We start from the raw sequence: 230686 nt of genomic DNA, 5'->3' as shown, positions 1-230686 counted from the left end.
CGGCGAAACCCCGGCGCCCATCCGCGAACTGCTCGAAGCCTTATACGCCGACCCTTCGAAGAAATTCCGCGACGGGGAACTGACCGCCCTCGGCCTGGAACCCAGCACCGTCCGCCGCTGGTTCCTGAAAAACCACGGCATCACGTTCCACGCCTATCAGCGGATGTTCCGCCTCAACTCCGCTTTCCGCCACCTGCGCGAAGGCGCGTCGGTAACCGGCACCGCCTTCGAAGCGGGGTACGATTCGCTGAGCGGCTTCGCCGATTCGTTCAAATCCGTTTTCGGCGTGGCGCCCTCCAACAGCCGGAGCCGCAACGTGGTGAACGTTTCCCGCCTGGAAACCCCGCTGGGCACCATGTTCGCCTGCGCCGCCGCCTCGGGCATCTGCCTCCTCGAATTCTCCGACCGCAAAATGCTCGAAACGGAACTGAAAGACATCGCAAGGCTGCACAACGCCGAGATCATCCCCGGCCACAACCCCCATTTCGATACGCTGCGCACGCAGCTCGACGAATATTTCGAAGGGAAGAGAAAATCCTTCAGCGTACCGCTCTACATGCCCGGAACGCCCTTCCAGCAACAGGTCTGGCAATTGCTGCTGGACGTGCCTTTCGGGACCACCAGCACCTATAAACGACAGGCACAAACGCTGGGATCGCCTTCGGCCATCCGCGCCGTAGCCCGCGCCAACGGTATGAACCGCATTTCCATCCTCGTGCCCTGCCACCGCATCATCAGCGAAGACGGACAGCTCACCGGGTACGGCGGCGGCGTCCACCGCAAACAATGGCTCCTCGATCATGAAAAGAAAAATGCATAGCCGGACATCCGCTGTGCCAAAATCGGACACATAGATATATTTATAATCTGTATTATTCTCATTTAAACAGGTACTGTCTTTTGGCATCGCCTTGGTACAGCGAAACCCCATGATCCGGAATTATCTCAAAATCGCCTGGAGGAATCTCCTCAAAAACAAGACATTCTCGCTGATCAACATCGCGGGACTATCGATCGGGATGGCCGTTGCCCTCCTGATCGGGCTTTGGCTCCACGACGAGCTGACGTTCGACAAGAGTTTCCCGAACCACGACCGCATCGTGCAGGTGATGCAGCACCAGACGTTCAACGGCGAGACCGGCACGCAATCGGCCAATCCTTACCAGATGGCCGAAGCGATCAAGGAAAAATATGCCGCAGACTTCAAATACGTGGTGCAGTCGGCCTGGACGGACGGGTATATCCTGAAGTACCAAGATAAAGCCCTTTCCCGATCGGGCAATTTCTTCGAGCCAGACATTACTGAAATGCTGTCTTTGGAAATGTTGGCCGGCACCCGCAACGGGCTGCAGGACGTGAATTCCATCATGCTTTCCGAATCGTCTGCCAAGGCGATTTTCGGGACCGGCGAACCGCTCGGCCAGACGCTCATGCTCGGTAACCGGCTACCCGTAAAGGTAACGGGCGTTTATAAAGACCTTCCCCAGAATTCCGAATTTGCCAATCTGCAGTTCATTTGTCCCTGGGCTCTGTACCTCGTAGATAATACCTGGATCAAGGAACTGGAAAACCCCTGGCGTTCCAACTTCACGCAAACCTATGCCCAGCTTGCCGATCATGCCGACCTGGCAACAGTTTCGGAGAAAATCAGGAATGTGAAGATGGACAAGGTGCGCGCTGCGGAAAAAGCATACAACCCGGTGGTATTCCTCTGGCCCATGAGCAAATGGCACCTGTACAGTGACTGGAAACATGGGAAAAACGTAGGAGGCCGGATCAATTCCGTTTGGCTGTTTGGCATCATCGGCGTATTCGTGCTGCTGCTGGCCTGCATCAATTTCATGAACCTCAGCACCGCCCGCAGCGAGAAACGCGCGCGGGAAGTGGGGATCAGGAAGGCGGTAGGCTCGCATCGCCAACAATTGATATTCCAGTTTTTCAGCGAATCGATACTGCTGGCGCTGATCGGGTTCGTATTGTCGATAACGTTAGTGGCCGCTTCGTTGCCCTTATTTAACGACGTGGCGGGTAAAACGATGAAATTACCGCTGCAGGAGCCTGTTTTCTGGTGCGCGGGATTGGTGTTCGTACTGATGACCGGCGTGCTGGCAGGCAGTTATCCCGCTTTCTACCTTTCGTCGTTCCAGCCGGTAAAAGTTTTGAAAGGCACTTTCAAGGCGGGACGGTACGCAGCCACGCCCCGCAAAGCCCTGGTGGTGCTTCAGTTCACCGTTTCCGTGGTGCTGATCATCGGTACGCTCATCGTTTTCAAGCAGGTCCGCCACGCGCAAAACAGGCCGGTGGGCTATGACCGCAACGGGCTGATATATGCGTTCATGAATACGAAAGAGCTGGCGGACGGATATGACATTATCCGCAGCGAGGCCCTGGCTTCCGGAGCGGTGACGGAAGTTGCGAACGCGACGGCGCCGCCCAATACGGTGAACGCCTTCAACAACGGTTTTACATGGGAAGGAATGGATGCGGACGCGCAGGGGAATTTCGCACAGATCCAGGTTTCGCACGATTACGGCAAAGCCGTTCAGTGGGAAATCGTGCAGGGACGCGATTTTTCCAAACAGTTCGCCTCCGATTCCAATGCGATGATCCTCAATGAAACGGCCGTAAAATTCATGCAGTTGAAAAACCCCGTCGGCTCCATCGTCAAAAAAGACGGCCGCGCGTACACGGTGGTTGGTGTAGTGAAGGACATGATCATGCAATCGCCCTACACGCCCGTATTCCGTACGGTCTGGAACATTAATTCCGGCCGCGGGAACCTGTTCCTCATGCGCCTAAATCCTGACAAGCCGGTAGACGCTTCGCTGAAACAGTTGGAGGCGATATTTACGAAACATAATTCCGGCATACCATTCATGTATGATTTCGTGGATGTGCAATACATGCAGAAATTCCTGTCGGAACAGCGGATCGGGAAGCTGTCGGCCTATTTCGCCATGCTGGCGGTTTTCATCAGCTGCCTGGGGCTCTTTGGCATGGCGAGCTTCATGGCGGAGCAGCGCACCAAGGAAATCGGGGTCAGGAAAGTGATGGGCGCATCCGTATTCAGCCTGTGGCGGCTCATGTCCACCGATTTCGCCATCCTGGTATTGATCGCCCTGGCGATAGCGGTGCCTCTGGGCTGGTGGGGCATGCAATACTGGCTGAACAATTTCGAATACCGGACCATCGTTTCGTGGGACATCATCGCCCTCACCTGCCTCGGCGCCATGTCCATCGCCATTCTCACCATCAGCACGCAAAGTATCCGCGCGGCTTTGACGGACCCCGTCAAGAGCCTCCGGTCCGAATAATCTTTTCTTCTATCGCTTGCAACGCGGCTCCGGGAACGGGGCCGTTTTGCTTTTGTATCACTTCCGCATAAAAATCCCCGACAGCAGCCGCACCACGAGCAACGACGACAGGCTGAACCCCAGCGTCAGCCACCAGTCTATCGCCGGCATCATCTGCAGGCGCAGCGCTTCCGCCACCGGCGGAATGAACAGGCATCCGAACGTGATCCCCGCGCTGAGGAAAATCGAGCCGATCAGGTATTTATTCCGCATCACGGGCCCGCCGAGGAATTGCTCGCGCGGTTCCTTCATGCTGAGCGCGTGGAAGAGTTGGGAAAGGATAAGGGTATAAAAAAGTACGTTGTTGGCCGCATGCCGGTCCGTTTCCCCTTCCCGGAAATACTCCGCCGTGAAAGCCGCTCCCAATGCGCTTCCGCCGATGACGGCAGCGTACACCCAGATCCACGTCCATCCGTTTCGGCTGAGGATGGGCTTGCGCGGATCGCGGGGATTTTTCTGCATGACGGTTTCGTCTCCCTCCGTAAAACCCAGCGCCATGGCGGGAAATACGTCGGTAATGAGGTTAATGAACAGGATTTGAATGGCCGCCAGCTGAAAGGGAATGTTGAAAGTGGCCACCAGCCCTATCACCAGCAGTTCGCTCAAGTTGCAGGACAACAGGAAAATGATGAACCGGCGGATGTTCGTGAAAATGACCCTCCCCTGCCGCACGGCCATCACGATCGATTGGAAGGCATCGTCTTTCAGCACCATATCCGCCACATCCTGCGACACCTGCGTGCCGCGGATCCCCATCGCGATGCCGATATCCGCCTTTTTGAGCGCCGGCGCGTCGTTGACACCGTCGCCCGTCATCGCAACGATCTGGTGTTGCTCCTGCAAGCCTTTTACGAGGTCGAGTTTCTGTTTGGGGCTCACCCTGGCAAAGACGGCGGCGCCTTCCCAGGCCCCGCCATCCTTTTCCAGCTCCCGGCCCGTTACCACTGGCTTCTGCCCTTCTTCCACGATATCCAGCTGTTTGGCGATGGTGGCGGCCGTGGCGGGATGGTCGCCCGTGAGCATGAGCACCCGGATGCCCGCGCCATGGCATTCGCGGATGACGTTTTTTACGCCGGCGCGCGGCGGGTCCATGAACCCCGTAATGCCGAGGAACACCAGCTCCTGCAGCATTTCACCCGGCCGGGCGGTATCTTCCCGGCTGGCGTAGCCGAGGGTCTTGAGGCCCGATGCAGCGAGCTTTTCCGTGGCTTCCATCCATTCTTTTTTGTGGGCGTCGGTGAGCGGTTCGGGCTGGCCGTTTTTGAGGATGGCGGTGCAATACCCCAACAGGTCTTCCGTGGCGCCTTTGGCTGAAACGCGGAACCGGCCGTTGTTTTGATGCAGCGTGGCCATGACGCGGGTATCGGAGTTGAAGGGGGCTTCGTCCAACTTTTGGAAAGCCTGGCGGAGCGGCCCGTCCTCCGCACCGGTTTCCCCGGCAAATTGCAGGAGGCTCACTTCAATGGGGTCTCCGATGTGCTGATCACCGTTCAGGGTGGCGTTGTTACACAGCACCGCCGTTTCCCGCAGCAGGCGGAAGGCCTCCCCGGCGGGGGGTTCCTCGCCCTGTTTCCAGGCGGCGCCGGGCAGCCAGGCTTCCGTCACCTGCATCCTGTTTTCCGTCAGCGTCCCGGTTTTATCGGTACAGATCACCGTCGTGGCCCCGAGGGTTTCCACGGCGGAGAGTTTTTTCACGATCACGTTCTGCCGCGCCATGCTGATCATCCCCCGCGCCAGGCTCAGCGTCGCTACCACGGGCAAACCTTCCGGGATGGCCGCCACCGCCAGCGCGATGGATGTTTTCAGCATTTCCAGGATGGGCACCTGGTTCAGTACGCCCGCCCCGAAGATCAGCACCACGATCACCACCGTGATGCCAATGAGCCGTTTGCTGAAGCCTTCCAGTTTCTTTTCCAGCGGCGTGGCCGATTTCTGCGCCCCCGCCACCATATGCGCGATCTGCCCCAGTTCGGTTTTCATGCCGGTGGCCGTACACAACACCCGGGCGTTTCCGTTGCGGATGAAGGTCCCTTTGTAGACCATGTTCGTCCGCTCGGCCAGGGGCGTATCTTCCGGGAGCTCCGCCGGCGATTTTTCGACCGGGAGGGATTCCCCGGTGAGGGCGGACTCATCGGCCTGGAGGCTCGTGGACGAAAGTATCCTGCCATCGGCCTGCACCATATCGCCGGCATCGAGCAACAGTATGTCGCCCGGGACGATTTCGGTGGAGGGGATTTCGATGGTCTGCCCGCCCCGGAGCACCCGGGCGGTCTGTGTGGTCATCTGCCGGAGTGCGTCCATGGCCTTTTCCGCCTGGAATTCCATGATGAAGCCGATCAATGCATTAAGGAGGATCACCACGGCGATGGCGATGGCGTCCAGCCATTCCCGGAAGAACAAAGACATACCCATCGCGATGAGCAACAGGTAGATCACGGGGCTCATGAACTGGTGCAAAAGGATCAGCCAGGGCGACTCCCGCCGGGCGGCGGCCAGTTCGTTGGGCCCATGTTCGGCCAACAGCGCGGCCGATCGGTCGGGGGAAAGACCGGCGGAAGGGTCGGCCCCGAACTGCTGTATTAAATCTTCGATACGGCTATGAAATTCCATGCGGCAAGTGTTGGTGTGTCAAGACTTTACAAATGAGCAACAAATTTGTTACCGATTCGGTGACGCAAACACGTTTTTATATGGAAAATTCGTTGTAAATTAAATCTACATTCAGACTACCTATAACTGTTACATACATGCCAGCGCGTATTATTGCTTTCGTGTGCCTTTTGATGCAGGCTAATGGCCTGCTTGCGCAAAATCTTCAGTTCGACGGGCTTTATTCCGCCCCTACGGGCCGTATGCCCGAGGTTTCCACTGCTGTTCATACGTATCTGCGTTTTTACCCGGACGGGGTATTTTTTCTGCAATCCGTACCGTCAGACAATGCCCAGAGCGTGGCGGAATGGTTCGGCCGCAACAAGAAATACGCCCAGAAAGGCACCTACACCATGCAGGGCGGCGAACTGGTGATGCACCTGGGCAACGGCGGCAGCATGGGCTCCACCTCGGAAGACGGGCAGCCGGCTTTCCTTCGCGGACAGGTGAAAGACGGGCGGCTGGAGTTGACCGACATCAGCGATTGTTCCGAATACAGTTATGCGTTCCAGTCCGTGCAAGACACCACGGTCGTGAAATACAACCGTTATCAGCCTGAACTTCGCCTCCCCGGCGCCTGGAAGCTCCAGGAATGCCTGAAAGACAAAAAACAGCAGATCGTCCTCACCAATGCCGATTCCACCGTGATCGCCATCTGCGTGATGCCCGGCGAAGCGCTGGACGTGTTCGTGCGCGAGCGTACCGACTTCGAAAACGCCCTTGCCTATTATAACTGGGACGCCCGCACCCTTCGCGAGGAATCCCGGATGACCGTCCGCAAGCTCAGCGAAAACCGCGAAAAGGCCTATATCTGCTGGCAGGCCAAAAACGGTCAGAATAACATGTATTTCCTGTTCGGCACCCGCGGCAACCTCCTCTACAATTGCATGATCAAGGCGCCGGACATGCCGGAGCAGGAAAAAATCGACCTGCTGGAAAGAGTGTATGAAATGAATCACTTGTAAACCGTGTACAGCGGCTTCCAGTCGCTCTTCGGCTCAAAGTGCCGCCAGATCAGCGCGGATACGTTCCTGATCAATACCACCGCTTCATTATCGTCTACCCAACGCTGGTCTTTATTGTTCTTCGTAGCGATATGGAACACGTAATCGCCGTGCGGCGCGTTCACCAGCACCACTTCCGACCTCGACGCATCTACCGATCCCGTTTTATGGGCAGCCTGTACGAACGGCGGGATTTGAGACAGGGAAGATTCGTCGTAATAACCGCGGCACATGAGCCGGTACATGCGGTCGCACGCGGCGGGGCTCAATATTTCCCCTTTCCGGATCATTGTGACGAGGCGCGCCATTTCGCGGGGCGTGGTCTGCCCCCAACCATAAATTTTCCAGATGTCGGCACGGCCTGGCGTGCGCGAGTTCACGCGGGTATCTTTGAAACCGTATTGTTCGAGGATTTCGTTGACGCGTTGCCCCCCGCCGGCCAGCGCCTGGTTCCAGAGCGAGGTGGTGTTGTCGCTGTAAGACATCATGAGCGCGGCCAGCACGCTGATTTCCGTTTCGGCGCTGTCCTTGAAGAACTGCATGATCCCCGAGCCGCCGTACTTCGCGGAATCGCGGTAGATCATGGGCTGGTGGTATTTCAGTTCCCCCTTCTCGATCTTGTCGAACAGCCCCACCAGCAGCGGTACTTTCACGATGCTGGCGGTCGGAAATACCGTATCGGCGTTGATGGCCGCGAAACGGCCCGTTTTCAGGTGCTGCACGTAGATACCCACGTCGCCGTTGAAACTGCGCGTCAGTCCGAGCAATTTGGCGGTGAGCTTACGGTCTTCCTTCTGGGAAAAGGCCGCGAGCGGAAGGGCCACGAAAAGGCAGAGGGTCCGGAGGCAAAAGCGATGGTTCGGCATGATGGGGAATCCCGGGTTTGGCAAGGATCACCCAAAATAAAAAAAATCGCCGGTTTTACCTATGGCTACACGCCGATGTGCAGGAAGAGGTTGACGCCCTCGGGCTCGCGCTCCACATATACCCGCTCCGCATCCGCGCCGGCGCGCAAAGCCAGTTCGCGCAGGTGGCCAGCGGAACGGTGATGGAGGTACCATTCGCTGATGATCTCCATATAACCGCGCGTAGGATTATGATCGCCGAAATTGCCGACGATAACTTCGCCGCCGGGCTTCGTCCAGCCCATCATCTTCTGCAACAGCTTCACGAAAACGCCGTCTTCGAAATAGTCGAACAGCCCTGCGCTCCAGGCCACATCGAACCGCTGGTGCGTATCGAAGCGGAACACGTTGCGGTGGATGAATTCGATGTGATCTTTGAATGAAGCATTGAGGTTGGATGCGTACGCGATGGCTTTATCGTCTGCTTCCACGCAAACGGTCTGCATCCTGGCGGGATCGATACGGGCGTACGCTTCCGCGAGATCGCGTCCCGGGCCGCTGGCGATGTTGAGCAGGCGGAAGGAATCGCGGGCGCGGAGGGTTTTGCGGACCATGCGGATGAAATAGTCTTTCCGGTTGCGGACCGCGCGGGTGGCGGGTTGGCGATGCCAGAAGATATCCCACTTGCACAGGCGGCCGTCGTCCGTCACTTCCTGCCGGTAAATTTTATCGATGATGAGAAAATCGCCGGCGTACCCGAATGGTTTGGCGCGGGCATGGCCGAGGATGGTATGGCCGATGGCTTCGTTGCTGCCGAACCCTTCGTACAGGGATTCCTGGTCGGCTTTCGAGAGCTCCCCCGCACGGAAGGCCGCAGCGATGTATTCGAAGATCTCGTTCAGCTCGGCGTATTCGTGGGGCTCGGGGCCGCCGTTGCCGATGATGCGGTGTAAAAACCGGAATGATGCGGATGTTGCTAACATATGGGGTAACATTTTTTTGTAAAAGTGCGGGAACGGGCGGGGTGATGGAAAGCGCAATTAATGGAGAGTGCTTTTGGGTTAACCGGGAGGCGCCAATCATTAATCGGCACTTCCGGACCGGGAGCTACATCCCTAATTTCACGGAACAAAACCCCATTGTCATGCAACACATCGGTATCATCGGCGCGGGCCTCAGTGGCCTCGTTACCGCAAAAGCTTTCCTGGGCGCGGGTTACCGCGTCACCCTGTTCGAAAAAGCCGCCGCCATCGGCGGTGTTTGGGAAAAGAGCCGCTCCTATCACGGCGTTGCCACCCAAACCACCCGCGACGAATACGCATTTTCCGACTTCCCCATGCCGAAAGATTATCCGCTCTGGCCTTCCGGCGAACAGGTGCAACGCTACCTGCAATCATACGCCGAGCACTTCGGCATATTGCCCAACATCCGGTTCAACACGGCCGTTTCCTGGCTGCGGCACGAAGACGGCGCCTGGCTGGCAGATTATACCCATATGCCTTCCGGACGAACGGACACGCAGGTATTCGATTTCATGGCCGTTTGCACCGGCACGTTCAGCACACCCAGTATTCCCGACTTCCCCGGCGCGGCCTCCTTCACCGGCCAGCTCCTCCATTCCAGCCAGATCACCGACGCAGCCGTATTGAAAGGGAAGCGCGTGGCCGTGGTGGGCTTCGCCAAATCCGCCACAGACGTGGCCACGCTGTCGGCCGGCATTGCCAGGGAAACACATTTGCTGTTCCGCAAGGCGCAATGGAAAGTGCCGCGTTACTTCGGGAACCTCATCAACATGCGCTACCTCCTTTTCTCCCGCTTCTCCGAAGCCTTCTTCAACGCACCTTATAAAACCCCTTTCCAGAAATTCCTCCATTCCGCCGGCAAACCCATGGTATGGATGCAATGGCGCGGGCTCGAACTATTATTAAAAACCCAGTTCAAACTGAAAGCCTGCAACATGCTGCCCTCCCACCGCATCGAAGATCAGATCAGCTGCAGCCTGGGCGTAGCACCGGAAGGGTTTTACCAGAAAGTGAAAGACGGCTCCATCCGCGCGCAGCAAACGGAAATCGACAGGATCGAAGGCGATGTGATACATCTCAAAAACGGCAGTTCGTTACAGGCAGACATACTCGTTTGCGGTACGGGGTTCCGTCAAACCCTGAACTTCATCGATGCGCGCCACCGGCAACATATCATCGGCGAGCAGGGGCATTTCCGGCTGTTCCGGAACATTCTTCATCCCGATGTGCCGAACCTGGGTTTCGTGGGATATAACTCCAGTTTGTTCACGACCCTCACTTCCGAAATCGCCGCCAACTGGCTGGTACGTTATGCACAAGGAAGTTTGCGTCTTCCACCGCCCGACCAGGTCCGTGCGGACATGACGTTCATGGGCAACTGGCGCCAATCCGGGAGGCCGATCGCCGGGGAGTTCAGCGGCACCTGCGTAGCGCCGTTTAATTTCATGCATCTGGACCAGCTGATGCGCGACATGGGCCTGCGCACCACCGCCACCCGCTGGTTGCCGTACGAATTTTTTAAGCCCATCAACCCGAAAGATTATCGTATTTTACTGGGAGATTCCCCAAAGGATGTACCCCAGTCTCGGGCGGCCGTCCGCACCGCAGACGCTATCGCGTAAAACATGAAAGCAACCGATCAGATCGCAGCGTTGAAAAACCGGATCAGGGAACTGGAGGCCGCCGCTTCCGACCCGCATCCACAGCCAGCTTCAGATGCCCCGTCCGTTAAAGTACCGGCGGCGTTCGATCCCTACTTCCGCGCAGCGGAACAAACGGTGAAAACCTATTTTTCCGACATCCGGATGCGCCCCTCGGAAGGCACCATCGAAATATCGGGCGAGCGGTACGTGCTGGTAAGGGCATCGGCTTTTTCGAAAGATTTTCTCGACAGCATCCGCCACCTCTACGCAGACCGCGGGCAGAGCGAGGCGTTCGGGATCGGGCGCGATTTTTTGTTCGATATTTCACACGCCATCGGCATCAACGACGCCAAGGCTTTCCATGCAAAAATGAATGTCACCGACCCGCTGTCGCGCCTGTCGGCCGGGCCGGTGCATTTCGCTTATACGGGCTGGGCTTTCGTGGACATCCTGCCGGATAGTACGCCCACGCCCGACGACCGCTATTTTCTCCACTACCACCACCCGTTTTCATTCGAAGCGGATGCCTGGGTGCGCGCCGGCGTCAAATCCGACGCGCCGGTCTGCATCATGAGCGCCGGGTATTCCACCGGCTGGTGCCAGGAAAGCTTCGGGCTGCCGCTTACCGCGGTGGAAGTGAGCTGCCGCGCGAAAGGCGACGCGCAATGCACGTTCGTCATGTCGCCTCCGCACAAAATCAACGAACATCTGCAGCGGCTGGCGCAGGAAAAAGGGATGCCGGCAACGTCGGTGATCACGCCCGACATTCCGACTTTCTTCCTCCGAAAAACCATCGAAGAACAACTGGAAAAGGCGCGGGTGATGGCGGAAGAATCGTCGCGCACCAAATCCGAATTCGTGGCCAACATGAGCCATGAACTGCGGACGCCGCTCACCGCGATCCTCGGTTTCACGGAGCTGTTGAAAAAAACGCGCCTGTCTGCCCGGCAAAACGAATACCTCGAAGCCATTTCCACTTCCGGCAGCAACCTGCTCGCTACCATCAACGATATCATGGACCTCAGCAAGCTGGACGCAGGGAAGATTTCCGTGGCCGCCGCGCCGCTGAACATCCCCCAGATGCTGCACGCCATCGGGCTCATGCTCGACCCGAAGGTCCGCAGTAAAGACCTGCAATACACCCTCACCATCGACGAAGCCCTGGCGCAGCCGCTCCTGGGCGACAGCATGCGCGTGTCGCAGATTTTATTGAACATCATTTCCAATGCCGTCAAATTCACGGAAAAAGGCGGTGTAACGATCAGTTGCACGGCCGAAGCGGATACTTCGCATTCCCTGCGCGCCGTTTTCCGCATCCGCGACACCGGCATCGGGATTTCCGCGGCCAAACAGGCGTCGGTGTTCGAGCGGTTTACGCAGGCGGACACGGCCATTTCCCGGAAATACGGAGGCTCCGGACTGGGGCTCGCCATCGCGCGGGAGCTGGCGCAGATCATGGGCGGTTCCATTACCCTGGAAAGCAAACCGGGCAAGGGTTCGGAGTTCATCGTGAAATTACCTTTCGTGAAAGCCGCCGCGCATGAGGCCCCCAGCCAGCCCGAAGCCACCGCCGCCCCAGGGGGCGCGGGTTGCAGGGTACTGGTCGTCGAAGACAACGTCCTGAACCAGAAAATGACGCGCCTCATGCTCGAAAACAACGGCTACACGGCGTTTGGCGTCAACAGCGGCACCAAGGCGCTGGCCTGGCTGCGGAAAAACACGGCAGACCTCATCCTTATGGACATTCAAATCCCCGGAATGGACGGATACGCCGCCACCCGGAAGATCCGCGGGGAACTGGGTTTGCAGACGCCCATCGTCGCCATCACCGCCCATGCGTTCAGCGGCGAAAAGGAAAAATGCATCGCCGCCGGCATGAACGGCTATCTATCCAAACCTTTCCGCGAAAGCGAGCTGCTGGCCGTCATCGCCGGGAACCGCCCCGCCGCCGTGGCCGATCTCCGTTTCCTCCGCGAGCAGACCCGCCACAACGCCGCGTTCATGCAGGAGATGATCCGCACGTTCGTACAGCAGGCCCCCAAAGACCTGAAAGCCCTCGAAAAAGCCGCCGCATCGGGCAACGGGGAACAGTTATACAAGATCGCGCACACCATGAGCACGTCGGCCGGGTTCTTCGGCCTGTCGGAGCACATCGGCGCCGAGCTGCGGACGCTGCAACAAACGCGCAAAGCCGAGCCCGCGCAACTGCAAAAGGTCAGGCGCGTGATCGAACAGGCGATCGCCGAACTGGCGGAACTTACACCGTCCGCCTTGTCATCAGCATCATAAAATCTTCTTTCTTCTTAGGGGAAATGGCTACCATGGCGCCGTCGCTCATGATGGCATAGCCGCCGTCCGTCTTCACCCAGCGTTTCACATCCTTGAGGTTGATGATGTTGGAGTTGTGGATGCGGAAGAAACCGTATTCCTGGAGCGTATTTTCGTACTCCTTCAGGTTCCGGCTTACCATGATCTGCCGCCCGTCTTTCAGGAAAAAAATCGTGTACGGGCCTTTGGCTTCGAGGCGGATGATGGTGGAAAGCGGCACGAAATCGACGCCTTCGGAAGTAGACAGGCTGATGCAGAAATCGTCGCCGGAGGAGCGGGTGATATTTTTAAGCAGGAGGTCGAGCCGGTTATCGTCGGACGTGGATCCCATTTGCCTGACCGCTTTGTCCACGGCCTGTTGCAGCTCGTCGAACGCGATGGGTTTGAGCAGGTAATCTACGGCGGAAAACTTGATGGCTTTGATGGCGTAATGATCGAACGCGGTGGTGAAAATGACATGAAATTGGCGGCCGGCCGTGCGTTGGAGCACATCGAACCCGGTGCCTGTCTGCATTTCGATATCGAGGAAAACCAGTTGCGGGGACAATGTTTCTATTTGCGCAATGGCTTCGTCTACGTTAGACGCCGTGCCGGCGAGCTCCAGCTGGGGGCAATGCTCGCGGACCATGTTGGATAGAAATTCGCGGCTCAGGATTTCATCTTCCACAATGAGCGCTTTGATTTTCATAAACGGGTTTTGAGGTGGTAACAAGATACGGTGTTTTTTTCATCGGATGGTGACGATGGCCGTGTTTTCGCGTCCTCCTTCCACGCTTGCTTTCCTTGATTCCAGGCGGACGTTCCGGGTGTGAAGGGCGTTGTAACGGCGGATGCGCTCGTCCAGCATGGCGGAATGATCTTCGGTTTCGCGGCCGAAAGCGCCGGGTTTGCCGTTGTCCGAAATTTCCATGCGGATGCTGTCGCCCTCGGGTTTCACATCGATCCGGATCCAGCCTTTTTCCGCCCTGTCGAGATGTAAAACCCCGCGGTAGAGCGCTTCTTCCACGAGGTGGTGCGTCAGGAACGGAGGAATGTCTTCCAGGCCGGTATCCCCGGCCAGGTTGATCTCGAAATCGAACCGGTCGGGGAAACGGTATTGCTCTAACAGTAGATAGTCACGCACCAGTTCTGCTTCGTCGTTCAGTTGAATGGCCGTTTCGTCGCCGTATTGGATCATTTTCCGCAGAAATGCCGAAAACCGTCCGATGTACTGCAGCGACGTTTTCTTATCATCCAGGCTGATGAAATACTGAATGGAATTCAAGGAGTTGAAGAGAAAATGGGGGTTGAGCCTCGACTGCAACAATTTCAATCCCAGCAAACCCTCCATTCTCTCCAGTTCAGCCCCTTGCTTACGGAGCAAATCCGATTGAGCCCTCACACGTCCACGCAGTCTAACCGTACATCCATACGATCTTACCCCCCACATGATCAGTAACCCTGCTGCGACTGCGCCGAATATCCAACCTGTAACCATAGATTACTCCTCTGCTTTGACAACAAAGTTGACGAATTAAACGGCTGTAGAGAATCGGGAATTAACGGATGAGGGGTTTGGGTTAACGGATGAGGGGAAAATAGCGACCGCCGGGTGAAAGTGGCGTTTCCCATCAGGAAAAAGTTACCACCCATTCGTGGGATAGGCTATTTGCGGGATATTCGTATATTTCGGGAGCATTTTATCCTATCCTATGAAAAAGATCCTGCTCCTGGGGATCGGTGCGCTGTGCTATATCCACGCCTCCGCCCAGGAAAACCTCGCCATCATCGCCGATTCCATCCGCCGGGAAGGCTTGCAGCTGTATCAGCACATCCAGGCCCGGAAAACCGGTGTAGCATTATTCGAAGCCGACACTACCGGCCGACTTTCTTTGCAGGCCGCGGGTTATTTCAGTTACCGTTCCGGTTCGGACTACGTATTGATCATGCCGCATCGCGGATCGGTCAAAAACCCTGTTGTCACCAGTTATCGTTTCGACGCCCATCTTACCCCGCAAACCGCAAAAATGGAAGTGGGCAGGAACATGACGGCAGCGGAAACGGACATCTGGGAATTGTGGAACCTGGCCACCGACCTCGTCAAAAAAGACGCAAGGTTCAAAAAAGTGAGAGATACCCAGTTCATGATCGTTCCCGTTGTGGAGGGAGACGTCCGGAAAGTGTACGTTTTGTCCACCCCTTCGCGCAGCAATACCTTCGTGCTCGGCAACGATTATCTCCTTCAATTCAACGGCGCCCGCGAAGAAGTTTCCATGACGGAATTCCACACCAATCTCCTCATGACGCCCACTGGCCGCAAATCTTCGGGACATATCCACGGCAGGGCCAATTCTCCCTACATTACCGCAACCGACGTCTGCGCGTTCATGCTGCATCCCAGGGCGTTCGACCAGGCATCCATGCGGGTGGTGTCTCCCACGCATATTTCGGAATGGAACATGGCAGACAATACGCTGTACATCGAACCGCGGATGCAATAGCGGCCGCTGTCCCAAACCACCTCCAAATTGACCCGAATCCCCCTCTCCTGCCGTTCTGCAATTACTTAGGTTTGTATCCTCCTAAATAAAACAAGTTATGAGCAAGGTATTCATCAGCATGGGCGTTTCGGCAGACGGGTTCATCGCCGGGCCCGACGGCGGCCCCGCCAATCCCATGGGTGGCGCGGCGCCCTTTATTCACGACTGGGTATTCGACATGCATGCGTTCCGCAGCCGGTTGGGGATGGAAGGCGGGCAAACCGAAGGGGAAGACAACGCCATCGTGGAAAATATCTTCACCCGCTGCGGCGCTTACGTGCTCGGCAAACGGATGTTCGACGAAGGGGAAGCGAGCTGGCCGGCCGATGCGCCTTTCCGTGCACCCGTGTACGTGCTCACGCATGAAAAGCGCGGGCCCTGGGAGCGGCCCGGCGGAACGGTGTTCCACTTTACCGGGGAAAGTCTCCGGGACGTACTGGCCAAAGCCAGGAAAGACGCAGGCGGGAAAGATGTACGGATTTCCGGCGGGGCCAATGTTGTACGCCAGTACCTGAATGCAGGGCTGGTAGACGAACTGATCATCCATCAATCTCCTTCCGTGATCGGCTCCGGCGTGCGGCTGCTCGACGGGCTGGACCGCGACGCGTTTTCTTTGGAAATAGAACGTGTGGTGCCTTCTCAACGCGTGACGCATCTATTCTATAAAGTCCATAACAAGTAGGCACATTACCTATCCAGCAATAAAAATCCCGGCGCAGCAGCAGCACGCCGGGATTTCGTTTTTTATCCGTGGACGGTTTTATTTGTTGGGGATGGAGGCCAGGTGGGCGTTCAATGTAGTGCGCTCCAGGCCTTGTCCGTCGGTGATCAGCCACACCAGCATCTGGATAGTGGAGACCGCATCGAAGTAGCCGTCGAAATTCGGGTATTCCTTGAGGGCGGTTTTCTTGTTTTTCAGGAGGTCGAGCAGTTCGCGGAGGAGGGGGCTGTTGGTCACGGGCCCGATCTTATAGGTGATTTCTCCGGAACTGGGGTGCCTTCCCGAGTTCACGCAGTAGAGTTTGATGCCTACGCGCGTGGTGGATTTCGCTTTCAGGGCAATGGTCGTATTCTGGATGAGGATCCCGTTCTGGTAGTCGCCGTTCTGGGAGATGACGATGAGCCCTGCCGGGATCGTGTACGTAACGGCGGTTGCGTTAGTGTTGACGAAAGCCACGCAGACTTCCACGAGGCCGCCGCTTCCTGCTTCATAAGCGGTGTCGCACACTTCGCCCTTGATCGGGGCCCCGGAAATGGACACGCCTGCCGGGAAGGTGAGCGCGGTGCCCTGGGGCTCGCCGCCGGCTTCTCCCATTCCGGGGATTTTGCCGGGCTGTTCCTGGGGCGCGTCGTCTTTCTTGTCGGACTTGCTGCAGGAAATAATCGTGAATGCCGCGAAGATGGCGGCGGTTAACAACACAAAGGTTTTCCCTTGTCGCATAATGAGATGGTTTTTTTGATGATACAATAAATCAGACATGGTCTGTCATGGTTCCGGTTGCTGCTAAACGGGCCTGGGCGGGAAAAACGGGGAAGATACGCTCCCCGGTAAAGGGTGCGGGAGATATGCTGCCAGTAATTCCGGGGCCACGGCGGACCCGAGTTGCAAAAATAATACCTGATTTACAGGGATTTATACTTTTTCCGGAAAATGCGTGGAAATACGTGGCGGAGACATGGGCAGGATGAACAAATCCCGCCCCGGGTTGTAATGTAATAAACCAAATATCCCCCATGTCAGCATCAATGCCGCGCGAATCCTCCGAAAATATCGTTCCACGCGGGGCCATCGCGTTTTCCGCCCTGTTGATCTTCATCGGGCCCGTTATGTGGTCCGGCATCTGTTTCGTGATGCTGGCCTGTTCTTACAACTTCACCTTCATGCTCGCTTACCTGCTGCTCTGCATGGTGATCGTGCTAAAAAGCATCGGGAAAAAGCTGCATGAAGGGAACGGACCTGTATCATGAAACGCAATACCCGCCTTGCCATATCGCTCCTGCTGATTGCGGGAGGTTCCCTCATCTGGTACCTGTACGGATACCGGCAGCGGCTGCTGTATGACGTGGCGGCGCTGTTGATGATAACCGGAGGATGGCTCCTGCTGGGGTTCCTGTGCTTTGGGTCGCTGTGGCAGCGCGGCGACGCGCGGTATCAGCCTGACCGGCGGAACTGGCTCCGGGGGCGGAAACTGTTGCTGGTGGGCGGTATTGCGGTGCTGATCGGCGGAAACGCTATTTGGGCCGACAAGGCGTCTGACCGGCTGACGGCGTCCTGGCTGCGGGGGCCGTTGCAGCGGGCGACGGCTACGGTGCTGGAAGTGCGGTTATTACATGGGTCGGAGCAATATTTTTATGAAACGCGGGTCCGTTACCAGGCCGGCGCCCGCGAGATGCGGGAAATGTTTACCAGCTCCCGGCATTACAATCCCGGGGATAGCCTGTCGGTTTATTATGCGGCCGGTCACCCGGAGGTGTTCCGGGTGGAGGGGCAGAGATGACGGCTGAAGGGCCTGAGGCTACGGTTTATGGGAAAATTTGCGGTGGCCGGGCGGAAAGGGCGCAAGTTTGTGCCAAATGAGAAAGACATGCTGATATTGATGATAGTCCTGGGCGTGAGGGGTTGGAGGAAAAAGAACGCCCATCGCTTCAAACATCGTTGACCCCAGCTGAAAAAAATCTTCGCCCGAAAAAATTTCTGATTTGATATTCTGCTACATTCATCGCGATCTGTTCTTTGAAATGATTGTGATGAGTACTACGTAGGAAAGCAGTATGAACTGCAGCGATGCATTGAAAACCAAAACGCCTCTCCAACTTAGTCCAGTTGGTCTACCTAAAAGGAAAAACAGGTGAATCATTGTGACGATAACAACCAATGCAGCAAACCATACAAAACTTGCCAACATTTTTCCCAGGAAAGATCCCCGTCTTTTTGTTATCGCCCTTGCTATAGTCATTATTCCTACAACCAGGAAAATGCCTATAGAAGAAATTATTAACGTAAAATCATTAATTATGGATGACGTAATTGATTTGGCAATCGTCCTTCCGATTGTCTTGTTAGGAGTAAGCTTGTTTTTTGTGGATGTCGATGATCCACCGGCACCGTTTAAGTGGTTCATCAGGAAAAAGTAACTATCCACCAGCACCGGTTCCTCCTGCAGCAGCTCTTCCCGAAGGGCTGCTGCTTTTGCTTTTCCAATACTGTCAGTTTCCGGATCAGTGATCATAGCCGTCAATTCATGCAAGCCGTTCATTTTGTGCTGTAACCGATAGTAATACGTAAATTTCAACGTATCATTTACAAACAATACTATTCCAATCATGAACATCATCGTAAAAATCCGCTGCTCTATTGGTTTTTCGGAATCCAGGTAATACTTCGCGAACGTATCTATCGTATCCATTTCGAGTAGCTATTTGCAGGTTATCAAACAAAATATCACTGCAATGATATTTGTGAATCCATTTGAAAAAATTTTCGGCTGCAATTATTTTTTTCGAACCGATCCAAAATAACCGTAGCCAACATCCCCTCTCCCAGACATCCCGAAATTTCCGTAACTTCATATCCACCCCAAAACCCTCATCCAATGGCTACCCCAACCCACGCAACGGGGCCTGCATCCTCTAAGGCGGCAAAACCCTTCTTCGGAAAAAAGAAAGACAAATAGCCCGGCGAAACATTCTGCCCCCCGGCAGCGTTATTTCTTCACTATGCTATCTTCGATCCTCGACAACGACTTCTACAAGTTCACCATGCAGCAGGGCGTTATCCGGCTGTTCCCGTACGCCCGCGCGCGTTACCGCTTCATCAACCGCGGCCGGCATGCCTTTCCGCCCGGCTTCGCCGATGCGCTCCGGAAAGCGGTAGACGAAATGGCCGGCCTGCAGCTCACCCGAAAGGAAAAACATTTCCTCCAGCTCACCTGCCCTTACCTCGACCCCGTGTACCTCGATTTCCTGGAAGGCTATCGGTACAACCCGGAAGAAGTACATATTTCGCAGGATGGCGACCAGCTGGAAGTGGGCGTGGAAGGGCTCTGGTACCGAACCATTTTGTGGGAAGTGCCCGTGATGTCGCTCATTTGCGAGCTGTTTTACACGCTTGGCCACGCAGAAAGGATCTCCAACGACGCCATTGTCGAAAATACCCGGCAAAAAATCGAACGGTACCGGAATCTGGGCGTTACGGTCGCGGATTTCGGGACGCGGCGTAGATATTCGTACAAAGTGCACAAGCTGGTGGTGGAAGCGTTGAAGGAATTCGGGACCGGTTCCTTCATCGGCACCAGCAACGTTCACCTCGCGATGATGTTCCAGACAAAACCCATCGGCACGCACGCGCATGAATGGTTCATGTTCCACGCCGCCCGGTTCGGCTTCAAAATGTCGAACGCGACGGGTTTGCAGAATTGGGTGGACGTTTACCGCGGCGACCTCGGCATCGCGCTGTCAGACACTTATACCACCGACGTTTTCCTCAGCCAGTTCGATAAAATGTACTCCAAACTGTTTGACGGCGTACGGCACGATAGCGGCGACCCGCTCGAATTTGCGGACAAAGTGATCCGGCATTACCGGAAAATGGGCATCGACCCCCTCAGCAAAACCATCATTTTTTCCGATGGCCTCAACGTGGATAAAGTGGCGCGGATCGCGGAGCATTGCAGGGGCAGGATCGGGATGTCGTTCGGGATCGGGACCAGTCTCACCAACGACGCCGGCCCCGCAGCCATGAACATCGTCATCAAAATGACGGCTACCAGTCCGCATAACGGCGAATGGACGGAAGTCGTGAAACTTTCCGACGAGCCGGGCAAATATACCGGCAGCGCGGAAATGATCCGCCAGGCGAAACTGGTGCTGGGCATCGATGACGCACAAAATGCGTAAATTGGGGGATGATGATGGACACACGTGCTTTTCTGGACGCCCATTTTCCGCAGTTCGAGCCGGAATTGAAAGCGGAACTGGCGGAAATCGCAGAGATCAGGAACATCCCCGCAGGAGAAACCCTCATGCGCACGGGCCAAAATATCCGCTCCACTGTATTGGTAGCCGAAGGCCGGCTGAAACTCTACCGCGAAGGGCACGACGAAGGCGAGATCTTCATGTATTACCTCGAGCCCGGAAACGCCTGCGCCCTTTCCATGGTATGCGGCCAGCAGCAGGAAACCAGCGGCGTCATGCTCAAAGCCATCGAAGACAGTACCGTGATCCTCGTCCCGGTGAAATTCATGGAAAATTTCATGCAGCGGTACAAGGGCTGGTATAATTTCGTGGTGGAAACTTACCGCGAACGGTTCGAAGAGCTCCTCACCCTCATCGATCACATCGCCTTCCGCGCCATGGACGAGCGCCTGGTGTATTACCTCGGCAACCAGCGCGAGAAACTCGGCACTTCCAAACTCCACATCACCCATAGCGAGATCGCTACAGACCTCCACTCTTCCCGCGAAGTGATCAGCCGGCTGCTGAAAAAACTCGAGCAGCAGGGCAAAGTCAAATTACACCGCCAATACATCGAGATGTTGTAACGGTGACCTGGGTCACCATCGGTGCCGCCTCCGTTCCGGACATTTGCAGGATCAAAACAGCACCTGCATGGAATGGACGGGCTACATAGCGGCAATACTCATCGGCATCTCCCTGGGGCTCACGGGCAGCGGGGGCTCCATCCTGACCATGCCCGTACTCGTGTACCTTTTCAGGCTGGAGCCGGCCCTGGCTACCACCTATTCCCTTTTTATCGTGGGCAGCACCAGTCTTGCCGGTGCGGCGGGCAGCTACCGTCGGCGGGAGATTTCCGTGGCCACCGGTTTGCTCTTCGGCATATCCAGCGTGGCGGCCGTATTGCTGACCCGGCACTTTTTGCTCCCCGCCATTCCCGCAACGCTTTTCACATCCGGTAGTTTTACCCTTTCCCGCGACATGGCCATGATGCTGCTGCTTTCCGCGCTCATGCTGGCCGCTGCGTGGTCCATGATCCGTGGCAAGGCGCAGGGAACGGACACGCCGCTCCCCGGAAAATGGTTGCTTCTACTTTACGGTGCCGGTACCGGCCTGGTAACGGGGCTCCTGGGCGCGGGAGGCGGCTTCCTGCTCATCCCGGCGCTGGTGAACCTGCTGAAGATGCCCATGCGCACCGCTGCCGGCACCAGTCTTTTCATCATCGCGCTGAATTCACTGGCGGGGTTCGCGGGGGACGTGGGGCATTTCGAGCTGCAATGGCCGCTGCTGCTCACGCTTTCCGCCCTGGCGCTCGTTGGCATGGCCCTGGGCACAAGGATATCGCAACGCATATCAACGACGGGCCTTCGAAAAGGGTTCGGCTGGTTCGTGCTGGCGATGGCCGTATTCATCATTTTTAAAGAACTCAACACATGATAGCATTTCTCCAACAACCATGGCCATGGTATGTGGCCGGGCCGCTGATCGGCCTCCTCGTGCCGGCGTTACTGCTGACGGGCAACAAAACCTTCGGCATCAGTTCCAACTTCCGGCACATCTGCGCCGCATGCGCGCCGGCCAACATTTCCTTCTTCCGGTACAATTGGAAAAAAGAATCCTGGAACCTCATTTTCGCACTGGGCATCCTCGCCGGCGGCTACGTTGCGGCGCAGTGGCTCGGCAACGGACAGCCTGCCAGCATCCATCCGGCGCTGGCCGCGGAATTGAGCCAATACGGCGTGCATCCCGAAGCGGCGATCGTTCCCGCTTCGCTGTTCGGCATCGACCAGATCTTCACCTTGAGAGGATTGATTTTAATGGTAGGAGGCGGACTGCTCGTGGGTTTCGGCACCCGTTACGCCGGCGGCTGCACGAGCGGGCATTCGATCATGGGCCTGTCCAGCCTGCAATGGCCGTCGCTGGTGGCTACCATCGCGTTCATGGCCGGGGGCTTCCTCATGGCGAATCTCATCCTTCCCTATTTACTCGCATTATAAACTTCTGATAGCATGAAATATTTGAAATACCTCTTATTCGGCATCCTCTTCGGCATCGTGCTCGTAAAAGCGGAAATGATCAGCTGGTTCCGCATCCAGGAAATGTTCCGGATGCAATCGTTCCACATGTACGGCATCATCGGGAGCGCCGTGGCCACGGGTATGTTGTCTGTCTGGCTCATCCGCCGGTTCAACATCAAAACCATCCACGGCGAAACGGTCGTGATCCCGGATAAGCAATTCAACAAAGGACAGATTTACGGCGGCCTGCTGTTCGGCCTCGGCTGGGCAATGACGGGCGCCTGCCCAGGCCCCCTGTTCGCACAGGCCGGCACCGGCGCGGCGGCAGTGGGCGTCACCATCCTGGCGGCCATCGCCGGGACCTGGCTCTATGGCCGCTTCCGGGAGAAACTGCCACATTGACTGCGGTATGAAATCAGTCGGGACGATGACGGCCGTCAATGCACAGGCTACGGATTTGGAAGACCTTTGCATGGTGACCGCAGTCACCGTACCAGCCAGGAACTATTCCGAAATTTGTAAAAACGAAAGCAATGAAAATCAGACAATTCGAAGATAAAGCACTCGCACATTTCTCTTACGCCATCACGGGCCCCGAAGGTACCGTGCTGGTAGATCCGGGGCGCGACCCGCTTCCTTACCTGGAATACGCTGCGGCCGAAGGTTCCAACATCACCGGCATCATCGAAACGCATCCACATGCCGATTTCGTGAGCTGCCACCTGGAACTGCACAAGGCCATGGGCGCCACGGTCTATTGTTCCCGCATCCTCGAAGCCACTTATCCGCATACCACATTCGATAACGGCGATACCATTTCCCTCGGCGGAGGCGCCGTGCTGAAGGCCCTCAACACACCTGGCCACTCGCCAGACAGCATCAGCATCGTGCTCGAAGAAAACGGCCAACCCACCGCCGTGTTCACGGGAGACACCCTGTTCATCGGCGATTGCGGCCGGCCAGACCTCCGCGAGAAAACCGGTAAGGTTTCCGCCAAACGCGAAGCCCTCGCCAAAGACATGTACCACAGTCTACGCAAACAACTGATGACCCTGCCCGACGAGGTGGTAATTTACCCCGCGCACGGCTCGGGATCCCTCTGCGGAAAAAACCTGTCGTCAGCCACCAGCGCCACTATCGGCGAACAAAAACAAACGAACTGGTCGCTGCAGGAGATGTCGGAAGCCGAATTCACGGAAGCCCTGCTTTCCGAGCAGCCCTTCATCCCGAAGTACTTCCCATACGACGTTTCCATCAACCGCAAAGGCGCGGAAGACCTGGAAACCGCCATCAAAAAAGTACCCGGCTGCGCGCAATCCAACGCCGTTGTGATCGACACGCGACCGGAAAATATATTCAAGCAGGGCCACATTCCCGGGGCTATCAACCTGCAGGACGGCGGCAAGTTCGAAACCTGGCTGGGCAGCATTGTGACGCCCGATGAGCCGTATGTGCTCCTCGCCGGCGACGCCGCCAGCCTCGACGCCCTCATCCGCAGGACCGCCAAAATCGGATACGAATCCTTCATCGCCGGTACCGGCATCGCACAGGGAGGCACCGCCGTAACGCCCGCGCTGGATGTGGAATCGTTCCGCGCGCATCCGGAAAACTATACGATCGTGGATGTCCGCAATGCTTCAGAAACCGCCGCAGGCCTACTTTTCCCCGGCGCCATCACCATTCCGCTGCATCAGCTCCGTGAAAGAACGGCAGAGATACCCGCAGGCAAACCCATCGTGGTACATTGCGCCGGCGGATACCGCAGCGCGGCCGGCAGCAGCATCGTAGCCGCGGCCCTTCCCGAAGCCATGGTATTCGATCTCGGGGAAACCGTAAAAACATTTCAGGGCTAAACGCCCGTACGCATCAGGTTAAGTCGGGCTGGCTCATTTGGGCCGGCCCTTTTTTATCGCTCCATGAAATCTTTCACGAACCGGTAACCGTTTTCGAAGAAGAGATTTTCCGCGAATTGCGCCACATCGAGATCGTCGCACCATGCAGATGCGTCTTCCAATTGCGACAGGTACACTTTGAACTCGTTGCGGATGGTACGTTTGAGGCGTTCCATATCGCGCACGCCGGGCATGGTGATGAATGGATTGATGAGACCGTCGAAATCGCTGCCGATGGTGATGTGACGGATGGACGTATCCAGCGGAATGCCCGCCCGCAGGCAGGTTTGGAGGAAATGTTTCAGGTGGAGGAAAATGTGGTCGTAGTACCAGCGTTCCAGCATCCCCTGTTCTTCCCAATTCTTCTTCAAACGCGCCACGGTCAGGCAATGATCGGCATCCACCTTGCTGCGGTATTTGCCGAGATCGATCTGCAATTCGTCCCACTCCGCCAGGGAAATAAAATCCGTATCCACCACAAAATCGCCGTCCAGCCGGCCGTCTACGTCCGCATCGAAGGGATCGACGTAGCCGAGGATGCGCCGGTCCATCGATAGCCCGATCATGCCGCCGTGGCTGACGATCCAGGCGATCTCTTCGTCGAAAAGGTTGATGGTGGACATGTTGAAAGTGGGCGTACAAATGGGCGAAGGCATACTTTCCGCCGACAGCGTTTTCGCCATTTCCACGCGCACCACGGGCCCTTCCGCCCTTATCAGCGCGGCGTATTCCGGCCAGACTTCGAACGGGATGCCCGTAAAGCCCGCATGCGAGCAAAGCAGCGGCACAGGGGAATGGAGCGGCGTATCGCCCTCCCCGTCTACCGCCCGCATGAGATCGCGGCGCGATTTGTAGCTCATATGTTTGAGATCGGGATGGATGCCACGGTCGAACAGCGCCTGCGCCACCGCGTACCCGTCTGGTTCCATGCCGTTGCCCGTCGGGAAAAACGGTTTGGGATCGGTGAGCTGGATGCCGAACGCATGGTTGCAGAGGCTGGATTGCTGCATGTGCGTGAGGTTGACGGCCAGGATGGGCAGGCCCCGCGCCAGGAGCTGGTCGAGGTTACCGACGATCTCGCTGACCGGGAAAAATTGCCCGTTGCCCGTCCGGTTCACGCTGTCTACGAACGAATGGCATCCTTCCACCACGAAGAAAATATTGATCCGGTCGGTGCGGAGGCCGTTGGCAAAGGTGTCGCGCGTCACCACGTTGAAAATATCGCTGTTATCGAGATAGGCGTTGAGGGTGCGGTTGATGAGGAAATCGGTGTAGGCTTTGTATTCGTTGCGGACGATCTTTTTGAGCAGCGGCTCCGACAATTTGTGCTGCGAACCCGCGCGGAGGTGTTGCCGGAGGGGAATGACCTCCGCGGCCAGGTAGCTTTCCATACTGTACAGCACGATCCCCAGGAGCACGCCTTCGGCGTAATTACCCAGTTGCGAGGGATGGATCTGCGACTGGATGATGTTGGGAATGTCCGTACACTGCGATTGCAGGACTTTCACCTCGTTCCGCCCGAGCATATCGGTGACGGTCCCGGATTCGCTGAACAGCTGTTTGAGGATGGGATGGGTGTGAAAATCAAAGTATTGCATGATAGTGGGGTTTGACGGGGTTATAGGAACAACGATACGCGGCTGGCGGTGCGTGAAATGGGGCTATGCTTCAGTAAACGTAAGTTAAGGAATTTTTACATTCAGGCGGGCTCGCGGCCGAAAGCGGCGCGCAGGCTGTTTTTGGCGTCTTCCAGCACCCGGCGCTGCTTTGCTTCGAGTTTTCTGCCGGCGCGGTTGATGAAAAAGGTGAGCATGGACATGGCGGAGCGGAAAGGGCTTGATTTGCGGCGGTTGCTTTTTTCCGCCGAGCGCTTCAGCGAAGCGGCGATTTTATCGGGATCGGAGGATTCGAATATCCCGGGTTCCAGATCAAGCGCATCGCTTCGCCGCATGACGCCGGCAGACCACTTTTTCTTTTGCTTTGCCATACCCGGAAAGCCTCAAAAAACCGGCCACTAAAAAAACAGCCGGCGCCAATATGACGCCGGCGTGATAATTAAGGGTTAGTAAAGCTATACGAATGCGCTGAATCCGGTGATGGCCCGGCCTACGATGAGGGAATTGATTTCCTTGGTGCCTTCGTAGGAATAGATCGCTTCCGCGTCGGCCACGAAGCGCGCCACGTTATGTTCGAGCAATATGCCGTTGCCGCCCATGACTTCCCGTGCGCGGCTCACGATGTCGCGCGTGCGGAGGGAACAGAATACTTTTGCGAGCGAGGCGTGCTCGTCTTTGAGCAAGCCCTGGTCCTGCAACTCCGACAATCTGAATACGAGCGACTGCATGGCGGTGAGGTTGCTAAGCATTTCCACGAGGTGGTTCTGGATGAGCTGGAACGAAGCGATGGGCCGGCCGAACTGTTTCCTTTTCCGGGTGTAGGCGAGGGCGTTCTCGTAGGCGCCGCGGGCGCAGCCCACGGCCATCCAGGCCACGCCGGCGCGGGTCATCTGGAGCACGCGGGCGGTATCTTTGAAGGAATTGGCGTTTTGGAGGCGGTCTTTTTCTTCCACCACGCAGTTATCGAGAGTGATGAGCCCGTTCTGCACGATGCGGAGGGCCATTTTGCCTTTGATCTTATCGACATTGAAGCCTGGCGTGCCCTTGCGCACGAGGAACCCTTTCACTTCGCCGTCTCCCAGGTCTTTGGCCCAGATCACGGTAACGTCGGCGAAGGGGGCGTTGCCGATCCATTTCTTCTGGCCGTTGAGTACCCATCCGTCGGCCGTGCGCTGCGCGGTAACGGTGAGGCCTCCCGCCGCGCCGGAGCCCACTTCGGGCTCCGTGAGGCCGAACGCGCCGATGGTCTTGAACTGCTGCATGCCGGGGAGCCATTCCTGCTTCTGTTCTTCCGAACCGCACAGGTAAATGGAGCCCATGGCAAGGCCGCTCTGCACACCGAAGAAAGTGGCGATGCTCGCATCTACCCTTCCCATTTCCATGGCGATGATGCCTTCCATGAGGAACGATTTGCCGGGGCAACCGTATCCCTGGTAGGTGAGGCCGCAAACGTTCAGCTCCGCGAACTTGGGGATCACTTCATGCGGGAACTCGTCGTGCAGCCAGTAATTATTGACGATCGGCGCAATTTCGCGCTCCATGAATTCGCGGACTTTGAGCTGAAGGGCTCGGTCTTCTTCGCTCAGGCGCAGGTGCAATTCGTAAAAATCTGCATTGATTTCCGGCAGCACTTTTTCCTTCTTCCCGCCTTCCATCATCTTCATTAAACCTTTCAACTGCTTGTCGTCCAGTTTGGAAAACCCTTCCATTACCTTCTGCAGATCCACTTTCTTCGAGAGTTTGTTCAATTGGTCGAAGTCGATGGATTTGAACAGGCGGTAGGCCTGCCGGATCTTTTCCAGTGTTCCTGCCATGATATTTTTTATTTACAATTTACGCAATTAAGATGGGTATCGCGGGGCCGGTTGTGTCACAACGTTTCCTCCGAACCGGATTCACCGTCTTCCCACTCGCCTCCGATCTGCGGATCATCATCATAAAATCCTTTCCAGTTCCTGATTTCAGGAAAACGCGCCCGATATGCCGCCTGATCGGTTTGGTCGAAATGTGCCGCCCATTCCATAATGAAACTCTCGCCCCATCCCATTCTCCAGAACATATCCGCCATTTCCGTGCCGGGAAAAGCGATCCATGGCGGCAATATAAAATCCGGGTCATCTGAGTACGCGCGCAATTCATCCCGCACTTTCATCAACAATGTCCCTAACCGGTTCCTGCCGCTGCCGTCTCCTCCATCCGCCCAATAGCTATCGTTCTCCGTATGCTCGATCAGCAAGGCGTCTCCGGTTCCCATGAGCAGTTTCCACAATTCAGGATGCTGCATGAATTTATGCCGGAGTGCTTTTTCCATGTATTCTTCTTTCACATTTTCCCAATCGGGCCGAAGGTTATGCGTTGGTTTCCGGCCTTCTTCGGCTACGTCGCCAGGCGCTTCGATCATGCGCAGCATTTCTTTCACTTCCGGATCATGAAATTTGGCCGCCTGAAAATAATGCTCGGTGGTTCGCCAGATGAAGGCACCGATCAACACGGGAAAGGGAGCGAAATTGGAGAATTCGCCCCATGGCTCGTTTACCCGGTAAAATTTTATCTCGGTCATTTAGGTATGGGATTGATGCGGGTTTATATTTCCTGGCGCAGGATCATTTCCTCTGAAAACGCCTCTCCCCCGTTGATCTCCGTCCGGATCACCAACGTACCTTCCAGCATTTTCGAAATGGGGCAGGCTTTCGCGATCTGGAGGAGCCTTCCCTTTTGTTCTTCGTCGGCGTCGGGATGGAAATACACGTCGCGGTCGATGACGGAGATGAGCTGGCCGTCGCTCACGCGTTGCGCCATGTTGCAGTTGACGGTGATGGTAGGGATGTCCCAACCCTTGCGGTCGATATACATCCGCAAAGTAGCCAGGGTACAGGATGCGAGGGAAGACAGGAAAAGCGTGAAAGGGTCCGGGCCGGTGTCTTGCCCGCCCGTTTTTTCAGGTTCATCTGCGATGAAGGTCCCGTTCCGCCATTCGATCACGCAGCGGTATTTCACTTCCCCGATGGTGCCGCGCACCGGTTTTTCCATTTTGTACTGCATGCTGCAATGTACGGTTTATACAGCAGTTACAAGCGCCGCCAGGCTTCCGCAATTTGTGGCGGCAGAACGGTCCCCGGGGAGCAGGCCAGCTCCACCGGGCCTTCATCCACCATGGAGATTTTAATGAACGGGGGAAGACCTTGCTCGGTAAATGCGTCGTTATTGATGGTTTGCGGCAAGGATTCCGGTTCTTCCGTAAAAAAATATACCATGATGTTCACGAACGAAAGAGAAGCCCGTACCAGGGCATCATAGAACTCAGTTCCGTCCGGAATGGGAAAAAAACCGACGGAGATATATTCATACCCGGTCTTCAATTCATACAACTGCTCCTGGAACATGCATAATGGGAAAATATCATCTGACGTACCTCCTTCCGATGCAGTGAAATGCAGTACCTTGCCCGCAATCGTCCTGCATTGCCGGTAAATGTCCGCCAACCGGGCCCTGTCTTCCACCACCCGGTAGTCAAACCATCCGAGCGTCCTGTAAAACGTCGGTGCTGCTTGCCAATGCTTCATATCTCAATCCGGGAATTGCGTTTTATCGATTTTGGGCAGGATGCGGAGGGCGTTTTTGTAGTATACCTTTTTGAGGATATTATCCGGCAGGTTGAGGCCGTACATGCGCCAGAACGCGTGGTATTTCTTGTGATAGGGGAAATATTCGTCCCCGGTTTCCAGCACGCGGAAATAGGTGGCATATTCTTCCGGCACCCAGGAATCTTTCCCGAAGAGGATCCTGTCCTGGTACTTCTCGAAAAACGCGCGCGCCATTTTGGGCTGACGGCCCAGTTCGGCGATCACGGCCCCGAATTCCACCACGATGTTGGGCATATCGTCCATCAGCTGGGAAAGTTTGGCCAGATCGTTGGCGTACCAGCCGAAGTGCGCGTCGATGAACGTGGTTTTCGGATGCTTTTTGAACATCCGGTGCTGCTCGGCAATGAGCGTTTCCCAGGGCGCGGGATCGTTGGGACCGCGTTTGCGGCCGGGATGGGTCACGATTTCCAGCCAGCGCTCGTTGTGCTCGTCTACCGGGTCCCAGAAGGGTTTGGGATCGGCGGTGTGGATCAGTACGGGAATTTTCAGCTCGCCGCATTTGGCCCAAATCGCGTCCAGCCGGGGATCGTCGACCTTCACGCGGTTGCCTTTATTATCTTTCACGCTGAGGCCGAGGTTCTTGAAAACCTTCAGCCCACCCGCGCCTTCGCGCACATCCTGTTCCAGTTGCGCCACGGCTTTGGCCGTCCATCCCTCCTCCCCGATCCCATTGAAATTAATGTTGTGGAACACGAGGAAACGCTTCGGCGCGCTGGCTTTGATGTTATCCGTCATGGCTTTCAGCCCGCTGCCGCTGCCGCCGCTGAGGTTGACCATCACGCGCATATTGAGCTTGTCCATGGCGCTGGTCAGGTTCCCGAGCGATGCGGAGCCCATGTTCCATTGATGGTTATGCACATCGACGAAGGGGAATTTGGCGCGCGACAGCGGATGTTCGGGTACTTTCAGCGTGGACACGGGATCGTACTTTTCGAAATCCATTTTCTGCTGCGCGATGGCGGCGGCGGAGCACAGGAGGCAACCGGCGAGGGCATAAGTTCTGAGCATAAGCGTTAAGGGTAAGATAGCTCACTAAATCTACACATTACAGGCGATTCTGCAAGCCGGAAATGACGAGCGGCGATCAAGGCGCTTCCGGCACGGGGTCCGCCTCGGCCGGCTGCGCGGGATCGTAAATGGCGACGCCCACCCGGGAATCGGCGCATCCGTAATACAGGTACCACTTCCCACCGAAAAAAGCCATCCCCTCGATGAACACCGTTCCATCGCGATACTGGCCGCTTTTTTCGAAAGGCGCCATGGGGCGGAGGAACGGCACGTCCAGCCGGGCGATGGGCCTGGTCGGGTCTGCCGCGTCGAAAAGCACCTGGCCGGCGCAATAGGCATTGGCGTTGAACCGGGGATCGCGGTTGGGGCCGGATTTGTTCTTCCCGTTATACAGCAGCAGGATGCCCGACGGGGTTTTGATGGCCGGCGGACCACATTCCGTGAGATCGCTGTCGAAGTAACCGTTACGTGGACGGATAAACGCCTTCAGCTCTCCCGCCGCGTCCACCACGGGCTCCCAGTCGGTCAGGTTGTCCGACCAGGCGCCGTACACGCCGTTTTCGCCCCAATACATAAAATATCTTCCGTCGATCTTCGAGATCACCTGTTTACCATCCGCGATTTCCGTTACCAACGAAGCGGATTTGCTCCACCGTTCCACGAATTTACCGTTGAAAGCCTTCGCGAAAGCGGGCCCGTGCATTTGCCAGTGCACCAGGTCCCGGGAAGTGGCCACGCCCAGCCGCGCGACCTTGCGGTTCCATTGGGTGTAGAGCATCACGTACAGTCCGTCGGGCGTTACGGCCACGCGGGGATCTTCGCATCCGCCGGGGTATTCGTTCACCAGCTGGCTGTCCGGCCCGGGAAAAAGCACGGGTGTGCGCATCCTGTCAAAAGTAATCCCGTCGCTGCTTTCGGCATGCCCAAGGCGGGAGGTGCGGAACCCGATGCCCACGCCCGATTTGTCTTCGGCACGGTACAGCAGTACGATACGCCCGTCTTTCACCGCCGCGGCGGGGTTGAACGTGTCGTTGGATTCCCAGGCCACGGAATCGCTGCGCATGGGGCACCAGAATTTTACCAGACTGTCGGGGGAAATGACGGGATTGACGCCTTCGGGCCTGACGAACCCTCCCATGGCCCACCCGGGAAGGCGATGCTGCGCGATGGCGGATTGCAGGCTGAGCAACAGCCATAGTACCGCCAGGAAACGTGGAATTTTCATATCCGGAATATACGAAAAAACCCGGCGAATGTATTATTCTCCGGGCTCCAGGGCGCGCCGCATGAAACTGCGCACTTCGTCGTTCAGATCATCGGCCGAAAGCATGCGGAAGTGATGGTTCACCTGCTGCTGCCCCGGCACGGGCGCGATCTTCTGAAAGCACAGGTTATCCGGGAACGCCCTGGGGAAAGGGAACACCGCATGTACAAAGTTCTTTCCGACCTGCGTCACGTAAGCGGCATGGCCGCCGCGGCCGTTGATGGCGATCATGGATTTGAGGGGCTCCTCACCTGTGGCGCCTTCCTGTTTAAACGCCTCCAGGAAAGCGGCGTAGAGTGCGAGGGCTTCGCTGGATTTGCCTTTCAGTAACGGATGTGTATCGCTCATGGGCTTGCATTTCCTGCAAGTTACGAAACGGCATCAACCCGCACGGCGGCTTTCCTCCTCGCTGCCCGATTTCCGTTCGCGCGCGCCTTCCACTTTCGAATTGCCGAAACGGTAGGTGAACGAAACGTTCAGCGTCCGGTTTTGCCAGCGGTTGTTCACGTCGAGGTACACGTTGTTGAAATCCGCCGTTCCCCGGAACCGGGCGGAAGCGAAAATATCGTTCACGCTCACTTTCAGCGTGCCTTTCTTGTTCATCACCGTTTTCTGCACCCCGGCGTTGGCGGCCCACATCGCTTTCGAGTGCCAGATGCCGTATACATTGGGCGCTTCGTACCAGCCGCTCAGCTCGATCTTGATCTCTTTCGGCAGGGAAAAGGTGTGGGTGGAGTTGAAGTGCCAGGAAAGGCTTTTGGTGGAAAAATCCCCGAGAGAATCGCGGATGTAATACTGATTATGGAAAATAGCGGCATTGGTATTCGTGTTCCACCATTTGGTGAAATCCACCGGCAGCGTCACTTCCGCCGAAATATTCTTCCGTGTTCCCAGGTTGCGGGAAGTGCTCGTCGTCACCCGCGATTTTTCGTTCAGTATCAGGTATTCATCGATCACGTCGTTGGTTTGCGTGTAGCCTGCGGAGAAAATGTATTTGTTCTTGAAGGTGTACGACAGCTCGGTGTTATGCGTGTATTCCGGCGTGAGGTAAGAATTCCCGCGGAAAAAGGTGTATTTGTCGAGGAAGAACATGAACGGGTTCAATTGTCCGTATCCCGGCCGGTTGATGCGCTTGTTGTACGTGGCGCCCACCTTGTGATCGTCGGAGATTTTATAGTCGACGGTGAAATTGGGGAAGAAATCGGTATAATATCTTTTGATGCGGTTCTTCAGCGAAATCGAATTTGCATCGGAGGAAGTATGTTCCACGCGGAGCCCTGCCGTTATATCGAGCTTCTTCCAGTTCTTTTTCAGGGTGGCATAACCGGCAATTACATCTTCGCGGTAAATGAACTGATCGTATTGGGAATAGATGGGTTTGTACCCGCTGCCTACCAGCGAATCGTACGCCATATTGTTGTCCGTTTCCACGAAACTCCCTTTGGCGCCCGCTTCCACCTTGGTCGATTTGTTCAGCGCCTGCACCCAGTCTGCCTTGATGCTGCGGATTGTAATGTGGGTGAAAGGCAAGGTCCGAAGGGCGCTTTGGTTGAGGACTTTATGATCGGATTCGCGGCGCATGCTGTCTGACAAATACGTGTGCATACGGTTGTAGAATTTCGCGTAATCCGCGTCCATGGAAAATTCCGACCCCAGTGTATCGATCTTCAGCTTATAATTCAGGTTGGTGGAAATGCCGCGGAAACGGTTATTGCCCGTTACGTCGGAATACAATACCGAATCAATGTTCATGCCCGGCCGCATGATCTCCGTGGCGCTGGGCGCCGAGCGCCAGAAAGCATTGGTATACCCGTTGGCCATCACGCCGATGGTTTGTTTATCGTTCAGGAACCAGTCGAACCCGATCTTCCCGGAACGGTTGAGAAAATCGTTTTTCTGAAATACGCTCTGATGATAATGCAACGGCTCGTCGCCCCCGGTTTTACGGTTCAGTTCGCGGGTATTGAACCCCTGGCGGTCGCCGAGGTTGAAATTCCCGAAGGCGTTGAATTTCTTCGTTCTCCAGTTGAGCGTTAAGCCGGTGCTATAATACATATATCTGCCGTTGCCGCCCGAAAGGCTCACCGAACCGTTGAAGCCCGTCAGCTGGCCTTTTTTCGTCTTGATATTGATGATGCCCGAAGAGCCGGCGGCGTCGTATTTCGCACTGGGACTGGTAATTATTTCGATGGCAGACACGCCTTCCGCGTTCATGCTTTTCAGGAGTTCGGCGAGCGCGTCGTTGGACAGGTAAGTGAGTTTCCCGTCGATCATCACCGTAACGCCCTGTTTGCCTTTGAGGACGAGGTTATCGTCTTTATCCACGGTAACGCCCGGTGCGCGGCGAAGGAGGTCGAGCACGGAGTTGCCGGCCGCGGCCACGCTGCCTTCCACGTTGAGCACGGTTTTTCCTTCGGCGCGTTCGATAAAGGGTTTCTGTGCCGTTACTTCCACGCCTTTCAGGCTTTTAGGAGCAGCCTGCAGGACGAGGGTTTTCAGGTCAATGTTTTTTTCCTGCAGCTGGAAAGCGGCTGTGCGGGCGGTGGTGAACCCCATCTGGGAGGCTTCGATGAAATATTTCCCGGGGTTGAGGGACTCGAACTGGATCTTACCTTCGGTATCGCTCATCTGTCCTTTCACGAGCGATGAATCCGCGGCCTTTTTCACGACAACGCTGGCGAAAGGAAGCGGGTTCCCTCCGGCATCGGTGACCTTGAGGTAGATATTGCGTTGCGCAAATGAGACGGATGTGCACACGACGAGGATCAACACGGTTAGAATGGAGCGGAGTTGCATAACAAGGTTAAATAATAGTTGCTGTAAGGATGACGATGTTAAAGTTCGGACGGATTCACGGTTTTCAGGGGCCGTTCATCCCAAATCCGCGCTACTGGATTATTTGACGGAATAATCCTGCGGCAGCGGGGTTCTTAATAAAGACGTGCAGCAATACCAATAGTTGCAGGCAAATGACGGGTGGTTGGGATGACCGATGAGTGGCAGGAAACGGCACGGCACCGGCAAACGATTGCGGGCAACGTGCAGCAGGTACGTACCGGCACGTATGCAACATGAATTAACTGATTGATTTATAAATCGATGTAACCTGAAGGAATTCCCGAAACACCCGGCTGCACAGCAAACAGGCTGCCGGAAAGGGGGTATTGTGCCAGGTCGGTTTCCTTCGCTGCGGTGGTGATGAGCAGCGTTTCGAGACGGGGGCCGCCGAAACAGCAGGCCGTTGCGTTGGGAACGGGGATTTCGATGAAGTTGATCTGTTCGCCGGTGGCGGGATCGTACCGCCCTACGCCGGAACCGCCCCACAGCGCGATCCACAGCATGCCTTCCGCGTCGCAGGTCATACCGTCCGGCAAACCGGATCCGGGCGGGATGGTGATGACGATGCGCTCGTTAGCGATCGTGCCGTTTTCTGCATAGTCGAACGCCAAGATGGTACGGGCAAGACTGTCGGTGTAATACATCGTTTTGCCGCCTGGGTTCCAGGTGATGCCATTGGAGCAGGCTACTGCGGGATAACGCACTGCAGCGCTCCGGTCTTTCCCGATCACATACAGATCGCCGCCGCCCGTGCGGTGACCGAATGTGGTTGTGCCGATCCAGAGTCGGCCCTGCGCATCGGCGGCGCCGTCGTTGCACCGGAGATCGTTCCAGCGCAGGCCCATATCCGTGAGCAGCGTGGTATTGCCATGCAGCAGGCTGAGGCGGGAAATGCCGCCGTGATGGGCGATGATGAGGTGGTCGCGGTCTTCGGGCAGGGCGAGGGAAACGTGGCGGCCGGGCGTCCATTCGCGGATTTCGCCTGCCGGCGCTTCCCGCACAAAAACCTTTCCGGCGGCGATGTCCACCCATATCCAGCGCTGATGCGCGCCGTCCCAGCGCGGGCTTTCTCCCAACATGTTCCCGGCTTCCAGCCATAGCGGCGCCACTATCCTTTCGTGCATTTTCATCGTGCGGAAAATTATTAAATAAAATCCTTGTCTGCACACAATTTCAGCAAAATAATCCTATCTTTCGGGTACGTACCCGTAAATCCGGGTTTTCCATTCCATGTCGGTGATAACGATTATGCATACACGATGAAAAAATGGCTTCCTTACCTGCTGCCGGTTTTACTGCCGGCGGGGGTGATTTTGTCCTGCAGCGGGCCGGGCAAACGATTCAACCAGCCCGTAACATCCGCACTGGCGCTCGATTCCACTACCCTCGGCATTTCGACCGTAGCGGAAGGGCTGAACGTTCCCTGGGAAATCTGCTGGGGCCCCGACGGGCATATCTGGTTCACCGAACAAAGCGGAACGGTCAGCAAAATCGATCCGGTAACGGGCGAAAAGCAGCTGCTGCTCACCATTCCAGAAGTGTACCGCCACCGCTCGCTGGGCCTGCTGGGCATGGCCGTTCATCCCACCGAGCCTTACGTTTACCTCGACTACACCCACCGCAATCCCGATTCCTCGATCGTATCGCGCCTCGTACGCTACACCCGCGGCAACGATACGCTCACCGATCCGAAAATACTCCTGGAATTTCCGGGCAACACGGGCCACAACGGCTCCCGCGTCATCATCGGGCCCGACGGGAAAGTGTATTTCTCGACGGGAGACGCCGCGCACGACGAGTTCGCCGGAGACACGGCAAAGCTCAACGGCAAAGTGCTCCGCCTCAATGCCGACGGCTCCGTTCCGGCCGATAACCCCTACCCGGGGAATTACATGTGGTCGCGCGGGCACCGCAACATCCAGGGCATCGCGTTTACCGACAACGGACAACTGTTCGCATCCGAGCATGGAGATGCTACCGACGATGAGCTGAACCACATTCGAAAAGCGGCCTATTACGCCTGGCCGCACATCGAAGGGTTTGCCGACCGGGCAGATGAAAAAGCGTATGCCGATACGTTCCCTTTCACCCCGCCCGTCATGGCCTGGACGCCCACCATCGCGCCGGCCGGCATCGATTACTATAACCATCCCGCGATCCGCGACTGGCAGAACACCATTTTGCTCGGAACGCTCAAAGGCGCCAGCCTTCACGTGATCCGGCTCAACGGCGCGCGCGATTCCGTACTGGGCGAAAAAGTATATTTCACGCAGCAGTTCGGCCGTATCCGCGACATCTGCGTATCGCCCGAAGGCGATATCTACCTCGCCACCAGCAACCGCGACTGGAACCCCGGCAAAGGGTTCCCCATCCCGGCCGACGATCGCATCATCCGCCTCTCTCCCATCCGGGACGCGAAAGGCCTCACGATGTTGCCCGGCCCCGCCGCTGCGCCTGCAACGCCTGTAGGGAAAGGCCCTTCCATCTACAAAAGTTACTGTGAAGCCTGCCATAAGGCAGACGGCAAGGGCGTTCCCGGTTCGTTCCCAGCGCTCGACCAAAGCAAGGTCGTAACCGGCAAACCGGAAGCCCTGCTGCATATCCTGCTTAACGGCAGCAAATCTTCCGCCACGGAGCAAATGCCCGCGTTCGAGTTTTTGTCTGACGACGATATCGCAGCCGTGGCCACGCATATCCGCAGTTCGTGGGGCAACAGGGCAGGCGCCGTTGCGCCCGAAGCGGTGAAATCATTACGGAAACCGGCAAAGTGAAGAAGAAAACCAACCGGCATTATGAAGCCCTCCTGCGCGGAGGGCTTTTTTATTCGGTGAAGGCGAGCAATCGTTGGCGGGTGATGACCAACACGCCCCTTTTCCGCGGATCCTCATGATCGAGTTGCGCCATCGTAGCGGTAGACTGTTCCGCCAGCCATCCGATGAATTCTTCGCGGGTACGGAACCGGCGCGGGCGTTGCATCACGCCTTTATACAGCTCGCCGTAGAGGAAATCCCCGAAATCGTCTTTCTCCATGCCCATCCCGCAATAACCCGGCCGGCGGTAGCCGATGGAGCATCCTTCTTCCAGGCGCGCGGCCACGTTCCCGGCGAGCGATTCGCCGAATGGCAGGGTATCCTGCGCCAGAGCTTCGATGGTAGGTTGCGGTTGCATGGCATTCCCCGTTTGGATACATGAAAATAACGGGAATGGCGGACATAAAAAACGGGGACGGGAATAAATCCCCACCCCCGCGGTCGTCTATGAGTACAAAAAATTTTTACGCGAAACGGATGTAAAAAAATAAAACCGCCGCCGTGATGATGGCCCACCAGAATGCGGGGTTGCGGATGCCGCGGTTCATGGCGCGCTGTTCTGCGGGCAGTTGCAGGCTTTCCCTGTTCCAGATGAGACCTGCCAGTTCTCCGGCTGGTTTGGGTTTGGTGACAAGGCTTACCACCACGCAAACGATCATGCAGGTCCAGAACACGATGCCGGTGCGGTTGAAAAACGGCATGCCCGGCATGGCGCGGTCCAGGATGATCGATAGCGGGATGGTAAGGGCCCCCGCGGCGAGGGCGCCCGCGTTCGTGGTACGTTTCCACAGGATACCGAGGAGGAACATGGTGGCGATGCCCGGCGTAAACCAGCCATAGGCGTTCATCAGGTAGAGGAATACCGGTTTTTCGCTGTGCCGGATGAAAAGCGCTGAGCAGGCGACGCCCACTACTATCACCACCGCACCGGACAGCTTCCCGAAACGGACAGCCTCCGCGTCGGTCGCGTTTTTCCGGAAGTACGGCAGGTAAATATCATTGGTGAGGATGGAGGTGCAGGAATTGATGGCCCCGCTCAGGTGCGACATCACCGCCGCAATGAGCCCCGCCATCACGAGCCCGACGAGGCCTGACGGCAGCAAATTCGCTACCAGCACGGAAAACAGCTGATCGGGCTTTTCGAGGTCGGGAAAGAGTTTGGGCGCTACGAGCGCCGGAACGGTGATGATGAGCGGCACGAGGAATTTCAGGTAATCGCCGAACACCACGCCCATCCGCGCATGCCACTCGTTTTTCGCCGCCAGCACGCGTTGCACGAGGAACTGGTTGGTAGCGCAATAGAAAACGCTGATGCAGACGAGCCCGCCGAGGTACATCGTCCACGGGAAATCGGGATCGGTATGCGGCAGGATGAGGTCCCAGTTTTTGGTGGTTTCCAGCACCGCGGCAATGCCGCCGGCTTTGGAAACGGTGGCGAAAGTAAGGATGATACCGCCCAGTACCAGCACGCCGAGCTGCAGCATTTCCGTCCAGATAACGGCGCGGAGGCCGCCCAGTACGGTATATACACCTGTCAGCAGCGCCAGCACGATCACGCAGGGCATAATATCGAACCCGAAAAGCGTATTCAGCGAAACGGCCCCGAGATACAGCACCGCGGCGATTTCCACGAAAATGTACGTCAGCAGGATGAGGCCCGCGTATGTAGTACGCGCCGCACCGCTGAACCTTCTTTCCAGGAACTCGGGCACGGTATAAAAACCATTCCGGATATAAAACGGCAGGAATATCCATAGCAGCGCGTTGAAACCGAGCAAGATGGCGCCCCATTCCATGGCGATAGCCACGAAGCCGCGGTTGTATGCGGCGCCCATGGCGCCTACGAGATGATGGCTGCTGATGTTGGCGGCAATGATGCTGCCGCCGATCATCCACCACGACATTTTATCGCCCGCCAGGAAGTAATCGCGGCGCGTCTTTTGGTTTTGGCGGGAGGCGTAGATGCCCAGGGCTATCACCCCCAAAATGTACACACCGAAAATAACGGCGTCGAGAGCTGTCAATTGGAGATTCATGCGTGGCTGTTCAGTTGATGGGAAATATCGATCGCGGTGCGTGTGAGCAGTTCGAGGCCGCCTTCGGCGAAGGGCGTTTGCCAGACGGCGTATGCATCCCGTTCATAATGGCCGGCCGGCGGCAGATAGCCCGCATAACCGTTTACGATGTTGATAACGGCTACCGGTGCGGGTGCCAGCTCGCGGCGCAGATTTATTTGAAAGTCGGAATAGGCTTCGTTGGGTTGGCCGGCGAAGAAAGCGCCGCCCAGTTTCCAGATCCACAACGGCATACCGGCATGGAAACCATCGCCGAGGGATTTACGGATGCCCCGTTGCCGCCACAGGCGCTCCTTGCGCACGTGGTCTTCGCAGGCCGCCCATTGCGCCTCGATCGCTGCGAGGGTGGGCAGATCTTTCAGGGGCATGGAGATCACCTGCATGCTGGTTTTGAGATCGGTGGAAGGCGAAAATTCCCCTTCGCGCCAGATCCCCAGCGGCGCACCCGATTCCACGGCGCCCTGGTACACGAGCTCCCTGCCGGCGGGCAACATCCCGTTGAGCGAAGAAAGTACGGCGTGCCCCAGCTGGCGGCCGTACCGGTCTGCCAACGCCGTGTCGCCACTGTATTGCTCCCCGGGCGAAAGCTCCCCGGAAGCGCCCTGCAGGAAAAGACAAGGCGCCCCGGTGGCCGATTCCACCGTTTCCCGCATGGCGCCTACGTAATCGGGCGAAATGAGTTCGTTGTCCCAGGCCAGTGTGGTGGGATGGCAGGCGTAGTTGACGATCGTTCCGAGCGTTTGCCCGTTCACGGAAGTGATGCGCCCGGTGAGGAGGGTATCGTCTGCCGGAGTTGCCGGGTCCATGCCTACCACATACCGCTTACCGCCCGGCTCGGGCAGGTCGCGGTTTACGGCCAGCGCACAATGCCCATACGCCCAATCGAGCGTAGCGGGCACTGCGGCAGCCATTGCTTCCCTCGCAGCTGCGATGGCCATTTCGCGGACATGACGGAGATAGGGAACGATGAATTCCCCGCCGGGTTTCACGGCGTCTTCGCTGAAAGTGCCCGGCCCGGCGTGGGTGTGCGACAGGCAAAACATGAGCCGCGAAGCGTCCAGTCCAAGTGCGGAGAGGATGCATTCGCGAAGTTCCCTTTCGTCCTGCGCGCTTTTCCACCAGCCCAGATCCGCGCCGATGAGCACCAGCGGCTCCGAAGCCGCGTCGGTTTTGAATACCGTGCATACGAGCATGAGCGGCCGGTGGATGCCGGCGGCCACGTCGTGCCGCGCCGCGCCCCAGTTCCGGGCGAAGATGCCGACGGGCGGCGTTATATCTTTTTGTGCCACTCCGATAATGCCGGCGAATGCGGCAGGCCGGAGCGGCGCCATGGCAGAACGGTGCATGGTAAAGGATTTCGATTAGCGTAATAAGTTGAGGCCGCCGTCCATCAGCAGCGTGGAGCCGGTGATGTGGTGGTTTTGCGGATCGCAGAGCTTGACGATCTCCCGGGCGATTTCCGCGGGCGTGATCAGTTTGCGGACGGGCGTTTTCCGGGCGGCGGCCTCCCGCTGCTCGGGGGCTTTTTCCCATACCTGGCGGCTCACGCCGGCGTCTACATACCCCGGCGCGATTTCATTGACCATAATACCGTGGGGCGCCAGTTCCAGCGCCATGCTTTTGCACAGCATGCGCATGCCCGCCTTCGATACAGCGTACGCCGGGATCCCGGGATGTACCGCTTCCGCCGCCCAGCTGCCTACATACACGATGCTGCCGGTCTGTTCCAGCTCCAGCATGCGCCGGGCCGCGGCGCGCGTAAGGTAGAATGCGCCGTTCAGGTTGATATCGATCTCGCGCTGCCACTGGTCGGCCGTTACGTCGAACAGCCCAGCGATGGTTACGGTAGCCGCATTGGCCACCACCATGCGCACCGGCCCGAGGGCCGCTTCTGCAGCGGATATCCAGAGGTCCACCGCTTTGGGATCGGAAACGTCTACCCGTGTATAATGGGCAGCCACGCCCCTGCTTTCGATCTCCAGAAGCAGCGGCGCGGCCCTGTCCTCCGGCAATACGTCGCCGATGGCGATGTTGGCGCCGAGCGCGGCGAAAGCCTTTGCCACGGCGCTCCCGATATCTCCCAAACCTCCGCTTACCGCGAGTGTTGTACCGTTGAACATATGATTGATTTGATTTGTCTTTATCTTGTTACCAGTCGCCCACGGCGCCGTCGCGGTAGAAGCTCCGTTGCAGCACTTCCTGTTCGAAAGGATGCTTCTTCACCACGGCTTCATTGATCTCGATGCCGAGCCCTGGGCGGTTATTGGGTTTCACGATGCGGCCTTTCTTTTCCACCACGAACCCTTCGCTGACCACTTCTTCCCGCCAGGGCACATCGCTGTGCACGCTTTCGCAGATGGCGTAAGACGGGGCGGCAAAGCCCAGTTCGATGGAAGCCGCCGTACTCACGGGCCCCTGCGGGTTGTGCGGTGCAAGCGCCACGCGGTAAGCGTCTGCCAGCGCGGCGATGCGGCGCACTTCGCTTAGGCCGCCGCAGTGGGTGATGTCTGGCTGCAACACGCTCACGGCGCGCTTTTCCAGCATATCCTTGAAAGCGGCCACGCCCACCAGGCGTTCACCGCTGGCGATGGGCGTGCTCACTGCAGCCTGGATGGCGGCGATGCCGTCCATGGCTTCGGGCCAGCAAGGCTCTTCGAAGAAGTAAAGTCCGTAGGGCTCCAGGGCTTTGGCGAATTGCATGCCCATGAGGGGACTGGGCCGCGCGTGGCAATCCACCATGATGTCGATGTCTTCACCAACCGCGTCGCGCATGGCCTTTACGCAGGCTTCGGCGTAGCGGATGGGGCGCAAGCCTTCGAGGGGCATGGTTTCGGGAACCGCCATGGACTTGAAGGCCGTGAAGCCCTCTTCCACCGCCTGCTGCGCCAGTTCGCCGAAGCGGTTGGCGTCGTCGGCGCGGGTTTCGTAGAAATCTTCCATCTTGCCGCCGCCGAGGTGGCAGTACAGCCGGATGTAATCGCGGACACGGCCGCCCCAAAGCTCGTGGCAGGGCACGTTGTGGATTTTGCCGAGAATGTCCCACAGGGCGAGGTCGATGCCGGAAATGGCCGTGCCGCGCACGATGCCGTTGCCGTGCCAGAAATGCTGGCGGTACATCATCTGCCAGAGGTATTCGATGCGCCGGGGGTCTTCCCCGATGAGCAGTTGCGAAATATCTTCGATGGCGCCTACTACGGAACGGGTATGCCATTCCAGCGTAGCTTCGCCCCAGCCGTACAATCCGGGCTGGTCGGTGATCACTTTCACGAAGATCCAGTTGCGCATCCGCGCATGGCAGACCTGCGTTTCAATTGCCGTTATTTTCATAAAGCCGCAACGATTTTTTGTGTTTTTTCCAATGTTTCCGCGATGTCCGCTTCGGTGTGCGCGTAAGAAATACTGCCTTGTTTGATGGGTGTGGGGAAATTGAAAATCCCTTCACCGATGAGCTTTTCCCGATACAATTTATCGAACGCGAAATCGTGGCTGGTAGCGATATCGTGAAAATCCACGGGCACATGGTCCATGAAATACACGCAATACGCCGAGCCCTGGCGCGCCACGTAAAACGGACGGCCCCTTTTCTGGAAAATATCGTTCAATCCCTTTTCCAGCATAGCGCCGAGCTTTTCCACTTGCCCATACACATCGGCTTTCGGATCGGCCAGTTTTTCAACGGTGGCGATGGCGGCGGCGGTTGTGAGCGGATGTGCATTGTAAGTGCCGGCGATGAGCACCCTTTTCTTCTTTTCGGGATGGATGAAGTAATCCATGTACTGTTTTTTCCCTGCGATCACGCCCATGGGATACCCGTTGGCCACGGCCTTGCCGAAAGAGCTGAGGTCGGGCGTAACGCCGCAAATGGATTGGTAACCGCCGATCGCATGCCGGAAACCGGTTTTCACTTCGTCGAAGATAAGGAGGAAACCTTCTTTGTCCGCGAGGTCGCGGATGGCCTGGAGGTATCCGTCTTTCGGCTTGAGGATGCCCACGTTCTGGAGGATGGGCTCCATGATGACGCAGGCTACCGGATAGCGTTTGAGCACGTATTGAATGGAATCGATGTCGTTGTAGTTCACCACATGCACGAGGGCCTGGTGGCTGGCGGGGATCCCGGCCGACAGCGGATCGATCGGGTATTCTCCGGGGCTCACGCGGCCGCCGATGTCCGACAGCGCACTGATGACGTTACATGCCACGTCGTTATGCCAGCCGTTGTACCCTCCCTGCATCACGATCACATGGTCTTTACCGGTAACGGCGCGGGCGATGCGGATGGCGTGATAGGTGGCTTCGGAGCCGGTGGTGGTGATCTGGACACTGTCTGCCGAGGGCACATGCCTAACGAACAGCTCGGCGAAAATACCTTCCAGGTTGGTGGGCCCGGCGCTCATAAGGAGCGAATCGGCGTTCAAAGTGGCGGCTACGGCGTTGTTCACATCGGCATCGTTATGACCGAGGAACGCGGCCGCAAAACCCGCCTGGTAATCAATGTACTCGTTGCCTTCAAGGTCCCAGACGCGGCTGCCTTTACCTTTCACGAAGCAAATGTTAGGTTCGGATTTGCGGTTCAGCGATACCACGCCGCCGGGGATCCATTTTTCATTCTCCTGTAATAATGCGGATGATTTGGGCCATGCATTCATAAACTGTACGGTTATATTCTAAAAAAGACTTTTTCCATCGTTGCACCGCGGGCTTTCTTCCGCCCCGGCGATCGTTGTTCACAGCACACGCGGTCCGCGCATCCCGTAAACTCAAAAAAGACGCACGTAAGGTGCGCCCGTTCGGGAATGACCGGCCGGGAGGCATTCCTCCCGGCCTTTGGTCATTTCCACTTTCTCCATGGCTGCCAGGACAGCCCTGCTATCGTATCTTGCATCATCCCCTGCGCAGGCACAGGAGCAAACGTTCACTTCCGCAAACCAACCATGCGCCATTTCCATGCAACCCTCCGCGAAAGTGGACCTGTCTTTCATCTATACTACTTTTTATATCCTTCGTTCTGGTCCATCACACCGGGATTGTATTGGTCTACCTGCCGCTGCGGGATGGGGAACACCGTCATGTATGCCTTCGGGCTGAGCGTCACCGTTTCGGCCGCGTTGTTGGCGGGCACATACAGGCGCTCTTCCTGGGTCATAACGGTCAGGTATTTGCCGGTGCGCACGAGATCGTACCAGCGGTCTCCCTCGAAAGCCAGTTCCAGCTGGCGTTCCAGCAGCAATTTGTCGAGGAAGTCGTTGGCGTTCGCTATATCCCCGGCGGTATAATTATGGCCCGTTCCGGCGAACGCTCTTTCCCGAACGCGGTTCAAAGCTGTCAGCGCACCGGCTTTATCACCGGTATTATACAGCGCTTCCGATTGCAGGAGCAACACTTCCGCGAAGCGGATCACCGGCAGATCGAGGCCGGAAGTATTGTACAGGTGCTTGTTGGCGTATTTGCTGACATAGGGATAGAACGTCGGCGGATCGTTGGGTGCCGTAGGCGTCACCAGCCAGTCGGTAATCGTTTTGGCCTTACGGGTATCGCCCGCTACGAAGCGCTTGTTAAGGCTCCAGGAAGGCAGCGCCGTTTCCACACCGCGCTCCACGATGCCGTACACGCCGCCGTTGGGGATGAACGCGGTAGACAGGGTTTGCCCGTTCACGCTTTCCACATACTTCATCGTGAATACGACTTCACTGTTGTCTTCCGTTGCGGGATCCCACAGGGTGGCGAAGTTCGGCACGAGGTTGTACCCGAAATCGTTCACCGCTTTATTCAGCACTTCTTTCGCGTTGTTATAGTCTTTCCGGTAGATGTACACTTTGCCGAGCAGGGCCGTGGCCGCACCTTTCGACGTTCTGCCCTTTTCCATGTTCGCTGCCGGCGGCAATTTTTCGACCGCATCTTTCAGGTCGGCGATGATGAGGTTGTACACTTCATCCACCGAAGCGCGGCGCTGCGCGCGGGCTTCCTCAATGGAAATCTGCGTGGTCACCAGCGGCACGCCGCCGAAGGTGCGCACCATGTCGAAATACAGCAGCGCACGGAGGAATTTAGCCTCGCCGATGAACTGGTTCTTCGCGCTGCCGGCGTAATCGGTCGGCTTGTCGATGTTCAGTAACACCTGGTTGGCGCGGTAAATGCCCGCGTAGTTGGATTCCCAGAAGTTGCCGAGCACATTGTTCTCGGTATTCATCGTCAGCCCGTCGAGGTCTACCGCTCCGGCGATGGGCGTGTTGGTAGACATGTAGAGGTTGTCTGACGGGGCGTCCATGATAATGTAATCGGTCATCCGGCGCGCCTGGAGGTTGCTGTAGATGCCGATCACGGCTTTATTCATTTCGGAGGATGACCTGAAATAGTTGGTAGTCGTCAGTATGGACTCCGGTTTCATGTTCAGCAGCGCATCATGACAACCGGCTGCGCCGATGAGAATTGCGAGTGCCTGCAGGGAGAAAAATATTCTTTTCATACTGAATGCGATTAGAAGTTAAAGTTGAATCCGATGGCGTACACACGGCTGATAGGCTCGGAACCGGCGTTGTAACCGGGGCGGCTGTTCACGCCGCTGATCTCGCCGAGGGTGCTGCCTTCAGGATTATATCCGTGGAACCCTTTTTTCGTGAAGATGAAAGGATTGCCGGCGGAGAGATAAGCGCGGAACGAGTTGATGCCGAGGCGTTTGAACGCCGCATCCGGCAGGGTGTAACCCAGGTTGATGTTACGTACGGCCAGGAAGCTCGCGTCTTCGATATAAATGTCGGAACCAGACTGGCGGGTAAGCGTGCTGAGCGCAGACCCTGGCATTCTGCCGTCTCCGGTTTCGGAGGTAGACCACCACTGGTTGGTCACGATGGAGCGGCGCATCGCACCGAGCAGGGCGCCCTGGTAGAACTGGTTTTCGTACGTGAACATTTTGGCGCCGAGGGAAGCCTGCATGGCGATGCTCAGGTCGAAGTTCCTATACGTGAAATTGTTCACCATACCGAGGATGGCTTTCGGCTGGAAGTTGCCGAGCAGCTGCTTGTCGGCCGGTGTGATGAAGCCATCGCCGTTGGTGTCTTCGAAGATGGGATTGCCGGGTTTGGTGCCCGCCAGCGAAGGAAATTTGCCGAGCGAAGCGGCGTCGTTGAACACGCCGATCGTGCGGTAGCCGTAGTAGGAGAACATCGGCTCCCCTACCCGCAGGATCCACGACATCTGCGTGGTGCCGTCGGTAGAGATGCGCTCATTCACGCCACCCAGATCTTCTACCCGGTTTTTGTTCATCGCCAGGTTAAAGTTGGTTTGCCACGTGAAATTCGGTTTGAGTATGTTCTTGGTCGTCAGTTCGATCTCGAAACCCTTGTTGCTCACGTCCCCGATATTGCTCAGGCCGCTCACGAAGCCGGTGGTGGAGGGAACGGTTACCTGGTACAGCAGGTCGTAGGTACGTTTGCTGTAGTAATCGGCTACGATCTGGATACGGTTTTTCAACAGGCCCAATTCGATGCCCACGTCCCAGCCTTTGGTTTTTTCCCAGCCGAGGTCGTTGTTTTCGAAGTTGTTTTGCGCCTGCCCCTTGATCGGGGTGTTGTTGGGCGAATAGATGGCATCCTTGATCTGGCCGAGGTACTGGAAGTCGCCGATGTTGAAGTTACCGGTGATGCCCCAGCTGCCGCGCACTTTCAGGTCGCTGACAACGTTGATGTCTTTCATGAAATCTTCCTGCTTGATGCGCCAGGCCACGGAAGCCGAGGGGAAGTAGCCCCATTTGTTGTTGGCGCCGAAGCGGGAGCTGCCGTCTGTACGGATGGATGCAGACAGGAGGTATTTCTCCTTATACCCGTAATGCACGCGGCTGAAGTAGGAAACGAGGCCCCAGGCGGAGTTCGCGGTGTACGATTTGGTTTGGTCGATCACGGCGTTGTTGAGCGTGTGGATCGTTTCGTTCACGAAAGAATTCGGTACGGCATACATATACGATCCTTTGGAACGGTTCTTCTGGTACGACGCGCCGGCGATGGCCGACAGGTCGTGCCCGCCGCGGAACGAAGTGTTGTAGCTCAATACGTTTTCGTTCAGCATGTTGATGTTGGACGTGCTGATGTCGTTCCCGCTGTTCTGGAAGTTGGACAGCGCATAGCTGGTCTGGAAGAAATCGGAATTGTTGTAAGCGATGGTGGAACCGACGGATGAGCGGAGGGAAAGCCCTTTGGCCAGGTCCACTTTCAGGTAGGCTTCGCCCACATTGGAGAAGGTGGCGCCGTAGCTGTAGGTGCCGTTGAGGATCGCGGACGGGCTGGTTTGACTGGAAACCGGGCCGCCCCAGTAATCTTTAGGGCGGGGATAGGTGCCGTCGGGCCGCTGAACTTCCACGAAGCTGGGAATCTTGGCGAAATCGCTCATGACGCGGTCTGTCATGCGGCGCTTGCTGTACGAAGGGTTCAGCATGAAGCCGATGGAAACGGCTTTGCTGGCTTTCACGTCTACATTGGCGCGCACGCCGTAGCTTTTGAACCAGGTATTTTTCATCGTTCCGATCTCGTCTTTATACGTACCGGAAACGTAATACGTCATTTTTTCGGTGCCGCCGCTTGCGGAGATGTTATAGCTCTGCATGGGTGCGGTCTGCATCACTTCGTCCTGCCAGATCACGTTGGCGCCGTTGTTCAGGACGGGGCTCACCTGGTAGGTGGCGGGGCGGCGGGCGTCTCCCCAGACGGGGATGGAGATATCGGCGTTGGGATTGGCCCAGCGCCATTCGCGGTTCTGGAATTTCACGGCGTAGTCGTAGTACTCCTGGCCGGTCATCCAGTCGTCGTGCAGGCGGGCTTTGGCAATACCGGCGAAACCGTTGAAGTTGAAGCGGGTTTTACCGGCGGAACCTTTTTTCATGGTAACGATGATCACACCGCCGGCGGCGCGGGAGCCGTAGATGGCGGCGGAGGATGCGTCTTTCAGTACTTCGATCGACTGTACATCGTTCATGTTGATCATGCCGAGGTTGCCGCCGGGTACACCGTCGATCACCACGAGCGGTTCGTTGCCGGCGTCGATGGAGCTGGCGCCGCGGATGCGGATTGTGGGCGCCTGGCCGGGCTGGGCGCGGTTTTGGGAGATGTTCACACCGGCAAGGCGGCCAACGAGGGCGGCTTCGGGGCGGCCTGCGGGCACCTGGTCGAGGATGGTGTTCTCGACTTTGGTGACGGCTGCGGTCACGGAGCTTTTCTTCATGGTGCCGTAACCGATCACGACGGTTTCGTTGAGCATTGTTTTGCTCTGGGCAAGCGTGATGCGGATGTTGGTCCGTCCGCCTACGGGCACTTCGATCTTGTCGTACCCGATGTAGGACACTACGAGAACGGCGTTGTTGGCGGCGCGGATGGAGAATTCGCCGGTGGGTGTGGTAGCGGCGCCGTTGCTGGTGCCTTTTACGACGATGGTAACGCCGGGAAGCGGCGTTTGACCGATGCTGTCTACCACGATCCCTTTGATTTCGTGGGCATCCTGGGCAAAGGCGGGCCGGGTGGAACAGATGCCGGCGAGCGCGATGAGTAACCCAAAGAGGTAAAGGTGTCTTCCTTTCATGATGCTTTGGTTAATAAAATGATGCGATTAAAAAATGTTGCGTCGCGCCCCTGCGCGAAGTCTTAGCTGGTTTCGGACTGCCGGGGAAGAAAAAGGGCAAAGCCTTCCCTGTCCGCCCGCGGCAGCGTTTCTCATGTGGTATTTTAAAAATTCGAATGTTGGCTAATGGTAATCCCCTGATCGATCCGCCAAGGCCGGGTACGTACACGCAGTTACTGCAAATAATGCCGGCGCATTGCGCTTTTTTGCTCCGGGTACGTACACGTAATATAAACGTGGTTATCCTGGCGAATGTCTTATCCGAATAAACCCGGTACGTACTTGCTGATTCATAACATGATTTTTCCGGCAATTATTCCCTTGAAACAAGTTCCGGGTACGTACACGTATTTTAAACGATGTCTACAAATATAAATTTCTTTCGTAAACAAAAAAATAAAAAAAGAAGAAAATTTCGGGCTATATCGATCCTGTAAGCAAATTATATTCATAAAATGTAAACGATTTTTCGTGTCCGGTTCAAACCGCCTGTCCAGCGCGCGCGAAAGCCACTTCACTTGCGAATTTAAAAAGGTGAAACTGACAACGCACATCCGCCGGAAACGCTTTGATAGAAAGTGAAATTTACAAAGAATAGAAAAAGGCTACTCCCAAAAGGAACTAGCCTGTATGTTTGAGGTTTCTGTAGGATTTATTGGTGATGTGGAGAACCCTAAATATAAAGCCAAATACAACCTAAACCATCTCAATGAACTTGCTAAAATATTTCAATGCTCACCAAAGGATTTTTTACCTGACAGCCCCATTGTATTATATATTAATCATATATAAATTATATATGGAAATGTTGTATATTTATTAAATGGGAACTAATAACATACTCGCAAAGATTCGTATTCAGCATACAAAAGGCGCTGTGATAGCTTCTTTTACCGATTTTGAGATTTTTAAAGAAATTTCTCTTAAAGAAAACAAAGAGTTTAATAATTGGGAAATTGGTGTAAATGATAAAATCGGAATAGAAGGAAAAGAGTATACGGTTAAATCGATTTTTACAATAATCCATAATGAAACAGTCAAAAATTCTGGCCAATATGGAATGAGTGCAGTTGTGGTTGGTGAAAGGAATGAATACAATTTTGAGATTGTATATTACGTTGAATGATTCAACCTATTTCTTTTTACAAGAATGTAAATGAAAATAAGGATGGAATTAAGCGGGACTAATTAGAAAAGCATTATTTATTATAAATACTAAATGGACTGACGCATTCAGTCCATTTTCTATTTAATGATCGGTTAAACAAGTATATAGTTACTATGTATAATATGGTGTTTCCGTCAAATCAGCCCCAAAGCCGTCTCCTCCCCTCTTTCGAGGTGCTTCACCAGCGTGGATTGCGCCAGCTTGAGGTCTTGCTTCCGGAGCGCATTCACGATCTGGCGGTGCTCCCGGTCCGTCTGCGCATAATCGTCCATCAGCATTTTCCCCAGTTTCATATGGAAAAGCGGGATATTACTGAATTGATACAGCTCCATCAGCTTGGCATTACAAGCCCCGGAAATGAGGGTTTCGTGGAACTTCATGTCGGCATCGCAGGCGCCGCCGAGATATCCCTTTTCCACCATGGCGGTAAAATCCTCGCAGATTTTATCGAGCGTATCCAGCAAAGCCGCGTTGGGCTTTTGCGCCAGGAGGCGGAGCGCCCCCAGTTCCAGGAGCTCCCGCAGCTCGCGGATCTCCCTGATATCTTTCGGGGTCATCGACTTTACGAAATATCCACCCTTTTCACCGAAAACAACGAGGTTTTCTCCCAACAGGCGCGTCAGCGCCTCCCGCACCGCCATCCGGCTCACCGCCGTTTTGCGCGCCCACTCGTCCTCCTTCAGGCGCATGCCCGGAACGAGCTGGTTGGATAGGATCTGACGACGGAGGTCAACATACACTTTATTCGCTAAGGAATCTGTTTTCATGGGTGATTTTGTATACGAATTTCAGCCGTAAAAGTAAACAAGAAAAACCATACCGGCAAGGTCGGCCCGGGCTACTCCGGCTGCAAGTCCTGCAATTGGTACCTGATGGCATACTTCCGGGGCTGGATAGGCCGGCCCATGGCTTCGGCCCAAACGTTGGCAAACGCAGCTCCATAGTAAAAGATAAGCGAAACGTAGAAAACAAACAATAACAATAATACGGTGGAGGCAGACGCCCCGTAAATGCTGTTGATATTGCTGTACGTCAACAGCCAGCGCAGCACGAGCTTCCCGATATTGAAGAGGATCGCCGTCACGAAAGCGCCCGTCAGCAGTACTTTCCCGTTCACCCTGCCATCCGGCAGCAGGTAGAAAACGAGCGCGAACCAAAGCGTGGCGGAGAGGACAGACAGCAGGTACTGCAACGCGCTGTTGTAATACATGCCCACATCCGGCCAGTAGCGCAGGAGATATTCGCCGATAAAGGCCGAGGCCGAATCGCCCACGATCCCCAGTACGAACAGCACCCCGGTGCATAGAATGAGCGCCACGCCTTTCAGCCGCGACACCATGATCTGCCGGAAATTGCCCCGGACCACCGGCCGGATGCTCCACAACTGGTTCACGGAGCTCGTCATCACCTTGAGCAGCGTCGTAGCCACGAATAAGAGGAAAACGAACCCAATCCCCGCGATCAGCCAGTTCTGCGCAATCCCCCGGAACGCCTGGAGGGTCTCCACTACTTCGTGCGTCGCTTCCGGGCCGATCACTTCGCGCAGCTCACCGAACAGCTGCCGGGAGATCAGCCGCGGTTCGAACAGCAGGCGCAGCGCCTGGATAATGATGATGAGGATGGCAGGAAGCGCGAACGTCGTAAAAAACGCCGTGGCACCCGCCATCCGCAGAGGATCGTTCGCCTGCAAGACATTGAACGCTTCCCTGAACGCATACACGAACGATTTCCATCGCCCAACCCTTCTTGTTTCGCTGTTGACCATAAAGTGCGGCGGCACCGCCATGGCGGCCCGGCGCGAAATTATACATTTTCCTTCAGCCAGCCGTGGATGTATGCCGCATTTTCCTGCCACCCGCTTTGGCCCAGCACGGAGTGCGTTTTGCCGGGAAACAGCTTGTATTCCAGGACACCTTCGCTTTTACCGTACTTTTTGAAATTGGTATGGTTCAGCGAAGCCGGCATGATCTGGTCTTTTTCGCCCGCCACGAAAAGCAGCGGCACGTGGGGTTTGCTGAAATCGATCTTCCCTTCTTTACCCAAAGCATCGCGCGATACGTGCTTGGATTCGGGGATCACGAGTTGGTCGTACGTCGCCTGCTGCTCCTTGAGCGGCAACCCGTTCGTAAAAGAAAACTGCCACTGGGGGAACGACATGAGGAAGGTTTTGGAAACCGGTGTGAAGAAGCCCAGCGGCCCCCAGGTAGACCGGAAAAAGGCAGGGGACAACGTCAAAACACCCGCCGGCGGCACGGAATGGATCGCCACGCCCGCCGCTGCGATATCGCGCTGGAGCATGAGCTGAACGAGGAGCCCGCCGAACGAATGGCCGATCAGGATAGGCTTTTCCGGCAACCGGGAAATGATGTCGCTGAAATAGTTTTTTAAATCGGCCAGCCGGATGGAACCGATGGCGGGGTCGGGCTGACGGGCACGCAGCGTAGCAGGCTGCTCCGATTTATGGGGCCACGGCGGCACGATGCACTGGTAACCGGCTTTCTCGAAATAAGCTTTCCATTTGTCCCAGCAGGAATGATGGACGAAGCAACCGGTCAGAAAAACGATAGTTTTCATATAGCGTGTTTTGGGAGACGTGCCAAATGCGGTGCCATATCGCCTGCCCCTTGTCCAGCAAGCGTTTGGGCACGAATCGCTGCGCCCGCGGATCGAAATATCGTGGTGGCGTTCCGGTTTCAACGAAATATAGTCACCTTTTCCGGGGCCTGTGCGGACGGCTTTCGCCGGACCGGCCCGCTTTCCGATCTTCCGCAATAAAACAACAGTATGGCCCGCACATTGTTCGACTTTCGCCTTCGCGCCTTCATTTCACACATGGCCGCGGCGCTTTTGCCCGCGGTTAACGGGGGCTCCCGTCAATGGAAAGCGGCTTCATCCATCCACCCTAAAACGCCACGAAATTTCGTGGTTTCGCGTGCCTACCTACGAAATAAAGTTGTACTTTGACCAACGTAGCAGACAGGCCTTCAATGCTACATCATCACCCATCAATCCGGCATCCCGCCGCCATAGCTTCCCCGCCCCGGGAGCACCGCGGCCCCGCCAGGTTTGCTGTAGCTTTGGCCTGTTTTATGAATAGCCCCTATTAAAATGTCATCATGCTGCGCACCTGGATCGCCCTTTGCCTGAGTTCAGTCCTCCCCGCAACTGCCTTTCCGCAGTCAGGATCAAACATGCATGGCGCCATCCCGTCGACCCAACGCTTTCCACCCTGTCAAACCGGAGGTTGCCGGCCATGAAACCACTTCAATTGCATACGATGCTTCCTATAACCGGCGCGCTGGTTTTCAGCCTGCTTTTCGCGACGCTGCATCCGGCTGCGCAAAACGCTTCATACCATCGCGCGTCCATCGCCCGGCCGGCGAACGATACGCCGCGCGCGGCTGCCTTCATCGATGCCGGTAAATACTTCGTGGAAAAACCGGGTGGAATAAAATCCAGTCCCGGCAATGCAGCCTACTTCCCGGTTTCCCGATTACATTTGCAACCGCACAAAACCATATCCACCCTTTCCGAACTTAACTATCAGCCAGGAGACCTCCAGCCATGAGCCCATTCCGTACATATATCCACTTCATACAAACAGGACTGCTGATCGCCGGCCTGCTGATCATCACATCCCGGGCTCCGGCGCAAAACATCCCTGCCTTGCGGGCATCCATCGCCCAGGCGGAGAACGATTCAATGAAAGCCTTCTTCCTCAACGAAACCGGGAAAGCATACCTGTTCAAGCCCGGCGAACTGAAAAACGACCTCGACAGCGCAGGCTACTTCTTTGACCAGGCGCGCATCCTGGCACAGCGCATCGGCCATCACGAACAGTTTCTTACCAGCCTGTTCAACATGACCACCCTCTGGATAGAAATGGGAACGCCCTGGCGCGCACGGGAGGTTGTTGCAACATTGAGCGACGATCAGCAGGCCAGCGTTTATGCCAGGCTCAGTTATCATTATACTTTCAAACCGGGTGAATACGCCTACGACCTGGATACTGCGGTGATGTACGGCAAAAAAGCGATCGCCATTTCCCGGAAAACCGGCAATACGACCGTGTTGGAAAACGCCGCACAGACGATGTCTACGACCTACATCGAGGCAGACCGGCTGACCAATGCGCTTGCGATGCTGCCAGACGTTCCCGACCAGGCGCATTACATCATCTACCACCGCGTGGGTTACCAGTACCTGATGCGGCGCGACAAATCGCCCGGCGACGTAGACAGCTCGGAAGCCCACATCCGCAATTCCATCCGCCTTGGTATCCAGTTCAACAAGCGCGACCTGGAGCACCGGAACTACTACACCCTCGCCCTGATCGAGCTCCATCGCAACCGGCATGCGCGCGCAAAAATCTTCATGCCGCACCTGCAAGGTGCGCTGAAGGCAAATATCTGCATGACGCTCGCCCGTTGGCACTTCATACATACCAACGAGCCGGACAGCGCCCGTGTGTATGCAAAAATGGCCATCGCCAACTGGGACCCCGAGCGTCAGCAGCAGCAGGTAAAGTCTGCCAGGGATTTTTTATCGGCAGTAGACGTCATGGAGGCCTCGCGGCGGGTGGTCGTGGAAACCGTGCCCGGCGCGCAACGGTTCCGCAAGTTTATTGACATGGGAAGGCAATACCAGTCCGGATTCCCGGCGTTCGACGTTACCCAGCTGAGCATTTCCGTCAATTATATACATAGCGCCATAAAAATCGCCGATTCGCTGAACATCGACACCATGCGCATCCTGGCCTGGAAGGAAATGGCCAGGACGCAATGCCTCCTGGGCGATGTTCCGGAAGGCCGCAAATACATCCTGCTCGCGCTTTCCAAATATGATCGCCCGCACGATACGCGCAACAAGGCCCTGATCTGGATGCATTTCGGCAACATCATCCGCCGCCAGCGCCCGCAATACTGTGATATCGCCGAAGCATACCTCAATTCCAGCCAGCTGTTCGCACAGGCGGGCGACATGGAAAATGAATTGAAAACCGGCATGGAATCGGCCAGCTTCCTTCAGGAAGACGGCCGGCCCGAAGAAGCCAGCAAGCTCCTGCTCGGCCTCGCCAATAAATACGCCAACACCGATCGCGCCCCCACTTACAAAATCAACCGCCACCTCGCGCTCCTCGCCCAGATGCGCGGCGACCTCGGAGCGGCGCTTCGCTATGCCATGACGGGTTTACGGCAGGCAGAACAACAGAACGATAAACTTGTAACTACCATACTGCTCGTCCGGCTGGGCGAGATCTACCGCGATCTCGTCCAATACGAAAACAGCATCGACGCATATCGGAAAGCGGTCGCCAACGCACATGGAACCGGCCCGGATTACGACTATTACGCCGCCCTCGCCCTCACGGAACTACTGATCGAGCACCGCAGCGCCGCCGAAGCCCTGGCATTTGTAAAGCAGGTATATAAAGATGATCCGCCCGTGAGCTATTATCCCGAACGCCTCATGGAAGCCGCGCTGGCACAGTGTTACAACGCGATGGGACAGACGGCGGAAGCGGAAAAATATTACCTGTCGTCTATCCGTAACATCGACCATATCCGAGTAGGCGATAAACTCTACACCCGGCTGCAGCTCAACGTCGGCAAGTTTTATCTCGGGCAGAAGAAATATACCATCGCCTCGGAGCACCTGCGCAAAGCCCTCAGCTACCGGCCAGACATCGCCAGCGTATCCCTCACCAACAATGCGTATTACATGCTCTTCCAGTGCGATTCCGCCATGGGCATGTACCGCCAGGCCATCGATCAATACCAACGCTATAAATACTATAACGATTCGCTGTTCAACGTCGCCAAAAGCCGGCAGATATCCGAATTGCAAATCCAGTACGAAACGGAAAAGAAAGACCAGTCGCTCCTGCTGCAGGAACAGGAAATCCGCCTCCGCGAACAGGATATCATGCTGCTCACACGGAAAGAGCTACTGCAAAAATCACAGCTTAACCAGGCCATCCTCCAACGGGAACAAAGCCTGATGGACGCGCAGCGCAAAGACCAGGACATTCAGCTGAAGCAAAACGACATCACCCTGCTCACCCAGCGCACCGAAATCCAGCAAAGCAAACTGGAACAGGAAAGGCTCATGCGCAACGTTTCTTTCGGCGGCGCGGTACTGCTGCTCGCCATCATCGGACTGCTCATCAACGGTTATCGCCTCAAGCAGAAAAACAACCAGTCGCTGCAGGAAAAGCAGGTGGAAATCGGTCTGAAAAACGCTTCGCTGGAAAAGCTGCTGCACGAAAAGGAATGGCTACTCAAGGAAATACACCACCGTGTGAAGAACAACCTGCAGATCGTCATGAGCCTGCTCAACAGCCAAAGCGCCTTCCTGCAGAACGATGCCGCGCTCGTAGCCATCCGCGACAGCCAGCACCGCGTGCAGGCGATTTCGCTCATCCACAAAAAGCTGTACCAGTCAGACAATGTGGGCGTCATCAACATGCCGCATTACATCCACGAGCTGGTGGATTACCTCATGGATTGCTTCGACGCCGGCCGGAACGTTCGCTTTCGCATCAACGTAGCGCCCATCCAGTTGGATGTTTCGCAGGCCGTTCCCATCGGGCTCATCCTCAACGAAGCCATCACCAATTCCATCAAATACGCTTTCCCCGGCAACCGCGAAGGCAATATCCACATTACGTTCGAACGGTCGGCAGGAGGGCATTTCATCTTGACGGTCGCCGACGACGGGATGGGATTGCCGCCGGATTTCGAACCGGGGCAAAGCCGGTCTTTGGGAATGAGCCTTATGGAAGGGCTCAGCAACGACCTCGGCGGCCATTTCAACATCCGGAACGTCGCAGGCGGCGGAGCGGAAATTTCGGTATGGTTCGAAGATGAAAACTTCATCCGCCCGGAATTGCTCGACCGCCCCGCCGGTCCCGTTAATCATCAATAAATCACGTTACTACCGGTTTAACAGGAAAACATTGCCATATGAATGAAAAAGTGCTGATCGTGGAAGATCAATTTATCGAAGCCAACGACCTCCGGCTCATGCTGGAAAAAGCAGGATACAGGGTCTGCGGGATCGCGCGGTCGGTACCGCAGGCGCAGGAGCTCATCCGGCAGGACAAGCCCGACCTCGTGCTGCTGGACATATTCCTCAAAGGCAGGCAAACCGGCATCGACCTGGCGCACGAGCTGCGCGAGCAACATATCGCCTTCATTTACCTGAGCGCCAATTCCAGCCAGGACGTGCTCACCGCCGCCAAAGCCACGCAGCCATATGGCTTCCTCGTGAAGCCCTTCCGCGAGCGCGATGTGCTGGCTACGCTGGAAATAGCCCGGTTCCGGCACGAAAACAGCCTGGAATCGCACTTGCGGCGGGAAACGGCGTTGCGGAAGGCACTGGCGCAATTGCAGTCCTTTGGCGGCACGCCGGAACAGCGGCTGTTGCAGGCGGGCATCGCGCTGCAGCCTTACGTGCCCTTCGAATATCTGTCCGTCAGTTTCCGGAAGAACGGCGAGGTGCGCCATTTGCGCGACTATCGCCGGATCGGGTTCAACGAATACCAGGAGCTGGGCGCCGCGGAGCTGGGGAACATCACCGGGCTGCCGGCCGATGTGCTGGCCAAAATGTTGAGCGCCCAGCCCTGGGAAACCCCTGCATTGTTCAACGGCGCCGATTTCACGCAGGAGCAGCGGAATGTTCCCCTCATGCAACAACTCGCGAAATCCTTCCACCTCCAATCTTCCTTCGTATATCCGTTCACTTTACACAACGGCCATACCTGCATCCTCCATTTCTACAGCAAACTGCCCGACGCGTTCCAGCATCCGCATACCGAGATCTGCCAGCGCCAGCGCGACCTGCTGGCCGAACTGGCGGAAAGCAGCGCAGGCGCCGCCCCCGAGCGCGAAGGCACGCCCGCGGCGAGGAAAGCGCCGCCGGCAAAGGTTTTCAACGGCATCGTCGGCAACAGCCACCTGCTGCTCAAAGTGTTCGACCACCTTTCCCAGGCCGCACCGATAGACACTTCCATCCTCATCCTCGGAGAAAGCGGCACCGGAAAGGAAAGGATCGCCGATTGCATCCATCAGTTGTCGCCCAGGCGCAACAAGCCATTCGTGAAAGTGAACTGCGCCGCGCTGCCCGCCACCCTCATCGAATCGGAATTGTTCGGCCATGAAAAAGGCGCCTTCACCGGCGCGATGGAACGCAGGACCGGCAAGTTCGAACAGGCGCACGAAGGCACCGTGTTCCTCGACGAGATCGGCGAAATGCCCGTGGAACTGCAGGCAAAACTGCTGCGCGTGCTGCAGGAACGGGAAATAGAGCGCCTCGGGAGCCGCGCCCCCATCAAGATCAACGTGCGCTTCATCGCCGCCACCAACCGGAACCTGGAAAAAGAAGTAGCCGAAGGAAGATTCCGCCTCGACCTCTATTACCGCCTCAACGTTTTCCCGCTCACCTTGCCCAGCCTGCGCGACCGGGCCGAAGACATTCCCCTGCTCGTACAGCATTTCATCGACCTGTTCAACAGCAAAACCGGCAAACGCATCCAGGGCGTCACCGATAAAGTGATGGCACAACTGCAGCAATACCACTGGCCGGGCAATATCCGCGAACTGGAGCACATGATCGAGCGCGGCATGCTGCTCAACCGCGGGCCGCTCATCGAGGAAATCATGCTGCCAGAAGGCCCCAGGCCGGCCGAGCCCGTTCAAAACACGACGAGCATACTGCCCGACAGCCGGGTGAAAACGATCCATGAGAACGAGCGCGACCACATCCTCAGCGTCCTCAAAAAATGCAATGGCCGCGTATGGGGTGCAGGTGGGGCGGCGGAACTACTGCAAATCCCTCCCACCACGCTTCATTCGAAAATGAAAAAACTCGGCATCCGGAAAGAACATCTCAGCTAATCCGTGGAAAGTACAATTTTGACCGGCATTAGCACAATGGACCGTATTCCTGAAACCCTATTTTTGCAACATGGTTTCAAATGACAATATCCAGGAATACGAAGTCGCCATTGCAGGCGGATCGTCTGCGGGCCTCAGCGCCGCGCTGACATTGGGGCGGACGTTGCGCAAGACCGTCGTGATAGACGGCGGATCTCCGCGCAACCGCTTTGCGGCCCACGCCCATAATTTCTTCACGCGCGACAATACCCCGCCTTCCGAGCTGCTCCGCATCGCCCGGGAACAGTTACAGCCGTATGAAACGGTAGACCTGGTGGAAGGGTACATTACGACGGCGTCAAAAACGGACGGCGGATTCCTACTGGAAACGCGCGCCGGCGACAGGTATTTCGCAAAAAAAATCGTGCTGGCCACCGGTTTGAAAGACGACCTGGACGATATTCCCGGACTGGAGGAACTCTGGGGCAACCGCGTCATCCATTGCCCGTATTGCCATGGCTGGGAAGTGCGCCGGCTGCCGGTTTGCGTGATCGCCAACGGCGAAGCGGCCGAACATTACGCCGTGACGTTATCCAACTGGCACAGCGACATCACCTTCCTCACCCAGGGCGAAAGCCGGATCAGCGCGGAAATGACGGAAAAATTCGTGGAGAAGGGATATAAGCTGAACACCACCCCCATCAAGGGTTTGGAGAAAAGCGGAGAAGGCGTGAAGATCACGCTGCAAAACGGGGATGTGCTGGAAACCGGCGCAGTGTATTACCGGCCGCAGAAACTCTTGTACCATAATTCCCTGGCGGAACAACTGGGCTGCGAAATGAGCCCCGACGGCGTGGTGACCGTCAGCCCGATGTTCGAGACCACCGTACCGGGCGTTTTTGCCGCCGGCGACCTCACGCACGCAGGGCTTCACCAATTGTATATGTCGGCCATGGGCGGACATCTGGCGGGTACCAACGCCAACCGCCAGTTGACGCAGGAGGCTTGGTGATCAGGGTTTGGCGGCGAGTTTGTGTATATCCCTCACTTCGATGACCTTGGATGAATAGCCGTTGCGGGCAACTTCGATCATGGCCTTTCCCAGCTCCTGCAACGTGCTGGCGAAGCCCGGGAAAAGGGAACGGAAAAAAGGGAACATCCAGCCGAGGTATTTGTAGATCGTGACGAGGTTTTTTTGTCCTTTCGTTGCTTTCAGTAATCCTGGCCGAAACGCGAAAACCGCGCGGAAAGGGAGTTTCATGAGGTCGTTCTCCGTTTTGCCCTTTACCCGCGCCCACATGACGCGGCCATGTTCGGAACCGTCCGTCCCGGAGCCGGACACATAGCAAAACGCGATATCGGGGTTAACGGCGGCCATCGCTTCGGCCACGTGCATCGTGAGCACATATGTCTGCCGGTAATATTCCGGTTCGCTTTTCCCGACGGATGAAACGCCGAGGCAGAAGAAACAGGCGTTGTAGCCGGCAAACTGATCGGCGATGGATTTGACGTTGAAAAAATTCTCATGGAGGATCTCCTTCAGTTTGGGATGGCTGTACCCCGACGGTCTGCGATTGATAATCAATACCTTCTCGACATTCGGGTTTTGCAGGCATTCCAGAAGAACGCCCTCTCCGACCATTCCGGTGGCGCCTGTGAGTATGACGCTAAGGTTTTCTGGCATGAGGGGTTGGATTTTTTCCGAAAGTAATACAAATCCCTCAAAACGGCGCCCGTCAGGATTGCGCCGTTTTCCGCGAAGCGATGACCGTCCGCCCAACGGCCAGTATCAACAGCGATAGCAAAGCAGCCACCGCCATGCAGGCGGCCATGGGGAATGCGGTATTTTCCTTGAAAAGGCTCACGAACACCGAAGCCAGTGCGCCTGCGCCCATTTGCAGCGCGCCCATGAGCGCGGAAGCCGTTCCTGCGTTGCGCGCGAACGGCGCCAGCGAAAGTGCGGCGGTGTTGGGGTTCACGAAACCCAGGCAGCAAAGCAGTACGGCCAACGTGCCGATCGTACCCCACAAACCCAGCCATCCCGCACCCGATCCCCACACAAACACCAGCGCAGCCACGCTCATTACAGACAGCGCCACGGGTAAGATCTGTTCGCTGCTGTAGCGTTTCAACACCAGGGTATTAACCTGGCTGGAACCGATGAAACCCACGCTCAGCGCAGCAAACACCCATCCATATGCTTTATCCGACAATTGGAAAACCTGCATGAAAACTTTCGGCGAACCGGAAACGTAGGTGAACAACGCGGAAAACGACACGGCACCGGTGAGCGCATAAGTATAGAATTGCGGTTCTTTCCACACCGACCAGAAATTGCGGATAATGGGCGCCGGCTTGAGCGACAGCGAAGTATCCGGCCGGAAGCTGTCTGGCAGCCAAAAAATGCACGCCAGCAGCATGAGCGCCCCCATCACGGCGAGTATCGTAAACACCGAATGCCAGCCGATGGCGCTGGTCACATATCCGCCGACGGTAGGCGCCACCATGGGAGACGCGCCCACCACCAGCATCAGCAGCGCAAACACTTTCGCGTTTTCATGAACGGGGAACAGATCCCGCACCATGGCCATAGCCGCCACCGTAGCCGCACAGGAACCCACCGCCTGGAAGAACCGCAGCCACACGAGGCCGTCCAGCGAAGTGGCGAATGCGCAGCCTACCGATGCAGCGATATAGAGCAGCAGCCCTATGTACAGGGGGTTCTTCCGCCCGAAGCGGTCCAGCAGCGGGCCATACAGCAATTGTCCGGCGCAGATGCCGATGAAATAACTGGATAATGTCAGTCCCACCCTTTCCACATCCACCCCCAGATCTTCCGCGATGGCGGGGAAGCCGGGCAGGTACATGTCGATCGTAAAAGGGCCCAGCGCGGTAAGGCTGCCCAAAATGAGAATCAGCGATAAATAAGTCGAACGTTTCAAACCGGGATTCGAATAGACGGTTGTGCTGCGTGGCCGGTAGCCAAACGGCGCAACAGATGATTAGACAATAAATTTCAATGCAGATTGTGAAGGAGAATGCCCGGCAAAGATAGGGAATTTTCAACTCCGCAAAATCCCCATTTCAAGCCCCCTCAGTTCCGCAAGCCCTTTCAACCGCCCGATGCCGCTGTACCCGGGATAGGTTTGCTTCGCCAGATCGTCCAGCATCTGGTGGCCGTGATCGGGCCGCATGGGCAGCGAAACATTGCGCCGCCGCATCGATTGCGTGAGGGCGTGCACCACGGCATACATGTCTACATCCCCATCGAGATGATCGGCTTCGTAAAAATCGCCCCCCGCCAGGCGGCGGATGTTGCGCAGGTGGATGAAATGGATACGGTCCCCCAGCCGCTCTACGATCCCCGCCAGATCGTTCTCCGGCCGCACGCCCAGCGAGCCGGTACAGAAACAGATGCCGTTGGCCCTTTCGGGCGATGCATGCAAAATAGCCGCCAGATCCGCTTCCGTGCTCACGATGCGCGGCAGGCCCAGCAAGGGATACGGCGGATCGTCCGGATGAATGGCCAGGCGGATGCCGTTTGCTTCCGCCACCGGCGCCACCTGACGGAGGAAGTAAAACAAGTGCTCCCGCAGCTTCGCCGCATCAATGTGATCATATTCGGCCAGCGCGCGGAGAACACCTTCGCGGGTAAAACGGTCGTCGCTGCCGGGCAGGCCCAGGAGCGCGTTGTGAAAGAGGGTCTCGCGTTGCTGCGGCTTGAGGGATTGTAATTTTTTTTCGGCGGACAGGATTTCTTCGGCCGAATAATCCGCTTTCGCACCGGGGCGGTTCAGCAGGAAAAGATCGAACGCGATGAACGCGGCGCGGTCGTAATACAGGGCACGCGCGCCGTTGGGAAGTTCGTAGCTCACGTTGGTGCGCATCCAGTCCATCACCGGCATGAAATTGTACGTAACCGTCGACACGCCGCACCGGGCGAGGTTTTCCAGGCTTTCTTTATACCGTTGGATGTGGCCCTGAAAATCGCCGCTGGATTTTTTGATGTCTTCATGCACGGGGAGGCTTTCCACGACCGACCAGCGCATGCCTTCGGCTTCGATGAGCGATTTTCTTTTTTCGATTTCTTCAATTGTCCAGGTTTCGCCAACGGGGATGTGGTGAAGGGCAGTTACAACGCCGGTGCAGCCGGCCTGTCGGATATCGCGCAGGGAAACGGGGTCTTTGGGCCCGAACCAGCGCATGGTTTGTTCCATCGGCATGAAAGTGGAATTTTAAGCGGCGATCAAAATGGGGAATTCTGCCTGAAAATCCAAACCGGGAAGGCGTTTCCCGCTTCGAAAACGTTTGAAGCCGATGGAAGGGCCATGAATCCGTCGGCCAGCGCCAGCGCGGAAAGGTCGCCCGAGCCCTGGTGCGGAATGGGCAGCGCCTGCAAAACCGCGTCTCCGGAAACGTATAATTTGACGGGGATGAAGTATTCCAACGGCCGGGCGAACGTCAGTGTTTCGGAGAGTTTCGCCAGCACGGGCCTGCGGTCGGGCAAGCCCAGGCAAACTTCCAGCCACGGCCGGATGTAGCGGGCATAGTTGGTCATGACCGACTGCGGGTTCCCCGGCAGGGCAAACACGACCGGGCCGCCGGGCATCCTGCCGAAGAGGATTTTCTTCCCCGGCTTCTGCGCTACGCCATCCACGATCTTCTCCATGCCGGCTTCGGCGAGCACTTCGGGAAGATGGTTGAAGCGCCCGTCGCCCACGGCGCCGGTACAGATCAATACATCGCATCTATGGAGCAATGGGAGCAATTCTTCGGCCATGCGCGGCTTTTCGTCTGCCAGGTGAACGATATCGGCAGGGATCCCCATTTCCCGCAAACCCGCCGCCAGGCTGTAAACATTCGACATGCGGACCTGGTGCGGTTCCGGAGTTTCGCGCACTTCCACCAGTTCGTTCCCCGTGGCCACGAGCAGCACTTTAGGCAGGGCGCTGACTTTCACTTCGGCTTTCCCCGTTCCCGCCAGCACGCCGATTTCCGCCGGGCCAATGCGTACGCCCGGCTCCAGGAGCGGTTTTCCGGCATGTGCATCCGCTCCTTTGCGGTGGATGTGATGGCCGGGCTGAACGTTCCCCAGCACGGTGAACCTGCGGAACCCCTCATGCTCGGCAACTTCCAGCTGATCGAACGGAACGATGGTGTCTGTGAGGTCGGGCAGTACCGATCCGCGCATCACCTCCATCCCGTCTGCCAGGTTGGCCAATTGCAGGCGCGGCATGCCTGCGGCCTGGATGCCCCCGGAACCGAAAACGCGTTGTCCGCGCGCATAACTTTCAAATGCAATGGCGAGGCCGTTGACCGTGACGCGGTCGTATGGCGGGAGAGGCCTGTCTGCATGCACCGTTTCGCGCAGCACGCGGCCTTCCGCCGCTTCGAGCAAAACGGTGGTGACGCCGAAACCAGCGGCTGTGCGCAGCATGGCGTTGTAAGCTTCCGATACGGTCATCATAATCGTGGGTTTTGCTTCCTCAATTTATTCAATTCAGGGGAAGGCATCAAATCGGCACGGCCAACAAATGCGTAAAGGGCTTTGTTTATACAGCATGCAAACCATTCTCCTCGTCGAAAAAAAAGACCGCAAGCGCAGTAGCCTGGCGCCGTTGCTGGAAACGGCGGGATACGCCGTGGAAGCAGCGGCCGACGGGCAGGACGGCATACTCAGGATGCGCAGATCTCCGCCCGATCTCGTGATCTGCGATATGGACATCAAGGGGGTCGACGGCCTGGGGATGCTCCACGTCATGCAACAGGAAGGCCCCTTGCAACTGGTGCCCGCCATCCTCCTCATGAACGACTGGGACCCGCGCCGGTACCGCGAAGCGATGCAACTGGGAGCGGACGATGTGATGGTCCGCCCGTTTTCCGGCGCCGGGCTGCTCCAAACCGTGGCCGTCCGCCTCGAGAAACGGCATCTTCTCCTCCAAAACGCCGCCGCCATCGATCCGTCCGACGAAAACGATTTCCGTAACGTGGTCCGCGCCTTCATTACCGACCGCAATACCGTCCGCCTCGCACCCCATGAAGTGATCTACCGCGAAGGCGAAACGCCGCGGTACATGTTTTACATCATTTCCGGGAAAGTGAAAACCGTGAAAACGCATGAAGACGGGAAAGATCTGCTGATCAGCCTGTACAATACCGGCGATTTCTTCGGGTACATCGCGCTGCTGGAGGAAGAACGCTACAAAGCCACGGCCCTGGCGATGGACGAAACCGAGCTGGCCCTCATCCCGCGGAAGGATGCGGAGGAAATGCTGGGGCGCGTACCATTGATCTTCCAGAAATTCGTGAAAATGCTGGCCAGGAACCTCACGGAAAAGGAAAACCGGCTGGTCGGGATCGCGTATGACACCCTGCGCAAAAAAGTGGCCAGCGCGTTGGTGCATCTGCGGAACAAATATCACCAGGGCACTGGCCAGTATAAGGTCAACATCGCCAGGGATGAGCTGGCATCGCTCGCCGGTACGGCAACGGAATCGCTGATCCGTACCCTCGGCGAATTCAAGCAGGAGAAACTGATCGCCATCAAAGGGCCTTTCATCACACTGCTCGAACCCGGGAGATTGGAAGACATTGCCTTCCATTAGCGGGCATTTTTGGGAGTTTTTGCGAATGAATGACAAAGAGCGCCCGGAACAACCGTATTTTTGATTTTACCTTTTATGAATCACCATTACTTTCCTTAACCTGGTGCCCGGGCGTTCTCCATTTTTTGGGGAACATAACCACCTCCCATGCAGCGGCGGTTATGCTTTTCGTATGAAGCGGGTAGTATGTTGCTGTCAATTCTATCACGCAAATGTAGGATCGGCCAAATATTTGTGGAATGATGCGGGTCAGCCGTAAACTGATATGGGTCAGGACGGAACGGTTTTTGGACACGTCCCCCTGAATCCACGATCCGAACATTGTACCGGCGCGGCTTGTTATAGTAGCTTTAGCGCCAGCAAAACCCTTTCCGGATGAAGAAATATGATGCCATCATTATCGGGGCCGGCCAGGCGGGAACGCCCCTGGCGCGGAAGCTGGCCAAAGCCGGCTGGCGCACTGCCCTGGTGGAGCGGCGCAAGATCGGGGGCACCTGTGTGAACGACGGCTGCACACCCACCAAAACCATGATCGGGGCGGCCAGGGAAGCGTATATGGCCGGGCGCGCCCAACGCTTCGGCATCCCTTCCGGGCTTTCGCAGATCGATCTCCGCAAAGTAAAGGCGCGAAAGGACGAGATCGTAGACCAGGCGGTGGATGGGCTCACCAAATCCGTCGGATCTACCAAAAATCTCGATTACATCGGAGGACAAGCCGTTTTTTCCGGTATGAAAACCATCGAAGTGAACGGGGAAACCCTCCAGGCCGATAATATTTTCATCAATACCGGCGCCCGCCCCGGCATTCCGGACATCGAAGGCCTCGACACCGTGCCTTATCTCACTTCCACCACCATCCTCGACCTCACGGAAACGCCCAAACATCTTTGCATCCTCGGCGCAGGGTATGTGGCCATGGAAATGGGACAAATGTTCCGGCGCTTCGGCGCCCAGGTGACCCTGCTGGAAAAGAACACCCGCATCCTCGGGAAAGAAGACGAAGACGTAGCAGCCGAAATCCATAAAATCTTCGAAGAAGACGGCATCACTATCTGCTGCGGCGCCGAACTGCAGAAAGTTTCAACCTCCAACGACCAGATATTGCTGGAACTGAACGGACGACAATTGACCTGCAGCCATTTGCTCATCGCCGCCGGGCGGACGCCCAACACCGGCGACCTGGGGCTGGACAAAACCGGCCTCCGCACCACCGGCAACGGCATCATCCCCGTCAACGAAAAACTGGAGACCGGCGTGCCCGGCATTTACGCCATGGGCGATGTGAAAGGCGGACCGGCGTTCACGCACATCTCTTACAACGATTACATCATCATTTCCAAAAACATACTCGAACAGCAACAACGAACGATCCGGGACCGGCCCGTACCTTACTGCATGTTCACCGATCCCGAGCTCGGCCGCATCGGGCTTACCGAGCACGAAGCACGGGAACAGGGGAAGAACGTGCTCGTCGCAAAAATCCCCATGACGAAAGTGGCGCGCGGCGTGGAATCGGGAGATACGCGGGGCTTGATGAAAGCCGTGGTGGACAAGGATTCCGGCCTGATACTCGGCGCCGCCATCCTCAGCGTGGCGGGCGGCGAGATCATGTCTGTAGTGCAGATGGCCATGATGGGCGGGCTCCGCTACGACCAGCTGCGGGACGGCGTTTTCGCCCATCCGACGTTCTCGGAATCGCTCAATAACCTGTTCATGTCTATCGAGCCATGATTGAAGCCAGCCAACTTAACAAATCCTTCGACGGCCGCGTGGCGGTGGAGGGCGTTTCCTTCCGCGTGCCGGAAGGCGGGCGCCTCATGCTGCTGGGCACCAGCGGCAGCGGCAAAACCACTACCCTCCGGATGCTCAACCGCCTCATCAACCCCGACGGCGGGACGGTACTTTTCCGCGGGCAGGACACGCGCACCTTCCGCCCGGAGATCCTCCGCAGGCAAATGGGATACGTGATGCAGCAATACGGGCTGTTCCCCCATTACACCGTCGCCGAAAACATCGCCATCGTGCCGCGTTTGTTGCATTGGGACAAGCCCCGCATCCGCCGCCGCACCGAAGACCTGCTCCAGCAGCTCGGCCTTTCCTGGGACGCGCACGCCCACCAATATCCCAACCAGCTCAGCGGCGGGCAACAGCAGCGTGTGGGCCTGGCGCGCGCGCTGGCGGCCGATCCGCCGGTTTTGCTCATGGACGAGCCCTTCGGCGCCCTCGATCCCGTCACCCGCACCCGCATCCGACAGGAGTTCCTGGAGCTGGACGAATTCAAAAGCAAAACGGTGGTGATGGTAACCCACGACATCCGCGATGCGCTCGAGCTGGGCGATCATATCGGCATCATGGACAAAGGCCGGATCATCCAGATGGGCACGCCCGACGAATTGCAGCAAAACCCCGCGAACGATTTCGTGGCGGCATTCCTTCACGGCCAAACCGATGCGTCATGAAAGCATTCCTCCAATTCCTCGAAAGCCAGTCGGGCAAGCTGCTGGAACAAACACTGACGCACATTCACCTCACGCTGTTATCGGTAGCGCTGGCCATATTGGCCGGCGTGCCTTTGGGCATCCTCATCGCGCGGAGGCAAAAGCTGGCGGGCGTTACGCTCGGTTTTGCGGGCGTGATGCAGACCATTCCGAGCATTGCGCTGCTGGGTTTTCTCATTCCCTTGCTGGGCATTGGCCCCAAACCGGCGATCTTCGCATTGTTCCTCTACGCCTTGCTTCCCATCATCCGCAATACTTACACCGGTATCCGCGGCGTAGACGCTACCGTGCGCGAAGCCGCCGTGGCCATGGGGATGACGCGCAGCCAGGTGTTGTTCAAAGCGGAACTGCCGCTCGCCATGCCCGTGATCCTCGCGGGCATCCGCACCGCCGCCGTCATCAATGTGGGCGTGGCTACGCTGGCAGCGTACATCGCGGCCGGCGGACTGGGCGAATTCATCTTCGGCGGCATCGCACTGAACAATACGAACATGATCCTGGCAGGCGCCATCCCGGCGGCTTTGCTGGCGATCCTTTTCGATTTCCTGCTGTCGTGCGCACAGAAATTAAGCATGCGGCACTTCCGATGGGCGGGCGCGGCGGCATTGATCGTGTTTGCGGTTTCCGCCATGACGCCTGCCGCCAAAGGCAAACTGCTCGCGGGTTTCACGCCGGAGTTCATGGGGCGGGAAGATGGATGGCTGGGCTTGAAACGGGTGTATGGACTGAAAATCCCGACAGTGGTCATCAACGATGCCGTCATGTACCAGGCCCTGCACGAAGAAAAACTGGATGTGGTGAGCGGATACAGTACCGACGGGCGCATCCGGGCGTTCCATCTCGTCACCCTCGACGACGACAAGCTCATCTTCCCACCCTACCACGCCGCGCCGGTGGTGCGGAAAGATGCCCTGGAGCGGTTTCCCGAGCTGGGGCCTGCGCTCGGTCTCCTTGCCGGGCGGATCAACGATTCGGTGATGACCTACCTGAATTACCGCGTCGATTTTTTGAAGGAAAGCCCGGCCGCGGTGGCGCGCGGTTTCCTGGAAAAGGAAGGTCTTTTCAAACCCTCGCGGAACGGAAAAAAGGGCGTGGTGCGGATGGGGTCGAAGATATTTACGGAGCAATACATCCTTTGTGAAATGTATAAAATCCTGGTGGAAGGGAACACGGAATTGTCAATTTCTTCGAAAACCGGACTGGGTGGCACGAAAATTTGTTTTGATGCATTGACGAACGACCAGATCGACTTCTATCCTGAATATACCGGCACGGGCCTGCTCGTCATTTTGCAGGAACCCCTGACCGATAATCTCCGGCATAAAGACAGCGCGTATAATTTCGTGCGCCGGCAGTTCGATCACAAATATGGGCTGCAATGGCTGCAGCCCATCGGTTTCAACAACGCATACGCACTTATGATGCGGGAAGAAGCGGCCCGGAAGATGGGCATTCGCAGCATTTCCGATCTCACGCGTTTCCTGGATACGCAAAAAAACTGACATGATAGATGTAACTATTCCCACGGCGCTCCTGCGGCAATACGCGCAGGTCCGCAAATGGACGGAAACCATTTGCCGTCCGCTACAAAAAGAGGATTATGTGGTACAACCTGTAGAAGACGTGAGCCCTCCCAAGTGGCATCTCGGGCATACCACCTGGTTCTTCGAGACGCTGGTGCTGAAAAAATTCCTGCCGGGCTACATCGAGTTCGATCCCATGTTCAACTTCGTTTTCAACAGCTATTACGAAAGCCTCGGCGCCCGCGTGATCCGGACAGACCGCGGCAACCTCAGCCGCCCGACCGTCGACGAGATCTACAAATACCGCAAATACGTGGATTCCGCCATGGAACAGCTGCTCGCCCAGCCGCTCCCGGAAGAGGCAGAAACCCTCATCACCCTGGGCTGCAACCACGAACAGCAGCACCAGGAGCTGTTGTGGTACGATATCAAGTACATCCTCGGCAACAACCCGCTTTTTCCGCCGTACAACGAATCGCCTTCGCCCGAAACGCCCTCTTCCGCGCCCATGCATTTCATCGATATGGAAGCCGGTGTGTATGAGATCGGGTTTGCCGGGGAAGGGTTTTGCTACGACAACGAGCTGGGCCGCCATAAAGTGTACCTGGAGCCTTACGCCATTGCCGACCGGCCCGTCACCAACGGCGAATTCCTCGCTTTCATAGACGCCGGCGGGTATAAGGAATTCTCGTACTGGCACGCCGAAGGCTGGGACTGGGTGAAGCGAAACAACATCCAATCGCCCATGTACTGGCATTTCGATGATGGCCGATGGATGAACTACACCCTGCAGGGCCTGGTACCCGTGGAACCCGCTGAAACACTGTCCCACATCAGCTTTTACGAAGCCGCGGCCTTCGCCGCCTGGAAAGGTTTGCGCCTGCCCACGGAATTCGAGTGGGAAGCGGCGTCCGGGAACTTCGACTGGGGGCAGCGTTGGGAATGGACGGAAAGCGCGTATCTCCCCTATCCCGGTTTTGAGCGTGTAGCCGGAGCCGTGGGCGAATACAACGGCAAGTTCATGGTGAACCAGAAAGTGCTGCGCGGCGCGTCCGAATTCACGCCGGCAGGCCATAGCAGGGCCACATACCGCAATTTCTTCCATCCGCACCTTCGCTGGCAGCTCACAGGCATCCGGCTGGCTAAAACCTTAAAACCGTCTTTATGAGAACAGTAACCGCAACACCGGCGCCACCGCTTTCCCGGGCGCGCCAGGCTTTCCTCCGCGACGTGCTGGAAGGGCTGCAGGCGCATCCCAAAAGGCTGCAGTCGAAATACTTTTACGATGCCGCCGGCGACGCACTGTTTCAGCAGATCATGCATTGCCCCGAATATTACCTCACGCGCTGCGAGATGGAAATCCTCGAAAAGCAGTCGCCCGCCATCGTCAGCGCCATCCGCGCCGTGGCGCCGCAGGCCGACCTGGTGGAGCTGGGAGCGGGAGATGCTTCCAAGTCCGTGCATCTTTTGCGGGAATGGATGCGCGCGGGGATGGGGGTGCGGTATTTTCCCATCGACATCTCTTCCAACATCATCCGTCATTTGCAGGAAACGCTGCCGGAAAGGATCCCCGGGCTCGACGTGCAGGGCCTCAACGGCGAGTATATGGACATGCTGGCCAAATCCGGCCAGGCTGCCGGCCCCGCGCGGGTAGTGATGTTCATGGGCAGCAGCATCGGGAATTTTACGCCGGAGGAAGCCGTGGGGTTCCTTGGCGAGGTGCGCCGGCAGCTGCGCCCGGGAGATATGCTGCTGATCGGTTTCGATCTCCAGAAAAACCCGCGCCAGGTGCTGGATGCGTACAACGACCGCCAGGGCCTTACCCGCGACTTCAACCTGAACCTCCTCACCCGTATCAACCGCGAGCTGGACGCTGATTTCGAGCGGGACCAATTCCTGCATTATCCGACGTACGACCCCTCGTCCGGCGCCTGCAAAAGTTTCCTCATCAGCCTCCGCGACCAGGCCGTTCACATCGGCGGTGCGGTCATCCGTTTCAGGAAAGATGAGCCCGTGTTCATGGAGATCTCGCAGAAATACACACCGGAAGGCATCCGCGAGCTCGCCGCGCGAACGGGCTTCTCTCCCATCCGCAATTTCACGGACGAAAAAGGCTGGTTCGTAGATGCGCTTTGGCTCGCCAAATAATGGAAAAGACGGTTCAATCCATTGAAAGTCAATCCAAAAGAACAACCATAACATACGTGGATAACCGTTGGTCGCAACAATTCCGCGCAAGGCTTGTTAGCATTGTAGTTAAAAGCACCAAAACCATGAAAACTTACAACTATCTTACCCTGTTTGTGATATTTCTGCTGGCGGCCTGCGGAACTACCACGCAAGTGACGAATTTCTGGCGGGCGTCTAACCCCTCCCCCGAAAAATCGTACAACACTATTTTCATAGCCGCCATGGTACACAACCAGAACGCGAAGCAATCCATTGAGAACAACCTGGCCGCTGCGGCGCAGGACAGGGGCTACAAGGCGATCAAGAGCGGCGACATCTTTCCGCCCAACTTCACCCGCGAGAACGTTCCGTCAAAAGAAGCCATTCTCAATAAAGTTCGCGAATTGGGCGCAGACGCCATCTTCACCATCGCCGTGGTAGATAAAACCAGCGAAACCCGCTATGTGCCCGGCTCCGGCCCCTACGCACCCTATCCCGCCTGGGGCTGGTACGGCAGCTTCTGGGGATATTACAATTACTATTACCCGATGATGTACAACCCGGGGTATTACACGACCGATAAGACTTACTTCCTCGAAAGCAACCTCTACGATGCGCAAAACGAATCATTGCTTTTTTCCGTGCAGTCGGAAACGATGAACCCCAACGGGATCGACGACTTTTCGCGCAGCTACACCAAGGCGCTTGTTTCCGCGCTGGAAAGACAGGGTTTGCTGAAAAAATAATAGTTCGCAGGTTGATATAAAAAGGCAAAGCTGACCGGGAAACCGGTCAGCTTGTCGTTAAAATACAAATGAACAATTGATATAAATTCTTTACTGTTTGTCCCACCAGATACGGCCGCGTGAATCCAGGCGGTCGTTGCCATATGCGGCATCTTTCGACTTCATATCATTGATGGCGGCTTCCAGGCTGCCGGCCATCTGCACGGTGGTTACCGGCAAGATGTACCTGCGCGGGATCGTCAGGTTCGTGGAACCGTTGAACAGGTTTTCGAGGTACGCGATACCCGAACCATCACCGATCTTGTTGGCAGCGCCGGCGCGGTAATCGTCGAACTGCGGATAACCCGTGCGTTTCCACATGGCCCAGGATTCTTCGGGCTGCGTGAGGTAATTCACCCAGGCTTGCGAGTAAATGCTGGCGAGGCCGGCGTAGGGATACCGGATGAGGAAATCGCCGAGCACCGCGTCGGCAGCGCCGGGCAGGTTCTGGCTGATACCTTTCTGTTTGTAGAAATCGAAGGAAGCCGTCACCCCGTCGTTATACCATTGCGCGGCGGATTTGCCCAGCCCATTGCCGCCTTTCGCCGCAATTTCCGCCATCATGAAGCAGGCTTCGGCGTAGTTGAGCAGGTTGGTGCGCATGGGGATGGTGCCGCCGTCTACCACCGTTTCATCGAGATGCAGCGAGGGATTTCCCACTTTGAAGCCGCCGTTCTTCACGAACAGCCGGGTGTTGATGAGGGAAATGTAGCTCAGCGTTCTCGTGGCGGTACCGGTGCCGGAAGTAACGGTGAACTGTTTGGTTTTCGTTTGTCCTTCCCAGCCGTACGGCGCCGAGGCGGAAGCCGAGAAAACGTGTTTGCCTACATACCGGCTGTAGTTCACGGCCGCGGAATCGAGCGTGGCTTTGGCGGCAGCGGTGCCGTTGGCTTTCACGTCGTTGTAACCGGCATAGTTGGTACCCCAGTCGTTCTGGCGAACGAGCAGCGGCAGGCGCGGATCGTTGGTGGAGCGAAGGAATTCCACGAAGGCGAACGAGGCTACGTATCCGTTCTGGATGCCGTCGATATCGTCGATGTTGTTATTCCAGTCGCGGGTGTTGGTATATCCGAATGATTCGTCCTGTTTGGAGATGATCTTTCCGCCGAAGTTGGTGGCGATATCCGTCAACACCGCCGCCAGGTGCGCTGCATCGCGCTTTTCGTAACGTTGTGCGATCTTGATGCGCAAGGTATTGGCGAAACGGATCCACTTGTCTTTATCGCCGTTGTAGAAGAAATCCTGTTTCACGAACGGGATCTGTTCTGCGTCTACGGTAGCAGACAGTGCTACTACGGCTGCTTTCAGGGTGTTATCGAAACTTTTGTACAGGTCCCATCCGAAGTCGAATTTCGGCGTGGGGAATTCCGTTACCTTGAAGGCCTGGCTGTAAGGCAATCCGCCGTAAATGTCAGACACTTTCCAGGCGTCGTAGGTATTCATGATCTCGCAAACGTAGCGCAGGTTGGCGTACCCTTTCTTCACGGCGCCGTCTTCCATCTTGTCGATCTTGGCGATGATGCGGTTATAATCGCGGCCGGTGGAAGTGAAGTAGTCGGAATAGAAGCTGCCGGAGGGGCTGGGGAAGGTAGTTTTCCCCGGATCGCAGAAAGCGCCTTCCATCGCGTCTTTATCGACAACGTCGGGCGTGATGTATTGCATATACCGGAGCGATGATCCGTATTTGGAGATGAGCATGCTGCGGCCGGCCATGGAATAGTCCATGGTGGCGGCGGTAAAGAGGAACTCGGGCTTGGTGTCGTTAAGTGCCTGCGGGTTCGTGTTGGCTTCCTGGAAATCCTTTTTGCAGCTCTGCGTCATGATGCCGGTCAGCACGAGGCCCATTGCCAGTTTATTGAAATGCTTCATGTGGATTGTCGTTTTTGATGTGCAGGTTAGAAACTGATGTTAAGGGTAACGGCGTAATTGCGGGAGAACGGTACAGCCCCGGTGATCATGGGATTGAAGGGGTTGTTGCTCTGCAGCGATTCGGGGTTCTGTCCACCGTTCAGGCCGTTGTACAGGTACCCGATATTGCGCGCCGTGAACCGGAGGCCTGCGCCTTTCATGCGGATTTTGCTCACGATGGCTTTCGGCACCTGGTAGCCCAGCGAAACCTCGCGGAGCATCACCCACGATACGTCGGTAACGGAGCCGTTGTCGAGATAAGTCCCCCAGCCATAGGAGTTCAGGTAATAGCTGGCGGCTTTCCAGGGCTCCACGAGGCCGGCTTCATATGCCTGTCTGAACGTCATGCCACCGATATCCTTGCCATTGATGGGAGATTTCTCGCCCGCTCTGAACACGGCATCGGGAACGGCGCCATCGTAAATCGTTTTGCCGTTGTAGGAATCCGTACGGGCCACGCCGCCGTTTTCCTGGTCGCGGTACTGGAGGCTGTTGAGGAGGTTACCCCGCTGCATGCCGTAGTTGTAGGCTTCGGAGTAAGCCTTGCCGCCTACGCGCGCATCCACCTGCATGTACAGCTGGAAATCCTTATAACGCAGGTTAGTGTTCACACCTGCCAGCCAATCGGGCTCTACGCGGCCGATGGTTTGACGCTCACCGGGCTTGAACTGTTTCGGCACCCAGGAATACTGCATGAATTTATGTTTCCTTTCGGGGTCTGTGCTTTCTGCATAACCGCCCACGCTGATCAGCGGGAACCCGGTGGCCGGGTCGCGCTCGCGCCAGGAAGAGTTGGCCGTCAGCACACCAAAGTCGCCGCCTTCATAAGCCCAAACGCCGGCGCCATCATAATCGCCCATGAGCTCGCGCGCTTGCAGCGACGGGTGCAGGGAAATGATCTTGCCGCGGTTGCGGGTGAAGTTGGCCGACACGTCCCAGCGGAAGTTCTTGCTGCGCACGGGCGTCACGTTCACCAGCACTTCGATCCCCTGGTTCTGGATATTGCCGGCATTGATACGGCGGAGGCTATACCCGGTCTCTATCGGGTTGGGGATGGTGATGATCTGGTTGAAAGTGTTGGTGCGGTACCAGGCAAAGTCCAGGCTCACACGGTCGTTCAGGAACGAGAGGTTGGTACCCAGTTCCAGGGAGCGCTGGATCTCGGGCTTCAGGTCCATGATGGGCAGCACGTTCGCGTTCTGCATGGTGGCCGTTACTACAGACTGGCCGGCGCCGTTGAGGGTAGTGCCCTGCAGGTAGCTGCCGAAGCTCGTCTGGTAAGGGTCCGTACCTTTACCCACCCAGGCCAGCGAAGCACGCAGCTTGCCGAAGCTCAGCCAGGCCGGCATGGCGCTTTTCCACATGTCGCTGAAAGCCCAGGACACGTTCACGGAAGGATAGAAAACGGAGAAATTGTTCTCGCCCGGCACGCCTTCGGGATACATGAGGGAAGACAGCCAGTCGTTACGACCTGTCAGTTCCAGGTTCAGATAATCTTTCCAGCCGAAGTTCAGGATCGCGCCCACGGCTGCGGCACGCGAATCGGGCGAACGGTAGCTGTAGCGGCGCTGGTTCGTGATATCGTTCACGGAGTTGGTGAGCGTGAACACGTTGGGAACGATGAGGCCGCCGTTGGTATTGGCGCCATATTCTTCGCGCACGCCGTTTCCGTAATACTCGTTGTACAGGCGAACATCGATGTCGAGATCGCCGTTCAGGGCTTTGCGGGCGCCATGGGCCATGAACAGGTAGTTGTAGGAAGAGCGGTAATCGCCGCCAACGGAATAATAACCACCGGAATGGAATTTCCCGCTGCCTTTTTCCTTCTGTTCGGAGAAGATTTTATAGCTGTTGATGTTGGCTTTCGCAGATACATCGATCCATTCGTTCAGCTGCGCTTTCAGTTGGAGGTACGCCAGCAGTGATTTCTCGCGGCGGTTGTTATCGCGGTTGTCGAACCGGTTGAAGGCTGCATTCACGACGTTGTCGTACTGCGAATAACCGTAAGAGCGCATGGAGTTATCGGGCAGGCGGTAATTCGCTTTCCAGTCGGCCAGATCGGTATTGCGCGGTACGGAATAATAAGTGAGGAAGCCGAGGTTTTCGCCGCCGGTCCAGTAGTAACGGCCTTGTCCGTATGGATTGCGGGCATCCGTCAAAGCATAGGTGGCGCCGGCTTCCAGGGAAAATACGTTGTTGATCTTACCCGTGGTGCGGAAGTCGAAGTTGTTCCTTTTCACCTGGTTGTTGGGGAGCGTTCCGTCGTTCCGGAGGTTGGAATAGGAAAGGCGGTACGTCACGTTTTCGCTGCCGCCGGAAATGGCGACGTTGTTATTGATATAGTTCCCGTTCTGGAAGAAGGTTTTCCAGTTATTGGACTGCGGGGAAAAAGGGACCATTTTGGCGGGATCGTAAACGGAGGGGTGCATGCTGCCGTCCATTTTCGGGCCGAAGCTGTAGGAGGTGGCCACCTGCGTGCCATCGGGCTTCCAGTTGCCTTCGCGGAAAAAAGCGGAGCCGGAGCCGTAGACGTCTTGCAGGGGGAGGCCGTTGCGGTAGATCACCTGCGACTGGTAGGTACTGTTGAAGGAAACGCCGATCCCCTGCCCGGAGGCGCCTTTCTTGGACGTGATGACGATCGCGCCGTTGGCCCCGCGGGTGCCGTAAAGGCTCGTGGCCGCCGCGCCCTTGAGCACGGTGATGCTTTCATAATCGTCCGGGTTGAGGTTCTTGAGCTGGGAGCCCTGGTCTACCCCGTCTGCATCGTAGGTATTGGTTTCGATCACCATACCATCCACCACGAAGATCGGCTGGTTGTTTTTGTCCAGCGATTTGGCCCCGCGGATGATGATGGAGGGGGAAGATTGTACCCCGGCCGCGCCCATCACGTTGATGTTGAGGCCGGCCACCTTGCCCTGGAGCGCGGTGATGGGAGAAATCGTGTTGGCGCGCTGCACTTCTTCACCTTTTACGGTGGTGAGCGCATATCCGAGCTTGCGGTCTTTTTTCGTGATGCCGAGCGCCGTTACCACCACGTTTTCGAGCGTCTGCGAGTTTTCGCGGAGCACGATGTTGACCTGGAGGCCGGCACCTACGGTCACTTCCTGGTTGGTGAAACCGATGAAGCTGAACTGGAGCACGTCTCCGGCCTTCGCTTCCACGGTGAACTCGCCGCGGGCGTTGGTAGACGTTCCGCGCGTGGTGCCTTTCACGCGAACGGTAACGCCCTGGAGCCGCTGGCCGGTGGAGTCAGACACCACACCGCGCACTTCCGCGAACCGCGCTTCCGCCACGTCCGCCGTTGCTTTTTCCTTCACCACCACCGTATTGCCTACGATGGTGTAACCCAGCGGCTGCCGGGCGAAGCAGAGGTCCAGCACCGTTTCCAGGCGTTCGTTGGTGACGTCCAGGGAAACGCTTCCGGCTTTCCGGAGCAACGACTCGTCATAAAAAAATGCATACCCGGTTTGCTTCTTGATGGCACGGAAAATCTTTTCCAGTGATACATTCCGCTGCGAAATCGTCACGTTCTGGGAAAAGGTTTTGGCGCTGATCTGCAAACAGAAAGCCAGGAGAAAGGCGGCTGTCAGCTTCATACACAAATAGATTTTGGGACTCGGCCCAGGTCGGAAATACCGGGCGCCACGTAGAATTTTTTGCATACTTTCGTACAGGTTTGGGTGATAAAATGCTGTTATCGCTAAATTCTTCCTTTATAGGGACGATACCCGGACTTCCGCCGCCCTGACTCTCACCTCAGGGCGGTTTCAATTAAGGCATTACTATTATTTTCTTGTCTTCTATCCTGAAATGCACATTGGATGCCTCCAAAATGCGCAGTACTTCCGATGCCTTCGAGTTCCGGGAAATATCGCCCCCGAAACGCCTGTCCGGGATCCGCCCTTCATACTCGATCTCCACGTCGTACCAACGTGCCAACTGGCGCATCACGGCGTAAAGGCTGGTCTGGTCGAAAGAAAAATATCCGTTTTTCCACGCCATCACGGCGTCTGTGTTCACTTCATGCTGTACCTTGATCTCCCCTTCCCCGTTCACGATCGATTGCTCGCCGGGCCGGAGCCTCCGTTGCTGCCCGCCGGCCGAAATCTCCACGCTCCCTTCCAGCAGCGTCGTTTCCATGGCCGCCTCGTCTTCATACGCCTGCACGTTGAAATGCGTGCCCAGCACCCGTACTTCCATCCCGCGGCTCATCACCACAAAAGGCATCCCTTCCTGCTTCGCCACTTCGAAATACGCTTCCCCGCTGATCTCCACCCGCCTTTCCGCTCCGGCGAACGCCGCCGGGAACCGGATCGAGGAAGCCGCGTTCAGCCACACGGCCGTACCGTCTGCCAGCAGCAGCCGGAACTGTTTGCCACGGGGTGTTTGCACGGTATTGAACACCACATCCTTCCCGTTCTTTTCCTTCCCGTCGTACCGCAACCCGCCACTGCCTTGGATCACGGCCATTCCGCCCTGCACCGCCAGCGTACCCGTGCCGGCACTGTCCAGCACAATTCGGTCGCCGTTGCCCAGCGTCAATATCGCGCCGTTGGTGCCGGGCAGGATGTCGCGCCCGGATTGGGTGGCTATATGTTGAGCGTAGCTTTGATCGGCAGACCGCCGGCTGATAAAGATCCACGCCGCCACGCCCAAAACGAGCAGCACCGCGGCCGCAGCGGCCAGGCGTTTCCAGGAATGCCGGCGGATGGGGGTTTGCCGGCGGATGGCAGGACTGATCGCTTCGGCCTCCTCCATCAACTGGCGGTATTTATCGTTCCAGTCGAGGTGCGAACCGGCGCCGCTTTGCTTCGCATCGTCCCAGTTCCGGCGCATAACGGCCGACAGCCCGGGCAAATCATCGCCATGCTCCGCCATGCGCAGCATTTCGTCCAGTTCCTCCCGCGAGATCGTTCCGCTGAGGTACCGGCTACAGAGCAATTCCCATTTGTGTTCCTGATCGTTCATGCAAATGTTGGATAGGCAGCGTTTGCGGCTGTCAATGAAGTAAGACGGATAAAAAAGCGGGAGTAACTAGTGGATGCGGAAATATTTTTTTATACCCTGCCCAGGAAGAGGATCAGCAGGGCCAGGTCCATTTCTCTGGACAGGTAGCTGCGGATGAACCGCTGCGCCGCTACGATGTGATTATTGACGGTAGAACGGGATATCTGTAATTGGGTGGCGATCTGGTCGTGGCTCATGTCGGATTCGCGGCTGAGTTGATATACTTTTCGCGCTTGCGGCGGAAGCAATTCCACCGCCCTGCGCAGTTTCCCCTCGAATTCGCGTTGCTGCAACTGCATGTCCGGCCGCTCCCCGGCTGCCGCCTGGATGTCTTCCCAGAGAAGCTCGCGGAGCGCGCTGTCTTTGGCCGCTGCTCGCAGAAAGTCGATGGATTTGTTGTGCGCCACCCTGAAAAGGAACGCGTCGAAATTGCGGACCTGCGCCAGCAGTTCGCGCCCCAGCCATATTTTCATGAAAACGTCGAGCACCAGCTCTTCTGCCACCTGCTCCGACCGGATGAATTTCGAAACGAATGCGAAAAGCCGTCCGCGGTATTCGTCAAATAATTCCCTGAATGCAGGCTCGTCGCCTCCTGCAATCTTCCGCAGAATCAATTGTTCATCATATATTTTGTTGGCCGGCAAGGATAATCCGTTAGGTTCTGGTTGACTGTTGATATACTACCCTGTACCATCAAACGTAAAAATAAAAGCGAATACTACCAAATTAAAGTCAGACATAATTTTCATACTCCCGCACCGGTACACTGGCGGTAAGCATTTCGTATTCCGCTTCGTTGAACCGCGGCGCTTCCGCCGCCGCGTCCTCCAATTGTTCGATCGTTCTCAAACCCGCCACCGCGCTCGTTACCGCAGGATGCATGAGCACGAATTTCACGGCGGATTGCGCAGTTGTACGGTGTTTGCCTGACACTTCCAAAATTGCGGCCTGCGCGTTTTCCACTTCCTTTTTCGAAAGATGGAGATAGTCGACCGCGGGCTTCCCCGCCAGCAAACCCTTTGCCAGACTGCCGCGGGCCAGCACACCGATGTGATGGTGCTCGAGAACGGGCAAACAGGAAACTTCCGGCCGGCGGTCGAGCAGGCTGTATTGCATCATCACGCTCACGATGTTGCTGCGCTTCGCATATTCGCGGATCACATTGGGGCGGATCGAAGAAATGCCGTAGTGGCGGATTTTCCCCTGTTGTTTCAGTAGCTCGAACGCTTCGATGGTTTCGTCGATCGGGTCATCCATCGTTCCGCCGTGCAACTGGTACAGGTCGATGTAATCGGTTTGCAGGCGCTGCAGGCTTTTGTCCGCACACGCCAGGATGTACTCCTTCCGCGGGTTCCAGTCCCACCCCGACCCGTCGGCCCGCCACTGGTTGCCGGCTTTGGTGGCGATGATGACGTCTTTCCGTTTTTCTTTCAGCGCCTTGCCGACGGTGCTTTCGTTGAAGCCCTTGTCGTACAGGTCTGCCGTATCGAAAAAGTTGATGCCCAGTTCCACCGCACGATGGAGGATGCGCGCGTTGGCGGCATCGTCCATCCCGAGCGACATACATCCGAAAGACACTTCACTGATGCGCAGCCCGCTGCTGCCGAGGTCCGAGTAGTTCATACTTCTAATATACGATAATCTCGTCCGTGAACAGGAAACCCTTCTGCACCGGCGCTATCACGCGGATGTAGCGGCCCTGCCTGCCGCGGAGGTCGAATTTGAAATCCTTGAAGATGAGTTTTTCATGCGTGGGCGGAACGTCGTTGGGGACGGTGCTCGTTGCCGCCATCACCAACCCGCGTACGTCATCGGCCACCTGTACCTGCACGTGCGGCGGCATGTAGACGCCGGGGCCGGTGAGCTGCATAAATCCGATGGAAAGGCTTTCCAGCGGCTGCGATTCGCCGAGGTCGATGGTTACGTCCAGCCCTTTGCCCAGGAAGCCCTGCCATTGGCCGTCTCCATAGGTGAGCGATCCGCGGTAGCCGTTGACGAGGGTTTGCGCTTGCTGCGCGGGGTAACTGCCGCTCCAGGGTGCGTTGTAGATCACGGATTTGCCGATCGCCTTGTGATAATTGACGGGCACGTTCACGGGGCGGCCCATGAGCATGGTGTCGCGGAAGATGGCGGCAGTAAGGGTTGCGGTGCCGGGTACTTCCACCGGTCTCACGTACAAGGTCGAATTCGCTGTGGGGCGCGAGCCGTCGAGCGTATAGCGGATAACGGGCTGGAATTGTTCGGTCTGGAAGGAAACGATCGTTTGTTTGCGGACGGTGTCGATCATGGTTTTTGGTTCCAGTTGCCACGACGGGCGGTAGTAATTCACCTGTTTCCTTTGGAGGAGGCGGTAATGCGCCTGCAGGCGGGTCTTGAAATCTTCCCATCCGCGTTTTTCCCTTTGCGACCATAACACTTCCGACAGCGCGATCATCCGCGGGAACACCATGTATTCCACCTGGTACGTCGTCGGCATATATTCGGACCACACGTTGGCTTGTGCGCCGAGGACGTGATGGGCTTTTTCTGCGGGAAGCTCGGCGGGGATGGGCTCGTAGGCATATACTTTCGAAAGCGGAAGGTAGCCGCCGATGGTGAGTGGCTCGGTAGACGGATCTGACTGGTAGCTGTCGAAATAGCAATAACCGCCGGGCGTCATCACCACGTCGTGCCCTTCGGAAGCGGCGGTGATACCGCCTTTTTCGCCGCGCCAGCTCATGACGGTGGCTTCCGGTGCGAGGCCGCCTTCGAGGATTTCGTCCCAGCCCATCAGTTTGCGGTTGTGGGCGATGAGGAATTTCTCCATGCGTTTTACCGCGTAGCTCTGGAGGGCTTCTTCATTGGTGAGGCCATGTTCCTTCATGCGGCGCTGGCATTTGGGGCATTTCTTCCAGGCAGATTTATCGGCTTCGTCGCCGCCGATGTGGATGTATTGCGAAGGGAAGATGTCCATCACTTCGCGCAGCACGTCTTCGAGGAAAGTAAACGTGCTATCGTTGCCCAGGCAGAACTCGGATTGTTTGTAGGGCTCGCCCGCGCAGGAAAGATGCGGGTAAACGGCCAATACTTCTTCCGAATGCCCCGGCATTTCGATTTCCGGGATCACGGTGATGCCCCGGCGCGCGGCGTATGCCACTACGGCACGGGCTTCGGCCTGCGTGTAATAGCCGCCATAGGCGTTGGGATTGCCTTCTTCCACATAATGCCGCGGGCTTTTCCACCATTCCATATAATTGGCGTGCGTGCGCCATGCGGCTTTCTGCGTGAGCGCGGGATATTTTTTGATCTCGAGGCGCCAGCCGGCACCGTCGGTAATATGCCAATGGAAAACGTTCATCTTGTACATCGCCATGAGGTCGATGTATTTGTACATGAAAGTGAGGGGGAAGAAGTGGCGGGATACGTCGAGATGCAGCCCCCTGTACCCGAAGCGCGGCCGGTCTGAAATAGTAACCGCCGGGAGGATATTCGGGTCGGGTTGCGTGGCCATGATCTGCAGGAGGGTATACATTCCGTGCAGGGCGCCGGCGCGGCCGGATGCGTAAATCCGAATTTCCTTCGGACCGATGAGCAGCCTGTACGCCGCGCTATCCGCCACCTGCCGTGTGATTTCGCGGAGGATGCGGATGTTGCCCATGCCGGCTTTCCGGAAAGGCATGCCCGTTTGTTGGGACAGCAGGGCCGCCACTTCGCCGAAAGGCGCATCCGCCGTGATGGCGGTTTGAGGGGTGATGGAGAATTGTCCGGCCTGTTCCTGGACCTGTACCGGCGCGGGAATAACATTCACCCGCCCCGTTTGCGCCTGCGCCTGCATGCCTGCGGCCAGCAGCGCGATCAATCCGAGTCGCTTCATTTGTTCACTGTGTTAATTAACCGGGGTGAAATTACTATTTCCGTGTAAAAATGCCGGGATTGTTTCAGCATGTACCATCCGGTGAAGCGGGCAGCGCGTATTTTCACGGGATGAAACGAACGCTCCTGTTACTATCGCTCGCCGCTGTGTTTTCCGGTGCGCGTGCGCAAAAAGCGCCCGCCGATCTTATCATCCGCTCCGTGTCCGTCATCGACGTGGAGCATGGCCGTACCGCTCCCGGGCAGGCCGTGGTGGTGAAAAACGGGCGCATCGTGGCCGTCACCGCCGACGGAAAACTGCGCCATACCGCGCCCGTGGTGGTAGACGGTTCCGGCAAATTCCTCATGCCCGGGCTGTGGGACAACCATATGCATTTCGGCGGAGGAGATACCCTGGCCCACGAAAACCGCAACCTGCTCCCGCTCATGCTCGCCTATGGCGTAACCGGCGTGCGCGATTGTGCCGCCGATATCAGTCATTTCGTGTTGCCCTGGCGCGACTCCGTCGCCAAAGGGCTCCTGGAAGGCCCGCACATCTTTACTTCCGGGCCCAAGCTCGAAGGCTACAAATCCGTCTGGAAAGGCGATATCGAGATCGGAACGAAGGAAGAGCTCGCCAAAGCCCTCGATTCCCTGCAGGGCCTGCATGTCGATTTCGTGAAGATCACCGACAACACCCTCCAGCCCGGGCTGTACCTCGAAAGCATCCGCCAGGCCCGGAAGCGCGGCTTCGCTATTTCCGGCCACGTGCCCTACGCCATTCCCATGAAAGCGATCGTGGACGCGGGCCTCAGCTCCGTCGAGCACATCCCCTACCTGCTGAAAGCCGGCTCGTCGGAAGAGGAAAGCATCAGCGCACAGGTAGCCGCCGGCACGCTGAAAGGCAGGGCGCTGACAGACAGGATCAATGCCACCTACGATAAAACCGCCGCGCTGAAAATGTTCCGCTACATGGCGGCCAAAGGCACCGCGGTAACGCCCACACTGAGCCTCGGACATATTCTTTCCTATTGGGACGAGCACGACCGGAGCCACGACGATTACCTGCGATACATCGGGCGCGGCCTGCAAAGCACCTACACCGGGCGCATCAACGGCATCCTGAAGCACGATGCCGCCGCTATCGCGTTCCGCAAGGCGAATTACGAAAAATCCGCCGCCGTGCTGGCCGACCTGGTGGAAGCCGGCGTCACGATCCTGGCGGGCACCGATGCAGGATACCTCAATTCCTACTGCTATCCCGGCCTGGCGCTGCACGAAGAGCTGGCGCTGATGGTGAAATACGGGATGACGGCACAGCAGGCGCTGAAAGCTTCCGTGATCAACGGGCCGAAGTTCCTGGGGCAGAAAGGCTACGGCGCCGTGGCGCCCGGCATGCATGCGGATTTGCTGCTGCTCGACGCCAATCCGCTGGAAGACATCCACAACACGCAAAAAATCCGCGGCCTCGTTTCCGGGGGGAAATGGAGAGACCGCGCCTATCTCGATAACCTGTTGGCCGAAACAGCCAGGCGTACAGCCGCAGGTATATAAACCAGCCAAATCCTTAGAACAAACCAGGGCCGTTTCCTTTACCGGAAGCGGCTTTTTTTCGCCCGTCATTTTTACCGCTCATCACGGAGATTTTTCAATTGTTAGTTTTTTAATATATTTAATGGATTAATACTAGCGGATAGATACCGATAGTCTGGAAGTAACCATTAGTACGACACCGATTACATCAGAAAAAAGGGTAAAATGACGGAAGAAAAGCACAAACCGCTGGAAATTATTGAGAACCTGAAGTTGCCTCCGCCGGAGCAGGAAACCCCGAAAACAGGGAGGGATTGTCCGGCCTGCGGGGCACGGTCCAGCAAACAGGCGGGTTTGACCCATTGCGTGTATTGCGGACATGAGTTTTCGTCCGGGCAGCCGTCCGGGGAACGGACCTGACAAGAAATGCGATCATCCGAAGCCGGCCGAAGTGCCGGCTTTTTCTTTGAAAAGTACAATGCGACTGATGGGTTAGAACCCAGCATTGGAGGGGATTACGCGCCATGGCTGTTGTATAAATTATGGGGGTGGCGGGACCGGTTGTGACGGAAAAATTGTACTTTCGGCATTCACCGCCAATGCCATTTATGAAAAAACTATCCATTCTTCTCACGAAGCATTACAGACCTATCAGCATCGCGGCGCTCCTGGACGTCTTCCAGACGGTTAACCACTATTACCAGGAAAACACAGGTATGCCTTACTTCGACATCCGGTTGGTCCGCCATCCTGAAGACGGGACGGTCGCGTTTCCGGACGAGCAGTATCAGCCGCTGCACCACGAGGAGGTGACGGCGTCTGACCTGGTGCTGATCCCGGCATTCCGCCCGGGGAACATGTCGGATTATTTGCGGGAGAACGCGGCGTTCATTCCGTGGGTCCGCCAGCAGGCGGCGAAAGGGGCGGAAGTGGCGAGCTTCTGCACGGGCGCGTTTTTGCTGGCCGCAACCGGACTGCTCGACCAGCGCAGGGCCACTACGCACGTTACGGCCGTTGAGGCGCTCTCGCGCATTTTCCCTGAGGTGATCGTAGACGCCGATGTGGTGGTTACGGACGACCGCGGGGTGTACACGAGCGGAGGGGCCACGTCCACTTTCCACCTGTTGCTGCACATCCTCGAAAAGTATTGCGACCGTACTACGGCCATTTACACGGCGAAGGTGTTTGCCATCGACATGGACCGTGCGGGGCAGTCGTATTTCGCGAACTGGTCGCCCTCCCGCGCGCATAACGACGAGCTGGTGACGGCCGCGCAGCAGCGGATGGAAGAGCGTTTCCAGGACCGGGTAACGGTGGAGGAAGTGATACACGACCTGCCGGTGAGCCGCCGCAATTTCATCCGCCGGTTCAAAACCGCTACGGGCATAACGCCTATCGAGTATTTGCAGCGCATCCGGATCGAAGCGGCTAAAAAGCTGCTTGAAGGGAAACAGGAAAACATTACCGGCGTCATGATCCAGGCCGGGTATGAAGACGCGAAGGCGTTCCGCCAGCTGTTCCGCAAGATCGTTGGCCTCTCTCCCAAAGAATACCGCGAAAAGTACGCGGGTTAACCCTTTCCACTGACTCTAAAAATCCGTCTTGCCAGCGTGCCGGATCCCCTTTGGGACCGGGGTGGAGAAGGTATGTGCGCACGCATCTGGTGATACCTTTATTTATCGAAAAATCAGGCTGATTGATTCCGCCGGTAGCTTCGTGCGGAAATTTATTGCCTTTGCTTATCCAGCCGGTAACGCTTGCATCAAAAAATAGCCTATGCTTATTCAGCCGATAAAGATAGCCCCCACTTATCCCGCCGGTGACCTCGGGCATCAAAAAGTTAACCTATCCCTCCGGTACCTTCGTCCATCAGAAAGATGTCCTTACCGGTCCATTAACAACAATAAGACGATCGTACCTCTTCCCCACTGCCGTTGAACAAATCAATTTAATTCCTGTTAATCAAACAGTAAACCCTTTCCGATACATCAGCACTGCACCCTATTATATGCATGCGCCGCCGGCAGCGCCCGGCGAAGCCATGCCCGGTATCACCATATTATCCTTAATCCAATAAAATAGTGTTAACATGGCATTACATGAAAAAAACGCGGTTCGGGGATTCTTCAAGGAAGCGGTGTACGCATCTTCCGATCTGACCATCTCGGCGCCCAAATACAAATTCCCCGGCGCGGAAATGGACCCCAGGCATGCTTACGCGATCGTGTCGGATGAAATGCTGCTCGACGGCAACTCGCGGCAGAACCTCGCTACTTTCTGCCAGACGTGGGTGGAACCGGAAGTTCACCAGATCATGGACCTCACGATCGATAAAAACATGATCGACAAAGACGAATATCCCCAAACGGCCGAAATCGAAAACCGCTGCGTGCACATGCTCGCCGATCTCTGGAACTCGCCAGACGCGTCCAACACCATCGGCTGCTCCACCACCGGATCGTCTGAAGCCGCCATGCTCGGAGGCCTCGCGCTCAAATGGCAATGGCGCAACCGCCGCCAAAAAGAAGGGAAAGACACCAGCAAACCCAATATCATCACCGGTGCCGTCCAAATCTGCTGGCATAAGTTTGCCCGCTATTTCGACGTGGAAATCCGCGAACTGCCGCTCTCCCCCGATAAACTCACCCTCAACCCCGACGATGTTGCCGCCGCCTGCGACGAAAACACCATCGGCGTTGTGCCTACCTTCGGCGTAACGTTCACCTGCATGTACGAAGACGTAAAAGCCATCAGCGACCGCCTCGATAAACTCCAGCAGGAAAAAGGGCTCGATATCCCCATGCACGTAGATGCCGCCAGCGGCGGGTTCATCGCGCCGTTCGTAAACCCCGAGATCGTGTGGGACTTCCGCATCCCCCGCGTGAAATCCATCAACGGCTCCGGCCACAAATACGGTCTTTCCCCTTTGGGCGTAGGCTGGGTGATCTGGCGCGATCGGACCGACCTGCCCGAAGACCTCATCTTCTACGTAGACTACCTCGGCGGCAACATGCCCACCTTCGCGCTGAACTTCTCCCGTCCCGGCGGACAAATCATTACCCAATACTATAATTTCATCCGGCTGGGCCGCAGCGGTTACAAAAAAGTGCAGGAAGCCGCACTCGGCCATGCACAATACATCGCCGATGAAATTGAAAAACTGGGCATGTTCACGCTTTTCTATAACGGCAGGGGCGGCTTGCCCGGCGCCAGCTGGAAGATGAAAGACGGGATCAAGCCCGGATTCACGCTGTACGACCTGGCAGACAGGCTGCGCATGCGCGGATGGCAGGTACCCGCCTACCCGCTTCCCGCCCATATGCAAGACGTGGTGATACAGCGGATACTCGTGCGCCACGGCTTCAGCCGCGATATGGCCACCCTGTTCATCAACGACGTGAAGCGCGAGATCGAGTATTTCAAAAACCACCCCGTAAGTTCATCCGCCACACAGAAAGAATCCGGCGGTTACCACCACTAGGGCGCAAACATCCTATTCCTCATCAACAACAACGATATGGCATCTGCAAATAAATCGATCTCCACCGTTCAGCTGGCTTTAATGACGGCAGCGGCGGTGATCTCCCTCCGGGGATTGCCCATGATGGCGAAGGAAGAGCTGACGATGTTTTTCTACATCGGGTTCGCCACTTTCCTCTTCCTCATGCCCGCCGCGCTGGTGGGCGCCGAACTGGGCAGCGCCTTCGCCGCGAAAGGGGGCGGTGTATATACCTGGGTGAAAGAAGCGTACAACCAGAAACTGGGCTTCCTCGCCATTTTCCTGCAATGGATACAGAATGTAGTTTGGTATCCTACCGTTCTCGCATTCGCCGCGGCAAGCATCGCCTACATGATCGGCCGGCCGGAACTGGCGCTGAACGGCACTTTCGTGGGGGTTTTCTCCATCGGTATCTACTGGTTCGCGACGTGGATCACGTTTAAGGGGACAGATATCGTGTCGAAGATCTCCAGCCAGGGGTTCCTCATCGGCACCGTGCTGCCCGGCGTGGCGGTCATACTGCTCGCGGCGGTCTGGCTGGCGGGCGGGCACCCGCTGGAGTTCCTCAACATCCCGGCGGAGCAGCATTCCCTCGTCCATGAAACCCAGGGCCGCATCCATCCGCGCCTCATCCCGGGGATTCACGGGATGGGCGATATCGCCTTCCTGGCGGGCATCCTGTTGCTGTTTGCCGGCGTGGAAGTGCATGCCGTGCATGCACAGGAGCTCTCCAATCCGCAGAAACAATTTCCCGCCGCCATCTTCCTCGCCGCGCTGATCTCTTTCGGGCTCTTCACACTGGGCTCCCTCGGCATGGCGGCCATGCTCCCGTACGACCAGATCGACCTGCAGGGCGGATTGCTCGTGGCGTTCGACCAGCAGTTCGCACGGCTGGGGGTTCCGTGGCTTACCAACATCATGGGCGCCCTTGCGGCTTTCGGCGTGCTTGCAGGCGTGATGTCGTGGATATCCGGGCCCAGCCGCGGTTTGCTGTGGACCGCCAAAGACGGGCAACTGCCGCCGTTCCTCGCACATACGAATAAAAACGGCGTGCAAAGCCATATCCTCATCGTGCAGGGATGCATCGTGTCGGTACTGTCGAGCCTCTATTTCGTGATGGACGATGTGAACGTGGCTTTCTTCCTGCTCAGCGCCCTCACCATCGGGCTGTACCTCATCATGTACATGCTCATGTACGCATCGGCCATCAAGCTGCGGTACACGCAGCCCGAACTGGTGCGCGCCTACAAGGTGCCGGGAGGCAATACCGGGATGTGGCTGATCGCCGGGATTGGGTTCATTGCCGTGGCGTTCTCCTTCGTGGTGGCGTTTTTCCCGCCCACGCAGCTGCCGGTGGGCAGTCCAGCCTTCTACGTTGGCGTAGTGGCGGTCGGCACCATCGTTTTCGTAGCGGCGCCGTTCCTCATCAGCGCATCCGTCAAAAAGAAACCCGCAACCGCAAAAACCTGATCCACCAATACGTACATCATGAACATGCGACCAATATTCCGGCTGGCCGCGCGATGTGCGCTCCTGGCCGCCGGCACGCTGGCTGTAACCCACGCCCGCGGCCAGGACCCTGACTCCCGGGCGCGCCTCGACTCGCTCGAAGCCCGCATGCGCAGGCTCGAGCTCCGCATTAACCGCATCGACCCCGATCCCCGCTCCCAAACCAGGAGCGCCATCGAATCGGGCAGGTTCGGCGGTTTCGTGCTGGCCGACAACAAAGGCGTATCGCTGGAAATCGGCGGCTTCGTGCAGTTCGACGCCATTCACGACTTCCACCGCACGTCCAACCACGACGCGTTCCAGCCCAGTTCCATCCTCATTCCCAACGATCACAAAACGAGCACTTCCTACTCCATCCGTCAAACCCGATTCAACTTCATCGGCACCATCCCCATCGGGAAAAATCCGCTGAAAACCATCCTCGAATTCGATCTCTTCAACCCCGACGGTTCCTCCGTTCCCCGCCTCCGTCACGCCTGGGGCGAATACGGCCGATTCGGAGCAGGACAGTACTGGTCGAACTTCATGGACATCGACGTGTTCCCCAATACGCTCGATTATTACGGTCCCAATTCGATGGTTTTTACCCGGCAGGTGCAGGTGCGGTACACGCAACCGGTTGGCGAGCATACGAAAATCGCCGTCTCGCTGGAAAAACCCAGCGGCAACATCACCTTACCCGCAGACAGCGGCTACGCCAGCCTGCAGCAGTTGCCGGACGCGGTGCTGAGCATCCGGCACGATTGGGGAACGGGCAACCACATCAAACTGGCCGGCGCCTTTCACCCGCTCACGTACGAAACGCCCGCGCTCGACCGCAAAAGCGCGCCGGGCTGGGGCGTGAACCTTACCGGGGCGTTCCAGTTGCCGAACAAGGATAATTTCGTGTACCAGGCCGCGTATGGAGAAGGGATCGCGAATTACCTCAACGATATCGGCGGCAACGGCTACGATGCCATCTACCATTCTCCCGAGAAAAAACTCAATACCGTACCGGCGCTCGGTTTGATGGGGTTCTACGACCATTGGTGGTCAGACAAATGGAGCACCACCGCGGGATGGGCGTACCTGACGCTGAAACCCAAAGCCTATCAGCCTCCGGCGGATTTCAACTGGTCGCACTACGGCGTGGGCAACCTGTTGTGGTACCCCAACGGCTTCATGAAAGTAGGCATCGAATATCTATACGGTTACCGGAACAACATCGATGGTATGAACGCAGACAACCACCGCCTTCAACTCTCCGCGATGTTCAAATTCTAAACCTCAAAAACGCGTAACAATGAAACGTTTGATAATGGGTCTGATGGCCGTTCTCCTCCTTCCGCTGGCCGCGCTGGCGCAAGACCTGGACGCGCTGCTGAAGGAAACGCATGCGAAATTCGCCAACCTTCCCGGCGGCGCCAACGCGAACTACATTCCCTTCCTCGCCAACGTTCCTTCCCACCTCTTCGGCATCGCCATTGTAACGGCGGATGGAAAAGTGTATGAAGTGGGCGATTCGAAATACGAGTTCGGCATCGAATCCATTTCGAAAGCGTTCGTGCTGTGCAAGGCGATGATGGACGTGGGGCCAGACAGCATCATGCACGGCATCGGCGTCAACGCCACCGGCATGCCTTTCAATTCGGTGATCGCCATCGAGCTGGAAGGATATTCTCCGCAGAACCCGCTGGTGAACGCCGGTGCCATGGCGGCCAACAGCATGGTGAAGGGGCCTGACAAAGATGCGCAATGGAAGATCGTGCTGGATTACCTGGGAGAAATGGCCGGACGGCCACTGCAACTCATCGATGAATTGTATAAATCCGAAGCCGCCACCAACCAGCACAACCGCGCCATCGCCATGCTGCTGGCGGCTTACGGGCATATGTGGGCCGACCCGATCGACGCGTGCGACAGCTACACCAAACAATGTTCCGTGGGCGTTTCCGCCAAAGACCTTGCCGTCATGGCCGGCATGCTGGCCAACGGCGGTGTGAACCCTCTCACGCGTAAACGTTTGCTGAAAGCGGAATATGTACCGAAAGTACTGGCGGCGATGTCGATGGAAGGATTATATACAACATCCGGGGAATGGCTGTACCAGGTGGGGCTTCCCGGCAAAAGCGGTGTAGGCGGCGGCGTGATCGCCGTGGCGCCGGGCAAAATGGCCATCGCGGCGTTCGCGCCCCCGCTGGACCCCGTCGGCAACAGCGTGAAGGCCATGGCGGCGATCCAATACATCTCCGAAAAACTCGATCTCAACCTGTACAAGTCAACTGCCAGAAAGGAGCAGTAACAAGGATATAGATGTGGGATTTGATGGAAAGACCCGCCAGGCGATCACTGTAGCCGGCGGGTCGATTATTTTACGGAAGTAATTTATTGACGGAAGCGGTCGCTTACCACGAGGTCTTTCCCCGCGCCTTCGTATTTGTAGAAACCCTTGCCGCTCTTCACGCCCAGGTGCCCTGCGGTCACCATGTTCACCAGCAGCGGGCAGGGCGCGTATTTCGGTTGTCCAAATCCGTCGTGCAGCACGCGGAGGATGGAAAGGCAAACATCGAGCCCGATGAAATCCGCCAGTTGCAGCGGGCCCATGGGGTGCGCCATACCGAGCTTCATCACCGTATCGATGGACTCCACGCCCGCTACGCCTTCATGCAGCGCAATGATGGCTTCGTTGATCATGGGCATGAGGATGCGGTTGGCCACGAAACCGGGATAGTCGTTTACGATACAGGGCACTTTGCCCAGTTTGAGCGACAGTTCCCGCACTGCTTCCGTGACGTCGGATTCGGTGGCATATCCGTTGATGATCTCTACGAGTTTCATCACGGGCACGGGGTTCATGAAGTGCATCCCGATCACTTTGCCGGGGCGCGAGGTGGCGGCGGCGATCTTGGTGATGGAAATGGAAGAGGTATTGGTGGCGAGGATGGTACCGGGAGCGGTGTGCTGGTCGAGATCGCGGAAGATGCGGAGTTTCAGGTCCACATTTTCGGTGGCGGCTTCCACTACTAGCTCCACGCCTTTCACGCCGGCGGCCATATCGGTAAAGGTGTGAAGATTGGCGATGGTGCTTTGCTTCACGTCTTCCGTAATGATTTCCTTGGCGAGCTGGCGGTTGAGGTTGCGGACGATCGTGTCCAGGGCTTTATCGAGCGCGGGCTGCGCCACATCGATGAGGTGAACGGTGAAACCGTTTTGCGCAAACACGTGCGCAATGCCGTTTCCCATCGTGCCGGCGCCGATCACGGCTACTTTCTGCATAACGTACAATTTTGGTGAATGATGCGGCAATTTAGGAAAAAGCGCGCACCGGGCCGCGGGGGTTAATTTTTCCTTTTAAAATCGCCCCGTTTCCAGGATTCGATGAACTGGGCCCAGGCCAGCGGGTTGAAGATGTTCTGCGGCGGCACCTGGCCGGCGTAGTACAGCGATTGCTGCTGCTTCTGCATGAACACGTTATACGCTCCGCCCGCATCGATCGGCATGCCCTGCGCAATAGCGCGCAGCTTTGCCTGCTCGTTGTTTTTCCTGGCTATTTCGTACATATCGTTCGGAATATCCATGCTCACGAACAGTTTCTCGAATTCGCGGCGGGTAGGGTAAGGCTTGATGATGGTCTCCGTCAGGTACACCGTGTCTTCCGCCATCAGCTGGATCATGGAATAACGGTTGCCCGGCAAGTCGAGCGGGATTTTGTAATCCTTCTTGCGGAAGCCTACGGCACTGAACTGCAGCGTATCCCCTTTAAACGCAACGATGGAAAAAACGCCCACGCTGTTGGAGATGGTGCCGCGGCCCTGGCCCTTCACGAGGATGCTCACCGCCGGTACGGCACGCAGGCTGTCTGCCGTCATGGTAATACCGGATATCTGTATGATGCTGTCCCTGAACGCTTTGAATTGCGCAGAGGAAAGTAAAGGCAAGCACACCAGGGAAAAAAGTATGACAAGATTTCTATACATGTGTAGGCACTAAGATACAGGAACTGACCCGCAATGTCCAATATAATAGCGACAAATTAAACCTCATTTATGGTTAACTTTGCAGATCGCAATCAAATTTAACAACATTTTATGATCACAAAAGAGAAGGTCCTCGAGGCGCTGTCGAATGTGGAAGAACCCGATCTGGGAAAGGATCTGGTGACCCTCAACATGGTGAAGGACATCGAGATCGAAGGAAATAAAGTTACGTTTACGGTGGTGCTCACCACGCCTGCGTGCCCGTTGAAGGAACTCATCCGCAACGCGTGCGTCCATGCCATTCACCACCTCGTCAGCAAGGAAGCGGAAGTAGAAGTTAAAATGACTGCCAACGTCAGCTCCAACCGGAAAGACGGCAATACCCTGCTACCGAATGTCAAGAATATCATCATGGTCGCCTCCGGCAAAGGCGGCGTAGGCAAATCCACCGTAGCCGCCAACCTGGCGATCGCCCTGGCGCAGGACGGTGCCAAGGTAGGCCTCATGGACGCCGATATCTACGGCCCCAGCGTGCCCATCATGTTCGGCGTTCGCGGCCAGCGGCCGATGATGGTGAACGTCAACGGCAAAGGCATGATCGCCCCCATGGAAAAATACGGCATCCAGTTCATGTCTATCGGATTGCTGGTAGACGAAAAACAGGCCATCGTTTGGCGTGGCCCCATGGCCAGCAGCGCCCTGAAACAATTCGTGAGCGACGTCCATTGGGGCGACCTGGATTACCTCGTGATCGACATGCCCCCCGGAACGGGCGACGTCCACATCACCCTCGTGCAATCCGTGCCCGTAACCGGCGCCGTGATCGTGACCACCCCGCAAGACGTGGCCCTGGCAGACGCCAAGAAAGGCATCTCCATGTTCAGCTCCCCGCAGGTGAACGTGCCCATCATCGGCCTCGTGGAAAACATGGCGTACTTCACGCCCGCGGAACTGCCGGAAAACAAATATTACATCTTCGGGAAAGAAGGCGGCATGCGCCTCGCGGAAGAACTGGAAATCCCGTTCCTCGGCCAGATACCGCTGGTCCAGAGCATCCGCGAAGGTGGCGACGACGGCGTTCCGGCCATCACCGGCAACGATCCCGTTACGCAGAAAGCCTTCACCGAATTCGCCGGCAATACCGCCCGCAATATCGCGATGCGCAATGCCAACATCGCGCCCACCAAGATCGTGGAGATCACGGAGCGCTAAGGCAACGAATGCTTCAGCACCACTACACTCCCGGCGCCGAGGTCGTGAATGGCCCGGCGCTCGGGATTGAAGTGGACCGTGACGAACGAAAGCCACCCCAGCAGGCATTTCAACGCATAACGCGCATATGCCGCCCAGATCGGGATCTTTTTACGGATATCGGCCGACCGGCGCACCCTGATACCGGTGACCCAGTTGCCTACCGTACACCCGATAGCCGTACACAGCGGTTCATACACGCCCCAGAGCGCCAGGAAAATGACGATATTGATCCATTCCGGCGCCCCCTCGCCCAGGCCGTCCAGCAACCGCGACGCCGGCAACATTAGCAGCACAATAAATAACAGGTCGATAAAAGAAGATTGAATGCGCTTGACCAGCGTGGGGAACGCAGGCTCCTGCCCTTCGGCAGGCATAACGGGAACTATTGGGTCCATGGTATCGGGATTAAATGTCAAACAATATATCACAAATAATCATACTTATCAACATGTACACCCCTAAGCAAACAGAAGAACACGATTTCGAAACCATTGCCGCTTTTATCCGCAAACACGCCTTCGCATTGCTGCTGAGCGTGCACGACGGCGTCCCCTACGGCACCCACATCCCGGTAGAACTGGAAGAAAAGGCACCGGGCTCCTACGTGCTGAGAGGCCACCTCGCCAACGCAAATCCCCAAACGGAAGATTTCAGGTCCGGGCAAACATTCCTCGCCGTTTTCACCGATCCCCACGCCTACATCTCCTCTTCCTGGTACGAAAAGGAAAAAATCCCCACATGGAACTACATCGCCGTGCATATCTACGGCAAACTGCGCATCCTCTCGGAAGCGGAACTGGTCGAATCCCTCACCGGCCTGATGAACAAATATGAAGCCTCGTCCGAACATCCCGTCCGCATGGCCGACATCCCGGAAAAAGCCATGCAGGCCAGTCTTAAAGCGATCACCGGCTTCGAAATGTCGCTGGATAAAATCGAGACGCGCTTCAAACTGAGCCAGAACCGCAACGACCGCGATTACGCCAACATCATCTCGCACCTCAACGCCACGGGCGATACACAGGCGGCGGAGATCGCGGAGGAAATGGCGAAAAGACGGCAGGCCGGACAGTAACCCGTCCGGCCCGCGCGCCTTCGTTTATGCGTGCAATAAAAAACTACAGGGTAAATACTTTCCCGCCAACCATCACGTCCTGTTTCGCTTCGTCGAACGTAGCGCGCAGTCCCGTGCGGTAAGCCGCCGTGCCCATGATGAGGGCGATGGAGTGGCTGTACGCCGCTTCGATGGGCGCGTTGGTTTTCAGGTCCTGCCTGCGCACGCAATCCATCCAGTTGCGGACGTGGGCGTTGGTGGTATCGTCTCCGCCGGTGTTGGCGCCCGCTTCTACGCCGGCCGCGGCCGCGAGGCTCATTTCGGGCAGCAGGTTCGCTTTCAGGCCCATCGCCGCCGCTTCTTTTTCGCGGAGGCCGCCGTTGGGGGAAATCTTGTTGGTGCTCATGTCGATCATCCCGCCGTTGGAATAATACAACTCTTTGGTACCGCCCGCGGAGTTATGGAAACGCGAGCTGTACACCACCTGGAAGCCCGACGAAGGATCGTTCTGCGGGCCGTATTCCAGTACCGCGGTGAGCGTATCCGCGTTGGTGCGCCCGTCTTTCCACTGGTAAATGCCGCCGCCGGCCACAACGCTGCGCGGATGTTCGAGGCCGGAGAACCAATGCACGGTATCGATCTGGTGCGTCATCCACTGGCCGAAGATGCCGGAGGAATATGGCCAGAAGAGGCGGTACTCGAGGTATTTGCGGGGGTCCCAGTTTTCTTTCGGGCGGGTGCAATGGAACCGGGCGAAGTCTACGTCGGCCTGGCGGATTTCGCTGACCAGGTCGGGCCGGCGCCAACGGCCAGGCTGATTCACGTTCCAGGTCATTTCCACCATGGTGATGGGGCCGAATTTGCCTTCCTGGATGAATTTGGCCGCGGCATGGTACCCAGGGCCGCTGCGGCGCTGCGTGCCCACCTGGAACACGCGATTGGAGGCTTTCACGGCCTTGAGCGCATTGCGGGCGTCTTCCATCGTTTCGGCGAAGGGCTTTTCGCAATACACGTCTTTCTTGTTATTCACGGCTTCGATGGTATGGAAGGCGTGCTGGAAATCGGCCGTGGCGATCATCACCGCGTCGAGGTCCTTGATCCGGTACAGTTCGTCGTTATTCACACAGGCCTGAACGGAGCGGCCGAGCTTGCCTTCCAGTACGGATTTCCCCTCTTCGCGGCGGCGCTTCCAGATGTCGGACACGGCTACGATGTCGAAATTCAGGTCTTTGTAATTGTTGAGGAAACAGGGCATGAGCGCCTGGCGGAAACGGTCGGAAAAGCCGACCACGCCCACGTTCACGCGGTCATTCGCTCCCAGGATGCGGGCATAGCTGCTGGCCGGCATGCCCATGGCGCTGAGCGCCACGCCGGCGCCCCCCATCATGGAGAGTTTCAGGAATTCGCGGCGGTTCTTGTTGCTAATAGTCATAGTGGAATGATTTTATGATTGTTGGGTTGATTACTCGTAAGCTTCGTTCAGTTGTTGGGTGAGATACGCCAATGCAGGCCTGCATTCTTCCGGCATGTTCTTCCATCCGCATTCCATGGTGATGCGGCCTTTGTACCCCGCTTTCTTCAGCATGGCGAGATACGGTCTGAAATCCTGGCCCGCCGTGCCGGGGGCACGCCGCCCCTCCTTCTCCGCGATATGGCAATGCACCAGGTACGGCGCCGCGGCAAGGATCGATGCGGGATCTTCCCCTTCGCGCAGCATGTGGTAAATATCCACCGTTACCCGGAAATTGGGATGATTGACGGCTTGGGCGATGTGGGTGACGATGGAAAGACTGTTAATGAAGTTATCTTCCGACTTGTTGAGATTTTCCATGGCGATGATGCGGTCGTATTTCTTCGCCACGTCGGCCATTTTCCGGGAAATGGCGATCAGCTCGCGCAGCGCGGTGGCCGAATCCTGCCCTTCCTGCAATTTCCGCGCGCCGGCCGAACCGAACACGATGATCTTTACGCCCGCTTCCCTGGCGCGCTGCATGAGGGTGTCTACATACCCGAGAATTTCCTTTTCATTGGCTTCCCTGCCCGTGAGCCGGATGGTGCCGGGAAGGAAGAGGTTGCAGGTGACAAGGTCGAGCTTCATGGCCCGGATCCTGCCCAGGAACCGGTGATAGGCCGTGTCTGGGACAGACGGGGCGAACAGCTTCCTCGCGCCTTCCTCGATATGCGCAAACCCGGCCGCAGCAAGGAGACTGTCGTTCTCCATAGACGTAGCCACGCCTATTTTCGGCAATCCGCGCTTCTGTGCATTCGATTGCATAAAAGGCAGGCAAAAGAGGAGGGCGAACAGTAATTTTTGATAAAGTTTCATGGAAATCAGTTTTTCGACAATCGTGGACCGGGGAAAAATTAAGAAGGAAAATCGGAAAATCAAAATCAGGAATTGACAAAAATGCCGGAAATTCGCGCTAACACTGAAAACATATTATGAATAGACAGGAATTGGTGCAGCTCATCAGGGACAGGAAATCTTACTTATGTATCGGTCTGGATACGGACATGCAGAAGATTCCCAAACACCTGCATTCCCACCCCGACCCGATGTTCGCCTTCAACAAAGCCATCATCGACGCCACGCACGACCTTTGCGTCGCCTACAAAATCAACACCGCATTTTACGAGTGCCAGGGCATCCGCGGATGGGAAAGCCTCCAGCGCACCATCGAGTATATTCCTAAAACCGTATTCACCATCGCCGACGCCAAACGCGGCGATATCGGCAACACGTCTACCTATTACGCCAAAACCTTCTACGAGACCTACGGCTTCGACTCCGTGACCGTAGCGCCGTACATGGGCCGCGACAGCGTGGAGCCCTTCCTCGGTTTCAGCGACAAATTCGCCATCGTGCTCGGCCTCACCAGCAACGCCGGCAGCGCCGACTTCCAGCTGCAACCCGCCGGCGACGGCCTTTTGTACGAAAAAGTGCTGCGCACCTGCGCATCCTGGGGCACGCCGGACAATATGATGTTCGTAGTGGGCGCAACACAGGCGGATTCCGTAGCCTCTATCCGCAAGATCGTCCCAGACCACTTCCTCCTCGTGCCCGGTGTGGGCGCGCAGGGCGGCAGCCTCAGGGATATTTCCGAAAAGGGGATGAACGGTGATGTAGGGCTGCTGGTCAATGCCAGTCGCGCCGTGATCTACGCCGGTAACGACGAGAAGTTCGCGGAAGACGCGCGCGCCGCGGCGCAGGCCCTTCAGGCGGAAATGGCGACTTACCTGTAAGTCAACCCCGGTAAAAGTTATTGGAAATCATAGTGAAACGCTCCCGGCCGGGGGCGTTTCCGTTTTTGGGAAGGCTTATTTGAAAACGCAGTTGCGGGCCGTCCACCAGGGCTTGATGTCGAACCGGAGGCGGCCCGTCGCCACGGCTGTATCCGCCAATACCATGTTTACCGCATCGAGGCTGTCGGCCGCTTTCAATACATACATCCCCCGCAGATCATCATATTCCGCAAACGCGCCGGCCAGCATCATTTTGCCTTCGCGGGTGAGGTTGCGGATGTGGAGCACGTGCGCTTCGTCTATCAACGCGGCAGACGCGGGGTCTTGCTGCATATGGTCGCCATTCCGGAAAAAAACCATCCAGTACTGCTGTACGATGGTAGCCTGTGCCAGGGAATCCGCCGTGGCGGGCGGAAGCGTCACCGTTCCTTCCGGCTTTTGTTTCAGCCGGGAAGAAAAACTGGCGATCACGAACGTCAGGAAAACGCCCAGCAGGAACACAGGTATCAATTTGGCCATAAGCGACAGATTTGCCGGCCGAAGGTACAACTTTGGCGTAATTCCGTAAATTCGGAGATACAGCAAAAATCTAACACCATGCACCAGGATTTATTCCAATCGCCCGATTATTACGCCATCGACGAATTGTTGACAGACGAGCACCGTCTCGTGCGCTCCGCGGTGCGCGACTGGGTGAAGAAAGAGATCAGCCCGATCATCGACGACTGCTGCCAGCGTGCGGAGTTCCCGCATCATATTCTCCGGCCGCTGGGGGCGCTCGGCTGCTTCGGCCCCACGATCCCCGCGGAGTACGGTGGCGGCGGGATGGACCATATTTCCTACGGCCTCATGATGCAGGAGCTGGAGCGTGGCGACAGCGGCATCCGGTCTACGGCGTCCGTCCAGGGCTCCCTGGTCATGTACCCCATTTTTGCGTTCGGCAGCGAAGAACAGAAAAAGCGTTTCCTGCCGCGCCTGGCCAGCGGGGAAATGATGGGCTGCTTCGGGCTCACGGAGCCCGATTTCGGTTCCAATCCGGCGGGTATGCTGACTTATTTCGATGACGACGGCGACCATATATTACTGAACGGCGCGAAGATGTGGATTTCCAACGCCCCCTTCGCCGACATTGCCCTGGTTTGGGCGAAAGATCCCGAAGGCAAGGTGCGCGGCGTGATCGTGGAGCGCGGGATGGAAGGGTTTTCGACACCGGAAACCAAAGGCAAATGGAGCCTCCGGGCCAGTGCCACCGGCGAGTTGGTGCTCGACAACGTCCGCATCCCGAAAACCAATCTGCTGCCCGAAGCCCGTGGGCTGCGGGCGCCCCTCTCCTGCCTGTCGTCTGCCCGTTACGGCATTGCATGGGGCGCGATCGGCGCGGCGATGGATTGTTACGACACCGCACTCCGCTATGCGAAAGAGCGCGTTCAGTTCGGCCGGCCCATCGCCGGGTTCCAGCTGATCCAGAAAAAACTGGCGGAAATGATCACCGATATCACCAAAGCGCAACTCCTCAACTGGCGCCTCGGCATGCTTCGCAACGCCGGTAAAGACACCGCCGAACAAATCTCCATGGCCAAGCGCAACGCCTGCGAAACCGCTACGCGCATTGCCCGCGAGGCGCGGCAAATCCTCGGCGCCATGGGCATCAGCGGCGAATATCCCGTCATGCGCCACATGATGAACCTCGAAAGCGTCATCACCTACGAAGGCACGCACGAAGTACATCTCCTCATCACCGGCATGGATATCACCGGCCTGAACGCTTTCTCATGACGTTTTACTATTTTGGCCGCATGAAGGGAATTTTTCTGGCCGGATGCCTCCTGGCTTCCATCCACGTTGCCGCACAACAAACCGTCACTATCTCCGGGAAAGCACAAGGCACCTATTACATTGTGAAATATCTCGGTAAAGACACCACTTCGCTCAAACCCGAAATAGAATCCCTGTTCCGGCAGATCGACCGCTCCCTGTCGCTCTACCAGCCAGGTTCGCTCATCAACCGGTTCAACGAAGGTGAAAAAGTAGTGATGGATGCATACATGCGCCCTGTGGTCCGGAAGGCGCAGGAAGTGAGCCGTATCACCGACGGATTGTTCGACATTACCGTGAAACCGCTCGTAGACCTTTGGGGCTTCGGCGTGGTGCGGCATAAAAAAGGGCGCCCGTCGGATGCGGATATCCGGCAAACACTTACACGGGTGGGTTATGAAAAGCTCATCATCCGCGCCAAATACCTGCTGAAAAAACAACATGGTGTAGAAATCGACTGCAACGGCATCGCGCAGGGATATACGACCGATGTGATCGCAAAATTTCTGCAGTCGCGCGGGATCAGGAATTACCTGGTGGACGTGGGCGGAGAACTGGCGGCGAAAGGCCACAACGATAAAAACCAGCCCTGGAGCGTGGGGATAGAGCGGAAAGACGGGAACGCCGGCAACGGGGCGCTGCTGCATCTGAGCGACCGCGCGGTGGCTACCAGCGGCAATTATCAACGGTTTTTCGACGAAGGGGGCACCCGTTTCGCCCATACCATCCACCCCAAAACCGGCGAAGCCGTCCACAACAACATCATCACCGTCACCGTTACCGCACCCGATGCCATGACGGCCGATGCATACGACAATGCGCTCATCCTCCTCGGTGTGGAAAATGGCCTGGCATTCATCCGGCAACACCCGAAACTTAAACTGGAAGCGTTTTTCATCTATAAAGATACCGACGGTACCATCCGCGAAAAATATTCCGAAGGCTTCTTCAGCGAGCCCTGATTGCAAAAAAATGGGGCCGCCCAAATTGGCGGCCCCTCCACTTCACATGTTCCGTTAAATGGGTGGTCCTTATTACTGGATATGGAACTTCAAACCTATGTTGGCCTGTACCGTGTTGAAATTCTTGATTTCGAACTGCTTGTACGGCGCATAATTATATTGCACGCTGGCGTTGAACATAAACGGTGAATATTTCCCGAAAGGCACGTTCACGCCCACTTCCGGGCTCACCTGGAACGCCCATTTGTTTTCTTTCTCCACGAACTCGCCCCAGTATTTCTCGTAATTCATGTTCGCGGTACCGATCCCCAGGCCTGCATACGGCAGCACGGCTGCGTCCGGCTTGGTGAATGTGTATTGCGCGGTAGCGAGGATGGGGATGGTTTGCAGCGTACGCGTCTGCACGGCGGAAATATCTTCGCCTTTGCCGGGATACACGGCACGCGGCACCCTTTCATAAAAATCACCGAAACCGGTCTTCAAACCCACTGCCAGCTGATCGTTCAGGTGATATTGCACACCTACGTTCCAGCCGCGGAAACTGGTCTTGTCTGCATAATCTTTCAGCGAGCCCAGCTGCTGCGCGATCGAATAATTGACGTTAACTGAAAGGGGCGGGCGGCTCTGCGCATGGGCGGCAACGGCGCCGCCGGCGATCAATGCCAGGCCCATTATGATGGTTTTAATACTTTTCATGACTTGTCGATTTTAACTTTACCTGTCTGTTACAAAATCCCACTTGCTTAGTTAGTGGTTTTCAGATACTGGCTCTGGTCGAAAACGGCTTTCACCATGGTTTCGATGTTGTTGCCGTTCCAAACGCCGGAACCGCGCAGCATGACGTTCCAGATGGCCGTCAGCTTGTTGCCTTCGCCGGTTTTTGCGTTCTTCAGATCGAGCAGGTCTACCGCAACGGATTTCTCGTTATAGCGGAAAACGTTGTAATAACTGGGGAACCAGTATCCCCATCCGGGATAGCCCCAGTAACCGGTGTCCCAGTAACCCGGCCATCCGGCCCAGTAACCCGGATTGTACCCGATGGAAGTAGTGGTATTGTCGATGCGGCTAACGTTCATGGCGAGGTCGGGTTTCGCCGCTTTGTCCACCAGCGTATATCCGCGGGCCTGCATCTGTGATTTGAGTTGGGCTAACAGCTGCTGGTCGTACTGGGTCAATTCTTTTTTGGAGCCCTCCCTGTTGCTGATCACCGCAACGGAGTCCACTATACTGAACGTTTTGAATGTGGTGAAATCAGCCTTTTCGTCGTAGTTGGTCACGTAAATGCGCGACTCTTCCGCAGTCATATCGTTCAGCGGCTCTTTACGGCAGCTGCTGACCAACACTACGAAAGCGGCAAGCGCACTTAACATCAGTCCTGTTCTTTTCATATGCGTTCGATTTTATTTCCTTACAGTATGCCAAATGACCGGCGATGCAGCCCATCCTATCTTCAGGCGGGCACGCATCTACATTCTTCACACCTATCAACAGCACGTTCCGGCCTGTTTCCTATTCAAACGCTATAGACGCGTGAATGTTACCGGCCGTTTACCAGAAAAACGTTAAAGTTGACTAAAGGAAATGTTAAAGCAAAGCCGCCATGGTGGCGGCTTGCATAAATATTTTCGATGATATGAAAACGGGATGGAATATTACTGTTGTTGCTGTACTGCAGGACTGGAAAGGATTTCGCGGCTGAGGAGAGCTTCGCGCAGTTGTTCGGGAGATTGGAAGTGGATGGATTCGATCCCGAAGGCTTCCGCAGCTTTCACATTGCGGAGATTATCGTCGATAAAGATGGCCTGGCTTTTGTCGATCGCGTGGCGGTCTGTCAGCAACTGATAAAATGCCGCCTGGGGCTTGCGCATTTTTTCCCGGCCAGACACCACGATCCCATCGAACCACTGCAGCCAGGGGTATTCGATCAGCGCGATGGGAAATGTTTCGTTGGACCAGTTGGTGAGCGCGTATAATTTAAATTGACCGCTATCTTTCAGTTCTTTCAGTATCTCCACCGTACCTGGAATATCGCCTCCCAGCATTTCTTTCCACCTGCCATAGAACGCGCGGATCTGCGCTTCGAACGCCGGGTGCTCCGTTACGAGCAGTTCCGTACCGTCTTGCAGGCTGCGGCCTTCGTCCTGCATTTCGTTCCAGTCGGAAGTGCAGATATTTTCCAGGAAGTAATCCGTTTCTTCCGGCGTCTTGAAAACTTTATTGTACAGGTAGCGCGGGTTCCAGTCTACCAGTACGGCGCCGAGATCGAATATAACGGATTGATACTTTTGGTTTTTCATGTAGTAAATGTATGACGGCAAAATCCGCCGCGCAAGGTTTATATCACATTTTTTTTGAAAATGTCATTCGTTGTTATTGTCGGGCGGGCCGAGCAATGCTTCGGCGGCATCGTCGAGCAATTGCAGGTCTACCGAATCGCTCCCGGCGATGCCTTCGATGGACCCTTTGATGTGGGCGGCGTTGAGCAATACTTTTTCCAGTTGTTTTTCGCGGGCTTTCCAGAGTTTTTCCATGGCTTCGCGTTCTTTCTGGATGGATATTTTCATGGACCGGAACCCTTCGCGGATGGCGCTCCATTGCTCGGCGAACTCGCCGCTGGTAAGGTAATGGTAGAGCAGGTGCATTTTATCGCCTTTGTTTTCCTGCGATTTCACGGCGTTGTAGACTTTGAGGATGGCGTCGCGCAGTACGAACGTGAGGCTTTTCACTTCCTGGAACGTGCAGATCCAGACGCCTTCCTTTTCGCCGAAGCGGTCCATATCCTTGGGCAGCGCCTGCGTTACCAGCACGGCCACGTCTGCGCCCTGGGAGCGCATGTCTGCCTTCAGTTTTTCGATCCATTCGCGGGAGAAGTCTTTCGTGCGCTTGGATTCATAAATGATCCTTCCGCATTCCTGGCCGAACTGGTTGCGGACGGTCTGGATGCAGTCCGCCCCTCTCACTCCTTTACCGACTTCGCTCACTTCATCGAACGGGAATGCGGCGCGCAGCATTTCTTCCAGCGCCAGTTCCTGCACTTCGCCCTGGAGCTGCATGGAGCCCTGTTCGGCTTTCCGGCGCATTTCTTCGGCGAGGCGGCGCTGATCGTCGAGCTGCTTTTCCATTTCCTTCAGGCGCAGCTGGTATTCGGTTTCGCGGATGTTATTGCGTTCGCTTTCTTCGCGGCGGATCTGTTCGGTAATATGGTTCCGTTCTTCGATGATCTTTTTCTGGAGGATGAGATCGAGCTCCTGTTCGCGGTTCTGTAGTTCCTGTGTTTTGCGGAGGAAGTCCAGCTCCTGGAGGCGCGCCTGTTTCAGCTTTTCTTCGTTGGCCATTTGTGCTTCGCGCATGAGGCGGAGCTGGTTTTCGTAATCGGCCGACACGTTTTTGCGGATCTGCTCGCCCAGGGCTTCCTGCATCTTAGCTTTTTCGGCCTGGAGGCGGTTATGCAATTCATCTTCCTGCCGCTGCTTGTCTTGGGAGACTTGCTGGCGTTCCAAAACGATTTGCATTTTGGCTTGTTCTATTTCTGATTTCTGGGCTTCGAGGGCCTCCACGCGCTTGCGCCACTCGGTCTCCATCTTTCCGCGGAGGTCTTTCTTGATTTCGGCGGCCATGGCGTCTTCCATGACAAACAGGTGTCCGCAGTTCGGGCAGTTGATGTTCGTTCCCATATTTCACATGATTTGGCCTGCGGTCAAATTACAGGCGCTGGTGCGCATTGTATCTGCGCAGTGGTAAAGGTAGCCGATTTTTGGTGACGGCGGCGTAGGAAAAAGGAGACGTTTCGGGGGAAATAAGCCATTTCCTGCTTTTACCGGCATAGCATCCTTATTATTCAAACTCCGGCATTTTATAAATCATTTTCTATATATTTATTCTAGCATTATTATCTGGCTGGCGTATGCAGACATTTGTCCATCGCCGTGCTCCAAAAATGAAAACGACATACAAACGACTACATTGAAAAATTAAGGTAATGCAAAATGATACACCCCGCATCGAAAATGACGTGCAAGACAGAAATTCTATAGCATGGAAAAAACTTTGCGAATATGTGGACAAGGTGGCCGAAGAAAACCTTGATGAGTTTACTCCTTCAAAGGAACTGGGCGCTGAGTTGTTCGCTCAAATCCATACCCTGCCTGAAAGCATCTCTAAATTAACGAAAGTCAGGAAGATCTCGCTTTATGGCAGCAGCCTAAAGCGAATTCCACCTGAAATCGGGCAAATGGAATCTCTTGAATTCTTCGATCCATATACTTCATACGGTTTAAATTGGCTCCCCTATGAAATAACAAAATGTAAAAATCTTAACCATAGCAGGATCAGTACAAGAGCGCTTTTTGGCAATTTCAAATACAGAACCGCTTTCCCCGATTTAACGGAAAACCCTGTCCGTTATACCGGCGACAGGGTGCAATGCAGCGTTTGCGGAATGGCAATGAGTTATGAACAAACAAACCAGCTCTGGATAACGCTCTATGTAGGGAATGACGCGATGCCGTTGTTGGCGAATCTCTGTTCGAAGACATGTGAGGCTACATTGCCGTTACCCCCTGAAGACTACGTTCAATTTCCGCATAAAGGCGGTTCCGGACTGGTGCAGCCGCTAACCGAAGATGAGCTTTTTGAGCTGGAAATGGAAAATGACGAAATCGATCAAAGTGATGAAGAAATTGCAATCGAGCCTTTGCATAACGATAAGCCGATTCAGGAAAAGCAATCTGAAAAGAAAGCTGTACAGCTAATCAGATTGATTAAGAAAATATGGGACCGGTAAGGTCATTGTAGCTGGTTACTAATATATTATGTAAACAAGATATGAAAAAAGGAGTCATTTCTCACGAAATGACTCCTTTTTAAGACGGTGTGCGGAGGAAGAGATTCGAACTCTCACACCCTTTCGGGCTCTACCACCTCAAAGTAGCGCGTCTACCAATTTCGCCACCTCCGCGTTTGTCGGGGTCGCAAAAGTAAATTCTTTTTTGATAATTGCATCATCCGGCCGGATGATTCCGCAAATAATTTTTCCCCATGCGTTTTCCCCGCGAAAAACCGTTTCGTATAGGAGTCGGTGTTAGGAAAAAAGGGCATAAAAAAAAGCACCGGTTGATTGTTCAACCAGTGCTTTTAGTGCGGAGGAAGAGATTCGAACTCTCACACCCTTTCGGGCTCTACCACCTCAAAGTAGCGCGTCTACCAATTTCGCCACCTCCGCGTTGGGGTTGCAAAAATAAAGCCTTTTCACAAATATCCAAATAAAATTATTTCCTAAGCCAGATCCGGAAGGTGGTCCCCTTGTTCAATTCCGACGATTTCACCGTCAGCCGCCCTTTGTGATAATCCTGGATGATGCGCCTGGCAAGGGAAAGGCCCAGGCCCCACCCTCTTTTCTTGGTGCTGAACCCCGGGTGGAACACCTTCTCCTGCAGCCGCTTCGGGATGCCTTTTCCGGTATCGCTAACATCGATGATCAGGTGGGCGGAATGGTTTTCTATGAGCACCTGGATCTCGCCCTTCCCTTCCATGGCGTCCAGCGCATTTTTCAGGAGGTTTTCCAGGACCCAGTCGAACAAAGTGGGCGAAATCATCGCCGTTACTTCCTGCTCGGCCGTTTGCAACGAAAAATTGACTTTCTGGGGCGCCCGCTTCTTGATATATGCCATCACGGCCGCCACCTGCTCCACTACATTCCGCTCTTCCAGGTTGGGGACGCTGCCGATCTTGGAAAACCGGTCGGTAATCAGCTTGAGGCGGTCCACATCCTTGGCCAGCTCCGTGGCGAGGGGCCGTACTTCTGCGGTTTCCTTCAGGATTTCCACCCAGGCTTCCATGGAAGACAGCGGCGTGCCCAGCTGGTGGGCGGTTTCCTTGGCCATGCCCACCCAAACCTGGTTCTGGACGGCCCGGTTGGTGGACGACAGCGCGAAGAGCGTCAGCGCGATGAACAGCGCCACCACCAGCAGCTGGATATAGGGATAATACCGCACCTGCCGCAGGATGAGGGAGTCCCCGTAATAAATGTAGTTGTTGGAATGCGAATCCACCGCCATGATGAACGGCGGGTGCTGCCGCCGGAAATCCTCCAGCTGGCGGGCCAGGTACCCCGGATCGCGCAGGATCTGCGCGGAATCGAGGTTCGCATGGTCTTTGATCCGGCCCTGCTCGTCTGTCAGGATCAGCGGGATCGTGGTGTTGGTCGTCACGATCTGCACGGCCAGGTTGATGTTCGCATCCGAAGGCGACTGCAGCAATTCCTGGTTCGCCTCCACCCAGGTGGCCACTTTCTTCGTTTCCTCCTGCCGTATTTTTTCGGACAGGTTGTTGACGAACCAGATGGTGGTGATGATAATGGCGGCCGCCACGGCGATCAGCGAAAATTTCCAGCCGATTATTTGTTTAAACATCAGGATTTGAATAATGACGGCCCGCAAGCCGTTAACAATAAACTAATTTAGTAATATTTGGAGGCTTTGTTGCATATTTGCAACGCTAAAAAAATTCCGAAAAGCCAAAACTTACGCCTTTTGTCAATGCTGCCAACGGTCGCGGTCATTATCCTCAACTGGAACGGAAAGGGATTCCTCGAGAAATTCCTGCCCTCCGTGTGCGCGTCAGTGTACGACGGGCAGCTGGACATTTACCTGGCCGACAATGCCTCCACAGACGACAGTGTGGCTTTTACCGAACAGCATTTCCCTACGGTAAAGATCATCCGGAACGCTTCCAACAGCGGTTTCGCGGGCGGATATAACGAGGCTTTACAGCATGTGAAGGCCGATATTTTCGTGTTGCTGAACCAGGACGTGGAAGTGGAGCCCAACTGGATAGGGCCCGTGGTGAAGCATATGCTGGCCAACCCGGACATGGCGGCCTGCCAGCCCAAGCTGCGCGCCTGGGCCGAGCGGGACAGTTTCGAATATGCCGGAGCGGCGGGTGGCTGGATGGACATCCTGGGGTATACTTTCTGCCGCGGGCGCATCCTTTATACCACGGAGAAAGACAACGGGCAGTACGATACGCCGCAAGACATCTTCTGGGCCAGCGGTGCGGCGCTTTTCATCCGGTCTTCGGCGTTTTTCGAGGCCGGGGGGTTCGATCCCTACTTTTTTGCGCATATGGAAGAGGTGGACCTTTGCTGGCGGTTGCAACGGGCGGGCTACCGGATCGGGTATTGTCCGGATTCGGTGGTGTACCATGTGGGCGGCGGGAGCCTTCCGCAGGGGAATCCGCGGAAGCTCTACCTCAATTTCCGCAACAACCTTATCATGCTGCGCAAGAACCTCCATTTCCAGGAACAATGGATCATTCTCACGCAGCGCCTGGCGCTCGACATGATGGCCGCCGCCAAGAGCCTCGTGTCCGGCAAACCGAAAGATATGACGGCCATCTTCCGCGCCTACCGCGATTATTACCGCTGGCGCCGCGAAGTGGGCCCAAACCAGCCCGATACCCTGCCCCGCAAACGGCTGTTCGACCTGCAGGGCGTATTCCACGGCATCATGATCTGGCGCTATTACTTCCTGAACCGCAGGAAATTCTCCGAATTATCGAAGTCAGGCAAGAAATAAACGGGTTATTTGGACTTTGCCGATTTACTTTGTAAGTTTGCACAGCGAAAAAAATGTATATGGAGCATACAGTTGAAAATAAGAATGACTTCACCCGCGACTGGGTATCTTCCTCCCGTTTCCTGTTTTACCTGAAACTGGCTTGTGTACTGGGTTTTGTGCTGGGCGGCTGCTACAAGCTGTCTGAGCATCGTTACAAAAAACCGAAAGTACATGTAAACGAAAGCTCCCTTTACAACCCGAAATACAAATAATCTCCGGATGTAAAATATTGGAAGCCGTACTGAAAAGTGCGGCTTTTTTTATGCCGCTTCCGCTCCTTTTACGCCTTTCCGCAGGATGATTTTCGTCAGTTTTTCCCACCCCGCTTCGTAATCTTTCCTTACCATTATCTCCAGTGAAATTCCTGCCGGATTATGATAGCAGCAGATCACGATATGCAGTAAAATTCCTGCCGGATTACATGGGTTGGCCTTGAATGATAAAAGCAGATCGATGAAAGATGGAAAGCTACAAACCATCCCATCCAACCAGCCCGATACAGCCGCCAAAACAGCCATCGCGCGCAATTACCTGCTTGCACCTGCAAAATGCCTGCAAACAAGCTGCAACACGTCAAAATCTAAGGGAAACCCATCCACCAGCCGAACATCGATGAAGACCGGCGGAACTGATTGAGAAAGAATGAATTATATCTAACAAAAAAGCCTGACTGCAATGCAATCAGGCTTCTGTTTCTGAGCGGAAGACCGGGCTCGAACCGGCCACCCCGACCTTGGCAAGGTCGTGCTCTACCAAATGAGCTACTTCCGCTTGTCCGTTTTGGGATTGCAAAAATAGGAAAGAGTTTGAATTCAGCAAATAATATTCTCAAAAAACTTGAAAAAAATTTTCCGCTGTGCAGTCGAAAACTTTGTAGCCCGCGCCCATACTGCAAATGTGTGCTTACCGTTATTAAAGAAATTGATTTATCATTGTACAATCTTTAGATTGCGAGACTATTCTTCTATGCATAAATCCATTCCGGCCTTATGCTTCCTTTCGCTGTTGTTCGCCTGCAACAACAAACCGGGGGGATCAAAGGCCCCTGTCCAACAGGCAGAAACCATATCGCGGCCAGACAATTTCGCGGAAGACCTCGCCTTCCTGCGCGATTTTACATCGCCGGCCATTTTGAAAGACAGCACCAGTAAGTCTTCCATCGCCATCGTGAGCGCCTGGCAAGGGCGTGTCGTCACTTCCACCGTGGCCGACGACGGGCGCAGTTTCGGGTGGCTCAATTACGGCACCATCGAAAACGGCAAGCAATATCATTTCAGCACTTTCGGCGGAGAAGACCGGCTGCTGCTGGGCCCTTCGCCCGACAGCGCCCTTCAATTCCCGGCGCATGGTTCCGCCGATTCGGCTGCTGCCACCGCCATTCCCGATCCGCTGCGCGATTCCGCCGTTTTGCGGCAGGTTTCCTCCGCCAGAGGCGTTACCGTCTACGAAGGCAATATCAACCTCCCCAGCGCGAAAGGGACCATTTTAAACGCCAATATCTCCCGCACCATTTCGCTCCTCTCCCGCCGCGATCTCCATAATTACCTCGGCGCAGACATCCACCGGAGCGTGCATGCCGTGGGGTTCCATACAGACAATATCATCGTCAACACCGGTACCCATCGCTGGGATACGGCGTTCGGCACCACGGCCATCCGCGTCCGCGGCATGTTCCCGGTCAGCGCCAATTCCATCGCCATCATTCCGCTGAAGCCGGGCGGCAACGTTAGTTCCGTAGCACCTTTGCCCAAAGAGCGTTTCGTGATGAAGAACAACGTCGCGTTTTTCAGGGCCGACGGAAATTTCGAAGCGGAACTCGGGGTACAACAGGCTGCGGCGCTGAATTTCATGGGTATTTACGATCCGGAGCGCGGCGTTTTGACCGTAATCCAGTTCACCATGCCGCGCCAGGCGCAGCTCTACCTGGGCGAAACCGCGTCAGATGCGCGCGCGGAAGTTTTCCGCATCCGCAACAACGGGCCCGGCGATACCAGCGCCCCCGGCCGTTTCCTGGAAATACAAAGCTCTTCGCCGGCTGCATTGCTGAAGCCCAAAGGCAGGATGCAGCACTTCCACCGCACCATCCACCTGGAAGGCAGCGAGAAGCATCTCGGCGAGATCACGAAGAAAATATTCGGCGTTACGCTGAAAGAAATTACGGCCGCGCTCCCCTGATCAAAGTTGCTTGATCTCGAGGTTGTAGATATCGCGCAGCCGGAGCAAAGTGAGGTCCAGACTGGCTTTGGGGATACCGATCTCCATGCTGCAGAACAGCTGGATATCCTGTTGCAAAATGGTGCAGTTATTTTGCTTCACCACCATCATCACATCGTTGAGGATCGTATAGTCGAATATCAGCTGGAACCGCGCTTCCACGTTTTTCTGAATGGCCGGCACCAGTTGCAGCACCAGCGCGCAACTCATTTTATAGGCGTTGATCAGCCCGGGCACGCCGAGCAATGTTCCCCCGAAATACCGTACCACTACCACGAGCACGTCGGTCAGCTGTTTGCTGTCGATCTGCCCGAGAATGGGCTTCCCGGCCGATCCCGCCGGCTCGCCGTCGTCTACCGCGCGGAACTGGAGGCCGTCTGTCCCCAGCCTATATGCGTAGCAGTGGTGCGTGGCTTTGGGGTGTTCCTTCTTCACTTCCTGCAGGCATTCTTTCACCTGGTCGGCATTTTTTACCGGGAAGGCGTATGCGAGGAATTTGCTTCCGCGGTCTTTGAATTCAGCTGTTGACTTTTTCTCAATCGTATAGTAAACGTTCATTTCCTGGGTTTAATGCGCGGCGGGAACGAAGATGTCGATCCGGTCGCCGGCGATGTGGTTGCTTTCGAGCATGCGGGCGTTTTTGAGCACAGGCGCGGAAAGGCCGCCGCCCAATGCCGATTGCCCGGTGATGATGCGTGCTTCGTCCCAATGCCCGCCGCTGATGAATTGCTGCAGCAGCACGGCGCCGCCTTCCACGATCACGCTCAGCACGGATTCCCTGTGCAGTTGCGCGAGCACCTGCGGCACGAGGGGCCGGGCGGTGTCGATTTCGGCGGAGGTGAGGATGAGGGTGCGCACGGAACCGTCTTTCACATAATGGCTCCCCGGCACTTTATCCTGCAGGTCGAGCACGATGCGGACGGGCGATTTGCCCGGCCAGAGCCTGGCGGTGAGCCGCGGGTTATCCAGCAAAGCAGTTTGTGTTCCCACCATGATCCCCGCTTCTTCCGTTCTCCAGCGATGTACCAGCCGATCCGCAAACGGGTTTGAGATGCGTACGGGCTCACGGTTGGCGGGGGCGATGAATCCGTCGGCCGATTGCGCCCATTTGAGGACCACGTAGGGCCGTTGCTGTTCGTGGAAGGTGAAGAAGCGCCGGTTGAGGTGGCGGCATTCCGCTTCCAGTACGCCCACGGTCACGTTGATGCCTGCGTTGCGGAGTTTTTCGATGCCTTTGCCGGCCACTTTCGAGAAAGCGTCGACACATCCTATCACTACTTCCGGGATATTCTGCGAAACCACGAGATCGGCGCAGGGCGGCGTTTTGCCGTGATGGGCGCAGGGCTCGAGGGATACGTAGAGGGTAGACCGGGGGATCAGTTCCTGCAGTTCGGGCGGCACGGAGTTGACGCAGTTGACCTCGGCGTGTGGGCCTCCCCAATAGTGGTGATACCCTTCGCCGATGATGATGCCTTCATGCACGAGCACAGCGCCCACCATGGGGTTGGGCGCGGCATGCCCGGAGCCCTTGAGCGCCAGGTCGATGCAACGTCGCATAAAAAATTCGTGCGGGTGATGGTCTATCATTGCGTCGTAAATGAGATATTTGCAAAAATATCGTTTCAGCGGCGATTTTCCGCTGATTTGCCGTATAACATGACCATCCAATCCGCTTTCGCAGAACTGACCAATGCCATCCGCCCCCTGTACGACGCCCGAGAAGCCGCCAATATCGCGCATTTGCTCATGGAGCACATCACGGGGCTCGGCAAGCTGGACCGTATCGTGCATAAGGATATGGACCTCCCGCCCCGGTGGGAATCGCAGTACCGGGAGGGCCTGGCGCAACTGCTTTCCGGCAGGCCCATCCAGCATATCACCGGTAAAAGCTGGTTTTACGGCATGGAGCTCATTGTGTCTGACCAGGTCCTGATCCCACGACCGGAAACGGAAGAACTGGTGGAATGGGTACTGCTCGACCATCCTTCCCAACCTGCCCTGCGCCTGCTGGATATTGGTACCGGCAGCGGATGTATCCCCATCGCCCTGAAAAAACACTGGCCATCCGCCGATATCTGGGCCATGGACGTGAGCCCCGGCGCCCTGGAAATCGCGGCCCGCAACGCGCAAATGCAGCATGCGCCCGTCAATTTCATCCGGCAGGATGTGCTCGACCCGCAGGCCGCCGCTCCCCTTCCCGCCCTCAACGTCATCGTCAGCAACCCGCCTTACATCCCCCAAAAGGAAAAAGCGGGCATGGACACCAACGTGCAGCAGTTCGAGCCGGCAACGGCGCTGTTCGTCCCCGACAACGATCCCCTGCTTTTCTACCGCCGCATCGGCCAGCTGGCCCAGGAGCGCCTGGAACCCGGTGGCAGACTGTATTTCGAGATACATGAAGATTACGGGGAAGCGGTGAAGAAAGAACTCCTCCAGCAAAAGTTCACCGATGTTATTCTTAAAAAAGACATGTTCGGGAAAGACCGGATGGTGCGCGCCACCAAGGCATAAAAAAACTGCACCCTTTATGGATGCAGTTAATTATAGTCCGTAAGTTCCTTTTTCGTTTACCGTTTTGGCGCGTTTTGCGGCTTGGCGGTGCCCAGTACCGTTTTGGCGCCCAGTTCCCGTGCGATCTGCATGACGGAAACCACGGCGCTGATGGGCACGGATTCTTCCGCGTTGATGACGATGGTGGGGTCCACTTCGCCGGCGGGGATTTTTGAGGCGAGTGCGGCCTGCAGCTCGCTGAAGTTAACGGGGTTGGTGCCCACGAAATACTTCTGCCCCGCGTCTATGCTTACCACCACCGTTTGCTTGGCTTTGGTGTTGGAAGCGGCTTTCGGCAACGCCAGTTTGATGACGTTGGGATTGGCCAGGGTGGAGACGATGAGGAAGAACAGCAGCAGGATGAACAGGATATCGTTCAAAGCGCCGCTGTGCAATTCCGCATGTCTTTTATTTCGGCTCCGCAGGTTCATGATGCTTCAGTTTCTATTGAAAAATTAACGTTTAACCGGCTCCATCAGCACGTCGATGAACTCGGAGGAAGCGGCTTCCATCTTGTTCACCACTTTGTCTATCTGCGCCTGCAGGTAGCTGTAACCTACATACGCCACGAGGCCGATGATGAGCCCTGCTGCGGAGGTCACCATTTTCACGTAGATACCGCCGGCGATGGTGCTCAGCGTAATATCCGAGGTCTGGGAGATGTTGAAAAACGTCTGGATCATCCCGGCGATGGTGCCCAAAAACCCGAACATCGGGGCGATGCCGGCGATGATGGACAGGATCACGAGGTTCTTTTCCATTTTATATACTTCCAGCTTGCCGACGTTCTCCATCGATTTCTCGATGCTGTCTACCGGTTTGCCGATACGCTGGATGCCTTTATCGATCATCCGCGCGATGGGGCCCTGCGTGTTCTTGGAAAGCGAACGGGCGGCGGAAATATTGTCGGAAGTGATGTGATCGCGGATCATCGGCATGAAATTGCTTTCGAGCTTGCCGGCGCGGGCGATGGTGAGGTATCTTTCCACGAACACATAAATAGCGATCACGGAAAGCACCCCGAGCGGGATCATCAGCGGTCCGCCTTTCACGATCATATCCCACAGCTTCATTTCCTGCGCGGCGGTGGCGGCCCCTTGTGCGGCCGTGGCCACGGTGTCGGCCTTCGGCAACAGCAGCGAGTCCTGCATAAGCGTTACGAGTCCTAGCAACATGTATTAAATTTTCGTTCTTTTTTGTATTAACAAGGGATCAAAGTAATAATAAAAACGCATTCCCCGGCAATAAATTATACGGCGCGCTCCTCCCATACACGAGCGAGCTGGATGATCACATCAACGGCTTTCTCCATATCCTGCACGCTCACGAATTCGTGCTTGGAATGCAGCGCCATTTCGCCGGTAAAGATGTTCGGGCAGGGAAGGCCCATAAACGAGAGCCGGGAACCGTCGGTCCCGCCGCGGATGCTCATTTTCAAAGGTTCCACACCCGCCCTGCGGATCGCTTCTTCCGCGTTGGCGGACACCTGCGGGAACTTGTCGAGCACCTCTTTCATGTTGCGGTATTGTTCCTTCACCTGGAAAGTGCCCGTGGCACCGGGGTGTTTGGACACTACGTTCTCCATGATCTTGCGGAGGTAAAACTCGTGCCCTTCCAATTCCGCCGTCGTAAAATCGCGGATGATGAATTCGATCTCCGCCTTCTCCACGATCCCTTCGATGCGCACGGGATGAATGAAACCCTGGCGGTCTTCGGTGGTTTCCGGGCTGAGAATGTCTTTCGGCAACGAATGCAGGATCTCCGCAGCGATCTTGATGGCACTAACAAGTTTGCCTTTCGCCGCTCCCGGATGCGCGCTCACGCCCTGGATGGTGATCTTGACGCCGTCTGCCGAGAAAGTCTCGTCTTCCAGCGCGCCCAGTTCTCCCCCGTCGAGCGTATATCCGAATTCAGCGCCCAGCTTCTGCATGTCTACATGCTGTACGCCCCTGCCCACTTCTTCGTCGGGCGTGAAGAGGATGCGGATTTTGCCATGCGGCACTTCCGGATGCTGGATGAAATACTGCGCAGCGTCCATGATTTCGGCCACGCCTGCCTTGTTATCCGCCCCCAGCAAGGTTTTGCCGCTGGCGGTGATGATGTCGTCACCGATCTTCTGCGAGAGGTACGGATGTTCCTTCACGGAGATGATCTGCGAGGGATCGTCGGGCAGGATGATGTCTTTTCCGTCGTATTTTTTATGTACGATAGGCTTCACGTCTTTCCCGGAGCAATCGGGCACCGTGTCCATATGCGCGCAAAGGCAGATAACGGGCACCGGCTTGTCGGAAGTGGCGGGGATGGTGGCATATACATACCCGTGCTCGTCCAGCTCGGCGTCTGCGATGCCGATTTGCTGCAATTCCTGTACCAATATGCGGCCCAGGTCTTTTTGCTTTTCGGTGGAAGGGAATGTTTCGCTCTGCGGATCGGATTGGGTGTCTACCGTCACGTAGCGGAGGAAGCGTTCGGTGACGGAATATGCATATTTCTTGTCCATATGGGAAGGGTCTAAAAAAGGGAAAGTAAAAAGCAGCGGACCACTTTTTACTTTCAGGAATTGTATGATGGAACGATCGCTGATTAAACGATCTCTACCAGTTCGATGTCGAAAACGAGGGGCTCGCCGGCGAGGGGATGGTTCGCATCCAGGGTGATGAATTCCTCTGTGATAGCTACCACCTTCACCGGGAATACCTGGCCCTGGGGGTTGCTCATCTGGAGGTCCATACCTACCTGCGGATTCAGGTCGGCCGGGATGTTCGCTTTGGGGAACTCCATGATCAGCTCGGGGCTTTTTGCGCCGTATGCTTCATCAACCGGGATGTTCAGCGTTCTTTTATCACCAGGCTTCATATCGAGGACACCGTTGTCAAAACCCTTGATCACCATACCGGAGCCCACCTTGAACTCAAGCGGATCTCTGCCTTCGGAGGAGTCAAAAGTCTGGCCATTTTGTAACCGTCCGTGGTAGTGCACGCGAACGGTATCACCGGTCTTAACTTGTTGCATATAAATTTTTTAAAATAAGATAATAGAAGGTGAAGGTACGTTTTTTGTTTTTTATTTACGGAAAGCAGGCTTATTTTGTTGATTTCAACCCGATATTCGCATGACACGATTCCTGAAACTACTGATCCTCTGTTGCTTCCCCATGGCCGTTTGGGCGCAAGACGCGAACGTGCGCACCGGCGCAGAGCGGACCGATGTTTACCTCCCCCTCCTGAAAGGCAAACGGGTGGGCATGCTCGTGAACCAGACCGCCATGGTCCGCCCGGGTGTTCACCTCGTAGACTCTCTCCTGGCGCTCAAAGTCAATATCGTCAAGATTTTCAGTCCGGAGCACGGCTTCCGGGGGATGGCAGACGCCGGCGAGAAGGTCGGCAACAGCCGCGACGAGCGTACGGGGCTGCCGATCGTTTCCCTCTACGGCAAACACCGGCAGGCCGACGCGGCCGACCTCGCGGATGTGGACATCCTTGTTTTTGATGTGCAGGACGTGGGCACCCGGTTCTATACCTACATCTCCACGCTGCAGGAGCTCATGGAATCGGCCGCGAAATTCGGCAAGCCCCTCATCGTCCTCGACCGCCCCAATCCCAACGGCCATTATATCGACGGGCCCGTCCTCGATACCAACTACCGCTCCTTCGTGGGCATGCAGCCCATCCCTACCGTGCATGGCATGACCGTGGCGGAATACGCGCAAATGCTCAACGGCGAAGGCTGGCTGGCGGGGAAAGTGCGCTGCCGGCTCACGGTCGTACCCTGCGAAAACTACGACCACACCACTATGTACCAACTGCCGGTGAAACCATCGCCGAACCTGCCCAATATGCGGAGCATTTACCTGTACGCGTCTACCTGCCTGTTCGAGGGAACGGTTTTCAGCCTTGGCCGCGGAACGGACAAGCCTTTCCAGGTGTACGGCCACCCGCTGCTGCCCAAAAATCTTTTCTCCTTTACACCTAAAAGCGTACCCGGCGCTAAATCGCCCGTGTTGATGGACTCCACCTGCTACGGCTTCGACCTTACCACGATCGACCCGAAGGCAGACGAGATCGATCTGAGCTTCATCCTCAACGCCTATCAGCTTTTCCCTGAAAAAGCGCGTTTCTTCAATAACTTTTTCGATAAGCTGGCGGGCAGCGACGTCCTCCGGAAACAAATACAGCAGGGCCTTTCCGCCGAGGCGATCCGCAAAAGCTGGGAACCCGGCCTGAACCGTTTCGCATCCATCCGGAAGAAATACCTGTTGTATACCGATTTCTAAATTGAATACATTTGCACCCATGAGAATCATTTTTATGGGAACGCCCGACTTCGCCGTTGCCTCGCTCGATGCGCTGGTAAAAGCCGGGTACAATGTAGTGGCGGCGATCACCGCGCCCGACAAACCGGCCGGCCGCGGGCTCCAGCTCCAGCAAAGCGCCGTGAAGCAATATGCCGTGGCGCACAACATCCCCGTGTTGCAACCCGAAAAACTGAAAAACCCCGCGTTCCTCGAAGAACTGCGCGGATACCGGGCAGACCTCCAGGTGGTGGTCGCTTTCCGCATGCTGCCGGAACTGGTGTGGAACATGCCGCCGCTGGGCACCATCAACGTGCATGCCTCGCTGCTGCCGCAATACCGCGGCGCGGCGCCCATCAACTGGGCCATCATCAACGGCGAAAGCAAGAGCGGCGTTACTACCTTTAAGCTCCAGCACGAAATCGATACGGGTAATATCCTTTTCAAATCGGAAGTGCCCATCCGCCCCGACGAAACCGCCGGCGAACTGCACGACGCGCTCATGCAGGCCGGTGCCGAAACGCTCCTGCGTACCGTGGCCGCGCTCAAAGAAGGAAATCTCCAGGGCCAGCCGCAAGACGATATCGACGCCGGCGAACTGAAACATGCGCCGAAAATCTTCAAAGAAGATTGCAAAATCGATTGGGAACAGCCACTGGAGCAGGTCTACAACCGCGTTCGCGGCCTCAGCCCCTATCCCGCCGCATTTACGATGCTGCAGGGCAAAACCCTGAAAATCTACAAAGCCACCACGGATGCCGTTGCGCACGTACATCAGCCCGGCAGCGTGGTCAGCGATAAAAAAACGTATCTCAAATTCGCCGCGCGCGGCGGTTTCCTGAATGTGCTGGAACTCCAGCTGGAAGGAAAAAAGAAGATGGGCGTGGAAGAATTTCTGCGGGGATTCCGTTTCGAGTAGCGGGAAAATTATTTTTACGGGGATCCCAATCCGGATACCGGATATCCTTACAATAAAAACGGGGCGCCTGGTGACAGGGCCCCGTTTTTATTTATGCAGTATTGACTTCTATTTCAGGTCTTCGTAGCTCAGCTCGCAGTAGAAGCGGCTTTCGCTGATGCCGAGGGCATCCTGCGCGGCGTCGCTCAGTTTGATGATGAGGTTCGCATTGGCTTTCAGCTGCGGGATGGCGTCGAGCACTTTGGCGTACACGGAGCGGCCGGTGAGCGGGTTGGTTACCTTCACGATGGTGCCGCGCGGAACGGAATTATGCAGGGCGTAATATTTGCCGGAACCTACCACTGCATTGCTTTTGAACCAGGAGCCGGGGCCTTTCTCCTTCGTCACATCGCGGCCATTGCCGGTTTGCTGGTTGAACATTCCCTCGAAGCCGCCTTCTGGCACTTCGGGCGTACGGCCCAGGCTGGTCGGCACCTTCTCTGCGGGTTTGGACTCCGGGGCGGCGGTTTGGCTATTGGAGGATACTGGTTTATTTTCAACGGGCGGTTTGGCCACAGGCTTGTTTTCCGGCGCGGCAGGCTGGCTCGCAGCCACTACCGGCTTGCTTTCCACGACCTGCGGCTTCTCCACCGGCTTTGGCACGGCGGCTACCGGGGCTTCCGTGGCAGGAGGAGGCGTAGACGCAGATGCGGTGGGCAATACGACCGATTGGCCGCTGCCTTTTACGTACCCTACGATGAGGAACGCATCTTTCTGCACACCGTCGCCCGAAAGGCGGTTCCATTCCCGCACATTGTCCAGCGGTACTTTGCCGTAATTAACATGAATGCGGTACAGCGTTTCTTTTTCGGTGACGCGGTGATATACCGGGCGCACGCCGGCGCCGGCGGATTTCGTTTGCACGAAATTATTCTTGTTGAGAGGGATGAGTACCGACTTGCCGAGGCTCAGTCCGGCCGCCATGTCCATCTTATTCCTTGCCGCAATCTCTTTGGGGCTCAGGCCATAAGCCCTGCCGAGGCTGTACCAGGTCTCTCCTTTCTTCACGGAATGCGTCAAATAGAGATCGGGCGATGCGCCCTGTACCAACAGCGTATCCTGTGCGGCTACCCTTATCGTACCGGCCATCAAAACACCCAACATTACTGACTTTAACATATTTACTAATACTTTAAGGGAACGAATATAAAAGTTTCCATCCAATTTACGGCTCCTGGCGCGCAAAGTAAATATCCACGTGAATTATGCACATCCGTAAGAACGTTGCGAAGCCCGTCCATATTATGTTTCCGGCATACCGGATTTCAAAATGCGCATTTCTTTGGGATAGTAGTTATTGACACGGTTGGGAAGGATTTTCGCCCATCCCAGGTTCATCCCGCGAAATCGCATGAGCGCCCAGCCTTTGAGGGGCTCGCCGAGCCGGAGGTCTTCCCTGCGAAGATAATGCAATGCATCTTCCAAAGTTAGTTCCACACCGGGCAATTCCTGCGAAATGACCGTACTGAGCGCCAGCTGATGGTCGGGGATCAGTTCTTTCCCCGTGAGCTGGCCCGCTTTCACGCCCGCTTTCCGGATGTACAACTGTTGCAGCAGCGGCATATCTTCCGCCACGGCGGGCGACAGCAGCAGCACTTCCCCGTCGTGCAGCATCATGCGCACATCCGCACCAGGCTTGAGCCAGGGCAAAATACGCTCCGCATCTTTTTTCGCCAGCTCCGCGAATTTCTGTTTTCCTTTTTTCGGTGGAACGGCTTCGCCTGCTTTCCGGAAACAGGCGATGAAAAACCCTTCGCCCTTCACTTTATCGGGATAAAACCGGTACCCGGACGCTTTATGCACCGGCGATTCCGTGGCCACGATGTTCCATTCGGGCTGCAATTGTAACGGCAGCGAAACGAGTTGCCCGTGGTCCATCAGCCAATCGAGCAGCTGTTCATCTTCTTCGCGCGCATACGAGCACGTAGAGTAAATGAGCACGCCACCGGGTTTGAGGGCAGGGAGCGCATCGGCCAGGATCCTTTGCTGGCGCTGACTGCAGAGCATCACGTTGTCGTACGACCATTCGTTGACCGCCTCCGGATCGCGGCGGAAGAGGCCGGAGCCGGAGCAGGGCGCATCCACGACCATCAGGTCGAAAAATCCCTCCAGCCGCGAAAAATCCCGCGGGTCGTTGTTGGTGACCACTACGTCGGCAGTGCCCCACCTCGATAAATTATCCGCCAGCAGTGCGGCTCTCGGCCGGATGACCTCGTTGGAAACGAGTAAGCTCCCGGCCGGGAGCGCCGCCTGTATCAGCGTGCTTTTACCACCCGGTGCCGCGCAAAGATCGAGCGCTTTTAACGGTGTTGCCGCGGAAACCGTTTGCCGCAGGGCTTCTTCGAGGAACATCGACGAAGCTTCCTGCACGTAGTACGCGCCGGCATGGAACTGCGGGTCGAATGTAAAGGACGGGCGGGAGGAAAGATAGTAGCCGCCGCTGGCCCAGGGCACGCGCGTAGTTTCCAGCTGCGGAAAAACGGACGCAACGTCCTGCACCTTCTGCGGCTGCAAGCGCACGCTGGTGATCCTTTCCGGGGACTCATGCACCGCCAGGAAAGCGGCGGCATCGTATCCCGGAAGGCCTGTCAGTGTATCGATAAATGCCTGTGGTAATGCTGGCACGGAAATATTTTCCGCAAATGTAAAGATTTATAACGTCTTCACTTCCGCCACCAGCTGTTGCAGCACCGACTTGGCATCGCCGAAGAGCATGGAGGTTTTGGGCTGGAAGAACAGTTCGTTTTCGATGCCGGCGTATCCGGGCTTCATGCTGCGCTTGTTCACGATCACCATTTTGGCCAGTTCCACTTCCAGGATAGGCATGCCGTAAATCGGGCTGGAAGGATCGTTTTTGGCAGCGGGATTCACCACGTCGTTGGCGCCCAACACCAGTACCACGTCCGTATTCGGCATGGCGGCGTTGGCGGTCTCCATTTCCTCGAGTTTCTCGTACGGCACATCCGCTTCCGCGAGCAAAACGTTCATATGCCCGGGCATGCGGCCTGCCACGGGATGGATGGCGTAATTCACTTCCACCCCTTTTTCTTCCAGCAGTTTTTCCAGTTCGTGGCAAACGTGTTGCGCCTGCGCCACGGCGAGCCCGTATCCCGGTACGATCATCACTTTGCTGGCATACCGCATCATGACGGCCGCATCGGAAATCGTCACTTCCTTGTAATTGCCCTGCTCTTTCGGACCGCCGCCAGCGGAAGTTGCTTTTGCGCCGAAAGACCCGATCAGCACGTTCTTCAGCGACCGGTTCATGGCCTTGCACATGAGAATGGTGAGGATCGTGCCTGCGGAACCCACGAGAATTCCGCCGGTGAGCATCACGGGGTTGTTGTACAGGAACCCGCCGCAGGCCGCGGCCACGCCGGTAAACGAATTGAGCAGCGAAATCACGACGGGCATGTCCGCCCCGCCGATGGGCATTACGAACATGACGCCGTACACGATCGAGAGCGTGAGGGTAACATAAAACAGCGTATTGATCAACGTGGTGTCTGCCATGCTTTGCAGCTCGATGTTGGGGAACGGCCCTGCAGGCGGATGGGCCGTCCAGTTACCACTGCCGCCGCTGAACTGCTGGTGCACGTCTATCAGCAGCCATGCCCCGGCGATAACGATCGCTGCCAGGACGACGAGGTTCACGATATGCTGGCCGTTGAACGAAAAATCCTTCACCTTTCCGTTCAATTTCCCCCAGGCTACCATACTGCCGGCGAAAGAAACGGAACCGATGATGAGGCCCAGCAGGATTATGAGATACTTGCCGGCGGGGTTCCCGAAGCCTGGCCCGATGTTGATATCGCCATGCTGTGCGGCCTGGCCGATCGCGTCTTGTAGGAACTTACCGATGTTGAGGGTGATATGTCCGTTGGCGAGATGATCGAACTCCACGATGGAAATGAGCATCGCGCAGGCGCCGCCCATACCGTTGAAAAGGCTCACCATTTCGGGCATGGCGGTCATTTTCACTTTTTTTGCGGCCAGCACGCCGACAACGGAGCCGATGAAGAGCCCGCCGAATATCCAGCCAAAATTATGCAGCCGTTCCCCGTTTTCCTCGTACAGGAAAATGGTGCCGGCGATGGCGATGAACATGCCGGCCGCCGCTATGAGGTTGCCTTTGCGGGCGGAGGCGGGGTTGCTGAGCATCTTGAGGCCCACGATGAACGTGATGGAGCCGATGAGGTAAGCGAGCGTCAATAATCCGGACATAAGGAGCTTATTTCTTCTTTTTAAACATTTCCAGCATGCGATCGGTCACCACGAAACCACCTACCACGTTGAGCGTGCCGAGTATCACGGCGAGGAACCCCAGCACCAGGGCCAGCCAGTTGTCCGCCTCGGCCTTTCCCATCACGATGATGGCGCCGATGATCACCACGCCGTGAATGGCGTTGGCGCCGCTCATGAGCGGTGTGTGCAGAACGGACGGTACCCGAGAGATCACTTCGATCCCCAGGAAAATGGACAGTATCACGATGTATACCATCTCGATGTGGAGTTGCAGAAAATCCAGGATTGCGGTCATAATTCGGTCTGTTGGAATGGAATGAAATATCAGACGGCGGCGGGTTGCAGCTGTTTCACGCGCTCGTTCACCACCTGCCCTTCCCTGGCGATGCAGGCGCCCTGCACGATGTCGTCCGCAAAATCCGGCTGCCACTGCCCTTCTTTACCGATGAGCAGTTTCAGGAAATTCTGCATGTTTTTCGCGTAGAGCTTGCTCGCATCTGCAGGCGCCGTGCCGGCCAGGTCGGAATTGCCGATGATGGTGATACCGTTGTGGACGATGGTTTCCCCGTTTTTCGTCAGCCCCGTGTTCCCGCCTGTTGCCGCCGCCAGGTCGATAATGACGCTCCCCGGCCGCATGGCTTCCACCGCTGCCGTGGGCAACAGGATGGGCGCGGGCTTGCCGGGAATCTGGGCGGTGGTGATCACGATATCTGCTTTGGCCGCGCTTTCCGCGATGCGGGCCGCCTGCCGTTCTTTAAAATCTTCGGATTGTTCGACGGCATAACCGCCGGCTTTCGACGCGTCTGCCGCGCCTTCCACTTCGACGAACTTCGCGCCGAGGCTCATCACTTCTTCCTTCACGGCCGGCCGCGTATCGAACACTTCCACCACGGCGCCCAGCCTGCGCGCCGTAGCGATCGCCTGGAGGCCGGCCACGCCGGCGCCGAGGATGAGCACTTTGGCCGGCGGGATGCTGCCCGCGGCGGTCATGAACATGGGGAAATAGCGGCTATACGTGAAAGCGGCCAGCAGCACGGCTTTGTACCCTGCTATGTTTGCCTGGGAACTGAGCACGTCCATGCTTTGGGCGCGGGTGGTGCGGGGGATGGAATCGAGACTGAAAATGGTGAACTGCCTGCCGGCCAGTTGTTGCATGAGTGCGGGGTTGAACAGGGGCTGGAACACGCCGGCCCAGGTTTTTCCGGGCGGTACTTTTTCGATATCGGCCGCTTCCGGCGTACGGATCGTCAGCAGCACGTCTGCCCCTTTCAGGATATCCTCACGGGATTTGAGGGCTGCCCCGGCTTCGCGGTAACCGCTGTCCGGGTAAAACGCCGCAGCCCCTGCGCCTTCCTCCACCCAAACTTCCACCTGTTGCTGAACAAGTTGCTTCACGACTTCCGGAACGAGCGATACCCTGTTTTCACCTGATTTTTCTTTGAGAACGGCCAAGATCATCGGGTTGGAATTTAGCTGATGGAATTTAGTGAAAAAATCCGGTCCGGCCGAAATAAATCTCTCCATCAACCATCCGTACCCGCACAAAAAAAGCCGGCGCATACACGCCGGCTTTCGTTTCTATCTTTTTCAAGGTTTTTAAACCATGACCGTTTCCATTTTTTCGCGGCACAGGATGCCGAGGGCTTTCACCCATTCGGGATGTGTGTTCACGCAGGGGATCATCGTGAAAGAATCGCCGCCCGACTCGATGAAGGTATGTTTCCCTTCCACCGCGATCTCTTCCAGCGTTTCCAGGCAGTCGGACACGAACGCCGGGCAAGCCACCAGCAGCTTTTTCACGCCTTCTTTCGGCAGCGAGCGCAGCCGCTCGTCGGTATACGGCCGGATCCACTCTTCCCTCCCGAGGCGGCTTTGGAACGAAACGCTCCATTTTTCCCTTGGGATGCCCAGTTCCTTCGCAACCAGTTCCGCCGTAACGGTCACCTGGTGGCGGTAACACTGCTTATGCGCGCGGGAATCCACATGGCAGCAGTCGTTCACCTTCAGGCAATGCCCGCCCGTAACGTCGCCTTTACGTATATGCCTTACCGGTACTCCGTGATAGCTAAAGAGGAGATGGTCGAAATCCTGTTCCACATACGGCCGCATGCTTTCCGCAACGGCGTGGATGTAGTCGGGATGGCGGTAAAACGGCTCTACGATCTTCAATTCGAAGGGATACTTTTTCCTGCGGTAGATTTCCTTCGCGTATTCCGCCGCGGTCTCGAAGCTGCTCATCGCGTAGTGCGGGTACAGCGGCACGAGGATGACGTTCTTCACGCCGGGATGTTCTTTCACGATCTTGTTGAAAGTGAATTCCGGGGAAGGGTTGCCATATCGCATGGTGATCTCTACCGGCATTTCGAGATCGTGCTGGAGCGCTTTCTGGAGTTGCTGGGTGAGCACGATGAGCGGCGAGCCCTCTTTCCACCAGATACTCTTATAAGCTTCGGCGCTCTTTTCCGCGCGTTTCGGAACGATGACGCCGCCCACGAGGATCTTGCGCATCAGCCAGGGGTAATCGATCACCCGTTTGTCCATCAAAAATTCGAGGAGGTATTTCTTCACGTCCGGAACGGCGGTGGAATCCGGCGATCCGAGGTTCATGAGCACGATTGCGGTATCAGATATTGCGACCATATAACTTGTCAAATTCCTGCAAAAGTAAGTGCTTTTACAGGGAACTTCCACATGATCTGTCATTAAATTGTTAGATTCGTTTTGATGGAACCGGCCACGGATGCCGACTTTACTATGACATCCATCATGGCTCTACGTCATGCGATTGTTACAATGCGGCAGCAGAACGGTGTTCAGCCACCTGATCAAAATCATTTTTTCGCAGCAGCATTCACCATAGGGAGAAATGACATACCGGTGACAGCCCCTGACGTGGTTTTGAAGGGTATGACAGTATTTTTGCACCCGGAAGCTTTTAAGAAAATCATGCAGGTCAATCAGCCTAAAGACATATCGAATTTTCATATCGTTGGGATCAACTATAAGAAAACTGACGCTGCGATCCGGGGACTTTTTGCCATAAACCAGGACCAATACCAGCAACTTTTACAGGCGGCGCAGTCTGCCGGCATGAACGATCTGTTCGTGCTCTCCACTTGCAACCGCACGGAGGTTTACGGATTCGCGCCGGACCCGGCGGTGCTCATGCGCCTCCTTTGCGACGCCGCCAACGGCAACCCGCAGGTATTTGCGCAGATGGCATACGTCAAATCGGGGGAAGGCGCCGTCCGGCATCTGTACCAGGTGGGCACGGGGCTCGACAGCCAGATCCTCGGCGACTATGAGATCATCGGCCAGATCAAGGGCGCAGCCAAGTTTGCGAAAGCGAACGGATGTGTGGGCACTTTCCTGGAAAGACTGGTGAACAGCGTGCTGCAGGTTTCCAAGCTCATCAAGAACGAAACCGGCCTCAGCTCCGGCACCGTTTCGGTGGCATTTGCCGCCGTCCGGCTCCTGGAAGCCAAAGTGGCCGACATCCAAAACAAGAACATCGTATTGCTCGGTGTGGGCAAAATCGGCCGCAACACCTGCAAGAACATGATGGAATACCTGGGCGTGCGCAACATCACGCTCATCAACCGGACTACGGCCGTGGCGGAAGATTTCGCCGGGAAGCACGGGTTGCGGTACGCTCCTTTCGAGCAAATGGACGAATCGCTCCGCGCGGCAGACGTGATTTTGGTGGCCACCAACGCCCCCCAGCCCACGATCCTCCGCAAACATATGGAAGGTACGGCATCCAAACTGGTGGTAGACCTTTCCATTCCCTTCAACGTTGCTCCAGACGTGCGCGAGCTTTCCCATGTCGAAGTCGTGAACGTAGACGATCTCGGCAAGATCCAGGACGAAACCCTCGCCCGCCGGCTCAACGAAGTTCCCAAAGCCATCTCCATTATCGAGGAGCACATGGAAGAATTCCTCTACTGGCACAAAATGCGCAAGCATGCCGTGGTACTCAAAGCGGTCAAGGAAAAACTCACCGAAATCCATGCCCGCGAGATCAAGGAACAGAAAAACGGCGCACATTATAACCTGGAAGACATCGAGGAAGTTTCTTCCCGCATCATCCAGAAAATGATCAATCTCATGGCCGGAAAGGTGCGCAAGGAAACTGAAAAAGGCGATATGTACATCGCCATGATCAGTGAAATATTCGAGACCGGCGCAAACCAGGAATAAAACAATGGACAATATGATCCGAATAGGCACACGGGATAGCCAACTCGCCATGTGGCAGGCTAACCTGGTGAAAGATTTATTGACACAAAACGGCCACGCCGTAGCGCTCGTCCCCATCAAAAGCGAAGGCGACATCGACCTGGTAACGCCCCTTTACGAGATCGGCGTCCAGGGCATTTTCACCAAAACGCTCGACATCGCGCTGCTTTCCGGCAAAATCGACGTAGCCGTCCATTCTTTCAAAGACGTGCCCACCCAGCTGCCCCAGGGGCTGGTCAACGCCGCCATCCTGGAGCGCGGGCCGGTGAAGGACCTGCTCGTCCATAAAGGCAGCACCGCTTTCCTCGACGATCCCGCATCCACCGCCAACATCGCTACCAGCAGCATCCGCCGCAGGGCGCAATGGCTCCGCCGGTACCCCCATCACCAACTCCACAACCTCCGCGGCAACGTCATCAAACGCCTGGAAAAGCTCGCCGCCGAGAACTGGGACGGCGCCATTTTCGCCGCCGCAGGGCTGGAGCGGATCAACGTCCGCCCCGAAAACTCGCTGGAGCTCGACTGGATGATCCCCGCACCTGCGCAGGGCGCCATCGTGGCCGCCTGCAGGGAAGATAACACGGCAGTCCGCGAAGCCCTGGCTCCGCTGCACCATATAGATACCGCCATTTGCACCGGCGAAGAGCGCGCTTTCCTGCGCACGCTCCTCGGCGGCTGCACCACGCCTATCAGCGCTTTCGCCTACATCAGCGACGGCGAACTGTTTTTCGAAGGCAGCCTTTGCAATCTCGACGGCAGCCGGTCGCTCCTGGCCTCCCGCCGCGTCGCCGTTTCGGCGGCCGCAGGTACCGGGCACGATGCTGCGCTCGACATCATTTCCCAGGGCGGAGACGCCATCATCCAGGAAATCAAACATGCCCAACAGCGATAAATACCGCATATTAAGCACCAAATCCCTCCAGGAATCGCTGCGCCAGGCAGCCGCAGCACGCGGCATCGCCCTGGTAGACCAGCCTTTCATCGACATCCTGCCGGTACGCACGCCCCAACTGGATGCGCGGCTGCAGGAAATCGCACTCGGGGGAGAGGTACTTGTTTTCACCAGTCCGAATACGGTAAAATCCGTGACCGGGTATTGGGATAACGGCATGAAACAGCGGATTTACTGCCTCGGCGGCGCCACGCTCGAAGTGGTACTGGCCGAAATCCCCGGTGCAGAAGTGCTGGCGACGGCAGCCAGTTCCCTAGAACTGGCGAAGCGGATCGTATCGGACGCCTCCATCGGAAAAGTGGTGTTCCTTTGCGGGAACATCCGCCGGAACGAGCTGCCCGAGCACCTTTCCGCCCACCAGATCGGCGTGGAGGAACTGGTCGTTTATCATACCGTGGAAACGCCCGCTTTGCTGGGCGAGCGGTACGACGGGGTACTGTTTTTCAGTCCCAGCAGCGTCCGCAGCTTTTTCCAGCGGAATGCGCCTGACGGGGAGACCGTTTATTTCGCCATCGGCGAAACGACGGGCGCTTCCGTGCAGGAAATTACCGGCCGGCAGCCGGTCATCGGTGCGGAGGCTTCGGTTCCCGCGCTGGTGCAGACAGCCATCGATTATTTTGACAACATCAATAATAGCAACGAATGAACGGATTACAGAACGACCTGCTGCTGAAGGCCCTTTCGGGCAGCCCGGTACCCCGCCCCCCGGTATGGATGATGCGCCAGGCCGGCCGCTTTTTGCCTGACTATATTAAGCTCCGTGATAAATATTCCTTCTTCGAGCGTTGCCAGACGCCCGAACTGGCCACCGAGATCACCGTGATGCCGGTAGACCAGGTAGGGGTAGACGCGGCCATTATCTTCTCCGACATCCTCGTGGTGCCGCAGGCGATGGGCATGGAAGTGCAGCTCGTGGAAAAAGTGGGCCCCCTCCTCCCCCAGCCTATCAAATCGGCAGCAGACCTTAACCGCATTCATATCCCCGACGTGAACGACAGCCTGCATTACGTGATGGACGCCCTGCGCCTCACCAAGCAGACGCTGGCCGGCCGCGTGCCCCTCATCGGCTTCGCCGGCGCCCCCTGGACGCTGCTTTGCTACATGGTACAGGGCAAGGGCTCCAAAACCTTCGACGAGGCCAAGGCTTTCTGCTACACCCAACCCGAAGTAGCGCACGAACTGCTGAACCGCATCACCGAAACCACCATCGCCTACCTGAAAGCGCAGGTGGAAGCGGGTGCAGACGTGGTACAGATTTTCGATTCGTGGGGCGGACTGCTGAGCCCGGACGATTTCGAGACCTTCTCGCTCCGGTACATCCGCCGCATCGTGGCCGCATTACAGGGCGTTGCCCCCGTGATCGTGTTCGCCAAAGGCGCCTGGTTCGCGCTGGAAGAAATGGCCGCCACCGGCGCGCAGGGCCTCGGCCTCGACTGGTGCATCAAACCTGCACTGGCCCGCCAGTTTGCCGGTCCTGCCGTAACTTTGCAAGGCAACTTCGACCCCGCGCAGCTCATGAAGCCCATCCCGGAAATCCAGAAATCCGTGAAAGCCATGATCGACGCGTTCGGGCCGCAGCGCTACATCGCCAACCTGGGTCACGGCATTTTGCCGAACATCCCGGTAGATCACGCCAAAGCATTCATCGAAGCCGTTAAGAACTATGCATAATATTTCCGTAAAAGACCGGTTCGTCCCTTTCATCCACCAGCTGCAGAACGAGATCTGCGCTGCGCTGGAGCAGGCAGACGGGAAAGCGAAGTTCCGTGAAGACCGCTGGGAGCGGCCGGAAGGCGGCGGGGGCATTACCCGCGTCATCTCCGGCGGCAACGTTTTCCAGAAAGGCGGCGTGAACACTTCGGTCGTAAGCGGGAAACTGCCGCCCGTTATGGCACAGCAGTTCAAAGTGCCGGACAACAGCAGCTTCCTGGCGGCGGGCCTTTCGCTCGTGATCCATCCCGAAAACCCTTACGTGCCCACGGTGCATGCCAACTGGCGGTATTTTGAGCTGTACGGGGAAGACGGATCGGTGCGGGATATGTGGTTCGGCGGAGGGGCAGACCTCACGCCGTATTACCTTGCCGAAGAAGACGGCGTTCATTTTCACCGTACCTTCAAGGAGGCCTGTGGCGGATATTACGAACAATACAAGCGCCAGTGCGACGAATACTTCGTCAACAAGCACCGGAACAACGAGGCCCGCGGGATCGGCGGCGTGTTTTACGACTACCTTCGTCCATCGGCGGAGCGTACGGCCGAAGATCTGCTGCAGTTCCAGTTTTCCAACGGCAATGCGTTCATATCTTCCTACCTGCCCATCGTAGAAAAACGGAAAACCGCTCCCTACGGCGAAGCGCAGGTGGAGTGGCAGGAATACCGGCGCGGCCGGTACGTGGAATTCAACCTGATCCACGACCGGGGCACGCTGTTCGGGCTCAAGACCAACGGCAGGATCGAATCGATCCTCATGAGCCTCCCCGCCCGCGCGCGCTGGGAATACGATTACCACCCGGCGCCCGGCAGCCCGGAAGCGGAACTGCTGGAATACCTCAAGCCGCGGGAATGGGTAAAACCGTAACAGACGAACTTTAAAATATTTCAGTGATGATCAGAAGAAACAGAATTTTGCGCACCTCCCCCGCCATCCGTGCGATGGTAGCGGAAACCATTTTGACCCCGGCCAATTTCATCGCCCCGCTGTTCGTGGTGGAAGGTAAAGGCGTGAAGGAAGAGATCGCGTCCATGCCCGGATATTTCCGTCATTCCCTCGACGGCACCGTGCAGGAAGCGAAGGAATTGTGGGCCATGGGCATCCGGAGCGTGCTGCTGTTCATTAAATGTGCGGATGAACTGAAAGACAACAAGGGCACCGAAGCCCTGAACCCCGACGGGCTCATGCAGCGCGCCATCAAAGCCGTGAAAGACGCCGTTCCCGGAATGGTAGTGATGACGGACGTTGCGCTGGACCCTTTCTCCATTTATGGCCACGACGGCATCGTGGAAGGGGAAGAGATCGTGAACGACGCTACAGTGGAAGTGCTGGCGCAGATGAGCCTGAGCCATGCGCAGGCCGGCGCGGATTTTGTGGCGCCCAGCGATATGATGGACGGGCGTATTGGCGCCATCCGCGACATCCTCGAAGAAAACAACTTCACCAAAACCGGCATCATGGCCTATAGCGCCAAATACGCCAGCTGCTTCTACGGTCCTTTCCGCGACGCGCTGGATTCCGCGCCCGGTTTCGGCGACAAGAAAACATACCAGATGGATTATGCCAACGCCCGCGAAGCCCTCCGCGAAACGCTGATGGACGTAGACGAAGGCGCCGATATCGTGATGGTGAAACCCGCCATGGCGTATCTCGACATTATCCGCCTGATCAAAGACAGCGTAACCGTTCCCGTGAGCGCCTACCATGTATCCGGCGAATACGCCATGATCAAGGCGGCCGCGAAAATGGGATGGATCAATGAAGAAAAGGCCATCCTGGAAAGCCTCACCAGCATCAGGCGGGCCGGGGCCGACCTCATCGCCACGTACTTCGCCAAAGATGCGGTACGCCTGTTAAACCAATAAAAACCCTGCAAAGATGTTTACAAAGAGCCAAGCATTATTCGAAAAGGCCGGCAAATCGATCCCCGGCGGCGTGAATTCTCCCGTGCGCGCATTCCGCAGCGTGGGCGGCACGCCCGTGTTCATGCAGCACGCGAAAGGCGCGTATATGTACGACGTAGACGGCAACCGCTATGTGGATTACATCAATTCCTGGGGCCCCATGATCCTCGGCCATGCCTATGAGCCCGTGGTGAAAGCCATCCAGGAACATGCCACGTTCAGCACGTCTTTCGGCGCGCCCACCGAGCTGGAAGTGACCGTGGCCGAGCTGATCGTAAGCATGGTGCCCAATATCGACATGGTGCGCATGGTGAACTCCGGCACGGAAGCCTGTATGAGCGCCCTGCGCCTTGCACGCGGGTTCACCGGCCGTAATAAGGTCATCAAGTTCGAAGGGAATTACCATGGGCATGCAGACTCGTTCCTCGTAAGCGCAGGCAGCGGCGTGGCTACCCTCGGTATTCAGTCCGTTCCCGGCGTTACGGCGGCTGTGGCGGAAGATACCCTCAGCGTCCCTTACAACAACCTCCCGGCGGTGGAGCAACTCGTCGCCGAAAATCCCGACCAGATCGCCGCCATCATCGTAGAGCCCGTTGCGGGCAACATGGGCTGCATTCTGCCACAACCGGGATTCCTGGAAGGATTGCGCGCGATCTGCGATAAAAACGGCATCCTTTTCATCATGGATGAAGTGATGACCGGCTTCCGCCTCGCCAGGGGCGGCGCGCAGGAGCTGTTCAACATCAAGGCCGACATCGTGACCTTCGGCAAGATCATCGGCGGCGGTATGCCCGTTGGCGCCTTCGCCGGCAAGCGCGAGATCATGGAACACATCGCCCCCGCGGGCAAAGTGTACCAGGCCGGTACCCTCAGCGGCAATCCCATCGCCATGATCGCGGGGTATACGCTCCTGAAAACGCTCAACGATCACCCGAACATCTATACCCAGCTGGAAGAAAAAACCAATGCGCTGGTAAGCGGTCTGCGCGAAGCGTTGGGCGCAGCCGGCGTCGTTCACCAGGTCAACCATATCGGTTCCATGATGAGCGTGCATTTCGCGGAATATCCCATCGTGGATTTCACTTCCGCTTCAGGCGCCAACAACGAACTGTTCCGCCGTTTCTTCCACGCCATGCTGGAAAGGGGCGTGTACCTGCCGCCTTCCGCGTTCGAAAGCTGGTTCATCAGCCACGCCCTCGGCCAGGAAGACATCGATTTCACCATCGATGCCGCCAAAGCGGCGATGCAGGCCATCAAAGCATAAAAAAAACAGCCCGGAGCGCCATGCCCCGGGCCTGTTCATACATCGTTAACGATCAATCCGGTATTGTGAGAGTGGAGCTGCCTTCGGGCAGCTTTTTTTATTTCAGCTGGTGGGAAAACAGCCACGGCAGCAATCCGGGCTCGGCAAAGGCACTGTCCCAGCTATTGTGGCCTACGCCGGGGTATTCCGTGTATTTCACGTCGGCACCTTTTTCCTTTAATATTTCGTAGAATTTCCGGCTGGAAAACGGCGGCACCACTTTATCGTCGGCCCCGTGGAAGATCCAGACCGCCGTGTTTTTGGCGTACCGCTTGGCCAGCTTTTCGTTGCCCGCGCCGCAAATGGGGAACGCGGCGGCGAAGCGCCTCGGGAATCGGGAAAGCATATCGAAAGTTCCCATGCCGCCCATCGATAGCCCGCCGACGTATACCCGTTTGGTATCCACGCTACCGGAGGCGATCAGGCTGTCGATCAACTGGTACAGCAAACGGGACGGCGCCGTTGGCGGAAGCGACGTGGGTACGCTGAAAACGCGGTTGCCTTCGGCGTCTTGCGACGTCATTACCGGCGCCCACATGGCATTGTCTGCGCATTGCGGGAATACGACGAATGCGGGAAACTGCTGGCGCAGGGAGTCGTTAAGGAAAAACCGGCCGCCGTTGACCAGTTGCTTTTCATTATCGGCCCCACGCTCGCCGATGCCATGCATGAAAATGATGAGCGGATATACTTTCGCGGCGTTGTAACCTGCCGGCGGGAGGAACCGGTACGGCAGGGTTTCCGTTCCGCGCGTGAACCAGCGGGCCTCGTAGCCCTGGGCGCCTGCGAACAACGGAATGATCATCAACAAGGATAGTAAAATTCGTTTCATATCATCAAGATAAGCAATTACCGGGCCTTTTTGCGGATGTTAACAATTGGGGCACGCAAGCGGATAAACGTTAAGGTTTCTCCCGGTGCTCCCAATAAAACCCGCGGACCTGGCTGAACATGAGCTGGCTGAAACTTTCCAGCGTTTCGATGCTGATCTCGCGGAAACGGTTGCGGTAGCGAAGGGCGAAGTAAACGGAGCCGAGCGTCGGGTATTTGACGTCTTCGTACGCCAGTTTGACCTCGCGCCCGGCATTGAGCCGGAAACCTTTAAAGCCCCCGCGGTAATACTCATATCTTTCCAGCAGCTGCCTGCCGGATTCATCGAACCGGTACATAAACTCCCCACCGTACATGGCCACATCGGCAGGCTGCAGCGCGGGCAACAGGTAAATGGAAATGCTGCGGTCGCCATTGATACGGATAAACTTGTTCATCCGCACGTACGAACGCCCCAGCATGAGGCCCGCATATTTGTAAGACGAGCGTATGCAGCGGGACACCGCATGCAGCATGGCCGTATCCGGCCTGGGCTCGTTAACGGCTTCGATGGAATCTGAACGATTGATGCGGAAATGCAGCGCCAGGTCGTACGCCGTATCCTGGAACTTGCCGTAGGCGCCGTACCAGAGGCTGTCGCGCCCCTTGTATACGAACCACTCCTTCCCCGTGCGCTGCAACAGGTCCATATCCGCGTGGGTCACGGTGTCGGAAAGGCGCCAGGCGGCACTGTCGTATTCGATCAGCCATTCGGCCGTTCGCACATGCGCCGAAAACTCCGCCACCGGGAACGACGGCTTGTCTGCCAGCCCGTCGACATGCAAATGCACCAGCAGAAAGGCCAGGTATTTCCAGAGTATCATAGGACAGGGTCGTTAATTCCTACTTCAAATATATAAAATTTAATAATACATAGAACAGATCAGACATTCCGGGAAGCAAACTCCACACTTTTCCGCAAAGATGGGTTAACAGCAGGCCGAATCCGTATGGCACAGAATTTTCGATATAGTACCTGAACCCAATCCTGCAAATATGAAAAGAATGATGGTATACCTGCTTCCGTTCGCGATGGGCTTCGCAGCCTGCAACAACGGTGGCATGCAAAACAACAGCGACACCACGCTGCCTTCGGACACGGGCATCACCGAAGGAATGGCAAAAGACGTAAACCGCGATGTATTACCGGCAGATTCGGTGCGCGACGATTCCAAAAACCTCGTGAAAGCCGCTGAAGACGGCCTGTTCGAAGTAAGGATCTCTACCGACGCGCAATCGAAGGCCAGTTCCGCATCCGTGAAAACACTGGCCAAACACATGCAGCAGTCGCACGAGAAGATCAATAATGAATTGAAGGCACTTGCCGCTCAGAAAAGCATCGTAACGCCGACGGCCATCAGCGATGGTCAGTCGAAAGACATCAGCGACATCATGGAAAAGAGCGGAAAGGATTTTGATAAGGCATATGTGGACAAGCTCGAATCGGCACATAAAGACGCGATAGACTTATTCGAAAAGATGTCGGAAAAGGCAGAAGACCCGGATATCAAGGCATTCTTTACCAAGCACTTGCCCGAGCTTCGTACACACCTGGACATGGTGATGAAAGAGAAAGACAAATTGAAGTAATTCCATCTCTTCTTCAAGGGTGGCCTACCTCAGAGCCTGAGATACAAACCTTTAGGAAAATACCTGATCCGGGTAATGCCGGCGAAGGGAATGGAGAGATTGGATAAGGGACCGGTCATATTGATCGGCCCCTTTTTTTTATGCGGAATAGTTACGGTCTCAAGGTCCCGGCGGGCGGATTTCCACCCTGAAGGTGCGCGTGGCGCCGGCCGGTATGGTGACGGATGTGGAGGTGGCGGCGGTAAGCAGGCGGTCTTCGACCAGCACTTCATTGGAGAAAATGTGGAGCCTGGCATTGGAGGCGCCCTGGAATGTAAAGGTCAGCACTGTATTGGTATTTGCCGCGAAATTAACAGGACTGTTCAGGTTGGCTGAACTGGCCCCATACGCTACGTTCCCTGTTACAGTTGTAAAATTGGCGATGGTGATGGTCCGCGAATCCGGGAAGCGGCAAATGTTCCCGACCGTCTGAACGTTCCGGGTGGTATACAGGAGGTTCAGTTGTGCTTCTGTAGCCGTTTCCAGCTGCGTGGTATCGTTGTTGTAGACTTCGCACCCCATCAGTGCTTCGTTTCCGGCGTTTTTACCGGCGAGATAGAGTTCGTGGATGCCGGCCGTCAGCGTGATGGGGAAAATATGCCATACCCTGTAGGATTCTTCTGTGTAGGGGTTCAAGTCGTTCCGGGCAAAATCCGCTCCGTCGATCTGAAGCCGGAAGTAATTATCAGCCGCCACTCCGATGTAATATTTCCCTGCTACGGGCGCATAGAAACGGCCTCTCGTATAAACCCATTCGGTACCGAGCCCCGCCACGTCATTTCCCCAGATACCCGACCGGTTCAGCGGGCCGTAGAAGCCGGCCGCCATGAGCGACATGGCGGCGGTAGTATCGCCATTCGCGGCCAGGGCCTGGTTCGGCGGAAGCGTGGTGCAAGCGGCCGATTGATCGCGCCAGGTCGTGTTCGTTGATCCGAACATCCGGCGCTGGAATGCCTGCAGGTTGGTGGAAAAACTGGAATACAAAAACGCGCTGCAGGAAGTGTATTCCTTCAACGGAACATTGCCCGCCTGCATGTATTGCGGCCCGTGGCAGGGGATGTTCGTTTCCAGCGGTACGATCTCCGATTCCCAGGGCATTCGCCCCGCTTGTGCCGGTAAAAACCGTTCTTCCAATACCAACCAGGTTTTCGAGTTGGCGGTGTTGATGGAAAGATTGTCGTTGGGGATGGTGGTCCCGGTTTTCTGCGTGTACGTTTTATCCGTCACTTTCGTGCGGATGTACTGGTTGGTGACGAGGCGGTTCTGGGCATGGAGCGCGCCTGTCATCAGTAATGCGATCATCAAAACGAGCCCTTTCTTCATTTTCCTGCTTTTTGCTGTTTCAAAATATTTTCCATCGCAGCCTCCAGCTTTATGAGCCGGTCTGCCAGCGCTTTATTTTCTGCGGAGAGCTGTTCTTTTTCCGCTTTCAGTTCCTGTACCGCTTTCACAAGGAGCCCTACGGTGCTGGCCTGATCTACGCCATTGCGGCCCGGCGTGGCCATTTCATCGGGCACTTCGTCTGCGATGAAACCGATATTGCGGTGGCCGGTGCTGTCTGCCTTAAAGCGGAAAGTGCGCACCTGCGCTTTGCCGAGCACATCCAGCGCGGAAACGGAGAACGGCTGGATATCTTTCTTGAGGCTGCGGAGGGAGGATTGGTAGAATGCCGTGGCGGTAGCGGAACCGGACAACGTGAGGTTGCCGGCGCCGGTGAGAGAGGCGATGTTAGTGGCGCCGCCGTACCATTTGAAACCGGTAGCGGCAGTGGCAGTTGAGAACCACACGTTATTCGACTCCAGGCCAAAAGCATAGTCGACAGAATTGGCCGAAAGTGCGGGATTAAAAACAATTTTCGTTCCGGCAGACCGCGTCGTAAAAGTAGGCACGCCCAAGCCGCTGCTATATGTCAATATATTACTCGTCCCGTTATTCAGCAATAATGTTCCTCCGTTATAGCTCATCTGCAGCTTTCCCACATCGAGCAGTCCGCCTTTCGGTATAATATGCACATTGCCGCTATCGCTGGCGATCTGCATATCGACGTTGGAGATGCCGCCTTTTCCCACATATCCGTATCTGCGGTTCGCATAATCGTAAAAACCCAGCCAGGAATAGAAATTGGGACCGGGTTCGGAGCCGATGATGCGGGAACCGTTGCCTGAATGCACTTGTCCGGGCATGATCACATTTCCGTTGGAACGATTTACCGACATCGCGAGCGTCGGGACCGTACCGGCGTCATCATATCGCCAGAGATGGAAATCGCCTCCCGTTCCTGCGCTTTCCGTGTTATTCAATCCCATTCCCCATCGTAGGAGGTCGTTCGAGTTATGCAGCCTGAATGCCGCATACCCTTGCCCTATTTTGCTGATGAGGGCGGCATTGGTCTTGACGTGGTCTGTCAGCCAGAGGCTTCCCGTTTGCGCGGAAGAAAACTGGTTTTTCACGTAGCTGCCTGCTGCAGAGGCTTCCGTCAGGATCAGGCTGTTATTGATGCGGCCTTCGGTTTGGGTGAGGTAAGTGGTGGCTGCCGTAGGGCCTGCAGAATTGTAAATCGCGATTTTCGAGGCAGCCTGAACTGGTTTGTTGAAATAATGTCCTTCACGGTCTGTCACATAGTGCGCAAATGTAGGGTTCAATACACCCAGCTGAAGGTTTCCATGCGGAGAGGTGATCTTCAGGTTGGGACCGTCTCCTTTGGACAGGCGTACGGAATCATCGTCCAGGTACAGTTCGGTGGGCCGGCCGGTGGCGAGATTTTGCGGTACATTATCCGTCCAGGAAGAAGCACTGGCAATCTTGAAATCGAAATAACCCAGGTACCAGGAAGTGGCCTGAATCGGGCCGTCGAGATAAAAATAACAAAGGGTATTGAAGTCGCCTGCATTCCCCGCGGCATACACGTGGATGTAATCTTCCCATTTGCCCGTGCCCTTATTGCTAGTTAACCAGTAATTATAAGAATTCGTTCCGAATGCGTTCGCCGCGGGCATCAGCGTGTATCCGACGGGAATATTCGCTTTTATTCGCGTCACGTACACCTTGTTTTCCGAAGAGCCGTAGTTCAGCCTGATCCCGCCCAGCCCAGGCAGAATGTTGTTGGGCGAAGCGCCAGGCGTAGATGTCACTTTCAGGTAATAGCCAGACGTATTGGGCACCGCCGCGTTCAGCACGGCGTTGCTTCTTTCGATCGTAATGGCGTTGCTTCCGCCCACATTATTGTAAATATTGAGCCCGTTCCAGCCTCTCCTGAACTCGGGGTCGATCGTCACTGACGCTCCGCCCATGCTGTTCCAGAACTGGTTGATGGTATTGTTTTCGGGGTTGGGGGAAAATCCGTTCTGTAGCAACACACCACCAAATCTCGCCTGGCCTCTCACCTGCAATCCGCTGGTGCTATCGTCTTCTGAAGGGTTATTGACCAATAGCCGTTGAATGATTTTCGTCGGCGAATTATCGGCGTTATGGATAACGAAAGTATTGTTGACGGAAGAGCCATATCCAATATATCCCCTCTCCGAATTATCACTGTTCCTGAACCGGATGAAAAGATCGCCCGCGGTGGCGGCGGCTTTCTTGATAGTGAGGTTTTCTCCGTTTCGGACGGACACGAAACCCCGGTCTGTCACGCTTTGCAGATCGTCGCCGGAGGCGGGCATGCCCAGGAACCCTCTGACGGACGCGGCATCGAGTGCCCGGATATAGTTATCGTTACTGCCGAATATTTTGGTAGGGGTCATCGTCTGGACGGGTGCGCTCGTATTGAAATAAGTGGCGAACAGCTGGCCGGTGATGTTTCGCTGCGCGATGGTGCTGACGGTTGCATTGATATCCGGCGCCATTCCATCGAGCAAATCGGCGTCCAGCCCGGATCCCAGGCCATCGTTGCCGCTATGCCAAAGCTTGAATTTAGTTGTACCGTTGTTGCCGGAATACATGGGCCCTGTGCCGTTGAAAGGAATATAGAATAGCTTCCGCAGCGAATCCACCCCGTTAAAAACGGTCAGGGTGAGCGAGGTCTGATCGATGCCGAGCCCCATCGATCCCGTATAATTCACGCCGGAAAGGTTGCGCATGAGGAAATAGTTGAGCGAAGTAGATACGCCCGGCTCTCCGAGCTGTATGCTGTTCACCGCTTTGTTACCGTTGGAGAGAACGCCCGCCAGCGAAATCGTGTCTTTGGCGGCACCGATATCAGCCGGTGTCAGGTTCCTCGTGGTGAGCCCGGTAATATGGCCGCTGGCGTTGGTGGTGAAACTCTGCGGCACCATGGCATTCGAGAACGTCTGACTGAAGGCGCTTCCGGGAACGTGGGTACTGTCGTTCAGTACGTTCCGCCCCAGGAAGGTCATCCTGTCTTTCCCGAGCGACAGCACATTCGTGGGTATATTCGCTGATTTGGCGCGGAAAATCCAGCCTTCCTGTCCGTTATCGTTCGATTCAAAGATCATATTCCCGGCGGGCGTATCCTGTAAAGATTCCACGAAAATCCGCCAGTAGTCTGTATTATAGATCCATATCAGGCCGTTGGACGGGTTGGCGCCAACGCTGTTGAACCGGATGTCGTAAGGCGTAAAATTCCCTTTCCGCGTTACACTTGCCAGTGTGGTAGCGGAATCCGGTGGGTTCACCGGGGCATAGATCCCATTTACGATACCGCGTTTTACATACTGGAGGCTGTCGCCCACACGATAAATCGTATCGATCCCTCCCACCCCGCTCATCTGCGACAGATCGATCGTATCCTGGCCGGCGATCGCGAGTTTGGAACCGCCGATCTGCACGAGGTCGATCTTCCGGAACTCCGTGCGGCCATTGCTTTTGTTGTAAAGATACCCGGATACGCCGCGGGTACGGTTTTCAATGATCAGCTCCGCGGTATCGCAAACGTTGTAGATACGGACACTGTCTGCCCGGATCTGGTATACGTGTTGGGCATGGGCAGTTGTAACTACGCCCGAAATCAATGCGATAAATGCCAGTAGTTTCTTCATAGTCTTTTTACTTTTTTGCGTTCGTTTGCAGCAACTCTTCGATAGCTTTCAGTCTTGCTTCCAGTTCATTGTAACGCAACTTCATTTTCATTTCCATCTCTGCTTTCTCTGCTGTCATTCTCGCTTCCATCGCATCTTTGTCTGCCTTCAATTCCTGTATGGCTTTTACGAGCAGGCCCACCACGTTCGCCTGGTTAACGCCATTACGGGTGGGCGTGGCTATTTCATCCGGCACTTCGTCTGCGATGAAGCCGATGTTCCGGTAGCCGGTGCTGTCTGTTTTAAAGATGAACGAGCGCACGGGGGCTTTGCCAAGCACGTCCAGGGCGGATGCCGAAAATGGCCGGATGTCTTTCTTGAGGCTGCGGAGGGAGGATTGGTAGAACGCCGTGGCGGTGGCAGTGCCGGACAAAGTCAGGTTACCTGTACCTGTCAGCGAAGCGACGTTGGTGGAACCCGCGTACCATTTGAAGCCGGTACCGGCCGTGGAAGTGGAAAACCATATGTTGTTCGTTTCCATACCGATGGCATAATCTACCGTAGTAGGCCCGTACGAAGGGGAAAGGATGATCCTGGTGCCGATGCTCCGGGTGTTCACCACCGGAGCGCCGACACCTTGTGCAGGGAAAAGGATGTTGTTGGCGGCACCGTGCTTCATGGCGAAGGTGCCGCCGTTGTAGCTCAGCTCCACATTACCGACGTTCAGGAAATTGCCGCCTTTCGGAAGGATGTGAACATTACCGCTATCGCTTGAAATTTGCATGTCGACTGCGTTCAACGTTCCTTTCCCGACATATCCATACCTCCTGGTATTCGTACTATCATAAAACCCGAACCAGGATAAAAAATCGTTCCCGCCACGATCTCCCATAACACGGCTGCTATTTCCTGCCGAAACCCTCCCGGGCATCCAGATATGACCAGTCGCACGGTTCATCGTCATCGCATATTTGGGATTGTTTCCTGCATCGCTGTATCTCCAGATATGCAGGTCGCCGCCCGCATCTGCACCGGTTTCGTTGTTATTGAGGCCGATACCGAACCTTAAAACATCTGCCGAGTTATGAATCCGGATACTGGCGTTGCCATTTGCCAGCTTGGTGATCAGGGACGCATCGGTTTTCAGCGTTCCCTTCAACCATAAATTGCCGGTTTGAGACGAATCCACCTGTTTCATTATGTAAGCCCCGCTGGCGGAGGCTTCCGTCAGGATCGGGCTGTTGTTGATGCGGCCTTCGGTTTGGGTGAGATAGGTGGTACTGGAAGTAACCGGCCCGTTGTTGTAGATGGCCAGCTTGTCTGTTGCCACTACCGGTTTGGTGAACACGAAATTCTGCCGGTCTGTGGCAAAATGCATGTGGGTGGTATTCTGCGGCCCTGCATCGAGATAACCGAAAGGAGTGGTGATACGCAGGCTGTGCTGCGCCCCTTTTGTGAGGCGGGTAGAATCGTCTTCCAGGTACAGCTTTGTGGGCCGGCCGGTTGTTAAGTTTTGCGGTATATTTTCGGCCCAGGATGATCCCGATGAAACTTTGAAATCGTAATAACCCAGGTACCAGGTTGTCGTTTGCAACGGCCCCACCAGGCTATAATATGCTATGGTAGAAAAAGCGCTGCCTGCGGCGCTGGAACCCGAAACATACAGCTGGATGTAATCTTCCCATTTCCCGGTCCCTGCGGTGCTGGTCAGCCAAACAGACGAAGAGTTGGCGCCGAAAAGATTGTGGTTGGCGAAAATCTGGTACCCTACAGGGATCAGTGCACGGAAACGCGTCACGTACACCGTGTTTTCCTTCGTAGGATATTGCAACATTACGCCTCCCAGCGCGGGCGACACGGTTGCCTCCGTAGGGTCTGTTGTAGTGATGCGCAGATAATATCCCGAAGTATTGGGCACTTTTTCCGTCAGCACGTCATTTGTCCGGGTAATGGTTACTGCATTGCTCCCACTAATGTTATTATAGACCGCCAATCCGTTGTTACCTCTCCTGAACTCTGGGTCTTCGCTGACGTTGGCGCCTCCCATGGCATTCCAAAGCAGGTTGATAGTATTGTTTTCCGGGTTAACGGCCGTGGGCAGATGAACCAGGTTCCCACGAAGTACGGACCTCGTGCGGTTCATCGTTAAAACATCCGTGGCCATTCCGGGAGATTTGCTCCGGAAGATCCATCCTTCGTCCCCATTGTCGTTCGATTCAAAAATCATGTTCCCTGAAGGCGTGTCCTGCGGAGATTCTACATGGATCCTCCAGGTATCAGTGTTATATCCCCATTGCAATCCGTTGGAAGGATTGCCGGCGGGATTGTTGAATATGATATCATGCGTAGTTGTGTTGCCTTTTCCGGTGACGCCCTGCAATTTGAGCACAGAGTCTGGCGGGGCGAGCGGGGCGAAAATTTCCGTCGCGATCCCCCGTTTTACAAACCGGATATTATCTCCCACACGATAAATCGTATCGATCCCTCCCACCCCGCTCATCTGCGACAGATCGATCGTATCCTGGCCGGCGATCGCCAGTTTGGAACCGCCGATCTGCACGAGGTCGATCTTCCGGAACTCCGTGCGGCCATTGCTTTTGTTGTAAAGATACCCGGATACGCCGCGGGTACGGTTTTCAATGATCAGCTCCGCGGTATCGCAGACGTTGTAGATACGGACGCTGTCTGCCCGGATCTGGTATACGTGTTGGGCACGGGCGACGGGGAGCAGCCCGAAAAACGAAACAATGAATAAAATGATTGGAATTCTCATGACTCGAGTGTTATCTAAAGCTTATTTTGATTTCAGTAATGCTTCGATGGCGCTCAGCCGGGCTTCCAGCGCTTCGTTCTTCGCTTTCAGTTGTGCTTCCATGGCATCTTTTTCCGCTTTCAGTTCCTGGATGGCCTTTACGAGCAGGCCTACAACGTTCGCCTGGTCTACCCCGTTGTTTCCCGGCGTGGCGATCTCCGCCGGTACTTCGTCGGCAATGAAACCGATGCTGCGATGGCCGGTGGTATCGGCTTTGAAGATGAACGAACGTACTTTGGCGCTGCCCAGGATCCGGAGGGCGCTGCCGGTGAAGGGTTGAATTTCTTTTTTCAGGCTGCGGAGGGAGGATTGATAATACGCCGTTGCGGTGACATTGCCATTTACATGCAGGAGGCTCGCGGGGGCGTTGGTGCCGATTCCGACATACCCGTTGTACCTGATCCGCATCCGTTCGGTCGACATCGTACCAAAAAACAGATCGGTTTCCTGGCCTACGGCGGTATGTCGGATTGCGCCAAGGTACGCGCGTTGGGAGGTATCGATATCGAACCCGATCCTGCCGATTTCCCCGATTACGTCGCTGTTTCCGAAGCTTAATTTCGCGGAGGGCGTACTGGTTCCGATCCCGATTTTTCCATCGGACTTCACGCGGAACCGTTCTGCCTGCACACCCGATCCAATACCAGTGAACAGAGCAACTTCTCCCGGCGTGGAAGCATGCGTGCCACCATACAGCCCGATCTGTCCGCCCTGATTGCCACCTACGGCGCCGGCAAGGATAGACACAGTGCCCGCGCTGTTGCCGCTGGCGAAAATGGGGGCCTGGAGCTGGTTTGTAGCTTTTATGTTTCCCGCGACATGCAATTTTTCGGCAGGTGCAGGAGTGCCGATGCCGACTTTACCATCCTGCATGATGCGCATTGCTTCCGGCTGTAAGGTTCCTCCGCTACCCTGGCCGGTATGGAACGTGATCTGTCCACCGTTCGTACCATGCGTGCCGCCGAACAAGACGATCTGCCCTCCCCGGTTGCCCGAAGCGGCAGTTGAGCCGCCGATGAGCGTTAATCCCTGGTTGTTGACGTTACTTAACATCAATTGAGAGATAACGGTGCCGACCGTGCCATTGCCCGTGATGTTGAAATTGGCGGTCTGCGGGGCGGTCCCGTTGCGGATAAACGAAGCATCCGCCCATTGGCGGGATGCTACCTGGTACCAGTTCCCCCATGTTGCCGACGGATTGCCCTGGCGGTAAAACATCTCGTCTTCCGTACTGTAGGCACCGAGCAGCTGGAATTTGAAGTTGCTGGCGCCGGTATTGTTGCCGCCGGCAAACAGGAACGCCGGTTGCGTGGAGGGACGGTTGTTCGCAACGCCGATATGGAAAATCCCGGAGTTGGCGATCGAATCGAGATTCCCGGTGTGGGGATCGAGGTATGTCGGATTGGTGGTCCTGGCAATTCTCCCGATCCCATCCCCTAAAGACAGCGCACCGATATCTGCCGCCGTCAATGTCCGTGTCGTAATGGCGGTCACATGGCCGGAGGCGTTGGTTTCGATGGAGGCGGGCACCTGTGCCGTAGTGAACGTTTTGGTCGATAACGCCCCGGCCGCGTGGTTCCCGGCATGCCAGACAGGGTTCCCCATGTAGAGGAACCTGTCGCGCCCCATAGACAGCACCGAAGTGGTGTCCAGCGGCGAATACAGCACGTGCCGGAACACCCATCCTTCCCCGATATCGTCTTTCGCTTCAAAGATGAGATTGCCGGAAGGCTTGTCCTGCAAGGATTCCACATACATTCTCCAGCTATCGGTATTATACTGCCACATCAGCCCGTTGGAAGGATTGGCCGTAGGCGAATTGAACAGGATGTTCTGGGTAGTGCTCGATCCGCGGGTCGTAACCGCCTGCAGATTGAGGTCCGTATTGGCGAGCACAGGCGCGTACACCCCTTTGATGATGCCCTTTTTCACGTACCGGATGCTGTCTCCGGCCCGATAGATCGTATCGATCCCTCCCACCCCGCTCAACTGTGCCAGATCGATCGTATCCTGTCCGGCGATGGCAAGCTTTGAGCCACCTACCTGTACTAGGTCGATCTTCCGGAACTCCGTTCGTCCGCCACCTTTGTTAAAAAGATAGCCAGACACGCCACGGGTACGATTTTCGATGATCAGCTCGGCGGTGTCGCAAACGTTATAAATCCGCACACTGTCTGCACGGATCTGGTACACGTGCTGGGCTTTTACAGTGGAGATGGTGCCGGTAATGCATGCCAGCGTCACCAGGAAAGTGGTAAGGGATAATTTCATATGGCTCTGTATCTATCTGTTGCTATTGTTTATCCTTCAGCTCCCGGACCATTTTTTCGAGGGCTTCCAGTTTATCTTCAAGGGTCTTGTTCTTTTTTTCGAGCTCCTGAACGGCGGCCACGAGCAGGGCCACGGTATTGCCCTGGTCCACTCCCTGGCGGCCGGGCGTCGCCATTTCGCCGGGCACTTCGTCGGCGATGAAACCGATGTGCAGCTGCGTTTGGTCCGCCTTGAACCGGAAGGTGCGGACGGAGGCGCTACGCAAAACGTCGAGGCCGGATTTTGTAAACGGTCCGATCTGTGTTTTCAGTTCGCGGCGCGACGTCTGGTAGAAAGCCGTAGCGGTGACTGTACCAGTGGTGGAAAGGTTCCCGGCGGAGGTGAGCCGCATTCTTTCGGCGACGTCCACGGCGTTGACAGGCGTGTTGTAAAAAACGAGGGATGTGGGATGGGAGGTGCCCGTCCAGGCGCTTTCCGTTACCGCATCGACCTGTGCGCCCGGAACATAGGTGGTACCGGAAGTATTGGCGCCGTATAGCACGGAGCCGAGTCGCTGGCCGGCCGCAGTAGGTGTGCCGCTGTTATACAACCGCATATAGGCACCGGAAGCGGCACTCAGCGCTTCCGTATTCTGAACGGCCATTCCGGCCGTGTTGATGGTGTTGACGTGAAGGGGGAAGAAAGGGTTGTTGTTTCCAATGCCGAGATTGCCATTTGCGCTGATGCGCATTCTTTCGGGTTGGAAGCCGGCACCCGTACCGGTATGGAAGGTCATCCGTCCCCCGTTCAAGCCACCGAATAGATTAATTTCTCCGCCATAATTCGTACCACCGCCATACATCTGCAAACTGCTGTCGGAATCGCCGGAGGTGATCTTGCCGGTGAAGACCGTTCCCCGCGTCATGATGTTACCGTTTACATCCAATGCCTGTGCGGGGGATAACATCCCGATCCCCAATCTACCGTCTTCAGTTAAGCGCATTGCTTCCGTCAGCCCGGTGGGATTGGAGATGAAGAACGACATCCCGATGCGGTTGCTGGTGGCGCCTCTCCAGGCGCGGATCGCGGAATATCCGAGATCGTTGTCCGTTCCGAATTTGATCCCTTTATGCACGGTGTTATTGCTATTGCCATTGCTCCGCACGTAAATTTCCCCGTTCGCTACCTGCAATCTTTCCGAAGGATTTCTTTCGGAAATTCCAATATTTCCCAGCCCGTTAATAGCCAATGCCTTGTGGTTAACTTCCCCGCCCTGGCGGTCGTAGACCAGTAACGACAGGTTATCCGTTGCCGGGGAGCCGGTAGCGATATGCGTAAACTGGAATGCGTATGCCGAGGTATCGTAGATCGCACCGTTCCATACGTTCCTATTGAAACCGAGGGCGTTGAAGCGCTGGGACATCTTTTCGCCCGAGAACCCATATTCCACCATACGCTCGTAGGAAACGTATCCGTTCGGCGCGATTTCCATGCGTTTTACCCAGGCCGAGCCTGTGTTTACCCAGGTGGCAAGGCCGGGAACGGTCGCGGCGGTCAGCTGGAAATTTGCACCGTACCCGACGTTAGCCGTGCGTAGCATGATGCCGTCCGAAATCGTGTCGGCCCCATTCTTCCTCACTTCCAGCATGCCGCGGGTGAGCCCTCTTCCCGTGATGTGGAAGCCGGCTTCCTGGGGCGTAGGCGACACCTGGTTCTGGATATACGATGCGGAGCCGGCCGCAGGGGCAAACAATGCGGTCGTTATTCCTTTTTTAACATATTTGATACTGTCTCCCGACCGGTAAATCGTATCGATCCCCCCGATCCCGCTCATCTGGCTGAGGTCGAGCGTGTCTTGCCCGGCGATGGCGATGCGCGTGCCACCGAGTTTTTTTAATTGCAACCTGCGGAATTCCGTTCTGCCGGCGCCGCGGTTGAAGAGGTAGCCGGTAACGCCCTGGGTGTGGTTCTCGAGGATGAGCTCGGCCGTGTCGCAGACGTTGTAGATGCGGACGCTGTCTGCCCGGATGGAGTAGACATGTTGCGCCTTCGCCGCTATGGATGCGGTGAGGAGGATGGATAGGGTGAAAAGGGTGCGGGATAACATAGTTATTCGGTTCGTATTCGGTTACTGTGTCTGTTTTTTGATGTATGCTTCGATGGCCTGGAGCCGTTTTTCCAGCGCCTGGTTTTGCTGTTGCAGGGAGGCGTTGGCGCTTTCCAGTTTATTGTTTTTCGCTTCCAGTTCCTGAACGGCTTTCACGAGCAGGCCGACAGTGCTGGCCTGGTCTACGCCGTTGCGGCCGGGACTTGCCATTTCATCGGGCACTTCGTCGGCGATAAAACCGATGTTGCGGTGGCCGGTGCTGTCTGCCTTGAAAATAAATGTGCGCACTTGTACTTTGCCCAGAATGCCGAGGGCGGACGACTGGAAGGGTTGGATATCTTTCTTGAGGCTTCGGAGGGAGGATTGGTAAAACGCTGTAGCCGTGGATGAGCCGGTCACGTTAAAATTACCGGATCCCGCGAGTGTAGCGATGTTGGTGGTGGCGGCGTACCATTTGAAGCCGGTAGCGGCGGTAGCGGTGGAGAACCAAAGATTATTCCCTTCCAGTCCAAAACCATAGTCAACCGCGCTGCCGGTAAGCGCAGCGTTAAAAACGATTTTAGTGCCTGCGGAACGCGTGGTAAAAGTGGGGGCGCCCAGTCCGCCGCCGGCGTACATCAATGTATTGCTCGTGCCGTTATTGAGCATGAAAGTACCACCATTATATCGCACATCCGCCGTATCAACAGCCAATGTCGTAGAGCTGTTCTTGGGGAAAAGCACCACGCGGCCCAGATCACTTTTTACGTGGATATCATTGTTGAGAATACTTCCCTTTCCAACGTATCCATACCGCCCGCCGGTTTTATCATGAAAACCGAGGTAGGAATAGGTGGCCATACCCGTGGAATCGGCGGCGATCCTGGCATCATTCCCCATCGTTACGCTCCCCGGAAACCGCACAGCGCCTGTAGCGCGAGTGATGGTCATGGAAACCGTCGCGGAGCCGGATGCCCCCGCGTCGCTATATCGCCAGATGCTGAAATCGCTTCCCGTTCCAGCACCGCTTTCCGCGTTCGACAATCCAATGCCGAACCGCAATACATCCGCGGCGTTATTCAATATCAATCCCGCTTTGCCCGCTCCGATCGAGCTGGAAAATGAATTGTTCGTTTTAATGAAGTTGGTCGTCCACAGTCCGCCGGTTTGAGCGCTGGCAACCTGGTTCTGGATAAAGCTTCCCGTTGCGTTGGACTGCGTCAGGATCGGACTGTTGTTGATCCGGCCTTCGGTTTGGGCGAGATAAGTGGTGGATGCCGGGGATTGACCAGAATTATAGATCGCCAGTTTGTCTACGGCGAGCACGGGGCGGGAGAAGTAAAAGTTCTCCCGGTCGGTCGTGAAATGCAGGTAGGAATTGTTTTGCGCACCGATCTGGACTTGTCCTCCCGGCGTCACGATCCGCAGGGAATTGTTTGCTCCCTGTTCCAGCCGGGTGCTGTCGTTATTGAGGAAAAGTTCCAACGGCCGCGCGGTGGCATAGTTCTGGCGAACGTAGTCCGTCCAGGCGGCTGCGGTGGTTTCCTTGATATCGAAGTAGGCGACGTACCAGGTTACCTTTCCGCGGGCGCCGTTCAGGTAGTAAAAGCCGAGCGGCAGGAAGGTGCCCTGGTTGCCGGCGTGGTGTACATGGATGTAGTCTTCCCACTTGCCGGTGCCTTTGTTATCGGTGAGGAAATAGTGGGAATTGCTGGTCCCGAAAGGATCGAGGCCCACTTGCAAAGTGTATCCCACGGGCAGTTTGGCCCTGATGCGCGATACGTACACCGAGTTCCGCCGGCTGGGCACATCGGCCCGGAAGCCGCCGAGCCCGGGCGTGGGCAGGGCGCTGGCGGAATCATAGGCGATCTTCAGGTACCAGCCGGAAGAGTTGGGTACCCGCTCGCCGAGGGAGGCGCTGTCGCGCACGAGGGTTACCCCTGGCGAATAATTATTATCGTATTTGGAGATACCGTTGGCGCTGTAGCGGAACTCCGCGTCGGCGCGGAGCTGAGCACCTCCTACTGAATTCCAGAGCTGGTTGCCCGAGTTGTTTTCGGGGTTCGGGTGGTAGTAGGTTTGTTTGAAGAAACCGATCGTGCGGGTATTGCCGCCAACGATCAATCCATTGGTTTGTTCATTATCGACTGGAGCATTCACCTGCAGCTTCCCGGATACGGCGGTCATAGACCCGTCGACCGTATGAATGATGAACGAATTGTGGTTGCCGCCGCCGTAACCGATATATCCCCTGTCTGAGTCGTCGCTGTTTTTGAAACGGATGACGAGGTTCCCGGCGCCGGTGGTGGCACGTTTGAGGATGAGGTTGTCACCATCGCGGGACGACACATTGCTGCGGTCGGTCACGGTCTGGAGGGTTTCCTGTGTGGCCGGTGCGTAGAAGCTGGAGACGATGCCGCGCTTGACGAAGCGGAGGCTGTCGCCCGAGCGGTACACGGTGTCGATGCCGCCGATGTGGGTGAGCGTGGCGAGGTCGATGGTGTCTTGCCCGGCGATGGCGAGCTTGCTGTTGCCGATGGCTACCATTTTGAGCCTGCGGAACTCCGTTCTTCCGGCCCCGCGGTTATAGAGGTATCCCTGCACGCCCTGGGTTTTGTTTTCCAGGATGAGCTCGGCGGTGTCGCAGACGTTGTAGATGCGCACGCTGTCTGCCCGGATGGAGTAGACGTGTTGCGCCTTCGCGGCGAGGGACGCGGATAATATGAGGGATAGGGTGATGAGGGTACGGGATAACATATATAAGTGTCTATGTAATCTATATTTCAATTCGATCCTTCTTGCTTAAATAAAAAGCACATTAAATCCATACTTTGAAAACTCCCTTGCAATATCGTCTAAAAGCAAATTTACTTCACTACTCGTCAAACAACTCCTTCCCTTAAATTTGATACTGATTCCTTTATTAAATCCACTACCAATATATACTTCTAACAAACAATCACGAAAAGTGTGAAAATCATGTCCAAAATATCCTCTCTCTCCAACAAGTGAATAAGCTATTGTATAAAATAAATCAATTTCAACTTTAACTACCGAAAGATCAATTAAGAATTCATTACTATCAATTATTTCTTTGCTTAAACCTGAATAGTATAAACTTGCACCAATATAGTCAAGCTTCTGAATTGAACTAACGTGGAGACTATTAAATTTTATTTCATGGCCATCTTGCCAACTTTTAAACACATCAACCTCACCCTGACTATAATTCATATTCTCACAATTGCAAATATTACCATATAGCCAGAATTCCTTTTGATTCAAACTTTGACCAAATTCTAGAATGTAAATTTCAAGTCCCAAATAGAAGACTTCTTGTTTTAACCTAGTAACAAAACAAATCGTTAAGGTCAATAAATCTCCTGCTTCCAATACGGGGAATGAAGATGTAGATCGCTCAAAAATGAACTTTCGCGCTAAACTGGGTGCAATAGGTTCAAGTTTTATATATTTTGAGCAAAATACGACCTCTCCATTCTTTGTTAAACTCACTTTAATTAGGTCACTCATGATTAATAGATTTATTAAGGCGTTTTCTTCTTGAATTCGTGAATTGTTGTTTTATAGTGATCAGTACTATAACCATACCTATAAATCGAACTCCCATCAGCGTTTCTACCAACTGCTTGTTTCAATATTCTAAAAACGTTAGGTTGACCAGGAACTAACACTTCATATTCTAATGCGCCAGCCCATGATCTACCATTAGTTGCAGTTCGCCCCTCAAAAACCGTATGGGTGCCATCGGCCTGAATCCTGGGCGACCCGCGTCCTGCAGCAACTTCGTTCACGGCCGTATTCAATTGAGCTCCACCTTTCATGCCATCCCTTAACTTTATCGGCTCAAAGCATGAATTGTGTACTAGTATACCGGACTTGCCAACAAAATAAGTATGATAATCTGATACTGAAAAGTTATAAACGACTGCAGTTGTATCTATAAAATTAATACTTGATAATACTGCTCTACTTCCTGAGTACAATTTAACACTATCCCCTAATCTCATATCCTTTGCTTCTATCCATTTGCCATTAATCCAAAATGGATGCTCAGGTGTTGCCTTTATTTCCTCTAAACCAAAACGCAAAAGTATTAATCTATTTACTTCATTTACATACAATCTCTCCACCGGCTTCAACGCAATTGTCCCATCTTTTTCGTTAAAAGCATGTACTGAATCGCCAACTACAATATTCTCTATTAATTTCAATCCAAATTTTGAGGCAATATATGTGCCACCCAAAAAGCACAATGCTGGCGTTTTGGGGGCTGCAACATGTTTAGTACTGGAAGAGGTTCCCTTAATACTTTTCATCTTACTTGCCTTCCTAAGAATTACAAACTCTAATACCTTCTCAGTTACGAAACCCAATACCTCGGCCTTATCTGCTCTATCACCTCTTGCAATTTTTTCACCCATCTCTCTTCCTGCATCTACTGCTCCAATGAAGTCCTCAATCATATCCTCTGGTGCCCCTAATCCGGTGATCATGGAAAAAGGCATTAATCTTAAGAGTCCGCCCGGAGTTGGCTTCAAAAATGTTGACAGATATCTATTTGCTTGTGTTTGTGCACCAGTCACATGTGTCATTAGGCCTTTCTTTACTCCATCAGTAAAGCCTTGAGTTGTACTTCTTTTAGGTTCATCAGGTCCTCCCTCAGCAAAGTCACCATCTGCATCACTATAATATATCGAATTGTTGTTAAAAGTTGCATATTGACTTAAGCCAATTATAGGAACTGGATCAAGATTCCATCTTCGTCCTATTCTACTATCATACTCCCAGAACTCCGCCGTATAAATACTACCATCAGAGGTGATCTCAGTAGATTTTTCTTGCCCGTTAAACCCATATCTGTAATTTCCTTCATTCGCTGTTCTTCCTGGCATAGCCATCCCTAACGGGTAATAATCCTGAGCAGACAACACTTTAGCAGAATAATATGAAGTGTTCTGATTATCCGAACTAAACTGCACCTTAAAATCAGACAAGGTAGCCAACACATTGCCTAAATAGTTACTTACTTCAAAGCACTTCAGTTTCCGCTCCGAATTTACCAAAAATCCATTACCTAATGCTTGCATATTCACATTGGCAGGCGCTACCCAATCTTCTACATTGACATTGGAATTTATCATTCCAAACCGACTGCTTCCATACAATCCGGACTCGATCAACGTCAGTTTACCAGAATTGTGAATATTATCCCCTTCCACATATATCCCCATTACATTCCCAAATGCATCCCTGACATATCGTGTCTCCACATTTCCGACCAACTTGCTGGTACGATTACCGTCTACATCATAGGTATAAGTAATTTCAGCACCATCTATCTTTACTATTTTTGCAATCTTACCGTACGCATTCCACTCAACATTGTCTAGCCCCGCTTTCACATCCTTCGTCAAATTACCTATCGCATCATATTCATAATTCCCGGCCAATTGCCCGTCGAGGTCGCTATCATAGAAACTGGCATCCGTCGGGTCTGAAACATGGTCAAGTTGGTTCTTCCCGGGTTTGTAGGAATAAGTGAGATCATCCATTGCCAAGGACTTCCCGGCCCAGCTGGCATTGCCATTCCGTTTGTACGTCAGGATATTGCCGTTGGGATCGTAAGAAACGCGCTCCTTGAAATCATCCACGGAAATGGGCGACCAGCTGTTGGTGGAGGTATTCAGACCATGGTACACATCCATCCCTATCATGCGATTCATCACATCATATTTGTATTGATAGAGCATCGGCACACCCACTTTCGGGTTATTTACCGTGATCGCGGAAATATTGCCATTGTATAGGGGTTTGTAGCTGCTCACCGCTGCGAAAGGCGTGCGGTTGGCGGCATTTACGGGGCCATACTCGTTCGTTCCGAAATAGTGCAGGCTAAATGCAACGGCATCTTTTGCCGTCAGACTTCCTTCAACCCCATCGTTCCCCATGTCTGCATCGGAAGTAGCCGATGTACTGTTGAGGCCCTTCATCCAACCTTCCAGCGTATAGGCATAATCCAGCCCCTGCACCTGCTGCTGGCCCAACACCGTTCTGGCCAGCGGGCCATGCTTGTAATAAGTATAATAAGCATCGTTTTCCCAATACATGCTGTCGCGGCTCGTTTCCACGTTGGTCAGCCTGTTTTCGGCATCATACTTATATCGGTGGTAGAACGCGTCGATCTGGCCAGGCTGGTAATTCACCTGGTTCACTTTTCCTGAAACCAGATCAAAATCGTACGTAATCGTCTTAAACCGGTTTGCCTGGTCGGATGTAGTGCGGGAATTGAAGTCCTGCACCAGCGTATTCACATTCCCAAGAATGTCGTAACTATAGAACGTTCCCGAAGCCCTCCGGCCCTGGCCCAACTCCGTAGCATTGTCGTACACGGCAGACCAGGCCACCCTGTTCCTCAAATTCTTCGCATCCAAAGCAAGCCCCACGAACGGCGCATGCTTGATATCGTAAACCGTCTTCGTAATCTGCGTCCTCGAACCCGCCGCGCCCGTCAACCACAGATCCAGGTCGGACTGCTTCCGGCTGATGGCACTCGTCATAGTGGTACTGTTGGTCAGCTCTCCCACTTCTGTGATGCGGCCCAACCAGTCGAAAAGCGTATAGCTGTATTTATTGCCTAATTTCTGCTGTGCATTCTGGGAAGCGGTGAGCCTACCCAACCTATCATACCAAAACTCCGACTTATTCGCATCCGGCGTATGCTGCGCCACCAACTGATTCAACGTATTAAACCTATAATTCGTCGCCATCCCATGCGCAGGAACCAACTTCACGCCCGCCTTCCGCGCAACCGCCACGGAATCCGTCCACGATTTATTCCTCCTCATCACAACTCCCGCAGGCGGCACCGTCTTCACCAGGTTCCCCGCCTGGTCGTAATAGTACAAAGTATAATGGTACTCGCTCTTGATATACGAAACCTTGAACTCCTCCATCCCCGCGGCCTGCTGCGCCATCTGCACGTACACCTGGTCGAAGTCGTTGCGGATGGAATCGGTGATGGCCTTGTAGATCACATTGCCCGTGGATTGGGCGTAGTAGGTACTGTCCGTACAATTGTCTTTCTGCACCAGCTCAAAATCCTCGAACACCGGCGACGCATTGCCGCACAGCATCAGGCCGTTGGGCACCAACGTGCAGGTATCCGTACCCGGACAATTCAGCGCCGTCTGCACCGCGGAATTCGTCGTTTCCACCACATGCACGATGCTGAGGTTACTGCTTTTCAAGGATACGGTGACCTGCGCCGGCACTGCTTTCGCCATGGAAGATCCGGTAATGTCGGTCGTTTGCAGGCCGATCACGGTATCGCGGCAACCCGTTCTGCCATAATTATCCGTTTGCATGAGCATGGCGGTCTGGCCATTGTATTCGCCGGCACCGGCCATGCTGCCTTCGGGATTGTTCAGGATGCTGCGCAGGCGCTCGGAACCGCCCGTGCGCACCTGGCGCGCCCATTGAACGGTATTGTCATCGCGGAGGCGCATCCAGTATACGTCTTCGTTAGATTGGGAAGCAAAGTACCCTCCACCGGCAGCCTTTCCGACCGACCATGTCTCGGGATTGATATTGCCCGGCCCGCCAACGCGGGAAGCCCGCAGCAGCATCCCGTTCATCCCCAGATCGAGCAGGGCGCCGTTCACGTTCACCGTGCTGCCGACGCTCATGTTCACTACGGCCACTTTCAGGCCTTCGGGCGTCGTGAGGATGTTGCGGGCCATGTTGTCGCGGCCTTCGAGGTCGTAGGCAGTAATGCCGAGTAACGTTCCGTTATGACGGTTCCAGCCCATGGTAGCCACATCGTACTGGCCATTTCCGCGAAGTGAACTGGCGCCGATGAGAATGTCTCCCTGCACAGCGAGCTGCAGGCCACTGCGGTCTTCTGTAGAGCCCGTCTGTTTCAGCCATTGGATTTCGCCTTGTGCATCGAGCAAGCCGGCCACCCAATCGGTAGCCACGCCGGAAGTGTTGGTCCGCAGACCGCCAAAGGCATACTGGTTACCGCTTACCGGCAGGATGTCAGTCCCCTTTCCACCGAAATTCGCACCAAAATCCACGACCTTGTTCCAGGCGAGATTCCCCTGTCCATCGAGTTTCAGGATAAGGATGGCGCCATAATCATAACAATAGGAATTGGTAGTACCGATGGCGATGTAACCGCCGTCGTCCGTACGTTTGAGGCGCACGAGCTCGTCGTTGGCCTCGGCACCGAAGGTCCGTGCCCAGAGGAGATTGCCGACGCTGTCTGTCTTGATGATATATGCGTCTTTACCTCCGCTTCCCAAACCGGTCGTGGAACCGGCCATGATGTAACCGTTGTCGTGCGTGCGCTGGATGTCGTTGATGACATTCGTTCCGCCGGCGGTATAGGTATTGACGAGTTGCTTGCTGCGGGAGCTTCCTTCCACACAAACGGAAGTATAACCACCCGGCCCCTGCGCGGTACAGCTGTCCATGAACTGGATATACTGGTACGCCAGCAGCCCGTAGCCGAATTTGTTGTTCATGTAGCGGGCAAAGAAATCGTTCTTCGCCTGTTGGAGCGAATCCACCGTGGCGAGCCCGGGCAGGAACGCAGGATAGGAAGCCGCATATTGATCGTACACCGCTTTCACTTCCTCGCACGACACGCAGGCCGGCGCTACCCCGCACTGGATCAGCGTGGGGATTTTAACAGGACTGGGAAGGTATTTGCAGGTAACGTCACGGTTGGGATTGCAGGTTTCCAGCAGGATGGTAAGGGTAGCCTGCGGGATGCTGGCCCCTTTCACCCGGAAAATATAAGCGGAGAAGGTGGTATCTTCCGCCTTCTTCAGTGTTTGATATTCCTTTTGTAACAGCGTCAGCGTTTTGCATTCGCAATCCGACGGTGTGGTATAGGTCATTTTTTCCGCGCGCACGGGCTGTTTGCCGTGGGGCAGCGGCGTAGTGATCAGGTTGGCGTTGCAGACCATATTGGCCGTAATACCATGGCGCGTATTGAAATCGGCGATCACATCTTCGAAACTCCGGAAACGGTAGTTGCTGGAAGGTTTCACCGTGCTGGCGCCATAATAGTGGTCCCTGTCGGCACCTTCCCGGCATACTTTCAACAGTTCCGGGATGATTTCCGATTTAATGAGATTGGTATCATACGCCGCGCATTGCTTCAACTGCGAAATCCAGACCTGCACATAATTTTCACAATTCTGCGCGTAGAACTGATCTTCCTTCCCCTGGGCCAGGGCGTTGGCCTTGCCCGGGTCTGCCGCACCTCCGTTCTTGAAATCGTCCAGACCGGCGTTGTTCAACAGATCAAGAGGATTGCGGATATGGATATCATATCCTTCATTCATCAACCGGCCCACATCCGCCTGGCACAATTGTGCGTTCACGGCATCCATGATGATCTTGTTGCGGGCATTGATGTATGCGTTGCGGAAATTGCGCCATTGCATGTCGAGGTCGCTGGCGCAGGTGTTAGCCGGGTTGAAAGCCTGCGCCGCGGTACCGATGGCATCCAGGCAGGCCTGGTCGCCCGCGTTGCAGCGCACCATGGCGGTAGCGGTGGTCCACATGTTCCTACCGGCGGAAGTCATATTGAGGGCGTCTGCCAGTTTGTTACCGCTCAAAGCCGCCAGGGGATCGTTGCCGGAAGCGAACGGGATCCCGGGCATATTGGCCGGGTTCAGGTAGCCTTTTGCCACGGCAGCGGTAAATGTCTCGGTTTTTTCGAAATCGAATTGCCAGTCAATGGCCCCCCGATACAATTCATAATGTCCCAGTCTGCAATACTCCGGGTGAAGTGGCAGCAGGTTTTCGGCCCAGGAAGATTTGAAGTTGGCGATGAATTCTTCGCGGTCCAGTTCGTTGGGCAGCACCATTTTCCCTTGCGTCACGCTCCAAACGGTGTCGCGGTTGCCGTTGAGGTCGAGGTAAACGATGTTCGCTCCTTTATATTTTTCAGCGTTGAAGATGTTGTAAGGTTCCCCGTCCTTGTCGGTTACCGCATACTGGCCGGTGGGCGCGGTTACGTCCATCAGCATATTCCGGCGGATCTCGTTCAGCGGGTTGGGGCCTTTGCAAAGCTCGTCGCACCCGCGGATCGCCTCCTGGTAAGCCGTGGCAGCGGCTGCACGATGGCGGGCGGTATCCGCAACGGGGATCCCGGCCTTCGTCATATAATCTACCCGGAACGCTTCCCAGGTACCGATTGCCGCCACGCAACCCGCACAATCGGGCACGCACTGGATGGTCCGCAACGAAGCGCGCCGTTCTTCCACGATCTGCTCGATGGTGGTGCAGACGTTGCTTTGCAGGAAGATGCTGTCGCGGTAATGGTCCATCGCTTCCTTGCTGATGGTCAGCGTTTTGGTGATGGTATAGTTGCCGGGAGGAAGCTTGCGCGTCACGGTATAAACGATCGGCGCAGGCGTAGTTCCACAGGCAACCGGCAGGTTGGAAACGTCGAGGTTGTTGAAGGAATAATTGATGGGATCGGTCAGCTTCAGGTTGAAAGCATCGTCGAACACCTTTATATTCAGCTCATAACCAGCCACATAACAAACATCCTGCCCGTTACAATCCTGCTTGTGCAGTACGGGAGGAGTCAGTTTGTATTCGAAAGTATAATCCGCCGTGTCGGCAACGTTGATGGAGGAATGGGTGACAATGCTCCGTTCGTCCACTTTATTTTTTCCGGGACCCGACAAGGATTCCACTACTGGCAGGCGCTCCGTTTCGGGAAGCTCCTCCAGGTTGCCGCCTGGCGCTACGGATTGCAGCGCCGTTGCGATGGTGCGCCCATGCATGTCTATATAACTAACGGAATACTGGCCATTGGCGTCTACTACCGAATTCTTGAAGTAATGCGAGCTGTTGCCCACCTCTGTACCGAACAGTGCGTCCAGCTCCTCCTGTTTGGGCGTGGTGTAGATATATTTGGTCTCATGGCCGCTGCCCAGCTTGAAGGTTTCGCCAAGCCCACCCTGGCGGGAGATGCGGCCGGTATTGTCTGGCGTGTATTCCGTTTGGGTAAAGGCGCGGCCTTTCGCCTGGGGAATATACTGGTGATGGCCAACCGTGGCCAGCGGGTTATTGGCGGAATAATAAGCATTGGCACCGGAAGCGCTGTCCATGGGAGCTGCGCTGCCGCTGAGGTATTCGGCCGGCGTCTCCACCAGGTCGTATTTATCCTTGTCGTATTCCGGGCTGTTGATGCCGCGGTTAAAGCCCTTCACATACTGCATCACCGTCTCCATCGTGGGCGACGGCAGCACCTGGATGGCCGGCCTTCCCTGGTAGTCGTACATCGTTTCGGCGATGACCAGCGTCTGGGAGGTATTGTCTTTCGTTACGGTCTGTCGGCCGCGGAGGCTGCCGTCAAAATATTGCGTCACCACTTTTCTTTTGCCGTCTTCGGCGAAAGTGATGGTAGATTGCCAGTTGAGGTTGGACTGATGCCCTGCGAATTCGAGCTGCCCCGTGGCACCATGCTGCGAGCTCCAGTCGGTCTCGATCCGCCGGTCTTCCGCCCCTACCTGTACGGCCCGCACGCGGAAGAAGAGCGTCCCTTTGCCATCGTACATCAACGGCACCTGGTAGCTGTTATCGGCGACGGTGACGCGCGTGGTGTTGTTATCGAATAACAGCACGGGATTCAGCGGCGTTCCGTATCTGCCGGATGCGAGGGAGCTGGAATCGACGTAAGTCCATTCCAGGTCGTAGGCATCCGCGCCAATTTCCACGGGCCAGTGGACCAGCAGCTGGTCGGGCGTTCCGGAGCCCTGGGGCAAATCGTAGTTGATCGATTTTATCGCATGGTCATGGCAATCCAGCTTATACCTGGGCTGCACTTCCATCTCGTTTTCCAGCATCAGCACGGCCAGCATATTGGCCGGCGCGGTAATGCTCAGCACTTTCACTTTGACTTTGTGAGCATTGTTGAACACGAAGCTGCTGCGCATCCGGTAGGTCTGCGCGGTGTCGTAGTTGATGGAAAGTTGCTGATCCACCGAATCCACGACATTGTTGGGCAGGTAGTAATAAATCCGTACCTGCGCGTCCGCCGAAAACGGGCCGGGGATGTAGCGGTTGGAATATTCGTTGATCCTGAACGTAATGATGTTCCGGACCGGGTACGGCGTATCGATCCTGACGTTGGAAAAAGCACTGTCGACCACGGTGATCGCGGAATCCGCCGCCAGTTGTCCGGCGGCGCCGTCCAGCACTTTCTTGAGGACGATGCTTTTTTTCTGCTGCGCCTGCAAGGGGGCGGCCAGCAGCAACAGGCATGCGGCGGCTATCAGGGAGTAAATGAATTTCAGGCCAGGGATATTCATAATCATAAGTTGGGTCGGGGACTATAGGTTCGGGCTTCCTTTATAAATCTGGTAATCGCTGAAAGCGGGCGTCGTTTGATAGGTACCGTTGCTGATGGTGAAATAGGCGCTTTCATGTACCGGCGATTTGTCGGCCGGCAGCACCTCATATCGCAGAAAGTACATACACACCAACGCCAGCGGGCCAAACTGCTGCCGTTCGGCATCCGTCAGCGGCCTGCCGCTTTTCATCAGTTCCGTGTTCATGAGGTATTTGGCGGAAGTGAGCAATCCGTTGGACGGCTGGATGTTCAGGTCGATGGATTTCACGCTCGCCAGCGAATCGAACAGGATACTGATTTTTCGGTTGCGTTCTTCCTGCCGCACGTCTACCTTCGCCACGAGCTCCGTTCCCATGAGGGCACGCACCTGCGCGAGGGGATCGTTTGGCGGAATGCCGTTCGGCTTGTAGAGATACATCACTTTATCGTCTTTGAACAGCACGATCGCGTATCGGGGGTTGGAGACGAACTCCATGTTCGCCATCACCATTCTGATACCCGCGGCCGACATTTCCACGCTGCCGCTCAGCGAGTCCAGAATCCGCTCCGGGCGGCCGGCGCCGGCATAGGTATACCGGAAATCGTATCGCAGGCCGCTGGCCGAATAGGCCGCATGGAGCTGCCGCATTTCGCCGAACAGCCTGGCTGTGTCTGCCTGCTGGGCACGCAGCGAAACCGCGGTAACGCTGCACACCAGTATGATCAGGATTTTCTTCAACATAATTTATTCTTTTACGAGCGCACTTCTCGTTTCCTTAATCGTTTTAATACCTCTTTCCGTTTCCTTCTTCACCCGGGTCAGCACACCATCATCGTCGTATTCGAAGAACGTCGCGAAGTTGTTCTCGTCCAGCTCGGCCATCATGCGCAGCGTTACGGGGTCGTAGGCATAGCTTTTCATGTTGGCGTTGAACGGATGCAGGCGGATGTCGTCTACATACACCGGCGTAGCACCGGTGGCGATGATCATGACGGAAAGCTGGGTGGTACCTGCGGGCAGGCTCACCGCATCCTCGTACCGTTGCCAGCCTTCGATGATGTTGCCGGAGGGACGGATTTCGTGAAGCGTGGTATTTTCCCCATGTTTCACGACCAGCTGTACCACGTTGTTATCGTAGGTGGCGCAGTTGCAGTCCCGCTCCTCTTTCACCCATGCACTGAAAAGGATTTTCTTTCCGGCAACGGGGCTGAAGGAAGGAATTACCATCGTGCTGTCTGCCTTTACTTTCTTCAGCACGTTTCCTGGAATCCCGCAATCGGCCGGGGTTTTCTCGAAAATGGGCATATTGGCGGGCGCGGCGGCGGCTACCACCATATGGCTGGTTTGCAGCGTATCGTTCCCCGGAATCTTAATGGAATAGCGGCCGGTATGGCGCTGTGTAGTGTCCAACCAGGAAATGTAACGGGTGAAATCGAAGCGCCGGGCCGTTCCACAATCGCCGGTGGGGCAGTTATTCCCTTTGAAATAGAAGTCCTCGAACCCTTCGAACGCGGCTTCGCGCAGCATGCTGTTTTGCACCACGGCCAGGGGCAGCGCGTCCTCAAATCCGTATATAGCGCTGTTGAACCGGTTCAGGGCGTCGCGGTTTTCCAGTTCGAAGCCTTTTTTGTTGAAGATGGTGGATTCGCTGTTCCACACCCAGCGGGTAGTGTCGTATTGCGGTTTCCAACCGTTGGATTGCTTTTTCCAGAATGACAGGAAGTCTTTGTACGTACCGTCTGTCCGGATATTGGTGGCGGCCTGCGGATCGGATTCCTTGCGCTCGCCGTAATAGGCGTACGTGCGGTGGGGCCGCCAATTGCCGAGGATGCCCGCGGCGTAAGGGTTCACGCTGGTATCGGTGATGGCGCTGAAGCAAATGGTTTCGAATGCGGCCATCACGAGGTTTACGGTGTCGCGGATCGGGGCGGAACAGATGTCGGCATCGATCACTACGATATACTGCCCTTCGTTGTTATCCACGAGTTTTGAGATCACGGGGTTCTGCAGGTTGCTCGTGAAGCCATGAGGGCCCGTCCAGCTATAGGTGATCGCCGATCCGGGGAGATTGATCACCGATAATTTGGCCTGGTCTCCCTGGCAGTAAGCGGGCTTGTTGATGGAAGCCAGCTGCGCGGTGGCGAAGTCGATGATCTTGATGGTCTGAATAACGGAGGTCCCGCAAGGGTCGGTTACTTTCACATCATAGTTCTGGTTGACCATGAGATGATATCCCCCGCCCGAATTGAACCTGCCGGTAGTGTTCACATCGATGTAAGGCCCCGTGGCACCTTTTCCCTGGGCGGCCAGGCTATAGGTATAGGTGGCGTTGAGGGGATTGACCAGCTGCACGATGATACTGCCGGTATTATCTGCCGCGGCCGGGCATACCCAACCGATGGAACGGAAGGGATCGATGGTCAAAGACCGTTCGCTCCAATCCAGCGTTCGCACGTTGCCGCCAAATGTTACTTCGGGGTATTCAGACATGTATCCTGAAGTCGACCCCACCATTATCCGGTAACTTCCCGGTAACGGAAGTATGATTTCCGATCCCATAGGATGCCTTTGATAATCGGGCACCCAGCCAGACGGACCGGCGGAAATACTGTAATACGCAGGTAATACCTGATCCCTGAATTTCACAGAACCGTCTACACGTAAAACCTGTCCCGCGCAACTATCCCTTGCCGTCATCTCCCATTCGTAATTAAATACGTCCCAATCGCGGACCGTCAACGTGTCGAAGTAGGCACCGCAGGCATCGGAGATCTTAACTACATATGTGCCCGGTATGAATGCGCTGGTTTCGGTACTGTACAACCAAATGGAATGTTCATCGTATGGCAATGTTATGGAACGGTAATGGCTGGATGGGTATACCAGTTCCACCTTCGTTCCGGCCCGAAGCGCATCGCCGGCAACCCCGGTGATGTATATTTCCCCAAACCGGTGCTGGCCGCCATCCTGCGGATAGAAAAAGGCATTGTACGGCATGGCGGCGGGCGCGGTGCGGGTGAAGTTCCTATCCAGCAAAATTCCGCTGTCTGCCGTCAATACCCGGGCGCGATAATCGCCGAACGGCAGGGAATCCAGGTGCCAGTTGTTCCAGCTGAAGGTGGTATCCCGTTTGATGACACCGGTGTTCAGATTTTCCACGCTGATGACCAGCGGGTAGCAATCGCGGCCGGTGCTGTAAATGGTACTGATATTGAAACTATGGCTACAGTTGCTGGAGAACGTAAAATCGATGTAATATTTAGAAAGACGTACCGGGTAACTCGTTTCCTGGCCACAGGGGTCCTTGAAATAATAGTATACGTCCTTGTTCCACATATCTTTCAGCGTTTTCCCTCCCGGAATCTCCAGTTCGAAAAAGCTGGTATCGCACATGGGCTTGAATGCCGTTTTTGCCCCGCCTTCATAAGCCACGGCAAACTGCCAGCTCGTACCGCGGAAAAAATACGGATGATGCAACGCGAAGTACTGAACGTTGGGCACACTGAACCTGAGCCGGTTACAGGCTGCGCCGGTGATCCTGCTTTCGATCATGACCATGTCGTCTGTTACGGGCGGAAGGCTGGCTACTGTAACGTTCCGGGTAAAACTGCTGCCGCAGGAATCGGACAGGACGACCGTATAGTTCCCGGGGAAGAGTGCGTCCACCAATAATTCGCTGCTATGTGTATTGAAAACGGTAGGCCCGGCATAGCCGGCCGGCTTACCGGTAAACGTGGCTTTGTATCCACGCCTGCCGTCTCCGAACGTCAGTTTCACCTGTCCGGTGGCGCAGTTGGGAAAAGCATGCCGTGTAAGTTGCGCATCTGCCGTAAATGGCACGTAATTCCCAGGTACACTCACCGATTGGGTGATCGAGTCTTCCACGCCTCCGCAAATCCCTCTCACCGTTACGTAATACATCCCGGGCGCGAGATTCTCGAAAAGCGGCGTGGAACTATGGGGGATTTCGTACCCGCCGGCGGCGGCCTGCAAGCGGTACAGCCGGTTGGTGACGGAGCCGGCATCCTGACCGGTCAGGGCAATGGATATCTTACCGCTGGCCGCACATCTGGACGAGTCGGGCGTGGCCGAAAACGACCAGCTGCACTGCGCCGCAGCCCAGGTCGGCAGCAAGATCAGGGCCAATAGGGAACAATATATCTGAAAAGCTTTTTTCATGTCAAATCCGGTATTCTCCAGTTAAGGGATCATCAATCGATTTTGGAATAGGTGCAAACGAACGTCGCCTTCACGAAGCGCCCCGTTGCCGGGTCGCGGTAAATAGCAGGCTCCGGCTCCAGCGTCAACTGCCCTCCCGTCAGCTTCCAGCTGTATTTTTTCACGGTGGCCTGGCCCTGGAAGCCCGGCGGCATTTCCTTCCTGCATTCCAGTTGCTGAACGCCGGACGGCATGTATCCCCCGCGCTCCCCGGCTCCATTCCGGTCTCCCACATAATTGAAATCCCCGAGCTCCAGGCCGGTCAGGATATCCTTACCCGCTTTTACCATCCGGTCCTTGTCCGCCGTTTCGTAATTTTCTACCGGCAAGCCTTCGGGATAGGATACGATCTTCACCACCAGTTGCCGTGCCATCCACTTCCCTTTCAACCGTGCGAAAGAGGAGTCCTGAGCGGAAGCCGGTATCGCCGCGAAGGTCAGGCAGTAGCATATCATGAATAATATCTTGTGCATTGTTGCGAATTTTTCGGTTTAGAAAAAGCAGACGATCTTTTGTTTTTTCTTGTCTTCCACCTGCCACGACTGTTTAAACTCGATCATTTCTGCATGGGTGATGCGTGAATTTTCATCGATCTGCAACTGGAACCCGTTGCCGATCTGCCGGAGCGGGTTCACCATCATGGAAACGGAACCGGCCAAAGCTGCGATGTTCCTGCGGCCGGAACGGATGATCTTCAGGTAGGCGTCGTGCCCGTTGAAAGGCTTGCCATCCGCGTCCTGGAAGAAAATTTCAGGTGCGTCTCCGGTATTGGCGCTGGCATCTACCGCCCAGATCTTGCCGGCGCTCGGGAAAGTGGCCAGGATGGGCTGACAGGGGTCCTGGTTTACCGGGTTGCGGGAGTAGACCAGCAGCTCGTCGCCGCCCGTGAAGTATTTGTTGATGTCTGCAGGCGCAATTCCACCTACAATTTTCCCTTCCCTGAAATAAACATGTTCGAACACGGCGCTGATGTTTTTGTAAGCACCCGCCATCCCGTCGTACATCCATCCCGCAGGATATTTGAAATTATACAGCGTATCGTCGAATTCGTTCTGCGCCGAAGTCAGGATCACATCTCCCGTTTCCGCATCGTACAGCATGTTGTGCGTGGTTACGCGGCTCCCTTTGTCAACCGCCACCACACTGTCTAACAGGCCATGCCGATAAATGACTTTCGTAGCCGCGGCGGAGCGGAACATCGTTTCCTGCCGCTGCGGGAACACATACCCGGAAGGCCAGCTCAGGAGGAACGGCATGGGGAACGAGAAAATGTCGACGTTGGCGTTGAAATCCACCGACAGGCTCACCGACCGCTGCTGGCGCATATCGAGCATCAGTTCCATGTCTTTCCCTACGATCGCCGTGCCATCGATCTGGCCGTTGGCGCCCATCGACAATACATCGTTGCGCAGGCGCTTGTGCTCCGCGTTCTGATCATCCACCCGGTAATAATAAGTAGTGGACGTGATCGGCTCCTTACTGTCCAGCTGCGAATAGCTCGCCTGCGAACGGGGTTTGCCGTGCATATCGTTCAGTTCGATCTTGAAGCCCTGCGTTACGCCTACCACATTCACCGCATTGATCTTCAACATATTCAACAGCTTCGGCGTATAGCGCTCCTTCGCGTCTTCATTAAGCAGCGAATGGTCGGTAAACACCGGGAAATCATAAGCGGTATAGAAGGTCGATTCCTCGAAACCGTTGGCGGAACGGGTTTTCTCCGTGCGGAGCGACCGCGTCCGCACTTTGCTGTAGCCTACAGACGGGTGCGGGAAGAAGGTTTCGCCCAAAGGCATATCCACGTACCCAAGCGTAACGGGCGCCAGCTTCGCGGCCTGGTCGGTATATTTGATCGGTTCGCGCCACATGTTCTCCTCCCCTCCCATCATGGGCTCGTAGGTAGCCACACCGCTGCTGATCTCGATCTTCTTTCCACCGACGTCATGAAGTTTGGTATACAGATATTCCGTACCGTAAAGCGACTCCTTCTGTTTGGTCATCGCATTCCAGTGATCGTAAATTTTGATGCTCTTCACACGCAGCCCGCCGCCCATCTTGCGATAGGCCGGCGCGTACAGGCGAACGAAAGAGCGTTTCAGATCGGCCGTTTGCCCGAATTTATTGGCCCGTGCCAGGTTGTCGAACGAGCGGAACGCGCTTACCACGCCGGTGGCCATCCCTGCAATCAGCTGCACGGCGGCTTCCACACCGAGGTTATCGCCCATGTCCATTCCCGGATACGCTTTGGTGGGCAGGTTGAGGCGAACGAACTGGGCGGCGGTTTTGGCGAAAGGACTGTATTTCCCGCCATAATCACCGCTTTTATCGACGCTCTTCACTTTCAGCCAGATCGTTTTCCCGCTGTTGTAAAATCCATACTGGCCGGGTTCCAGGGTAGCATATCCGCTGACGAACTCCGCGCCGCTGCCCCACCGGTCTGTCGGCATATTTACATTCAGGCGGAAGTACAGTTCCGTCATGCCCTGAAGGTATTTTTCATCGATCTCCTTCACGGAATGCACCGCTTCGGGGACATGGATGGAAATATAGAGATGATCGTCGTTGCCATACAGGAATTGATTTACCTGAGAAAGCTGTGTGGGCATGGATTTGGAGAACCCGGCCACATTGCACATGATCCCCGCGCGACGGTTCTGTACGAATGCGTATTCGTCGCTTTCATATGTCACTTTGATCCGCCCGCCGGAAGGCAGGTGAATGGAATCGAGCGACCATGCCGCGGCGTTGCGGGCCGCTACGGCGCTATCCTGCACACTGTAGGGGAATTCCGCGTTGGAAACGGTGTTACCGCTTACGGAACCGGGATTGTCGGCCGGGTTTTTGAAAGTCCCCCAGCGGTCGGACGCCTGTGAATTATATTGCGGGTTAGCGCCGCTGTAATTGAACACATAAGCGTTCTTCTGTCCTTTTTTGTTGCCATTGTAGGAGAACCATACTTTCTTCAGCGTCAGTTTGCCGGTTTCGCGGCCGGGGTAAGTAGTGCTGTTCCTGCATAATTCGTAAGTGTATTCGAAATGCACGGTTTTTACCGGCCTGGCTTTGTCTTTGAATTTCTGGAATTCCGCTTTCGAGTAGAGGTTGATCTCTTTCAGTCTTTTGGCGGAATTGTTCCCCGTTTCGATGGTCCCGTCTTCAAGCACGGAAAACATATCGTCGCGGTCTTCCAGGGTGAAGGTGGCGATCATGTTTTTGGATTCGATGGAATGGAGGTACCACAATTCCTTCGTACCATATACATAACTGCCTTTATCGTCGCGGCTGTCTGTCCGGAGGCCTTCATTATAACCCGCCACCTGGCCGTTTGGCGTGCGCCATTTGTAGGGATTGCGGGCGCCGGCGGTTTTGGTGTAGTTGAATTTGATGGCGTTCCCGGGATCGTCGTCGGAGATGCCGTTGCCCGTTACGTCTACATAATCGGAAGACAGGATGCCCGTCAGCAGGAAGGTGTGGGCATATGCGGGGAGGGTTTCCGAGCTGTAATAATTGTCCTGTCCGTTTTTGTTTGCGCCCAGTGTTGCGTCTGTGGCGGGGTCGTAGGTAACGGTGCCGTTATCTCGATTGCCGTTTTCCTTCTTCGCCGCGAAGGTCACTTCTTTCTGGGAGAGGTTGTAGACGGGAAGGCCGTATACATAACGCATGCCGTCATTGTTGAGGACGTCGATCTGGGAAAGATGATTTTTCTTGCGGAAGTCGTTGAGGCGTTTCTCTTTGAAGAGCTTGCCTGGCACTGCCACGAAAGTATCTGCAGCGGCAGGCCAGTACCAGCTCTTGTAATCGAACGGATGGCCTTCTAATTGCAGTTTGTACATGGAACGTTTGCCACTATAATTGGCATGTTCGGCGGTGAAGTCATACACTTTACCCTCTTCAAGATATAGCGGCGTGGCGCGATGCGTCCAGCTTCCGTCTTGCCCCGATTCCCAGTGGGTTGAAATCAACAATCCATTGACCCTTAAATTCTGGGCATCGTCGGCATTGATGTTGAACTGATATTTTCCAGTGTAAGTTGCCTTGATCCTTCCGTACCATCTTTGTGCAAAATTTTTCTGCGGCTGCGCCAGATATACGCCCGAATCGCGGAAAGATTTGAGATCAGGCCAATCAAGCCTTCTGGTATTTTTTCCGATCCAAACATTCGTACCCCAATAAGCATCCGTATAAAGGTCCCATTTCAAACCCGTCCCCTCCTGTTCCGTATCGATGGGAAATTCCGTTTCGCAATTCGCTTCCACGGTTTGGTTCATGCCATAGTTCTCGATGAGTTTCGGGAACCCTACTTCCGACGCTTCTTCCGCATTCAGGTAAGAAATCACCTGCGTACGTTTGTCGCGGTCTTCTTTCCTGGCGCTGGCGGCGGGAAGCGGGAACCGTTCGAGCGTCCGGCCGCCGCGGTACCGGGCCAGTTGCCCTGTGGTGGCCATCAGCGGGGACATGCCTCCGTTTTTCCGGATTTCGGGATACACGACATCGTCTCCCCCGATCGCATTGTGAAAATTGCCGTTCACAACGGTTTTTTCGCCCGGGTTGCGGAAATAGGCGGCTTCATACAACTTGTCGGAGTTCGTGAATGCCACGTTTTCCGCCAGGGGGTTGTTGCCGGTCCAGGGGTCGGAATCCGTGCGCGACCGGGATGCCGCCAGATCTACACCAATGTGCGCCAGGTCGCCGAAAGCCACATCTGCACCACCGTTGAAGGATTTATCCCGTGTATGCATATGATGGTCGTGCACGAACCCGATATCACTCCGGTAAGCCCGGAAAGTACCGCCCGTTCCTTCTCCCGACATGCTGAAAATATCGTACGTATAAGACGGGATGGCGATGTTGGGAACGTCGGACTCGTCGCGGTAAGGGATTTCACGTTCGCGGTTGAAATCGAGCAGTGCGGAAGGATTATTCTTCCCTTTTTCATAATGGAGATAACCGTATGCCGGCAGCTGCTGCACCCGGTCTTCGGGCTCGATCGTCTGTTTGGACCAATATCCGGTCGCCTCCAACGAAGAGGCAAGTATCTTCAATTCACCACCTGCTTTGATATTGATGGCCGTGCTGGCACTCGTCCAGGGCACCGAAATGGATGGCGTGAACGACGGTGATGCGAAGGAAAGGCGGCTGCTGAACAATGTGCTGGAGCCGGTGCGTGTTCCGATCTGGTCCTTTCCTACAACTTTTCCATCGTCTTTGATATCTTTCATGATCGCCTGTGTCAGTTGCACGCCGCCGGAAAACTGTAAGGCCTTCATCCCCGAACGGGAATTGTAACCGAGGGATGCATTGGCCGTTCCCTTGAACATGCCCGCATCTTTCCCGTCGATCGCCGCCGTCGTATAACCAAGGCTGCTGCTTGCGGAAAAACCTTCCTGCGAATTGTTCGTCAGCGACAAACCCGCCGTCAGCGTGCCGAACGAAGCAGAACCCACGTTCACGCTGGGCATCAGCATCGTTTCCACGCCCCATCCGTTGTAGGAGTTGTGGAAAACGCCCAATCCCACCTTCAGTCCCGATTTCATCGGGAATCCCGCCAGCTCGAATACCGCACCTGCGGAACCACCATAGGTATTGTTGTCTTTTATCGATAAAGATTTCGTGATCTTTTCATCACCGTTGAAATCATCCGGGATGCCGCGCAGGTTGCGCAAAATACTCCCCGGGTTGATATTCCACCCGAGCCCGCACCAGCTCGCCTCCTGGTCCATCCCGATGCCGCTGCTGTAACCCAAACCCAGCGGATATCCGCCCACGTCGATCAAGGGAATGTTATACGAGAAGTCCCCCGTAAAAAGGTCCACCATATTGGCACTGTTTACCGACTGGAAAGCCTGGCTCTCCGGCTGGGTAGGCCCGCCGTTGAACGGTTTCGGCGCCGGGGCCGGCGGCGCTTTCTCCGGTTTTTCCACCCTTCGGGGCGAAGCGTCCGCTACCGGGACCGCAGCCGGAACTTTGGGGGCTTTACGGGTAAAAGTAGCCGGGGGCGGGGCATTGCGAACGCCCAATGCGTAAGCGGGGATCACCGTTTCGAAGTAAAGCATGGCCAGCAATGTCCAGGCAATGATCCTCCGTCCCTTTTCTTCAAAAGCACGCGTCATCTTACAATATTTTTCAGGTATAGGTTATTTTTCTGCTTGATAGTTGAATTTGATCTGCCATTGCTCTCCGCGGCTGTTCTTCAGCCGGAAGAGATAGATCTTCCCGTCTGCGAGCCCCGCGCGGCGCGGCAACGGCACATCGATGCGGTTGGCGCCGCGCACCAGCGGCAGTGTGCCCGATTTCACGATGCGGTTCCCTTCGCCGAGGGCCACCAGTTCATACACCGCTTCCTTATCCGCCGTCTCGTTCACATACGCCACCGACAACTCGCGCGAAGCACCGAGCACGTTCCCGTCCAGCTCGCGCCGGAGTTGCACGTACACTTTGTTCGATTCTCCCAAACCAGCCATCCGCGCACCGTTCAGCCGGAATGTCCAGACTTCCGTCTGCGCCGCATAATGCATGCCTTCCTTCGCGATCACCGTCCAGGCATAGGTCCTGCCCGTATCGAGCGCTGCGTGGCCCGATGGGTACGACAGGAAATTTTCCTGCAACCTGGGCATCCGCAACACGGGAATATTCTGTTGAACGGCCTCCACGGGCGGCTGTCCGTCGTGCACTTCCGCGACTACGATCTCGTACCGCAACTGGCGGAACTGCTGCAGCGGCGCGGGGGGGAGCCAGGTGAACTGCGGAAGCCTCGTATCCAGCGAAGCGCCGTTGGCGGGGAGGTTCAGCATCGGCGGACTGATCGGCTCCACCACGATCGGCACGCATTCTTCGCGGCTGAAAGCGGTTTTGCCACCGGTCACTTCGATATTGTAACAGGCGAGATATTTGCCGGGCGGCAGTAACGCGTTCACATTCCGGTCGATGGCTGGCGAGAGGTATTCGTATTGAACAGGCTCCACATCTTCCTGCTTGAGCTGCCGCGCGCCGCGCGCGAGGGTGAACCCGCGCGAAATGCCCGTCAGCACCGGCTGCCCCTGCTCCGCGTCGAGCAAGCGCAAAATAACCTGCACCTGGAGTGGACGGTCTACCGCCGAAGCGAGCACCACGTTCCACAACTGGTTTTTCTGAAGGATGCCTGCGGGCGGCACCACCGGGGTGATCGTGACCTGCGCCGCAACAGGGAAAGCGGCCAGCAGGAAAAATAGGTATAGGTAACTTTTCATAAATCGGGTTAAAAAGTCCTGGTAAAAGTGGCGCGCCCGGTTTTGTTGGGGACCAGCCTCCTGGCGGTTCCCGGTAAAAAACCCTGGTCGGCCATGAGCGCAATTTCACCGACTTTGGGCACCTCCACCCGGAGGTTCGCTGAATATCCCAGCTGGCGTATCCGGTAGGTGGTCTGATAATTATATTTGATGCCTGCACCTACGTCCAGCCAACTTTTGGCTTTGAACAACGCGTTGCCTTCACATCCGTAAATCCTGTATTCCGTGTTCGAGATCAGGCTGCCAAGGCCGTTGAGGTGCCATTTCCCCAGGAATACCGCCTGCTGCGCCGTGAGGTTCGTGCTGTTGAAATACACGAACGCGGTGTCTGACTGGCGATTGTAAAAACGGGTGGCAGACAGCATGGTGTTCATCTGCAGGCCGTTCATCCGGTAAAAATGATTGGCCGTTCCCACCAGCGTGTAAAACATGTTTTCCATGAAGGAATGATCGCCCGTTTTGATGAGCTGCGAACTGGGGAAATAGCCCAGTGAAACCGAAGGCCAGTTCCTCCGGCGGAACGTTGCCTGCACGCTCTTGAAAACCGTGTTCGATAAAAACTGCGCGTTCTCGAATACGCTGGCGTACACGTTTTTGCGGACGGAAGCGCTCAGCGTGAGCTGGTCTTTGAAGAACGGCTGGTCGGCCCGGAACATCCACGCCGTTTGAGCACTGCCGGTGGTGTAGAGGCTGAACGACTGGAAATTGGCGCCCATCCTTTTGACGAGGCCGCTCACCTTCGTCCCCGTTGCGGGCAGCATGCCTTCTGCGGAGAGGGAATATGCCTGGGCGCTGTTGTCGCTCAGTTTAACCATGCTACCTGCGAGGTTGCTGCCTTCTTTGGCGCGTTCGTGCTGCGGGAGCGACGACCGGGCGATTTCACCCGTCACGCTGTAAAATTTCCCGAGCTGCCAGCGCCCTTCCACCGAAACGCCCATCAGGCGGCTATCGGGTACCTGCACGTTCGGATTGTCCTGCAGGTTGAAATTATACGCCTGTTTGCGGCCGGTATAATAAGTTACATATACGTGGCTTCCTTCCTTGAGGCCATAACCGCCCCGGTACAGCTGCAGGAACTGCCTGGGGCCGGCCGACTTGACGAGGTAATCCCTGAACCGGTAATCTACGGCACCGATGCCGACGGCCGCGTACCATGAGGGGTTTACTTCCACGTTGGCGCCCACGATGCTGATGTTGCGGGCGGTCAGTTCCGAGTAATCGATCATGGAGCGGCCGATACCGGCAGACCGGATGGAAAGCAGGGTTTTATATCCTTTGGGCAGCACGGAATCGGGTACCCGCATGCGGTCGAGCTCGCTGATGAGCGCTGCGGGCGAAGCGTTGCGGTTAAGCAGCGCTACGAGCGATTCTTTCCGGGCGCCGAGTTTTTCCAGGCGGGCGCGGTATTTGGCGTCCATTCCGGCGATCCTGGCTTCCAGCGAATCCGCCTGTGCCTTGCGGGTTTCGTATTCCTTGAGCAGCGGGGCCACGGCGCTGTCTGCCTTTCCTTTGTATTTGCCTGCGAGATCGGGGAGCCGGCGCCCTTTCAGCGGCAACATCCTTTTGTCGGGCAGGGCGGGGATTTGCGGCTTTTGCTGGCCGTATAGCTCCCTTTCGCGCGCTTCGATCATACGTTGAATCTGCGACGGTGAAGAAAACCAGGCGCGCATGCGCAGCAGGGAATCCTGCAGCTTGCGGATGTCTGTCTTCATCCCATCCAGCTCCTTCCAGTTGGCGATGCGCCCTCCGTCCCATTTACGGGCTTTCTGGAGGATGGCGTGCCGCAGATCGTTGGCGGAATATCCCAGGTTGAGGCCGGTCATGTTCCGGAGGATGCGGGAATTGCTTTGCGAAGTGCTGAACGTGAACCGCAACGGGTATTGGTCGCGCACGGTGACGGACATACTCGTTTGAACGGTATGTTGATGGATGTCCTTTTCTATATAAGGTGTATCGGTGTTTCCCTGGTAATAATAATCATACATCACGTTTCCATGGATCACGAGGAAGGGCGGGCGTTTCGGCGGAGGCGGAGGCGCGGGGCGCGGAGGGCGCTTGCGATCGGCCACCACCGTTACCAGCATTTCCTGCAGCTCGTACATCTTCACGGGATGAATGCGCATGCCTTTACAGTTCCCTGCGGGGAAAGCGAAGTAACCGGAATCCTTGATTCGATATACAAAGCTGTCCGCCCAGGCAGGAGACCTATCTGCTTCCAGTTTCACCGGAATACTTTGGGCAAAGGATGTCCTGAAAGCCAGGATGAGTGTGGCGATCAGTAGGTAACGGGATCTCAAATGTCTACGGGTAACGGGTTTACATTAATTAGTTCGTTTCAATAGGTGTACGTTGAACTGTGGCATAGGGCCATAGTGTTTCGATGGAGCTAAGGTATGAAAAGAATTGCTGAATCATCGCATTTTTTCCATGTGTTTTTTTCACATCTTTTCAACCGCATGTGTATAATTTACAATCACTTTTGCATCGATTTGGGTTATTGCCCAGCAATTTTCGCAGTTGATTTTCGGGTATAACGGGAAGGGGTATTTGTAAATCAGCAGAGGGAAAAACAGGCAACGATCATCCACTTCATCCAGCAAGGAATCTGTACCTGCATTATATCATGGAAATGGAAATCGCAGCCTGATGCTATCCGGATAAGGCATATCCAGTTCTTCAAAATCCCCCGGAAAAATGAGGAATCGTGCGTTCTCCGGAGCTTCCGCATCCACGACAACCGGCACCGTGCGGCCCGGCAGCGTGTATTTCCAGGGCTCGGGCACATGGATCCACCGCACGCCGGCATACGCCTTACCACCGAACTGGTATTGAAAAGCAACCCGGTCGCGGCGCTTATGCCCGCGCTCCTCGATCTCCGTGACCGTTCCGGTGGTGAAAGCGCGGTTGTCACGAATGCCCTGCTCCAGCAAATTCTCCTTTACGTTGACGTACACCAGGAATCCTGCCAGTAGGACGAAAAAGATAACGAAGCTCCAGATAAATCGTTTATTCATAGTAGTTCGGGGTTACTTGCTAAAAAACTTACCCACTCTCGCACTTGTACCTGGCCGGTTGTTTTTGACAGGACTTGCGCCGCTCAATCCTTTCCGGCCACCACTTTCCGATCGGCATCCAGCATAAAAGCGCGCCCAGTCATTTCATCGAACCGATCCTATCGCTCAAAGCCATCAAGTCCTTCCAGAATGCAGATGTACGCACTTTTTCCACGCCCCGCTCACCGCGTGAGTTTATTTCGCTTGCCCAAGTCCGAAGCTGCAAACTCAGCGCCATTTTCTCTTCACTGATCAACCCATTTTCATGTAATCTTTTAAGACAGTCGGGATGCAGGCAGGAATGCGCATCAACCACAAAGTCTTCAAAGATATAAGTACCAAGGGCAACATCGTCTTCTTCGAGCACACGCGATCCTGATTCAGCCAGTGTCCCCTGATACCAATCATATAGTTCTTCTACTGTTATCATAAGTTTGCTCTTATAATAATTAAAATATCGAATATCAATTCCAGCGGGCCTCCCCCTCCTAAACATACCATCAATCCCCCCATATTACAAACATCCATTCAACAAAACGCCTTACTTATCAGTTATATTAGTCTTAGTTACCCGGATTCTAATGGAATTTTAATGTGCCGGGGAACGGTAAATACTTATTTTACACCATGCCATACAATCACATTCTTTCCCGCAAATGGAACATCAAGCTCCCGTTATGGACACTCGTTTCCCCCATCATCGGGGCCTGTTTCCTCGCGTTTGCGGGAGCAGACTTGTCTGGCTGGATGGCCGCTCTCCTTGGTGTTTCCCTCATCAGCGTGGTACTGGCCGCCGTTCACCATGCCGAAGTGGTGGCGCATAAAGTAGGCGAGCCTTATGGCACCCTCATCCTCGCGCTCGCCATCACCGTCATAGAAGTTTCCCTCATCGTGTCGATGATGCTGTCCAAAGAAGGCGCCGGCTCCACCACCCTCGCGCGCGACACCGTTTTCGCCGCCATCATGCTCATCAACACGGGCATTATCGGGATTTGCCTGCTCTGGGGATCCTATCTCCATAAAGAACAGATCTATATCAAACAAGGCGTTTCCGCAGCGCTCGTGACCCTCACGGCCATTTCCGTGCTCACGCTCGTGCTGCCGAATTTCACGACCACCACGCCCGGGCCCGTCTATTCTTCCAGCCAGCTCATATTCGTAGCCATCATTTCACTGGTTTTGTACGGCGGGTTCGTGTCTGTCCAAACCGTCCGCCACCGCGATTATTTCCTGCCGGAAGAAAATGAGGAAGATTACCACGCAGCGCCGCCTTCCCGCCTCACCACCTTCATCAGCCTCGTCACCCTCGTTGTTTCACTGGCCATCGTAGTGCTGCTGTCGAAAAAGCTGTCGCCCACGATCGAGGGCATCGTCATGGACCTTGGCGCGCCCAAAAGCCTGGTGGGCGTGATCATCGCCGCCGTGATCCTCATGCCGGAAGGCCTCGCGGCCATCCGCGCGGCCCGCAAGAACCGTCTGCAAACAAGTTTGAACCTGGCGCTGGGGTCGGCCCTCGCATCGATCGGCCTCACGATCCCCGCCGTGGCGCTGGTGTCTATCATCGCGGGGTTCGACGTAACGCTGGGGATCGATACCAAATCCACTTTATTGTTGCTGTTATCGCTGTTCACGATCAGTATTTCCTTCAATGCCGGGCGCACCAACATCCAGCAGGGCGTAGTGTTGCTGGTGATTTTGGCGACGTATCTCTTTACGACGATCGTGCCGTGATCAGAGAAGCGCCCATTTTTGGGCAAGTTCGATCGCCGCTTCTGCGGCGTCTTCCGCTATCTCGCCCGGCGTAGGATGCTGCGCGATGCGAAGAACGGCGGCCCGGAGCCGCTCATCGTCCGGCACGGGATCGGCAGACCGGAGCAGGTACAGCATGTTCGCTTTCCAGATATCGTCGTTCTTTGCGAAGATGTCTAGTATCTCGGGAAAGAGCGCATTCACACGGGGTTCCAGGTACTCAAAAACCGGCCGTGAAATGGGCCAGTTCATGTCTTGCAGCCACTCCAAAAGGGCCATGGCATGGGGTTTCACTTCCCCCCAGGGCGTGCGGTGCAAAATTTCGATGGCGTCGTCATCGGATTTGCCGGCAGGGATAAACGGTGGTTTCATGCCGTAAAATTACGACGGCCTATTCCGTTCCCGGTGGCAAAAATGGGGAATGCGGCTGTGTTTCGGATGAATAGGGTTTGCCCTTTTACTAGTCAGAGAAGTTTCCATTCCTGCGCCAGCTCCCGCGCCGCCTGAGACGTATCGTGATAGATTTCGCCGGAAGTTGGATTTTCCGCCATTCGCAGCAGCATCGCCAGCAGTGGCGGGTCTGTCACGGGAACGCGCGATTTTTCGAGGAGATAAATACAGTTGGTTTTCCAGATATCATCGTCCGTAGCGAACACCTCACGGAATTCCGCGGTCAGCTCGTGAATATGCGGCATGAGGTAATTGTAGATCGGGTTGAAATGCGGGCAATTGATATCTGCCAGCCACTCCATCAAGGCCATGGCATACGGCCGTGCCTCCGCCCATTCGGTTTTGCGCAGCAATTCGATCGCCTTGTCGTCGCTTTTATGGGCGGGCACGTAAGATGGAAGCATACCGGAATTTACGCCGGTTTTCTCAGAATTTGATGGTAAAATGCTGTTTCGCCTTGAAATCGGGGCTTACGAACGCAATCCCGATAAAGAAAAGATCGATGGTAGTAGTAACGGAAGGATGGGATTTCACCGTTTCCCAGGCGCGCTCCATCCCCTCCGTCCAATGCACGTCATCGAAAATAACGATACTGTTGGGCCGGAGGAACGCCAGGCTTTCCTCGAAATACCGGACCGTCGGCTCCTCCCGGTGGTTGCCGTCTATATACACGATATCGGGGTTCGGCATATTTTGAAGCACGCCAAGCAGCTCATTGTCGAAATTGCCGGTATGCTGGCGGACATTTTCCAGGCCCAGCGCCGAAAAATTCGACTTGGCGAGCGCCGCGATGTTGGGACAGCCTTCGATGGTATGCACCGTGGCCCCGGCCGAAGCCATGTAAGCCGTGGAAAGGCCCAGGGAAGTCCCCAGTTCCAGGACGTTCTTTGCATCCAGGTATTGCACGAGGCGGTAGAACAGCTGTCCGAATTTAGCCGGTTTGGCCGCGTGCCGCGCAATATCGCGGACACGCCGGGTATTGGAAGCGCCCGTCAGCGACCCGGCACCAAGGTCTGTCACCTCCACCACATCGCTGCTCTGCAACAGCCGTGCGCGCAACTGCTCCACCGGCCCGTATTCCGGGCGGAAGGCCTTTTTGTTGAGCACTTCTTCTACAAGACCGTACACGAAGGGCGAATGCACATCGTGCCGGTTGCCCGCCGTCATATAATAACGGATATATTTCTTAGCCAGTGCCGCCTGGTGCCGTATGCTCAATGTCAATCAGTTTTAATCAAAAAACAGGGGTAATTCAGCCGCCAAAGGTATAAAAAAGGCCTAATACGACGATCGGGATTTATTGACTAGGGGTTATGCAGTAAAATTTATCACTATCTTTACATGTTGGAACTATTTTTGGCATTATATTTTCTTTAAGGTTTTCTTAACATAAAAAGGACATTTCAAGCATGCTCAAGCTAATCAGATGGATGATGCCATTTGCGATGACGGGATTTGTGACATTGACCGCACTGGCGCAGGACCCTACGCCCACGCCGCCGACGGATATCAAGCCGCCGCAGGTAAGGACCGCCGATACGACCATCAAGAAAATCATGGAGGATCTGCAAAAAGTGTCCGACAGCGATAAACAGAACGCCAAAGCCATCGAACAGCTGTCGCTCGGCCGGGAACTGGACAATATCACCAAATACGACCTGATCAAGAACAACCTGATCCAGGCCTCCGAAACCTACTATCTGCTCAACAAAAAGATCATCGACCTCAAATCCAGGACCACCACCTCCAACCTGGACGTGTTCATCACCTCGCTCAACAACCCGGAAAGCAAGGAGCTCGGCTTTTCGCTGAGCGACCGCGTCGTGGAACTGGTCGAAAAGATCATCCTCAAAGGAAAATCCGACAAGAACGAGCGCAATACCAAGCTGGTGGAATCCACCAAATCCATCATCAACAGCCCGATCTTCAAATCGTTCACCTCCCTCACCCCGCCCCTGGCCATCGCCAGCTCGGTGATGAACTTCCTCCACAGCGTGAGCCAATCCAACAAGGCCATTAACCACAAACTGCTGCAGGATTTCGAGAAGGAGCTGAATAAATACGTGATCTATTACACGGCCCTCAACGATGCGAACCAGAAGTTCGAATTCGGCCTCAACTTCAATAAAGACCAGCTTTCCCTGCTGCAAGACAATATGTACGACCACCTCGCCTTCACCGCGCAGGTGCTCAAAACGCCCCTTCCCGCCCGTGGCAACAAAACCATCGCCGAATCGCTGAACGAATATTTCATCGATTTCCGGAAAGATAAAGTGGTGGATTTCTTCGCAAAACTGGAAGCCCAGTATTCCAAAGGCGGAAAAATCAACTACGAGGGCCTCCTGCGCGACAATCCCAACCTGAAGGAAGCGAACAACCAGCTCGAAGACCTCGTACTCATGACCAAACGCTTCGAAAACCTCTATAACGAGTACTTCAGCCTCCTGGATTCCTATTATACCAAGGTGAACCACTCGCTCCGCCTCGCGCAAGACAATGCCCTGGCAGAACGCGCCATCGTGGAAGCCAAACAGAACGAGTTCCGCGGCCTCAAAAACGAAGCCGTACAGGAAATCCAGGCGTCCATCAACATGCGCGAGCTCTCCCTCAACGTCGACAAGATCAAATACCGTTACCGGATCTTCTAAAACCCGGCAACGATCACACCTTATTCATTACGAACGGCATCAACGCCGTTCGTAATTTTTTTTATAGATATCGCCTATTGTTCCCGTACCTTGCAATTGATTTTACCAATATCATGACTACGGTACAACTGGAATATGTAGTAGCGGTAGACACGCACCGAAGCTTCGTTACCGCTGCGGAAAAATGCTTTGTGACCCAGCCCACGCTGAGCATGCAGATCCAAAAACTGGAAGACGAGCTGGGCGTGAAGATCTTCGACCGGAGCAAACTGCCGGTAGTGCCCACCGAGATCGGTTCGGCCGTCATCGCCCAGGCACGCATCATCATCAAGGAAAATGCCCGCATCCGCGAAATCATCGCAGACCGCAAGAAGGAAGTACAGGGCACCCTCAAAGTCGGGATCATCCCCACCCTCGCCCCTTACCTCCTCCCCCGCGTATTGACGGCCTTCCTGAAAAAATACCCGAAAGTGAAACTGGAAGTCTGGGAATATTCCACCGAACAGATCATCCAGCTACTGCGGCAGGAACAGCTCGATTGCGGCCTCCTGGCCACGCCCCTCCACAACCAGCACCTCGAAGAACACCCGCTGTTTTACGAAAACTTCGTCATCTACGCCGCCAAAAGCAACAAACTGTCGGAAAAGAAACTCGTGGACGCGGCAGACCTCGATGCGAAAGACATCTGGGTCCTCAACGAAGGCCATTGCATGCGCAACCAGGTGCTGAACATTTGCCAGGACAAGTTCGGCATGGGCGAATTCAAAAACCTCGAATACAACACCGGCAGCGTGGAAACCCTCAAACGCATGGTGGAGCTTAACGAAGGATATACCATCCTGCCCGAGCTCAGCCTGCAGGACCTTACCGCCAAACAACTCAACATGGTCCGCTTCTTCCGCTCGCCCGAGCCCGTGCGCGAGATCAGCCTCGTCACCCACCGGTATTTCATCAAACAGGCGCTCATCGAAGCTTTCCGGAAAGAAATACTGGCCAGCGTCCCCGAAAAGATGCGCACCCGCAAAACGCGCAAGGTGATCGACATCCTGCTGGAAAAACCGTAACTTGGTCTTACCGGCTGCCCGGCCTCGCAGCCACGATACCGATGCCACGTTTATGAACACACAGGAATTGCAGCGCCGCATCGCGTTGTACGACGACGAAGCCGCTTACAGGGAATTGTTCGACAGGTTTTACAAGCCCTTGCTCCAGTTTGCCACTGCTTTCACCCGGTCGCGGGAAGCGGCCGAAGAAGCCGTGTCTGACGTGTTCATCAACATCTGGGAACGCCGCCGCCAGCTCGAAACGATCGACAATCTCCCCGTTTACCTCTACGTTTCCACCCGCAACGCTTCCCTGAAATATCTCCTCAAACAACAGAAACGATCGTCGGTTCCGCTGGACGATCTGGTGATGGAACCTGAAAGTCCCGCCCCGGACCCGGAGCAGACGCTGCTGACCGCCGAAATGGCCTTACAGTTGCAGCAGGCCATCCAGCAATTGCCGCCGCGCTGCAAGATCGTCTTCAAACTGATCCGCGAAGACGGGCTGCGGTACAAGGAAGTGGCGCAAATCCTCAACATTTCCGTCAAAACGATCGACAATCAGCTCGCCATTGCCCTGCAAAAGATCGGGACGGCGTTGAAAATGAAATTAAAAAAGTCGGCAAAAGACTGATTATCAAACTTTCACGATTTAGCGAAAAATATTTTTGACTTCCCTTTGGTAGATTTCGGGGGATAACGGCTCCTTATTGCGTAACACCGACGTTATGCAAATGGAAGACCGTATTTGGGAACTGATTGCCCGGAAGCTGGCGGGAGAAGCTTCGCAGGAAGAGTTGCGGGAGCTGGAAGGGCTCCTGCGCGACCATCCGGAGCTGCATATCCCCGTGCAGGCCCTGGCCGATATGTGGCCGCGGAAGGCCGGCCGGCCCGATGCGGAAACGGCGGCAGCCTGGGACCGGCACCAGGAGCGGATGCGGCAGGCAGGCATCCGGAGTATGGAGCCCGCTTCCCACGAGCCCTTCCAGCTGGAAGCGGTGCGTGCCCGGCCATGGAAGCGGTATGCGGGATGGGCGGCCGCGGCGGCGGTACTGGTATTGGCTGCCACGTGGTTTTTCCGTTCGCAGACTTTCCATCCTGAGCAGGTGGCCCCCAGTGAAGTACTCGTCAAATACGGCAGCAAAACCCGGGTGCAATTGCCCGACGGCACCACCGTCTGGCTCAATGCCGGCAGTAAACTCACCTACGGGCGCGATTTCGGCAGCGGCAGCCGGGAAGTGGACCTTTCGGGCGAAGGGTTCTTCGATGTCGCCAAAGACCCCGAGCGGCCTTTCATCATCCGCACCAGCAGGATGAACGTCCGCGTGCTCGGCACGCGGTTCAACCTGCGGGCATACCCCAACGAGAAATCCTCCGAAGCAGCGCTCCTCCAGGGCAGCATCGAAGTATCCCTCAGCAGCCGGCCGGCGGAACGATTCCTCCTCAAACCCAATGAAAAAATCGTAGTGAGGGACGATTCGGCGGCGGCGCACAACGCGCCCGTCAAATCGCCGGAACCCATCATGGCCATCCGCAACCTGCGGTACGAACCGGCAGACAGCAGCCTGGCCGAAACTTCCTGGATGAACAATAAACTGGTGTTTACCGACGAATCCTTTGCCGAGCTGGCCCTCAAAATGGAACGCTGGTACAACATCCCCATCCGCTTCAGCGACGTGGAAACGGCGCAGCTGCGGTTTACAGGCTCGTTCGAAAAAGAAAGCGTGGAGCAGGCACTCCGCGCACTGGCGATCACGGCGCCATTCCGTTACCAGGTCAAAGACAGCGAAATAATCATTTCACGTAACTGAACAAACCAAAACTAAATCCACGCGTATGCCGACTTTCAACTCTACTTAGCCAAAAGCAGAAGGGCGAGGCGCCGTTGGTCCGGCACCCCGCCCTGGATCAGACATGTCAATGGCAGCTACCGGCCTGGTAAGCTGAAGGCTGCCCATTATCCAACCCGTTTCAATGTAAAAATATATGAAAAAGAGCAGGATTTTTCCCGGGCTCCCGGGAAAACATTTCCTAATAAAGCTTGCTGTTATGATGAAACTGACGGCTGCCATCCTGTTGACCGGTTTTCTCCACGTTTCCGCCGGTGTGTATTCGCAGGACAGGATCACGCTTCACATGAAGTCTGCCGATCTTAGAAAAGTGCTGAACGCCATAGAACAGAAATCCGGTTACCGGTTCCTGTACCATGAAAATCTGTTGAGCGATATGAGACGGGTGGATGTTTCGGTGGAAAACGCCGAAGTGCTTTCCGTGATGGAGCGCATGTTGCAATATTCCCCCCTCGCTTTCGAACTGGTCAACGACCGGCTGATCGTGCTGAAAAAGAAGCCTACGGCGGAAGCGGCGGCCCCGGTCACGGGGCGCGTTACGGGTACCGACGGCCTTCCCATCCCCGGCGTGGCCATCCGCGTGAAAGGCAGCACCACCGGCGCGATCTCCGATGCACAGGGCATGTACGCCATCAATGCCCCCGAGGGCTCGGTGCTCATTTTTTCGTTCATCGGGTATAACACCAAAGAAGTGACCGTGGGCGGGCAAAGCGTCATCAACGTCAGCCTCGACGTGGCGCAGGCCCAGCTGGAACAGGTGGTCGTAATCGGCTATGGCACCGCGCAAAAGCGCGACCTTACCGGGTCTATCGTCTCCATCAAGGGCAGCGAAGTGGCCGACAAGCCCAGTGCCAACCCCATCACGTCTCTCCAGGGCCGCGTGGCGGGCCTCACCATCGTGAACAACGGCCGCATGAACACCGACCCCGATATCCGCATCCGCGGCACCAACACGATCAACGGCGTGAAACCGATCTTTGTGGTAGACGGGATCATCAACGACAATATCAACTTCATCAACCCGGCAGACATCGCCTCCATGGAGATCCTGAAAGACCCCTCGTCGCTCGCTATCTTCGGCGTCCGCGGCGCCAACGGTGTCATCATCATCTCCACCAAAAAGGCCGCAGCCGGTCAAACCGCCATCAATTTCAACTCCACCGTCGGCATCAAAAAAGTGACGGACCGCATCAAACTGACCGACGCCGCGCAGTTCAAAATGCTGTTCGACGAGCAGCTGACCAACCAGGGCAACCCCGCCTACGACTATACGAACTGGCAGGCCAATACCAACTGGCAGGACCAGATCTTCCAGGACGGCGTCCTCAACTATAACAATCTGAGCATCAGCAACGCTACCGACAAGAATAAATTCTATGCCGGGATGGGGTACACCACCGAACAGGGCCTCATCAAGCACGAAAAGCTGCAAAAGATCACGATCAACCTGAACAACGAGCTCCAGGTCAGCAAAGCCCTGAAATTCGGCGTCAATTTCTCCGGCTACCGTGCGCTGCTGCCCGTCACCAAAGACGTGGGCGGCGCCATCAATGCCGCGCCCATCGCGCCGGTATACAACGAAGAATACGGCCTATACCATACCCTTCCCAGCTTCCAGCGCGCGCAGGTGTTCAACCCGATGTACGACGTGGAATTGCGCAAAGGCATCGCACGCAACCTCGAATACCGCGCGGTAGGCAGCGTGTTCGGAGAGCTGAAACTCATGAGGGACCTCACTTTCCGGGCGTCTTTCTTCGTAGATTACGGTTTCAACGTCAACCGCTCCTATACACCGCTCATTACGTTCTACAACCCGGAAATCAATCCCCCGCGCGATTCCGTGACCAAGCTCACTTCCGTTAGCCAGGAACAGAACATTTATACGAAAGTGCAGAGCGACTACCTGCTGACCTACAAGCGCAGCTTCGGCCACCACAACATTACGGCCCTGGGCGGGTTCACCACCTATTACAATTCTTACGAAAAAACCTCCTCCACCGTACAGCAACAGAAAGGCCGGCCGATCCCCAACGATCACCGCTTCTGGTACGCCAACGGCAATATCGGGGACGCCACCACGCTCCGCGGCGACGGCCGCGCCTGGGACATGGCCACCCTGTCGTACCTCGTGCGCGGGCTCTACGGCTATAAAAACAAATACCTGCTCAATGCTTCCTACCGCCTCGACGGGTCTAACGCCTTCCAGGCCATCGGGAACCAGTGGCAGCGCTTTGCCGCCGCCGGCGTGGCATGGGTGGCCAGCGAGGAAGATTATCTCAAAGACGTTTCCTGGCTGCAATACCTGAAATTCAAAGGCAGCTACGGCGTATTGGGCAACCAGAACGTAGGCGACCGCCGCTATCCGGCCTATCCCAGTCTTACCGGCGCCAACTCTGGCATCTTCGGCAACAACATCGTGGTGGCCCTGCAACCCGAATATTTCGTGGACCCCGATCTCCATTGGGAAACCGCCCGCAGCTGGGAAGCCGGCTTCGAACTGACCACCCTCGGCAACCGGCTCCGCGCGGAAGTCAACTATTACAACAAGCTCACCAAAGACATCCTCGTGATCATCCCCGCCACCGGCCTTTCGGGCGGCGTGGGCGAAATGAAGAACGCCGGGACCGTTTCCAACAAAGGCTTTGAACTGATGCTCAACTGGGCAGACAAGGTCGGCGAGCATTGGAGCTACAACATCAGCGGCAACCTCACCACCATCAAAAACAAGGTGGAAGCCCTCAACCGCAAAGGGTTCAACATCATCGACGGCCCCTCGTGGACACAGGAAGGCTACCCCATCGGGTATTTCCACGGATATATCCACGACGGCATTTACCAAACGCAAGAAGAGATCATGAAATCGCCGGTGAACGAGCTGGGCGAAGTGAAGCCCGGAGACATCAAGTACCGCGACGTGAACGGCGACGGAAAGATCAACGCAGATGACCGTACCATCATCGGCAACCCCACACCCGACTTCACTTACGGCATTACCGCAACGGTCAGCTACAAACAACTGGATTTCGGTATCGAAGGACAGGGCGTTTACGGCAACGAGATCTTCCGGAGCTGGGGCAACATCAGCACGTTCGCGCAGATGAATTACCCGCTGTACCGGATGGACCGCTGGCATGGCGTGGGCACCTCCAACTGGGAGCCCATCCTCCACACCGGCCGCGGCAACAACACCCACAACTCTACCTACAACATCGAAGACGGCAGCTATTTCCGGATACGGAACGTGCAGCTGGGGTACACTTTCTCCCGCAAACAGCTGGACAGGATCGGGCTGCAGTCGCTCCGCCTGTTCGCCAACGCGCAGAACGTAAAGACCTTCAAGCGCAATTCCGGGTACACGCCTGAATTTGCCGGAGGTTCCACCTCCTTTGGGGTCGACAACGGATCGTACCCCCTGCCGGCGATTTATTCTTTCGGCGTAAACGTAAACTTCTAAACTGCCGCATCATGAAAAAATTCATTCTTCCCATATTGCTGCTCGGTACCGGCGTTGCCGGCTGCAGCAAGTTCCTCGACCGCAAACCGTTAGGCCAATATACCCAGGACGATCTCGGCCTCAGCGCGCTGGAAAGCCAGGTGATGGCCGCTTACGCGGGGCTACGCACGGAAGGCTGCGCGGGCGTCAAGTTCGGCGCGGTGCACAGTATCCGCTCAGACGACGCCATGAAAGGCAGCATCGCCAGCGACGGCGTGCCGGCCGAACAGATGTTCGACGATTTCATTTACCTGAAAGATTTCTGGCTGCTCAACGACTATTGGGGCGATCATTACCGGCTCGTGAAATTATGTAACGACGTGATCGGCGCGGTAGACAAAACCGCCAGCCCGAACCCCGCCGAACTGGTGAACCGCGGCGAAGCCAAATTTCTCCGCGCCTATGCCTACTTCAACCTCGTACGTGCTTTCGGCGAAGTGCCGAAGATCGATTTCGTGGTAACGAACACCACCGAAGGCAACGTGCCAAAGAAGTCCATCGCGGAAATCTACGCGCTCATAGATGCCGACCTGCAGGAAGCCGCCAGCGTGCTTCCTCCCACCTGGGGCCCCGAGTACACCGGCCGCACCACCAAATGGGCCGCCAAAGCCTTGCAGGCAAAAACCTGGATCACCCGTTCCAACTGGGGCTCCGCACTGGGCGCCTGCCGCGAGATCATCAATTCCAACCAGTACCGTCTTTTCGAACCGTACTGGAAAGTGTTTTCCGAAGAAGGGGAAAACTGCCCCGAATCCATCTTCGAGATACAGGCGCTGTACAATTCCACACAGGATTACGGCATCCAGTACGCCAACTACCAGGGCGTGCGCGGCTCCGGCAACTGGGACCTTGGCTGGGGCTGGAACGTGCCCACGCAAGACCTTTACGATGCTTTCGAGACCGGCGATCCCCGCCGCGAATATACCTGCATGGCCAACAACGCGCCCGAGCCGTATGGCATTGCCGGCAACATTACTTCGCAGGCAGGTTTCGTCGGCAAATGGTACAACAGGAAGGCATACACGCATCCGAACGTCCGTAACTCCGCCGGCGGCAACGTTCCCCGTGCAGGGCGCTGGCTCAACATGCGCATCGTCAGGTATGCCGATGTGCTGCTCTGGGCCGCCGAAGCCGCTAACGAGCTGGGCGGCGCACAGAACACCACCGACGCGCTGCAGTGGCTGGAACTGGTCCGGGCGCGCGCCCGCCAGGGTGCGCCCGCAGGCACTTTGCCGAAAGTGGTCACCACCGTGCAGGCAGAACTCCGCGACGCCATCCGGCACGAAAGAAGGGTCGAATTCGGCATGGAGCACGAGCGCTTCTACGACCTCGTTCGCTGGGGCATCGCAGAACAAACATTCGGACAGCTGGGCAAAAACTATCAACCCCGCAACCGCTACCTCCCCATCCCCCAGCCCGAAATCGACAAATCCGGCGGCGTGCTGAAACAGAATCCTGATTATTGATCCTATTAAACGATTACAATCATGTCTATCCATACATCAATTTTCCTCCTCCTCATAGCCGCAGGATTCGCTTCCTGCCAGAAAATGGAAAGGCCCCCGCTCGTCATCATCCCCGACGATGTGGCCAAGCTCAACGGCCCCCTGCAACGCAACCTCTGGTTCGAAGGCAGCGGGATCGACAGCATCTATTACGAAAAAGGCGTTGCCACGAACGTAGCATATGACAATGGCGTGCAGGGCAAAGCCTACAAAGGCGCCACCAATTCCATGATGGTATTTACCGCCGGCTCAAAAATCGGGTCCATGACCAGCTTCACCGTCGCATTCTGGATGAACACCCAGAAGCACACCGGCGGCGCCCAAAGTATCTTCATGCTGGGCCGTTCCAGCGATTTTTGGGGGAATATGTTCGCGCTGGTGGAAGGGAACGACAACGCTGCCGACAATTCCATGCTGCTCAAATTCAACTTCGCCGGGAACTGGGTGGAGTTCAACAATAACAACGGCCTCAACCGCCTGCCCGACATGTACGGCAAATGGAAGCACATCGCATTCCGGTATGACGAAAAAACATCGGTATTCAGCTTATTCGTGGATGGCGAAAAGTACCCCATTCCCGATGCGGTGGCCAACCGGATGAAAGACAACAAACCGCTTGGCGCCCTGGCGTTCAAAGACCCGTCGAAGTTCATCATCGGCGCCTTTCAGCAACACGCAGGCGTGAGCGGCAACCCCGACGGCTGGATGCTGCGGTACACCGGGCTGCTCGACCAGTTCAAGGTATATACCGTGGCCGTTACGGACGCAGACATCAAAACACTATTTACCACGAAACGTTAGACCGCAACCATGCTTAAACCCATCCTCTGGGTGTTCCTGTTACTGGGTAGCCTGTCGTCCTGCTCCGGCAAGGGCGACGGGGCTCCCGTTCCGGGGCCCGGGCCGTCGAAAGACACGGCCGACAAATTCGAGCGCATCTCGCGGGATGCGCTGCTCACCAAAGTGCAGCAGCAGACCTTCAAATACTTCTGGGACTTCGGGCACCCCGTCAGCGGCCTCTCCCGCGAACGCAATACTTCCGGCGACATTGTGACTTCCGGCGGTACAGGCTTCGGCGTCATGGCCATCATCGTGGCGGTCCACCGCCAGTTCATCACCCGTGCGGAAGGATTGGCCCGGCTGAAGAAGATGACAACATTTCTAAAAACCAAAGCCGTGGCCTATCACGGCGCTTATCCGCACTGGCTTAACGGTGCCAGCGGCGCCACCGTCCCGTTCAGCGCCAACGACAACGGTGCCGATCTCGTGGAAACCTCCTATCTCATCCAGGGATTGCTGTGCGCGCGGCAGTTTTTTAACGGCGCGGGGGAAGATGAAACTTCGCTCCGCAAAGACATCAACGACATCTGGCACGCCGTAGACTGGGCTTTCTTCCGGAAAAACGGCGAACAAAAGCTTTACTGGCACTGGAGCCCGGACAAGGGTTGGGCCATGAACATGGCTATTTCCGGCTGGAACGAGTGCCTCATCACTTACGTGCTGGCCGCTTCCTCCCCCACCCGCGCCATCCCGAAATCCGTGTACGACGAAGGCTGGGCCCGCAACGGCGCCATGCGCACCAACCGCACGTATTACGGCCTCCAGCTGCCGCTGGGCCCCGAATACGGCGGACCGCTCTTCTTCGCCCACTATTCCTTCCTCGGCCTCGACCCCACCGGCCTCCGCGACCCGCATGCCGACTATTGGGAACAGAATCAACGCCACGCCCTCATCAACTGGAACTACTGTAAAACCGACCCGCAAAACCGCGGATACTCCGAAAAATTGTGGGGCCTCACCGCCAGCGACATCAAAGACGGATACACCGCCAGCTCCCCCACCAACGACGTGGGCGTCATCGCTCCTACCGCGGCCTTGGCATCTTTTCCGTACATGCCCGAACAATCAGGCATGGCTTTGGATTACTTTTATTACAAGCTCGGCGACAAGCTCTGGAAGGAATACGGTTTCATCGACGCATTTTCGCCCAAAACCAACTGGTTCGCCAGTTCCTTCCTCGCCATCGACCAGGGCCCGATCATCGTGATGATCGAAAATTACCGCAGCAAACTCCTCTGGCAGCTGTTTATGGGTTGCCCGGAAGTGAAGGCGGGATTGAAGAACCTGGGGTTTGAAAGTCCGTACATCCCATGATATTACGCAAAACGCTCACCGCACTGTTGTTGCTCGCCGGCGTGGGAACGCAGGCCCAGCAAACGTATTGCAACCCGATGAACCTCGACTACGGGTACACGCCCATCCCCAACTTCTCGGAATGGGGGCGGCACAGGGCTACGGCCGACCCGGTGATCGTTCCGTTCAAGGGCGATTTCTACCTCTTCAGCACCAACCAGTGGGGATACTGGCATAGCCCCGACCTGCTGAAATGGACCTTCGTGCCGCGGAAGTTCCTCAAGCCCTGGCACAAAGTGTACGACGAACTATGCGCCGCCGCCGCCTGGGCCATGGGCGACACCCTGTTCGTTTTCGGCTCCACCTACACCGGCGATTTCCCCATCTGGATGAGCACAGACCCCAAGGCCAACGTTTGGACGGAAGCACTGGACTCGCTCGCCATCGGCGGCTGGGACCCCGCGTTTTTCCCCGACGACGATGGGCGCCTCTACATGTACAACGGCAGCAGCAACCGCTACCCGCTGTATGGCGTCGAAATGGACAGAAAAACATTTGCGCCGAAAGGCACGCGGAAGGAAATGTACCTGCTGGAAGACTGGCGCTACGGATGGCAGCGCTTCGGCGAATATAACGACAACACCTTCCTCGACCCGTTCATCGAAGGGGCCTGGATGACGAAGCACAACAACAAGTATTACCTGCAATACGGTGCCCCCGGCACCGAGTTCTCCGGGTATGCAGACGGCGTTGTAGTTGGCGAATCCCCGCTCGGCCCCTTCACCCCGCAGCCCGACCCCGTCAGCTACAAGCCCGGCGGATTTGCGCGGGGCGCCGGGCATGGCGCCACGTTCCAGGACAACACGGGGAAATGGTGGCACATCAGCACCATCGCCATATCGGTGAAGAACAACTTCGAACGGCGGTTGGGACTTTGGCCCGCGGGGTTCGATAAGGAAGGCGTCATGTTCTGCAACACCGCCTTCGGCGATTACCCGCATTACACCGACCAGCGTTTCACCGGCTGGATGTTGCTGAACTACCAGCGCCCCGTCACCGTTTCCTCCACCTTAGGCGCCTATCTGCCCAATTACGCGGTGGACGAAGACATCAAAACCTACTGGAGCGCGGCTACCGGCAACGCCGGAGAATGGATACAGACAGACCTGGGCGCCGTTTCCACCCTACATGCCGTCCAGATCAACTACGCCGACCAGGACGCGGAATTCCTCGGCAAGCAAACCCATATCTTCCATCAATATAAACTCTACCACTCCGCCGACGGCAAAAAATGGCACCTGCTGGCCGACAAAAGCCGCAACCGCACCGATGTTCCGCACGACTACATCCAGCTGGAAAAACCCCTGGAAACCCGTTTCCTCAGACTGGAAAACGTGCACATGCCCACCGGGAAGTTCGCCATCAGCGGCCTGCGCGCCTTCGGCAAAGGCCACGGCGCCGTCCCCGACACAGTCAAAACCTTCATGGTGCTGCGGACCGAAAAAGACAAACGGAGCGCCTGGCTGAAGTGGTCGCCTTCCAGCGATGCCTACGCGTACAACATCTATTTCGGCACGCATCCGGAGAAGCTGTACAACTGCATCATGGTGCACGGTAAAAACGAATATTACTTCAAGGGAATGGACCGCACGCTGCCTTATTACTTCCGCATCGAAGCGGTGAACGAAAACGGCGTATCGCCGCGCAGCCGGGTATTAAAATCAGAATGATCGGGAATCGTCATCAGCCAAAAACTAAAAAAGGGTAAAGCGCGATGCTTTACCCTTTTTCTTTTATCGTTTCGGTTCGTTGACCTTGGTTTCGGTGTAGTTGTTTTTCAGCTTGGGGAACGATTGCTGCATGATGAGATCGTTCATGACATTGACCGCTTCGCTGAGGTAAGGGTCTTTGTGCCGCGCCTTGAGCCAGTCTTTGTTCCGGGCCAGTTTCACGGTGTCTGTACCTATTTTGTCCAGATCGGCCTTCAGGCTGGAGATGTTGAGCGGTTGTACCTTGTCGTTCACGGAATCGTAGCGTTTGAGGGCCGCTGCGTTCTTTTTCTGGTCTGCGCGGTAAGACGCGATGTCCAGCGGGTAGGTTTTCTGCTCGTCCAGCTTTTTAAGGGTGGCGATGTTTTCGTTGATCATGCGGAACGCTTCGTTGTTGGCGACGCGTGCTGCAGATTTGGCTTTCAGCGGGGCCACGTCTACCGGTTCGCTCCAGGTGGTATAATCTGCCTGGGGCACCACGTCCCACTTCAGGGCATCTTTATCTTTCTTTTCGCCGACTTCGTAGTAGGGAGAAGGCAATACCACATCGGATTCCACGCCTTTCAATTGGGTGGAACCGCCGTTGGCGCGGTAGAATTTCTGAACGGTGAGCTTGATGGCGCCGAGGCTGCCGCCTACGTCCCCTTTCACGAAGGCGTCGAGGTCGAGGAGGCGTTGCACGGTACCTTTACCGAAAGAATTCGGGCTGCCGATGATCACCGCGCGTTTGTAATCCTGCATGGCTGCCGCCATGATTTCCGAAGCGGAGGCGCTGAATTCGTTCACCATGATGGCGAGCGGCCCGTCGTACGCTACGCTTTTATTACGGTCGCGCTGTTGCAGCACTTCACCGGATCGGGAACGCACCTGCACCATAGTGCCTTCGGGAACGAACAGGCCCGCCATATTGATGACATCGGGTAAGGAGCCACCGCCATTGAAGCGGAGATCGAGGATGATACCGTCTACTTTTTCAGCTTTCAGTTTTTCGATTTCTTTTTCCACATCTCTAAATGCAGAGGCGCCGTCACGATTTTCGAAGTCGGCATAAAACTCGGGCAGATAGATATATCCGATTTTATGTGAACCGTTGATCACGGCTGATTTGGCGAATACGTCGTCGAGCTTGATCTCGTCGCGCACGATGGGGATCACCTTGATGGTGCCGTCCACGCTTTTCACGGTGAGCTTCACTACGCTGCCTTTGGAGCCGCGGATGTGGGTCACGGCTTCTTCCACGGGGAACCCGCCGATATCGATCGGTTCCTTATCGCCTTCGCCCACTTTCAGGATCACGTCGTCTGCCTTCAGCTGGCCCTGTTTCCAGGAGGGGCTGCCGGTAACGATGCTCACGATCTTGATGCGGCCTTCTTCCTCCCGGAGCTGCGCGCCGATACCGTAGAATTTGCCGGCCATCGACTCCTGGAAGGAGCGTTTCTCCAGCGGCGGCATGTAATCGGTATGGGGGTCCATAGTGGTGGTGATGGCGTTCACGTAGAGCGAGAAACGGTCGTCGTCTTTCGTCCGGTTTTTCAGCCGGTCGAAATAACGGTCGTAGACTTTTTTCACTTTTTCGCGGGCTTCGGCTTCGAGCTGGGCGTCGGTTTTGCCGTTTTTCTCCTTATCGCGGATGGCGGTGAGATCGGCGTATTTTTCGAGGGTGCGGTACTTGAGGGCTTTCCTCCACGCTTCCACACGGGCCGCTTCATCTGCCGGCCAGGGAATGGCATCGGGATCGATGTCCATTTTTTCGGCCTTGTTGAAATCGAACGGTTTAGAAAGGATATCCTGGTAGATGGTCGACACTTCCACCGTCCGCTGCTTGATCAGCTCGGTGCTTTTATTGAAAAAATCCAGCGGGGCGCCGTTCAGTTCGTCGTCCACATGATTTTCCAGTTTCTTCAGTTCGTCGATATCGAATTGCAGGAAAAATTTCTTCTCGCCGTCGATGTTCTTGAGGTATTTCGTGAATACTTCACGGGAAAAGGCGTCGTTGATCGGTTTAGGCTGATAATGGCCTTCTTTGAGGATCTGTCCCACCAGGGTCATGATCGTCTGGTATCTTCCGGGTGGGTCGTCATTCACTCCGATCTTCGCGAATGCAAATATGCCAGCCAATAAGCAAACGATGAGCATTATTGGAACGACCGCTTTCAGTTTCATCTTCATAACCCTGTCAATTGGATTTTTTTCAAATCAGGCCGCTTTTGCGCCTGCGGATTCTCTAATCAAATATAAGCCTAAATCACGCAGTTCTAAAGGCCTGGATTCGATTTAACATATTCTTGCGGGCAAAAACCGTGCAATATACCATTCCGGCCTACCGCCCGCCTGCCAACGGCGCCATTGGTAAGCCGGAATGGCAGGTTCGTCCTATTTTACGAGCTTGTAAACTCCGCCTTTGTTGTTGGCGCCGGCGATTGTCACCAGCATGTAGATTTCCCCCGCTTCATCCTGTCCCCAGCTCAGCAACTGCAGATTGCCGCCGGGTTTGTTGGCGAAAACAAGGTCTTCCCGCGTCCATTTCCCGCCTTTTTCCGTGAGCGTCCAGGTTTTGCCGTTGTAGTCGCCGAAGATGTATTTCCCGGTGAGCGCAGGCAATGCTTTCCCGCGGTAAACATATCCGCCGGTAATGCTGATACCGTCTGCATGGTCGTATTCGTGGATGGGCCCGATGAGCTTCGCTTTGCCCGCGCCTTCGGGAACGTTGAATTCGTGGTACCCTTCCATGATCCGCCAGCCGAAATTCCCGCCTTTGGTCACGATGTCCACTTCTTCATACTTGTTTTGCCCGACATCGCCCGCAAACAGCCGTCCATTGGCCTTGTCGAACGATATGCGCCAGGGGTTGCGGAGCCCGTACGCCCAGATCTCCCCTTTCGCGCCGGCGGTATTGAGGAATGGATTGTCTTTCGGAATGCTGTACGGCGAACCGTTGACGTCGATGCGGAGTATTTTCCCCAGCAGCGTTCCGAGGTCCTGACCGTTCCCGATGGTCCCGTGCTTGTCGCCGCCACCGCCGCCGTCGCCGGAAGCGATGTAGAGGTAACCATCGCGGCCGAAGATGATATCTCCGCCGTTATGGTTGCTTTCGGGCTGGTCGAATTCCAGCAGCACGCGCTTGGTGGAAGGGTCTGCCGAATTGTCGGCCGCCTTTCCCACCCGGTATTCCGCCACCACCGATTTATGGTTGAGGCCTTTGCGGGGATTGGCGACGGGCGCGCTGAAATAGAGGTAGAATTTGCCGTTGTGCTTGAATTTGGGATGGAAAGCCATGCCGAGCAGGCCACGCTCGTCGTACGCGGGGTTTACCTTCACCATGTCGGCACTCACGTCGATAAAGGGTTTGGGCTGCAGTTTACCGTTCTGGACGATCCAGACCTGGCCTTCTTTCTGGACGATGAACTGGCGGTTGGAGCCGTCTCCCGGAACGGCCATGCACACGGGCGACATGACTTCATCCGTTACCAGCTGGAGCCTTGCCTGTTGTGCGGAAACGAAAAGAGGGCAGGTCGAAAGCGCGCCTGCGAAAATCAAACTAACTAGTTTCATTAAATGGAATTTTAGCGGGATAAAAATAATGCTTCCGGCTATACGCTGCCAGAAAAATCTGGCGGCACGGCGGGAAAGGCTTTGGCGGGAAACGCTTACCTTTGGCACGGATTAAAACAGACCCGCTTGGAAGCAGCTTCAGTATCCCGGAACGACCCGTACGCCTCGATGCGGAATGTGGAATTCAGGTATTTCCTGGTGATCCGTTTTGCGACGATCTTCGCGCTGGCGATGCAATTCGCCATTATCGAATGGAAGGTGTACATCCTTACCCGCGACCCGCTCAACCTGGGCCTCATCGGCCTGGCGGAGTTCATCCCCGCATTCTGCCTGGCGCTTTTCGCCGGGAATATCGTTGACAAGAAGGAGAAGCGCGGCATGGTGCTGAAGTGCCTGCTGGGTTACGTGTTCGTGGGAACGGGACTGTTCCTTCTCACCTGGGACGATGTCATGCGCGGCGTTCCGCAATCCTGGGTGCTTTTCATGATCTACTTTTTGGTTTGCTGCGGCGGGATCATCCGTGCGTTCGTGAGCCCGAGCAACTTTTCGCTGCTGGGGCTGCTGGTGCCGCGCGAATTGTACGTGAACGCCACTACCTGGAGCACTTCCGCCTGGCAGATCGGCGCCATCGCCGGGCCTGCGCTGGGCGGGATTTGCATCGCCGCGCTCGGCGTGCACTGGTCGATGCTCCTGGTGCTGGGATGCGTACTGGTGGCGCTCTTCTGCATTTTACAGATCAAGCGCAAGCCGGTACATTACAAGGAGATGGGCGAAACGGTGAAGGAGCGGTTGACGAAGGGGCTGAAGTTCGTGTGGGACACGAAGGTGCTGCTGAACGCCATGACGCTCGATATGTTCGCCGTACTCTTCGGCGGCTCCGTGGCCATGATCACCATATATGCGAACGATATCCTGAAAGTGGGGCCCGAAGGCTTCGGGGCGCTGCGCGCCGCGCCGGCGGTCGGCGCTTTCCTGACCATGATGGCCCTGGCCTACCGCCCGATCGTGACCAGGCCCGGCATCAAGCTGCTGGCGGCGGTGTTCGGGTTCGGGCTGTGCATCATCGTGTTCGGGATTTCGAAGAACTTCATCCTGTCGATGGCGGCGCTGTTCGGCAGCGGGATGCTCGACGGGATCAGCGTGATCATCCGGCAAACCATCCTCCAGCTCAAGACGCCGGACGATATGCGGGGCCGGGTATCTTCGGTGAGCTCCATATTCGTGGGGTCCAGCAACGAGCTGGGATCGTTCGAGAGCGGGGTGGCGGCGCGGATCATGGGGCCGGTGGGCTCGGTGGTTTTCGGCGGCTGCATGACGCTCGGCATCGTGATCACCACCTACATCATCTCCCCCGCCATGCGCAAACTCGATCTGAAGGCGTAGCGATTCCTTATTTAATGATGGATTTCAGGCGTTCCAGGACGTAAAACACGGCCGGGCAGATGGTGCTGTTCAGCAGCGTGGTGTTCGGCCGCTTGAAGAATTCATAGCTGTCGGTGTAGGGATAATTGTGGCAATCGCCGGGGCGGACGTCATAGATGCCGCAGTAGTTGTCTTCGCCGAGGAACGGGCAGGGACTGCGTTTCACGACGTAATCGCCGTCTTCGTCGAGCCGCAGGTACGTTTCGATGAACACGCTTTCGCGGAGGCCGAGGTGTTTGGAGATGCGCTTGATGTCGGGGGTTTTGAAGCGGGGGCTGATGGTTTTGCAGCAACCGGCGCATTGGAGGCAGTCGATTTGGGAAAACGCCTCCTCATGCAGGCCAGGCAGGTGCTTTTCGACGCCTTTTCCCTTTCGGTGCTGCATTTTCTGGAGGAACTGTTTGTTCGCTTTCTGCTGTTCTTTCGCTTTTTTCTCCCAATCGGTGAGACTGACTGACATGTATGCTATTTGCCCGCAAAAATAGGATAATCTCCCGGTATGAAAATCCCATGACAATCTGCGGCGCGGAAGGCCGGGTAATATCAGCCCTATATCCCCTGTAGGCCGGGTGTTTTGGCCATTGTGGAAAAACATCATAGCTTTGCGCATTCTTTCAATTAATACCTGCTTACATCATGAATTTATTGAATACGTTCAAGCATGCTTTCATTGGCCGCCACATCGGGCCTAATGAGGCGGAAACCCGCGCCATGCTCGAAAAGATCGGCATCGGAAGTGTAGATGAACTGACGGGCAAAACGGTACCCGCTTCTATCCGGATGCAGCATGCGCTAGACATTCCGGAAGGGATGAGCGAGTATGATTACCTGGCGATGCTGAAAGACATTTCGCTGAAAAACAAAGTATTCAAGAATTATATCGGCCAGGGATATTACGACACGATCACGCCGAGCGTGATTTTGCGGAATATTTTCGAGAACCCGGGATGGTATACCCAATATACGCCGTACCAGGCGGAGATCAGCCAGGGCCGTCTCGAAAGCCTGCTGAACTTCCAGACCATGGTGAGCGACCTTACCGGCCTGCCGATCGCCAACGCCTCCCTGCTCGACGAAGCTACCGCGGCGGCAGAAGCGATGACGATGTTCTTCAACGCACTGAACAAAGACCATGAGCATATTACCCGCGGCAAGTTTTTCGTGGACGAGCGTGTGATGCCGCAGACCAAAGACGTGGTGCTGACCCGCGCCATGCCTTTGCAGATCGAGGTGGTGTTCGGTAATTACGAGACCGCTGCCATCGACGGGCAGTTCTTCGGTGCGCTGGTGCAGTACCCCGGTGCCGAGGGCACCGTGGCAGACTACCGTTCCTTCATCGAAAAGGTGCACGGAGCCGGCGCTTACGTGGCCATGGCTACCGACCTGCTGGCGCTGACGCTCCTCACGCCTCCGGGCGAGCTGGGCGCAGACGCGGCGCTGGGCAGCGCACAGCGTTTCGGCGTTCCCCTGGGCTTCGGTGGCCCGCACGCGGCGTTCTTCTCCACTAAAGATGAATTCAAACGTTCCATCCCCGGCCGTATCATCGGTGTGAGCATCGACGCGCAAAACCAGCGCGCCCTGCGCATGGCGCTCCAGACCCGCGAGCAGCACATCAAACGCGAAAAAGCCACTTCCAATATCTGTACCGCACAGGCGCTCCTCGCCAACATGGCCGCCATGTACGCCGTGTTCCACGGGCCGGAAGGGCTCAAAAACATCGCCCTCAAAACCAGCCTGCTCACTTCCGCGCTGAAAGCCAAACTGGCCGCAGCCGGCGTTCAAACCGTGAATGCAGGCCATTTCGATACCATCACCCTTTCCGTAACCGACGCACCCGCCATCCACGCCAAAGCACAGGCAGCCGGCATCAACTTCCGCAAAATCTCCGCTAACCAGCTGGGCATTTCGCTGGACGAGACCACTTCCGTGGAAGACGTGAACGCCGTGCTCGCCGTTTTCGGCGCCGGCAAAGTAACCGAAGCCGATGTGGAAAGCGCAGCCAGCGGCATTCCCGCCGGTCTTCAGCGTACCAGCCCCTACCTGCTGCACCCGGTGTTCAACACCCACCACAGCGAAACGGAAATGATGCGCTACATCAAATGGCTGGAAAATAAAGACCTTTCGCTCAATACTTCCATGATCTCCCTCGGCTCCTGCACCATGAAACTGAACGCAGCTACCGAAATGATCCCCCTCTCCTGGAGCCACTGGAGCAAAATGCACCCCTTCGCCCCGGCAGAACAGGCCGGCGGTTACCTCCAGATCATCCGGGAACTGAGCGATTACCTTTGCAAGATCACCGCGTTCGACGCCTGCTCCCTGCAGCCCAACTCCGGCGCACAGGGCGAATACGCCGGCCTCCTCGCCATCCGCAACTACCACGAAAGCCGTGGCGAAGCGCACCGCAACGTGATCCTCATCCCCATTTCCGCACACGGCACCAACCCCGCATCCGCCGTTATGGCCGGTTATAAGGTAGTGATCGTGAAAGCGCTCGAAAACGGTTATATCGATATCGCCGACCTGAAAGCGAAAGCGGAACAACATAAAGACAACCTCGCCGGCGTCATGATCACTTACCCCTCCACCTACGGCGTTTACGAAGAAGGTGTGAAAGAGGCTTGCCAGATCATCCACGACAATGGCGGACAGGTATATATGGACGGCGCCAACATGAACGCCCAGGTAGGCCTCACGGCTCCCGGCCTCATCGGTGCCGACGTTTGCCACCTGAACCTGCACAAGACCTTCGCGATCCCCCACGGCGGCGGCGGTCCCGGCATGGGCCCCATCTGCGTGGCCAAGCACCTCGCACCGTTCCTGCCCGGTCACGTAGACCTCCAGGCAACCGGTAACGGCAGCAAACAGGCGCATGCGGTTTCTGCTGCTCCCTTCGGCAGCGCTTCCATCCTGCTGATCTCTTACGCCTACATCCGCCTCCTCGGCCGCACGGGCGTGAAGAAATCCACCGAATACGCGATCCTCAACGCCAACTACATGAAAGCCAGGCTCGAAAACGCCTTCGACATCCTGTACACCGGCGTGAGCGGCACCTGCGCCCACGAATTCATCGTAGACCTGCGCCCCTTCAAAGGCACGGCGGGCATCGAAGCGGAAGATGTGGCCAAGCGACTGATGGACTACGGTTTCCACGCCCCGACCATGAGCTTCCCGGTTCCGGGCACGATCATGATCGAGCCTACGGAAAGCGAGGACAAAGCCGAACTGGACCGCTTCTGCGACGCGCTCCTCTCCATCCGGGAAGAAATCCGCGCGGTGGAAGAAGGAAAGGCAGACAAGGCGAACAACGTGCTGAAAAATGCGCCCCACACCCAGGCAGTGATCACGGCCGACGAGTGGACACGCCCTTACGGCCGCCAGCAAGCAGCCTTCCCGCTCGATTATGTGAAAACCAGCAAATTCTGGCCTTCCGTTTCCCGCGTGAACAACACCTTCGGCGACCGTAACCTTATCTGCACCTGCGAGCCCACCAGCGCCTACGCAGAAGCCGAAGCATAGTCTTCTCATAATTTTTATAGCGAACAGCGGCCTCCTCAGGCCGCTGTTTCTTTTTACCACACGCCCCTCTATTTCAATCAAGATAAAATAAGTATACTAACAACTGTATATCAAATACTTGCAATAGAATCACCCGATTTGCACTAAAAAATTTCAGCCGCTGGCGTATGGATTTTTTCCGCTCATGCATCTTTTAACTACTATATTCGTTTATCTACGAAAGTTTCGTAATTTGCTATCTAGAAACCAATTCGCTCCGATGTACCGTAGTAATGCATTCCTGATTATCCTCTTATTGTTTTGTTTGACTGCAGCCGCGCAGCAGCGGACCGAAGTCAAGGGCACCGTGGCGGACTCCGCCAGTAACGAGTTCCTCGAAATGGCCACCGTTACCGCCCAGGACGCCAAAGACAGCAGCCTCATTACTTACACTCTTACCGACAGGAAGGGTGCTTTCCGGTTGACGGGCCTGCCGGCCGGCAAGCCTGTCCGTATCCTCATCTCCTACACCGGCTACCGCACCTGGATCAAAACGGTGGGAACGGAACATGCGCCAGACCTGGGCCGTATTTCCCTCGCCCCCGCGCCGCGTGAACTGGGCGTGGTCGAAGTAGCCGGGAACAGGCCCCCCATCAGCATCCGGAAAGACACTATCGAGTTCAATGCCGATGCGTTCAAGACCCGGCCCAACGCCGTTGTAGAAGAATTGCTCAAGAAACTGCCCGGTGTAGATATCGACCAGGACGGAAAGATCACCGTGAACGGCAAACCCGTGTCGCGCATCATGGTAGATGGGAAAGACTTTTTCGGCGGCGATTCCAAAATCGCGCTGAAGAACCTCCCTACCCACATCATCGACAAAGTGCAGGTGTCTGACACCAAAACGAAGATCGAATCGAAAATGGGCGTCGAAAAGGACGGGGAAGACAAGACCATCAACCTTACCCTCAAGCCTGGTAAAAAGAAGGGCCTCTTCGGCCGGGTGACCGGCGGATATGGAACCGACGAGCGGTACGACGCCAGCGGCATGATCAACTTCTTCAACGGATCCCGGCAGATCAGCCTGCTCGGCTCTTCCAACAACCTGAACAAAACCGGGTTCAGCGTTAATGAAATCATGTCGGCCGCTCCCATGCGCGGCGGCGGTATGACCGTTGCATATGGCGATGGCGGCATGAACGTCAATGGCGTGAGCTTCAGCGGCGGCGGCGAAGGCATCCGCACCGGCTCCATGCTGGGCGTGAATTACAACGACGAATGGTCAAAAGACCTGAAATCGAATACCAGCTACAACTTCAACAACACCCATTCAAAATTTTCCACCCTTTCCGAAAACCGGTTTAACGACGGCCGCAGCGTGATCGGCAACCGCGAAGGTTACGGCCGCAACCAGGCGCACAACGTCAACTTCAACATGGAATACCAGCTGGATTCCATGACCATCCTCAGCATCGTTCCCCGGTTCTCGAACACCCGCCAGTCTTCCAACACCACCAGCGAGGAAACGACCTTCCGCGACCTCGACGATAAAGCCAACGAACGTAACGGGCGGAACACTTCCCGGAGCGATCAGAATAATTTTTCGCTGGATCTCAATGCCATGCGCACGCTGAACAAAAAAGGCAGGAGCATCAGTTTCCGGTTCAACGGGAACTACGGAGAAACCACCGGCAACGCGTTCAACTATTCCGATCAGAAATTCTATGTCGGCAATGTGCTCGATTCCACCAACATCCTCGACCAGCAAAGCATCACTTCCGGGAAAAGGGAAAGCCTCGACGCGGCCCTCACCTATGTGGAACCGCTGTCTGACCGCTGGCGCATGAACGCTTCGTACAGCTACCGCTACAACGTCAATAATTCGCGGCGGGAAACATATAATTTCAACGAAAACGAGAAAGGATATTCGGAATTCGACAGCCTGTATTCCAACCGCTTCAACAACAAGCAGATGACCCACTCGCCCACCGTCAATTTCCAGTTCAGCAACAAGAAAAAGAACATCAACGCCACCATCGGCGGCGGCGTCCTGTTCAACACGCTGGAAAACTATTCGTTCTACGACAAACAGGCGTTCCGGCAAGAACAGGTCAACTTCAACCCGAACACCCGCATCTCTTACACTTTCGCAGACAAAGGCCAGCTGACTTTTTCCTATAACGGCTTCAGCCAGCAGCCCAGCATCGAGCAATTGCAGCCCGTGCCCGACAACAGCAACCCGCTGAACGTCCGCCTCGGCAACCCTGACCTGAAAACCGTGTTTTCCCAATCGTTCAACCTGAACTACAATAAGTTCAAACCGAACGGTTTTGGCATGTTCTCCTACGCCAGCTTCCGCCCGATCAATAACCAGTTCTCTACCATGACCCGCGTGAACAGCGACGGTAGCCAGGTCACCCAAACCATCAACGTGAACGGAGTCTACAACGCGAACGGTAATATCAACCTCAGCTACAACAAAGTGAAAAAGGATTACCAGTTCCGGACCAACGGCGGCGTTTTCATCAACTATTCCAACAACGTCAACTATTCCAATATCAACAACAAACGGGGTGATACGGCCGTGCATAAAAACGTCAGCAAAAACTTCTCCATCGGCCCGAACGTGAACGCATCGTTCTCCTGGAAAGAGCTGCTGGACCTGACCATGAATTACCGCCCCAATTATAACCAGGTGACCAACGACCGTACAAACGTCAAAACGAGCAATTTCACACAGCGTTTTACGGCGGGCGGAACGCTCTACTGGCCGAAAAATTTCTTCATCGACAACGATCTGCAATACACTTACAACTCCAACATCGCGCCGGGTTTCAAGAAAGGTGTACCGGTATACAGCGCCGCCATCGGGTATGAATTCATGAAAAGGTCCGCCAACATCAAGCTGTACGGCTACGATCTTTTCCGTCAAAACACCAACATCCGCCGCATGGTGTCGGAACTCGGTACTTTCGATACACGGACAGCCATGGTAGACCAGTATTTCATGCTGTCGTTCACCTATAATTTCGCGAAGTTCGGCTCCAAGATCGGCAGCAACCGCCGCCGCGACGGGGGCCGCGTGTACGACCTGATGTTTTAGCCTTCCTTCCGCCAATTCTAATAGGCTGCCCTAACCGGCAGCCTTTTTCATGCCGTTCCGCGGAAACCACACCGTGAATGCGGTACCTTTTCCTTCTACGGATTCTACCTCCAGGGAAATCTCATGGTACTTCGCGATCGTGGACACGATAGACAGTCCCAAGCCCAAGCCCTCACCGGTCCCGATTTTCCGGAAACGCTCGAATATGGCCCCTATCGATTCTTCAGGGATCCCGATGCCTGAGTCTTCCACAACAATCGCATACCGGCCGTCATCTTCCGTGATATCGCGGATCCAGATACGGCCGCCGGGGCGATTGTACCGGATCGCATTATTGAGCAGATTGTGAAAGAGCTGAAATACAAGGTCGCGGTTCATATTCATCGCCACGCCACCGTTTATTCGCATGTTAAAGCGAAGCTGTTTATCCTCCAGCCGGTGGCCCAGTTCTTCCATTACTTCTTCCAGCAAATCGGACAGCGAAAACTGTTCGCCCCGCGGGAACTGATCGTTTTCGATGCGGGATATCAGCAACAGGGACTGAACGATCTTCCGGAGCCGGTGTACCGTATTTATCATCGCCGCCAACCTCATCTGCGTTTCATCCCCGATCCCCTCGTCCATCATCAGGTTCTCGATTTTATGCTGCAGGATGCTGATCGGCGTCATCAGCTCATGGGATGCATTGGCGGTGAACTCCCGCTCCTTGTCGAACGCCTCCCGGACCTTTTCCATGAGCCCGGAAATCGATGCATCGAGATACCGGAAATCCGCGGTCGTAGTCTTCACAGCCGGCGTTCCGTCTTTAAACGGAAACCTCCGGCCAAGGAGCTGGTTGCGGATAATATCTCCCAATGGCCGCAACAGGATGCGTGTATAAATGAGGTCCAGTAAAACCGTAGTAAAAAGCAGCCCGGCAAGCACATAGATCGCCATCTTCTGCAGCGGCCGGTTATATTGCCCGATGGTAGCGGCCGTTTTCCCCACTTCCAGTATGTAAGGCTTGCCTTCGCCGGAAAAAATATGTGTAAGCACGCGATAGGTCAGCGTATCGCTTTCCACCACCCGCTGAACCGTGGCGATCGTATCTTTCACCGCCTGCAGGCCGGCAGGTTCAAGGGAAATGTATTCTTCTTTCAGCATCGTATAGCTGCCGTAATCCCTTTCACCTGCCAGGTAATACTCCAGCCCGTTTTTCTCAATTACGTCCAGCACTTTTTTCTTCTGTTCCCGCAGATAATAATCGTTGTATTGGAACGCGATCCTGTCTACCAGGAATGGCAGCGCCAAAACAAACAACGTAACGATGGCCAGTTTTGACAAAGTAATATACAGCGTCAGCTTCGTGCGTAACTTCATATTCAGACACAGATTTTATACCCGATGTTCCGGACCGTCTGCAACCAGTCGGTAGGCGCCCTGGCAGAAAGTTTCTTCCGGATATTCTTGATATGCACATCAATATAATTGGAATCATATTCCTCGCCATCGTAGTTGCCCCAGATATGCTCGCTCAGCTGCATCCGTGTGATCGGACGATTCTTGTGCAGCAGCAGATAACTCAGCACGTCGATCTCCTTTTTCGACAAAGGCATCGCTTTCCCATCATACAAAACCTGATGGTTGCCGAGGTCCACCAGGAAGTCGCCCAGCGGTACCAGCATTTCTCTCAGTCCGAACTTGCGGCGCATCACGGCCTGCAGCCGGGCGTGAAGCTCCGGCAGCGAAAAAGGCTTCGGCAGATAATCGTCTGCCCCGAGATCGAGCCCGCGGATGCGATCCTCGACCTGGCCGCGCGCCGACAAAATAACGCACGATAAATCCGGCAAGTCTTTTTTCGCCTCATACAAAACCGACAACCCGTCTTTGTCGGGCAAGCCGAGATCCAGCAGCAGAAAATCGTAGTTGCCGGATTCCAGCTTGCGGGAAGCCTGCGCCGCCGTGTACGCGAGATCGCAATGATATTTCAGCTGCACCAGGAACTGTTCCATCTCCCGTGCAATCAACACCTCGTCTTCTACGATCAATACTTTCGTCATATCAGAACTGGTAATAAAAACTGCATCCAAAAAAATGGTTGGTCTTCCCCCCGCCTACCTGCGCCCGCTTGTCCAGCACCGATACCTTGTACGCCGCCTCGATCATGTAATGTGCACGGGTGTAAGACAGCGGCAGGCGCAATGAATAAGACAACATATCGAACCGGGTGTTAGCGACGTTGTTTGAAACGGAAGTGGATCCGCCTCCGCCGGGAATCCCTGGAATCACCGGCAATGGAATTCCCAACACGCTGTCGCGATATTTTTTCTCCGTTACATAGGTATCGTAAAAATGTTGGGTACCGCCCGTGATCTCGATGGATGGCGTAACGGCCAGCAGGTCTTTCCCCGCGGCAAATGATCCCAGCCGCACCAGTTTTTCCGTAGAGAAAGTCACGAAAACATCCTGCTCCTTTCCGAAGTTATAATCAATCCCCAACCCCGACGTGGCCCAATATTCATATTGAATCGAAGCGCCCGCGTTATCGGGGCTGGCAGCCTGCAGCAGGGGCGAATTCTCCGGATAAAAAGCGTGACTGTAGCTGAAGTCGGCCGTCCATTTTTCCCCCAGCTTGAACGTATACCCTACGCCCAGGCTCCCTGCAGACACGATAGACGTAGTGTCATCGAGCAAGCGGTACGCCATTCCCGTAAAGTAAAATCCGCTCCGGAGCTTTAATTGCCCAACACCTGCAACATACGGCGCCCTCACATCCGCCTTTTGCCCGTAGTAACTCGCGTCGCTGACGCCCGTAACTGCAAGTGTCAGCGTCAATGGCGGCGCTTTGGTACCAGCACTGTCCTGCGCGCGAACAGCAAGCGCAGAAAACCCCGTCAACCATAAAGAGATGGTTAATATGCATAAGTTTTTCATATGGTCATGTTTCTAACCGATCACCCTGATCGTCTTCCGGATAACACCCGGCCGGATGATCCGGATCGGCTTCACCGGCATCGGCGCCGGAACAGCTATAGGTTTTATTTTTCTTCTCGATTTTGGCACTTCCTTAATGATATCCGGCAACGGCGCCGTCTTTGCCTCTGGCAACGGAACCGTTTTATTCTCCGGAACCTCTTGTTGCTTGCCCGCCGGTTTAACGGCAGGCGGAATCGTGTCTACCAGGTCAATGCCATGTACCGGCCCACTTCGGCCAAATGCAGGACATACTTTTCCGATGAACACAACTACTAATAAACTTGTGGGTATAAAAACGGCTAATCTCCGCATCTCGGTAAAAATAACAGGCCTATGCCATTTTCTAAGACGACATAAACCTGTTTAAGTTTAATATCATAATATGCTAATTCGTCCGGCGGCAACATTTCGCACCTGTGCTTTCAGGGGAGTCACATTGATCTTCATCGCATTATTCACCGCACCGGCCGCCTGCAGCTTCATGGGAGCCGCGCCCTTTAACGAGCCATTCACAAGCGTATTCGCGTTCATGGCAGGCTTCACCGGCAATTCTCCCGCACCTTGCAACGCCTCGCCCGCTTGCGGCACCGCCAGCGCACCTTTCACCGTTCCTTCCAGCGCTGCATTCGCTTTCGTGGCGGATTGTACCGCGCCGCCAACCGACGAAGCCGCCACTGCAGCCGCCTGTTGTACCTTTGCCGATCCCTCAGCCGCCGCGGCCGCCGTTGCATTCACCGATGCCGCCGCACTGCCGGCCACCTGCTGTGCAACTTCCAGCCCTTCTTTTTTGGCCGCACCCACTTCATCCCCCACAGCCTCCACGCCATCATTCACGGCATCCAGCTCCCGCTTCAGCTCAACCTCCGTACTTTGGCCTGCCCGCGTATCCGATTTTGCAGACGCCTTCGTATCCTGCTGTTTTGCAGCAGATGCCTCCCCGGAATGCTCCACGCGCGCAGCCGTTCCCGCATTCACCCCCTTCTTGCCGGCACGCACATCCGCGCTGGTTTGTATCGTTGCCTGTTGCCTGGTCGTAACCTGCTGCGCTGCTGCAGCCGAAGTCATAGCAATAAATGCTGCTAATAATACATTTCCTTTCGTTTTCATAATGTCGATTGTTGGTTAAAATTTGATGTTGACAATGCAAACATCGACCGGCAAGATGAAGCGAAGATGAAAAATGGAAAAAAGCTACCTGGATGCGGTTTTGTCTTTCAAACGCAATGCCAGCTGCGCATCGAAGAGGCTTTGCGGCTCCACGCGCTTGCCGGGCGACTCGTTTCGTCCTTCATTTTTGAACCGGATGTTCCTGTCGGCCGTAAACCCCGCGAAAACCGGCTGTGCGAAAGTATGGTTCTTGCGCTTCTGCAAATCCCAGAAATCATATGTGAAATCCCAGGTGGAGCGATGCTCGAAATTCCAGAAAACGAGGTCGCGGCCATGATGCGGAAACCCCGGCTGCGGCCCGCCGATATTGCGGAACACCCCGCCGCGCACGTTATCGAACAACGTGGCGTAGGGCTGCCCGGAATGGCTGTCGATATTCTGATCAACCGCCATGCGGCACCCCGTCACCACCGTATTCACCCCGGTATAACCCGTTCCGGGGCCGTGGTGGCCGGAAAGGAAGTCGCAGTTACGGACAAGGACCCCATAACCGGAGCGCGCGTGGATCGTACTGTGGCCGCCCTTACCGCCGAAATGATTGTTTTCCAGCGTAACGCGGTAGCCCGCGCGGATAAAGATACCTTCGTTCCAATGCTCGAACGTACAGGAGCGGACCCACGCGTCTTTCACATATTCCATCGCAATAGCGCACCAGCCGCCGTCGTGGATACTGTCTTTATGATGGACGAATTCCTCCGGATAACTGTTCCAGTTGCCGGTAAACCGGATATTCTCGATGCCGCATTCTTCCAGGGCTTCATACCGTTCGAGGATGAAATCGTGGCCTTCTACCGGCTCTATGGCGATATGGAGCGGATTTTCGAAACGCACCCGGTTGCCTTTCACTTCGGCGATGGTGTGGATTTCCTGGATGACCATACCGCCATTGTCGCCGAAGAGGCGCGACCAGTCCTGCTTCAGCTCCTGCGGTGCGAAGTAGCGGCGGGTGAAGGTTTCGCTTTTGTGACGGAGCGTAACGTCTTGTCCTGCCGTAAGGGCCGATGCATCGGCCACGTTCACCCAAAATCCGCCGCGTTCCGCATTGCCAGTGATCACGGCGAGTTTGCGGGTGTCGCGGGAAGCAGGCTCGAAGCGGAACTGCCGGCTGTTGATCCGCATTTTACTGGCGAAGATTTCCGTGCCGCCGGGGCCGCTGCCGGCGCCCCGCAGTACGATCCCCGATTTGTTGATGGTGATCTTTTTGGATTTGTCTTCGTCTGGCGCGATGAGGAATTTTCCGGCAGGAAAGTATACGATCCCTCCGCCGGGGTTGGCCTCTGCGGCGCGAATGGTTGCCTGGATGGCGTCATCGTCGTACCGCTCGTCGTCCGGCCGCGCTCCGTAATCGGCGACGTTGAAGATTTTCCTGAAATTGCCGGATGGCGGCTGTTTCTCGGAGAAGTGGTACCCTGCGTAGGAGAAATCCGGCAGGGTGGCCGTTTTGCCCGATTTCCGGGCGGCGAGGAACTCCTTCCAGAGCGGAGATTCTTGCGCATGGGTGGTTGCGCCCGCGCACAAACATGCGGCAAGGGCATAGCTAATTTTCATCGTGGACATAAATTTGCGTAATGCTACCGATTTTTACCGGCCCGAACTGATAGAAATTTGCTTTACAGGTATCTTTCTTTCACCACTTCCATATGGTGAATGGCATGGCCGAGGATAATGAACCCCAGGGCCCTGACGCTGATGGGATTGCCGCTGGCAACACCGGTCCGGGAAAGCTCTTCTTCGTTGAGCGCGCGGAAAAAGTGGTCAGACGCATTGCGGACGAACTGGAATTCTTCCACCATATCGTTCCACTCGCGATGTTCGGTGCGCGCCACGGCGGCGAACTCGTTCTCGTCGAACCCGGGCAGGGGATTTGCGTCTTTCCGGGCGAAATTAAGGGCACGGTAGGCGAAAACCCTTTCGGCGTCTATGATGTGCTGCAATACTTCCTTGAGGGTCCATTTGCCGGGGGCGTAAGCGAATTCCCTTTTGGCGGCGGGGATTTTGTTGAGGAACACCAGCAGGGACGCGGTGTGTTTGCGGAATGCGGCGGTCAGATCGTCTTCGGGCACCCTGCTTACGTAAGTCTCGTAAAACACGGCGTACTCCGGCTTCGTGGGTCTGGGCATAGATGCTAAGTTTGTGGCGGGAAGTTAGGTAAAATCCGGTCATGTAAAGCAGACACCGTATATTTAAACCCGATCAATTAAAAGACATGCTGAAACAAACCCTGGCCCTTTTCGTGGCCATGCTGGCATTTTCCGCCAGTCGCGCGCAACAGGAACCGGAACCCGCCTGGCTGCAGGAAAATTACACCAAATCGGAAGTGCAGGTCCCCATGCGCGACGGTACCCGGCTCTTCACCGTGGTGTACGCGCCCAAAAACGCGCCGGGCGAGCATCCCATCCTTATCGAGCGCACGCCCTACAGCTGCGCGCCCTACGGCGAAGGCCAGTTCCCGAAAATGCGCGCCAGTTTCGCGCATTACCTCCGCAAAGGGTACATCATCGTAAAGCAGGACGTGCGCGGCCGGTGGATGAGCGAAGGCAAATTCATGGACGTTCGCCCCTACAATCCCGCACCCAAAAAGAACGAAACCGACGAATCCACAGATACCTACGACACCATCGACTGGCTGGTCAAAAACGTAAAAAACAACAACGGGAACGTGGGCGTTTCCGGGATCAGCTATCCCGGATTTTACTCCACCATGGCCGCTTTGAGCCACCATCCCGCCCTGAAGGCCGTAAGCCCCCAGGCGCCGGTGACCGACTGGTTCCTGGGCGACGACTTCCACCACAACGGCGCTTTCATGCTCAACGACGCCTTCGCTTTTTACAGCGGCTTCGGCAAACCGCGGCCTTATCCTACAACGGTGGGGCCGGCTGGCTACCCTTATCCCACCAAAGACAACTATAAATTCTTCCTCGAAGCCGGCACCCTGCCGCAGATCGCGCAACTGATGGGCGATAGCATCGCCTTCTGGAAAGATCTCTACAGCCATCCCGTCCTCGATGCCTGGTGGAAAGCCCGCAACGTGCGCCCCCACCTGCAAAAGCTGCGCCCCGCCATGCTGGTAGTTGGCGGTACTTTCGATGCGGAAGACTGCTTTGGCGCATGGGCCACCTACAAAGCCATCGAAAAACAAAATCCCGGTATCAGCAACCGCATCGTGATGGGCCCCTGGTACCACGGGCAATGGTCTACCAACGACGGCACCTACCTCGGCAATGTGAAATTTGGCGCAAATACCGCCGAATGGTACCAGGAAAACATCGAGCATCCGTTCTTCGACCATTATCTTCTCGGAACGCCTGAAAAAGCGATCCCGGAAGCTACCGTATTCTTTACCGGCGAAAACCAGTGGCGCCATTTCGACCAGTGGCCAGCAGCCGGTATTACCGAAAAAGCGATGTACCTGCAGCCGGGCGGCGGGCTCTCGTTCAGCAAACCCGCGTCGGGCAAGGAATTCAGCCGGTATACGAGCGATCCTTCCAAACCGGTGCCCTACGTTCCGGAAATCCATCACACCCGTACCATCAGCTATATGACGGACGATCAGCGATTTGCGGCCCGACGGCCGGATGTGCTGGTGTTCCAGACCGGTGTGCTGACCGAAGACTTGACCCTCGCCGGCCCCGTGGTGGCGGAGCTGCTGGCCAGCATCAGTACGACCGACGCCGATTTCGTCGTAAAGCTGATCGATGTGTTCCCGGATGATTTCAGTTATGGTGGGCCGGATGCCCCAACTGCCCACGGGCGCTACGTTTCCACGACTTACCCCATGGGCGGGTACCAGATGCTGGTGCGCGGCGAAGTGATGCGCGGCAAATTCCGCGAAAGTTTCGAAAAACCCCTGCCCTTCGTGCCCGGGAAAGTGACATCGGTGAAATTTACCCTGCCCGATGTGGCGCATACCTTCCTGAAAGGCCACCGGCTCATGGTCCAGGTGCAAAGCAGCTGGTTCCCGCTGGTAGACCGGAATCCGCAGACTTTTACGGATATTTACAAAGCCGGGCCGGAAGCGTTCGTGCCGTCAGACATCAACATCTGGCACAGCGCCGCAAACGCTTCGCGGATTTTGCTGCCCGTTCTTTCGAAGTGATCCATCCACCACGTTAAAAAATACGCAACCATGAAAACACTGTTCACCGTATTCCTGTCTGTCCTGCTCACCGCGGGCTACGCGCAATCGGGCACCAACGGCGCCTGGATCTATCAGCCGGATGCGCCCACCGACACCATGGTGGTACTGCTCGTCCAGGACGACTATTTCTCCGTGACGCATTTCACGCCCAAAGCATTTATCGGCACTTTCGGCGGGACCACAAAAGAAGAAAACGGCAAGCTGACCAGCCAATTCGAGTTTTCGAGTATGGACAAGGGGATGGTTGGGCAGCCCGATAATCCGGCTTACCAGCTGGACGGCGACAATCTCACCGTTACCCTGACCGACGGCAAGGTGCTCCGCTGGAAAAGGGCGCCCAACGCTGCGCCGAACGGTCTCACCGGTACCTGGCGCATTACCGGAAGGGTGAACGAAGGGAAAATGTCGGAAATGAAGCCGGGGCCGCGCAAAACCTTCAAAATGCTTACGGGCGGCAGATTTCAGTGGATCGCGATGAATACCGAGACCGGGGAATTCTTCGGTACCGGCGGCGGCACATATACGTTCGAAAACGGCAAATACACCGAAAACATCGAGTTCTTTTCCCGGGACAATAACCGGGTGGGCAAGCAGGTGCAGTTCGACGCGAAAGTGGAAGACGGAAAGTGGCACCACAGCGGTAAAAGCACTGCCGGCGACCCGATGTACGAAATCTGGAGCCGGATCAAATAATTGGTTATATTGCGCTACAAATTTTATGTATCTGTATGATTTCCAGAAAAAGCCTGTTTATCTGTTTGCTGGGCGTTTTGAGCGTCCAGGCCGCCTATAGCCAAAAAAGGAAGAAGAAAGGCCCCGAAGTGCCGCCCCCTCCCGCCCTCGTTACCACGCTCGATTCCGTATCGTACACCATCGGGAACGATATGGGCGAAATGCTGAAAAAGCAGGGACTGGATACGCTGAACCTCCAGCTTTTCTTCAAAGCCATCGAAGACATCTACAAAGGCGATTCTGCCATGATCACCACCGAAAAAGGGATGAGCGTTGTCAGCAATTACCTGCAGAAGATCAAGGTTGAAAAATCCGCTAAGAATAAAGCCGCCGGCGAACAATTCCTGGCCACCAACAAAACGAAGGAAGGCGTGAACACCACGCCCAGCGGCCTGCAATACCAGGTGCTGGTGAACGGGACGGGCCCCAAACCCTCGCTGCAGGATAAAGTGAAAGTGCATTATACCGGCAAACTGATCGACGGTACTATTTTCGACAGCTCCGAGCAACGCGGCGAGCCTATCGTACTGCCGCTCACGGGTGTGATCAAAGGTTGGACGGAAGCCCTCCAGCTGATGCCCGTCGGTTCCAAATGGAAGCTCTTCATCCCGGCAGACCTGGCCTACGGCGAACGCCAGGCCGGCGCCAAGATCCAGCCCAACAGCGCGCTCGTGTTCGACGTGCAGCTGATCGAAATCGTGAAAGAATAGATCCCGCATATCAATGCATAAAACTGGCCGGCACCCTGTTCCGGTCAGTTTTTTTTATGAAGACATCCGCAGCACCTTTCTACCATCACCTACTTATGCAACGCTTCAAAACCATTATCGTTGAAGATGAACCTTCGCCCCGCAAGGAACTGGAATGGCTCGTTGGACAAACGCCCCAGCTGGAGCACGCCGGCACGGCAGACAGCGTGGAAGCCGCACGGGAACTCATTATTGCGCGGCAACCCGATCTCCTCCTGCTCGACATCCAGCTGAAAGACGGCACTGCATTCGATCTGTTGCACCACTTCCCCAACCCCGCTTTCCGCATCATTTTCATCACCGCATTCGGCCACCATGCCATCCGCGCCATCCGTTTCGGCGCGCTCGACTATCTGCTCAAGCCCCTTTGCCACGAAGAATTCTCGCAGGCCGCAGAACGGCTGCAGGAACAGGAATCGGCGTACCAACAACGGCTGGAGCTGGCCCGCGAAATGGCGCTGCCAGGCAAGCCCGCAGACCCCGACGACCGGATCTGCATCCCTTCGGTGGACAGCCTCCATATGATCCGCCTCGGCGATATCGTGCACCTGGCGGGCGACGGCGCCTACACGAGCATTACCCTGCATCCCGGCAAAAAAATTACGGCTTCCCGCCCCCTCAAGCACTACGAATCGCTGCTGCCGCCGGAGCAATTCATCCGGCCGCACCAGTCGTGGATCGTGAACCGCAGCCGCATCGCGAAATACCTGAAAAGCGGGTTCCTCGTGATGGACGACCAATCCGAGATTCCCGTGGCCACCCGCAAGCGCGACCACATCATTCAACTCCTGAGCACTTACCGATGATATCCAGACGGCTCCCTGTATGGGGAATATGCATCCTGGCCGCCTGCAAGCCGCCGGCCACACCTCCTGACGTCACTGCTTTCGACCGGCTGGAAAAAACGGCGGACAGTCTGCAAACGGCAAGCCCCCAAATCCGGGAGCACTGCTGGCGGCAAACGCTGCAAACCGCAACAGCCGGCCACGATACCACCGCCATCGTTTACGCCCGGTACCAGCTCGCCAAGGCCGTCGCCAGAACGGTCCCCGATAGCGCGGAATACCATATCGGTGAAGCGCTCCGGCAACTGGGGCCAGGTGAAGCGAACGATATGCTGCGCTTCATGCTGTACAATGGTGCGGGCATTGTGGCCGAACAGCAGCGCAAATACCACCAGGCGGCATGGTGCTACAATGCTTCCGCCGCGATCATCCTCAACGGGCAAGCGCCCGGCACCAGGCCCCTGGCGAAAGTCATTTGCCTGCTGAACGCGGGCCAATACAATACGAAACAGGGCCAGCATCCGCGGGCTATCCGGCAAATGCGGGAAGCACTGGCCATCCTCCATGAAATGCCCGAGCCCAGTACCCGCCACATTTTCCGCGCGCAATCGCAGTTGTTTGCCGCCATGGCGGAAGACGGAACGCCGGTGGATTCGTTGCGCCCCGTATTGCAAAACATCCGCAACATCGCACAGCAAACCGGCGACACCCTGCAGCTGCGGTTTTCGGAAGATCATGCCGGGCTTTTCCATACCCTCGCGTTTCAGTTCGACAGCGCCATCGTGCATTACGGGCGTGTCCGCAACTTCGACGAAGCCGCCCTGGCGGCGCATCAGCCCAGCGCGCCACGGAACCTGTACACCACCCTGGCTAACCTCGTTTCGCTGGAATCACGGGCCGGCAGGCTATCGGTAGCCCGCCAATTGACGCAGCGGATGAATGAAATTGAGCGGTCTTTCAGGGAAATGTTGGCGGACGATGAAAGGGCCATAGGCCTCAAAGCCTTGTCAGACCTTCAATTCGCCGAAAAAGACGTACGGGCTGCGCAGGCAACGACAACGGAATTGCATCAACTGAAAGACCAAATTTCCCGCAACGCCGGCGTGCAGTCTGCCGCCGAGCTCGACGCGCTCTACGAATTACAGGCCAAAGACCGCACGATCCGTCAGATGGACCTTCAGGCCGCCGAAACCGGCGAGGCCCTCGCCATGCAAAGGTTGCTGCTGCTGGTTGCCGTGCTCGGCGGTGTGCTGGCGGTTTCCTGGCTGGTGATGGCTTATTATTTCCAGCGGCAGAAGCGCATGCGGGAGGAACAGGCGGGGGTGTTGTTGCAACAGCAGCTGCTGCGGGCGCAAATGGAGCCGCATTTTATTTTCAATACGCTTGGAGCCTTGCAACGGTTCATCCGGTTCAACGAACAGGAGCCCGCCATCCGGTACCTGGGTCATTTCAGCCGGTTGCTCCGCAGCAACCTGGAACTGAGCCGGCAAAGCTATGCGCCGCTGACGGAGGAAATCGAGGCGCTTGAAAATTATCTCGCGCTGCAGCAAATGCGCTTCGAACAGGCGTTTCGTTATGAGATCGTTTGCCCCGACGCAGAAGGCGCTTTCGTCCCCCCCATGCTCATCCAGCCGTTCGTGGAAAACTCGATCCTGCATGGGATCCGGTTGATGGGCGAGCAGGGGATGGTACGGATAACGGTGGAAGTGAATGAGAAATGCGCCGTGGTGTGGATTGAAGATAACGGTGCAGGAATGAAAGGAACAGCCGGGGAGAAGGAGCATCCTTCGCTGTCGGGGACCATTGCCCGGGAACGCCTGGCCATGCTGGCCCGCGAAGAAGGGATAGCTGCGGGCGTGGAGATACGCGACAGGGACCCCGGCACCATCGTGCGCCTCGTATTACCGGTCCGGAACGGTAGCTGAAACGGATTTAAAACAGCGCGCAGCGAATGACAGGAAAACCCTTTCAAATCGCAAACCCGCTCCCGCCATTTGATCATATTGCCGCAAATTCGCCGGGCATATACCTGATCTTATGGATATAAAAATCATCCTGATTTTAATTGGCCTCGCCATCGCCTCCGGCCCTGTAGCCGGACAAACCCATGCACCGAATGGGGGTGAACGGACCGAAGTGAATTACGTCCGCGGCGTGCGCCCCCTGCCTGCCGGAGACGTTGAAATCCTCGAACTGGGGCACCATCCGCGGCTGTGTACGCTCTTCGTGGCCGGGAATCCGGACCATCTGCAAATCCAGCGCGTGCTGAAAAACGGCAACGAAAATGGCGGCTATTCCTGCAACCGGCTTTTCTCCATCACTTTCAACCCCAATGGCCAACTGGCATCCATGCGCCCCCTCACCGATGCCGAAAACGAAAAGTACAGCGATCTCCAGCCCATTATGGCCCTGGCGGTCGCTGCTCCTTCGGCCGATGAAGCAACGCTGTCTGGCCAATTCAAAAAAGCACAAACCCTTTACGACGAAGGAAAATCCGATGCTGCGATCACGCTCCTCAACAACATCATTTCCCGCAACACCCAAAACCCCGACTACCACTTCCTCAAAGCCAAATGCCTGGCTAAAAAGGAACAACACGCGCAAGCCCTCCGCGAAGCCGCTTTCGCCTTGAAGATGGATCCCCAAAACCCCGAACTGCTCCATTTCATCGCCGTGAGCGCGTATTTCCTGAAAGACTACCCCAAGGCTGCCGAATACTTCGAAAAAGCGGTCCAGCATGATTATGTACATAGCGCGCTCCCCTTCCACAATTACGTGCGGATGCTCATTGAGATCCCCCGCCCCGATCGTGCCATCGAAATTTACCAAGTCTGGAAACACAGGGTAGATTTGCTGTGGGGCACGCAAGGCTACCAGGACCCATACACGGAAGACCTCGACTTTTACGCTGCGCAAGCCTTCGAGCTGGCCCATCAATTCGGGACCGCCCTCTTCATGTATGACGAGCTCCTCGTCATAGATCCCCTGTTCTACGGCTACCACGCCCAACGCGCCCGGGTGCTCATGAAAAAAGGAGAAGGCATCGAAGCGCTGCAATCGTTCCACGAAGCGCTCCGCCTCGCCCCGAAAGAAGAGAAAGACGCCCTTTGCGGAGAAGCCGCGCAAGCCTATGCCGACTATTTCCGCAACAAGCCCGCCAACGAAACGCTGGCCTTCCCCTGCGCCCCAAAGCCCCGTGAACATTGAGGATCACCCCATCATCTTCAAGACCAGCATCCATGAAAATCCGGACAAAAAACCACCCGCGAGCAGGTATCCTACCTGTCCGCGGGTTTTGTTCATCAGCATCACCAGAACATACAATACCGACCAGATCCCTACGGCGACGGTTACATATAGCTTGGTGAGGTCGTAACTCCCTCCGCTCCCGGAAATACCTTCCCGTAGCCAGTATACATATACCAACAGGATGGCAGGAATGACCAGGGAAGCGATTTTCAAAAATGTTGACGTATGCTTCATCCGACAGGCTATCTAAAAAGTGGACAATTGTGTGCTATTTTTTCTTGACCGTTCCATTGGCATATACCAGGTAATCTTCCCCATCGGCTTTCTGCAACGTAACCACGCCGTTCACAAAACGGTCTGTATAGGTAAAAACCGGTGGATGGATGGTTTCGTTTTTCAGGTTCACGATCCCCCAGCGCTGCGGTTCCTTCATCACCGCCACCATTCCTTCCCCGACAGATTTTACATCGGCATATTCCAGCGGGATCACCACTTTCCCCTGCAGATCGATCAAGCCATACTTATCGTTCATCCCGATCCGGATCAGGCTGTCTTCCACATCCATGGCGATGTAGTCGTATACCGGCGGCACCACTTCCTGGCCGTATTCGTTCACCAAACCCTGCTTGTCCCCGATCCCTACGTTATTGAGACCGTACGCAAAACCCAGGCTGATCTGGTGGTACCGGATGGGCACCACGATCTCGCCTTTGCGGTTGATAAGGCCAACAACCGCCGTATCGCCCGGGATGGAAACCGTGGCGTACGGGCTTTCGGGGCTTAAAAACGGATCGGGAGAATACCGCGCATCGTCCGCGACCCAGATGTTGTTGACGGAATCCAGGTGACCGGCGAGCTTCTCCAGCTTTGGGCGGAGCGTATCTGCTTTGTTTTCCTGCCGGGAAGACGGCTGTTTCGGCTGGCATCCTGATGCCAAAGCCAAACATATGACCACTAAAATGTTGATGTGCATCTAACGATTTTTGGCTAAACATAAGCCAAGGTTTCGCCTTTGGCGTGCACCGATTTATATCCGCCGGCAGTCTTGCCGGATTGGCCGCCCGGAAATCTAAATCCGCGGAAAAGCAAAAGCCCGGCAGTCTGGCCGGGCTTTGTATCCAATAACCGATTGTTTCGATGTTATGCTCCAAACACCCTGGGCCTGCGTTGCTCCAGCAGCATGAAATCCGCCAGCACCATGGCCGTTACGGCTTCCAGCACCACCGGCACGCGCAGCGCGATGCAGAGGTCGTGACGCCCCTTCACCGAGAAAGTTTCTACTTCTCCCGTCGTGATGTTGAGCGTTTGTTGCTCTTTCGGGGTGGAAGACGTGGGTTTTACCGCGATGCGGAACACCAGCTGGTTGCCGTTGGTGATCCCTCCCACCACGCCACCGGCGTGATTGGTAGCGGTTTTGCCTTCCATATCGATGATGGGGTCGTTATGTTCGAGGCCTTTCATCTTCGCCGCGGCGAATCCTGCGCCGAACTCGATGCCTTTCACCGCCGGGATGGCGAACACGGCATGCGCCAGGCTGGATTCGAGGGAATCGAAAAACGGTTCTCCCAACCCGATCGGCAACCCGTCTACCCTGCATTCCACGATGCCGCCCACCGAATCTTTGGCTTTGATGGCTTCTTCCAATCCCTGCTCAGGATCGGCGATGCCGCCTACTTCGGTGATCTCGGCTTTCACGGAGATGCTGTCTCCCAATATCTTCTTCGCGATCACGCCCACCGCCACGAGGTTAAGCGTAAGCCGGCCGCTGAAGTGCCCGCCGCCACGGTAATCCTCGAACCCGCCGAATTTCTTCGCCGCTACGAAATCTGCGTGGCCGGGCCGCGGAAATTCCCGCAGCTTGGCGTAATCCGCGCTCCGGGTATTATTGTTTTCGAAAAGGATCGTTATGGGCGCGCCGGTTGTACGGTCGTTGAACACGCCCGATTTCAGGAACGGCAAATCGTCTTCCTTCCGGGGCGTGGTGCCGCGCGCACCGCCTTTGCGGCGCTCCAGGTCGGCCAGAAAATCGTCCTGGCGCAGGGAGATGCCCGCAGGAACGCCGTCGATGTTAACGCCGACGCTTTCCCCGTGCGATTCTCCGAATACATTCACCCTGAATAATCTGCCGAAGCTGTTCATGTTGTCAGTGTTTTACGGTTTCCCCTTCCGTTACGACGGTCACACCCAGCTGTTGCAGGTGGTCGTAGAACTCGGGGTAAGATTTATTGATGGCTTCCGCGTTGTCGATCACAACGGGCCCGTCGGCCGTAAGCGCCGCTACGGCGCAGGCCATGGCGATCCGGTGGTCGTTGTGCGAGCTCACCCGCGCCCCCTTGATGCCGGTGCCGCCATGCACATGCATGAGGTCGCCGTCGAGGTCGATACGGATGCCCATTTTGCCGAACTCCTGCTGCAGCGTAAGCCCGCGGTCGCTTTCCTTATGCGCCAGGCGGCTCACGCCTTTGATCACGGTAGTTCCCTGGCAATTGGCGGCCAGGGCCACCAGCGGCGGGAAGAGGTCCGGACAGTCGGTCGCGTCTATTTCAAAAGGTTTCAATCCGTCCTTGCCGACGATGATGGTGAACATGCCCGGCAGGATGTCGGCGCCCGCTTTCTCGAGGGCTTCCATGATCGCCTTGTCCGACTGTGCCGACTGCGTATTGAGATGGTGCACTTCCGCCTTTCCGGCCACGGCTGCGGCAACGAGGAGGAAAGCCGCACCGCTCCAGTCGCCTTCTACGGTGTATTCGCCGGCGCGGTAGGTTTGTTTGCTTTCGAAATGGAACCTTTCGAAGTTCTCGTTTCTCACCTTCACCCCGAAATGCGCCATCAGCTGGAGCGTCAGGGCGATGTAGGGCTTGCTTTTCAGGTTGTCTACGGTGATGGTGGCTTTTTCGGCCACGCTGCCGAAGGCCATGAGGAGGCCGGTGAGGAACTGCGAGGAAAGGGAACCGTCGATGGTGATGTCTTTCGCTTGCAGCGGCCCGAGGATTTCGAGGGGCAGTTTGCCTTCGTTGCTTTTGATCCGGACGCCCAGTTGCGGGAGCACTTCCTCGAAGAAGTGCATGGGCCGCGTAGTGAGGCTGCCATGGCCGCTGATGGTGATGTTGCGGTCGGCGAGGGCGGCGATGGGCGTGAACATCCGGATGCCGAGGCCCGATTCGCCGCAGTTGATCTCGTCGTAGAAGGGCGCCACGCCACGGCTGGTGATGTGGATCTCTTCGTCTACGCGTTTCACCATGGCACCGAGGTTTTCGGCCACTTCCAGGGCGGCGAGGCAATCGTTGCTGAGGCCCGGGTTGCGGATCACCGTTTTCCCGTTGGCCAGGAGCGCCGCCGCCACCGCGCGCTGCATGGCGCTTTTGGACGGATTGGCAGTTACGTTGCCGCTGATGTTACCGGGTTGTATCGTTGCTATCATGGCTATATTTCTTGTAAGATCTGTTTCAGCTCGTCGAGCAGGATCGGCTTGGTAATGGCCTCGCCGATCCTGTTCAGGAGCACGAAATGAATATGGTCTTTTTCACGCTTCTTGTCCAGTCTGAAAATATTGAACACCGCTTCCTTGTCGGAAGTCATGGTCACCGGCAGCCGGTAATCATTGATCAAACGGATAAGGCGGTTGGTTTGTTCGGGCGGCAGCTGGTTGTATTTTTCGGAGATCTTAGCGGCTGCTACCATCCCGATGGCCACTGCTTTTCCGTGAGCGATGCTCTCGATCTTTTCTACGGCATGGCCAAGCGTATGCCCGAAGTTCAGCCAGCGGCGTACACCGCTCTCGAACTCGTCTTCCAATACGAATTTTGTCTTGATCTCCACAGACCGCTGTACGAGGAATTGCAACACTTCCACATCCTGCGCCAAAGCCTTGTCTTTATTGACTTCCAGGTAGGCAAACAGTTCTTCGTCGTAGATGCATGCGTATTTGATGATCTCCGCGAAACCGTTGCACCACTCCCCTTCCGGCATCGTGGACGGCAGCGAATAGTCGAACAGGATGAAAGACGGCTGGCGGATGGTGCCCAGCATGTTTTTATGCATGCCGTGGCTCACGCCGTTTTTTCCGCCGATGGATGCGTCTACCTGCGCAAGCAAGGTAGTGGGAACGAAAGCGAACGGAATGCCCCGCATGTAAATGCTTGCCGCAAAGCCGGTGACGTCTGTCAACATCCCGCCACCGATGCCGATCAGCATCGTTTTGCGGTCTGCCTCCAGTTCTATCAGCCCGTCAATGATCTGCTCCATCACCTCCATGTTCTTGTGCTCTTCCCCGTCGGGCACCACCAGCTTCTTCCAGCCGGTAAAAAGATGCCCGTAATGTTGGTCCACGTTTTCGTCTACCAGCAATACCGACCGCGATTTGTCGGCGTATTCGCCCAGGTTGGCGAGACTTCCGCCGAGGTAATAATCGCAGCTCGATTGCTGGAAACGGTGAGATTGTTTTATCATATTCGTACCGGAAAATATTGGCTTAGTCGTTCATCACTTTGTTCTGACGGTTGATGGATTCCAGGTGAACAGCATCGAAGTACTTCCCGATGAATTCCTTGCTGAGGCCCAGTTTTTCGCCTGCGCGGATGGCGCGGTCGAGGATCTCGTTCCAGCGGTTGGTCTGCAGGATGGTGATGTTGTTCTCTTTTTTGTATTGGCCGATTTTTTCGGCGATTTTCATGCGGTTGCCCAGCAGCAGCAGGATTTCGTCGTCGATGCCGTTGATCTGGTTGCGGAGTTTTTCCAGCGCGGTGTTGAATTCCTTGTTTTCGGAACGCTCGTGCTTCCAGGTGATGTTGTCGAGCATTTCACCGAATTTCTCGGGCGTGATCTGCTGTTTCGCATCGCTCCAGGCGTTATCGGGATCTACGTGCGTTTCGAGCATGAGACCGTCGTAATCCAGGTCGATGGCTTCCTGTGCCACGGCCTGCAGGATGTCGCGGCGCCCGCTGATATGGCTCGGGTCGCAGATCATCGGCAATTCGGGGTGGCGGCGCTTCAGTTCGATCGCCAGGTGCCACATGGGCGCGTTGCGGTATTCGGTATTGCCGTAGCTGGAGAAGCCGCGGTGAATGAGGCCTACTTTCTTGATACCGGCCTTCTGGATACGCTCAACGGCGCCGATCCAGAGCTCCAGGTCGGGGTTGATGGGGTTTTTGATGAGCACGGGAACGTCTACACCCTTCAGCGCATCGGCTACATCCTGTACGGAGAACGGGTTCACCGTTGTACGGGCGCCGATCCAGAGGATGTCTACCCCGAAATGCAGCGCATCTTCCACCTGCTTGGCGGTAGCCACTTCCACGGTCAGAGGCATGCCGGTCAGCTCACGGGCTTTTTGCAGCCAGGGGAGGCCTTTTGTGCCAATACCCTCGAAAGAACCGGGGCGGGTACGGGGCTTCCAGATGCCGGCGCGCAGCACGTCTACCTTGCCGGTTTTGGCCAGCGCCAGCGCGGTCGCCAGCACCTGTTCTTCGGTTTCGGCCGAGCAGGGGCCGGAGATGATCAGCGGCTTCTTGTCAGACGCCGGATCTGCGAATTTCGTTTTTGCTAAGATCTGTTCCATTTTGTTATCGTGATGTGTTAGTTGATGAAAAGGGTGATTACTTCAGGATTTTTCTGATTTTATTGCTCTTCTGGATGAGCTTGTAGAACGTTTCGTAGTCTTCCGACTGCAACAGTTCCTTCATCTGCTCCAGCTGGCGGATATGCTCGTCGAGCACGTCCAGCACATTATTGCGGTTATGCTTGAAAATGGGCACCCACATATCGGGCGAGCTTTTGGCCAGGCGCACGGTAGATTCGAAACCACCGCTCGCCAGCTCGAAAATCCGGCCCTGCTCTTTCTCTTTCTTCAACACCGTCAGCGCGAGCGCAAACGAGGTGATGTGCGAGATGTGCGACACATATGCCGTATGCAGGTCGTGCTCTTCGCCGTTCATATATACGGTGCGCATGTTCAGTTTGTCTACCATCGCTTCCACCATCTCCACGGCATCTTCGTCACTGTTCTTTACATCGCAGAGCACCATGGTCTTACCGGTGAAAAGCCCTTTCACGGCTGCTTCCGGCCCGGAATACTCGGTGCCGGCCATCGGGTGGGCGGCAACGAAGCGTCCCCTGTTGGGATGACCGGCAACGAGTTGCAGTAATTTATGTTTGGTAGAACCTACGTCCATGATCACCTGTCCGTCCTTCACCTTGTCCAGTATCCCTGTTACCGCGCCCAGCATGGCATCCACGGGGATCGCCAGCACCACGAGGTCACTGCGGTCCATCGCGTCTTCGAGCGTAGAGCCCTCGTCGATGATCCCCAGTTCCTGCGCCTTGGCCAGGTTGGCCGTGTTATTGTCTACCCCAATGATCCAGTTGGCCACGCCCCGCTCTTTCAGGCTCAGGGCCAGCGAACCGCCGATGAGGCCGACGCCTACTACAGCTGCTATCATACGAGGGCTTTTTTACGGTCAACGATTTGTTTCCGCACCCGGTCGATCGCTTCGGCAAACACCTGTTCGTCCCGGCAAAGGCTCACACGGACGTAGCCCTTCCCGTTCTCCCCGAAAATCCCGCCGGGCGTGATAAAGACATGCGCCTGCTGCAGCACTTCGTCGCTCACCGCAAACCCGTCTGCGTATCCTACGGGGATCTGCGCCCACACGAACATGCCCACCTGGTTGCGGTCGTACGTGCAACCGATGAGGTCCAGCAGTTCGAAGACTTTCTTCCGGCGGCCGGCGTAAATGGCGTTCAGTCCGTCGTACCAATCTTTCCCCAGTTCCAAAGCAGCCACTGCGGCCATTTGTACGGGTTGGAACATGCCGGAGTCCATGTTAGACTTGAACCGGAGCACATCGTTCAGGAAAGCCGCCTTGCCCACGAGCATGCCCACGCGCCAGCCGGCCATGTTGCCGGATTTGCTGAGGCTGTTCAGTTCCAGGGCTACTTCCCTGGCGCCGGGCGTAGCCAGCAGGCTGGCGGGCGCGTCGTTGAGGATGAAGCTGTACGGATTGTCGTGGCACAGCAGGATGTTATGTTTGGTGGCGAAGGCCACGAGTTTTTCGAATGTGTCCGCCTTGGCCTGGGAGCCGGTCGGCATATGGGGATAGTTCACCCACATGAGTTTCACCTTGCTGAGGTCGCGCTGCTCCAATGCCGCAAAATCGGGCTGCCAGTCGTTGTCCGCGCTGAGCGTGTAAGTTACGGGCGTGGCGCCGGAAAGCTGCACGGCCGAGCGGTAGGTGGGGTAGCCGGGATCGGGGATGAGGGCTTCGTCGCCTTCCTGGAGGAACGTCATGCAGATGTGCATGATGCCTTCTTTGGACCCGATGAGGGGCAGCACTTCCGAATCCGCGTCGAGCGATACGCCGTAGAAGCGGCTGTACCAACCTGCCATGGCCTGCCGCAGGGCCGGAATGCCTTTGTAGCCCTGGTACGCATGGGTATCGGGTTTGGCCGCGTATGCATTGAGGGCGGCGGTCACGGAGGGGTGCGGGGGGAGGTCGGGACTGCCGATGCCGAGGTTGATCACGCGGGCGCCGGCTTTGTTCATGTCGTCGATCTCCCGGAGTTTCCGTGAAAAATAGTATTCCTCGGTATGCTGCAATCTTTTGGCTACGGATGGTTGCATGGGTGTTAGATTATTGTTGGTATCAGGTATGCGTATTGCCTTTTTTGTAAATCCCCAGAACGGTCAGCTGCTCTGTAAGCGGTTCGATTTTGTTGAGCGCCTGCTGGAAGTGCTCCGGAGAATCGAATTCCATGTCTGCGTGGAAGTAATAATGCCATTCCTTCGCAGGTATGGGAAAACTCTGGATCTTGCTCAGGTTGATGCCTTCCTCCGCGATCATGGTGAGCACGCGGGCGAGGCTTCCCCGCTCGTTGGACGTCTGGAAATATACGGAAGATTTATTTGCATCGGCGGGCGTCTTCACGCCGTTCCGGGAAATGGCCAGGAAGCGGGTGTAGTTGTTTTTAGCCGTGTGGATGTTGCGCCCGATCACTTCCAGCCCGAAAATATCGGCTGCGAGCTGGCCTGCGATGGCCCCGGTGGACTTCAGTTTTTTCTGGCTCACGTGTTTGGCGCTGAGGGCGGTATCCTCTGTTTCCACCAGTTTGATGTGGGGATATTGGGCGAGGAAGTCCATGCACTGCAGCAACGCCATAGGGTGAGAATGTACTTCGCGGATATCGTCGATCGTTTGCCCGGGCATGACCATGAGGTTCTGATTGATCTGGAGGTACAGCTCGCCAATGATGTGGAGCCCGGAATTTTTGAGCAGGGAGTAATTGGGCAGGATGCTGCCGGCGATGGAGTTTTCGATGGCCATGATGCCGGCGTCTACGTCGGCCTCACCGTTCTTCACCTTGCGGACGAGCTCCGAAAACGAGGCGCAGGCCTCGATGGTGGTCTGTTTGCCGAAGTAATTCTGGGCGGCTATCTGGTGGAAACATCCTTCAAATCCCTGGATCGCGATGCGCATATATGTTGTTTAAGATACTGTTGAGCAATAAAAAGGGCCCCGCTGTGTGGCGGGACCCTTCCATTCATTCTACCGGTTTTGACCGTTATCACAAGAGAGTCCCGCTTTCTTTTGCGTAAAAGAAAAAGTAAAAATAGCAGGCATAAAATCGATTCTGTGACATATCTGGCTTTTACCGGTTTGCATAATTTTAAAAAGAAAGGCCCCCTTTTGCAGGAGGCCCGTTATATTTTTTTATCTGTTTGGATCAGCTAAAACGAACCTCCTAATTCTGGTACCAGAAAAAGTAAAAGCCGTAAAAGTATCCAAAAGAATGCTGTTGCATCAGATAATGTATTTGCGTTGTTTGATAGAACAAAAGTAAGGTACGATTTCATTTTTTCAAACAGCGGAGTGAAAAAATTAATTTCGTCTAACAAACATCAATATTGATTAAAAATTGTTCAATAAACCACGAAAAATGCCCTTCAGTTGGCTAGTAAAACGGTGGATTGAATGCTATAGCAAATAATTTCGGGGGATGGGTGATCGGAGGCGGAGGGCAAAAAAAAGCCCCGGCATAACGCCGGGGCCGGATGAATATCCTTTAATGCTTGCCTATAATTAGTGAGCTTTAGCAGTAGAGTCGATAGCTTTAGCAGTAGAGTCAACTACCTGAGCAGCGGAATCAACTACCTGAGCAGCAGAGTCAACAGTGCTCTGAGCTTCCTGAACCAGGCTGTCAACTTTAGTGGAATCGCCTTCAGTGGCAGTACCAGCGTTGTTGCAAGCTACAGCGAACAGACCCAGGGCGAGAGCGAGGAAACCGAATTTTTTCATTTTGATACGTTTTAAGGTTTATTTGAAATGAGATTTAACCTTTATACCGGGTTTCGGAGAAAGGTAACCCGCAATCTGAAAAAAAATTTATTTTGCCTACTTTGGGTTACTAAACCGGCCCAAACCGTATTAATCAGTGAATAATCTTTTGCACATAGAAAAGGATCAGGAATTACTGCACAGATTAGCCGCCAACGATGATAAAGCTCTGGAAATCATTTATTTGGAGCATTACCCGATGGTTGAAAGGATGATTTTGCAGCATAATGGATCGGCGGACGATGCCAAAGACATCTTCCAGGAAGCGATGATTGTATTATATGAAAAGGCAAAAGAAGGGAATTTCGTACTCTCCTCCCGGTTGAAGACATTTTTATATGCCGTTTGCCGGAGGATGTGGCTCAAAAAGCTCCAGAGCGGTCCCAACAGCGCTCCCCTGCCAGACGACGTGGAGGAGTCGGCAGACGCGGCCGAGGCCCTGGAGGCCCATCTCGAAAAGGACGCCCAGTTCCGCCAGATGGAAACGGCCATGGGAAAGATCGGGGAGCCCTGCAAAACCATCCTGGAGGAATATTACATCCGCCACCGGAGCATGCAGGAAATCGCGGAACAATTCGGGTATACGAACGCCGAAAATGCCAAGAACCAGAAGTACAAATGCCTCATGCGCCTGAAGAAATTATTTTTTGCGAACTAATATATTAAAAGAGCAGGATCACCCGTGATGAACGAATTACATAAAATACAGGAAATAGAACGCTACCTGGACGGAGAGATGACCGCCCCGGAAAAAGAAGCGTTCGAATCCCTCCTGCGCCGGAACCCCGACCTCCAACGGGAAGTTTCCGACCACGAGGCGTTCCTCTCCCAGCTCAGGGGCCATGGCCAGCGCCAGGACTTCCGCGCCCGGATGAACGCCATCCACCCCCGCACCGCCACTGCCGCCCAACAGGCCCAGCCTGCCCCCGCCGCCGTGGTGCCCATGACCAGCCGCCGCCGCACCTGGTACTCCGTTGCCGCCGCCGCGTCCATCGCGCTGGTCACCTCCCTCGCTACCATGGCCATCATGCAGCGGTCCGCCAAAATCTCCTACACCGCCAAATATGAAGACGTCCGCCGTGTGCTGAACAATATCCAGCGCTCGCAGAACGCCCTCATCCGCGATATCAACAATAAAAACGCCGGTCCCGCCAACCCCGGCACTTATGGCGGCACCTGCTTCGCCATCAGCCGGAACGGCTATATGGTCACCAATTATCACGTGATCGCCGGGGCGGACTCGATTTACCTGCAGAATAATAAAGGAGAAGCATTCAAGGCCGTGAGCGTGTTCGAAGACGTGTCTTCCGACCTCGCAGTGCTCCGCGTGGCAGACAGCACTTTCCGCACGGCCCCCCTCCCCTATACGCTCAAAAAAGACCCCTCCCGCCTCGGGCAGGAAGTGTTTTCCATGGGCTACCCGAGAGACGAGATCGTTTTCGGCATGGGCTATATCAGCGCACAAACCGGTTTTAACGGAGATACCCTGGCCTACCAGGTTTCCATCCCCGTCAACCCCGGTAACAGCGGCGCACCCCTGCTCGATATGAACGGCGAGCTCATCGGCATCATTACCGGCCGCCAGTCTACCTCCGAAGGCATCGCCTTCGCGGTGAAATCCGGCCACCTCAAACGCCTCCTCGAAGAATTACCGAAAGAAAAATTCAACCGCAAAGACCTCAAACAGAAAAACCAGCTGACCGGCCTGCCCCGTGTGGACCAGGCACGTAAACTGGAAGAATTCGTCTACATGGTGAAAGTTTACAACTGAGCGATTGAAAAATGAAAAATAGAAGGACCGGCCGCAAGGGAACACCCCGAGCAGCCGGTCCTTCGCTTTTTGCCGAATTACGGGTTTTTACTGAGACGGGCACGTTTTGCCCCTGCTACCTTTGCACTACTTTTTTAAACAATAGTGCAACATGAAAAGAATTATTTGTTTTCCCCTCATCGTAACTGCGATGTTTTTCTCGCAATGCTCCAAACCCCAGCCCGAAAATCCCGCCAATCCTCCAGGTAACGGTAGTGGTAACGGCGGTGGCGGCGGCCAGCAAGCCGGTACTCCCATGCCCAAAGGCACGCCCAACGGCACCGTATTCAGCAAAAAGATCGGCCCGGCGGGCGGAACGGTCGAATACCCCGGCGCCAGGCTCACGCTCGACATTCCGGCGGGCGCAGTGGCACAGGAAACGGAATTTTTCATCCAGCCTATCACCAATACCGCTCCCGGGGGCAAAGGCATCGCGTATCGCCTGCAGCCGGAAGGCATAACGTTCAGCAAACCCGCCACGTTGAAGATCAAATACCAGGCGGAAGATCTCCAGGCCACCATCCCGGCCGCCCTGGGGATCGCCACGCAAAAGGCAAACGGCGTCTGGTACACGGTAGGTGCCACCCACAACGAAACCGCCAAAACCATCGAAGTGAAGACCACCCATTTTTCCGACTGGAGCTTCTTCGAGGCGATTTCGCTGGAACCCTCCCTGGCCGTGCTCGACCTCGGAGAACAACAATCGCTGGCGGTAAAATGTGTATTGCCGGGCGAAGCCGATGATCTGCTCGCTCCGCTGACAAAGGAAGGCATAGAAGCCGCGCTCCTCGATCCCAAAACCCTCCTCGACCCCAAATTCATCAGCGAATGGAAGCTCGTTGGCAGCGGGCAGCTCACGGGAACGGGCAACACCGGCAAATACACGGCCCCGGCGAAGCTACCGACCGCCAACCCTGCCGTGGTTTCCGTCAGCATCAAGTCGAAAGGCAAGGCCGTGGGGATCCTGCTGGCCAGGATGTTCGTAGCGCCGGAAGGGATTTCCGTTTCCATTAACGGCGGGGATTATGTCACCTACGGCAGCGCCGGCGGGCATATTACCGCAACCAGAAGCTTTGCCATGGCCCAAAACGGGAACGTGACCGTTGGTGTGTCCTGGAACGGTAAGGCAACCGGCATCTGGAACTGGGACCAGACCAATATCCTGTTCACGCATACTATCGGCACGTCCATCAGTTATGAGCAGGTGTACGACGGGGGTGGCGTCGGCGTTCCCAGTCCGGGCCAGCTTGAAGTGTTGGAGACCGGCTCTTCCGGCAAATGGATCATCGGCACCTTTCAACTGCAGAAAGCGGGGTATTTTACCTTTACTACGCCGCCGAAAGTGGGCACGGCGCAGGTGAAAGGCTACTTCCGCGTGTTACGGCTGAATTAGGCAGCGTTGATAAAAAGCAAAACGGCTGGCCATGTGATGGTCAGCCGTTTTTTTATGAAAAAAATGCCTTAATCGTTTTCCTTGATGCGGACCGCCGGGTTTTGGCGCCATTGTTTGGCGCGGACGGAGATCCACATGATCAGGTCTTCCTGGTTGATGGTGCGCAGCATTTCATAACTAGGCGTATAAGCCTGGGTGAAACGCATGAGCGAATCGCCCTTCAGGCCGGTAACGGTGCTCACGAAGCTTTTGGCATAGCGGTAGTCGATGAACTGCTGGCGCTCGTTCTCTTCATAGAGTTTCTTGAATTTACGGAGGTCTTTCTGCTCGCGGGAGCCGCGGGTGAAAGGGCTGAACACCAGTCCAAAT

183 protein-coding genes and 3 tRNA genes (2 of these 186 only partly in view) are annotated in these 230686 nt (G+C 55.8%); 77 read left to right on the top strand and 109 right to left on the bottom strand.

From position 1 onward, the window contains the following. Together ACQKLP_RS20745 and ACQKLP_RS20740 are read left to right on the top strand one after the other, a co-directional pair. Positions 1-820, top strand: the 3' portion of a protein-coding gene (locus ACQKLP_RS20745) for a bifunctional transcriptional activator/DNA repair enzyme AdaA (protein ID WP_427324834.1). Its footprint begins 218 nt before the window's first position; the window shows 820 of its 1038 coding nt (coding positions 219-1038); its start codon lies beyond the left edge, outside the window; its stop codon occupies positions 818-820. Between the two features lie 109 nt (positions 821-929). After that, positions 930-3314, top strand: coding sequence for an ABC transporter permease (locus ACQKLP_RS20740; RefSeq protein ID WP_427324832.1), 2385 nt, complete (start codon positions 930-932; stop codon positions 3312-3314). Between the two features lie 57 nt (positions 3315-3371). Here ACQKLP_RS20740 and ACQKLP_RS20735 read toward each other — a convergent pair whose 3' ends face one another. Further along, positions 3372-5963, bottom strand: a complete 2592-nt coding sequence (locus tag ACQKLP_RS20735) for a cation-translocating P-type ATPase (RefSeq protein WP_427324830.1) — start codon at positions 5961-5963, stop codon at positions 3372-3374. A 137-nt stretch (positions 5964-6100) separates the two neighbouring features. On the opposite strand from ACQKLP_RS20735, the gene ACQKLP_RS20730 reads away from it, so the two are divergent. Next, entirely contained in the window at positions 6101-6967 is an 867-nt protein-coding gene (locus ACQKLP_RS20730; protein ID WP_427324829.1) for a hypothetical protein, read from the top strand. Here the strand turns inward: ACQKLP_RS20730 and ACQKLP_RS20725 are convergent. Both ACQKLP_RS20725 and ACQKLP_RS20720 read right to left on the bottom strand, forming a co-directional pair. Further along, complete coding sequence (locus ACQKLP_RS20725) at positions 6958-7872, bottom strand: serine hydrolase (protein ID WP_427324827.1); 915 nt, start codon at positions 7870-7872, stop codon at positions 6958-6960. The two genes, ACQKLP_RS20730 and ACQKLP_RS20725, sit on opposite strands and share 10 nt — an antisense overlap. Positions 7873-7937: 65 nt before the next feature. Further along, entirely contained in the window at positions 7938-8834 is an 897-nt protein-coding gene (locus ACQKLP_RS20720; protein WP_427324826.1) for a class I SAM-dependent methyltransferase, read from the bottom strand. Between the two features lie 161 nt (positions 8835-8995). On the opposite strand from ACQKLP_RS20720, the gene ACQKLP_RS20715 reads away from it, so the two are divergent. Together ACQKLP_RS20715 and ACQKLP_RS20710 are read left to right on the top strand one after the other, a co-directional pair. Beyond that, entirely contained in the window at positions 8996-10495 is a 1500-nt protein-coding gene (locus tag ACQKLP_RS20715) for a flavin-containing monooxygenase (RefSeq protein WP_427324825.1), read from the top strand. A gap of 3 nt (positions 10496-10498) precedes the next feature. Continuing rightward, a complete protein-coding gene (locus tag ACQKLP_RS20710; protein WP_427324824.1) occupies positions 10499-12805 on the top strand; it encodes an ATP-binding protein in 2307 nt (768 codons plus the stop codon). Here the strand turns inward: ACQKLP_RS20710 and ACQKLP_RS20705 are convergent. Both ACQKLP_RS20705 and ACQKLP_RS20700 read right to left on the bottom strand, forming a co-directional pair. Beyond that, positions 12774-13532: a LytR/AlgR family response regulator transcription factor gene (locus tag ACQKLP_RS20705; RefSeq protein ID WP_427324823.1), complete on the bottom strand. Its 759-nt coding sequence runs from the start codon at positions 13530-13532 to the stop codon at positions 12774-12776. The two genes, ACQKLP_RS20710 and ACQKLP_RS20705, sit on opposite strands and share 32 nt — an antisense overlap. 39 nt (positions 13533-13571) lie before the next feature. Continuing rightward, entirely contained in the window at positions 13572-14207 is a 636-nt protein-coding gene (locus ACQKLP_RS20700) for a sensor histidine kinase (protein WP_427324822.1), read from the bottom strand. 328 nt (positions 14208-14535) lie between these two features. Here ACQKLP_RS20700 and ACQKLP_RS20695 point away from each other — a divergent pair, with 328 nt between their 5' ends. Both ACQKLP_RS20695 and ACQKLP_RS20690 read left to right on the top strand, forming a co-directional pair. Then, positions 14536-15324 (top strand): hypothetical protein, encoded by a 789-nt coding sequence (locus ACQKLP_RS20695; protein ID WP_427324821.1) that lies wholly within the window; start codon positions 14536-14538, stop codon positions 15322-15324. A 97-nt stretch (positions 15325-15421) separates the two neighbouring features. Continuing rightward, on the top strand, positions 15422-16045 hold the full coding sequence (locus tag ACQKLP_RS20690; RefSeq protein WP_427324820.1) for a dihydrofolate reductase family protein: 624 nt from the start codon (positions 15422-15424) through the stop codon (positions 16043-16045). A gap of 78 nt (positions 16046-16123) precedes the next feature. Here the strand turns inward: ACQKLP_RS20690 and ACQKLP_RS20685 are convergent, their stop codons facing one another. After that, a complete protein-coding gene (locus tag ACQKLP_RS20685; RefSeq protein WP_427324819.1) occupies positions 16124-16804 on the bottom strand; it encodes a hypothetical protein in 681 nt (226 codons plus the stop codon). A 293-nt stretch (positions 16805-17097) separates the two neighbouring features. Between ACQKLP_RS20685 and ACQKLP_RS20680 the strand changes: the two genes are divergently transcribed. Both ACQKLP_RS20680 and ACQKLP_RS20675 read left to right on the top strand, forming a co-directional pair. Beyond that, the gene (locus ACQKLP_RS20680) at positions 17098-17331 is read left to right on the top strand and encodes a hypothetical protein (protein WP_427324818.1); all 234 of its coding nucleotides are present in this window, start codon (positions 17098-17100) and stop codon (positions 17329-17331) included. Further along, the gene (locus ACQKLP_RS20675) at positions 17328-17861 is read left to right on the top strand and encodes a hypothetical protein (RefSeq protein WP_427324817.1); all 534 of its coding nucleotides are present in this window, start codon (positions 17328-17330) and stop codon (positions 17859-17861) included. The genes ACQKLP_RS20680 and ACQKLP_RS20675 overlap by 4 nt, the downstream gene beginning before the upstream one ends. 219 nt (positions 17862-18080) lie before the next feature. On the opposite strand, the gene ACQKLP_RS20670 is transcribed toward ACQKLP_RS20675, so the two are convergent. Further along, positions 18081-18770 carry a hypothetical protein gene (locus ACQKLP_RS20670; RefSeq protein ID WP_427324816.1) on the bottom strand — a complete coding sequence of 230 codons (690 nt, stop codon included), beginning with the start codon at positions 18768-18770 and terminating at the stop codon, positions 18081-18083. Positions 18771-19080: 310 nt separating this feature from the next. Between ACQKLP_RS20670 and pncB the strand changes: the two genes are divergently transcribed. The 6 genes from pncB (at position 19081) to ACQKLP_RS20640 (ending at position 24187) form a co-directional block, all read left to right on the top strand. Beyond that, on the top strand, positions 19081-20259 hold the full coding sequence (gene pncB / locus ACQKLP_RS20665; protein WP_427324815.1) for a nicotinate phosphoribosyltransferase: 1179 nt from the start codon (positions 19081-19083) through the stop codon (positions 20257-20259). Between the two features lie 11 nt (positions 20260-20270). Next, positions 20271-20903 carry a Crp/Fnr family transcriptional regulator gene (locus ACQKLP_RS20660; RefSeq protein ID WP_427324814.1) on the top strand — a complete coding sequence of 211 codons (633 nt, stop codon included), beginning with the start codon at positions 20271-20273 and terminating at the stop codon, positions 20901-20903. 67 nt (positions 20904-20970) lie between these two features. Then, positions 20971-21753, top strand: coding sequence for a sulfite exporter TauE/SafE family protein (locus ACQKLP_RS20655; RefSeq protein ID WP_427324812.1), 783 nt, complete (start codon positions 20971-20973; stop codon positions 21751-21753). Then, complete coding sequence (locus ACQKLP_RS20650) at positions 21750-22313, top strand: YeeE/YedE family protein (protein WP_427324811.1); 564 nt, start codon at positions 21750-21752, stop codon at positions 22311-22313. The genes ACQKLP_RS20655 and ACQKLP_RS20650 overlap by 4 nt, the downstream gene beginning before the upstream one ends. 12 nt (positions 22314-22325) lie before the next feature. Continuing rightward, the gene (locus ACQKLP_RS20645; RefSeq protein WP_427324810.1) at positions 22326-22736 is read left to right on the top strand and encodes a DUF6691 family protein; all 411 of its coding nucleotides are present in this window, start codon (positions 22326-22328) and stop codon (positions 22734-22736) included. A 131-nt stretch (positions 22737-22867) separates the two neighbouring features. After that, positions 22868-24187 (top strand): MBL fold metallo-hydrolase, encoded by a 1320-nt coding sequence (locus tag ACQKLP_RS20640; RefSeq protein WP_427324809.1) that lies wholly within the window; start codon positions 22868-22870, stop codon positions 24185-24187. A gap of 53 nt (positions 24188-24240) precedes the next feature. Here the strand turns inward: ACQKLP_RS20640 and ACQKLP_RS20635 are convergent, their stop codons facing one another. The 11 genes from ACQKLP_RS20635 to ACQKLP_RS20585 all read right to left on the bottom strand — a co-directional run bounded on the left by ACQKLP_RS20635 (position 24241) and on the right by ACQKLP_RS20585 (position 35726). Then, positions 24241-25824 carry a hypothetical protein gene (locus tag ACQKLP_RS20635; protein WP_427324808.1) on the bottom strand — a complete coding sequence of 528 codons (1584 nt, stop codon included), beginning with the start codon at positions 25822-25824 and terminating at the stop codon, positions 24241-24243. Between the two features lie 101 nt (positions 25825-25925). Then, on the bottom strand, positions 25926-26213 hold the full coding sequence (locus ACQKLP_RS20630) for a DUF3175 domain-containing protein (protein ID WP_427324807.1): 288 nt from the start codon (positions 26211-26213) through the stop codon (positions 25926-25928). 84 nt (positions 26214-26297) lie between these two features. Further along, positions 26298-27656, bottom strand: coding sequence for an acyl-CoA dehydrogenase family protein (locus ACQKLP_RS20625; protein ID WP_427324806.1), 1359 nt, complete (start codon positions 27654-27656; stop codon positions 26298-26300). A gap of 56 nt (positions 27657-27712) precedes the next feature. Then, positions 27713-28402, bottom strand: a complete 690-nt coding sequence (locus ACQKLP_RS20620; protein ID WP_427324805.1) for an NADAR family protein — start codon at positions 28400-28402, stop codon at positions 27713-27715. Positions 28403-28425: 23 nt separating this feature from the next. Continuing rightward, a complete protein-coding gene (locus ACQKLP_RS20615; protein WP_427324804.1) occupies positions 28426-28884 on the bottom strand; it encodes an OsmC family protein in 459 nt (152 codons plus the stop codon). 26 nt (positions 28885-28910) lie between these two features. Then, positions 28911-29405: a hypothetical protein gene (locus ACQKLP_RS20610; RefSeq protein WP_427324803.1), complete on the bottom strand. Its 495-nt coding sequence runs from the start codon at positions 29403-29405 to the stop codon at positions 28911-28913. A 3-nt stretch (positions 29406-29408) separates the two neighbouring features. Beyond that, positions 29409-30494, bottom strand: a complete 1086-nt coding sequence (locus ACQKLP_RS20605; RefSeq protein ID WP_427324802.1) for an amidohydrolase family protein — start codon at positions 30492-30494, stop codon at positions 29409-29411. 76 nt (positions 30495-30570) lie between these two features. After that, positions 30571-31719, bottom strand: coding sequence for a glycoside hydrolase family 130 protein (locus tag ACQKLP_RS20600; RefSeq protein WP_427324800.1), 1149 nt, complete (start codon positions 31717-31719; stop codon positions 30571-30573). A gap of 33 nt (positions 31720-31752) precedes the next feature. Beyond that, on the bottom strand, positions 31753-32106 hold the full coding sequence (locus tag ACQKLP_RS20595; RefSeq protein ID WP_427324799.1) for a hypothetical protein: 354 nt from the start codon (positions 32104-32106) through the stop codon (positions 31753-31755). 33 nt (positions 32107-32139) lie between these two features. Beyond that, positions 32140-34554, bottom strand: a complete 2415-nt coding sequence (locus ACQKLP_RS20590; protein ID WP_427324798.1) for a TonB-dependent receptor domain-containing protein — start codon at positions 34552-34554, stop codon at positions 32140-32142. A 293-nt stretch (positions 34555-34847) separates the two neighbouring features. Further along, the gene (locus tag ACQKLP_RS20585; protein WP_427324797.1) at positions 34848-35726 is read right to left on the bottom strand and encodes an SMP-30/gluconolactonase/LRE family protein; all 879 of its coding nucleotides are present in this window, start codon (positions 35724-35726) and stop codon (positions 34848-34850) included. A 129-nt stretch (positions 35727-35855) separates the two neighbouring features. Here ACQKLP_RS20585 and ACQKLP_RS20580 point away from each other — a divergent pair, with 129 nt between their 5' ends. Continuing rightward, on the top strand, positions 35856-37367 hold the full coding sequence (locus tag ACQKLP_RS20580) for a PQQ-dependent sugar dehydrogenase (protein WP_427324796.1): 1512 nt from the start codon (positions 35856-35858) through the stop codon (positions 37365-37367). Between the two features lie 49 nt (positions 37368-37416). Here the strand turns inward: ACQKLP_RS20580 and ACQKLP_RS20575 are convergent, their stop codons facing one another. The 9 genes from ACQKLP_RS20575 to ACQKLP_RS20535 all read right to left on the bottom strand — a co-directional run bounded on the left by ACQKLP_RS20575 (position 37417) and on the right by ACQKLP_RS20535 (position 49042). Next, complete coding sequence (locus ACQKLP_RS20575) at positions 37417-37764, bottom strand: hypothetical protein (RefSeq protein ID WP_427324795.1); 348 nt, start codon at positions 37762-37764, stop codon at positions 37417-37419. Positions 37765-37870: 106 nt separating this feature from the next. Beyond that, positions 37871-39442, bottom strand: a complete 1572-nt coding sequence (locus ACQKLP_RS20570; protein ID WP_427324794.1) for an SLC5 family protein — start codon at positions 39440-39442, stop codon at positions 37871-37873. After that, positions 39439-40827, bottom strand: a complete 1389-nt coding sequence (locus ACQKLP_RS20565) for a hypothetical protein (RefSeq protein ID WP_427324793.1) — start codon at positions 40825-40827, stop codon at positions 39439-39441. The genes ACQKLP_RS20570 and ACQKLP_RS20565 overlap by 4 nt, the downstream gene beginning before the upstream one ends. Before the next feature lie 15 nt (positions 40828-40842). Next, on the bottom strand, positions 40843-41601 hold the full coding sequence (locus tag ACQKLP_RS20560; RefSeq protein WP_427324791.1) for an SDR family NAD(P)-dependent oxidoreductase: 759 nt from the start codon (positions 41599-41601) through the stop codon (positions 40843-40845). 28 nt (positions 41602-41629) lie between these two features. Next, complete coding sequence (dgoD, locus tag ACQKLP_RS20555) at positions 41630-42808, bottom strand: galactonate dehydratase (protein ID WP_427324790.1); 1179 nt, start codon at positions 42806-42808, stop codon at positions 41630-41632. Further along, the gene (locus ACQKLP_RS20550; protein ID WP_427324789.1) at positions 42805-44127 is read right to left on the bottom strand and encodes an aspartate aminotransferase family protein; all 1323 of its coding nucleotides are present in this window, start codon (positions 44125-44127) and stop codon (positions 42805-42807) included. Before ACQKLP_RS20550 ends, dgoD begins: the two co-directional genes overlap by 4 nt. A gap of 111 nt (positions 44128-44238) precedes the next feature. After that, positions 44239-44460 (bottom strand): hypothetical protein, encoded by a 222-nt coding sequence (locus ACQKLP_RS20545; RefSeq protein ID WP_427324788.1) that lies wholly within the window; start codon positions 44458-44460, stop codon positions 44239-44241. A 5-nt stretch (positions 44461-44465) separates the two neighbouring features. Further along, entirely contained in the window at positions 44466-45944 is a 1479-nt protein-coding gene (locus ACQKLP_RS20540) for a RagB/SusD family nutrient uptake outer membrane protein (RefSeq protein ID WP_427324787.1), read from the bottom strand. An 11-nt stretch (positions 45945-45955) separates the two neighbouring features. Next, on the bottom strand, positions 45956-49042 hold the full coding sequence (locus tag ACQKLP_RS20535) for a SusC/RagA family TonB-linked outer membrane protein (protein ID WP_427324786.1): 3087 nt from the start codon (positions 49040-49042) through the stop codon (positions 45956-45958). A 633-nt stretch (positions 49043-49675) separates the two neighbouring features. Between ACQKLP_RS20535 and ACQKLP_RS20530 the strand changes: the two genes are divergently transcribed. Next, positions 49676-49873 (top strand): helix-turn-helix domain-containing protein, encoded by a 198-nt coding sequence (locus tag ACQKLP_RS20530; RefSeq protein ID WP_427325065.1) that lies wholly within the window; start codon positions 49676-49678, stop codon positions 49871-49873. Positions 49874-49904: 31 nt separating this feature from the next. After that, positions 49905-50207: a hypothetical protein gene (locus ACQKLP_RS20525; RefSeq protein WP_427324785.1), complete on the top strand. Its 303-nt coding sequence runs from the start codon at positions 49905-49907 to the stop codon at positions 50205-50207. Positions 50208-50383: 176 nt separating this feature from the next. On the opposite strand, the gene ACQKLP_RS20520 is transcribed toward ACQKLP_RS20525, so the two are convergent. The 3 genes from ACQKLP_RS20520 to ACQKLP_RS20510 all read right to left on the bottom strand — a co-directional run bounded on the left by ACQKLP_RS20520 (position 50384) and on the right by ACQKLP_RS20510 (position 52823). Beyond that, positions 50384-51016 (bottom strand): GntR family transcriptional regulator, encoded by a 633-nt coding sequence (locus ACQKLP_RS20520; protein WP_427324784.1) that lies wholly within the window; start codon positions 51014-51016, stop codon positions 50384-50386. Positions 51017-51087: 71 nt separating this feature from the next. After that, positions 51088-52035 carry a YihY/virulence factor BrkB family protein gene (locus tag ACQKLP_RS20515; protein ID WP_427324783.1) on the bottom strand — a complete coding sequence of 316 codons (948 nt, stop codon included), beginning with the start codon at positions 52033-52035 and terminating at the stop codon, positions 51088-51090. A 17-nt stretch (positions 52036-52052) separates the two neighbouring features. After that, positions 52053-52823: an alpha/beta hydrolase gene (locus tag ACQKLP_RS20510; protein ID WP_427324782.1), complete on the bottom strand. Its 771-nt coding sequence runs from the start codon at positions 52821-52823 to the stop codon at positions 52053-52055. Positions 52824-53526: 703 nt separating this feature from the next. On the opposite strand from ACQKLP_RS20510, the gene ACQKLP_RS20505 reads away from it, so the two are divergent. The 4 genes from ACQKLP_RS20505 (at position 53527) to ACQKLP_RS20490 (ending at position 60137) form a co-directional block, all read left to right on the top strand. Then, a complete protein-coding gene (locus tag ACQKLP_RS20505; protein WP_427324781.1) occupies positions 53527-53817 on the top strand; it encodes a hypothetical protein in 291 nt (96 codons plus the stop codon). Continuing rightward, the gene (locus ACQKLP_RS20500) at positions 53814-57176 is read left to right on the top strand and encodes a tetratricopeptide repeat-containing sensor histidine kinase (RefSeq protein ID WP_427324780.1); all 3363 of its coding nucleotides are present in this window, start codon (positions 53814-53816) and stop codon (positions 57174-57176) included. The genes ACQKLP_RS20505 and ACQKLP_RS20500 overlap by 4 nt, the downstream gene beginning before the upstream one ends. Positions 57177-57214: 38 nt before the next feature. Continuing rightward, complete coding sequence (locus ACQKLP_RS20495) at positions 57215-59146, top strand: sigma 54-interacting transcriptional regulator (protein ID WP_427324779.1); 1932 nt, start codon at positions 57215-57217, stop codon at positions 59144-59146. A gap of 70 nt (positions 59147-59216) precedes the next feature. Next, complete coding sequence (locus ACQKLP_RS20490; protein WP_427324778.1) at positions 59217-60137, top strand: NAD(P)/FAD-dependent oxidoreductase; 921 nt, start codon at positions 59217-59219, stop codon at positions 60135-60137. On the opposite strand, the gene ACQKLP_RS20485 is transcribed toward ACQKLP_RS20490, so the two are convergent. The 4 genes from ACQKLP_RS20485 to ACQKLP_RS20470 form a co-directional block, all read right to left on the bottom strand. Beyond that, the gene (locus tag ACQKLP_RS20485; RefSeq protein WP_427324777.1) at positions 60138-60809 is read right to left on the bottom strand and encodes an NAD-dependent epimerase/dehydratase family protein; all 672 of its coding nucleotides are present in this window, start codon (positions 60807-60809) and stop codon (positions 60138-60140) included. It abuts the gene before it with no gap. Between the two features lie 52 nt (positions 60810-60861). Next, positions 60862-62067: a multidrug effflux MFS transporter gene (locus ACQKLP_RS20480; RefSeq protein WP_427324775.1), complete on the bottom strand. Its 1206-nt coding sequence runs from the start codon at positions 62065-62067 to the stop codon at positions 60862-60864. 120 nt (positions 62068-62187) lie between these two features. Then, positions 62188-63348, bottom strand: a complete 1161-nt coding sequence (gene uxuA / locus ACQKLP_RS20475) for a mannonate dehydratase (protein WP_427324774.1) — start codon at positions 63346-63348, stop codon at positions 62188-62190. Positions 63349-63371: 23 nt separating this feature from the next. After that, a complete protein-coding gene (locus ACQKLP_RS20470; protein ID WP_427324773.1) occupies positions 63372-64592 on the bottom strand; it encodes a molybdopterin molybdotransferase MoeA in 1221 nt (406 codons plus the stop codon). Positions 64593-64686: 94 nt separating this feature from the next. Here ACQKLP_RS20470 and ACQKLP_RS20465 point away from each other — a divergent pair, with 94 nt between their 5' ends. The 7 genes from ACQKLP_RS20465 to ACQKLP_RS20435 all read left to right on the top strand — a co-directional run bounded on the left by ACQKLP_RS20465 (position 64687) and on the right by ACQKLP_RS20435 (position 72666). Next, entirely contained in the window at positions 64687-65730 is a 1044-nt protein-coding gene (locus ACQKLP_RS20465; protein ID WP_427324772.1) for a cyclic nucleotide-binding domain-containing protein, read from the top strand. Between the two features lie 375 nt (positions 65731-66105). Then, positions 66106-67461 carry a mercuric reductase gene (locus ACQKLP_RS20460; protein ID WP_427324770.1) on the top strand — a complete coding sequence of 452 codons (1356 nt, stop codon included), beginning with the start codon at positions 66106-66108 and terminating at the stop codon, positions 67459-67461. Next, complete coding sequence (locus tag ACQKLP_RS20455) at positions 67458-68189, top strand: ABC transporter ATP-binding protein (protein WP_427324769.1); 732 nt, start codon at positions 67458-67460, stop codon at positions 68187-68189. Before ACQKLP_RS20460 ends, ACQKLP_RS20455 begins: the two co-directional genes overlap by 4 nt. Continuing rightward, on the top strand, positions 68186-69730 hold the full coding sequence (locus tag ACQKLP_RS20450; RefSeq protein ID WP_427324768.1) for an ABC transporter permease/substrate-binding protein: 1545 nt from the start codon (positions 68186-68188) through the stop codon (positions 69728-69730). The genes ACQKLP_RS20455 and ACQKLP_RS20450 overlap by 4 nt, the downstream gene beginning before the upstream one ends. 1 nt (position 69731) lies before the next feature. Then, positions 69732-70919: an ergothioneine biosynthesis protein EgtB gene (gene egtB / locus ACQKLP_RS20445; protein WP_427324766.1), complete on the top strand. Its 1188-nt coding sequence runs from the start codon at positions 69732-69734 to the stop codon at positions 70917-70919. Beyond that, complete coding sequence (gene egtD, locus ACQKLP_RS20440) at positions 70916-71899, top strand: L-histidine N(alpha)-methyltransferase (RefSeq protein WP_427324764.1); 984 nt, start codon at positions 70916-70918, stop codon at positions 71897-71899. Before egtB ends, egtD begins: the two co-directional genes overlap by 4 nt. 125 nt (positions 71900-72024) lie before the next feature. Beyond that, the gene (locus ACQKLP_RS20435; RefSeq protein WP_341840798.1) at positions 72025-72666 is read left to right on the top strand and encodes a hypothetical protein; all 642 of its coding nucleotides are present in this window, start codon (positions 72025-72027) and stop codon (positions 72664-72666) included. A gap of 90 nt (positions 72667-72756) precedes the next feature. On the opposite strand, the gene ACQKLP_RS20430 is transcribed toward ACQKLP_RS20435, so the two are convergent. The 6 genes from ACQKLP_RS20430 to ACQKLP_RS20405 all read right to left on the bottom strand — a co-directional run bounded on the left by ACQKLP_RS20430 (position 72757) and on the right by ACQKLP_RS20405 (position 83473). Further along, positions 72757-74574 (bottom strand): SusD/RagB family nutrient-binding outer membrane lipoprotein, encoded by a 1818-nt coding sequence (locus ACQKLP_RS20430; protein ID WP_427324763.1) that lies wholly within the window; start codon positions 74572-74574, stop codon positions 72757-72759. A 26-nt stretch (positions 74575-74600) separates the two neighbouring features. After that, positions 74601-78209, bottom strand: a complete 3609-nt coding sequence (locus tag ACQKLP_RS20425; RefSeq protein WP_427324762.1) for a SusC/RagA family TonB-linked outer membrane protein — start codon at positions 78207-78209, stop codon at positions 74601-74603. Between the two features lie 175 nt (positions 78210-78384). After that, positions 78385-79581, bottom strand: coding sequence for a FecR family protein (locus ACQKLP_RS20420; RefSeq protein WP_427324761.1), 1197 nt, complete (start codon positions 79579-79581; stop codon positions 78385-78387). Positions 79582-79670: 89 nt separating this feature from the next. Next, positions 79671-80234 (bottom strand): RNA polymerase sigma-70 factor, encoded by a 564-nt coding sequence (locus tag ACQKLP_RS20415; RefSeq protein WP_427324760.1) that lies wholly within the window; start codon positions 80232-80234, stop codon positions 79671-79673. A 118-nt stretch (positions 80235-80352) separates the two neighbouring features. Further along, the gene (locus ACQKLP_RS20410) at positions 80353-81243 is read right to left on the bottom strand and encodes an aldo/keto reductase (protein ID WP_427324759.1); all 891 of its coding nucleotides are present in this window, start codon (positions 81241-81243) and stop codon (positions 80353-80355) included. Between the two features lie 4 nt (positions 81244-81247). Next, a complete protein-coding gene (locus ACQKLP_RS20405; RefSeq protein ID WP_427324758.1) occupies positions 81248-83473 on the bottom strand; it encodes a beta-N-acetylhexosaminidase in 2226 nt (741 codons plus the stop codon). Positions 83474-83583: 110 nt separating this feature from the next. On the opposite strand from ACQKLP_RS20405, the gene ACQKLP_RS20400 reads away from it, so the two are divergent. The 6 genes from ACQKLP_RS20400 (at position 83584) to glsA (ending at position 92273) form a co-directional block, all read left to right on the top strand. Next, entirely contained in the window at positions 83584-85005 is a 1422-nt protein-coding gene (locus ACQKLP_RS20400; protein ID WP_427324757.1) for an amidohydrolase family protein, read from the top strand. Between the two features lie 587 nt (positions 85006-85592). Continuing rightward, on the top strand, positions 85593-86558 hold the full coding sequence (locus tag ACQKLP_RS20395; protein WP_427324756.1) for a GlxA family transcriptional regulator: 966 nt from the start codon (positions 85593-85595) through the stop codon (positions 86556-86558). Between the two features lie 515 nt (positions 86559-87073). Further along, positions 87074-88465 (top strand): glutamate decarboxylase, encoded by a 1392-nt coding sequence (locus tag ACQKLP_RS20390; protein WP_427324755.1) that lies wholly within the window; start codon positions 87074-87076, stop codon positions 88463-88465. Positions 88466-88501: 36 nt separating this feature from the next. Further along, positions 88502-89953: an amino acid permease gene (locus ACQKLP_RS20385; protein WP_427324754.1), complete on the top strand. Its 1452-nt coding sequence runs from the start codon at positions 88502-88504 to the stop codon at positions 89951-89953. A gap of 18 nt (positions 89954-89971) precedes the next feature. Continuing rightward, positions 89972-91255, top strand: coding sequence for a DcaP family trimeric outer membrane transporter (locus tag ACQKLP_RS20380; RefSeq protein WP_427324753.1), 1284 nt, complete (start codon positions 89972-89974; stop codon positions 91253-91255). Positions 91256-91274: 19 nt separating this feature from the next. Continuing rightward, positions 91275-92273 (top strand): glutaminase A, encoded by a 999-nt coding sequence (gene glsA, locus ACQKLP_RS20375; protein WP_427324751.1) that lies wholly within the window; start codon positions 91275-91277, stop codon positions 92271-92273. 83 nt (positions 92274-92356) lie between these two features. Here glsA and ACQKLP_RS20370 read toward each other — a convergent pair whose 3' ends face one another. Then, positions 92357-93247 (bottom strand): 3-hydroxyacyl-CoA dehydrogenase family protein, encoded by an 891-nt coding sequence (locus ACQKLP_RS20370; protein WP_427324750.1) that lies wholly within the window; start codon positions 93245-93247, stop codon positions 92357-92359. A gap of 62 nt (positions 93248-93309) precedes the next feature. Further along, the gene (locus ACQKLP_RS20365) at positions 93310-93915 is read right to left on the bottom strand and encodes a carboxypeptidase-like regulatory domain-containing protein (RefSeq protein WP_427325064.1); all 606 of its coding nucleotides are present in this window, start codon (positions 93913-93915) and stop codon (positions 93310-93312) included. Positions 93916-94059: 144 nt separating this feature from the next. Between ACQKLP_RS20365 and ACQKLP_RS20360 the strand changes: the two genes are divergently transcribed. Then, positions 94060-95160, top strand: coding sequence for an Mrp/NBP35 family ATP-binding protein (locus tag ACQKLP_RS20360; RefSeq protein WP_427324749.1), 1101 nt, complete (start codon positions 94060-94062; stop codon positions 95158-95160). Here the strand turns inward: ACQKLP_RS20360 and ACQKLP_RS20355 are convergent. Next, a complete protein-coding gene (locus ACQKLP_RS20355) occupies positions 95157-95597 on the bottom strand; it encodes an RDD family protein (RefSeq protein ID WP_427324748.1) in 441 nt (146 codons plus the stop codon). The two genes, ACQKLP_RS20360 and ACQKLP_RS20355, sit on opposite strands and share 4 nt — an antisense overlap. Before the next feature lie 53 nt (positions 95598-95650). On the opposite strand from ACQKLP_RS20355, the gene ACQKLP_RS20350 reads away from it, so the two are divergent. After that, entirely contained in the window at positions 95651-96277 is a 627-nt protein-coding gene (locus ACQKLP_RS20350) for an FMN-binding negative transcriptional regulator (RefSeq protein ID WP_427324747.1), read from the top strand. A gap of 43 nt (positions 96278-96320) precedes the next feature. Here ACQKLP_RS20350 and ACQKLP_RS20345 read toward each other — a convergent pair whose 3' ends face one another. Together ACQKLP_RS20345 and ACQKLP_RS20340 are read right to left on the bottom strand one after the other, a co-directional pair. After that, positions 96321-97688: a Gfo/Idh/MocA family protein gene (locus ACQKLP_RS20345; protein WP_427324746.1), complete on the bottom strand. Its 1368-nt coding sequence runs from the start codon at positions 97686-97688 to the stop codon at positions 96321-96323. Positions 97689-97718: 30 nt separating this feature from the next. After that, the gene (locus ACQKLP_RS20340) at positions 97719-98582 is read right to left on the bottom strand and encodes a sugar phosphate isomerase/epimerase family protein (RefSeq protein ID WP_427324745.1); all 864 of its coding nucleotides are present in this window, start codon (positions 98580-98582) and stop codon (positions 97719-97721) included. Between the two features lie 116 nt (positions 98583-98698). On the opposite strand from ACQKLP_RS20340, the gene pyrF reads away from it, so the two are divergent. Beyond that, the gene (gene pyrF / locus ACQKLP_RS20335; RefSeq protein WP_427324744.1) at positions 98699-99499 is read left to right on the top strand and encodes an orotidine-5'-phosphate decarboxylase; all 801 of its coding nucleotides are present in this window, start codon (positions 98699-98701) and stop codon (positions 99497-99499) included. A 75-nt stretch (positions 99500-99574) separates the two neighbouring features. On the opposite strand, the gene ACQKLP_RS20330 is transcribed toward pyrF, so the two are convergent. After that, positions 99575-100018, bottom strand: coding sequence for a hypothetical protein (locus ACQKLP_RS20330; RefSeq protein WP_427324743.1), 444 nt, complete (start codon positions 100016-100018; stop codon positions 99575-99577). A gap of 78 nt (positions 100019-100096) precedes the next feature. Between ACQKLP_RS20330 and ACQKLP_RS20325 the strand changes: the two genes are divergently transcribed. Next, a complete protein-coding gene (locus ACQKLP_RS20325; protein ID WP_427324741.1) occupies positions 100097-101275 on the top strand; it encodes an acyl-CoA dehydrogenase family protein in 1179 nt (392 codons plus the stop codon). A gap of 20 nt (positions 101276-101295) precedes the next feature. Further along, entirely contained in the window at positions 101296-102276 is a 981-nt protein-coding gene (locus ACQKLP_RS20320; RefSeq protein ID WP_427324740.1) for an FAD:protein FMN transferase, read from the top strand. A gap of 72 nt (positions 102277-102348) precedes the next feature. Here ACQKLP_RS20320 and ACQKLP_RS20315 read toward each other — a convergent pair whose 3' ends face one another. From ACQKLP_RS20315 to ACQKLP_RS20300, 4 genes are all read right to left on the bottom strand, one after another. Then, a complete protein-coding gene (locus ACQKLP_RS20315) occupies positions 102349-102972 on the bottom strand; it encodes an outer membrane beta-barrel protein (protein ID WP_427324739.1) in 624 nt (207 codons plus the stop codon). 47 nt (positions 102973-103019) lie between these two features. Next, complete coding sequence (locus ACQKLP_RS20310) at positions 103020-103664, bottom strand: DUF4136 domain-containing protein (protein ID WP_126248613.1); 645 nt, start codon at positions 103662-103664, stop codon at positions 103020-103022. 264 nt (positions 103665-103928) lie between these two features. Continuing rightward, entirely contained in the window at positions 103929-104573 is a 645-nt protein-coding gene (locus ACQKLP_RS20305; RefSeq protein ID WP_427324738.1) for an HAD family hydrolase, read from the bottom strand. A 63-nt stretch (positions 104574-104636) separates the two neighbouring features. Next, positions 104637-105950 (bottom strand): DUF2130 domain-containing protein, encoded by a 1314-nt coding sequence (locus ACQKLP_RS20300; protein WP_427324737.1) that lies wholly within the window; start codon positions 105948-105950, stop codon positions 104637-104639. Between the two features lie 305 nt (positions 105951-106255). On the opposite strand from ACQKLP_RS20300, the gene ACQKLP_RS20295 reads away from it, so the two are divergent. Then, positions 106256-107059, top strand: coding sequence for a hypothetical protein (locus tag ACQKLP_RS20295; protein ID WP_427324736.1), 804 nt, complete (start codon positions 106256-106258; stop codon positions 107057-107059). A 90-nt stretch (positions 107060-107149) separates the two neighbouring features. On the opposite strand, the gene ACQKLP_RS20290 is transcribed toward ACQKLP_RS20295, so the two are convergent. From ACQKLP_RS20290 to ACQKLP_RS20280, 3 genes are all read right to left on the bottom strand, one after another. Next, positions 107150-107233, bottom strand: a tRNA-Leu gene (locus tag ACQKLP_RS20290). Positions 107234-107413: 180 nt separating this feature from the next. Beyond that, positions 107414-107497, bottom strand: a tRNA-Leu gene (locus tag ACQKLP_RS20285). A gap of 46 nt (positions 107498-107543) precedes the next feature. Next, entirely contained in the window at positions 107544-108686 is a 1143-nt protein-coding gene (locus ACQKLP_RS20280) for a sensor histidine kinase (protein WP_427324735.1), read from the bottom strand. 126 nt (positions 108687-108812) lie between these two features. Between ACQKLP_RS20280 and ACQKLP_RS20275 the strand changes: the two genes are divergently transcribed. Together ACQKLP_RS20275 and ACQKLP_RS20270 are read left to right on the top strand one after the other, a co-directional pair. Then, on the top strand, positions 108813-109850 hold the full coding sequence (locus tag ACQKLP_RS20275) for a glycosyltransferase family 2 protein (RefSeq protein WP_427325063.1): 1038 nt from the start codon (positions 108813-108815) through the stop codon (positions 109848-109850). A gap of 59 nt (positions 109851-109909) precedes the next feature. Next, positions 109910-110104 (top strand): hypothetical protein, encoded by a 195-nt coding sequence (locus ACQKLP_RS20270; RefSeq protein WP_341840832.1) that lies wholly within the window; start codon positions 109910-109912, stop codon positions 110102-110104. Positions 110105-110152: 48 nt separating this feature from the next. Here the strand turns inward: ACQKLP_RS20270 and ACQKLP_RS20265 are convergent, their stop codons facing one another. Together ACQKLP_RS20265 and ACQKLP_RS20260 are read right to left on the bottom strand one after the other, a co-directional pair. Next, on the bottom strand, positions 110153-110410 hold the full coding sequence (locus ACQKLP_RS20265; protein ID WP_427324734.1) for a hypothetical protein: 258 nt from the start codon (positions 110408-110410) through the stop codon (positions 110153-110155). A 180-nt stretch (positions 110411-110590) separates the two neighbouring features. Continuing rightward, a tRNA-Gly gene (locus tag ACQKLP_RS20260) sits at positions 110591-110663 on the bottom strand. A gap of 195 nt (positions 110664-110858) precedes the next feature. Between ACQKLP_RS20260 and ACQKLP_RS20255 the strand changes: the two genes are divergently transcribed. After that, positions 110859-112067, top strand: a complete 1209-nt coding sequence (locus ACQKLP_RS20255) for a DUF6786 family protein (RefSeq protein ID WP_427324732.1) — start codon at positions 110859-110861, stop codon at positions 112065-112067. Here the strand turns inward: ACQKLP_RS20255 and ACQKLP_RS20250 are convergent, their stop codons facing one another. Continuing rightward, entirely contained in the window at positions 112068-112664 is a 597-nt protein-coding gene (locus ACQKLP_RS20250; RefSeq protein ID WP_427324731.1) for an IMPACT family protein, read from the bottom strand. Positions 112665-112673: 9 nt separating this feature from the next. Beyond that, entirely contained in the window at positions 112674-113663 is a 990-nt protein-coding gene (ribD, locus tag ACQKLP_RS20245) for a bifunctional diaminohydroxyphosphoribosylaminopyrimidine deaminase/5-amino-6-(5-phosphoribosylamino)uracil reductase RibD (RefSeq protein WP_427324730.1), read from the bottom strand. 99 nt (positions 113664-113762) lie between these two features. Here ribD and prmC point away from each other — a divergent pair, with 99 nt between their 5' ends. After that, positions 113763-114617 carry a peptide chain release factor N(5)-glutamine methyltransferase gene (prmC, locus tag ACQKLP_RS20240; RefSeq protein ID WP_427324729.1) on the top strand — a complete coding sequence of 285 codons (855 nt, stop codon included), beginning with the start codon at positions 113763-113765 and terminating at the stop codon, positions 114615-114617. 56 nt (positions 114618-114673) lie between these two features. Here the strand turns inward: prmC and ACQKLP_RS20235 are convergent, their stop codons facing one another. From ACQKLP_RS20235 to ACQKLP_RS20220, 4 genes are all read right to left on the bottom strand, one after another. Further along, a complete protein-coding gene (locus ACQKLP_RS20235; protein ID WP_341840837.1) occupies positions 114674-115087 on the bottom strand; it encodes a biopolymer transporter ExbD in 414 nt (137 codons plus the stop codon). 24 nt (positions 115088-115111) lie between these two features. Further along, positions 115112-115831 (bottom strand): MotA/TolQ/ExbB proton channel family protein, encoded by a 720-nt coding sequence (locus ACQKLP_RS20230; protein ID WP_341840838.1) that lies wholly within the window; start codon positions 115829-115831, stop codon positions 115112-115114. Between the two features lie 74 nt (positions 115832-115905). Continuing rightward, positions 115906-117156: a peptidase T gene (pepT, locus tag ACQKLP_RS20225; protein ID WP_427324728.1), complete on the bottom strand. Its 1251-nt coding sequence runs from the start codon at positions 117154-117156 to the stop codon at positions 115906-115908. A gap of 83 nt (positions 117157-117239) precedes the next feature. Then, a complete protein-coding gene (locus ACQKLP_RS20220) occupies positions 117240-117668 on the bottom strand; it encodes an FKBP-type peptidyl-prolyl cis-trans isomerase (RefSeq protein WP_126247039.1) in 429 nt (142 codons plus the stop codon). A gap of 100 nt (positions 117669-117768) precedes the next feature. On the opposite strand from ACQKLP_RS20220, the gene ACQKLP_RS20215 reads away from it, so the two are divergent. Both ACQKLP_RS20215 and fmt read left to right on the top strand, forming a co-directional pair. Continuing rightward, complete coding sequence (locus ACQKLP_RS20215; RefSeq protein WP_427324727.1) at positions 117769-118929, top strand: exo-beta-N-acetylmuramidase NamZ family protein; 1161 nt, start codon at positions 117769-117771, stop codon at positions 118927-118929. Positions 118930-118948: 19 nt separating this feature from the next. Continuing rightward, on the top strand, positions 118949-119866 hold the full coding sequence (gene fmt / locus ACQKLP_RS20210; protein WP_427324725.1) for a methionyl-tRNA formyltransferase: 918 nt from the start codon (positions 118949-118951) through the stop codon (positions 119864-119866). 108 nt (positions 119867-119974) lie between these two features. Here the strand turns inward: fmt and ACQKLP_RS20205 are convergent, their stop codons facing one another. The 6 genes from ACQKLP_RS20205 to hemH all read right to left on the bottom strand — a co-directional run bounded on the left by ACQKLP_RS20205 (position 119975) and on the right by hemH (position 126790). After that, positions 119975-121024, bottom strand: coding sequence for a LysM peptidoglycan-binding domain-containing protein (locus ACQKLP_RS20205; protein ID WP_427324724.1), 1050 nt, complete (start codon positions 121022-121024; stop codon positions 119975-119977). Positions 121025-121147: 123 nt separating this feature from the next. Next, complete coding sequence (locus ACQKLP_RS20200) at positions 121148-122530, bottom strand: methyltransferase RsmF C-terminal domain-like protein (RefSeq protein ID WP_427324723.1); 1383 nt, start codon at positions 122528-122530, stop codon at positions 121148-121150. A 27-nt stretch (positions 122531-122557) separates the two neighbouring features. Then, on the bottom strand, positions 122558-124129 hold the full coding sequence (locus ACQKLP_RS20195; protein WP_427324722.1) for an NAD(P)(+) transhydrogenase (Re/Si-specific) subunit beta: 1572 nt from the start codon (positions 124127-124129) through the stop codon (positions 122558-122560). Between the two features lie 7 nt (positions 124130-124136). Then, positions 124137-124445, bottom strand: a complete 309-nt coding sequence (locus ACQKLP_RS20190; protein WP_341840845.1) for an NAD(P) transhydrogenase subunit alpha — start codon at positions 124443-124445, stop codon at positions 124137-124139. A 29-nt stretch (positions 124446-124474) separates the two neighbouring features. Continuing rightward, on the bottom strand, positions 124475-125608 hold the full coding sequence (locus ACQKLP_RS20185; RefSeq protein WP_427324721.1) for a Re/Si-specific NAD(P)(+) transhydrogenase subunit alpha: 1134 nt from the start codon (positions 125606-125608) through the stop codon (positions 124475-124477). 138 nt (positions 125609-125746) lie between these two features. Continuing rightward, positions 125747-126790: a ferrochelatase gene (gene hemH / locus ACQKLP_RS20180; RefSeq protein ID WP_427324720.1), complete on the bottom strand. Its 1044-nt coding sequence runs from the start codon at positions 126788-126790 to the stop codon at positions 125747-125749. Between the two features lie 306 nt (positions 126791-127096). Between hemH and hemA the strand changes: the two genes are divergently transcribed. From hemA to hemL, 7 genes are read left to right on the top strand one after another with little or no spacing between them, the layout of a single operon-like run. Continuing rightward, positions 127097-128350 (top strand): glutamyl-tRNA reductase, encoded by a 1254-nt coding sequence (gene hemA / locus ACQKLP_RS20175; RefSeq protein WP_427324719.1) that lies wholly within the window; start codon positions 127097-127099, stop codon positions 128348-128350. A 13-nt stretch (positions 128351-128363) separates the two neighbouring features. Further along, positions 128364-129281: a hydroxymethylbilane synthase gene (hemC, locus tag ACQKLP_RS20170; RefSeq protein ID WP_427324718.1), complete on the top strand. Its 918-nt coding sequence runs from the start codon at positions 128364-128366 to the stop codon at positions 129279-129281. Then, positions 129265-129987: a uroporphyrinogen-III synthase gene (locus ACQKLP_RS20165; protein ID WP_427324717.1), complete on the top strand. Its 723-nt coding sequence runs from the start codon at positions 129265-129267 to the stop codon at positions 129985-129987. The genes hemC and ACQKLP_RS20165 overlap by 17 nt, the downstream gene beginning before the upstream one ends. Continuing rightward, positions 129984-131012: a uroporphyrinogen decarboxylase gene (gene hemE, locus ACQKLP_RS20160; RefSeq protein WP_427324716.1), complete on the top strand. Its 1029-nt coding sequence runs from the start codon at positions 129984-129986 to the stop codon at positions 131010-131012. Before ACQKLP_RS20165 ends, hemE begins: the two co-directional genes overlap by 4 nt. Continuing rightward, positions 131005-131919 carry an oxygen-dependent coproporphyrinogen oxidase gene (gene hemF / locus ACQKLP_RS20155; protein WP_427324715.1) on the top strand — a complete coding sequence of 305 codons (915 nt, stop codon included), beginning with the start codon at positions 131005-131007 and terminating at the stop codon, positions 131917-131919. Before hemE ends, hemF begins: the two co-directional genes overlap by 8 nt. A gap of 26 nt (positions 131920-131945) precedes the next feature. Beyond that, entirely contained in the window at positions 131946-132917 is a 972-nt protein-coding gene (gene hemB, locus ACQKLP_RS20150; protein ID WP_341840853.1) for a porphobilinogen synthase, read from the top strand. Positions 132918-132930: 13 nt separating this feature from the next. Further along, on the top strand, positions 132931-134220 hold the full coding sequence (gene hemL, locus ACQKLP_RS20145) for a glutamate-1-semialdehyde 2,1-aminomutase (RefSeq protein WP_427324714.1): 1290 nt from the start codon (positions 132931-132933) through the stop codon (positions 134218-134220). A 97-nt stretch (positions 134221-134317) separates the two neighbouring features. On the opposite strand, the gene ACQKLP_RS20140 is transcribed toward hemL, so the two are convergent. Continuing rightward, the gene (locus tag ACQKLP_RS20140) at positions 134318-135091 is read right to left on the bottom strand and encodes a dienelactone hydrolase family protein (protein ID WP_427324713.1); all 774 of its coding nucleotides are present in this window, start codon (positions 135089-135091) and stop codon (positions 134318-134320) included. Positions 135092-135161: 70 nt separating this feature from the next. Further along, complete coding sequence (locus ACQKLP_RS20135) at positions 135162-135953, bottom strand: hypothetical protein (RefSeq protein WP_427324712.1); 792 nt, start codon at positions 135951-135953, stop codon at positions 135162-135164. A gap of 172 nt (positions 135954-136125) precedes the next feature. Here ACQKLP_RS20135 and ACQKLP_RS20130 point away from each other — a divergent pair, with 172 nt between their 5' ends. Continuing rightward, on the top strand, positions 136126-136719 hold the full coding sequence (locus ACQKLP_RS20130) for a DUF4142 domain-containing protein (protein ID WP_427324710.1): 594 nt from the start codon (positions 136126-136128) through the stop codon (positions 136717-136719). Positions 136720-136878: 159 nt separating this feature from the next. Here ACQKLP_RS20130 and ACQKLP_RS20125 read toward each other — a convergent pair whose 3' ends face one another. The 16 genes from ACQKLP_RS20125 to ACQKLP_RS20050 form a co-directional block, all read right to left on the bottom strand. Continuing rightward, the gene (locus ACQKLP_RS20125; RefSeq protein WP_427324709.1) at positions 136879-138081 is read right to left on the bottom strand and encodes a hypothetical protein; all 1203 of its coding nucleotides are present in this window, start codon (positions 138079-138081) and stop codon (positions 136879-136881) included. Then, complete coding sequence (locus ACQKLP_RS20120; protein WP_427324708.1) at positions 138078-141755, bottom strand: tail fiber domain-containing protein; 3678 nt, start codon at positions 141753-141755, stop codon at positions 138078-138080. Before ACQKLP_RS20120 ends, ACQKLP_RS20125 begins: the two co-directional genes overlap by 4 nt. Before the next feature lie 7 nt (positions 141756-141762). Continuing rightward, positions 141763-144507 (bottom strand): tail fiber domain-containing protein, encoded by a 2745-nt coding sequence (locus ACQKLP_RS20115; RefSeq protein ID WP_427324707.1) that lies wholly within the window; start codon positions 144505-144507, stop codon positions 141763-141765. 21 nt (positions 144508-144528) lie between these two features. Further along, positions 144529-146817, bottom strand: a complete 2289-nt coding sequence (locus tag ACQKLP_RS20110; RefSeq protein WP_427324705.1) for a tail fiber domain-containing protein — start codon at positions 146815-146817, stop codon at positions 144529-144531. 22 nt (positions 146818-146839) lie between these two features. Continuing rightward, on the bottom strand, positions 146840-148903 hold the full coding sequence (locus ACQKLP_RS20105) for a tail fiber domain-containing protein (RefSeq protein WP_427324704.1): 2064 nt from the start codon (positions 148901-148903) through the stop codon (positions 146840-146842). Between the two features lie 21 nt (positions 148904-148924). Continuing rightward, a complete protein-coding gene (locus ACQKLP_RS20100) occupies positions 148925-151639 on the bottom strand; it encodes a tail fiber domain-containing protein (RefSeq protein WP_427324703.1) in 2715 nt (904 codons plus the stop codon). Between the two features lie 45 nt (positions 151640-151684). Continuing rightward, entirely contained in the window at positions 151685-152413 is a 729-nt protein-coding gene (locus ACQKLP_RS20095) for a hypothetical protein (protein WP_427324702.1), read from the bottom strand. A gap of 14 nt (positions 152414-152427) precedes the next feature. Next, a complete protein-coding gene (locus ACQKLP_RS20090) occupies positions 152428-161241 on the bottom strand; it encodes a polymorphic toxin-type HINT domain-containing protein (RefSeq protein ID WP_427324701.1) in 8814 nt (2937 codons plus the stop codon). Between the two features lie 21 nt (positions 161242-161262). Next, on the bottom strand, positions 161263-162003 hold the full coding sequence (locus tag ACQKLP_RS20085) for a hypothetical protein (RefSeq protein WP_427324699.1): 741 nt from the start codon (positions 162001-162003) through the stop codon (positions 161263-161265). Between the two features lie 3 nt (positions 162004-162006). Continuing rightward, positions 162007-165441: a hypothetical protein gene (locus tag ACQKLP_RS20080; RefSeq protein ID WP_427324698.1), complete on the bottom strand. Its 3435-nt coding sequence runs from the start codon at positions 165439-165441 to the stop codon at positions 162007-162009. A 32-nt stretch (positions 165442-165473) separates the two neighbouring features. Then, the gene (locus tag ACQKLP_RS20075) at positions 165474-165953 is read right to left on the bottom strand and encodes a hypothetical protein (protein WP_427324697.1); all 480 of its coding nucleotides are present in this window, start codon (positions 165951-165953) and stop codon (positions 165474-165476) included. An 18-nt stretch (positions 165954-165971) separates the two neighbouring features. Further along, positions 165972-171587, bottom strand: a complete 5616-nt coding sequence (locus tag ACQKLP_RS20070; RefSeq protein WP_427324695.1) for a PA14 domain-containing protein — start codon at positions 171585-171587, stop codon at positions 165972-165974. 24 nt (positions 171588-171611) lie between these two features. After that, positions 171612-172703, bottom strand: a complete 1092-nt coding sequence (locus tag ACQKLP_RS20065; protein ID WP_427324694.1) for a hypothetical protein — start codon at positions 172701-172703, stop codon at positions 171612-171614. A gap of 8 nt (positions 172704-172711) precedes the next feature. Further along, positions 172712-174865, bottom strand: a complete 2154-nt coding sequence (locus tag ACQKLP_RS20060; RefSeq protein ID WP_427324693.1) for a hypothetical protein — start codon at positions 174863-174865, stop codon at positions 172712-172714. Positions 174866-175363: 498 nt separating this feature from the next. Then, the gene (locus ACQKLP_RS20055; protein ID WP_427324692.1) at positions 175364-175756 is read right to left on the bottom strand and encodes a DUF3592 domain-containing protein; all 393 of its coding nucleotides are present in this window, start codon (positions 175754-175756) and stop codon (positions 175364-175366) included. A gap of 139 nt (positions 175757-175895) precedes the next feature. After that, positions 175896-176225 (bottom strand): hypothetical protein, encoded by a 330-nt coding sequence (locus ACQKLP_RS20050; protein ID WP_427324691.1) that lies wholly within the window; start codon positions 176223-176225, stop codon positions 175896-175898. A gap of 197 nt (positions 176226-176422) precedes the next feature. Between ACQKLP_RS20050 and ACQKLP_RS20045 the strand changes: the two genes are divergently transcribed. Beyond that, entirely contained in the window at positions 176423-177526 is a 1104-nt protein-coding gene (locus tag ACQKLP_RS20045; protein WP_427324690.1) for a calcium:proton antiporter, read from the top strand. Here ACQKLP_RS20045 and ACQKLP_RS20040 read toward each other — a convergent pair whose 3' ends face one another. From ACQKLP_RS20040 to ACQKLP_RS20030, 3 genes are all read right to left on the bottom strand, one after another. Next, on the bottom strand, positions 177527-177916 hold the full coding sequence (locus ACQKLP_RS20040) for a DUF5071 domain-containing protein (protein WP_427324689.1): 390 nt from the start codon (positions 177914-177916) through the stop codon (positions 177527-177529). Positions 177917-178008: 92 nt separating this feature from the next. After that, positions 178009-178398 carry a DUF5071 domain-containing protein gene (locus tag ACQKLP_RS20035; protein WP_427324688.1) on the bottom strand — a complete coding sequence of 130 codons (390 nt, stop codon included), beginning with the start codon at positions 178396-178398 and terminating at the stop codon, positions 178009-178011. 22 nt (positions 178399-178420) lie between these two features. Further along, the gene (locus tag ACQKLP_RS20030) at positions 178421-179212 is read right to left on the bottom strand and encodes an O-methyltransferase (RefSeq protein WP_427324686.1); all 792 of its coding nucleotides are present in this window, start codon (positions 179210-179212) and stop codon (positions 178421-178423) included. 191 nt (positions 179213-179403) lie between these two features. Between ACQKLP_RS20030 and ACQKLP_RS20025 the strand changes: the two genes are divergently transcribed. The 9 genes from ACQKLP_RS20025 (at position 179404) to ACQKLP_RS19985 (ending at position 192396) form a co-directional block, all read left to right on the top strand. Next, positions 179404-180642: a hypothetical protein gene (locus ACQKLP_RS20025; RefSeq protein ID WP_427324685.1), complete on the top strand. Its 1239-nt coding sequence runs from the start codon at positions 179404-179406 to the stop codon at positions 180640-180642. Positions 180643-180755: 113 nt separating this feature from the next. Further along, positions 180756-181706: a LysR substrate-binding domain-containing protein gene (locus ACQKLP_RS20020; RefSeq protein WP_427324683.1), complete on the top strand. Its 951-nt coding sequence runs from the start codon at positions 180756-180758 to the stop codon at positions 181704-181706. Between the two features lie 52 nt (positions 181707-181758). Further along, entirely contained in the window at positions 181759-182319 is a 561-nt protein-coding gene (locus ACQKLP_RS20015) for an RNA polymerase sigma-70 factor (protein WP_427324682.1), read from the top strand. Between the two features lie 100 nt (positions 182320-182419). Further along, on the top strand, positions 182420-183496 hold the full coding sequence (locus ACQKLP_RS20010) for a FecR family protein (protein WP_427324680.1): 1077 nt from the start codon (positions 182420-182422) through the stop codon (positions 183494-183496). A gap of 238 nt (positions 183497-183734) precedes the next feature. Continuing rightward, a complete protein-coding gene (locus ACQKLP_RS20005; RefSeq protein ID WP_427324679.1) occupies positions 183735-186989 on the top strand; it encodes a SusC/RagA family TonB-linked outer membrane protein in 3255 nt (1084 codons plus the stop codon). Between the two features lie 11 nt (positions 186990-187000). Continuing rightward, complete coding sequence (locus ACQKLP_RS20000) at positions 187001-188494, top strand: RagB/SusD family nutrient uptake outer membrane protein (protein ID WP_427324678.1); 1494 nt, start codon at positions 187001-187003, stop codon at positions 188492-188494. 21 nt (positions 188495-188515) lie between these two features. Then, positions 188516-189334, top strand: a complete 819-nt coding sequence (locus ACQKLP_RS19995) for a LamG-like jellyroll fold domain-containing protein (protein WP_427324677.1) — start codon at positions 188516-188518, stop codon at positions 189332-189334. A 9-nt stretch (positions 189335-189343) separates the two neighbouring features. Continuing rightward, the gene (locus ACQKLP_RS19990) at positions 189344-190687 is read left to right on the top strand and encodes a glucoamylase family protein (RefSeq protein WP_427324676.1); all 1344 of its coding nucleotides are present in this window, start codon (positions 189344-189346) and stop codon (positions 190685-190687) included. Then, positions 190684-192396, top strand: a complete 1713-nt coding sequence (locus tag ACQKLP_RS19985) for a family 43 glycosylhydrolase (RefSeq protein WP_427324674.1) — start codon at positions 190684-190686, stop codon at positions 192394-192396. The genes ACQKLP_RS19990 and ACQKLP_RS19985 overlap by 4 nt, the downstream gene beginning before the upstream one ends. Positions 192397-192459: 63 nt before the next feature. Here the strand turns inward: ACQKLP_RS19985 and ACQKLP_RS19980 are convergent, their stop codons facing one another. Together ACQKLP_RS19980 and ACQKLP_RS19975 are read right to left on the bottom strand one after the other, a co-directional pair. Then, complete coding sequence (locus ACQKLP_RS19980) at positions 192460-194604, bottom strand: carboxy terminal-processing peptidase (protein WP_427324673.1); 2145 nt, start codon at positions 194602-194604, stop codon at positions 192460-192462. A 204-nt stretch (positions 194605-194808) separates the two neighbouring features. Next, a complete protein-coding gene (locus ACQKLP_RS19975; protein ID WP_427324672.1) occupies positions 194809-195987 on the bottom strand; it encodes a PQQ-dependent sugar dehydrogenase in 1179 nt (392 codons plus the stop codon). Positions 195988-196113: 126 nt separating this feature from the next. Here ACQKLP_RS19975 and ACQKLP_RS19970 point away from each other — a divergent pair, with 126 nt between their 5' ends. Continuing rightward, positions 196114-197370 (top strand): MFS transporter, encoded by a 1257-nt coding sequence (locus ACQKLP_RS19970; RefSeq protein WP_427324671.1) that lies wholly within the window; start codon positions 196114-196116, stop codon positions 197368-197370. A gap of 7 nt (positions 197371-197377) precedes the next feature. Here the strand turns inward: ACQKLP_RS19970 and ACQKLP_RS19965 are convergent, their stop codons facing one another. Continuing rightward, the gene (locus ACQKLP_RS19965) at positions 197378-197869 is read right to left on the bottom strand and encodes a YkgJ family cysteine cluster protein (RefSeq protein ID WP_427324670.1); all 492 of its coding nucleotides are present in this window, start codon (positions 197867-197869) and stop codon (positions 197378-197380) included. A 176-nt stretch (positions 197870-198045) separates the two neighbouring features. Between ACQKLP_RS19965 and gcvP the strand changes: the two genes are divergently transcribed. Further along, positions 198046-200928 (top strand): aminomethyl-transferring glycine dehydrogenase, encoded by a 2883-nt coding sequence (gene gcvP, locus ACQKLP_RS19960; protein ID WP_427324669.1) that lies wholly within the window; start codon positions 198046-198048, stop codon positions 200926-200928. Positions 200929-201232: 304 nt separating this feature from the next. After that, on the top strand, positions 201233-204010 hold the full coding sequence (locus tag ACQKLP_RS19955; RefSeq protein WP_427324668.1) for an outer membrane beta-barrel protein: 2778 nt from the start codon (positions 201233-201235) through the stop codon (positions 204008-204010). Between the two features lie 30 nt (positions 204011-204040). On the opposite strand, the gene ACQKLP_RS19950 is transcribed toward ACQKLP_RS19955, so the two are convergent. From ACQKLP_RS19950 to ACQKLP_RS19920, 7 genes are all read right to left on the bottom strand, one after another. Next, positions 204041-205369, bottom strand: coding sequence for a sensor histidine kinase (locus ACQKLP_RS19950; protein WP_427324667.1), 1329 nt, complete (start codon positions 205367-205369; stop codon positions 204041-204043). A gap of 2 nt (positions 205370-205371) precedes the next feature. Further along, positions 205372-206049 carry a response regulator transcription factor gene (locus tag ACQKLP_RS19945; protein ID WP_427324666.1) on the bottom strand — a complete coding sequence of 226 codons (678 nt, stop codon included), beginning with the start codon at positions 206047-206049 and terminating at the stop codon, positions 205372-205374. Position 206050: 1 nt separating this feature from the next. Beyond that, a complete protein-coding gene (locus ACQKLP_RS19940; RefSeq protein ID WP_427324665.1) occupies positions 206051-206923 on the bottom strand; it encodes a hypothetical protein in 873 nt (290 codons plus the stop codon). A 12-nt stretch (positions 206924-206935) separates the two neighbouring features. Continuing rightward, complete coding sequence (locus tag ACQKLP_RS19935; protein ID WP_427324664.1) at positions 206936-207277, bottom strand: hypothetical protein; 342 nt, start codon at positions 207275-207277, stop codon at positions 206936-206938. Positions 207278-207340: 63 nt separating this feature from the next. Continuing rightward, a complete protein-coding gene (locus tag ACQKLP_RS19930) occupies positions 207341-208072 on the bottom strand; it encodes a hypothetical protein (protein WP_427324663.1) in 732 nt (243 codons plus the stop codon). Positions 208073-208156: 84 nt separating this feature from the next. Beyond that, complete coding sequence (locus tag ACQKLP_RS19925) at positions 208157-209680, bottom strand: DUF4955 domain-containing protein (RefSeq protein ID WP_427324661.1); 1524 nt, start codon at positions 209678-209680, stop codon at positions 208157-208159. A gap of 62 nt (positions 209681-209742) precedes the next feature. Beyond that, positions 209743-210252: a DinB family protein gene (locus ACQKLP_RS19920; RefSeq protein ID WP_427324660.1), complete on the bottom strand. Its 510-nt coding sequence runs from the start codon at positions 210250-210252 to the stop codon at positions 209743-209745. A gap of 86 nt (positions 210253-210338) precedes the next feature. Between ACQKLP_RS19920 and ACQKLP_RS19915 the strand changes: the two genes are divergently transcribed. The 6 genes from ACQKLP_RS19915 (at position 210339) to ACQKLP_RS19890 (ending at position 217743) form a co-directional block, all read left to right on the top strand. Then, positions 210339-212228 (top strand): CocE/NonD family hydrolase, encoded by a 1890-nt coding sequence (locus tag ACQKLP_RS19915; RefSeq protein ID WP_427324659.1) that lies wholly within the window; start codon positions 210339-210341, stop codon positions 212226-212228. Between the two features lie 30 nt (positions 212229-212258). Beyond that, a complete protein-coding gene (locus ACQKLP_RS19910; RefSeq protein ID WP_427324658.1) occupies positions 212259-212963 on the top strand; it encodes a hypothetical protein in 705 nt (234 codons plus the stop codon). 35 nt (positions 212964-212998) lie between these two features. Further along, on the top strand, positions 212999-213712 hold the full coding sequence (locus tag ACQKLP_RS19905) for an FKBP-type peptidyl-prolyl cis-trans isomerase (RefSeq protein ID WP_427324656.1): 714 nt from the start codon (positions 212999-213001) through the stop codon (positions 213710-213712). Positions 213713-213807: 95 nt separating this feature from the next. Further along, positions 213808-214557, top strand: a complete 750-nt coding sequence (locus tag ACQKLP_RS19900; RefSeq protein ID WP_427324655.1) for a LytR/AlgR family response regulator transcription factor — start codon at positions 213808-213810, stop codon at positions 214555-214557. After that, a complete protein-coding gene (locus ACQKLP_RS19895) occupies positions 214554-216461 on the top strand; it encodes a sensor histidine kinase (RefSeq protein ID WP_427324654.1) in 1908 nt (635 codons plus the stop codon). The genes ACQKLP_RS19900 and ACQKLP_RS19895 overlap by 4 nt, the downstream gene beginning before the upstream one ends. A 112-nt stretch (positions 216462-216573) precedes the next feature. Then, complete coding sequence (locus ACQKLP_RS19890) at positions 216574-217743, top strand: tetratricopeptide repeat protein (protein WP_427324652.1); 1170 nt, start codon at positions 216574-216576, stop codon at positions 217741-217743. 3 nt (positions 217744-217746) lie between these two features. On the opposite strand, the gene ACQKLP_RS19885 is transcribed toward ACQKLP_RS19890, so the two are convergent. From ACQKLP_RS19885 to ACQKLP_RS19840, 10 genes are all read right to left on the bottom strand, one after another. After that, positions 217747-217998: a hypothetical protein gene (locus ACQKLP_RS19885; RefSeq protein ID WP_427324650.1), complete on the bottom strand. Its 252-nt coding sequence runs from the start codon at positions 217996-217998 to the stop codon at positions 217747-217749. 55 nt (positions 217999-218053) lie between these two features. Continuing rightward, positions 218054-218722, bottom strand: a complete 669-nt coding sequence (locus tag ACQKLP_RS19880) for a WG repeat-containing protein (protein WP_427324649.1) — start codon at positions 218720-218722, stop codon at positions 218054-218056. Between the two features lie 203 nt (positions 218723-218925). Next, positions 218926-219924 (bottom strand): chorismate synthase, encoded by a 999-nt coding sequence (locus tag ACQKLP_RS19875; protein ID WP_427324648.1) that lies wholly within the window; start codon positions 219922-219924, stop codon positions 218926-218928. A 4-nt stretch (positions 219925-219928) separates the two neighbouring features. After that, positions 219929-221206, bottom strand: coding sequence for a 3-phosphoshikimate 1-carboxyvinyltransferase (gene aroA / locus ACQKLP_RS19870; protein WP_427324647.1), 1278 nt, complete (start codon positions 221204-221206; stop codon positions 219929-219931). Positions 221207-221208: 2 nt separating this feature from the next. After that, positions 221209-222234: a 3-dehydroquinate synthase gene (aroB, locus tag ACQKLP_RS19865; protein WP_427324646.1), complete on the bottom strand. Its 1026-nt coding sequence runs from the start codon at positions 222232-222234 to the stop codon at positions 221209-221211. Between the two features lie 22 nt (positions 222235-222256). Further along, on the bottom strand, positions 222257-223342 hold the full coding sequence (locus ACQKLP_RS19860) for a chorismate mutase (RefSeq protein ID WP_427324645.1): 1086 nt from the start codon (positions 223340-223342) through the stop codon (positions 222257-222259). Between the two features lie 37 nt (positions 223343-223379). After that, positions 223380-224222, bottom strand: a complete 843-nt coding sequence (locus ACQKLP_RS19855) for a prephenate dehydrogenase (RefSeq protein WP_427324644.1) — start codon at positions 224220-224222, stop codon at positions 223380-223382. Then, positions 224219-225403, bottom strand: a complete 1185-nt coding sequence (locus ACQKLP_RS19850; RefSeq protein WP_427324642.1) for a pyridoxal phosphate-dependent aminotransferase — start codon at positions 225401-225403, stop codon at positions 224219-224221. Before ACQKLP_RS19850 ends, ACQKLP_RS19855 begins: the two co-directional genes overlap by 4 nt. A gap of 22 nt (positions 225404-225425) precedes the next feature. Continuing rightward, positions 225426-226256 carry a prephenate dehydratase gene (locus ACQKLP_RS19845; protein WP_427324641.1) on the bottom strand — a complete coding sequence of 277 codons (831 nt, stop codon included), beginning with the start codon at positions 226254-226256 and terminating at the stop codon, positions 225426-225428. Positions 226257-226859: 603 nt separating this feature from the next. Then, on the bottom strand, positions 226860-227075 hold the full coding sequence (locus ACQKLP_RS19840; protein ID WP_427324640.1) for a hypothetical protein: 216 nt from the start codon (positions 227073-227075) through the stop codon (positions 226860-226862). A gap of 136 nt (positions 227076-227211) precedes the next feature. On the opposite strand from ACQKLP_RS19840, the gene ACQKLP_RS19835 reads away from it, so the two are divergent. From ACQKLP_RS19835 to ACQKLP_RS19825, 3 genes are all read left to right on the top strand, one after another. Beyond that, a complete protein-coding gene (locus ACQKLP_RS19835; RefSeq protein ID WP_427324639.1) occupies positions 227212-227772 on the top strand; it encodes an RNA polymerase sigma factor in 561 nt (186 codons plus the stop codon). A 27-nt stretch (positions 227773-227799) separates the two neighbouring features. Further along, positions 227800-228885: a trypsin-like peptidase domain-containing protein gene (locus tag ACQKLP_RS19830; protein ID WP_427325062.1), complete on the top strand. Its 1086-nt coding sequence runs from the start codon at positions 227800-227802 to the stop codon at positions 228883-228885. A 151-nt stretch (positions 228886-229036) separates the two neighbouring features. After that, positions 229037-230317 (top strand): hypothetical protein, encoded by a 1281-nt coding sequence (locus ACQKLP_RS19825; protein WP_427324638.1) that lies wholly within the window; start codon positions 229037-229039, stop codon positions 230315-230317. A gap of 68 nt (positions 230318-230385) precedes the next feature. Here the strand turns inward: ACQKLP_RS19825 and ACQKLP_RS19820 are convergent, their stop codons facing one another. After that, positions 230386-230686, bottom strand: the final stretch of a protein-coding gene (locus ACQKLP_RS19820) for a hypothetical protein (RefSeq protein ID WP_427324636.1). It continues 458 nt past the right edge of the window; only the last 301 of its 759 coding nucleotides appear in the window; the start codon falls outside the window, past its right edge; its stop codon occupies positions 230386-230388.

The sequence above is a fragment of the Chitinophaga sp. NPDC101104 genome (assembly GCF_050277495.1).
Classification (GTDB): domain Bacteria; phylum Bacteroidota; class Bacteroidia; order Chitinophagales; family Chitinophagaceae; genus Chitinophaga.
Note: the sequence above shows the minus strand (reverse complement) of the source record. Positions and strands in the feature narration are given on the sequence as shown.

Coding starts and splice junctions, on each gene's coding strand:
- fmt (WP_427324725.1), top strand. CDS start 118,949: ATGAGAATCATTTTTATGGGAACGCCCGACTTCGCCGTTGCCTCGCTC.
- ACQKLP_RS20740 (WP_427324832.1), top strand. CDS start 930: ATGATCCGGAATTATCTCAAAATCGCCTGGAGGAATCTCCTCAAAAAC.
- hemL (WP_427324714.1), top strand. CDS start 132,931: ATGTTTACAAAGAGCCAAGCATTATTCGAAAAGGCCGGCAAATCGATC.
- aroA (WP_427324647.1), bottom strand. CDS start 221,206: ATGATAGCAACGATACAACCCGGTAACATCAGCGGCAACGTAACTGCC.
- ACQKLP_RS20050 (WP_427324691.1), bottom strand. CDS start 176,225: ATGATAACAGTAGAAGAACTATATGATTGGTATCAGGGGACACTGGCT.
- ACQKLP_RS20485 (WP_427324777.1), bottom strand. CDS start 60,809: ATGCCAGAAAACCTTAGCGTCATACTCACAGGCGCCACCGGAATGGTC.
- ACQKLP_RS20075 (WP_427324697.1), bottom strand. CDS start 165,953: ATGCACAAGATATTATTCATGATATGCTACTGCCTGACCTTCGCGGCG.
- ACQKLP_RS20635 (WP_427324808.1), bottom strand. CDS start 25,824: ATGCAATACTTTGATTTTCACACCCATCCCATCCTCAAACAGCTGTTC.
- ACQKLP_RS19950 (WP_427324667.1), bottom strand. CDS start 205,369: ATGAAGTTACGCACGAAGCTGACGCTGTATATTACTTTGTCAAAACTG.
- ACQKLP_RS20055 (WP_427324692.1), bottom strand. CDS start 175,756: ATGAATAAACGATTTATCTGGAGCTTCGTTATCTTTTTCGTCCTACTG.
- ACQKLP_RS20460 (WP_427324770.1), top strand. CDS start 66,106: ATGAAGAAATATGATGCCATCATTATCGGGGCCGGCCAGGCGGGAACG.
- ACQKLP_RS20195 (WP_427324722.1), bottom strand. CDS start 124,129: ATGTCCGGATTATTGACGCTCGCTTACCTCATCGGCTCCATCACGTTC.
- ACQKLP_RS20305 (WP_427324738.1), bottom strand. CDS start 104,573: ATGAAAAACCAAAAGTATCAATCCGTTATATTCGATCTCGGCGCCGTA.
- ACQKLP_RS20540 (WP_427324787.1), bottom strand. CDS start 45,944: ATGAAAAGAATATTTTTCTCCCTGCAGGCACTCGCAATTCTCATCGGC.
- ACQKLP_RS19910 (WP_427324658.1), top strand. CDS start 212,259: ATGAAAACACTGTTCACCGTATTCCTGTCTGTCCTGCTCACCGCGGGC.
- ACQKLP_RS19845 (WP_427324641.1), bottom strand. CDS start 226,256: ATGCGCATCGCGATCCAGGGATTTGAAGGATGTTTCCACCAGATAGCC.
- ACQKLP_RS20070 (WP_427324695.1), bottom strand. CDS start 171,587: ATGACGCGTGCTTTTGAAGAAAAGGGACGGAGGATCATTGCCTGGACA.
- ACQKLP_RS20300 (WP_427324737.1), bottom strand. CDS start 105,950: ATGGGAACGAACATCAACTGCCCGAACTGCGGACACCTGTTTGTCATG.
- ACQKLP_RS20570 (WP_427324794.1), bottom strand. CDS start 39,442: ATGAATCTCCAATTGACAGCTCTCGACGCCGTTATTTTCGGTGTGTAC.
- ACQKLP_RS20670 (WP_427324816.1), bottom strand. CDS start 18,770: ATGGATACGATAGATACGTTCGCGAAGTATTACCTGGATTCCGAAAAA.
- ACQKLP_RS19825 (WP_427324638.1), top strand. CDS start 229,037: ATGAAAAGAATTATTTGTTTTCCCCTCATCGTAACTGCGATGTTTTTC.
- ACQKLP_RS20130 (WP_427324710.1), top strand. CDS start 136,126: ATGAAAAGAATGATGGTATACCTGCTTCCGTTCGCGATGGGCTTCGCA.
- ACQKLP_RS20065 (WP_427324694.1), bottom strand. CDS start 172,703: ATGAAAAGTTACCTATACCTATTTTTCCTGCTGGCCGCTTTCCCTGTT.
- ACQKLP_RS20135 (WP_427324712.1), bottom strand. CDS start 135,953: ATGATACTCTGGAAATACCTGGCCTTTCTGCTGGTGCATTTGCATGTC.
- hemF (WP_427324715.1), top strand. CDS start 131,005: ATGCATAATATTTCCGTAAAAGACCGGTTCGTCCCTTTCATCCACCAG.
- ACQKLP_RS20620 (WP_427324805.1), bottom strand. CDS start 28,402: ATGACCGAGATAAAATTTTACCGGGTAAACGAGCCATGGGGCGAATTC.
- ACQKLP_RS20115 (WP_427324707.1), bottom strand. CDS start 144,507: ATGAGAATTCCAATCATTTTATTCATTGTTTCGTTTTTCGGGCTGCTC.
- ACQKLP_RS20350 (WP_427324747.1), top strand. CDS start 95,651: ATGTACACCCCTAAGCAAACAGAAGAACACGATTTCGAAACCATTGCC.
- ACQKLP_RS19915 (WP_427324659.1), top strand. CDS start 210,339: ATGCTGAAACAAACCCTGGCCCTTTTCGTGGCCATGCTGGCATTTTCC.
- ACQKLP_RS20695 (WP_427324821.1), top strand. CDS start 14,536: ATGAAAAAGATCCTGCTCCTGGGGATCGGTGCGCTGTGCTATATCCAC.
- ACQKLP_RS20315 (WP_427324739.1), bottom strand. CDS start 102,972: ATGAAAAGTATTAAAACCATCATAATGGGCCTGGCATTGATCGCCGGC.
- ACQKLP_RS20010 (WP_427324680.1), top strand. CDS start 182,420: ATGGAAGACCGTATTTGGGAACTGATTGCCCGGAAGCTGGCGGGAGAA.
- ACQKLP_RS20025 (WP_427324685.1), top strand. CDS start 179,404: ATGCTCAAGCTAATCAGATGGATGATGCCATTTGCGATGACGGGATTT.
- ACQKLP_RS20250 (WP_427324731.1), bottom strand. CDS start 112,664: ATGAACGTTTACTATACGATTGAGAAAAAGTCAACAGCTGAATTCAAA.
- ACQKLP_RS20255 (WP_427324732.1), top strand. CDS start 110,859: ATGCATAAATCCATTCCGGCCTTATGCTTCCTTTCGCTGTTGTTCGCC.
- ACQKLP_RS20710 (WP_427324824.1), top strand. CDS start 10,499: ATGAAAGCAACCGATCAGATCGCAGCGTTGAAAAACCGGATCAGGGAA.
- ACQKLP_RS20525 (WP_427324785.1), top strand. CDS start 49,905: ATGGGAACTAATAACATACTCGCAAAGATTCGTATTCAGCATACAAAA.
- ACQKLP_RS20400 (WP_427324757.1), top strand. CDS start 83,584: ATGAAACGAACGCTCCTGTTACTATCGCTCGCCGCTGTGTTTTCCGGT.
- ACQKLP_RS20715 (WP_427324825.1), top strand. CDS start 8,996: ATGCAACACATCGGTATCATCGGCGCGGGCCTCAGTGGCCTCGTTACC.
- ACQKLP_RS20495 (WP_427324779.1), top strand. CDS start 57,215: ATGAATGAAAAAGTGCTGATCGTGGAAGATCAATTTATCGAAGCCAAC.
- ACQKLP_RS20205 (WP_427324724.1), bottom strand. CDS start 121,024: ATGTTAAAGTCAGTAATGTTGGGTGTTTTGATGGCCGGTACGATAAGG.
- ACQKLP_RS19840 (WP_427324640.1), bottom strand. CDS start 227,075: ATGAAAAAATTCGGTTTCCTCGCTCTCGCCCTGGGTCTGTTCGCTGTA.
- ACQKLP_RS20435 (WP_341840798.1), top strand. CDS start 72,025: ATGAAAACTTACAACTATCTTACCCTGTTTGTGATATTTCTGCTGGCG.
- ACQKLP_RS20605 (WP_427324802.1), bottom strand. CDS start 30,494: ATGCTCAGAACTTATGCCCTCGCCGGTTGCCTCCTGTGCTCCGCCGCC.
- aroB (WP_427324646.1), bottom strand. CDS start 222,234: ATGATAAAACAATCTCACCGTTTCCAGCAATCGAGCTGCGATTATTAC.
- ACQKLP_RS20560 (WP_427324791.1), bottom strand. CDS start 41,601: ATGTTCAACGGTACAACACTCGCGGTAAGCGGAGGTTTGGGAGATATC.
- ACQKLP_RS19875 (WP_427324648.1), bottom strand. CDS start 219,924: ATGAACAGCTTCGGCAGATTATTCAGGGTGAATGTATTCGGAGAATCG.
- ACQKLP_RS19930 (WP_427324663.1), bottom strand. CDS start 208,072: ATGAAAACGAAAGGAAATGTATTATTAGCAGCATTTATTGCTATGACT.
- ACQKLP_RS20080 (WP_427324698.1), bottom strand. CDS start 165,441: ATGAAAAAAGCTTTTCAGATATATTGTTCCCTATTGGCCCTGATCTTG.
- ACQKLP_RS19995 (WP_427324677.1), top strand. CDS start 188,516: ATGTCTATCCATACATCAATTTTCCTCCTCCTCATAGCCGCAGGATTC.
- ACQKLP_RS20035 (WP_427324688.1), bottom strand. CDS start 178,398: ATGCTTCCATCTTACGTGCCCGCCCATAAAAGCGACGACAAGGCGATC.
- ACQKLP_RS20535 (WP_427324786.1), bottom strand. CDS start 49,042: ATGAAAGGAAGACACCTTTACCTCTTTGGGTTACTCATCGCGCTCGCC.
- ACQKLP_RS20575 (WP_427324795.1), bottom strand. CDS start 37,764: ATGCAACCGCAACCTACCATCGAAGCTCTGGCGCAGGATACCCTGCCA.
- ACQKLP_RS20220 (WP_126247039.1), bottom strand. CDS start 117,668: ATGCAACAAGTTAAGACCGGTGATACCGTTCGCGTGCACTACCACGGA.
- ACQKLP_RS20615 (WP_427324804.1), bottom strand. CDS start 28,884: ATGCAGTACAAAATGGAAAAACCGGTGCGCGGCACCATCGGGGAAGTG.
- ACQKLP_RS19890 (WP_427324652.1), top strand. CDS start 216,574: ATGGATATAAAAATCATCCTGATTTTAATTGGCCTCGCCATCGCCTCC.
- ACQKLP_RS19830 (WP_427325062.1), top strand. CDS start 227,800: ATGAACGAATTACATAAAATACAGGAAATAGAACGCTACCTGGACGGA.
- ACQKLP_RS19905 (WP_427324656.1), top strand. CDS start 212,999: ATGATTTCCAGAAAAAGCCTGTTTATCTGTTTGCTGGGCGTTTTGAGC.
- ACQKLP_RS19920 (WP_427324660.1), bottom strand. CDS start 210,252: ATGCCCAGACCCACGAAGCCGGAGTACGCCGTGTTTTACGAGACTTAC.
- ACQKLP_RS20725 (WP_427324827.1), bottom strand. CDS start 7,872: ATGCCGAACCATCGCTTTTGCCTCCGGACCCTCTGCCTTTTCGTGGCC.
- ACQKLP_RS20265 (WP_427324734.1), bottom strand. CDS start 110,410: ATGGCTGTTTTGGCGGCTGTATCGGGCTGGTTGGATGGGATGGTTTGT.
- ACQKLP_RS20410 (WP_427324759.1), bottom strand. CDS start 81,243: ATGAACTACTCGGACCTCGGCAGCAGCGGGCTGCGCATCAGTGAAGTG.
- ACQKLP_RS20230 (WP_341840838.1), bottom strand. CDS start 115,831: ATGTTGCTAGGACTCGTAACGCTTATGCAGGACTCGCTGCTGTTGCCG.
- ACQKLP_RS20520 (WP_427324784.1), bottom strand. CDS start 51,016: ATGAAAACAGATTCCTTAGCGAATAAAGTGTATGTTGACCTCCGTCGT.
- ACQKLP_RS19965 (WP_427324670.1), bottom strand. CDS start 197,869: ATGTCAGTCAGTCTCACCGATTGGGAGAAAAAAGCGAAAGAACAGCAG.
- ACQKLP_RS20120 (WP_427324708.1), bottom strand. CDS start 141,755: ATGAAGAAACTACTGGCATTTATCGCATTGATTTCGGGCGTAGTTACA.
- ACQKLP_RS20370 (WP_427324750.1), bottom strand. CDS start 93,247: ATGCAGAAAGTAGCCGTGATCGGCGCCGGCACGATGGGAAACGGCATT.
- ACQKLP_RS20165 (WP_427324717.1), top strand. CDS start 129,265: ATGCCCAACAGCGATAAATACCGCATATTAAGCACCAAATCCCTCCAG.
- ACQKLP_RS20655 (WP_427324812.1), top strand. CDS start 20,971: ATGGAATGGACGGGCTACATAGCGGCAATACTCATCGGCATCTCCCTG.
- ACQKLP_RS19900 (WP_427324655.1), top strand. CDS start 213,808: ATGCAACGCTTCAAAACCATTATCGTTGAAGATGAACCTTCGCCCCGC.
- ACQKLP_RS20125 (WP_427324709.1), bottom strand. CDS start 138,081: ATGAAGAAAGGGCTCGTTTTGATGATCGCATTACTGATGACAGGCGCG.
- egtB (WP_427324766.1), top strand. CDS start 69,732: ATGATAGATGTAACTATTCCCACGGCGCTCCTGCGGCAATACGCGCAG.
- ACQKLP_RS20470 (WP_427324773.1), bottom strand. CDS start 64,592: ATGATGACCGTATCGGAAGCTTACAACGCCATGCTGCGCACAGCCGCT.
- ACQKLP_RS20580 (WP_427324796.1), top strand. CDS start 35,856: ATGAAAAAATGGCTTCCTTACCTGCTGCCGGTTTTACTGCCGGCGGGG.
- ACQKLP_RS20235 (WP_341840837.1), bottom strand. CDS start 115,087: ATGAACCTGCGGAGCCGAAATAAAAGACATGCGGAATTGCACAGCGGC.
- ACQKLP_RS20720 (WP_427324826.1), bottom strand. CDS start 8,834: ATGTTAGCAACATCCGCATCATTCCGGTTTTTACACCGCATCATCGGC.
- ACQKLP_RS20640 (WP_427324809.1), top strand. CDS start 22,868: ATGAAAATCAGACAATTCGAAGATAAAGCACTCGCACATTTCTCTTAC.
- ACQKLP_RS19855 (WP_427324644.1), bottom strand. CDS start 224,222: ATGATAGCAGCTGTAGTAGGCGTCGGCCTCATCGGCGGTTCGCTGGCC.
- ACQKLP_RS20360 (WP_427324749.1), top strand. CDS start 94,060: ATGATCACAAAAGAGAAGGTCCTCGAGGCGCTGTCGAATGTGGAAGAA.
- ACQKLP_RS20095 (WP_427324702.1), bottom strand. CDS start 152,413: ATGAGTGACCTAATTAAAGTGAGTTTAACAAAGAATGGAGAGGTCGTA.
- ACQKLP_RS20545 (WP_427324788.1), bottom strand. CDS start 44,460: ATGAAAGACAGGTCCACTTTCGCGGAGGGTTGCATGGAAATGGCGCAT.
- ACQKLP_RS20385 (WP_427324754.1), top strand. CDS start 88,502: ATGGCATCTGCAAATAAATCGATCTCCACCGTTCAGCTGGCTTTAATG.
- ACQKLP_RS19940 (WP_427324665.1), bottom strand. CDS start 206,923: ATGAAAAACTTATGCATATTAACCATCTCTTTATGGTTGACGGGGTTT.
- ACQKLP_RS20505 (WP_427324781.1), top strand. CDS start 53,527: ATGCTTCCTATAACCGGCGCGCTGGTTTTCAGCCTGCTTTTCGCGACG.
- ACQKLP_RS20060 (WP_427324693.1), bottom strand. CDS start 174,865: ATGCGCATTCATCCCGTGAAGATGTACGAGCTGCAGGAAATGCTGGTA.
- ACQKLP_RS20140 (WP_427324713.1), bottom strand. CDS start 135,091: ATGAAACGAATTTTACTATCCTTGTTGATGATCATTCCGTTGTTCGCA.
- egtD (WP_427324764.1), top strand. CDS start 70,916: ATGAGAACAGTAACCGCAACACCGGCGCCACCGCTTTCCCGGGCGCGC.
- ACQKLP_RS19935 (WP_427324664.1), bottom strand. CDS start 207,277: ATGCGGAGATTAGCCGTTTTTATACCCACAAGTTTATTAGTAGTTGTG.
- ACQKLP_RS20395 (WP_427324756.1), top strand. CDS start 85,593: ATGAAAAAACTATCCATTCTTCTCACGAAGCATTACAGACCTATCAGC.
- ACQKLP_RS20600 (WP_427324800.1), bottom strand. CDS start 31,719: ATGAAAATTCCACGTTTCCTGGCGGTACTATGGCTGTTGCTCAGCCTG.
- ACQKLP_RS19925 (WP_427324661.1), bottom strand. CDS start 209,680: ATGAAAATTAGCTATGCCCTTGCCGCATGTTTGTGCGCGGGCGCAACC.
- ACQKLP_RS20490 (WP_427324778.1), top strand. CDS start 59,217: ATGGTTTCAAATGACAATATCCAGGAATACGAAGTCGCCATTGCAGGC.
- ACQKLP_RS20380 (WP_427324753.1), top strand. CDS start 89,972: ATGAACATGCGACCAATATTCCGGCTGGCCGCGCGATGTGCGCTCCTG.
- ACQKLP_RS20005 (WP_427324679.1), top strand. CDS start 183,735: ATGATGAAACTGACGGCTGCCATCCTGTTGACCGGTTTTCTCCACGTT.
- prmC (WP_427324729.1), top strand. CDS start 113,763: ATGACCATCCAATCCGCTTTCGCAGAACTGACCAATGCCATCCGCCCC.
- ACQKLP_RS20320 (WP_427324740.1), top strand. CDS start 101,296: ATGAAGGGAATTTTTCTGGCCGGATGCCTCCTGGCTTCCATCCACGTT.
- ACQKLP_RS20735 (WP_427324830.1), bottom strand. CDS start 5,963: ATGGAATTTCATAGCCGTATCGAAGATTTAATACAGCAGTTCGGGGCC.
- ACQKLP_RS20215 (WP_427324727.1), top strand. CDS start 117,769: ATGACACGATTCCTGAAACTACTGATCCTCTGTTGCTTCCCCATGGCC.
- gcvP (WP_427324669.1), top strand. CDS start 198,046: ATGAATTTATTGAATACGTTCAAGCATGCTTTCATTGGCCGCCACATC.
- ACQKLP_RS20085 (WP_427324699.1), bottom strand. CDS start 162,003: ATGTTGAAGAAAATCCTGATCATACTGGTGTGCAGCGTTACCGCGGTT.
- ACQKLP_RS20420 (WP_427324761.1), bottom strand. CDS start 79,581: ATGAACGATCAGGAACACAAATGGGAATTGCTCTGTAGCCGGTACCTC.
- ACQKLP_RS20585 (WP_427324797.1), bottom strand. CDS start 35,726: ATGAAAATGCACGAAAGGATAGTGGCGCCGCTATGGCTGGAAGCCGGG.
- pncB (WP_427324815.1), top strand. CDS start 19,081: ATGCTATCTTCGATCCTCGACAACGACTTCTACAAGTTCACCATGCAG.
- ACQKLP_RS20270 (WP_341840832.1), top strand. CDS start 109,910: ATGGAGCATACAGTTGAAAATAAGAATGACTTCACCCGCGACTGGGTA.
- ACQKLP_RS20455 (WP_427324769.1), top strand. CDS start 67,458: ATGATTGAAGCCAGCCAACTTAACAAATCCTTCGACGGCCGCGTGGCG.
- ACQKLP_RS20430 (WP_427324763.1), bottom strand. CDS start 74,574: ATGAAGCATTTCAATAAACTGGCAATGGGCCTCGTGCTGACCGGCATC.
- ACQKLP_RS20310 (WP_126248613.1), bottom strand. CDS start 103,664: ATGAAAAGAACAGGACTGATGTTAAGTGCGCTTGCCGCTTTCGTAGTG.
- ACQKLP_RS20015 (WP_427324682.1), top strand. CDS start 181,759: ATGAACACACAGGAATTGCAGCGCCGCATCGCGTTGTACGACGACGAA.
- ACQKLP_RS20000 (WP_427324678.1), top strand. CDS start 187,001: ATGAAAAAATTCATTCTTCCCATATTGCTGCTCGGTACCGGCGTTGCC.
- ACQKLP_RS20295 (WP_427324736.1), top strand. CDS start 106,256: ATGCAAAATGATACACCCCGCATCGAAAATGACGTGCAAGACAGAAAT.
- ACQKLP_RS20515 (WP_427324783.1), bottom strand. CDS start 52,035: ATGGCGGTGCCGCCGCACTTTATGGTCAACAGCGAAACAAGAAGGGTT.
- ACQKLP_RS20100 (WP_427324703.1), bottom strand. CDS start 151,639: ATGTTATCCCGTACCCTCATCACCCTATCCCTCATATTATCCGCGTCC.
- ACQKLP_RS20685 (WP_427324819.1), bottom strand. CDS start 16,804: ATGCGACAAGGGAAAACCTTTGTGTTGTTAACCGCCGCCATCTTCGCG.
- ACQKLP_RS19860 (WP_427324645.1), bottom strand. CDS start 223,342: ATGGAACAGATCTTAGCAAAAACGAAATTCGCAGATCCGGCGTCTGAC.
- ACQKLP_RS20355 (WP_427324748.1), bottom strand. CDS start 95,597: ATGGACCCAATAGTTCCCGTTATGCCTGCCGAAGGGCAGGAGCCTGCG.
- ACQKLP_RS20705 (WP_427324823.1), bottom strand. CDS start 13,532: ATGAAAATCAAAGCGCTCATTGTGGAAGATGAAATCCTGAGCCGCGAA.
- uxuA (WP_427324774.1), bottom strand. CDS start 63,348: ATGCCGATGGAACAAACCATGCGCTGGTTCGGGCCCAAAGACCCCGTT.
- ACQKLP_RS20340 (WP_427324745.1), bottom strand. CDS start 98,582: ATGAAACTTTATCAAAAATTACTGTTCGCCCTCCTCTTTTGCCTGCCT.
- ACQKLP_RS20595 (WP_427324799.1), bottom strand. CDS start 32,106: ATGAGCGATACACATCCGTTACTGAAAGGCAAATCCAGCGAAGCCCTC.
- ACQKLP_RS20040 (WP_427324689.1), bottom strand. CDS start 177,916: ATGAAACCACCGTTTATCCCTGCCGGCAAATCCGATGACGACGCCATC.
- ACQKLP_RS19945 (WP_427324666.1), bottom strand. CDS start 206,049: ATGACGAAAGTATTGATCGTAGAAGACGAGGTGTTGATTGCACGGGAG.
- pyrF (WP_427324744.1), top strand. CDS start 98,699: ATGAATAGACAGGAATTGGTGCAGCTCATCAGGGACAGGAAATCTTAC.
- ACQKLP_RS20280 (WP_427324735.1), bottom strand. CDS start 108,686: ATGTTTAAACAAATAATCGGCTGGAAATTTTCGCTGATCGCCGTGGCG.
- ACQKLP_RS20325 (WP_427324741.1), top strand. CDS start 100,097: ATGCACCAGGATTTATTCCAATCGCCCGATTATTACGCCATCGACGAA.
- ACQKLP_RS20730 (WP_427324829.1), top strand. CDS start 6,101: ATGCCAGCGCGTATTATTGCTTTCGTGTGCCTTTTGATGCAGGCTAAT.
- ACQKLP_RS20590 (WP_427324798.1), bottom strand. CDS start 34,554: ATGCAACTCCGCTCCATTCTAACCGTGTTGATCCTCGTCGTGTGCACA.
- ACQKLP_RS20045 (WP_427324690.1), top strand. CDS start 176,423: ATGCCATACAATCACATTCTTTCCCGCAAATGGAACATCAAGCTCCCG.
- ACQKLP_RS19990 (WP_427324676.1), top strand. CDS start 189,344: ATGCTTAAACCCATCCTCTGGGTGTTCCTGTTACTGGGTAGCCTGTCG.
- ACQKLP_RS20390 (WP_427324755.1), top strand. CDS start 87,074: ATGGCATTACATGAAAAAAACGCGGTTCGGGGATTCTTCAAGGAAGCG.
- ACQKLP_RS20465 (WP_427324772.1), top strand. CDS start 64,687: ATGCAAACCATTCTCCTCGTCGAAAAAAAAGACCGCAAGCGCAGTAGC.
- ACQKLP_RS20110 (WP_427324705.1), bottom strand. CDS start 146,817: ATGAAATTATCCCTTACCACTTTCCTGGTGACGCTGGCATGCATTACC.
- ACQKLP_RS20185 (WP_427324721.1), bottom strand. CDS start 125,608: ATGATCTTGGCCGTTCTCAAAGAAAAATCAGGTGAAAACAGGGTATCG.
- ACQKLP_RS20510 (WP_427324782.1), bottom strand. CDS start 52,823: ATGAAAACTATCGTTTTTCTGACCGGTTGCTTCGTCCATCATTCCTGC.
- ACQKLP_RS20330 (WP_427324743.1), bottom strand. CDS start 100,018: ATGGCCAAATTGATACCTGTGTTCCTGCTGGGCGTTTTCCTGACGTTC.
- ACQKLP_RS20680 (WP_427324818.1), top strand. CDS start 17,098: ATGTCAGCATCAATGCCGCGCGAATCCTCCGAAAATATCGTTCCACGC.
- hemH (WP_427324720.1), bottom strand. CDS start 126,790: ATGGTCGCAATATCTGATACCGCAATCGTGCTCATGAACCTCGGATCG.
- ACQKLP_RS19895 (WP_427324654.1), top strand. CDS start 214,554: ATGATATCCAGACGGCTCCCTGTATGGGGAATATGCATCCTGGCCGCC.
- ACQKLP_RS19980 (WP_427324673.1), bottom strand. CDS start 194,604: ATGAAGATGAAACTGAAAGCGGTCGTTCCAATAATGCTCATCGTTTGC.
- ACQKLP_RS20675 (WP_427324817.1), top strand. CDS start 17,328: ATGAAACGCAATACCCGCCTTGCCATATCGCTCCTGCTGATTGCGGGA.
- ACQKLP_RS20690 (WP_427324820.1), top strand. CDS start 15,422: ATGAGCAAGGTATTCATCAGCATGGGCGTTTCGGCAGACGGGTTCATC.
- ACQKLP_RS20190 (WP_341840845.1), bottom strand. CDS start 124,445: ATGACCGCAATCCTGGATTTTCTGCAACTCCACATCGAGATGGTATAC.
- ACQKLP_RS20625 (WP_427324806.1), bottom strand. CDS start 27,656: ATGGCAGGAACACTGGAAAAGATCCGGCAGGCCTACCGCCTGTTCAAA.
- ACQKLP_RS20650 (WP_427324811.1), top strand. CDS start 21,750: ATGATAGCATTTCTCCAACAACCATGGCCATGGTATGTGGCCGGGCCG.
- ACQKLP_RS20660 (WP_427324814.1), top strand. CDS start 20,271: ATGATGGACACACGTGCTTTTCTGGACGCCCATTTTCCGCAGTTCGAG.
- ribD (WP_427324730.1), bottom strand. CDS start 113,663: ATGCGACGTTGCATCGACCTGGCGCTCAAGGGCTCCGGGCATGCCGCG.
- ACQKLP_RS20630 (WP_427324807.1), bottom strand. CDS start 26,213: ATGGCAAAGCAAAAGAAAAAGTGGTCTGCCGGCGTCATGCGGCGAAGC.
- ACQKLP_RS19850 (WP_427324642.1), bottom strand. CDS start 225,403: ATGCAACCATCCGTAGCCAAAAGATTGCAGCATACCGAGGAATACTAT.
- ACQKLP_RS20425 (WP_427324762.1), bottom strand. CDS start 78,209: ATGAAGCTGACAGCCGCCTTTCTCCTGGCTTTCTGTTTGCAGATCAGC.
- hemA (WP_427324719.1), top strand. CDS start 127,097: ATGCAGGTCAATCAGCCTAAAGACATATCGAATTTTCATATCGTTGGG.
- hemC (WP_427324718.1), top strand. CDS start 128,364: ATGATCCGAATAGGCACACGGGATAGCCAACTCGCCATGTGGCAGGCT.
- ACQKLP_RS20450 (WP_427324768.1), top strand. CDS start 68,186: ATGAAAGCATTCCTCCAATTCCTCGAAAGCCAGTCGGGCAAGCTGCTG.
- ACQKLP_RS19975 (WP_427324672.1), bottom strand. CDS start 195,987: ATGAAACTAGTTAGTTTGATTTTCGCAGGCGCGCTTTCGACCTGCCCT.
- pepT (WP_427324728.1), bottom strand. CDS start 117,156: ATGGACAAGAAATATGCATATTCCGTCACCGAACGCTTCCTCCGCTAC.
- ACQKLP_RS20275 (WP_427325063.1), top strand. CDS start 108,813: ATGCTGCCAACGGTCGCGGTCATTATCCTCAACTGGAACGGAAAGGGA.
- ACQKLP_RS20550 (WP_427324789.1), bottom strand. CDS start 44,127: ATGAATGCATGGCCCAAATCATCCGCATTATTACAGGAGAATGAAAAA.
- ACQKLP_RS20345 (WP_427324746.1), bottom strand. CDS start 97,688: ATGACTATTAGCAACAAGAACCGCCGCGAATTCCTGAAACTCTCCATG.
- glsA (WP_427324751.1), top strand. CDS start 91,275: ATGAAACGTTTGATAATGGGTCTGATGGCCGTTCTCCTCCTTCCGCTG.
- ACQKLP_RS19985 (WP_427324674.1), top strand. CDS start 190,684: ATGATATTACGCAAAACGCTCACCGCACTGTTGTTGCTCGCCGGCGTG.
- ACQKLP_RS20405 (WP_427324758.1), bottom strand. CDS start 83,473: ATGAAGCGACTCGGATTGATCGCGCTGCTGGCCGCAGGCATGCAGGCG.
- ACQKLP_RS20500 (WP_427324780.1), top strand. CDS start 53,814: ATGAGCCCATTCCGTACATATATCCACTTCATACAAACAGGACTGCTG.
- hemE (WP_427324716.1), top strand. CDS start 129,984: ATGAACGGATTACAGAACGACCTGCTGCTGAAGGCCCTTTCGGGCAGC.
- ACQKLP_RS20645 (WP_427324810.1), top strand. CDS start 22,326: ATGAAATATTTGAAATACCTCTTATTCGGCATCCTCTTCGGCATCGTG.
- ACQKLP_RS20105 (WP_427324704.1), bottom strand. CDS start 148,903: ATGTTATCCCGCACCCTTTTCACCCTATCCATCCTCCTCACCGCATCC.
- ACQKLP_RS20565 (WP_427324793.1), bottom strand. CDS start 40,827: ATGCACCGTTCTGCCATGGCGCCGCTCCGGCCTGCCGCATTCGCCGGC.
- ACQKLP_RS20020 (WP_427324683.1), top strand. CDS start 180,756: ATGACTACGGTACAACTGGAATATGTAGTAGCGGTAGACACGCACCGA.
- ACQKLP_RS20090 (WP_427324701.1), bottom strand. CDS start 161,241: ATGAATATCCCTGGCCTGAAATTCATTTACTCCCTGATAGCCGCCGCA.
- ACQKLP_RS20610 (WP_427324803.1), bottom strand. CDS start 29,405: ATGAAGCATTGGCAAGCAGCACCGACGTTTTACAGGACGCTCGGATGG.
- dgoD (WP_427324790.1), bottom strand. CDS start 42,808: ATGAAAATAACGGCAATTGAAACGCAGGTCTGCCATGCGCGGATGCGC.
- hemB (WP_341840853.1), top strand. CDS start 131,946: ATGATCAGAAGAAACAGAATTTTGCGCACCTCCCCCGCCATCCGTGCG.